The organism is Oligosphaera ethanolica (assembly GCF_030814695.1).
GTDB classification, from domain to species: Bacteria; Verrucomicrobiota; Lentisphaeria; order Oligosphaerales; family Oligosphaeraceae; genus Oligosphaera; species Oligosphaera ethanolica.
In genome coordinates, this window is the sequence record NZ_JAUSVL010000001.1 from 230,687 (window position 1) to 461,372 (window position 230,686).

Annotated in this window: 148 protein-coding genes, 2 tRNA genes and 2 pseudogenes (2 of these 152 cut by a window edge); 64 read left to right on the top strand and 88 right to left on the bottom strand. The window is 61.0% G+C overall.

The features are described from left to right. The 5 genes from J3R75_RS00815 to J3R75_RS00835 form a co-directional block, all read left to right on the top strand. Positions 1 to 1,596: the 3' portion of a glycoside hydrolase family 10-like protein gene (locus J3R75_RS00815; protein WP_307259230.1), read on the top strand. Its footprint begins 789 nt before the window's first position; 1,596 of the gene's 2,385 nt are visible here — the last part of the coding sequence; its start codon lies beyond the left edge, outside the window; it ends in the stop codon at positions 1,594 to 1,596. An 83-nt stretch (positions 1,597 to 1,679) separates the two neighbouring features. Continuing rightward, positions 1,680 to 1,937, top strand: coding sequence for a Sec-independent protein translocase subunit TatA/TatB (locus J3R75_RS00820; RefSeq protein ID WP_307259232.1), 258 nt, complete (start codon positions 1,680 to 1,682; stop codon positions 1,935 to 1,937). A 671-nt stretch (positions 1,938 to 2,608) separates the two neighbouring features. Then, the gene (tatC, locus tag J3R75_RS00825) at positions 2,609 to 3,574 is read left to right on the top strand and encodes a twin-arginine translocase subunit TatC (protein ID WP_307259233.1); all 966 of its coding nucleotides are present in this window, start codon (positions 2,609 to 2,611) and stop codon (positions 3,572 to 3,574) included. An 18-nt stretch (positions 3,575 to 3,592) separates the two neighbouring features. After that, the gene (locus J3R75_RS00830; protein ID WP_307259234.1) at positions 3,593 to 4,216 is read left to right on the top strand and encodes a histidine phosphatase family protein; all 624 of its coding nucleotides are present in this window, start codon (positions 3,593 to 3,595) and stop codon (positions 4,214 to 4,216) included. Then, positions 4,203 to 5,201: a radical SAM protein gene (locus tag J3R75_RS00835; protein WP_307259236.1), complete on the top strand. Its 999-nt coding sequence runs from the start codon at positions 4,203 to 4,205 to the stop codon at positions 5,199 to 5,201. Before J3R75_RS00830 ends, J3R75_RS00835 begins: the two co-directional genes overlap by 14 nt. On the opposite strand, the gene J3R75_RS00840 is transcribed toward J3R75_RS00835, so the two are convergent. Then, positions 5,161 to 7,338, bottom strand: a complete 2,178-nt coding sequence (locus tag J3R75_RS00840; protein WP_307259238.1) for a hypothetical protein — start codon at positions 7,336 to 7,338, stop codon at positions 5,161 to 5,163. The genes J3R75_RS00835 and J3R75_RS00840 overlap by 41 nt on opposite strands. 39 nt (positions 7,339 to 7,377) lie before the next feature. Continuing rightward, entirely contained in the window at positions 7,378 to 9,063 is a 1,686-nt protein-coding gene (locus tag J3R75_RS00845) for a YgiQ family radical SAM protein (RefSeq protein WP_370882354.1), read from the bottom strand. A gap of 1,244 nt (positions 9,064 to 10,307) precedes the next feature. On the opposite strand from J3R75_RS00845, the gene J3R75_RS00850 reads away from it, so the two are divergent. The 6 genes from J3R75_RS00850 to J3R75_RS00875 all read left to right on the top strand — a co-directional run bounded on the left by J3R75_RS00850 (position 10,308) and on the right by J3R75_RS00875 (position 16,586). Further along, entirely contained in the window at positions 10,308 to 10,667 is a 360-nt protein-coding gene (locus J3R75_RS00850) for a hypothetical protein (RefSeq protein ID WP_307259242.1), read from the top strand. 11 nt (positions 10,668 to 10,678) lie between these two features. Continuing rightward, entirely contained in the window at positions 10,679 to 11,167 is a 489-nt protein-coding gene (gene nuoE / locus J3R75_RS00855; protein WP_307259245.1) for an NADH-quinone oxidoreductase subunit NuoE, read from the top strand. A gap of 10 nt (positions 11,168 to 11,177) precedes the next feature. Continuing rightward, positions 11,178 to 12,971 (top strand): NADH-quinone oxidoreductase subunit NuoF, encoded by a 1,794-nt coding sequence (gene nuoF / locus J3R75_RS00860; protein ID WP_307259247.1) that lies wholly within the window; start codon positions 11,178 to 11,180, stop codon positions 12,969 to 12,971. Positions 12,972 to 12,989: 18 nt separating this feature from the next. Next, complete coding sequence (locus tag J3R75_RS00865; RefSeq protein WP_307259249.1) at positions 12,990 to 14,762, top strand: NADH-dependent [FeFe] hydrogenase, group A6; 1,773 nt, start codon at positions 12,990 to 12,992, stop codon at positions 14,760 to 14,762. A 137-nt stretch (positions 14,763 to 14,899) separates the two neighbouring features. Beyond that, entirely contained in the window at positions 14,900 to 15,559 is a 660-nt protein-coding gene (locus tag J3R75_RS00870; protein ID WP_307259251.1) for a redox-sensing transcriptional repressor Rex, read from the top strand. Between the two features lie 130 nt (positions 15,560 to 15,689). Further along, positions 15,690 to 16,586 (top strand): hypothetical protein, encoded by an 897-nt coding sequence (locus J3R75_RS00875; protein WP_307259253.1) that lies wholly within the window; start codon positions 15,690 to 15,692, stop codon positions 16,584 to 16,586. Positions 16,587 to 16,717: 131 nt separating this feature from the next. On the opposite strand, the gene J3R75_RS00880 is transcribed toward J3R75_RS00875, so the two are convergent. Next, positions 16,718 to 18,928, bottom strand: coding sequence for an alpha-L-rhamnosidase (locus J3R75_RS00880; protein ID WP_307259255.1), 2,211 nt, complete (start codon positions 18,926 to 18,928; stop codon positions 16,718 to 16,720). A gap of 702 nt (positions 18,929 to 19,630) precedes the next feature. Between J3R75_RS00880 and J3R75_RS00885 the strand changes: the two genes are divergently transcribed. Next, positions 19,631 to 20,977 (top strand): GH39 family glycosyl hydrolase, encoded by a 1,347-nt coding sequence (locus J3R75_RS00885; protein WP_307259257.1) that lies wholly within the window; start codon positions 19,631 to 19,633, stop codon positions 20,975 to 20,977. Between the two features lie 15 nt (positions 20,978 to 20,992). Here the strand turns inward: J3R75_RS00885 and epsC are convergent, their stop codons facing one another. The 5 genes from epsC to J3R75_RS00910 form a co-directional block, all read right to left on the bottom strand. Continuing rightward, positions 20,993 to 21,961: a serine O-acetyltransferase EpsC gene (gene epsC / locus J3R75_RS00890; protein WP_307259259.1), complete on the bottom strand. Its 969-nt coding sequence runs from the start codon at positions 21,959 to 21,961 to the stop codon at positions 20,993 to 20,995. A gap of 2 nt (positions 21,962 to 21,963) precedes the next feature. Further along, positions 21,964 to 22,443, bottom strand: a complete 480-nt coding sequence (dtd, locus tag J3R75_RS00895) for a D-aminoacyl-tRNA deacylase (RefSeq protein WP_307259261.1) — start codon at positions 22,441 to 22,443, stop codon at positions 21,964 to 21,966. A 16-nt stretch (positions 22,444 to 22,459) separates the two neighbouring features. Beyond that, complete coding sequence (locus J3R75_RS00900) at positions 22,460 to 23,062, bottom strand: Maf family protein (RefSeq protein WP_307259262.1); 603 nt, start codon at positions 23,060 to 23,062, stop codon at positions 22,460 to 22,462. After that, a complete protein-coding gene (gene der, locus J3R75_RS00905) occupies positions 23,062 to 24,531 on the bottom strand; it encodes a ribosome biogenesis GTPase Der (RefSeq protein ID WP_307259264.1) in 1,470 nt (489 codons plus the stop codon). The genes J3R75_RS00900 and der overlap by 1 nt, the downstream gene beginning before the upstream one ends. Positions 24,532 to 24,634: 103 nt before the next feature. Next, positions 24,635 to 26,218 (bottom strand): glutamate--tRNA ligase, encoded by a 1,584-nt coding sequence (locus tag J3R75_RS00910; protein ID WP_307259266.1) that lies wholly within the window; start codon positions 26,216 to 26,218, stop codon positions 24,635 to 24,637. A 750-nt stretch (positions 26,219 to 26,968) separates the two neighbouring features. Here J3R75_RS00910 and J3R75_RS00915 point away from each other — a divergent pair. After that, positions 26,969 to 29,458, top strand: coding sequence for a peptidase U32 family protein (locus tag J3R75_RS00915; protein WP_307259268.1), 2,490 nt, complete (start codon positions 26,969 to 26,971; stop codon positions 29,456 to 29,458). A 58-nt stretch (positions 29,459 to 29,516) separates the two neighbouring features. Continuing rightward, positions 29,517 to 30,218, top strand: coding sequence for a tRNA (adenosine(37)-N6)-threonylcarbamoyltransferase complex dimerization subunit type 1 TsaB (gene tsaB, locus J3R75_RS00920; RefSeq protein ID WP_307259270.1), 702 nt, complete (start codon positions 29,517 to 29,519; stop codon positions 30,216 to 30,218). Between the two features lie 24 nt (positions 30,219 to 30,242). On the opposite strand, the gene J3R75_RS00925 is transcribed toward tsaB, so the two are convergent. The 4 genes from J3R75_RS00925 to purE are packed head-to-tail and all read right to left on the bottom strand — an operon-like array spanning position 30,243 to position 35,277. Then, positions 30,243 to 32,435 carry a glycosyl hydrolase family 95 catalytic domain-containing protein gene (locus J3R75_RS00925; RefSeq protein ID WP_307259272.1) on the bottom strand — a complete coding sequence of 731 codons (2,193 nt, stop codon included), beginning with the start codon at positions 32,433 to 32,435 and terminating at the stop codon, positions 30,243 to 30,245. A gap of 52 nt (positions 32,436 to 32,487) precedes the next feature. Next, the gene (locus J3R75_RS00930) at positions 32,488 to 33,810 is read right to left on the bottom strand and encodes a hypothetical protein (protein WP_307259273.1); all 1,323 of its coding nucleotides are present in this window, start codon (positions 33,808 to 33,810) and stop codon (positions 32,488 to 32,490) included. Then, the gene (locus J3R75_RS00935; protein ID WP_307259275.1) at positions 33,803 to 34,786 is read right to left on the bottom strand and encodes a S41 family peptidase; all 984 of its coding nucleotides are present in this window, start codon (positions 34,784 to 34,786) and stop codon (positions 33,803 to 33,805) included. The genes J3R75_RS00930 and J3R75_RS00935 overlap by 8 nt, the downstream gene beginning before the upstream one ends. Next, positions 34,786 to 35,277 carry a 5-(carboxyamino)imidazole ribonucleotide mutase gene (gene purE / locus J3R75_RS00940; RefSeq protein ID WP_307259277.1) on the bottom strand — a complete coding sequence of 164 codons (492 nt, stop codon included), beginning with the start codon at positions 35,275 to 35,277 and terminating at the stop codon, positions 34,786 to 34,788. The genes J3R75_RS00935 and purE overlap by 1 nt, the downstream gene beginning before the upstream one ends. 939 nt (positions 35,278 to 36,216) lie before the next feature. On the opposite strand from purE, the gene J3R75_RS00945 reads away from it, so the two are divergent. Continuing rightward, a complete protein-coding gene (locus J3R75_RS00945; protein ID WP_307259279.1) occupies positions 36,217 to 36,927 on the top strand; it encodes a prepilin-type N-terminal cleavage/methylation domain-containing protein in 711 nt (236 codons plus the stop codon). A 74-nt stretch (positions 36,928 to 37,001) separates the two neighbouring features. Here J3R75_RS00945 and J3R75_RS00950 read toward each other — a convergent pair whose 3' ends face one another. Further along, positions 37,002 to 37,814 (bottom strand): type II secretion system protein, encoded by an 813-nt coding sequence (locus J3R75_RS00950; RefSeq protein ID WP_307259281.1) that lies wholly within the window; start codon positions 37,812 to 37,814, stop codon positions 37,002 to 37,004. Between the two features lie 348 nt (positions 37,815 to 38,162). Between J3R75_RS00950 and J3R75_RS00955 the strand changes: the two genes are divergently transcribed. Further along, positions 38,163 to 38,978, top strand: coding sequence for a helix-turn-helix transcriptional regulator (locus J3R75_RS00955; protein WP_307259283.1), 816 nt, complete (start codon positions 38,163 to 38,165; stop codon positions 38,976 to 38,978). A gap of 660 nt (positions 38,979 to 39,638) precedes the next feature. Here J3R75_RS00955 and J3R75_RS00960 read toward each other — a convergent pair. From J3R75_RS00960 to J3R75_RS01000, 8 genes are all read right to left on the bottom strand, one after another. Next, entirely contained in the window at positions 39,639 to 41,504 is a 1,866-nt protein-coding gene (locus J3R75_RS00960) for an IS1634 family transposase (protein WP_442418871.1), read from the bottom strand. Positions 41,505 to 41,657: 153 nt separating this feature from the next. Beyond that, on the bottom strand, positions 41,658 to 41,834 hold the full coding sequence (locus tag J3R75_RS00970) for a hypothetical protein (RefSeq protein ID WP_307259285.1): 177 nt from the start codon (positions 41,832 to 41,834) through the stop codon (positions 41,658 to 41,660). A 31-nt stretch (positions 41,835 to 41,865) separates the two neighbouring features. Next, complete coding sequence (locus tag J3R75_RS00975) at positions 41,866 to 42,405, bottom strand: hypothetical protein (RefSeq protein ID WP_307259287.1); 540 nt, start codon at positions 42,403 to 42,405, stop codon at positions 41,866 to 41,868. Between the two features lie 204 nt (positions 42,406 to 42,609). Beyond that, positions 42,610 to 42,686, bottom strand: a tRNA-Val gene (locus tag J3R75_RS00980). 55 nt (positions 42,687 to 42,741) lie between these two features. Then, entirely contained in the window at positions 42,742 to 44,130 is a 1,389-nt protein-coding gene (locus tag J3R75_RS00985) for a hypothetical protein (protein ID WP_307259290.1), read from the bottom strand. Continuing rightward, the gene (locus tag J3R75_RS00990; protein WP_307259292.1) at positions 44,117 to 44,488 is read right to left on the bottom strand and encodes a hypothetical protein; all 372 of its coding nucleotides are present in this window, start codon (positions 44,486 to 44,488) and stop codon (positions 44,117 to 44,119) included. Before J3R75_RS00990 ends, J3R75_RS00985 begins: the two co-directional genes overlap by 14 nt. 77 nt (positions 44,489 to 44,565) lie before the next feature. Continuing rightward, positions 44,566 to 44,640 (bottom strand) — tRNA-Cys (locus J3R75_RS00995). A 195-nt stretch (positions 44,641 to 44,835) separates the two neighbouring features. Further along, positions 44,836 to 45,939 carry a polyprenyl synthetase family protein gene (locus J3R75_RS01000; protein ID WP_307259294.1) on the bottom strand — a complete coding sequence of 368 codons (1,104 nt, stop codon included), beginning with the start codon at positions 45,937 to 45,939 and terminating at the stop codon, positions 44,836 to 44,838. Between the two features lie 778 nt (positions 45,940 to 46,717). Here J3R75_RS01000 and J3R75_RS01005 point away from each other — a divergent pair. Genes J3R75_RS01005 through folB form a run of 3 tightly spaced genes read left to right on the top strand, consistent with a single transcriptional unit; the run spans position 46,718 to position 49,590 of the window. Then, positions 46,718 to 48,145 (top strand): UTP--glucose-1-phosphate uridylyltransferase, encoded by a 1,428-nt coding sequence (locus tag J3R75_RS01005; protein ID WP_307259296.1) that lies wholly within the window; start codon positions 46,718 to 46,720, stop codon positions 48,143 to 48,145. Between the two features lie 48 nt (positions 48,146 to 48,193). Next, a complete protein-coding gene (locus J3R75_RS01010; RefSeq protein ID WP_307259298.1) occupies positions 48,194 to 49,210 on the top strand; it encodes a lysophospholipid acyltransferase family protein in 1,017 nt (338 codons plus the stop codon). A 2-nt stretch (positions 49,211 to 49,212) separates the two neighbouring features. Next, positions 49,213 to 49,590 (top strand): dihydroneopterin aldolase, encoded by a 378-nt coding sequence (gene folB / locus J3R75_RS01015; protein ID WP_307259300.1) that lies wholly within the window; start codon positions 49,213 to 49,215, stop codon positions 49,588 to 49,590. 15 nt (positions 49,591 to 49,605) lie between these two features. Here the strand turns inward: folB and J3R75_RS01020 are convergent, their stop codons facing one another. After that, entirely contained in the window at positions 49,606 to 49,998 is a 393-nt protein-coding gene (locus J3R75_RS01020; protein WP_307259302.1) for a YbaN family protein, read from the bottom strand. 210 nt (positions 49,999 to 50,208) lie between these two features. On the opposite strand from J3R75_RS01020, the gene J3R75_RS01025 reads away from it, so the two are divergent. Together J3R75_RS01025 and J3R75_RS01030 are read left to right on the top strand one after the other, a co-directional pair. Next, entirely contained in the window at positions 50,209 to 50,364 is a 156-nt protein-coding gene (locus J3R75_RS01025) for a hypothetical protein (RefSeq protein ID WP_307259304.1), read from the top strand. Between the two features lie 116 nt (positions 50,365 to 50,480). Next, entirely contained in the window at positions 50,481 to 50,654 is a 174-nt protein-coding gene (locus J3R75_RS01030; RefSeq protein WP_307259305.1) for a hypothetical protein, read from the top strand. A gap of 67 nt (positions 50,655 to 50,721) precedes the next feature. Here the strand turns inward: J3R75_RS01030 and J3R75_RS01035 are convergent, their stop codons facing one another. The 3 genes from J3R75_RS01035 to J3R75_RS01045 all read right to left on the bottom strand — a co-directional run bounded on the left by J3R75_RS01035 (position 50,722) and on the right by J3R75_RS01045 (position 57,805). Continuing rightward, positions 50,722 to 54,330 (bottom strand): sugar-binding protein, encoded by a 3,609-nt coding sequence (locus J3R75_RS01035; RefSeq protein WP_307259307.1) that lies wholly within the window; start codon positions 54,328 to 54,330, stop codon positions 50,722 to 50,724. Between the two features lie 223 nt (positions 54,331 to 54,553). Further along, positions 54,554 to 55,381, bottom strand: a complete 828-nt coding sequence (locus J3R75_RS01040; RefSeq protein WP_307259309.1) for a DUF1559 family PulG-like putative transporter — start codon at positions 55,379 to 55,381, stop codon at positions 54,554 to 54,556. Between the two features lie 171 nt (positions 55,382 to 55,552). Further along, the gene (locus J3R75_RS01045) at positions 55,553 to 57,805 is read right to left on the bottom strand and encodes a pyruvate formate lyase family protein (protein WP_307259311.1); all 2,253 of its coding nucleotides are present in this window, start codon (positions 57,803 to 57,805) and stop codon (positions 55,553 to 55,555) included. Between the two features lie 641 nt (positions 57,806 to 58,446). Here J3R75_RS01045 and J3R75_RS01050 point away from each other — a divergent pair. After that, positions 58,447 to 59,106, top strand: coding sequence for a DUF1559 family PulG-like putative transporter (locus J3R75_RS01050; RefSeq protein WP_307259313.1), 660 nt, complete (start codon positions 58,447 to 58,449; stop codon positions 59,104 to 59,106). Positions 59,107 to 59,241: 135 nt separating this feature from the next. Here the strand turns inward: J3R75_RS01050 and J3R75_RS01055 are convergent, their stop codons facing one another. The 9 genes from J3R75_RS01055 to J3R75_RS01095 form a co-directional block, all read right to left on the bottom strand. Further along, positions 59,242 to 60,549 (bottom strand): hypothetical protein, encoded by a 1,308-nt coding sequence (locus J3R75_RS01055; RefSeq protein ID WP_307259315.1) that lies wholly within the window; start codon positions 60,547 to 60,549, stop codon positions 59,242 to 59,244. A 138-nt stretch (positions 60,550 to 60,687) separates the two neighbouring features. Then, complete coding sequence (locus J3R75_RS01060; protein WP_307259317.1) at positions 60,688 to 61,683, bottom strand: NADH:flavin oxidoreductase; 996 nt, start codon at positions 61,681 to 61,683, stop codon at positions 60,688 to 60,690. Between the two features lie 82 nt (positions 61,684 to 61,765). After that, entirely contained in the window at positions 61,766 to 62,425 is a 660-nt protein-coding gene (locus tag J3R75_RS01065; RefSeq protein ID WP_307259320.1) for a prepilin-type N-terminal cleavage/methylation domain-containing protein, read from the bottom strand. Positions 62,426 to 63,084: 659 nt separating this feature from the next. Next, positions 63,085 to 63,279 (bottom strand): hypothetical protein, encoded by a 195-nt coding sequence (locus tag J3R75_RS01070; RefSeq protein WP_307259322.1) that lies wholly within the window; start codon positions 63,277 to 63,279, stop codon positions 63,085 to 63,087. A 39-nt stretch (positions 63,280 to 63,318) separates the two neighbouring features. After that, positions 63,319 to 64,512, bottom strand: a complete 1,194-nt coding sequence (locus tag J3R75_RS01075) for a hypothetical protein (RefSeq protein WP_307259324.1) — start codon at positions 64,510 to 64,512, stop codon at positions 63,319 to 63,321. A gap of 138 nt (positions 64,513 to 64,650) precedes the next feature. Beyond that, a complete protein-coding gene (locus J3R75_RS01080; RefSeq protein ID WP_307259326.1) occupies positions 64,651 to 66,630 on the bottom strand; it encodes a sialate O-acetylesterase in 1,980 nt (659 codons plus the stop codon). 61 nt (positions 66,631 to 66,691) lie between these two features. Beyond that, a complete protein-coding gene (locus tag J3R75_RS01085; RefSeq protein WP_307259329.1) occupies positions 66,692 to 67,900 on the bottom strand; it encodes a Gfo/Idh/MocA family protein in 1,209 nt (402 codons plus the stop codon). A gap of 773 nt (positions 67,901 to 68,673) precedes the next feature. Beyond that, positions 68,674 to 71,526: a hypothetical protein gene (locus J3R75_RS01090; RefSeq protein ID WP_307259331.1), complete on the bottom strand. Its 2,853-nt coding sequence runs from the start codon at positions 71,524 to 71,526 to the stop codon at positions 68,674 to 68,676. Positions 71,527 to 71,632: 106 nt separating this feature from the next. Next, complete coding sequence (locus J3R75_RS01095) at positions 71,633 to 72,670, bottom strand: RluA family pseudouridine synthase (RefSeq protein ID WP_307259333.1); 1,038 nt, start codon at positions 72,668 to 72,670, stop codon at positions 71,633 to 71,635. Positions 72,671 to 72,838: 168 nt separating this feature from the next. On the opposite strand from J3R75_RS01095, the gene rsmI reads away from it, so the two are divergent. Beyond that, positions 72,839 to 73,579: a 16S rRNA (cytidine(1402)-2'-O)-methyltransferase gene (gene rsmI, locus J3R75_RS01100; RefSeq protein ID WP_307259335.1), complete on the top strand. Its 741-nt coding sequence runs from the start codon at positions 72,839 to 72,841 to the stop codon at positions 73,577 to 73,579. Between the two features lie 329 nt (positions 73,580 to 73,908). Here rsmI and J3R75_RS01105 read toward each other — a convergent pair whose 3' ends face one another. Next, positions 73,909 to 75,255, bottom strand: a complete 1,347-nt coding sequence (locus tag J3R75_RS01105; RefSeq protein WP_307259337.1) for a hypothetical protein — start codon at positions 75,253 to 75,255, stop codon at positions 73,909 to 73,911. A gap of 199 nt (positions 75,256 to 75,454) precedes the next feature. Further along, entirely contained in the window at positions 75,455 to 79,159 is a 3,705-nt protein-coding gene (locus J3R75_RS01110) for a hypothetical protein (RefSeq protein WP_307259339.1), read from the bottom strand. Between the two features lie 1,047 nt (positions 79,160 to 80,206). On the opposite strand from J3R75_RS01110, the gene J3R75_RS01115 reads away from it, so the two are divergent. From J3R75_RS01115 to J3R75_RS01130, 4 genes are all read left to right on the top strand, one after another. Further along, a complete protein-coding gene (locus J3R75_RS01115) occupies positions 80,207 to 81,325 on the top strand; it encodes a Gfo/Idh/MocA family protein (RefSeq protein ID WP_307259341.1) in 1,119 nt (372 codons plus the stop codon). Between the two features lie 105 nt (positions 81,326 to 81,430). Next, positions 81,431 to 82,228 carry a sugar phosphate isomerase/epimerase family protein gene (locus J3R75_RS01120; protein ID WP_307259343.1) on the top strand — a complete coding sequence of 266 codons (798 nt, stop codon included), beginning with the start codon at positions 81,431 to 81,433 and terminating at the stop codon, positions 82,226 to 82,228. A 134-nt stretch (positions 82,229 to 82,362) separates the two neighbouring features. Next, positions 82,363 to 83,898, top strand: coding sequence for an MFS transporter (locus J3R75_RS01125; protein WP_307259344.1), 1,536 nt, complete (start codon positions 82,363 to 82,365; stop codon positions 83,896 to 83,898). A 351-nt stretch (positions 83,899 to 84,249) separates the two neighbouring features. Then, positions 84,250 to 85,422 (top strand): ABC transporter ATP-binding protein, encoded by a 1,173-nt coding sequence (locus J3R75_RS01130; RefSeq protein ID WP_307259346.1) that lies wholly within the window; start codon positions 84,250 to 84,252, stop codon positions 85,420 to 85,422. 134 nt (positions 85,423 to 85,556) lie between these two features. On the opposite strand, the gene J3R75_RS01135 is transcribed toward J3R75_RS01130, so the two are convergent. The 5 genes from J3R75_RS01135 to J3R75_RS01155 all read right to left on the bottom strand — a co-directional run bounded on the left by J3R75_RS01135 (position 85,557) and on the right by J3R75_RS01155 (position 93,417). Next, complete coding sequence (locus J3R75_RS01135; RefSeq protein ID WP_307259348.1) at positions 85,557 to 86,297, bottom strand: glycerophosphodiester phosphodiesterase; 741 nt, start codon at positions 86,295 to 86,297, stop codon at positions 85,557 to 85,559. 127 nt (positions 86,298 to 86,424) lie between these two features. Continuing rightward, a complete protein-coding gene (locus J3R75_RS01140; RefSeq protein ID WP_307259351.1) occupies positions 86,425 to 88,083 on the bottom strand; it encodes a hypothetical protein in 1,659 nt (552 codons plus the stop codon). Positions 88,084 to 88,318: 235 nt separating this feature from the next. Further along, on the bottom strand, positions 88,319 to 90,241 hold the full coding sequence (locus J3R75_RS01145) for an ABC transporter ATP-binding protein (RefSeq protein ID WP_307259352.1): 1,923 nt from the start codon (positions 90,239 to 90,241) through the stop codon (positions 88,319 to 88,321). Then, positions 90,234 to 92,012 carry an ABC transporter ATP-binding protein gene (locus tag J3R75_RS01150; protein WP_307259354.1) on the bottom strand — a complete coding sequence of 593 codons (1,779 nt, stop codon included), beginning with the start codon at positions 92,010 to 92,012 and terminating at the stop codon, positions 90,234 to 90,236. Before J3R75_RS01150 ends, J3R75_RS01145 begins: the two co-directional genes overlap by 8 nt. Before the next feature lie 106 nt (positions 92,013 to 92,118). Further along, a complete protein-coding gene (locus J3R75_RS01155; RefSeq protein WP_307259356.1) occupies positions 92,119 to 93,417 on the bottom strand; it encodes an FAD-dependent oxidoreductase in 1,299 nt (432 codons plus the stop codon). An 856-nt stretch (positions 93,418 to 94,273) separates the two neighbouring features. Between J3R75_RS01155 and J3R75_RS01160 the strand changes: the two genes are divergently transcribed. Genes J3R75_RS01160 through J3R75_RS01180 form a run of 5 tightly spaced genes read left to right on the top strand, consistent with a single transcriptional unit; the run spans position 94,274 to position 100,151 of the window. Then, the gene (locus tag J3R75_RS01160; protein WP_307259358.1) at positions 94,274 to 94,759 is read left to right on the top strand and encodes a division/cell wall cluster transcriptional repressor MraZ; all 486 of its coding nucleotides are present in this window, start codon (positions 94,274 to 94,276) and stop codon (positions 94,757 to 94,759) included. Between the two features lie 9 nt (positions 94,760 to 94,768). Beyond that, positions 94,769 to 95,749, top strand: coding sequence for a 16S rRNA (cytosine(1402)-N(4))-methyltransferase RsmH (gene rsmH / locus J3R75_RS01165; protein WP_307259361.1), 981 nt, complete (start codon positions 94,769 to 94,771; stop codon positions 95,747 to 95,749). Positions 95,750 to 95,759: 10 nt separating this feature from the next. Next, a complete protein-coding gene (locus J3R75_RS01170; protein ID WP_307259363.1) occupies positions 95,760 to 96,191 on the top strand; it encodes a hypothetical protein in 432 nt (143 codons plus the stop codon). A 27-nt stretch (positions 96,192 to 96,218) separates the two neighbouring features. After that, a complete protein-coding gene (locus J3R75_RS01175; RefSeq protein ID WP_307259365.1) occupies positions 96,219 to 98,603 on the top strand; it encodes a peptidoglycan D,D-transpeptidase FtsI family protein in 2,385 nt (794 codons plus the stop codon). A 48-nt stretch (positions 98,604 to 98,651) separates the two neighbouring features. Beyond that, positions 98,652 to 100,151, top strand: coding sequence for a UDP-N-acetylmuramoyl-L-alanyl-D-glutamate--2,6-diaminopimelate ligase (locus J3R75_RS01180; protein ID WP_307259367.1), 1,500 nt, complete (start codon positions 98,652 to 98,654; stop codon positions 100,149 to 100,151). 19 nt (positions 100,152 to 100,170) lie between these two features. Here J3R75_RS01180 and J3R75_RS01185 read toward each other — a convergent pair whose 3' ends face one another. Beyond that, positions 100,171 to 100,344 carry a hypothetical protein gene (locus tag J3R75_RS01185; protein ID WP_307259369.1) on the bottom strand — a complete coding sequence of 58 codons (174 nt, stop codon included), beginning with the start codon at positions 100,342 to 100,344 and terminating at the stop codon, positions 100,171 to 100,173. A 113-nt stretch (positions 100,345 to 100,457) separates the two neighbouring features. Between J3R75_RS01185 and J3R75_RS01190 the strand changes: the two genes are divergently transcribed. Continuing rightward, positions 100,458 to 101,927 carry a sulfatase family protein gene (locus J3R75_RS01190; protein WP_307259371.1) on the top strand — a complete coding sequence of 490 codons (1,470 nt, stop codon included), beginning with the start codon at positions 100,458 to 100,460 and terminating at the stop codon, positions 101,925 to 101,927. 26 nt (positions 101,928 to 101,953) lie between these two features. Continuing rightward, entirely contained in the window at positions 101,954 to 103,345 is a 1,392-nt protein-coding gene (locus tag J3R75_RS01195; RefSeq protein WP_307259373.1) for a sulfatase family protein, read from the top strand. 100 nt (positions 103,346 to 103,445) lie between these two features. Here the strand turns inward: J3R75_RS01195 and gpmI are convergent, their stop codons facing one another. After that, entirely contained in the window at positions 103,446 to 105,092 is a 1,647-nt protein-coding gene (gene gpmI, locus J3R75_RS01200; RefSeq protein ID WP_307259376.1) for a 2,3-bisphosphoglycerate-independent phosphoglycerate mutase, read from the bottom strand. A 596-nt stretch (positions 105,093 to 105,688) separates the two neighbouring features. Between gpmI and J3R75_RS01205 the strand changes: the two genes are divergently transcribed. After that, a complete protein-coding gene (locus tag J3R75_RS01205) occupies positions 105,689 to 106,030 on the top strand; it encodes a hypothetical protein (protein WP_307259378.1) in 342 nt (113 codons plus the stop codon). 167 nt (positions 106,031 to 106,197) lie between these two features. Here the strand turns inward: J3R75_RS01205 and J3R75_RS01210 are convergent, their stop codons facing one another. The 3 genes from J3R75_RS01210 to J3R75_RS01220 form a co-directional block, all read right to left on the bottom strand. Next, positions 106,198 to 106,893, bottom strand: coding sequence for a DUF1559 family PulG-like putative transporter (locus J3R75_RS01210; RefSeq protein WP_307259380.1), 696 nt, complete (start codon positions 106,891 to 106,893; stop codon positions 106,198 to 106,200). Between the two features lie 228 nt (positions 106,894 to 107,121). Next, positions 107,122 to 110,997 (bottom strand): hypothetical protein, encoded by a 3,876-nt coding sequence (locus J3R75_RS01215; RefSeq protein ID WP_307259382.1) that lies wholly within the window; start codon positions 110,995 to 110,997, stop codon positions 107,122 to 107,124. Positions 110,998 to 111,098: 101 nt separating this feature from the next. Further along, complete coding sequence (locus J3R75_RS01220) at positions 111,099 to 111,908, bottom strand: SDR family oxidoreductase (protein ID WP_307259384.1); 810 nt, start codon at positions 111,906 to 111,908, stop codon at positions 111,099 to 111,101. Positions 111,909 to 112,531: 623 nt separating this feature from the next. Between J3R75_RS01220 and J3R75_RS01225 the strand changes: the two genes are divergently transcribed. Further along, positions 112,532 to 116,254, top strand: a complete 3,723-nt coding sequence (locus tag J3R75_RS01225) for a PAS domain-containing hybrid sensor histidine kinase/response regulator (RefSeq protein WP_307259386.1) — start codon at positions 112,532 to 112,534, stop codon at positions 116,252 to 116,254. A gap of 308 nt (positions 116,255 to 116,562) precedes the next feature. Here J3R75_RS01225 and J3R75_RS01230 read toward each other — a convergent pair whose 3' ends face one another. The 7 genes from J3R75_RS01230 to J3R75_RS01260 form a co-directional block, all read right to left on the bottom strand. Further along, on the bottom strand, positions 116,563 to 117,855 hold the full coding sequence (locus J3R75_RS01230) for a DUF790 family protein (protein ID WP_307259387.1): 1,293 nt from the start codon (positions 117,853 to 117,855) through the stop codon (positions 116,563 to 116,565). Beyond that, a complete protein-coding gene (locus J3R75_RS01235) occupies positions 117,821 to 119,218 on the bottom strand; it encodes a DEAD/DEAH box helicase family protein (protein WP_307259389.1) in 1,398 nt (465 codons plus the stop codon). Before J3R75_RS01235 ends, J3R75_RS01230 begins: the two co-directional genes overlap by 35 nt. Before the next feature lie 2 nt (positions 119,219 to 119,220). Next, positions 119,221 to 120,105, bottom strand: coding sequence for a hypothetical protein (locus tag J3R75_RS01240; RefSeq protein WP_307259391.1), 885 nt, complete (start codon positions 120,103 to 120,105; stop codon positions 119,221 to 119,223). Positions 120,106 to 120,190: 85 nt separating this feature from the next. Further along, on the bottom strand, positions 120,191 to 121,111 hold the full coding sequence (locus J3R75_RS01245; RefSeq protein ID WP_307259393.1) for an anti-sigma factor family protein: 921 nt from the start codon (positions 121,109 to 121,111) through the stop codon (positions 120,191 to 120,193). Positions 121,112 to 121,263: 152 nt separating this feature from the next. Continuing rightward, the gene (locus J3R75_RS01250) at positions 121,264 to 121,860 is read right to left on the bottom strand and encodes an RNA polymerase sigma factor (protein ID WP_307259395.1); all 597 of its coding nucleotides are present in this window, start codon (positions 121,858 to 121,860) and stop codon (positions 121,264 to 121,266) included. Between the two features lie 318 nt (positions 121,861 to 122,178). Next, on the bottom strand, positions 122,179 to 122,970 hold the full coding sequence (gene tpiA / locus J3R75_RS01255; protein ID WP_307259396.1) for a triose-phosphate isomerase: 792 nt from the start codon (positions 122,968 to 122,970) through the stop codon (positions 122,179 to 122,181). A 116-nt stretch (positions 122,971 to 123,086) separates the two neighbouring features. After that, positions 123,087 to 124,343 carry a phosphoglycerate kinase gene (locus J3R75_RS01260; protein WP_307259398.1) on the bottom strand — a complete coding sequence of 419 codons (1,257 nt, stop codon included), beginning with the start codon at positions 124,341 to 124,343 and terminating at the stop codon, positions 123,087 to 123,089. 467 nt (positions 124,344 to 124,810) lie between these two features. Between J3R75_RS01260 and J3R75_RS01265 the strand changes: the two genes are divergently transcribed. The 4 genes from J3R75_RS01265 to J3R75_RS01280 all read left to right on the top strand — a co-directional run bounded on the left by J3R75_RS01265 (position 124,811) and on the right by J3R75_RS01280 (position 137,766). Then, the gene (locus tag J3R75_RS01265) at positions 124,811 to 128,509 is read left to right on the top strand and encodes an SNF2-related protein (RefSeq protein ID WP_307259400.1); all 3,699 of its coding nucleotides are present in this window, start codon (positions 124,811 to 124,813) and stop codon (positions 128,507 to 128,509) included. A 12-nt stretch (positions 128,510 to 128,521) separates the two neighbouring features. After that, positions 128,522 to 132,343 (top strand): Eco57I restriction-modification methylase domain-containing protein, encoded by a 3,822-nt coding sequence (locus tag J3R75_RS01270; RefSeq protein WP_307259403.1) that lies wholly within the window; start codon positions 128,522 to 128,524, stop codon positions 132,341 to 132,343. Between the two features lie 1,078 nt (positions 132,344 to 133,421). Then, a complete protein-coding gene (locus J3R75_RS01275; RefSeq protein ID WP_307259404.1) occupies positions 133,422 to 134,123 on the top strand; it encodes a hypothetical protein in 702 nt (233 codons plus the stop codon). Between the two features lie 214 nt (positions 134,124 to 134,337). Then, on the top strand, positions 134,338 to 137,766 hold the full coding sequence (locus tag J3R75_RS01280; protein ID WP_307259406.1) for a helicase-related protein: 3,429 nt from the start codon (positions 134,338 to 134,340) through the stop codon (positions 137,764 to 137,766). A gap of 245 nt (positions 137,767 to 138,011) precedes the next feature. On the opposite strand, the gene J3R75_RS01285 is transcribed toward J3R75_RS01280, so the two are convergent. The 19 genes and pseudogenes from J3R75_RS01285 to J3R75_RS01370 all read right to left on the bottom strand — a co-directional run bounded on the left by J3R75_RS01285 (position 138,012) and on the right by J3R75_RS01370 (position 160,944). Continuing rightward, positions 138,012 to 138,581: a nitroreductase family protein gene (locus tag J3R75_RS01285; protein WP_307259408.1), complete on the bottom strand. Its 570-nt coding sequence runs from the start codon at positions 138,579 to 138,581 to the stop codon at positions 138,012 to 138,014. A gap of 72 nt (positions 138,582 to 138,653) precedes the next feature. Then, positions 138,654 to 140,132, bottom strand: a complete 1,479-nt coding sequence (locus J3R75_RS01290) for a Ycf46 family AAA ATPase (RefSeq protein WP_307259410.1) — start codon at positions 140,130 to 140,132, stop codon at positions 138,654 to 138,656. Between the two features lie 43 nt (positions 140,133 to 140,175). After that, a pseudogene (locus J3R75_RS19785) lies at positions 140,176 to 140,757 on the bottom strand (3-keto-disaccharide hydrolase); the annotation flags it as partial. Between the two features lie 57 nt (positions 140,758 to 140,814). Next, positions 140,815 to 144,501: pseudogene (locus tag J3R75_RS01295) on the bottom strand (3-keto-alpha-glucoside-1,2-lyase-like domain-containing protein); the annotation flags it as partial. Further along, the gene (locus J3R75_RS01300) at positions 144,486 to 145,787 is read right to left on the bottom strand and encodes a Gfo/Idh/MocA family oxidoreductase (protein WP_307259414.1); all 1,302 of its coding nucleotides are present in this window, start codon (positions 145,785 to 145,787) and stop codon (positions 144,486 to 144,488) included. The pseudogene J3R75_RS01295 and the gene J3R75_RS01300, both read right to left, overlap by 16 nt. A gap of 110 nt (positions 145,788 to 145,897) precedes the next feature. Then, a complete protein-coding gene (locus tag J3R75_RS01305; RefSeq protein WP_307259416.1) occupies positions 145,898 to 147,355 on the bottom strand; it encodes an aminopeptidase in 1,458 nt (485 codons plus the stop codon). A gap of 68 nt (positions 147,356 to 147,423) precedes the next feature. Further along, on the bottom strand, positions 147,424 to 148,299 hold the full coding sequence (locus tag J3R75_RS01310; RefSeq protein ID WP_307259418.1) for an alpha/beta fold hydrolase: 876 nt from the start codon (positions 148,297 to 148,299) through the stop codon (positions 147,424 to 147,426). A gap of 104 nt (positions 148,300 to 148,403) precedes the next feature. Beyond that, on the bottom strand, positions 148,404 to 149,123 hold the full coding sequence (locus tag J3R75_RS01315) for an SDR family oxidoreductase (RefSeq protein WP_307259419.1): 720 nt from the start codon (positions 149,121 to 149,123) through the stop codon (positions 148,404 to 148,406). Then, positions 149,120 to 150,478, bottom strand: a complete 1,359-nt coding sequence (locus J3R75_RS01320) for an FAD-dependent oxidoreductase (protein ID WP_307259421.1) — start codon at positions 150,476 to 150,478, stop codon at positions 149,120 to 149,122. Before J3R75_RS01320 ends, J3R75_RS01315 begins: the two co-directional genes overlap by 4 nt. A gap of 13 nt (positions 150,479 to 150,491) precedes the next feature. Beyond that, on the bottom strand, positions 150,492 to 150,737 hold the full coding sequence (locus J3R75_RS01325; protein WP_307259423.1) for an acyl carrier protein: 246 nt from the start codon (positions 150,735 to 150,737) through the stop codon (positions 150,492 to 150,494). A 24-nt stretch (positions 150,738 to 150,761) separates the two neighbouring features. After that, positions 150,762 to 151,250, bottom strand: a complete 489-nt coding sequence (locus J3R75_RS01330) for a universal stress protein (RefSeq protein WP_307259425.1) — start codon at positions 151,248 to 151,250, stop codon at positions 150,762 to 150,764. 97 nt (positions 151,251 to 151,347) lie between these two features. Then, positions 151,348 to 152,655, bottom strand: coding sequence for a TRAP transporter large permease (locus J3R75_RS01335; protein ID WP_307259427.1), 1,308 nt, complete (start codon positions 152,653 to 152,655; stop codon positions 151,348 to 151,350). Next, the gene (locus tag J3R75_RS01340) at positions 152,652 to 153,143 is read right to left on the bottom strand and encodes a TRAP transporter small permease (protein WP_307259429.1); all 492 of its coding nucleotides are present in this window, start codon (positions 153,141 to 153,143) and stop codon (positions 152,652 to 152,654) included. The genes J3R75_RS01335 and J3R75_RS01340 overlap by 4 nt, the downstream gene beginning before the upstream one ends. Then, a complete protein-coding gene (locus J3R75_RS01345; RefSeq protein WP_307259431.1) occupies positions 153,140 to 154,246 on the bottom strand; it encodes a TRAP transporter substrate-binding protein in 1,107 nt (368 codons plus the stop codon). The genes J3R75_RS01340 and J3R75_RS01345 overlap by 4 nt, the downstream gene beginning before the upstream one ends. Before the next feature lie 140 nt (positions 154,247 to 154,386). Beyond that, positions 154,387 to 155,241: a sugar phosphate isomerase/epimerase family protein gene (locus J3R75_RS01350; protein ID WP_307259433.1), complete on the bottom strand. Its 855-nt coding sequence runs from the start codon at positions 155,239 to 155,241 to the stop codon at positions 154,387 to 154,389. Between the two features lie 201 nt (positions 155,242 to 155,442). Further along, entirely contained in the window at positions 155,443 to 156,414 is a 972-nt protein-coding gene (locus J3R75_RS01355) for a type II secretion system F family protein (RefSeq protein WP_307259435.1), read from the bottom strand. 66 nt (positions 156,415 to 156,480) lie between these two features. Beyond that, the gene (locus tag J3R75_RS01360; RefSeq protein WP_307259437.1) at positions 156,481 to 157,491 is read right to left on the bottom strand and encodes a UDP-3-O-acyl-N-acetylglucosamine deacetylase; all 1,011 of its coding nucleotides are present in this window, start codon (positions 157,489 to 157,491) and stop codon (positions 156,481 to 156,483) included. Between the two features lie 90 nt (positions 157,492 to 157,581). Continuing rightward, entirely contained in the window at positions 157,582 to 158,688 is a 1,107-nt protein-coding gene (locus J3R75_RS01365; RefSeq protein WP_307259439.1) for a Gfo/Idh/MocA family protein, read from the bottom strand. Positions 158,689 to 158,949: 261 nt separating this feature from the next. After that, positions 158,950 to 160,944, bottom strand: a complete 1,995-nt coding sequence (locus J3R75_RS01370; RefSeq protein WP_307259440.1) for a sialate O-acetylesterase — start codon at positions 160,942 to 160,944, stop codon at positions 158,950 to 158,952. Between the two features lie 244 nt (positions 160,945 to 161,188). Between J3R75_RS01370 and J3R75_RS01375 the strand changes: the two genes are divergently transcribed. The 4 genes from J3R75_RS01375 to J3R75_RS01390 all read left to right on the top strand — a co-directional run bounded on the left by J3R75_RS01375 (position 161,189) and on the right by J3R75_RS01390 (position 167,714). Continuing rightward, positions 161,189 to 164,329: a beta-galactosidase gene (locus tag J3R75_RS01375; RefSeq protein WP_307259442.1), complete on the top strand. Its 3,141-nt coding sequence runs from the start codon at positions 161,189 to 161,191 to the stop codon at positions 164,327 to 164,329. Between the two features lie 55 nt (positions 164,330 to 164,384). Continuing rightward, the gene (locus J3R75_RS01380) at positions 164,385 to 165,296 is read left to right on the top strand and encodes a bile acid:sodium symporter family protein (protein WP_307259444.1); all 912 of its coding nucleotides are present in this window, start codon (positions 164,385 to 164,387) and stop codon (positions 165,294 to 165,296) included. 192 nt (positions 165,297 to 165,488) lie between these two features. Beyond that, positions 165,489 to 166,598, top strand: a complete 1,110-nt coding sequence (locus J3R75_RS01385) for a Gfo/Idh/MocA family protein (protein ID WP_307259446.1) — start codon at positions 165,489 to 165,491, stop codon at positions 166,596 to 166,598. Between the two features lie 93 nt (positions 166,599 to 166,691). Then, the gene (locus tag J3R75_RS01390) at positions 166,692 to 167,714 is read left to right on the top strand and encodes a Gfo/Idh/MocA family protein (protein ID WP_307259448.1); all 1,023 of its coding nucleotides are present in this window, start codon (positions 166,692 to 166,694) and stop codon (positions 167,712 to 167,714) included. Positions 167,715 to 167,883: 169 nt separating this feature from the next. Here the strand turns inward: J3R75_RS01390 and J3R75_RS01395 are convergent, their stop codons facing one another. The 6 genes from J3R75_RS01395 to J3R75_RS01420 all read right to left on the bottom strand — a co-directional run bounded on the left by J3R75_RS01395 (position 167,884) and on the right by J3R75_RS01420 (position 178,445). After that, entirely contained in the window at positions 167,884 to 168,882 is a 999-nt protein-coding gene (locus tag J3R75_RS01395; RefSeq protein ID WP_307259450.1) for a sugar phosphate isomerase/epimerase family protein, read from the bottom strand. 101 nt (positions 168,883 to 168,983) lie between these two features. Then, complete coding sequence (locus J3R75_RS01400; protein ID WP_307259453.1) at positions 168,984 to 170,057, bottom strand: rod shape-determining protein; 1,074 nt, start codon at positions 170,055 to 170,057, stop codon at positions 168,984 to 168,986. A 489-nt stretch (positions 170,058 to 170,546) separates the two neighbouring features. After that, positions 170,547 to 173,816, bottom strand: coding sequence for a hypothetical protein (locus J3R75_RS01405; protein ID WP_307259454.1), 3,270 nt, complete (start codon positions 173,814 to 173,816; stop codon positions 170,547 to 170,549). 507 nt (positions 173,817 to 174,323) lie between these two features. Next, positions 174,324 to 175,568 (bottom strand): tyrosine-type recombinase/integrase, encoded by a 1,245-nt coding sequence (locus tag J3R75_RS01410; RefSeq protein ID WP_307259456.1) that lies wholly within the window; start codon positions 175,566 to 175,568, stop codon positions 174,324 to 174,326. Between the two features lie 13 nt (positions 175,569 to 175,581). Continuing rightward, complete coding sequence (locus tag J3R75_RS01415) at positions 175,582 to 177,540, bottom strand: vWA domain-containing protein (protein WP_307259458.1); 1,959 nt, start codon at positions 177,538 to 177,540, stop codon at positions 175,582 to 175,584. After that, on the bottom strand, positions 177,540 to 178,445 hold the full coding sequence (locus J3R75_RS01420; protein ID WP_307259460.1) for a DUF58 domain-containing protein: 906 nt from the start codon (positions 178,443 to 178,445) through the stop codon (positions 177,540 to 177,542). Before J3R75_RS01420 ends, J3R75_RS01415 begins: the two co-directional genes overlap by 1 nt. Positions 178,446 to 178,915: 470 nt before the next feature. Here J3R75_RS01420 and J3R75_RS01425 point away from each other — a divergent pair, with 470 nt between their 5' ends. The 4 genes from J3R75_RS01425 to J3R75_RS01440 all read left to right on the top strand — a co-directional run bounded on the left by J3R75_RS01425 (position 178,916) and on the right by J3R75_RS01440 (position 185,955). Beyond that, positions 178,916 to 179,584 carry a type II secretion system protein gene (locus J3R75_RS01425; protein WP_307259462.1) on the top strand — a complete coding sequence of 223 codons (669 nt, stop codon included), beginning with the start codon at positions 178,916 to 178,918 and terminating at the stop codon, positions 179,582 to 179,584. 174 nt (positions 179,585 to 179,758) lie between these two features. Beyond that, a complete protein-coding gene (locus tag J3R75_RS01430; RefSeq protein ID WP_307259464.1) occupies positions 179,759 to 182,377 on the top strand; it encodes a beta-galactosidase in 2,619 nt (872 codons plus the stop codon). 75 nt (positions 182,378 to 182,452) lie between these two features. After that, positions 182,453 to 185,662 (top strand): LamG-like jellyroll fold domain-containing protein, encoded by a 3,210-nt coding sequence (locus J3R75_RS01435; RefSeq protein ID WP_307259466.1) that lies wholly within the window; start codon positions 182,453 to 182,455, stop codon positions 185,660 to 185,662. 65 nt (positions 185,663 to 185,727) lie between these two features. Continuing rightward, positions 185,728 to 185,955, top strand: coding sequence for a hypothetical protein (locus J3R75_RS01440; protein ID WP_307259468.1), 228 nt, complete (start codon positions 185,728 to 185,730; stop codon positions 185,953 to 185,955). Positions 185,956 to 186,219: 264 nt separating this feature from the next. Here J3R75_RS01440 and J3R75_RS01445 read toward each other — a convergent pair whose 3' ends face one another. Together J3R75_RS01445 and J3R75_RS01450 are read right to left on the bottom strand one after the other, a co-directional pair. Continuing rightward, a complete protein-coding gene (locus tag J3R75_RS01445; RefSeq protein ID WP_307259470.1) occupies positions 186,220 to 187,311 on the bottom strand; it encodes a glycoside hydrolase family 5 protein in 1,092 nt (363 codons plus the stop codon). A 124-nt stretch (positions 187,312 to 187,435) separates the two neighbouring features. Beyond that, positions 187,436 to 191,338 carry a LamG-like jellyroll fold domain-containing protein gene (locus tag J3R75_RS01450; RefSeq protein ID WP_307259472.1) on the bottom strand — a complete coding sequence of 1,301 codons (3,903 nt, stop codon included), beginning with the start codon at positions 191,336 to 191,338 and terminating at the stop codon, positions 187,436 to 187,438. A gap of 517 nt (positions 191,339 to 191,855) precedes the next feature. Here J3R75_RS01450 and J3R75_RS01455 point away from each other — a divergent pair. Continuing rightward, positions 191,856 to 192,665 (top strand): sugar-binding protein, encoded by an 810-nt coding sequence (locus J3R75_RS01455; protein WP_307259474.1) that lies wholly within the window; start codon positions 191,856 to 191,858, stop codon positions 192,663 to 192,665. A 69-nt stretch (positions 192,666 to 192,734) separates the two neighbouring features. On the opposite strand, the gene J3R75_RS01460 is transcribed toward J3R75_RS01455, so the two are convergent. Next, entirely contained in the window at positions 192,735 to 195,824 is a 3,090-nt protein-coding gene (locus J3R75_RS01460; protein WP_307259476.1) for a glycoside hydrolase family 2 protein, read from the bottom strand. A 371-nt stretch (positions 195,825 to 196,195) separates the two neighbouring features. Here J3R75_RS01460 and J3R75_RS01465 point away from each other — a divergent pair, with 371 nt between their 5' ends. The 4 genes from J3R75_RS01465 to tkt all read left to right on the top strand — a co-directional run bounded on the left by J3R75_RS01465 (position 196,196) and on the right by tkt (position 202,158). Next, on the top strand, positions 196,196 to 196,921 hold the full coding sequence (locus J3R75_RS01465; protein ID WP_307259478.1) for a DUF1559 family PulG-like putative transporter: 726 nt from the start codon (positions 196,196 to 196,198) through the stop codon (positions 196,919 to 196,921). A 284-nt stretch (positions 196,922 to 197,205) separates the two neighbouring features. After that, the gene (locus tag J3R75_RS01470) at positions 197,206 to 197,931 is read left to right on the top strand and encodes a DUF1559 family PulG-like putative transporter (RefSeq protein WP_307259480.1); all 726 of its coding nucleotides are present in this window, start codon (positions 197,206 to 197,208) and stop codon (positions 197,929 to 197,931) included. Between the two features lie 1,061 nt (positions 197,932 to 198,992). Next, positions 198,993 to 200,106 (top strand): peptide chain release factor 2 gene (gene prfB, locus J3R75_RS01475; protein ID WP_370882355.1). Its coding sequence is split into 2 segments (ribosomal slippage): positions 198,993 to 199,064 and positions 199,066 to 200,106, totalling 1,113 coding nucleotides; the frame shifts between segments, so codons are not numbered across the junction. Between the two features lie 57 nt (positions 200,107 to 200,163). Continuing rightward, positions 200,164 to 202,158 carry a transketolase gene (gene tkt, locus J3R75_RS01480; RefSeq protein WP_307259481.1) on the top strand — a complete coding sequence of 665 codons (1,995 nt, stop codon included), beginning with the start codon at positions 200,164 to 200,166 and terminating at the stop codon, positions 202,156 to 202,158. Positions 202,159 to 202,265: 107 nt separating this feature from the next. Here tkt and J3R75_RS01485 read toward each other — a convergent pair whose 3' ends face one another. The 3 genes from J3R75_RS01485 to J3R75_RS01495 all read right to left on the bottom strand — a co-directional run bounded on the left by J3R75_RS01485 (position 202,266) and on the right by J3R75_RS01495 (position 206,404). Further along, positions 202,266 to 203,375 (bottom strand): THUMP domain-containing class I SAM-dependent RNA methyltransferase, encoded by a 1,110-nt coding sequence (locus J3R75_RS01485; RefSeq protein ID WP_307259483.1) that lies wholly within the window; start codon positions 203,373 to 203,375, stop codon positions 202,266 to 202,268. Positions 203,376 to 203,805: 430 nt separating this feature from the next. Beyond that, positions 203,806 to 205,185: an SGNH/GDSL hydrolase family protein gene (locus J3R75_RS01490; RefSeq protein ID WP_307259484.1), complete on the bottom strand. Its 1,380-nt coding sequence runs from the start codon at positions 205,183 to 205,185 to the stop codon at positions 203,806 to 203,808. A 73-nt stretch (positions 205,186 to 205,258) separates the two neighbouring features. Further along, entirely contained in the window at positions 205,259 to 206,404 is a 1,146-nt protein-coding gene (locus tag J3R75_RS01495) for a sialidase family protein (RefSeq protein WP_307259486.1), read from the bottom strand. 259 nt (positions 206,405 to 206,663) lie between these two features. On the opposite strand from J3R75_RS01495, the gene J3R75_RS01500 reads away from it, so the two are divergent. The 7 genes from J3R75_RS01500 to J3R75_RS01530 all read left to right on the top strand — a co-directional run bounded on the left by J3R75_RS01500 (position 206,664) and on the right by J3R75_RS01530 (position 214,965). After that, positions 206,664 to 208,034 (top strand): TldD/PmbA family protein, encoded by a 1,371-nt coding sequence (locus tag J3R75_RS01500; RefSeq protein WP_307259488.1) that lies wholly within the window; start codon positions 206,664 to 206,666, stop codon positions 208,032 to 208,034. 42 nt (positions 208,035 to 208,076) lie between these two features. Then, positions 208,077 to 209,396, top strand: coding sequence for a TldD/PmbA family protein (locus J3R75_RS01505; RefSeq protein WP_307259490.1), 1,320 nt, complete (start codon positions 208,077 to 208,079; stop codon positions 209,394 to 209,396). A gap of 277 nt (positions 209,397 to 209,673) precedes the next feature. Further along, a complete protein-coding gene (locus J3R75_RS01510) occupies positions 209,674 to 210,864 on the top strand; it encodes a hypothetical protein (protein ID WP_307259492.1) in 1,191 nt (396 codons plus the stop codon). A 107-nt stretch (positions 210,865 to 210,971) separates the two neighbouring features. Next, entirely contained in the window at positions 210,972 to 212,102 is a 1,131-nt protein-coding gene (locus tag J3R75_RS01515; protein WP_307259493.1) for a hypothetical protein, read from the top strand. Between the two features lie 90 nt (positions 212,103 to 212,192). Beyond that, positions 212,193 to 213,215: a Gfo/Idh/MocA family protein gene (locus J3R75_RS01520; protein WP_307259496.1), complete on the top strand. Its 1,023-nt coding sequence runs from the start codon at positions 212,193 to 212,195 to the stop codon at positions 213,213 to 213,215. A gap of 38 nt (positions 213,216 to 213,253) precedes the next feature. Further along, positions 213,254 to 214,126, top strand: coding sequence for a carbohydrate ABC transporter permease (locus tag J3R75_RS01525; RefSeq protein ID WP_307259497.1), 873 nt, complete (start codon positions 213,254 to 213,256; stop codon positions 214,124 to 214,126). Beyond that, positions 214,123 to 214,965, top strand: coding sequence for a carbohydrate ABC transporter permease (locus J3R75_RS01530; RefSeq protein WP_307259499.1), 843 nt, complete (start codon positions 214,123 to 214,125; stop codon positions 214,963 to 214,965). Before J3R75_RS01525 ends, J3R75_RS01530 begins: the two co-directional genes overlap by 4 nt. Before the next feature lie 3 nt (positions 214,966 to 214,968). Here J3R75_RS01530 and J3R75_RS01535 read toward each other — a convergent pair whose 3' ends face one another. The 4 genes from J3R75_RS01535 to J3R75_RS01550 form a co-directional block, all read right to left on the bottom strand. Then, a complete protein-coding gene (locus J3R75_RS01535; RefSeq protein ID WP_307259501.1) occupies positions 214,969 to 216,756 on the bottom strand; it encodes a hypothetical protein in 1,788 nt (595 codons plus the stop codon). Between the two features lie 26 nt (positions 216,757 to 216,782). After that, positions 216,783 to 221,747, bottom strand: coding sequence for an alpha-2-macroglobulin family protein (locus J3R75_RS01540; protein WP_307259503.1), 4,965 nt, complete (start codon positions 221,745 to 221,747; stop codon positions 216,783 to 216,785). 344 nt (positions 221,748 to 222,091) lie between these two features. Further along, positions 222,092 to 223,396, bottom strand: coding sequence for an RNA-binding domain-containing protein (locus J3R75_RS01545; protein ID WP_307259505.1), 1,305 nt, complete (start codon positions 223,394 to 223,396; stop codon positions 222,092 to 222,094). A gap of 60 nt (positions 223,397 to 223,456) precedes the next feature. Continuing rightward, on the bottom strand, positions 223,457 to 225,877 hold the full coding sequence (locus J3R75_RS01550) for an MFS transporter (protein ID WP_307259507.1): 2,421 nt from the start codon (positions 225,875 to 225,877) through the stop codon (positions 223,457 to 223,459). A 230-nt stretch (positions 225,878 to 226,107) separates the two neighbouring features. Here J3R75_RS01550 and J3R75_RS01555 point away from each other — a divergent pair, with 230 nt between their 5' ends. The 4 genes from J3R75_RS01555 to J3R75_RS01570 form a co-directional block, all read left to right on the top strand. After that, a complete protein-coding gene (locus J3R75_RS01555) occupies positions 226,108 to 227,442 on the top strand; it encodes an ATP-dependent 6-phosphofructokinase (protein ID WP_307259509.1) in 1,335 nt (444 codons plus the stop codon). Between the two features lie 6 nt (positions 227,443 to 227,448). Further along, positions 227,449 to 227,967 carry an NUDIX hydrolase gene (locus tag J3R75_RS01560; protein ID WP_307259511.1) on the top strand — a complete coding sequence of 173 codons (519 nt, stop codon included), beginning with the start codon at positions 227,449 to 227,451 and terminating at the stop codon, positions 227,965 to 227,967. A gap of 227 nt (positions 227,968 to 228,194) precedes the next feature. Continuing rightward, positions 228,195 to 228,569 carry an acyl-CoA thioesterase gene (locus tag J3R75_RS01565; RefSeq protein ID WP_307259513.1) on the top strand — a complete coding sequence of 125 codons (375 nt, stop codon included), beginning with the start codon at positions 228,195 to 228,197 and terminating at the stop codon, positions 228,567 to 228,569. 379 nt (positions 228,570 to 228,948) lie between these two features. Next, on the top strand, positions 228,949 to 230,686 hold the 5' portion of the coding sequence (locus J3R75_RS01570; protein ID WP_307259515.1) for a hypothetical protein. 203 nt of this gene lie beyond the right edge of the window; the window shows 1,738 of its 1,941 coding nt (coding positions 1-1,738); it begins with the start codon at positions 228,949 to 228,951; its stop codon lies beyond the right edge, outside the window.

Below are 230,686 nucleotides of genomic sequence, written 5' to 3' on the forward strand. Positions count from 1 at the left end.
AGCGCGCTGATCTACGCGTTGAAACGCGGCAGCAAACTCTGCGCTTTTCACACGCTGTCGCCCATCTTGGCGACCGAAATGGAGCTGCCCGCCGGAAAATTCACCACCGCCAGCGCGACCGGCCTGGCCTTGGGCGGCGTCATTCCCTCGCCGACGCAACTGCCGGAAGCTCGGCCTTTCCGGCAGCAATCCACGGCTTTTCTGGCGGTGCAGCAGCTGCCGCCGCAACTGCAGGTGGCGGCGTGGTGGGCGGACAGCAACGGCCGGACGACCTCGTGGCCGGCCATCATCGAATGCCCCAAGGGCTTCTGGATGACCCACGTCTATCTCAACCAAGATCCCGGCCCGGGCGCTATGACTATCGCCGCCATGCTCGCCCAACACACGCCGGAGCTCTTCCAAAAGGCCGCGAAATTCCTCTACTACCAGACCCGACAACTCTACCTTGACGCCGCGCCATCCAGCCAGCAGGCCAGCCAACGGCTGCTCAATGACGCCGCCGCGGCCTACAAGAAAGGCCAGTTCAGCACGGCCATCGACCTCGCCCGGCAATGCCAGGACGCCCTCGCCAACGCCAGCGGCGGCAACGCCGACGGCGCCGTGACGCGCGCGCCGCGACGGGACGAAATCCGCGCGGTGTGGAGCCGGCGGCCCGACGGCCTACCCGGGCGGAGCTGGGAGGACACGGCGGCCATCCTGGCCAAAGGCCGCTTCAACGCGGTGTTCCCTAACGTGGCCAGCGCCTACTCGACGGCCTACCCCAGCGCACTCGTGTCGCAGAGCAGTCGCGGCGATGCGCTTGCCGACGCCATCAGCGCGTGCCGCCGCCACCGCCTGGCGATTCACGCATGGGTGTCCTGCCTGGGTGTCGAAGACGCCAGTGACAACACCCTGCAGACCCTGAAGCGTCAGGGCCGCCTGCAGCAGAATGACGCCGGCGCCACCCGCAACTGGCTCTGCCCGACGCAAGTGGCCAATCGCGATCTGCTGCTAAGCATCGTCACCGAACTGGCCGGCCGCTACGCGCTGGACGGCGTACAGTTTGACCTCATCCGCTATCCCGAGACCAACTCCTGCTTCTGCCCCAGCTGCCGCAAGTCCTTCGAGACCTATCTGCGGCGGCCGGTGTCGTCCTGGCCAGCGGCGGTCCAGAGCTCCGGCAGCGACCGGAGGGCATGGGAGACCTTCCGGCAGGACGTGATCAACGCGCTGGTGGCCGACCTGGCCAAGGCCGCGCGGACCGCCCGCCCTGGCATCGCTGTCTCGGCGGCAGTCTATCCCGACCAGGCCAGCGCCAAAACCATGGTCGGCCAAAACTGGCACCTGTGGCTCAATAAAGGCTGGGTGGACTTCATCTGCCCCATGAACTATCGCGCCAGCACCGCGCTCTTCGCCGGCGATCTCGACCGCCAGACGCACCTGCTCGGCAACGGCGACAAAATCATCGCCGGCATCGGCGTGTCTTCCGAACGCCTGGAACTCAGCGAACTGCAACGACAAATTGCCGCCGCCCGCGCCGCCAACGCCCGCGGTTACATCCTCTTCGAACTCACGCCCAGAGAAGCCTACGACCTCATACCCAAATTATCGCCGTAGCCGCGTTGTATTCCGCCGGCCGTGAAAACATATTGTTAGTTTGCCAATCGGATCAAAAAACCACCGCCAACAGGAGAAATAGCATGGGTATCGGAGCAATGGAATGGCTGCTTATCTTCCTGATCGTGCTGCTGCTTTTCGGCGCCAAACGGCTGCCCGAAATCGCCCGCTCGCTGGGCAAAGCCACGCAGGAATTCCGCAAAGCCAAAAATGAAATCGTCAACAGCGTCGACGAAAGCGCCAACGCCGCCAAGCCCGCAGCCAAGCCCGACGACGACACGGCCAAGAGCGCCGAAGCACCCGCCAAAGATGGCGACCAGCCACCCAAGCAGGGCGCCTGAGGAAGCGCGGCGCCCTCTCGGAGTCTGACCTGCCACATGGTAGCACACCCCGGCGCCGCCCCCTTATACGTTTCACCCTGGGCGCAGCACCCGCTACACCGCTGCAAACCAAGGGGGGGCTTGTGTGACCCTGCGTCAACGGTCCCCGGCGTCAAGGCGTCATTGCTCAGCGTCCCGCCGGTCCCTGGCGTCCAATCCATGGGATCATGCCTTATGAGTTGTTCACAAATTATGTTTACACTTTTCAACACAAACGTGCTTTGATAAAATGCCTCGTCACCGGCCACCATGTCACTCGCCGCGAAGCGGCAGAAGCGCTGAAAGCGCGAAGCATACCAGCCCAGGGCAAGCACGCTGAAAGCGTGCGCCGCCCTGGGTACAACGGCTACTACACTCGTGTTCCTCGGCCCCTTTGGTCCCAGTCGGCGAAGCTGACTGGGACCAAAGGGGCAATGGAACTCACTTTTCTTGCATGCACTGTCGCACCCCTTCATATTGCATCGATGTGGAAGACGTGTTCCAGGGGTTGCCACACAGCGCAACTCGTGGCAGGTGTGTTGCACGCTTTCAGCGTGCCTAGGTATAGCAGTAAATGTAATTATCGAACAGCCATGGGTCGCGAGTCCTCCCCCCCCAGCGCAGCACTAATTCAGAAAAGTACATTCGGAGCCATGGACGACCGCAAGCAATCCATCATCGACCACCTTGAAGAACTGCGCCTGCGAATACTCAAGTCGCTCATTTGCGTAGTCCTTTTTTTCGCGCCGGGGTATTTTCTGGCGCAGCCGTCGATTGAGGCTCTCAAGCGCTATGCGGCGCCGCCGGGAGTCATGTTTTACTACCTGGAGCCGATGGCGTTGTTTTTCACCCGCATGAAGCTCGGGCTGGTCTATGCGTGCCTGTTTGCATTTCCGGTCATTGCCTACCAGTCTTGGCGCTTCGTGGCGCCGGGGCTGTTTCAGAAAGAGCGCTACTACATTACCCGTCTGAGTGGCGTCAGCACCCTCTTGTTTTTGGTGGGCGTGGCCTTTTCGCTGTTCGGGGTCTTTCCAGCGCTGATGCGTTTTGCCTACGGCATGTCGACGGCTGACATCGCACCGATGCTCCAGGTCGGCAGCGTGGTCAACATGGCCACGCTGCTATCACTGGGTTTCGGCATCATGTTCCAACTGCCCATTGTCGTCTTTTTCTGTGTCATCAGCGGCATGATTTCACTCGATGCCATGCGCAAGGCCCGGCCTTTCATCGTGCTGGTCATCTTCGTGCTGGCGGCGGTACTCACCCCGCCGGATATCGTCAGCCAGCTCTGCATGGGCCTGCCCACCTGGCTGCTCTTCGAAATCAGTCTCTTCGCCGTCGCCAAATACGCCCAGCGGCAAAAAGTCGCGGCCAAAAACGACGACGACACCGATGACGATGATGATGATGACGCCAATAGCGCCGCCGGCGACCCGTCCGCGCCGGCGGCCGTATCCGAGGAGCCCAGCTGGCTGGCTCCGGACAGCAGCAACAGCGACATCTATCCCAACGACATGATCAGCGGCGGCGAGCCGCTTGCGGGCGTAAGTCCGGGGCGCGTTCGCCATATCGGCCCCGGCCGCCACGGCCGTTCCGCGCGAGGCCGCCGCCGCGGCTAATTTCACCCGAGGACTTCCATGATAGTGACCGTAGTGCGGCACGGCCAGACCGTCGCCAATGAAACCAACACCATCCAGGGCCAAAGCGACACCGCGTTAAATCCCCTCGGCATCAAGCAGGCGCATTGCGTAGCCAAACGGCTGCAGGGCGTCGCCTTTGCGGCGGTATACAGCAGCGATCTGTCCCGGGCGATGGACACCGCCCGCATCATCGCCCCCGAGCAGGAGCCCATACCCACGCCAGGCCTGCGCGAATGGAACCTCGGCGCCTGGCAGGGCATGAGCGCCCAGGAGGTCCGCGAGCGGTTTCCCGGCGAACTGGAGGCCTTTCTCAACGACCGGCCGGGCCTCTGTGTCACCGGCGGCGAGACCAAGAGCGAAGTCTATGAGCGCGCCGCGGGCTTTCTGCGCGCGCTACCGGCGAAGCACGCCGGCCAGCATGTGCTGGTTGTCAGCCACTGCGGGCTGATCCGCGCGCTGCTCAAGGAGGTCATGGCGGTGTCCGGGCCATGGCCGCGACAGCCGCAGGTGGCCAACGCGTCCATCAGCCGCTTTGTCTTTGACAAGGGCGTCTGGCAGCTCGCCTGCTGGAATGACACCGCGCACCTGCAAGGCTTGGAGTCCGACCGTGGCAACTACTGACCAACAACACGGCGACGCTGCGGCCGCCGCCGGCCGCGAGGCCATGGCGCACTACGACGCCTGCGGGCTCTGCCCGCGGCAATGCGGCGTCAACCGCAATGCCGGCGAACGCGGCGTCTGCGGCGAAACCAGCGACTGTCGCGTCGCAGCCATCACGGCGCATTTCGGCGAAGAGCCGCCCATCAGCGGCCGCAATGGCTCCGGCACCATCTTCTTCAGCGGCTGTTCAAGCGGCTGCTTCTTCTGTCAGAATTACCAGATCTCGCAGGAGCACCTCGGCCGCACACTGAGCCACGACGAGCTCTACAACGAGGTCCAAGCGCTGATTGCGCGCGGCGTACACAACCTCAACTTCGTCACCCCGGAGCATTGGTGGCCGCATATCAGCGTGCTGTGCCGCAGGCTGCGCGCCGAAGGCGTCTTTCTGCCCTTCGTGTGGAACAGCTCGGGCTACTTCCTCACCGAATGGCTCGACCAGCAGTGCGCCCTCATCGACATCTTTTTGCCCGACTACAAATTTGCCGACGCGGCGCTGGCGCATGCCTGCATGGGTGACAGCCGCTATCCCGATCTGGCGCTGGCGGGCATCTGCCGGCTGGCCGAGCGCGTGGGCTTTCTGCGGCCCTGGGATGACAGCGGCGACATCTGCGCCAGCCGCGGCCTGATGGTGCGCCATCTGGTGCTGCCCGGTCAGGTCGAAAACAGCCTGCGCGTGCTCGACAATCTCGCCCGCGAGATCGGCCCGCAGCTGCCCATTTCCCTCATGAGCCAGTTCCGGCCCGTGCCGGAATGCGGCCGACGCGGCTTCCTCGACCGCATGGTCGCCATAGACGAATACCGGCAGGTCTGCCAGCACCTTGACGACCTCGGCTTCACCAAGGTCTTCATTCAGCCGGAATTCGGCGATGACAATTTCCTGCCGGACTTCAGCGCCGACCGGCCTTTCAAGGGCAATCCGCCGCCCACAGGGCCAGCTGCGCCATGAATTTGCGGTGATACTCGCCGAGGCGGCTCCAGATGCTCCACGGCGTCGCCGCGCCCCAGTCGATGGGACTGGCGAAATAGACCACGCGGCCAGCGCCATAAGGCCGCACGACCAGCGCCGGCGAGGACAAGGGGGCGACGACCTGCGCGCCGCCTGTATAGCGCAGTAGCACCTGCGCATCTACCCGCGGTACAACCAACTGCAGCTGGCCGATGCCCTGATAGCTCTCCGGATACAGCGGCAGCCCCGCCAGCACTGGGTGCGCCAGCGCGGCGGTATCCGCCGCGATCAGGTGGTAGAGGCGGTCATTGACCGTGGTGAACTCGCGCGTGCCGTCCCGCGGCGAACTCGCCCGCAGGTTCAGCTCGCCCTGCACCATACTGATGGGCAGGATATCGGACAACTCGAAGGCCCGGAAGTCGATCGTGCCCTGCACCAAGAGCCCCGCGCCGGCCTGAACGAGCTTTTCCACTTGGCGCAGATTCGCCGGCGAGATGCGTCCGGCAGCGATGACGACCAGGCGGGCGTTTTGCCACAGCGCGTCATCCAGCTCATCATTGACATCGTGAGCGCTGACGGCGAAGCCCGCCGCCTGCAGGCCGTGCTGCCAGAACTGCGATACCCGCGTGGGTTGGAGCTCGCCGGCGTCATTGCGCCGCAGGTGCGCAAAAATCAGCGCGCCGGCGCCTTTGGCATCGCCGTCCCAGGCGGTGCGGGGTTTGTCGCGCAGGATTTCCTCGCGGCTGACATCCAGGAGCAGCTCGTCGCCATTGCGCACCTGTACCTGGAGGCGGTAGTCGCGGCCAGCCGGTACCGGGCCGAACTGCACTCGCAGCGGCTCGCCTGGCGCGGCGGCGCGCCCCTGGAACTGCTGCTGACGGCGGTCGCGATTGGCGAGGTCTTCGATGGTCAGCGACAGCGACAGGTCCTGCCAGACGCGATAAGGCAGAAAGGCGATCTCCAGCTGCTGCTCGCCATCCAGTGCCGGCGCAGTAAGTGCCCAGTCGACCATTCCGCCGGGGCCCTCGCCCTTGACACCGCTGAGGCCCTGCCCCGCGCCGCGCCAGCTGCGCCATTCGCGGGCCTGCCCAGGGAAGAGATTGATGATCATGAAGGGCTCGCAGGAGTAGGTCTTGGCGTCGGTCCAGACGCGCCACCACGCGAGCTTGCCGTCGAAGCTGTTCATAAAGACATCGCCGGTGGCGCGATTGCCCAGAGCGTGCCAGGCCTCGCTGATCTGGTCGATGCTGATGGCGCCCCAGTGGTAGCCGGGGGTCATGCTGACGACATCGCTGGCCTCGCTGTCCACGCGCAGCGGCCCCAGGCCCGCCGCAGCGGGTGGCGTCACGGGAATGCTGCTCCAGCTGTCCTGGTCGTAGCCGTTGTCGACGCCCTGCCCCCAGAAGCCGTGGGTGAACCAAGTGGTCTGAAAGGCCTTCTCGCCGGTATTGCGCAGACTGCGCCGTGTATGCAGGCGCGATTCGCCGGCGTAGAGGGTCATTTCCTTGCGGTACTCGCAGGCGTAGCCGAAGTCGGTGGCAATGGTCTGGGTAAACGTGAGGCGCCAGGCACCGGTGGCGCTGCGTGGGCCTTCGCGGTCGTCCTCGGCGAGCGCCTGCCAGACGTCGTCCTCACTGTTGCGCCATTCCTCCAGCATGGTCCAAGGCGCGTGCTGCACCTCCTTCAGACTGCCGCGAAAGCCCCGGCCCGTGCCCTCGGCGACGCCGATACCGGGGAGCATGAAGACGTAACGGCCGGGCTCCAGCTCGGCCATGGGCACCGTCTCCTCAAATTCCTCCGGAATGCCGTACCAGTTCTGATTCTTGTCATTGACACTGGCCAGCCAGCTACGACCGCTGGGCAGATAGCTGATATTGTAAATCCAGCCGCCCCAATTGAAACGACTGCCGTATTTGTAAACGACCTTGACGGGATTGCCCTCGGCATCCAGAGCCGGCTCGACCGGCGGCGCGGCTTCGCCCGTCATGATTTCCACGCGCAGGAATTCGTTGCTCAGGACGACTTCCGGCACGCCGTCGCCATCCACATCCGCGTAATCACGGGTGACGGTGCTGCCGGCGCCATGGGCGGCCAGACAAAGGGCCGCGCCTATTCCTACCAGGGCTCTGATCTGCATGTTGTCGCTCCTTATCAAGGGGGCTTGGTGGGGATAAAACTAACGGCGGCGCCGGGGATTTTTGTTGTTCGCAGGCGGCGGTGGTGGACCGGGCCGGCGGCCGGCGTCGCGTGGGAACAGCACGGCGTGCTGGTCTTCGCGTTCGCGGTCGCTGCGAGCGACATAGAGTGGCCGGCCATCGAGATCGCAGCCGGCGTAAAACATCGCCGTAGCCACCGTGCCAGGAGTGGGAATGAAACATTGCACCTGCTGCGGACGCCAGCCCTGTCGTTGAAACCACGCGGCGAGCTGCTGCATGTCGTCCATGGTGCAGCCCGGAAACGCGCTGATGATGTAGGGCACTATATACTGCTCCTTACCCAGCGCCTTGCTCCGCGCAGTAAAAATGTCGCAGAAGCGCTCAAAGAGCCGGAAATCCGATTTGCGCATGGCCGCCAGGACGTGCCCGACCGTGTGCTCGGGCGCCAATTTGAGGTGGCCGCTGACGAATTCGCCGATGAGGCCGTCCACAAAAACCGGGTCGCTCAGGGCCGCATCGTAACGGATGCCGCTGCCGATGCCGACATGGCGCACGCCAGGCAAGGCCCGCACATCACGCAGCAGAGACAGGTACTCGCGCTGCTGCAGCCGCAGCTGCGGACAAAGCGCCGGCGCCAGGCAGCTGGCGCGCCGACAGCCCTTGGCGTCGATGGCGCAAGCGCCCTGCCAGAGATTCGCGGTCGGCCCGCCGATATCCGACACGGTACCCGACCAGCCCGGCTGCTTCGTCATGCCCGTGACTTCGCGAATGATGGACGCCGCCGAGCGCGAGCTGAGGCGCCGTCCCTGGTGCAGAGCCAACGAGCAAAATGAACAGCCGCCACCACAGCCCCGCACGGCCGTCACGCTCCAGCGGACCATCTCCAGCGCCGGTATGGGCTCGCGATAGGACGGATGCGCGGCACGCGTGAAAGGCAGGCTGTAAAGATCGTCCATTTCGCTTTCGCTCAAGGGCGCCGGCGGCGGTTCCATGACGACATAGCGGCCGCCATGATCCTGCGCCAGGCGGCCAGTGCCACGATGGACCTGCGCCTCAATGGCCAGCGTCGCCGTCAGCAACAGCGTCTTGTCGCTCTGCATGGCTTCGTAGGACGGCAGCAACTCGGCGTCACCCGGCTCTTTGCTGATGGAGGCCGTGCCCGCGATGCCGACGACGTCTTCGCCGGCGGCCAGGCGCCGCGCCAGTTCCACAATCCCGCGCTCGCCCATGCCGTACATGAGCAGATCGGCCTTGCTGTCGAACAACAGCGACCGCCGCAGGCTGTCACTCCAAAAATCATAGTGCGCCGCCCGCCGTAAGGACGCCTCAATGCCGCCAAGGACCACAAAGAGGCCCGGAAAGGCCGCGCGCACGAGGTTCGTATAGACGATGCTCGCGCGGTTCGGCCGCGCACCAGAAACGCCGCCCGGCGTATACGCATCGTCACGGCGTATTTTGCGAAACGCCGTGTAGTGACTTAGCATGGAATCCAGACAGCCGGCGCCAATGCCACAAAACAGGCGCGGCCGCCCCAGACGCCGAATGTCCTCCGGACTGTCCCAACGCGGCTGCGCAATGATCCCGACCCGATAGCCCGCCTTGAGCAACAGTCTGCCCAACAACGGAATGCCAAAAGACGGATGATCCACATAGGCATCGCCACTCACCAGCAAAATGTCCAACTCCGACCACCCCAACGCAGACATCTCAGCCACCGTCGTCGGCAAAAATAACCGCGATGACAAACCCAACCCGCCAGCGGCGACGGGGCGGCAAGAAGCAGGCGCGGCGGCGGAACGCTGTGCGGCAGAAGCGGGCCGGCGGACAGATGAATCGGGGGTTCCGCCACCTGGCCGGCGGGCAGATGAATCGGGAGTTCCGCCACCTGGCCGGCGGACGGACGAGTCGGGCCGGCGTTGTTTGCGCTCAAAACGCCCGGCGCCCTTGCCTGATGAATTGTCTCGCTCAAATCCCGAGCCCATGTCGCTCCTCGCTATGCATTGCGTCTTGCCACCACTAGTCTGCTCAGCTCTTAATATACCGCCCATTGGCCACCTCGGGGACGCGTTGACGCTAGTGACTGCCATCGACTGCTATCGACTGCCGCCGGGACGGCGGCGCTCCCAGGGGGCTGCTCTCGACTGCCATCGACTGCCGCCGGGACGGCGGCGCTCCCAAGGGGCTGCTCTCGACTGCCATCGACTGCCGCCGGGACGGCGGCGCTCCCAAGGGGCTGCTCTCGACTGCTCTCGACTGCTCTCGACTGCTCTCGACTGCCGCCGGGACGGCGGCGCTCCCAGGGGGCTGCTCTCGACTGCCATCGACTGCTCTCGACTGCTCTCGACTGCTCTCGACTGCCGCCGGGACGGCGGCGCTCCCAGGGGGCTGCTATCGACTGCTATCGACTGCTATCGACTGCTATCGACTGCTATCGACTGCTATCGACTGCTATCGACTGCTCTCGACTGCTATCGACTGCTATCGACTGCTATCGACTGCTATCGACTGCTATCGACTGCTCTCGACTGCTATCGACTGCCGCCGGGACGGCGGCGCTCCCAGGGGGCTGCTCTCGACTGCTCTCGACTGCTCTCGACTGCTCTCGACGGCCATCGACTGCTCTCGACGGCTAGCGTGGATGGCATTATCCCCTGGGACGAATGTCCCCCCGCCTCCCCCGCCATGCTCGCACGCGGCGCTATTTGTGAAATTTGAGCGGAAGAAGAAATCGGCACTTCCGGCGAAGAGCCCTCAATAATCATGCCGAATAACGACAAGTTCTGACAAAAGACCCACACTTTTCTTGTGAATTATTTCACAAGCGAGCTTGCCAGCCTGGCGTATGGCCAATATATTCAAGGCCGGTTGATTTCGTCACCACGGGTCGGCAGATTGCTATCGTCGTGGCTGTACTTGCTAGTTGGTATAGAAAGGAGTGTTCTGATCTGGCATGAAAACCCTGGAAGAACTCAAGAGTGAGCGTGAGAGCGCGCGTCTGGCGATGGCGTTGCGTCTTGGTCCGCCGCGTCTGACGGTGAAGGTCGGCATGGGCGATATTGGTCTTGCTACAGGTGCTCGTGAGACGTTGAAGGCGTTCAGTGCGGCCTTGGCGGCGGCGGGCGTGCAGGACGTCGCGGTGCTTGCCTGTGGTTGTTGCTGTGCGCCGGAGTCGCAGGCGCCGACGGTGACCATTGAGGAGCCGGGGAAGGCCGCGGTGACCTACGCGAAGGTCGGTGTCGAGCTCGCTCGGCAGATTGTCGAAGAGCACATCATGCAGGGCCGGCAGCTGTCGGCGGCGCTGTTGAAATAAGGAGAATGACGATGTCAGAGAAAGAGCACACCTGCGGCTGTGACAACGCGTTGTATCAGGAACTCAACGCATTTATTGCGAGCGTGCCGCGCACCCGTGATTCATTGATACCGGTCTTGCACAAGGCGCAGGCGCTATTCGGTTACTTGCCGGTTGACCTGCAGGAATACATCGCGAAGGCGCTGGACGTTCCAGCCAGCGAAGTGTATGGCGTAGTGACCTTCTACACCTACTTCACCATGCAGCCGCGCGGTCGGCACACGATCAACGTGTGCTTGGGCACGGCCTGCTACGTGCGCGGAGCCAAGCAGGTCGTCGAGGCCTTCTCGGAGCTGCTGGGGATCAAGATTGGCGAGACCACGCCGGACCGTCGTTTCACCCTCACCGCGCAGCGCTGCTTTGGCGCCTGCGGGCTGGCGCCGGCGGTGATGATCAACCAAGATGTCCACGGCCGGGTGAATCCGAAAAAGGTGGCCGAATTACTGGAACAGTACAAATAGAGGCAAGGCAATGAATCACTATAGAACTCAGATACTGCTTTGTGCAGGCGGCGCCTGTATTTCATCCGGCTGCGAGAGTGTGCGCGACGCGCTGTTGCGCGAGATCAAGGCAAACGGCCTGGAGAGCGAGATCGAAGTCATCACCACGGGCTGCATGGGCATGTGCGAGATCGGCCCGATGATGGTGGTCAGCCCCGAAGGCATTTTCTATCAGAAGGTCAAACCCGAAGACATGGCCGACGTCGTCCGCGAGCACCTGGTGAAGGGTTGCGTGGTTGAACGGCTGCTGTACAAGCGCGCCGATAACGACGAGCTGCTGCGTTTCATGGAGGACATTCCCTTCTTCAAGCTGCAGAAGAAGATCGTCTTGCGCAACTGCGGCAAGATCAATCCCGAGAAGATCGAAGAGTACATTGCCGTCGGCGGTTACGAAGCACTGGGCAAGGCGCTCACCAGCATGACGCCCGAGCAGGTCATTGAGGAAGTGCTGACCTCCGGCCTCCGCGGCCGCGGCGGCGCGGGCTTCCCCACCGGCCTCAAATGGAAATTCACGGCGAAGGAAAGCGCCGATCAGAAGTACGTGCTGTGCAATGCGGACGAGGGCGACCCCGGTGCCTTCATGGACCGCAGCCAGCTCGAGGGCGATCCCCATTCGATCATCGAGGCCATGGCCATCGCCGGCTACGCGATCGGCGCCAGCAAGGGCTATGTCTATGTCCGCGCCGAATACCCGCTGGCCATCCAACGCCTGAGCAACGCGCTCGACCAAGCACGCGCCAAGGGCCTCCTCGGCGAGAATATCTTCAACTCCGATTTCTCTTTCGATCTGCAGATCCGGATGGGCGCCGGCGCCTTTGTCTGCGGCGAAGAGACCGCGCTGATGCGTTCCATCGAAGGCTACCGCGGTGAACCGCGGCCGAAGCCGCCGTTTCCGGCGCAGAAGGGCCTCTTTGAGAAGCCGACGGTGCTCAACAATGTCGAGACCTACGCGAATATCCCGTATATCATCATGCATGGCGGCGCCGAATTTGCGAAGATCGGTTCGGGCAAGAGCACGGGCACGAAAGTCTTTGCGCTGGCCGGCCACGTGAACAACTCCGGCCTGGTGGAAGTGCCCATGGGCATCACCCTGCGCGAGATCGTCTATGACATCGGCGGCGGCATCCGCGGCGGCAAGGACTTCAAGGCCGTGCAGATCGGCGGCCCCTCCGGCGGCTGTATCCCCAAAGAATATCTCGACACGCCCGTCACCTACGAGACCCTGCCCACGCTGGGCGCCATCATGGGCTCCGGCGGACTAATTGTCATGAATGAAGACGCCTGCATGGTCGACGTCGCCCGCTACTTCATGGATTTCATCCAGGACGAATCCTGCGGCAAGTGCACGCCCTGCCGTATCGGCACCAAGATCATGCTGGACCTCCTCAACAAGATCACCCACGGCGAAGGCACTGAGCAGGACCTCGAACAGCTGGAGTTTCTGGCCGGCCAGATCGGCAAATCCGCCTTGTGCGGCCTCGGCCAGACTGCCCCGAATCCGGTGCTGTCCACCCTGCGCTACTTCCGCCACGAATATGTCGAGCACATCAAGGACAAGCATTGCCGGAGCAAAGTCTGCCGTTCCATGCTGCGCTACACCATCGATGCGGCGGCCTGCAAAGGCTGTGGTCTGTGCAAGAAAGCCTGTCCGGCAGACGCCATCAGTGGCGAACGCAAGGCCCCGCACAGCATCGCCGCCGACAAGTGCATCCGCTGCGGCGCCTGCATGGAAGCGTGCCCCTTTACTGCAATTGAAGTGAAATAACCACAGAGGAATACGGCAATGACAGTCAATCTGACCATCGACAACCAGCCGGTGACGGTGCCAAAGGGGACGACCATCCTCAATGCCGCACGGTCCATCGGCATCAAGATTCCCACGCTCTGCCACATGGAAGGCGTCGTCTCCCCCGGTTCCTGCCGCGTCTGCCTGGTGGAAGTCGAAGGCGCGCGCACCCTGCTGCCGTCCTGCATCGCGCAGGTCGGCGAGGGCATGATCGTCCACGTCAATAGCAAGACCGCGCGGACGGCCCGGCGCACCTCAGTGGAGCTCATCCTGGCCAACCACCCGCTGGACTGCAACAACTGCTCGCGCAACAACAACTGCGAACTACAGACCATCGCCAGCGACATGGGGATCACCGCCTCGCGCTTCCCGCGCCTGGTGCAAGAGCACCCGCTGGACCTGTCCACTTCCGGACTGACCCGTGACATGAGCAAATGCATCCTCTGCCGGCGTTGCGTGACGGCCTGCCAGAACATCCAGCAGGTCGGCGTCCTCGCCGCCCAGAAGCGCGGTTTCGCGACCATCATCGGCGGCGGCGCTAAAGCCAACTTGGCCGAGACGACCTGCGTGCAGTGCGGCCAGTGCGCGGCGGTGTGCCCCGTCGGCGCCATCACCGAGAAGGATGCCATCGCGGACGTCTGGGCCGCCCTGGACGATCCCAAGAAGCACGTCGTGGTCCACACCGCGCCGGCGATTCGCGCGGCCCTGGGCGAGTGCTTCGGCATGCCCGCCGGCAGCCGCGTCACCGGCAAGATGGTCACCGCGCTGCGTCGCCTCGGCTTTGACAAAGTCTTCGACACCAATTTCGCGGCCGATCTGACCATTATGGAAGAGGGCTTCGAGCTGATCAAGCGCCTGACCGACGCTGTCCGCGACAAGAAGGCCGTGGCCCTGCCGCAGTTCACCAGCTGCTGCCCGGGCTGGATCAACTTCGCCGAGACCTTCTATCCCAAGTCCCTGCCCTATCTGTCGAGCTGCAAATCGCCCATGCAGATGGAAGGCCCACTGATCAAGACGTGGTACGCCCAGAAAGCCGGCATTGACCCGAAAGACATCGTCGTCGTCTCAGTCATGCCCTGCACCGCCAAAAAGCACGAGGCAAACCGCCCCGAAATGGTCGACTCCGGCTTCAAGGACACCGACTATGTACTGACCACCCGCGAGCTCGGCAAGATGGTCACCGCCGCCGGCATTGACTTCGTCAACCTGCCCGACGGCCGCGCCGACGAACTGGCCGGCGAGAGCACCGGCGCCGCGGACATCTTCGCCAACAGCGGCGGCGTGATGGAAGCGGCCCTGCGCACGGCCTACGAGGTCATCACTGGTCGCGAGCTGCCCTTCCCCAGCTTGCACGTGGCTTCCATCCAAGGCCTGGACGGCATCAAAGAGGCGGCCTTCAAGCTCGACGGCTGTAAGCCCGAGTTCAGCTTCCTGGAAGGCGTGACGGTCAAAGTCCTGGTCGCCCACGGCCTGGGCAATGCCCACAAGGTCTGCAAAAAACTCGAAGCCGGTGATCTTGCCGAGTACCAGTTCGTGGAAATTATGACCTGCCCCGGCGGCTGCATCGGCGGTGGCGGCCAGCCACGCATGACCGACGACAATGTGCGGCGCGCCCGCATCGCGGCAATATATTCGGAAGACGAGAGCCGCACCTTGCGCAAATCGCACGAGAACCCCGAGATCAAGCGGATTTACGCTGAATTCCTGGGCGAACCTCTCGGGCACAAGTCCCACCATCTGTTGCACACGACTTACACGCCCCGGCAGTAGCCGCGGGTCCAAAAACGCTGCCGCCCGACGCTGTAACCAGCCCGGGCGGCAGAACGTGAAACAGGGCTTATGTTGATGTGGCACCAGAAAAGAGGCGCTGCTGTGCATAGGTCCTGTTTTTTGCAGGAGAGCGAAGCATGAATAAAAAGATCAGCATACCCGAGCGCACCGTCACCCGGCTGTGTTTGTATCGGCGCATTCTGCTCATGCTGTTGCCAGAGGGCCGCGACTATGTCCGCTCACAGGAGCTAGCGACGCTGGCGCGCGGCAGTTCGGCGCAGGTGCGGCGTGACATCATGTCGCTGGGCTACGCCGGCCTCCCCAGCAAGGGCTACCGGGTGCACGACCTCCTGGCCAGCATCGGCGAGCTACTTGACGCGCCGGAGGTGGAGTCCGTCGCCCTGGTGGGCGTGGGCAATCTCGGCCATGCCCTGCTGTCCTACCTGGTCGGACGACGTCCAAACCTCACCATCCGGGCAGCGTTTGACGCTAACCCCGCCCTGCAGGGCCTAGCCATCTACGGCTGCCCCTGCTACCGGCCTGAGGACATGGAAACCGTCCTGGCCAACTACAACATCCGCACGGCAATCCTGGCGGTGCCGGCAGGAACAGCCCAGACGGTGGCCGAACGGCTGGTCGCCTGCGGTATCCGCAGTATCCTCAACTTCGCGCCGACCCGACTCAATCTGCCCAATGATATCTACGTCGAAGACATGGATATCAGCGCGTCACTCGAACGCGCGGCATTCTACGCCCGCCGCACAGAAGACGACAGCGCCGCGCAGGCGCAATCCTGACTTGTCGCCTTTCTTGCGACCCCCGGCGGCTTTTGTCCATTCCTGTCTTTAACTCTTTTTCCTGTGAGCTATATTTGAGCCGCGCTCCTCTCCAAATGTAGCCGAATCTTTGCAGGAAAAACACCACGACATGCCTGACATCACTCCCCTCCTCCCGCCATCCCAGAATCGCAAGCCGCACACGGCCATTTTTCTCAGTGGCAGCGGCAGCAATGCCGAAGAGATCATCAAGGTTCTGCAGGCCTTGGACAGCGCCCCGCTGGAACTCAAAGCCCTGGTCACCGATGCGCCCAAAACCAGCCGCGCCGTCGAGCTAGGCAAAAACTACAAACTGCCGGTGATTGGCGTCGACATCCGCGAATTCTACGCCCAGCACGGCGAATCGCGCGTGTCCATCGCCACCCCCAAGGGCCAGGCGGTGCGCAAGGCCTGGACCGACGAAGTCCGCCGCCAGATCGCACCCCTGCAGCTCGACTTTGCCATCTTTGCCGGCTTCGTGCCGCTAACCAATCTCACCGAGGACTTCCCCTGCCTCAATGTCCACCCCGGCGATCTGACCTACCTCAAAAATGGCGAGCGGCTGCTGGTCGGTCTGCACACCGTGCCGATCGAACGGGCCATCCTGGAGGGCCTGCACTCCCTGCGCAGCAGCGTGATCATCGCTCTGCCCTACACCGGCAAAGGCGCCGAGATGGACAACGGCCCCGTGCTGGGCATCTCCGGCGAAGTCCCCGTCGACCTGGACGGCGTGAGCCACGCGACACTGCTGGCGGACATGCGTAAACGCCCGTCACTGCGGCCGCGCGGCGGCTTCGGCGACCGCCTGGAAGCCGTCGCCAAAAAGAATCAGGAAAACCTCAAACGCGGTGGCGACTGGGTGGTCTTCCCCAGAGTCGTCATCGACTATGCTGAAGGACGTTTCGGCATGGCCGAAAATGACCAGCTCATGTACCTCATCGGCGATAAATGGCACGCCATCAAAACCGTCATCTACCACCAAAACGGACACAAGGAACTGGTGCTCTGATTTTCTCCCAGAAATCCGACCGATCCGACCGATCCGACTGATCCGACTGATCATCGACCTGATCGGTCCGATCCGTCCGATCAGTCCGATCGGTCCGCGAAAAAACAGTTGCTCGTACTGCTCTTCCCCCGTCACTCCTGGTTTTCGGGCAAGTCCACGGCCTGTTCGCCGGAGACATTGTGCATCGCCTCAAGACCGGGGAGGACGATATCGGCGGTGCATGACGCGGGGATGACGAAGCGGCAGCGGATGATGCCGTGTTCGCGTTTCCACTCGCTATGGAAAGTCCCGCGCAGGCATTCGTGGCTGACCTTCACCCAATCGAGATCGCGTACAAAGCACGGGCGGATGAGCACGTGCTTGCAGCCCGGGCCTTCCTTGGTCGGGGAGATGCCGCCGAGGTACTGGTAGAACCACGCAGAGAGATCGCCGAACATGATGTGATTACGCGAACTGCCGCCTGCCCAGCTTTCCCACAGCGTCGTTTCGCCCAGCTTTGCCCAGTGGCCCCAGCCGGGAAAGTCCGTCTGGGTGAGGAGCTTGAAGGCGTCGTCGGCATAGCCGTTATCCGCCAACACCCGCGGCACGTACTTGGCACCGAGGATGCCGAAATCGACTTTGTGGGCGTTGGCGCGGACTTTCTCGGCCAGCGCTGCGGCGATCTTGCCACGCTCGGCATCGGGCGCCAGCCCAAAATACAGGGCCGTGGCCAGCGAAGTCCACTCGCCACCGGCGTAGATGCCGTCGCCGCGATGGAACTTGGCGTTGATAGCACTGCGAATGCGGCCGGCGAGGGTCTGGTACTGCGTGGCCTCGTCACCACGACCAAGGATGCGGGCGAATTCGGCCATAAGCGTCGCGTCATAGAAGTAATAGGCGCTGGAGGTCAGTTCCACGGGCGCCATGTGATCCTTGTCAAAAGGACACCAGTCGCCCAGGCCGAAGCGCACGAGATTGCCTTCGGACATGCCTTGGCAGTAGTCCAGATAGAGCTTCATGGCGCCGTAATGGCGGCTGATGGTCGCCGTGTCGCCGCAGAACAGATACAAGCGCCATGGGTATTCGAAGAGCAGAGTGTCCCAGGCCGGTCCGCTACCCCAGTTGAAGCCCCAGCCGCCGGTCGGGGCGATGCCGGGCAGTTGGCCGCTGGGCCGCTGCGTATCTGCCAGCAGCTGCACGAAGTGGGTGAAAGCCCGCCGCACGTCATAATTCCACAGGCCGGTCTCGGTGGCCAGCTGGGCATCACCGGTCCAGCCGTTCTTTTCGCGGTGCGGGCAGTCAGTGGGAATGCCCACGAAATTCGAGAGAAAGCTCTGTTGCGTCATCGCCTGGAGCTGGTTGGCGACGTCATGCGAACAGGCGAAAGCGCCGGCGCCGGCAAAAGCGTTATGCACCATGCAGGCGCGGATGGCGCTGAGTTTGGCGCCACCGCTGAGGATGACCTTCACATAGCGAAAACCGTGGTAAGTAAAACGCGGCGACCAGCTTTCCTCGCCCTGCCCTTTCAGTCGGTAGTGGTCTTCCTGAAAGACGCCTTCCTTGACAAATTTGGCGATGTTCTCGCGATCAATGTCGCCATTGTCGGCGACGCGTTCGCTATACTGCAGCGCGACTTCGGCGCCGGCAGGGCCCGACACCGTGATGTCGCAGTGCCCGGCCATATTGAGCGCAAAGTCATAGACCACCGCGCCGTCGGCGAGCGTCGTGCTCCCGGCCGCATCGATGCGCCGCATGACCTTGCAGGGCTCAAGGTCTTCGCGTACAATCAGCCCGCCAGGCGGATTGCATTGCCGGGCGGCGCGCCAGGCGCTGTCGTCAAAATCGGGATCGGCGAAGCCGGGTATTTCCTTGGCGGCGTCATAGAATTCGCCGTTGCGCAGGCCATCGAAAGTCACGGGACTGGCGATGGTTTTCCAGCTCGCATTGCTGGACACGGCGACGCGGCCGTCGATTTCGACATCGCAGAGCAATTTGGGGAAATCGCGCCAGGGCGCCTTGTCAAAACACCACACTTCGTGGGTATGGCAATTATACCAGCCATTGCCGAGGAGTACCACCAAGGCGTTCTTGCCAGGCCGCAGTAGCGCCGTGACGTCGTAGTCGATAAAGCTGGCGCGCCGATCGTACTGCGTCACCACGGGCGCCAACACGCGATCATCGACCTTCTGGCCATTGACGTACAACTCATGCCAGCCCAGGCCACACAGATACACCACGGCCTTTTTGGGGACCGTGGCGCACGCGAAGGTCTTGCGCAAATAGGGCGCCGGCCCGACCGGCGCGTTGTAGTTGCAGGTCCCATTGCTGCCATTGATCCAGTAACCATGCCATGTGCGTTTCATTGTCCTGTCCCTAGTTGTGAGCCTGAGTGATAAAAGGGTAATGTGCGAAATCTTGTGATAGAAAGAAAAACTTGACTCAGTGGTTCTGAATCCTTTGCCTGCGCCTACGGGGCAAATTCACGCACAAATGCTTGACAAGCAGGTTATTGTAAAAAATTCTTTTTGCATAAGAAGAGTTTTGATCATATTTGCACCAGGAATCATTGATTGGCAACTACAGGTTTCATCACAAAACTTCGCACATTAACGATAAAAGACATCGCCCCATAAATTTGCCCGCTGAACTGGTCAACACACACGCATATCCCTTGCGGGCCACGCGTGATGGCCGCTTTTGCTTAACACATTCTTCAACGTAATACCACCCCCGCTTCACGCAAGCACCACGCCCAGCAGTTTTCCGCAGCTGGCGGTCGCAACGACAAAGAAGCAGAGGTCTGGGACTGCCAAGCAACCTATCTTAATAAATCTGCGTCAATCTGCGGAATCTGCGGACAAAAATACAACCAATGCCGCCGCCGGAACGGCTGCGCAATTCACGGCTATATTGCTGCCCGTGCCGTCACCGGTGTGGGCGCTTGACCACGCCAACACCATCGCTGCCGCCAACACCGTCGCTGCCGCCAACACCGTCGCTGCCGCCGACACGGCCACAGGCGCCGCCATTATCTGTCAACTGAACGCCCCAGGGAGAGAATTGTCATGAAAATCGCCGTTGACTTTGCCGCCGCATGCGGGAGGAAGATCAAGCCCTTGCACGGGATCAACAACAGCCCCATCGCCCTGTACAAGCCCCTGCCCGAGCTGCTGCAGGCCGGCATACCCTACATTCGCCTGCACGACACCGGCGGCGCCTACGGCGGCAACTGCTACGTGGACATACCCAACGTCTTCCCGGATTTCAACGCCGACGAAAATGACCCGGCGTCTTACCGTTTTGAGTTCACCGACGCGTACTTCAAGCAGCTGGTCGCGTCGGGCATGAAGATCTTCTACCGCCTGGGCGTGACCATCGAGAACAACTTCCGGCTTCACGCCTACCGCATTGCGCCGCCCGCGGACCCGGCGAAATGGGCGCGCATCTGTGAACACGTCGTCCGGCACTACAACGAAGGCTGGGCAAACGGCTGCCACTACGGCATCGAGTACTGGGAAATCTGGAACGAGCCGGAAAATCCGCCCATGTGGAGCGGCACCCGCGATCAATTCTTTGAGCTCTATCAGGTCACCGCCACGCATTTGCGCGAATGCTTCCCGCACATCAAGATCGGCGGCTACGCTTCCTGCGGTTTTTACGCCATCAACCGCCCAAAACCCACGGAATTCTTCAAGAGCTTCATCACCTGGTTTGATGAATTCCTGCAGCTCGTGCGTAAAAACAAGCTGCCACTGGACTTCTACTCCTGGCACCTCTACACGACCGACCCGGAGGAAATCATCCTCCACGCCCGCTACGTCCGCCAAAAACTGGACGAGTACGGTTTCCAGCAGGTCGAAAGCATTTTCAACGAGTGGAATTTTGTGTCGCCGGATGAAGAGCGCCGCTGGGACCTGATGAAGGAAGCGCCGGGCGCGGCTTTCGTCGCCGCCGCGTTCGCGCTGATGCAGCGGGACAGCATCGACAAGGCCATGTATTACGACGCCCTACCCACCCGCCGCTACTGCGGGCTGTATTATTTCCCCAGCGGCAAGACCACGAAGACCTACTGTTCCTTCCTGGCCTTCAATCAGCTCTATAAGCTGGGCGACGAATGCGCCGCTAGCTGCGACGGCAAGAACGCCTACGTCCTGGCTGCTGCCGCCGGCACCAAGGGCGCCGTGCTCGCGGTCAACAACAGCAAGAAGGGCAAAAAGGTCGTCTGGGACATCAAAAACGCCCCCGCCGCCATGCAGGCATTCCTCATCAGCAGCAAGCACGCACTCGACCGCGTGGATTTCACCGCCGACTTCAGCCTGCCGCCATTCTCCGTGCTGCTGCTCCTCAGCAATGATGACCTGCAGAAGACCGCAGCGGTCAGCGCCACCGGCAAATTCGCCGGCCTGGGCTGACGCGGCGGCTCATGTTCAGCGCGGGGTGGAATTGCGCGTCTGCACGGCCAGTTTTGATGGCGACACAGTGACTTTGGAATGTGGCGGCATGGCTTCGGTGAGCCACACGTTGCCGCCAACCACCGAGTGGTGGCCGATGGTGATGTCGCCCAGAATGGTCGCCTCGGCGTAGATCGTGACGTGGTCCTCGATATTGGGGTGGCGCTTGGTGCCCTTGATGAGCTTGCCGCAGGCGTCCTTGGGAAAACTCAGTGCCCCCAGGGTGACGCCCTGGTAGAGCTTCACGTGTTCGCCGATGATCGCCGTTTCGCCGATGACCACGCCGGTGCCGTGGTCGATGAAGAAATGCGCCCCAATGGTCGCGCCGGGATTGATGTCAATGCCGGTGACGGCGTGGGCGTACTCGCTCATCACTCGGGGAATCAGCGGCACTTTCTGCACGTAGAGTTCGTGGGCGAGGCGATGAATGCTGATGCACTTGAAACCCGGGTAGGCCAGGATGATCTCGTCCAGGGTGCGGGCGGCGGGATCGCCATCCAGCGCGGCCTGCGCGTCGGTCAGCAGCACTTCGCGAATCGCGGGCAGTTTCTGCAAGAGGGCAATGACGGTTTCCTGCGCGCGAGTCCGGCAGGGCTTGTCGCAGCTGTCTTTGTCACAACGGAAAGCATAGGCTTTGGCGACCTGGTCAGTCAGGCCGTTCTGGACCTGATTGAGCATTTCACCCAAGGCAAAGAACTGCCCCTCAGCATGGAACTGATGCCGGCCGGTGTAGCCTGGAAACAGCAACTCCAGCAGCTGTTGCAACAGGCGCAGAATCACCTCCTGCTGGGGGATGCCGCAACGCTCCATGTAGCTGACGCCACCAGCACGCTCATAGCTGGCGCACAGGCCATCAACAACGCCTTTGGCCAAATCGTCGTTCCACAAGCTGTCTTCCTGGCAGCGACGGCAATCGACAGTTCCCAGATTCAGTTCTTCGCTCATGGTCATTTACTCCCAGGGTTGGACCGCTCAGGCGCGTCCTCGTGTTCTTTTTCCAGCATGATGGTCACAGGGCCGTCGTTCACTAGACGGACCGCCATGTTCGCACCAAAACGGCCCGTCGCCACAGGCAGACCGCCACAGGCAAGGCGTTCGACAAAATGTTCGTAGAGCGGTTCCGATATCTCCGGCGGCGCTGCGTCAACAAAACTGGGCCGGCGCCCCCGGCGAGTGTCGCCATAAAGGGTGAACTGACTGACAACCAGCATCTCGCCGTCGCCATCCAGCAGAGACAGATTCATTTTGCCGGCGGCGTCTTCGAACACGCGCAGATTGAGGCACTTGTCCGCGAGAAATTCTGCCTCGGCGAGCGTATCGCCCAGGCGCACCCCCAGGAAGATGAGCAGGCCCCGGCCAATCTGGCCGACGACCTCCCCAGCGATGGTCACTGATGCCTCCGACACTCTCTGAATCAACGCCCGCATCGCAGTTCTCCGCTTCTTAGCGTCCGACCAAGGCCAGGACCTCTTCCACCGGCAGGCCGATGACGTTGCTCAGCAGCCCGTCAATACCCGCCACGATCATCTCGCCGTGCTCCTGAATGCCGTAGGCGCCGGCCTTATCCAGCGGATTGACCAGGGCAAAATAGCCGTCGATGACCGCGTCGTCCAAGGCGCGGAAGCGCACCGTCGTCCGCGCCAGCCAGCAGTGCTCGGCGCAGTCACGCAAGAGGCATACGCCGGTGAGCACAGTGTGCTCCCGGCCGGCAAAGGCCCGCAACATCGCCCGGGCCGCCGGCAGGTCCGCCGGCTTGCCGAAGATCTGTCCGGCGAAGGCGATGACGGTGTCCGCGCCCAGCACGAGCCGGCCGGGCATGGCCGCGGCAACGGCCCGGGCCTTGGCGCTGGCCAATCGCAGCACCAGCGCCTCGGGGCTCTCGCCCGCCTGGGGGGCTTCGGGGATGTCTGCCGTGCGGATCTCCAAAGGCACGCCCGCACGCACCAGCAGTTCGCGGCGCCGTGGCGATGCCGATGCCAGCACCAGCGTTTCATCGCCAGCCAGGCGCAAGGCGCTAATGGGTGTAATCGCCGTTGCTGCTGCCATCAGGATTTCCGCATGCCCTTACCGCGCTGGATGCGCCGTTTGGTCGCCTGGTATTCACTTTCACGCGAACGTTTGGCACCGGCGGCCGAGCGTCGCGTGGCGTTGGCATTGTCGAGCGATTCGCGCTCGCGCAAGTCAATGAAGATGGGCATGCCCGCCTCGGGGTAGAAGGCATCGCGAATCTGATTCTCCAAAAACTGCAGGTAGTTGCGCGGACAGAGCGACTTCTTGTTGACGAAGAGGAGGAAACTCGGCGGCGGACAGCCCCGCATGGTCCCGTAGAAAATCTTGAAACGCTTGAGGCCATTGCTCGGCGGCGGATTGCGCGCGAGGGTGTCCTGCAGAAACTGGTTGAAGACTGCCGTGGGCACGCTCACCCGCATTTGCTCGCGGACATGCAGGAGCTGCGCCGCGATCTGCTGGCAGTTGTGACCGCTCAGTGCGGATATCAGCAGAATCGGCGCGTGGTTCATGAAGGACATTTCCGCCCGCACCTGCGCCTGAAAATCGCGTGCTTTCACGCCCTCGGCGCTGACCAAGTCCCACTTGTTGGCCAGCAGCACGCAGGGCTTGCGCGCTTCGACAATGACCCGGCCGATGCGGCGTTCCTGGGTGGTGCAGGGGTCGGTACCGTCAATCATGAACAGCACGATGTCGCAACGGCGAATCGCCGCTTCCGAGCGGGACAGACTGAAGAATTCGACCACGGTGTCAACCTGCTTCTTGCGGCGCATGCCGGCCGTGTCGATCAGCGTCAGCGGCAGCTCCGTGCCATCGACGGTAAGGGAGAAAGGTATCTCAATGGCGTCGCGCGTCGTGCCGGGAATGTCGCTGACCATCACGCGATTGGTCCCCAGCAGGCGATTCACCAGCGACGACTTGCCCACATTCGGGCGGCCAACCACGGCAATCTGCAAACGCTCCTCGGGGGCTTCCGCCGCGGCATCGCTTGCCGGCAGCAGCTGCATGGCGCGATCAACCAAGTCGGAGATGCCCAGGCGATGCGTGCAACTCGTGGGCACGATGTGCTCGTAACCCAGTGCGGCAAAGGCGCCTTCGGCTTCCGCACGAACCATGTCGTTGTCGGCCTTGTTGGCCGCGATGACCACCGGCTTGCCGGTGCGGCGTAGGAAATCGCTGACCTCTTGGTCCTGCGGGGTGATGCCGTCCTGGCAATTCAGCACCCAGATCAGCACCGATGCTTCGGCGACGACCTCGGCGACCTGCTCGCGGATCATGCCGTCAAAGAGATCCGTGGCCTTTTCCCGGCTGTGAATGCCGAGACCGCCGGTGTCAACCAGCAGAAAACGCTGGCCAAAATGCTCGCAGGGCGCCGCCACGCGATCACGGGTGACCCCGCTTTGCTCGTGAACAATCGACACCCGCCGGCCGAGGATGTTGTTGAATAACGCGGACTTCCCGACATTCGGGCGGCCGACAATCGCAATAACAGGACGTGATGATGCCATGGTGCGGGTCTTTCTCTCTGGTTTTGTCGTCACTAATCAATCATTCGCGCCTGGCCATGGACTGTCGCACACACCCCATGCAGCCGCTGCCGCAGCGGCTGCGTCAGTATCTCTCCAAAGCAATTTTCAGGCGGGCCAGCGAGCGTTCGCGGCCCAGAAGCTCGACGGTCTCGTAGATGCCTGCGCCAACGCCGCTGCCGGTGACCGCCGCGCGCAAGGGCTGATTCAATTTGCCGTGGGCGAGACCGGCCTGGTCGCAGGCCGCCTGGATGGCGCTTTCAATGCCCGCGGCAGCAAAGTCCGGCAGGGCCGCGAAGAGCGCCGATATGGCCTGCAGCGCGGCGCGCACGGCCGGGTCTTTGAGCTGCTTGACGCAGACTTTTTCGTCGTATTCCGGCACGTCGACGAAGAAGTACGACCACTGCTCCAGGTCGGCAAAGCGCTTCACGCGGCTCTGCATGAGGGCGCAGACCGCCTGCAGCTGACTGTCGCTGACGGCGCTCACCCATGGGTAGCGCTTGAGCCAGTCGCGGCTCACGGCCAGAAATTCGTCCGCCGGCATTTCGGCGATGTACTGGCCGTTGAGATTGGTCAGTTTCTGGATGTCCATCTGCGCGGATGCGTGGAGGACCCGCGACAGCGAGAACGCCGCGGTAAGCTCCTGGCGGCTCATCTTTTCGCGGTCGTCGCCGGGGGACCAGCCCAGCAGGCTCAGATAGTTGAACAGCGCGTCGGCGACAAAGCCGTTGTCGCGGAAATCGCCCACGAAGGCATCGCCATCGCGTTTGCTGTAGGGCTTGCCAGCGGCGTTGACGATCATGGGCAGGTGCGCGTAGGTCGGCACCACCGCGCCCAGGCAACTGAAAAGCATGATATGCCGGAAGGTGTTCTCCACGTGGTCATCGCCACGGATGATGTGGGTGATGCCCTGGGTGATGTCGTCAACCACATTGGCCAGATGGAAGACCGGCGAGCCGTCGCTGCGCACGATCACCACGTCGCGCATACTGTCCAGCGGCTTGCTCATATCGCCCTTGACCTCGTCGTGGTAGCTGATCACGCGTCGCGTAAAGCGCAGTATGGCGGCACCGGGAACGCTGAATTCCGCGCCGTCGCGCAGGATCGCGTCCTCTTTGCCGGCGAGAGTGAAGAGCACCTGTTCCGCCGCGTCGAGGACCTGCAGGTCCAGGCAGCCCGCCAGACAGCAGCCGCCCGGCGCTGGCGTGCCTTTTTTGGAGATGCCGGCGTAGTCCACGCCCTTGCCGTTGACCTGCACCGGGATCTCCGGGTGCACCGGCACGTCAACCGTGCCTACCGACGACACGCCGGGAATGCGCTCGGCCGCAAAGGGAATGCGGAAGACAATCGCCTCGCCACCGCCGCCCTTGGCATCGCGATAGGCATCGCCGGCAGCCAATAGACGCTCCGCCGCCGCCAGATGCTTCTGCACCTGCGACGTCTGGTACAACGGCGGCTTCTCATCAAAAGCCAAGCCAAGCCATTCCATGACCTCCAGCAGGGTCGCAATGGCCTCCGGCGTCGAACGCTCTAGATCCGTGTCCTCAATGCGCAGCAGAAATGACCCGCCTTCATGCCGGGCAAACAACCAGTTGAAAATCGCCGCACGAATATTGCCGATGTGGACCTGGCCCGTCGGCGACGGCGCAAAACGAACACGCACACTCATGAATTCTGTCCTCAATTCTCGCAAGGTGACCTGACAATCAGCAAACAATAGGCAAACTGCTTAATATAAGCAACAAAACCTACTTTTACAGGCGCGCGAAGCAAATGAACCAACCGAGCAGACTGATCCGACTGATCCGACTGATCCGACTGATCCGACTGATCCGACTGATCCGACTGATCCGACTGATCCGACTGATCCGACTGATCCGACTGATCAAATCGACGATCGGTCCGATCGGTCCGATCGGTCCGATCCGTCCGATCCGTCCGCGAAAATGACCATCGCCAAGGCGAACCGCCCCACGCCAGCGCCGCCTCTCCGCTGGCGGGACACTGGGCGTTTCTATGGACGCTATGGACGCCATCTTGGTTGCCGCCAGTCAGTCCCCGGTGTCCCAGCAGTCCACAACCGGTCCCCGGCGTCCAAGGCGTCATTCCCCATGGTCCAGGCGTCCCCACGGTCCAAGCCATGGGACCATGCCTCATGAGTCCGTGAGTCCTCGTCCCAGTGCGCTGCCGCCAATAAGTGCCGTCGGGACGGCGGCGCTCCCAGGAGTCCAAGCGTCCCCACGGTCCAAGGCGTCCTCGGGCACCGGCCAATATCAATCACTGACCGATTACCTTTTTTTCGCACAAAAGGCGCTGTGGCGTCGTCAAAGGGCGATTCCGCCGGTTATATTATGCCTTTTACGCCCTGCTTTCATTCCACCGCCCTGACCATCTACGATACTGAAGCGAAAAAGGCTCCATGGAACTTCTTGCACCTGCTGGCAATCTCGAGGCCGGCGTCGCCGCCTTTCACTACGGCGCCGACGCGGTATACCTCGGCATGCGCGATTTCTCGGCCCGCGCCGACGCGGACAATTTCACGCTTGACGATCTCGGCGTGCTCCTGGGCATCGCCCACCAGGACAGCGAGCGGCCGCGGAAGGTCTATGTCGCCGTCAACACGCTGGTTGAAGAGGCGGAGCTGCCGGGGCTGATCGCCTTGCTGGCGCAGCTGCGGGATCTCGAAGTGGACGCATTGATCATCCAGGACTTGGCAGTGTACGACATCGTCCAGGAGCATTTTCCGGAGTTCGAGCTGCACGCCAGCACGCAAATGGCCATCCACAATCTGGCGGGCGCCAAACAAGCGCACGAAATGGGCTTCAAGCGCGTCATCGCCGCCCGGGAATTGACTCTGGCTGAATTGGGCGAAATGACCGACATCCCCAACCTGGAACTGGAGGTCTTTGTGCACGGCGCGCTATGCTACGCCTACAGCGGCCTGTGCCTGCTCTCCGCCTGTTTGCGTGGCGGCAGCGGCAATCGCGGCGACTGCGCCTACGTCTGCCGCAACAGCTTCAAAATCCACGATGCCACCGGCGCTCTCATCGACCAGAGCGCGCCGATGTCAATGAAGGACCTGGCCCTGCCGGAGCTGATTACGGCCCTGCGGCAAAGCGGCGTGGCGTCGCTGAAGATCGAAGGCCGCAAAAAGACGCCGTTGTATGTCGCCGCCGTGACCAACTACTACCGCAAGCTCATCGACGGCTCGTTCGCCCCGGGCGAGCAGGCCTGTTGCGAGCGTGACATCAAGACCATCTTCAGCCGGCCGTGGACAACGCTGTACGCACGCAATGCCCACATGGCCGCCGTCACCGACCCACATACCGTCGGCCCCCGCGGCGCCGAGGTAGGCACCGTGGCGGCCTTCTGCCCCGGCGAACCCGACCGCATCCGCTTCGTCGTCAAAAACCAAGGCATCGAACGCCATGACGGCCTGCAGATCGAGGTGCCCGAGCGCGAAAAGCCTTTCGGTTTCGGTATTGACGACCTGCGTATCTTCAGCCAGCGCAGCAACGAAAGCGGCGTAGCCGCCTTCAGCGCCGAACCGGAAAGCACCGTCGAAGTGGCTCTGCCGCCGGAGCACCCGCCCATTCCGGTCGGCGCCCGGATCAGCTGTTCGTCGTCCCAAGCCGTCAAACGCAGTTACGACTGGCCGACACCGCGGCCGAGCCTCTGCCGCTCGCGTTATCCGGTCTATTTCGAACTGCAGATTTCGCCGCGCGAACTCGTGGTCATATCCCAGCCCTGCGCCGGCCCCCGCGAGCTCACCGACATCCGCACCAACATGATCCTGGACGAGCCGCTCGCGCCGGCCCGCCAGCCGGAAAAAATCGCCGACACCGCCCAGAGCTGCTTCGCCAAGCTCGGCGATACCACCTTCACCCTCGCCGATCTCCGCGTCAGCAACCCTGACGGACTCTTTGTGCCCACGTCCCTGCTCAATGAGATCCGCCGCCGCGCCGCGCAGGACGTCCAAGACGCCCTCGACAAAGACCTCCGCGAGCTCACTGACACCGTCACCGAGGCCGTTGACAGCTGGCAGCCGCCGGAGACAACAACCGGCGCCGCGCCGGCCTGGGCAATCAAAATCGACCGCGTCTTCTTTCTCAATCTCTTCAGCGACAAAGACCTCGCGCGGCTCGACGAAGTCATCTTCGCCATCGGGCGCACGCCGGCCAACGACGTCCCAGACGCCCTGGCGGAGCTCGAACGCCAGCTTGGCGGCCGCAACCGCATTCGTCTGGCGCTGCCGGCCATCAGCCGTGACAACGGCAGCACCAACTGGGTGGCGTTGATCGCCAATCTCTTCCGCAGTGGCTGGCGCCGCTGGGAGTTGTCCAATATCGGCGCCTGGCAGCTGTTCAGCGAGGCCGGGGCGAGCCCGCGCAACCTCAATCTCAGCGCGGACTGGCCGATGCATGTGTGCAATCACCTGGCGGCCAAGACCTTGCTGGACCTGAATCTCCGGCGCGTCACGCTGTCGCCGGAAGACCGCTGGGACAACTGGCTGGCGCTGGTGAAAAAGCTCGGCCCTTGCGTTGACGTGCCGGTGTACCAGGACACGCCGCTAGCACTGTCAGCGACCTGCGTCATGAACAGCCTAAAGGGCTTCTGCCCAGGCAAGAAAAACTGCGATTTCACCACGCTGTCCTTGACATCGCGACGTGACGAGAAGCTCGTCGCCATCAACGACCACTGCCAGTCCGTCATCATCTCGGAACGGCCACTCGATCTCAGCGGCCATCTCCACGAACTGCGCCGCCAGGGCGCTGGCCGTTTCCGCGCCGACTTCCTCTGGCGGGACTACGCGCCAACCGCCGTACTCGACATCTGGCGCAAACTCCAGCTCGACGAGGCGGACAGCAACGCCTGGACCGCCAATCTTTTCCGCGATACGAACGCATAATCCTGGCACAACGGCCGCCGGCGCCACGCCAGGCCGGCATCGCCGTGGAGGCTCCATCATGATCCATGCCGCTCTAGACACCTCTCTGGGCAGCGCGCTGGTTGTCGCCGACGGCGACCGCGTGCTTTTCAACGACCATCTGGCAGGCACGGGCCGGGAGAGCGACCGCGAGCTGGCGCCGTGGCTTAAGGCCACACTGGACGGCTTGAGCCTGCGCCTCAACGATGTCTGCCGCTGGACGGTCGGCACCGGCCCGGGCAGCTTTGCCGGTCTGCGTTACGGCATCGCGTTGGTCAAGGGCTTCTGCGCCATCAGCGGCGCCACCATGCGCGGCGTCCCCAGCTGCCTGGCCTTGGCCCACGCCGCACTCGCCGATGCCCAGGACGCGCGACGCATCGGCGTCCTCCACGACGCCCGCTGCGGCCAAATCATCCTGGTCCGTTTTGCACGCGGTACCGACGCGACCCTGCAGCTTTCAGGCGAAGCCGTTGTGCTCACGCCGGAGGAATTGCTGGTCGAGCAACACCGCTGCGACCACTACGTCAGCGCCCAGACGGCGGCTTTACCGGCATTGCCAGAAGCGGTAGCCGCGCGGCTCTTGTCCTGCGCGGGCATCGACGCCCGCGCCCTGCTCAACGCGCCCGCCGGGCTCTGGCCCTGGCCGCAGAACCCGCAGGAGCTCATGGCGAGCTGCGAGCCGCTGTACGTGCGCCCGCCGGTCTTTGTCAACCCCCAGCCGGTGAAAATCCCGCAGATCTAACCATCAGCCCGCGCATCCCTATCCTCAGCGACTTTTCGCGCCCCACTGCCAGCGTTCGCCGGCGGCGAGGGTGATGTCGATGGGCTCTTCGCCGGGCGCAAGCTGAAGCCGCAATGCCCCGGCGCGTTCGGCTTTGACCTCGCAGAAGCGAGTGCGGCCGCCGGCGCGTTCGGCGCTGATGCGGAAACCGCCGGGGAAGCGCACATCGCTGAATGCCGCCCGTCGCCAGGCGTCCGGTACGCCAGCAAAAAGCATCGCCGTACCAGCGTGTTCGCAGATAAGCATTTCGAGCATGGCGGTGGCGCCGGCCATGGTGCCATCAAGCTGCATGACCTCGTGGGTTTCCCGGGGTTTGAGCATGTCGGCCTTGCGGTGCATGGTCAGCCCCTGGAAGCGCGGCAGATACACTGTCGCCATGCTCTCGTTGATGAATAGCTCTCGCCAGAAACTGAAGAGCAGCCGCGGCGATTCCCGGAAATTGCGGCGGATCTGGAGCTGAATAGCCCAGGGGTAGCACCACTCACTCCACTGGCCCATGCCACGCAGAATCCACAAGTCGATACTGCGATCGAGCTGGAGTTGCTCGTCGTCGCTCAGCTCAGCGCAGATGTCGAATGGGTAGATCATAGCCAGATGTGAATGATGGCGGTGGCAGACGTCGAGATCCTGTCCTTCCCAGATGCCGATATGCGCGTCATCGCCTTCGCCGACCGTGCAGAAATGCGGCAGGCGGCACTTCATGTCCAGCCAAAGGGGTTTGGGACTCTCGCCCAATTCCTGCGCTGCCGCTAGGAGCGCATTGAGCAACGCATGAGCGCAGGTCAGCTGATTAGATGGATCGCGGCCGGAATTCTGCCGGCAGACCCGGCCATTGACCTTCACCGCAAAGGTACAACCATACTCGGCCGAGATGCTCAGCGGAATGGACAGCCGGCCATCGTGCTCTTCAAGCGTTTCTTCAAAGACCCGCATCACGCCACGCATGAAAGGCAGCGCCCGCTCGGCCAGGAAACGACGGTCGCCAGTCATCCGGTAGTACTGCCAATACAGCAGGCCCATCCAGCCGCCGCAGGCGAAATCCAGCACCGCACCGACGCCCATGCCGCCGCATTGGCCACAGCGGTCGTCCACCGCGTGGGTCAACAGCAAGCCGTCGTCAATGCCGAAAAGACTGCGGGCATTGCCACGCATCGCCGCCTGGGAGGCCGGGCTTTCCAGCAGGTCAAACAGCGGCAGCAGATGCTCGGCATTGCCGGTCGCAAAGGCCAACGTGTACACCTGCTGGACATTGACATTGAAATGGTAATCGCAGCTCCATGGCGGCCGCTGGTAGTCTTCCAGCCAGGGCCCCTGCAGGCCGCTGGGGACGCCGCCGGGCGTCGTCGCACAAGCAAATTTGTAGAGCGCCAGGAGCCAGAAGCGCTCGTAGAACGGATCCGGTACCGCAATCGTCGGCTGGCGTTGCCAGTAGGCCCCCCACCAGGCCTGTGCGGCCCGCAGCGGCTCCGACCAGTCGCCAGCGCAAGGCTGGAGGCAGGAGCGGTCGCCGTCCTCGCTGAGCTCAGCCGCCAGGCAGAAGCCAAAGGGTGTCTGCTGCCATTGCGCGATCATGCCCGGATCGGCGGGATGGGGCTGATACCAGCCGCAGCCAGCGCCGTCCTCAAACCGGCTCGGCGGCGCAAAGTCCACGGACGCGAAGAGCTCGCCTAGCCGCTGCCACATCGGCTCGGCGGCCGTCGCCACGACCAGCGCATCGGCATCGCGCAGGTACAGGCGGTTGCGCGTCATGTCCATGAGCAGCTCCAGCGCCCCAGCGGCGGTGTCCACGCGGACAATGCCGCTGGCGTAGTCCAAGGTGGCGGCCTTCAGGGGCGCCTTGAGGGTGAGTACGAAGCGCCCGCCGGGCACCCGAGTCGCCGGCCACCAGACGGGATAGCGCGGCATGGGCTGCGCGGTGACGCTGGCAGCCTGCAACAGGCGACTTTCCTCGCTGACATCGTAGGGATCGTAGGCCTTGACCAGATCGCGATAGGAACAGGGCCGTCCCAAGGTGGTGGCGCCACGATGGTCCCAGCAGGAACTCAGGCTGAACTCAAGCTGCAGGCGCCGGCCCGAGCCAAACACCAGCACACCCAGATCGCTGTTGCCCATGGGCACGCCGCAATGAACCCGCCGCAAGGGAAACTTCAGCCGAAAGACTTGGCCTTGGATGTCCATGACTTCTCCTGTCGTACAACTCTTGCCGCGACCTCGCCCGGCGCTGCCGGCGCTACGGCGCCGCCACCGCCGAGGGGTCTTTTTTCTGCCCGGGGCCCGCGTCCTGCCAGACGGGCAGCAACTGTGCTCTCAGGTCATCGTAGCGTTCCTGCACCCGCATATACACCCCGAAACGGTCTGGTACGGTGACGTACTCGCGTTCAGCCTCGTCCAACACGGCGGCGATGCGGCGATGCCTGGCCACAACGCGCGCAAACTCCGAACGCGCCGCGCGAAATTCGTGGCGAAAGCGCGCCGTATTGCCGGTGGCGAGAGATGCCAGCGCCTCGCTGTACATGTCCAACGCCGGCTGCAGAAGCACCGGCGCGTCCTTTTTCACTTCGTAGAAGCGCAGTTGCAGCTGGCCAATGGCGTTGAGGTCCAGCTTCAGATCCTTGACGACGTCGGGAACCTCGTCCAAACGGACTCGCTCGACGAGTTCGAGGCCCTGGCCGGCCTTGACCATCTGGACGGACTCAAGGACCTCCACGCAGTCGACAATCATAGCCAGCGACTGATGGCGGATGCCGCGATCGCAGACGACAAGCACCTGCCGTTCGTACCACGCCTGCAAGGATATCACCCCCGGCTGGTGATTCTGGAGAACATAGCCGACAGCTTCCACCAGCGGCCGGCCGTGCGCCGTTAGCTCCAGTAGCTCGCGGAATATCTGACCATGCGCTGCCGGTAGCAGTTCAAAACAGCCCGCGAGCAAATCGCAATGCAACATGTGCAGCTGGAACAGCTCCGAATAGTCTGGGGTGAGCCGGCTCAGCAGCAGCTCATCAACCCGGGGAAAATGTCTGCGGACGAATTGTCGGTTGGCCACCTGATAATCCAGCTCGTAAATACCGCGGATGCCGCGGCCGCCCATGACCATGCGGTTGGTCAAAGCCGCCGCCAGCCAGCGCAGCACGGGCGCTTCAATCGGCACTTTGTAGCCCATTTCCCGCGCCCGCCGCAGCAGCAACGCCTGCATCAGCCGCCAAGTAACGGCGTCCATGCGTTCATCAGCCGTAAACTCCAACGCATAGAGCAGGTCGTCTGACTTGGCCACACCCCGTTCACTGATATGCAGCAACGCCTTGGGCTGTTCGGGACAGCGAAGGAAATCATCAACCAGCGATGCGCAGTTTGCGGCATAGAGGGCGACGTTTCTTGCCCGCGCCGCCGACCACGCTTTGACCTGCAGCTGCTTGGCCCGCATGGTCTCAGTCGCTACTTTCGGCGTCGCCGGCGGCGGCGCCGCCTCGGCGGGCGGCACGGCTGGCTCAGCGAGCAAAGGCGTCGCAGTCAGCATCAGCAACAGCGGCAAATAGCAGATAAGTCTATTCATTGGGCTTCCGCTTGAGCACCATGATTGCCACCAGTGTGTCGCTGGCCTGCTTCACCCAGGGATCACCATCACCAGCAGGTTCCACGGCGCTCAAATCGCGATCGGGAAACACAGCGCGAACAGCCGACGCCTTTTCAGCCGCCCGCAACGCCAGCGGCAGACGCAAATAAAGACCATCGCGAAACGGCACCACGCGACCGGGGCCGGGAATGCCCCGACTGGGCTCGCCCATCACAAACGCGCCCTGCTGCTGCAGACTTTGGGCGAGACTTTCGGCCATCCCGCAGGTATCAGCGTCAATCAAAACAATCACCGGCACCGCGGCAGCGCCAAGCGTCGCCCCCAGCGCGTCAGCGACTGCTTTGTCCTGCCCATCAACACTGCGCAGGTCAAGAATCACGCCGTGATAGTCGCCCTGCTGCAATGCCAACTGAAAGGCTGCCAACTCCTCCGGATAAGCGCAGTCCAGACTGCTTATACGCAACCGGGCCAGGGTGTGATCAACCGTACCACCAATGTCCACCAGCCACTCGGCAGCCACGCTGGGAATCGTCGGCGACGTCATCAGCACGGCCGGAGCCCGCGTCAGCAACAACATGTCGTCAAGCACTAGCTGTTCTTCTCCAGCTGGAAGCACCGGCAACGCCCCCTCACGCTGTAATAACTGCAACAACGCCAAGCCACTGTGAGCCGGGCCGTCACCGGCAGGAATGACGGGCAAGGGCGTAACCGGCACGGGCGCACCCTCGGCCGTTGTAACTGGAGCCGCTGCGGGAGCACCCTCGGCCACTGTAACTGGAGCCGCTGCAGGAGCACCCTCGGCCGGAGCAAGAGCGGGAGCTACAACCGGCACCGGCTTGACCGGCACGGCGTCCCCGCCGGCTTCCGCAGCGCGCGTCGGGCACAGCTGCACCATCATGCAGCAGGCAACCAGAAACGGCGGCAGGGACGTCCAGCAGTGACCGTAGTTGCTCATTAGAGCGTGAACTCCTTGTCGGCGGCGATGACTTTTTCCCGGCGTTTGGCACGATCGGCGCTGAAGCGCTCACGCACAGCCGGGTCTTTGCGGGCGATGATCTGCGCCGCCAGCAGCGCGGCATTCATGGCGCCACCGCTGCCGATGCCCACTGTCGCCACGGGAATGCCACCGGGCATCTGCACCGTCGAGAGCAGCGAGTCCAGGCCATTCAGAGCGCCGCCCTCTACGGGTATGCCGATGACCGGCAAGATCGTATGGGCAGCCACGACCCCAGCTAGATGCGCGGCGCCGCCAGCCGCGGCGATGATGACTTCCATGCCGTTCTTTTCGGCATTGCTGGCAAAAGCCGCCACCACATCAGGCGTGCGGTGAGCGGACATGATACGCACCTCAACCGGAATGGCTAGGCTCTTGAGAGTGTCAATACAGGGCTGTATTTTCGGCAGGTCGGAAGCGCTGCCCATGAGTACGGCAACTAGTGCAGTCATCGTGTCGTTCTCCTACGTTGTGCTTCTATGTACGCATCGGGGACTCCCCGGACGGGGGCCCGCGCCAAACTAAGAAATATACCGGCAAAGTCGCCGCAAAGCAACAGCACAACCGCAGAGGCCAACAAGTTGCCGTAATGCCTCACCCATTGATACTGGCAGTTCCAAGGAACGCCAGGGACCGTGCGGACTAATTGGCGCGGCGCACTGGGGCGAGGACTCACGGACTCATGAGGCATGATCCCATGGATTGGACCGTGGAGACGAATTGGACCGTGGGGATTGACTCCCGACGCCTTGGACTGATTGGGGACTGATTCGACTCCTGGGAGCGCCGCCGTCCCGGCGGCAAGTATCCTGGGAGCGCCGCCGTCCCGGCGGCATTTGAGCGCTGAAAGCGCGAAGCATACCAGCCCAGGGCAAGCGACGCCGAAGGCGCGCGCCGCCCTGGGTAGCGCGCCATATTGGTCCGTGTCCCTCAGCCTCTTTGGCTTCAGTCGGCGAAGCTGACTGGAGCCAAAGAGGCAATGGAACTCATTGATTGCGACGGCATTTTTGCGCTGTGACCCTTCGTCGCAGGTCTTTTAGGCCGCCCCTTCAGGGCTCTTTTGGGATGGGGCACCTTACCCAGGGCGGCGCGCCCTGCAGGCGCTTGCCCTGGGCTATCTTAGGCCGCGCCTTTGGCGCTGAAAACAAAAGGCCGCAGGACCGGCTGGTACCGCGCCTTTGGCGCTGAAAACAAAAGGCCGCAGGACCGGCTGGTATCGCGCCTTTGGCGCTGAAAACAAAAGGCCGCAGGACCGGCCATTATCAATGGCTGGCCGATTACAGAGAAAGAAATTATTGCTTTTATTTTCACTTGAAAAGTATTTTTATTGCATTAAAATGGCATTTAGTTTCTCTTAAGGCAATAAAAACATACACAGATTGGAGGCCACGATGCGAAGGACAATCCCCCCCTGTTTCACTCTGATTGAGCTCCTGGTCGTCATCGGCATCTGCAGCGTGCTGACAGCGTTGTTGTTGCCGGCGATCAGCAAAGCCGAGAACAAGGCCGATCAGCTGAACTGCAGCAGCAACCTCAAGCAGCTGGGCGCGGCTTTCCTGCTTTACGCGAGCGATTCCCGGGGACGCCTGCCACCCTACGTCAATAACAGCATCTACGGTCATGGCGGCACAAACTGGGCCCGCTACACGTTCGAGTACCACAACGACGCTCGTCTTCTGGATTGCCCGACCAGCCCGCAGGAAGCACCCGAGGCCACCCAAGAAGGCCTGCACCTCTACGACGGCAACTACGGCTGGAATTACGACGGCACCCAGGGCAACCGCGGCAAGCTCTCCGCCCATATCGACCAACCCGCCAGCGCCTACCTGCTCTTCGATAGCGGCGATCCCTGCGTCATTTACGGAGCCAATAATTGGGAAAATCTCATGGAAGAACTCGACTTGGACTGGGACAGCCGCTGCGAAGGCCCGAACCGCCATCAGGGCCGGGTCAACACCGTCTTTGTCGACGGCCATGTACAGGGACTGCTTCTAGATATCTTTCTCTCCGCGCCCTGCCCCAGCGACGAAGCGCCCTGGTATGTCGAATGGGACGGCGGCAAGCTAAAACTGGGCGTAGTGCCCTTCCCCACGCGTCATTGACCAGAGCCCCTTGGTCGCTGCAGCAGTCATGTTCTGGTCACAGCTAGCCGTCGCCGTTGGCCAGCTGACGTGCATCACTGGTAGCTCAGGCCCGGCCAGGCGCCATTGCCGCTGGAGCCGGCCGCCGCCGAAGCGCCATAGCCGCCGAAGGGCATGTAGGTCTTATAGAGCTTCCCGACTTCCGAGACCGGCCAGGCAACGCCGTCCGCCAGCTCATGCCCGTTCTGCGCCATACGCAGATGACAAGCTATCTCGCCGACATGGCCATCCAGATAAGCCGCTGAACAACGCCCGTTGTGCCGGAAAACCAAACCGCCCATACTCCCGGCCAGAGGCTTGACCACCGGCGTCACCACCTCGCCCAATCCTGGATGCTGCTGCCAGTCGGCAAAGGTCAGCAACTCCGCTGGACTGCGCGGAAAATCACTCAGCAGATACCAGAACGCCTGGGGGCCCACGCTGGTCGCCCGAGCACTGCAGGACAGCACATTCTCATTGCAGCCAATGCTGACCCGCACGCCGCCAAAGGCGTCTATCTTCCCCACCCGGCCAAGACTGGCCGTCTCGCCGTCAGCCGGACAGCGCCCAAGCTGATCAGCCAGCACCCCGCTGCCTAAATAGGCGACAATCCCTCGCGAGCTGTCCAGATAAGCCAATGAATCCACCAGGTAGTCCGCGTTGTCATTGCTGTACATCTGCGAGCCCAACGCGTACTGCTTGTGCAGATTCTTGCAGGCGATGGCGCCGGCTTTCGCCCGGGCCTTGCTCAAGGCAGGCAGTAACATCGCCGCCAGGATGGCGATGATCGCAACCACCACCAAAAGCTCAATCAGCGTAAAGCGCCGACCACACGTTACCCTCTCAAGATTATTCTCGCGTTCTGTCACTGCTCGCTCTCACTGCATGGTTTGATCACCTGGCTTGCGGCGTTGCGCCGCAGGCGCCTTCGCGCCAGCGTCTACAGCAGATAACATGCCAGCAGGACCTGAGCAGGACCGCAAAGTCTGAGCTCACCACCAGACGGCAGCACCGCACCAGCCGTGGGCAACACCTGCACCCAGCACGGCCACATCAGGCCAAAGGCAAAATGGAAACCAGGCGCCACGCTGGCACTCCCCTCTTCCGCCCCCCTGGCAACAATAGTTGCCGCCAATCGATGGCGATTCATAAACATACACTATACTATTTGGCACCCATTGAAACATGTATGGAAAAGCGCAAAGACATACACATTCATGACTGCACGGCATCAACGCTTCACTGTCTTGAAACAGGTGAACAATCTGTTCATGCTCGACATCGACCACGTCGAGCTGCTCGCGCATGATTTTCACCAGACGCTGGTGCATCCTCGCAATATCCTCTCCTTCGCCCTTGAAGCCAGCCCAGGCGACTTCTACGGCGACCTGACGCACGGCAAGAGCTTAGACGTCCGTCCCGGGCATCTCTATTTCCTCCCCACCGGCAACACCCTGCACTTTACACGTAGCCTTTCCACGCTGACCGTCACCCTGCACTTCGGGCTGTCGCTGCTGCCCGGCGTCGATCTGTATTCAGCCGCAGATCCCTGTCTGATGGAATACGCTCCAGATGCCGTCGAACGCATGCGCGCCTGCCTCGAGATGCCCCCTGCCACGGCGGCTCTGCAGATTCGCGCGGAAGTCTTCCGCTTCTGCGCCCGCCATCCGCCAGTCCGCATGAGTATGAGCGAGGCGATGCCAGACGCCTATCTCAAGGTCCTTGACCACATTCGCAACCACTGCGACGCCAAAATGACCGTGCGCGATTTGGCCAAACTCATTGACATGCGCCAAGATGTCTTTTCCCGGTCCTTCAAACGCGCCGTCGGCCAGTCGCCGCACGCGCTAATCCGCCAGACCCTGCTCCGCCAGATCGTGGACTACCTCTACAGCGATCTCACTCTAAAGGAAATAGCCACCAAAATGCGTTTCTGCTCCGAATTCTACCTGTCGCGCTATTTCAGCCAGCACTTCGGCATTTCACCCCGGGAATTCCGCACCAACATCGCACCAGTGCGGAAAATGCTGTGAAGCAAGACGCAGGCACGGCGCCGTAGCGACGAATCGCTCACGTAATCGGTCACCCATTGATAATTGAGCCCTAGAGCAACAGGCGGCCCTAGGCGCGCCCGTCTCCCTGCCGTGGTGCGGGCTTTCAGCCCGCGCCGTCGCCAGAGGCCAGCGGGCGTCCACTCGCGCGCCCGGCATCCCAGGCCGCGAAGCGGCAGAAGCGCTGAAAGCGCGGACTAAGATAGCCCAGGGCAAGCGACGCCGAAGGCGGAGCGTCGCCCTGGGTAGCGCGCCTTCGGCGCTCGTGTTCCGCGGCCTCTTTGGCTTCAGTCGGCGAAGCTGACTGGAGCCAAAGAGGCAATGGAACTCATTGATTGCTGCGGCAATTTTGCGCTGTGACCCTTCGTCGCAGGTCTTTTAGGCCGCCCCTTCAGGGCTCTTTTGGGATGGGGCACCTTACCCAGGGCGACGCGCCCTGCGGGCGCTTGCCCTGGGCTATCTTAGGGCGCACCTTCGGTGCTCAAAACCTCGGCGAATGATCTTGTGCATGGTTACCAATCAACTCATCGCCGGCGATTGCCGCATGCTATCCCATCTTTCTCACTTTTGCCCCTTTTTGAGGCTAAGCAGGCACAACAAAATTTTCACATCTCCCCCTTGAGTCATGAATGAACGGGGCGTTCAGTCCTCACCAGCCGGCGACGACTCCACGACCACTTTCCGTACTGGCAGCGCGCTCACGTCTATGCCGAGAGCGCTGTAGATCATTTTCTGCCTTTCGTCGGGCTTTCCTGGGCGCCGGACGTGATATTTCCTTCCATTGCGGCAAGGAAGGTTGATGGTCGAGTAGCAATGGGTCTGCAGCAGCCTGCGGACTTCCTGGTACGTGCAGTCCACGCCAGCCAGCTTCAGGGAATACTCTATCCAACGCAATAGGTGATAGGCGAGCACGGTGATCCAGATGTGTGCATCGCACCGGTCTTCTTTCCAGTGATAAAACGGACGTAACCCCAGTTCCCCCTTGAGGAGGTGGAAGGCCGTTTCAACCCGCGTCAGCATGATGTAGATGAGCCATATTTCGTCATTTGACAGGTCTTTGCGGCTTGTCCTCAGGTGATAGCATCCATGCAGGCTGGCGTCTTCCTGGTATTTATCCTCGTCCCTGGTCCAGGATAGAAGCTGCTGATCATCATTGTATCTGACGGCATAAAACTTGGAGGCTCTGGTATATCGCGACGCTATTTTCCCAATGCACCTGTCCACGTTTGCCCGCCCTCCGCTGCTGTCCAAGTGCAGTTTCCCGTCCTTCTTCTCAATTCTTCCGGCCAGCTTTCGCAGCGCCTCAAGGTATCGTTCTTCCGTCTTGCTGACTATCGCGTCTTCTTTTGCCTTTCGGTCTTCGCTTCGGCAAAGCAGGACAACCTCCCCCTCGCCCCATATGCGCTTCACGAAGACCGGCTTTTTGTCGTCGCGCCCCTTGACGGTTTGGAAGGCCTTCCGCCGCTTGAAGTCCTCGGCAAAATTCTGGCGTGTCGTTCGTTTGCCATTCACCACATAGTCGTAGTTGTTCTCCAGCAGGGTCTTGAGGTTGGCTTGAGTGGCAATGCCGCCATCCAACACCACGGTCGGACGTCTTGTGTCACCAGTCTCCCTTTGCAGCGAAGACACGATGTCCAGAATGGTCTTGCTATCACTGGTGTTTCCGGGAAAGACCTTGTGCACGACAGGAAAACCCTCCGCGTTGAGGACAAGACCAACCGAAAGCAAGGGACAGTCCGTTCGCTTCTCCTTGCTGTTGGCACTTCGCTTGGCCTTGGGATTTTCCGTGCAGCCGCCCTCAAAATAGCTATTGGTCAGGTCATACAGAAAAATTGTGTTTCCCAAGTTGAACAGGTTTTCCTCGCGCGCCCGCAAGTGCCTGGTGAGCTCAACACTATGCTCAAGCAGATCATCGCCAGCTCTGTAGAAAATTTCCTTGCCGTAAAAGCCAAACGTGTCATTGAGAAGTTCGTCCATGGCCACGGTCTGCAGCCACGACGGAAGTTCGTGCTCGCTGCATGGCTCGACAAGGCGGTTGAAAACGCATGCCTGCGCGGCGTGTATGCGTCGGGCTGGCATGCCTCGCGACGCAAGGAAGTCCGACAGGCCAAGGCTTTCCCACGCCCGCTTGAGCGGCAGCAGAACGCCAATCTGCCTGGTGTCCTCGTGGCTGACCTCATCAAGAAGTACGCCGTCGGCGATGCCGCCGACCGGTACATTCCTTGTGACGCTGCTCCTGACAAGATCAAGCTTGCCTTCGGATTTCATCTTGTCAATGATCAGGTCCGACCAGGACGCCACTTCTGGCTTCATTGGCAGAAGCGACTGCTGACCGGAAACAATGGCTTCGATGTTATGGGCGATCTCGCGACGGAACACGTCGGGTATGACGCATCCCCCAAGAGACAAGAGAACCTGCTGGCGCACCTTGCCGTCAAGTCCGCGACTACCGCGGACCAACTGAAGAAGGAGAGTGCCGTTGGTGCTTGTCTTTTCGCGAAAATACATTTTGTGCCTTTGCAGTGAAGGTTTCTAGTATGTATTAGCAAATAGACTAGCAATAAGATTAAAAAGTTCAAGCGATAACAGCACATTAAAAAGGCACAACAAAAGCGTTTCCGCCTACCCCTACGCACAGCGTCGTCGGGCCGGAGGTCGGTCTCACGCAGGAAAACTTTTTTTGAATAAAATCAAGTGAGAAAGATGGGCTATGTGAAGAGCATTGCTCCTATGAAACCCGCTGCCGCAAAGATCGGCGAAAATCAGGGTCGGATGGCTGGGCGGCGGTTGGCCGTGGGTTTCCTGCAAATTGTCCCAGCGAAGCGCCGGGGTGTACACTGACCGATTACTCGCTCACGCTGGCGCCCTGTCAGTCGCCCTCGGCGACATGCGTGGACAGCTCTTTCTCCAGAAGCCACTCGCCACTCATGCGCCGAAAGCTATACACGGATTTCTCCAACTTGCCAGGCGTGCCGCGATCGTAGGTAGTCACGATCGCACTGTCACCATCGACGACAATGGCCTCAAAGCGCGCACTGGCGTGGGCGCGCTTGGCCCACGCCTGACGTATGGCCAGAAACGCCTGAAGCTCGGCGCTCTCCGTGGCCGTGAGATCGCCACGACGCATGGCAGCAACCCTCGCCGCGAGTTTGTCCAGCTTGGCGCGGTCGACGACCTGGCCATCCACGCCATGCAACTCGGCCAACGGGGCCAGCATCGCCACCAATGACGCGTAATCAGACGCCATCATGTGCTCGTAACCACGCAGGACCTGACGCCGCAACACATCTGCCTCCGTCGGCGCCACTATCCGACACGACGCCAACAGCAACAACAACAGCGCCAACGACGGCGCCAGCCCGAAAAGGCCCGCCCGAGAACGAGTAGATAAACAACGGCTTGTGTGCATTTCTCGGCCCTCCTGGTAGTTTGGTGGATTACCACCCATGCCAGAACGACAGTTCTGGCCCCGAAAACCCGCAGTAAATAGTATAGCGCCTCACGCAACGGCTCGCCGGAGGAAAACCTGCCCAAACGAACGGGGGGCGCCTTCGTCGCGCCAGAAAACCACAAACGCATCAGGGCTATTGCCTTGATGCGTTTGTGGTTATAATGGTGGGCGACACAGAACTCGAATCTGTGACCTCTACCGTGTCGAGGTAGCGCTCTAACCAACTGAGCTAGTCGCCCGTTTTGAACAGTGCTTACTATACCGCCGTCTGTGGCTTAAGCAAGCGTAGAATCCTTAATTTTCGCCTGCTTTGTCGCTTTTTTTCGCCTTGCTTTTGCCCAGAGCCGGTTCTGCCAGGTCCTCGTCTGCGAGCTGCTGGAAGAATATTTCCTGGAGCATGCCGATCATGGCCATGCGGGCTTCAAGATTGATGAGCACATCGGCGAACATATCATTGAGCGTGCGCCAGTAATCGTCCATATCGCCGGTCTGCACTTCGCGGGTGTTGCTCTTGGCAATATTGTCAACGAGGTCCTTCTCATCCTTGACCAGCTTCGACCAGAATTCCGGGAGGGTGCCCTCAATGGTGAGGCTGCGGTCTTCTTCGTAATTCAGGCGTTTGATTAGGCTGTTGAAGTTGCGACGGACAGTCGGCGTCATCTTCATGGCACCACCGACCTTCGCCCAGTCAATACGGCTGAGCACCAGATCGGCAAACTTGTCTTTTTCGCTCTCGCGTTTCTCTACCGCGGCCCGTTGCTGATCAGCCTGAGCGGCCTGACGGCTGGCATCCTGCGCCTGTTCTTCCAACCGACGATTGGCAAGGCGCTGTTCTTCGTAGCGCGACTGCCAGCTGCTGAGCTCTTTGTTGACGCGGTCGCAATCGCTTTGCAGGCGGGCCGTCGTCCGGGCCATCTCGTCACGCAGGGCCTTCTCGCGCTCAGCACGAACGCCATCGGCTTGAGACAACTCCTGGGCCAGACGGCGCATCTCGGCCTGGACGCTCTCCAGCTTCTGCTGCGCCTGGTCTTGATCCTGCCTAAGCTGCCGGTTTTGCTTCTTCAGCTCCTGGATCTCATTGCCGGCTTCGCTCTGCTTGGCGCGGAGTTTTTCCGCCTCGGCGGCGAGTTGTGCGGCCTTGCGGCTCAGCTCCTCGCGCTCATTCTCGACGTCCTTGAGCTTCGTCAGCAGCTGCGCATTGCCCTGGGAATCGTCAAGTATCTTTGCGGCCTGCTCTTTACTGAACTTCAGGGGACTGAAGCAGAGAAGAATGCGCCACTTGTCCAAGTCATCAACGACGAAGTACTCGGCGAATTTCGCGTCAGGCAGGACGTAGTCGTCTTCGCCAAGCTTCTCGGCCTCGCGATATGCCTTGTACTCATCAGAGTGAAAATAGTTCTCCAGCGAGCCGTGCAGCACTTCGTGCACGGGATACCAGGAAGCAAAAACGCCGTTGCACCAGCTGTCAGAAAACTCGGCTTTTTGCGCTTCGCGGAAGATCAACTTCTCGATGCGCTCGCGCTTGTTGGGCTCGAGGCGATGACCGCCAATTGTGCAGAGCTTCGCCAGAGGGGCATTAGCCTGGACGTAATTCCGCAGACTCGACCAAGGCAGCTCGGCGAGCATCTTGGTGAACACATCGGCGAGATTCACGCCCGGTATTTTTTCGTTATTGCCCAACATCCAGGAGATACTCCTTCTGCAACATGTCTTTTGCGGCGGCGATATAGGACGCCGCCATTTGCCGGCGCAGCGAACGCTCGATTTTCTGTAATGCCATGGACAGACTCATAGCCGTGTCCTCTTTACCATCAGCCATGGCCTGGGCATGCGCCTTGCGGCATAACAGCACGGCATCGCGCCAGCACATTTCCTGGCACAGCAAAGCCACCCTGCTCATGGTGTCGTCACCGCCATCCTGCTGCCGTTGCTCTTTTGCCTTGGCAGCCTTACGCTTGACCTTTCTACTGGTCAAGGTATCAGGGGCGCTGTCGTCAATTTCTTTTAAACTCTTTTTCGCCATCGAGAGGCAAAACTCCAAGAACCCACTTCCATGCGCTCAGCCATCACGGCACAACGCTAGTAGATATAAAAGCAGGTAAATAACAGGGTGAAAAATGGAGGCGCGGACCGGATTCGGACCGGTGAATGGAGGTTTTGCAGACCTCTGCCTTACCACTTGGCTACCGCGCCATATGAAAAACGTGCTCTAATATAGGACAAAAACGTCATCTGTCCACCAGATGGATGACTTTTTTGCTGCTTTTCGGAAAAGAAAACGATCCGTGAATAACCATGGACGCGATGAGCGCGATGAACACGACGGGCGCGATGGACGAAAGTGAAGGAAGAAAAACTGCCCAGGGGTATCACCAGGGCAGCGGTTTATCAGCGGTTTCTGCGAACCATCGCCATGATCCAGCTGCGCAGCAGTTCCCGTTGCGGCGTTGGGCGCAGGGTACTCTCCAGCAGCTGCAGGGCTTCGGCAAGGAAGCGCTCGGAGCATTTCCGTGCGTAGACATCGCTGCCGGTGCGCGTAACGACCTCCCGCACGGCGGCGATGTCGTCAGCAGATGCAGTGGCATGCCCCAGAATGCCCGTCAGCAGACGCCGTTCCGCAGCGCTGCAGTACGCCATGGCGTGGCGCATCACCATGGTGCGTTTGCCCTCGCGAATATCCGAGCCGATGGGCTTGCCGAAGCTGACTTCCTCGCCACTGAGCCCGAGCAGGTCGTCCTGAATCTGAAACGCCAGGCCGCAAAGTTCTGCGCAGCGGCCCATGGCCTGGGCCACGGGACTGTCCTGCGGGGGACAGTCCTCGGCGAGCGCAACGCCCGTGGTCGCACAGAATGCCAGCAGCGCGCCAGTCTTCTGCCGCATCATGGTCATAATGCTTTCCTCGCTGATCTCCTCCCATGAACAATGGCTGAGCTCGACATCCAGTTGCTCACCAGCCAGCAGCTCGGGCGTCAGCCAGTCGCTCATGCGCCGCGCCAAAGCCAGCGCCAACGCCGGTCGCGCCGGCACAGACGCCAGTAACGACAGCGCCCGGCCCTGCAGGAGATCGCCAGCCAAAATAGCCAGGCTCACGCCGTAGTCGGCCGCGGCCGCTTCCGAGAGCCGCCAGCGCCGCCGTCCGAGCGCGGCACCTGAGATGTGTGCCGTCGGCTGCCCCCGGCGGAAAGCATCGTGGTCGATGATGTCGTCATGCACCAGCGTCCAGGTATGATAGACTTCGACCGCAGCGGCCGCCGGCAGTACTGCCTGGGCATCGCCACCCGCCGCCGCGCAGCAAAGCTGCAACAGTGCCGGGCGGAGGCACTTGCCGGGCTGCCGCAGGTAACTGTCAGCAGTATCGCGAAGGTGTTCCGGGACGCTTTTGGCACGAGCCGCCATGTCATCACACAGAAACGAGGCGACCTGATCGGCGACCTGTGCCATGTATGCCTTGAATGCCTGTTGACTGGATGCGTCTTGCTCTGGTAACGCCATATTCGTGTCCTCCTTATCCTGGGGGTGCTCCGTAATCGGTCAGTGATTGATACTTGAGCGGTTGAGCAACAGGCGGCCCTAGGCGCGCCCGTTTCCCAGCCGTGGTGCGGGCTTTCAGCCCGCGCCGTCTCAAGAGGCCAGCAAGCGTCCACTCGCGCGCCCGGCTTCCCAGGCCACAAAGCGGCAGAAGCGCTGAAAGCGCGATCTATAATAGCCCAGGGCAAGCGACGCCGAAGGCAGAGCGTCGCCCTGGGTAAAGCGCCATTTTTGTTCGTGTTCCTCGGCCTCTTTGGCCCCAGTCGGCGAAGCTGACTGGGGCCAAAGAGGCCGAGGAACCCATTGTAACGTCTTCACCGTATTGATCCTTGCGCCTTGCGCGGTGTTTTTTTAGGTCGCCCTTTCACGGCTCATTTCTGTGGGGCCCTTACCCAGGGCAACGCGGGCGCTTGCCCTGGGCTTTCTTAGGCCGCGCCTTTGGCGCTGAAAACAAAAGGCCGCCAGAAAACCTGGTATCAATGGCTGACCGATTACGGGTGCTCCTCCCCGCGGCCGCCCGTGACACATAGCCAAATACGGGATGAAGGTTATGTTATTGGTTTCTCTGGCGGCACGATGCCACGCTAAAGTATTTCAAGCCGTGCCTGCTCTGCATTTACGACAGTCCCCAATATAACGCTGGTCTCGCCGGCCGCAGGCAGCCGCCAGGGCAATTGTTGCCTGTTGGAGCGCAGCCGGTTCTTGTGTTCTGTATTAGCGAATCAACAGGAGAAGATCGACCATGTCCGTTGATGCCACCAAGCAGGAATTAACCGCCTTGTTAGCGCCTCACCACCAGGAGCATATCCTGCGCTTCTGGGACCTGCTCAACCCCGGTGAACGACAGGAACTAGCAGCGCAAGTGCGTAACATCAACTGGGCCCGCATCAGCCAATGGGGCGCCAAAGCCGCCAGCGGCGGCAAGCTCGACATTCCCTTTGACCAGCTGCAACCGGCGCCATACCAGCCCCTGCGCGCGGAGTCACCCAAGGAGATCACCCTGCAGAAAGCCAGCATCGCCCACGGCGAAACGCTGCTACGCGCCGGCAAAGTGGCGACCTTCACGGTCGCCGGCGGCCAAGGCACCCGCCTAGGCTACGATGCGCCTAAGGGCACCTTCCCCGTCACCCCCATCCGGCAGAAAAGCCTCTTCCAGGTCTTCGCCGAAGGCATCGCCCGCAACCAGGACCGGTACCAGACGATCATCCCCTGGTACATCATGACCAGCACGATCAACGATGACGCCACCCGGGCCTTTTTCAGTGAGCACAACTACTTCGGCCTAGACCCGGCCAATATCATGTTCTTCGCCCAGGGCACGCTGCCGGCCCTCGACCTCCAGGGCAAGGCCCTGCTAGCAACCCGCTCAAGCTTGGCTCTCTCCCCCAATGGCCACGGCGGCAGCTTTGTCGCCCTGCGCGACTCCGGCGCCCTGGCCGACATGGCCGCCCGCGGCGTCACCGCCCTCTCCTACTGGCAGGTGGACAATCCCATGGTCCACGTCATCGACCCGCTCTTCATCGGCATGCACGACTTGACCCAGTCCGACATGAGCAGCCGCGCCCTTATCAAACGCGAGCCGCTGGAAAAACTCGGCCACTTCTGCCTGCTGAACAACCGCCTCATTATCGTCGAATACAGCGATATGCCCGACGATCTGCTCTACCAGAAGGACGACAAGGGCCGCCTGCTCTACCGCGCCGGCAGCCCGGCCATCCACGTACTCAGCAGGCAATTTGTTGAGCGCCTCACTAACGGCGAACTGGACTTCCAGCCGCACCGCGCGTTCAAAAAAATCCCCTACGTCAACGACGCCGGCGAAATCGTCAATCCCAGCGAACCCAACGCCATCAAGCTCGAATTCTTCTTGTTCGACGCCCTACCCCTCGCCCAGCATCCGCTGGTGCTCGAAGGCGATCGCGACGAGCAGTTCGCACCGGTGAAAAACGCCAGTGGCGACGACTCGCCGCAGTCCTGCCGGGATGCCATGCTCAAGCGCGCCGCCAGCTGGCTCGGCCAGGCCGGCGTGCCATTCCCCACGGACGGCGATGGCAAGCCCGCCGCCGTCGTTGAACTGTCACCGCGATCCTTCGTCGACGCCAAAGACGTCCAGAGCGCCAAATCACGCCTGCCAGCTTTCCAACCCGGCGAGATGTACTACATCGACTGACGGCGGCCGGCGGTGAAGGCCGGCGCAAAACACAGGACGGCTTCAGCCATGGCAGCAGGACGGCGGCGCAAGCGCAAGACCGGCGGCAAGATCCGCGACGCAATGATGAACGCCCTGCTGCCACCGCTGCTGTGGGTCATCGGTTGCTGCTCGGAACGGACCCTGCGACGCATCGCCGCCCTTGGTGCGAATCTGGCGCGAGTCTTCTACCCCGGCGGTCTGCGCCTCATCGAAGCGAATCTGGCAATCGCCCTCTCGGAACTCACGGCGCCGGCACGGCGGCGCCTCGCTGTCGACAATCTTCTGCACACCCTCTGGATGGGCCTGGACGTGATCAGCAACCTGAGTCACCCGGAGCGCCTCCGGTCGCGAGTTGTCGCGCCCGATCCCCAGCTCTACGCCAATGACAGCGGCAAGCCTTTCATCCTCTGCCTGCCGCATTTGGGCAACTGGGAGCTTTTCGGCCAGGCCGCGCCACTGTTCGGCATCAAGTCTGCCGCTGTCGCCAAGACCTTTTCCAATCGCAAACTGACCGAGCTGGTGTTCAAGGCCCGCGAGAGCAACGGGTTGGAAATCATCCCCCACCAGGGCGCGGCCCGCGGCGTGCTCGCGGCTCTGCGCAATGGCCGCAACATCGGCCTGTTGATCGACCAGAATGTCAGCCCTTCCCGGGGCGGCATTTACGCCAGCTTCTTCGGCCTGCCCGCGCCCACCAGCCGCCTGCCGGCCATGCTCGCTCGGCGCCTGGACCTGCCCGTTCTCATCGGCACCTGCGTCCGCGGTGACGACGGCCTGCTACACTTTGACAGCGAGCCGCTGGCCAAAGCCGTCGCCGACTATGCCGATGACGCCAGTCTCACCCAGGACATTCTCCACGCCACCGAAGCACTCGTCAAACGTCACCCGGAACAGTACATCTGGCTCTACCGCCGCTGGCGACGCATTCCCGGCAATACGCCCGCCGAAGTCGCCGGGCGCTTCCCCTACTATGCGGAAGCCCGCCCTGAACACTGCCCGGAAGAACTCTTCCAAGCGCCCGCCCCTCACACCCTACCCACGGAGTGACCATGGACAGCATCACCATCGAAAACCTCCGCCTGACCTGCATCATCGGCTGCTATCCGGAAGAACGGGTCAACCCCCAGACCCTCAGCCTGACACTGACCCTGTTCTGCGACACCCGCCGCGCCGCCGCCTCCGACCAGCTCGCAGATGCCATCGACTACGATGCGCTGTCGCAGAAGATTCGCGCCATGGCTGCGCAGAAACAGCGGCAGTTGCTGGAGGCCCTCGCCGAAGACATCGCCAGTCTCTGCCTCCGCGAAAGCGACGCCCAGGCCGTCACCGTGCAACTGCGCAAGCCGGGCGTACCCGCCGAAGCCGCCGCCGCCGTGGTGACTATCACCCGCACACAAAACAGCGCCAGCACCGGCGGCGTTCGCTAGCAGCAGCCCCGCACCTCAGGCATTATCCTCCGTTAGCGGTCGCTTCTCCTCAGCCCTTCTGAGCATGAGCAGATGAGCCGACACGCCGACGCCGACCGTGGCCAGCAGCAACCAGTACCAGCCATTGCTCCACAGCAGCGACGACAAGGCCAGGCTCACCCACAGAAAGATCAGGCTGCGGCGAATCATCCGCCACGGCACGCCCGTACCCGAGCGGTAGTTGTCAATGTAGGCCCGTAGATATGAACTGGTGGTCAGCCAGCGATAAAAACGCGGCGAACTGCGAGCAAAAAAATACGCTGCGGCCAACAGAAAAGGCGTGGTCGGCAATACCGGCAGAAAAATGCCCACCACGCCCAAAGACACCAACGCCCAGGCAAAAACAAAAAATAACTGTCGTATGATCATGCGTGTGAATACCCGCTATGCTACCTGGCGCAACAGAACCTGGTGACTGGAAAGCACTACCATTCCGCAGTGCTGCCCATCTCGTCCATCTCGTCCATCTCGTCCTTCGCCGCCAGCGCGCACCGGCCGGCGTGCCTTCAAGATAGCGCCGGCTGTCAGGCAAGTCACGCGCACTCCGTGGTCTCACAGCCCTTCGTAAGGAATCGGTCAGTGTACACCCCGGCGCTTCGCTGGGACAATTTGCAGGAAACCCACGGCCAGTCGCCGTCCAGCCATTCGACCTTGATTTCCGCCGGCCTTTGCGTCAGCGTGTTTCATAGGAGACTGATCGGCCAAGTTCGGCCCGGAGGGCCGTACCATGCATAACCCCTGGTGAGGCGCCCGAAGGGCGCCGCAACCAGGGGTGTGACAATAACTTGGAATTGCGCCTGGAGGGCGCCACATTGGTTAGGCGCGTCCCGTCTCACCGCGTCGGAGAGGGCATGCCGTGCATCCAATATCAATGGCTGACCTTTGCGGCAGCGTGTTTCATAGGAGTGTACACCCCGGCGCTTCGCTGGGACAATTTGCAGGAAACCCACGGCCCGCCGCCGCCCAGCTATTCGACCTTGATTTCCGCCGACCTTTGCGGCAGCGTGTTTCATAGGAGCCATTGATGCCCGTTGCTCCCGCAGCCTTTTGTTGTCATCGACCACAGGCCGCCGGGACGGCGGCGCGCCAGGATCAAGGCCGCTGGGAGTGCGCGTGATTTTCTGTAAGTGCGATGCTGATGAATTCAAAGGGCGACTTCGCCCCGCCAATCCCGGGAGCCAGCTCCAGAAAACCACGGCGGGCCTTGCCGTCGGAGACATTGATGAGCACATTGAAACGCATAGTCGAGCCGGCCTGCAGTGTAAACGGGCTGACCGTGAAGGTCGGGAAGGCCATTTCATAGGTCGTTCTGCCCTGCTCGCATTTCATTGCAAATGGAACCTCGTCGATCAGCCCGAGTCGCTTCATCAGACTGTCGTAGATGGCGTCGGAGGCATACTCGCGCCAAACAACGGGCGTGCCGCGAAACATGGAAAACGAGTATTCAAAGTCGTCGTTATCGTAACCAACGCCCGACCTGACGGCATTGGCGAGGGGGTCAAACGCAACCTGTACCGAGTCGTTCTGCCAGATGTCGTTGACGGCAGTTATCGTCGCCGAAGTCTGAAAATCCTTGTTGAGGACGGTCACCGCCATGTAAAGATGGTCGGCATCCCAGGTGATGCGGCCCTCGGCACGAATACTTTTTTCGGCTGGCGTCATGACCCACGTTCCGCGTTTGCTGGCAGCATTGGCGCTGTCAAGCTCGAAGGTGGCGGCAGCGGCTGGCCAGTCGGCAAGATCGCCGTCAATCGTGATCGCCTGCGGCGTCTTCGGACAAACCAAACCGGAAAGCTCTAGAGAAAACACGACCGGTTTGCCTTGGTCAGGTATGATCTTCCCCGCGATGATCTGCTTTGCCAGCGAGAGGGGCTGCGCTGCCTGAAAATTCAGCGCGGTGTCATGCAGTGGCGCAAGTTCGGAAAAACGTTTGCTATTCTCCCCTGGGACGCCGCCCCGGGTGATCTCAACACTGCCGGAGAGCGATTTGGCGCCAAGATTGCTGACCCTGACGAGGAAACTCTGTTTCCCGGAGCCGATCAGTTTCGCCGAAGCGACATCGCCGGTTACGGCGAGTTCAGCCATGCGGAAGGTCTCCGCAAATGCTTCGGGAGACTCCTGTGACACAAAGTAGAGCGGAGCAGGTGTAAGCATAAACTCTTGACCACTGATCCTTGATCCCATCATATCATAGCCGTTCATCATTTCCGCAAAACGGATCTTTGCCTGGTCGCCGTGCCATTTCCAGATCATGGCGGCAGATGTCCCGTCGCTACGCTTGAAAATATGGCAGCGCAGTTCAAAGCTAAACGGAACTTGGAGACAGGGGGCCGCATCCTGCAAGGCGACCATAGCGGCACGCATCGCATAAGTCGTCGTACTCGGAAGCACCGTATTGCAATGCGATGTCGCGGAGATCATCGTGTCAGTAAAATCGAGTCCGGGATTGACGCCATAACTATTGAAGGTATAGAACTGCTCCATGCCGCCCGCCAGCGCGGTCAGCAGCAGACGAAGCTGACCGATGGTCTGTTCCTGATCTGTAATCTCGCCATCGCGAGTAAACAGGGGACGACGAATGCCACGCTCCGTGGATAACATCCGGAAGTCTTTACTGAATTTCGCGGAAAACGCCTTGATGGACTGAATGTCAGCGTAATAATCGGGCAATTCCGCTTGAGCACGGTAGGGATGCTCCGTCAGAATGTCCGTAAACTTGTCTCCGCCAAGTTCCAAGAACCGATTCATATAGTCAAGGCGGGTGTGGCAGACCGAAGGGGCGGCAATCGGCACGCCGGGGTCGCTGCGATGAATCACCGCCGCCATCTGGGCTTCCAGTTCGACCACGTTTTCGATCGTCGGCGAGAGCAGCGTTGCCGGATCGGGATTCGCGCCACCCCAGGCATTCGGCTCGTTCAGAAGGTCGTAGGCATCAACCTTGCCCCGAGTCACGGTGTTGATCCAGTTTTCCATCTGGCTCAGATAATTGGTCGGATACTTCGGCAGAAAAAATTGATGAGGATAATTGGCTCGGGAAAAACTGTAAAACACGAAGAAGCCCGCGTCATGGAATGTCGCGGCACAGTCTGCTTTCGGGAGCGCGAAGGACGCATCGCGCCATAGTCGGATCGCGCCGATACCAAAATCCTGCATGATCCGGATCAGCGGCTCGGGCTTCAAGTACGAGTTCATATTTTGGCCAAAGCGCTTGTCAAGCGTGGTCGCCCGGTCGATGACGCCGCAGTAAAAGCCATGATCAATCGCCTCCGCGCCCTTCGGGGTCACCGTGACAACAAGCCTCATGGCGCCGCGTTTATCCGCCGGAACCGTGGCCGTGATCTTGCGATCGAGAGGCAGTGTCACCTTTTCGGGCGCTGCCTGAGCAATGACGTCGCCGAAGAAGTCGTAAAGTTTCCAGCCAAGCATTGCTTCTGTGGGCTGATCGGCCTCAATGTGCATAGTGGCCCCGATCGGTTCATCGGCAAAATAATAGGTCGTATCGCGATCAAGATCGCCCATGATGCGAACCGGTGCCGTCTCCCCGACGTCGGCAGTCACCAGATTGTACTGGCAGCGCAGGTCATCCACGTAGACCGTGCCTTCGCCCCAGACCAGAATGGCCGGAAAAACCAGATTGTAGCCTGCCGTATTGCCGGGAGTCCCGCTAGTCCCGTCCTGCTGTTCGCCGAAGCGTTTGACCTGAAGAGTGTACTTCTGCCATGTTTCCGACACTGTGACCGTCGTCGCATAACGGTTGCCACTGCTGTTAACGAACCACAGCAGCACATCGACTGGGCGGTCCGCCTTCATCCATGCGGAAAATGCGAGCGGCTTGCCGGTAATGGTCGGTACTGGAGCCAGTGTCAGACGGTCAAAATAGCTGCTTTCATAGCTGCGGATCTTGAAAGAATAGTTGCCGGAATGCACCTCTTCGCTGTCGATCGTGTACTCGGAGCCGTTATGCCACTCGCCGAACTTGCTGAAATGAACGCCGTTATATCCTTTGGGAGCGATGGCATCCTTGTCAGTCGGCACAGCCATATAAAAGCCGCGTTCGGCGCCACCGTTAATCATCAGATTGCGATCGGGGTCGATGGCGGCACTACGTTTTTCCGCAGGATAGCTGACCGAGGCGGAACGAAGGTAAAATACACCGGACTTGTTCAGGTAGAACAGCGCTGACAGCGCATTGATGCCAGTGGGAATAAATCTCTGGTAGGTAAACGTCTGGTAATGGTCCAACAGGAGAACTGGCGCAGGCTGCGCCCAGTAGGAACGACTCGTGACCGCCGCTTCAAGACTGAACGCACCCGTGAGAGAAAAGTTGCCCTCCACGCCCGCTTTGACCGAACGCATCTCCACGCTGAGCACGGCATTCTTGCCAGTCTGAATTGCCTCTTGCGGAACGCAGTACAGGCGCATGATAATGTTGGCCTTCGGGTACTGCTCATAATAGGCTCGGGTATCAAGTTTAAGCTCGCCGTCGGCCAGGTCAATCTTTACCAGACGCAAATCCACGTCTTCTTTGGAAGACAAAATGGCAAGCAGTCGTTTCCCAGCAAACAAGGTGATGCTGGAATCGACCTGCGTCACCCGGAAATCCTCCACCGCCGAGAAGTCGATCCCGGGTGCCGCCATTGCATAAACCACCGATATCGCAGTAGCTAAGACCCAGGCACTTTTTTTAACCAGTTTATACATTGTTTCGCTTGTTGATTATGTCGATTAATTGCATTGACGGCAGCATGGCATATCTGACACAATGCAGTGCCTGGGGCGCAGAAGAGAAAAACTGCCTGGCCCAATCAAAACCACTCTTGGGGGAGATGACTGCTGCACAACGACCGCAGTGCAGCAGCCTGTTGGCCTCACTTGCCGTCGGCGCGGCACGACACGACACGGATGTCAAGTTGCCGGTCCGGGCTCAGTCGCCGATATCAACAAGGCCGCTATTGTACTCAACGCTGCAGCAATTGCCTAAATAAAAGTACGTGCGCTTGCCTTTCCACTCTTTGCGGCGGTCAACATGGCCGTCCATGCAGAGGATATTGAGCATTTCGTCGGCGTGATTGAGATAGCCGATGCCGCGCACGTTCCAAAAGAAGGTTTCGCAATCCGACCCCGAACTGCCAATGGCCGCTTTTTTGAAGCGGATCATATCATTAGCCGGCATGGTTGGATAGAAGCGGACATTGGCAGCAACGGAGTCGATCTCGGTGACGAACATACAACGGCTGGGATTGAGGTAGTCGCTGATTTTGGCGTAACGGTTTTCGCCTGCTGTGTCCGGCAGACCGAGGCAGTATGGCACCGCGTAGCTGCGCTGCTGAACAGCATTGACATCCGCGCGGTTGGCGTCTTCCGGGCAGCGGAAAGGCGTATTTTGATGCTTGGCGCTGGTTGACCTGACAATGCCCATGTAGTGGGTGGCAAAGACATAGTCCCAGTGGTAGAGGCCGGTATAGATATGTTTTCCGTAGACCTTATTGTTGTCCACCGGCGGTAGCAGAAAGTCGTCGTAATCACTGACGTACATGAGTCCGGCAGTGCCGATCTGCTTGAGGTTGTTCACGCAGGTGATGGACCGCGCCTTGCTGCGGGCCTTGCTGAGCGCCGGCAACAGCATCGCCGCCAATATGGCGATAATCGCTATCACCACCAACAACTCAATCAATGTAAACTTGCCATTTCTCGAAGAAGAACCCGGAAGCTGCCACGAAAAAACCGACTTGTTTTGTAGCCCTGCTGACATCTCACTCCTCCTTTTTACTTGACGTTCGGTCGCTATCCATCATATACACTGAAAAACATCCTTGTATTCGGGTATAAAAAGGTCACGCGGAGGCTTTGTTTTTTCCATACGCATAGAACCTTAGGAGTTTCGCGAAACCACATCATTACCGCAGCTCAGCCGCGCCCGGCTTCACAGCTCGTAGGAATAGCGGTTGATGATCTCGTTCTGCCATTTTTCCGGCAGCAGGACGAAGCGGGCGGAGAACCCGAAGACGCGAACGAAGAGATCGCGGTGTTTTTCGGGATGGCATTGTGCATCGGCGAGCACGTCCTTGGAGACGCAGTTGAGCTGCATCTGCATATTGCCGGTGGCCACGAAAGCCCGGACCAACGCACTGAGAATCTTGTCGTCCAGTTTGCCCAGGGGCAACGACACGTCCAGGCTGGCGTTGGCCGCGGCCATGGTCGGATCAATGGCGCCGACGCTATTCAGCACGTCGGTCAGCGCCATGCGCTGGTGCGTGCGTGTCGGCGTGATGCCATTGGCGATGACATCGCCCTTGCGGCGGCCGTCCGGCGTGGCGTTGGTCTTCTCGCCCCATTTGATGTATTCCCAGGCCATGTAAAAGCCCAGCTGAAAGGGCCCGCCGCGTTCATTCTTGAGATCGCGGGTGTCGCGGTAGATATCGCTGAACAGCCGCCGGGCGAGCGCCAGGCTTTCCTCGCCGTTGTCGCCGAAAAAAGCCCCGCAGTCGGCGGCGGCCTGGCGGAGATCCTCGTGGCCCTCCCAGTCGGCGCGCAACGCCGCCAGCATTTCCGACCAGCTGCACACGTCCCGCTCAAAGCAGAGTTTTTTGATGGCCAACAGCGAGTCGATGGTGTTGGCAAAACCGCCCAGCGGCAGCGCATGCGGATTGTAGCGGCCGCCGCCGGCCGTGTAATCGCGGCGGTTCTTAATGCAATCAAACAGCGCCGCCGAATAACCCGGCGACGGATTCACCTGCGGCCAGTACGCCCCGAATTTGCCGATCGCGTTGCACATGCGGCGAATTTCGCGGATGACATTGCCGTAATAGATGCCGTAGAGTTCCTCGAAGCTGTGGCAGCCGTCCAGTTTGTCGCAGATGATGCCGGTGGCGGCGACGGTTTCCGGCTCGTCATGGATCGACAGGTCCAGGATCCGCAGCAGGTTGAAATAGCAATTCGCCCCGGCGGAATGCTCGTAGCCCTCGACGATCGTTTCCCAGCAGGCGCCGATGGTATAATGGGACGCGTCCGCAAAGCTCTTGCCCGCGCGCACCTGTGCCGGTATCACCGCCTCGTCATTCTGCAGGGCGATGACATTGCGTCCGACCAGCCAGTTCCGGTTCAATTCGCTCTGCACGGCCTGCGATGTGTCCTTGGTCACCCGCATCTGTATCTTCGGGAAAATCAGATTGAGTTCGCGGTGTGCGCGCAGGATCATCATGGTGACGTCGTTGCCGACCGTCCGCCCCTCCTCGTCATAGCCACCGAGACTCATGGCAGTGCCATTCTCGCCGGTGTTGTAGGCCTGCGACCAGTCGGCATATTTGTCGGCGCGGCAATCCGTAAAACAGAGCATACGACCAATCAGGTCGTAGGCGTCTTCGGGAGTAATCAGCCCGGCGGCCAGGTCCCGTTCGTACAGGGGCCCGAGCACGTAATCCGGCCGACCATAGGCCGACAGGCCATTGCCTTCCAAGGCGCCGACGACTTCATACAGGAAGGGAAAAACCGCCAGCCCGTCGTAGAAATGCTCTGCGGGCTGCCATGGCACCCGCCGCGCGGCCTGGGCAATCATCGCCATAAACTTGCGTTCGCGCTCGTCGGTCGCCTGCGCCAGCCGCTTTTCGGCAGCGACGGCGAACTGCTCGGCGATCGTCTTCATGGCCAGCATGCCGCGCATAGCGCAGCGCAAAAAGACGCGCTCGTCCTCATCCGTACTGGCCGCGAGTTCCTCTTCCGCCTGGCGGTAGAAGCTGACCAGGCCATGCTGGATGATGTTGGTCGAATTGGTAGAATGATGATGCGAATCCCAGAAATTATACGACAGATGAATAGCGTGGGCCGAGCACTGCCGGTACTGCCGCACTTCCTCGGGCGCACTTTCGCCGACCACATAGCCATTGCGATGGGTCAGCCACGACCCCGGCAGGCCGTAATCAGGCGTGCCGCGATGCTCAGAGGGTCGCAGACCCATCTCAAAAAAGAACGGCGAATTCCGGAACAGCACCGGCGTGAAATTGGCCGCAATGACCTCATACTGCATGGCCTTGAGTTCAAGCACCGACCACTCCGGGTGCGCGGCAGCCTCGGCGTCCATGACGTCCCACAGGGGACTGCGATAGCCCTTCGGCCACTTGCGCCAGTAACGCGCGGAATAATACTCGTCGTACTCCTGTTGCAGTTCACTTACGCTCATGCCGAACTCCTCTGCGAACACCAAGCCTATAGCAAGCCAATTTCCCTGACGGCATACATTATACCTCGCAACAACAGCAATAAACATGCACGACGCCACGGAAAAACATACATATTTATGACTACAGTAATCCTCTCCCCAATTTCCACGGCAGACCAAGCCCATTCACGAATTTGGCCCCCAGAGTGGAGGTCATCCGAATAACATCACCCGCGAATTGTGCGCGCACCCGAGACAAGTTTTTCTGGTGACGTAAAAATGAGCTGGAAAAACGCCTACGGAATCATTGCGCCGTAGGCGCTCAATTATGCTTAACCCCAGGCTTCAGCCTGAGGGATACCCCTACCCTGAATCAGTGCCTCGTATAGGCACTACTGTGCGTAACCAGAGGTCATCCAAAAACTTCACGCACGAATTATCTGCGAAGCCGAGAGGGGCTTTTCGGATGACCTCAGAATAGTCCAAGCACACCCCGAGGGCGACACCCAACAAATGCCACAAGGAAAACCGATGCATGCCTGGCTTGTCCGATTCTTATTTATTGTCATTCTTGGGCAACCTTGGCCAATATGGCGGGGCAATCTTTCGTTTTCAGAAACAATGTTTTGCCCATTGTACGTCAACAACCATGGAGTCGAAGGATGAACAAGCTGCGTTTTACCCTGATTGAGCTGTTGGTCGTCATTGCCATAATTGCGATATTAGCGGCGATGCTCTTGCCGGCGTTGAGCAAGGCTCGGGAAAAGGCCCGGCAGACCTCCTGTATCAGCAACTGCAAGCAGCTCGGCCTGTGTTTTGCGATGTACATTGACGACCACAATGGCGTCTTTCCGCCTCGCAACCAGCTGATCAACGGCAGCAACGCCAATATCTTCACCTGGACCATGAAAGAGTACATCCCCGACAGGAAGATGCTGACCTGCCCGTCCTATGCAGTCCCCCAGGGCACCCGCACCTTCGGTTATTCAACCATCTATGGCGGCGTCATCCAGTCGTCTTTCAACCGCCCTAGCGAGACCTTCTTGTTTGGCGACGCCCGCAAGACCAACGGCAGCTCGGCCTCGGGGCACTGGGATGAGCAGATCGTCCGTTCCGAAACCATCATGACTGGCTCCATCGGCAACGACTCGTCTGACATGGCCGAGTCCGGCGATCCCAACTGGTCCGGCCGCCCGCGCGCCGCGCACAACGGCCTCTGCAATGTCGGCTGGGTCGATGGCCATGCTTCCAGTCTCAAAACCAACGCCTGGTACTACCACCAGTCCCCTTACGACCGCTTCTACCGCGTCGTGCACAACTGAGCACAAAAGCGCCGCGCGCAAGCACGCCACAGGCTGAATAGCATAAGGACGGATAGAGCCCAAAACTCCATCCGTCCTTTTATTTTCCCCGCGTGATGCCCGGCCGACGCGCTCCGCCGCTCCTCCGCGCGGCGTTCACTCGACGGCGAAGCTGAAGAGATCGGCCTCCTGTAGGCGGCAGCGCATTCGGAAGACATCGCCGGGGCGGAGGGGCAATTCCTCGCGGCCGCGCCAGGTCGGGACATAGCGAAGCGTATCGCCGTAGAACAGATCGTGTTCGGCGAAGGTCGCGCCGGGCAGTGCCCGGCCATCGCTATCGAGCAACTCCACGGCCATGCCACCGCCGGCGCTGGTGGCGACATTGAAGGACAGCGTGCCGCCGCCGTAGGTCAGCGCCCGTGATGTCCATTCGCCGCCGACTAGCCCGCCTTGTAACGACACAAAGCCATCGGGCCGCATGACGTAGCGACGGCCGCTTTGCGCATGATACAGCGACAGTTCAGTCGGGCCGGTCGGGACGATGTTCCGCGCCAGGTAGTTTGAGCGGTTGCCCCAGCGCGCCGGGTCCGGCCCGGGAGTAATCCACGCACCGGGGAAAGGCCGGAACAAGGGGCCGCCAGCGCGGGAAAAACACAGGCTGATGTCCGTCGCGCAGCCACGATCCTCAAAAAAGCGCGTTGGCGTGCCGATATAGAGCTGCGGCGCGCGACAGTACGGCGCCATCTGGCTGACATAGAGATGCTCGCCGTCGCGGTTGAGCGCCATGAATTCGCCGGGCTGCCAATGGCGGAAGTCGTCGCTCGTCGTCTTGCAGATCGCCCGGAGATTTTTGCCTTGCACGGGCTGAAACACCCGGTAATAGAGCACATAGCACTGCTCGGCCGCGGACCAGAAAGCCACGTTCTGCGAATCGAAAGACCAGGGCTTGTCCTTTGGCGGCAGCATCGCCGGCGTTTCCGCACAGGAGCGCCAGTGTATACCATCCGGCGAGGTAAAGGCGTAGAGCCCGCCGCCGTGCTGCACGCCGCCCAGCGCCTTGAAGCGCTCCTCCGGCGGGCAGCCCGGCCTCTCGTCCAGGAATGGCGCAAAGTTATGGGTAGCCATGCTGCCCGCCCAGACGGCATTCGCGGGCCTGCCAGGGAAGAGCCCCAGCTCCGGGCTGCGCCAGGTGCGTCCGTCAGCGCTTTCCGCATAAGCGGTGTATTCGCCGGGATTGCCGTCCTGCGGTGTGGCTTCCGGCACCGGCAGCTGCCCGCGATAGTACAGCCGGTAGAGACCATCCGCGAAGATCACCGTCTGGTAATGGCCTCGCGGCTGCGTGGGTTCCTCGGGCAGCGCCTGTGGCGAATGCAGTCGAAAACGCAGGTCGCCGATACGCGTCTCGGTGTGAAAATCGTCAATCAGCAACTCACGACACTGTTTCAGCAGATAGGGCTGGTCCATGACGGGGCCTCCTCGGTCCTCGGCGACAACACGTTCACTCGGCTATGCGATCGCGGCGCGCACGGCGCCGAAAAGAATGCCGTCCGTAAGCTGCGTTCTACCGATGCCCTTCCCCCGCAACCCAGCGCGCGCCCGGCGCTATGGCGCGAAAATCGCCGCGATGCAGTCCGGCCGGGCCATAAAAGGCCGGCAGAGCGACACCGCCGCCATGCCCGCCGCAAAGGCCCGCTCAATATGCTCGCGACGACGAATGCCGCCGACCAAAATCATCGGCAAAGAACTGCCGCTACACGCCCGCAGGCGAATCGCGTTAGCGAGAAAATAGGGCTCGGCGCCGCCGGCCGGCTCTGGGGGATTGGGATGATAGCCGCTGAGTTCCAAGGCGTCAACGCCACAGCTCTCGCAGGTGCGCAAAACCTGGCACATGTCATTGAAATAGGCTTCGCGGTCTTCGCCCTCAGCCATGTTGTCACCGTTGATCTTGATTAGCAGCGGAAAGTCGTCGCCGCAGGCGGCCCGAACGGCTTCGAGCACCTCACGAATAATCCGGAAGCGGCGCTCGCCATCGCCGCCGTAGGCATCCTGCCGGTGATTGTACTGCGGGTAGAAAAACTCTGACAGCAGGTACAGGTGCGCAGCGTGGATCTGCACGCCGTCAAAGCCACAGCGCTGCGCGCGCTGCGCGGCGGCGGCGAAATCCCGCACGGTCTGCTGAATGTCAGCGACAGTCATGTTGTCGGGCGTGTAGACTGGCCGACCGCCGTTGCAGCCCTTGGCCTTCATGCCGCCATGACCGATTTGCAGGATGGCCTTGGCGCCGCCCGCCTGCATCGCCCGGCAGAGCCGCTGCTGATCAGGGATGAACTCGTCGCTCCAAAATGCATTTTGGCCCAGATGCGACCGGCCGGCCGCAGCGACCGCCGTGTGCCCGCTGATGATCATACCCAGGGGCTGCGTGGCCAGGTCGTTCATCCATGCCAGTTCGGCATCATCCAAATGTCCGTCGGCATGGGCCTTGAACATCTCGGTCGCTGATCGAACGATGCGCCCGGGCAAGCGCAAGCGCCCCAGCTGTACGGGCTTGAAGGCATCGTGGTCGTGCCAGCAGGTGGCAATCCCCGTAAAATTGATCATGTCGTCTTTTCCTCGCAAGCAACGTGCAACCGTACCGGCCCCACAAGTGACTCGTACAGCCGGCAACGGGCCACCACACACATCAATAACGGATGGTCTGGGCCGACCACGCGCTGATACCAAACAAGGTCGGTTTTGCCTGCACTGCAGCGCCCTGTACCCAACCAACATGGCCATCCAGATAGCCCGCATTCAAACCGCGGTTGTGCCGGGCATGCACACGGCCAGCTTGATCTGACTGAATCCATTCATAGTAACCGTCACCCGTCAGCGCACAGTCCGAGATGGACGTGGGAAAACTCCCGGAACCGGGAACCGCAAAACGCACCTTGGCGTGCAAGGCGGTAGTCATGGGATAGTCGTACGCGAAACGCTGCCAAGGCGTGGTGTAGTTCGTCGAAGTCGGGCAAAGCCAGGTCTTTTTGTCGCCGACATACGAGGCGAAATGGACCTGGTAATTGCCGTATTGCTCCAGCTCGTAGAGGTCGTTCTCGTAGTACTTCTGGGGATTGTAGCCCTGTGAAATGCTGTTGATTGATCCCTGGGTCATAAAGGTGTCGGCATTGTCACCAAGGTACATATCAGCCGCCAGCATGATCTGCTTGAGATTGCTGGTGCAGCTAATACTGCGCGCTTTCTCCCGCGCCTTGCTCAGGGCCGGCAGCAGCATGGCCGCCAGGATGGCAATGATGGCAATCACGACGAGAAGTTCGATCAGCGTAAAACACTTGCGGGCTTTCATTGGCTTTCCTCCTTTTTCGGACCACATCCATGCGTTTTGCAAGGCGGCTTCACAGGGGCACCTGCCGTCGTCATCACTGCCAGTGCCGGGCTTTCTTTGCATTCGTCGGGTATTATAACAAAGCCAAGCTGTTTCCTCAACTACCTCGTACTATTTCAGCACAGAAACCTTGTAAGCGGTCAGCCATTGATTTTGGTTGTCCCTGCGCCTTGGTGATCGCCCTGCTGCAAACCGTCATCCCGTTGGTATTTGCGCGCTGAAAGCGCGATACATACCAGCCCAGGGCAAGCGACGCCGAAGGCGGAGCGACGCCCTGGGTAACGCGCCATATTTGTTCGTGTTCCTCGGCCTCTTCGGCCCCAGTCGGCGAAGCTGACTGGGGCCGAAGAGGCAATGGAACTCATTGATTGCTGCGGCAATTTTGCGCTGTGACCCTTCGTCGCAGGTCTTTTAGGCCGCCCCTTCAGGGCTCTTTTGGGTTGGGGCACCTTACCCAGGGCGACGCCCCCTGCGGGCGCTTGCCCTGGGCTATCTTAGAGCGCACCTTCGGTGCTCAAAACCTCGGCGAATGATCTTGTGCATGGTTACCAAACAACTCATCGCCGGCGATTGCCGCATGCTATGTGAAGAGCATTGCTCCTATGAAATCCGCTGCCTGGTTAGCCACCCATGTGTAATCGCTGGGCGGCGACTGGCCGTGGGTTTCCTGCAAATTGTCCCAGCGAAGCGCCGGGGTGTACACTCCTATGAAACACGCTGCCGCAAAGGTCGGCGGAAATCAAGGTCGGATGGTTGGGCGGCGGTTGGCCGTGGGTTTCCTGCAAATTGTCCCAGCGAAGCGCCGGGGTGTACACTGACCGATTACATGAGTCTTCGCCCCCCCTACCCCTTGTTCAGCGCGTCATCTCGGCCAGCTGTGCCACTGGCGTGATGGACAGGTCCATGCGCCCGTCGCCGTGGTTGATGGTACAGATGATGTACTTCTCGCCACAGACAAACTGGGGGTGGGGATCGGGATGCAGCGTGCTGGGATTCTCCTTGGTGTTGAAGGCCGGCAACGACTGGTAGATAAAGACTTCCTTGCCGCTCTCGCGATTGTAGAAGCCGACTTGCCAGGCGCAGCCGCGATACCAGGGCCCCACACTGTAATCGTAGGTGAAGAAGCGCTTGTCGCCGGTCATGGTGGCGTGCGCGGCTTTCACGGCCGCGAGCCGCTCGGCCTTGTCCGTGGCCAAATCATGATAGATCACGCCCTGGCCGCAGTAGTAGAAGCCCTTACCGTCCGGCGCCCAGTACTCATGGGTCGCGTAGTTGAACAGCGGCGGGATCATGCGCCGCTGGCCCGGCTCAAGCAATTGCAGGCGCGGATAGACGCCGTCGATATTTTCGATGCGGTGCAGCACGCCGTCCTTGTCCGTCCAGCTCACTTCATACGCACAGAGCGCCATGCGGTCGTTCGTGGGATTGACCTGGCCGTGATTGATATGGAAATCCGCCTCGCCCCATTTTTCGAATTCGCCGGTCGCAATCGTCAGCATGCCCTGGATAAACCGATCATCGACGCGCGCGTCCAAAAAGGCCTTTTTGCGGTCACTCGTGAGGGTCGTGTGCGTCACCAGCCGATGGACCTTGCTGCCGGCCTCGCGCAACGCCGCCGGCACGTCGCAGAGCTTCTCGCTTTTACGCGTTTCCGCGCGCAGAGCCATGCGGTAGAGACCATCGGACTGAAACCAGTAGAGATCGGCCGTCACCGTGTCCAAAAACGGTATGCTGCCGCGAATCTCAAGCGGTGTCAGCGTGTCCGTCAGGAAATCAAGCAGCGCGAAGCTCTTGCGGTTGCCACGCTCGCCGCCGGAAATATCGAAGACCACAAAACGCCCGTCATCGCTCATCGACTGCTGCGTGAAATAGAGACTCTGCTGATTTTCGGCTATGCGGGTATCAAGAATGTACGACACCACTCCCGACGACGGCTCGACATGACGCCGAAACAGCGACGAGGTCTCCGGTGTCTTCATCTCAGCAGCAGCGACCCCGGCAGCCGCGACTCCACCCAGCAACAACAGCGTATTCCTGAACGTATGCATGACAAGGCCCTTTCCTGTTTGCACCATAACTCGAACTGGACTGATAACGCCCACGCCAGCGGAATAATGGCCGCATATACAAAAAAGCCGGCGGCGGCAGATGCCGTCAGCGGCTCTTTGCGGCTCATGCGTCGCCGCTTAGGGCAGCGTCACCTTGAAAGGCACGGCCGGGAAGCCCTCCTGGTTGTACAAGTTGCAGGTCGGATTGTTCTCCCAGCCGTAGGCCAGCGCCTTGGGCGCATCGACCTTGCTGGCGTCGACGATGACCTTGTCGCCCGCGATCACGGCGTCAGCCCACTGCCACTGGTCATCACCGCCCTGCACGGCAAAGCCCTCCAGGGTCCCACCAGGTGCATTGCGCTTGAGTTCTGCAAAACGCTTGTCGACCAGGGCCACGGGATACTGTGCCGGCAGTTCCTTAGCCACCAGCCCCCCTTCGAGGTTCTCAAAGCTCACGGCAATCTTCCCGTCGACGAGCACTGCGCCAGAGGCCTGCGGTCCCCGGCTCGGCCGCGCCTTGCCATAGACGTCATTGAGCGCCATCGCCACCAGGCGCTTGCCGGGCGTTTCCTTGTCCAGCGGATGAATATCACCGGATTCACCGACGTCGATCAGCACGGCCTGCCCCGTGTGGGGTATGCGTTGCGCGGCCGTCTGGGCACCGCGCAAGTCCGCCCAAGCGCAGGACGCGGACGGCTTGTCGACTTTTGCCATGTAGTTGGCCAGCTGGCACCAGTAGAACGGCAGCTCGGCGTGCTTGAAATGGTCGCGCCACTGCGAGACCAGCTGCTCGGTATGTTCAAGGTACCAGCGGGCCTTGCCGGCGTTGGTCTCGCCTTGATACCAAATTACGCCAGCCAGCGAATAGGGCTTCATCGGCGCAATCATGCCGTTGTACAGAAAGGTCGGCGTCTTGTTCGGCTCAGGCCGCGTCGAGATCTTCGGATAGCTTTTCTCCGCCTCGGCGTTGGCCGCAAACGTGTATTCCATGCAGTGCTCCCACGTAGGCTTGACTGTGCCACCCGCCGTGCGCAACTCCAGAAGCAGCCGGAAGTCACCCGCCGGCCGGAAATACCGATAGGCAATCACATTCTTGCCGGGCTGGAGGTACTTCTTGTCAATTCCCGCCCAAGTGCTGACGTTGGTCGCAATCGTCGCCAGGCTGTGTTCCCTAACCAGCTGGCCATTGCAGTACAACTTGCCGGGAACACCGCTGTAACGCATGTTCAGAGAACCGCTGCCGGCGACGTCCTTCTCGCTCAGGTCCAGAACCGCCCGCAGCCAGCCGGCGCCATTACCCGGCAGCTTGTTCAAATTGACGGCCTTCCAGGCGTCATCCGCCGGCATGCCCGTTGACTCGCGATCCGCCCGGTCATACTGCTTCTCCCAGGCGGCGACGTCCTGCTGGAACTGCTCCAGCCGCGTGGGGTACTGCGCCAGATTGTCGAGGATCTTCTCCCAATCGGCACGCGCATCGGCCGACAGCCTGGTGGCAGTAGCTGGCTCCAGCCACGACTCGATGCTTGAGCCGCCCCAGGACGAGTTGATGTAACCCACCGGCTCATTCAGTTCGCGCTGCAGTTCCCGTGCGAAATAATAGCCCACAGCCGTGCGTGAGCCGTTGGCCGGAATAGTCTGCTGCCAGCCACTGCCCTTGAGCACCGTAGCCGGCTGGGGGGCGCCGACGCAACTGACGTTGAACGTGCGTAGGTGGTCATTGGTCACGTTCTTTATTTCATCACGGCCGCCCAATGCCGACACCAGCCCGAACTGCATGTTCGACTGGCCGCTGCACAGCCACACCTGCCCAACCAGAATGTCCTGTAGGACAATCTCGTTCTTGCCCTTGACCGTTAGGCTGTGTGGGCCAGGACCGACGTCGTTGAGGTTGATCCGCGCCAGCCAACGGCCGTCAGCATCGGCAACGGCGTCAGCAGCAGCCGCGCCCACGCGCACCGTCACGGCTTCGCCCGCATCGGCTGTGCCAAATACCGCCGTGGCTGCACCGCGCTGCAACACTGCGTGGTCGGTAAAAATCTCTCCCAACTTCACATCGGCGCGCAGGCCGCTGCTGACCAGCAGAGCCACGATGACAAATAGGGCAGACAACTTCTTCATGATGCAATCCTTGGGTTACGGGCTTTTCACTTCTTTTTCACGACACAACGCAAGAGAGTTCTCAGGCCTTTGGCGCGTCGCCGCAATCCGGCACCGCCAGCGCTTCGCCGTCGCGCAAAACGGACTCGTGAGCGACCAGGCCCGGAATGGTCCAGCGCGCGGCTTGCCAGGCATTGACCGGCGGCAGCATGCCATAAGCGGCGGCTTTGCAGAAATCGTCGATCAGCAGCTGATGCGAAGCCATGTGGCCATTGGGGAAACCCGGCACTTTGAAGCTCGCCGGCAGGCGATCCACATCGGCCTGTTGAATAGGCGCAAAATTGTTCCACTGCCATTGGTGATTGGCGACTTTCTGCTTGAACTCGGGGTCGCCAAGATTTTCCGTCATCGCCGCCGGATTGACCCGCGCGCTGACGTCGCTGAGGGCCACGCCCTGGGGCGTCTTTACCGTCACCAGATGCTGCGCATTATTGAACTGATAAGCACCTTCGGTGCCGTAGAATGCCGACACGTAGGAACTCGGTGCCTTGTAACCAATCCGCCGACATTCGTTGATGCGAGCCGTGCCGCCGTTGGCCAACTTCATCATGGAATAGGAGTTGGAGAAGACATTGTCCCACTGGTTGACGCCCTTTTTGTAAATTTGGTCATCTTCCTGGTCCTCATAGCCAAAAGCGACGACCTTCAGCGCGTACGAGTCCACCGCCGATAGGATCATCGCCGTGGAATGCGTCGGGTAGTAAAACGGCGGCAGGCCGGCGTTAGGGAGATCCTCACGGAAATGCTTGGGAAAATGCTCGATGTCGTGGTGGTATTGCGCTTCACCAAAGACGAATTTACCAAAGATGCCGGCGTTATAGGCCTCGCGACAATACATGGCGCAGGGATAGTAATAACAGGTCTCGCCCATCATGTAGGTCTGGCCAGTCTTCTTGACCAACTCCACAATCTGCTGGCACTGCTCGACCTCGCTGGCCATCGGCACCGCCGAATACACGTGCTTGCCGGCCGCCAAGGCTTCCAGAACCTGCGGCCCATGCAAATGCCGTTGCGTAAAGATCGCCACGGCGTTGATATCACGGCGTTTCAGTACCTCCGCAAAAGATTCAATGACCTCCACGCCGTGCTTCGCCGCGACGGCATCTGCGCGCTCACGCAATAAATCACAGACATAGACTTTGTTCACCAGCGGATGCGCCTTGAACAACGGCACAAAGTGCGGGCTGAAATCCCCGCAACCAATAACTGCAACCGTCAAACTCTTGTCCATCGTCACGCCGTCCTTTCCTGAAATCACTACGAAAGCTAGAGCCAGCCGCAAGAACAGCCGCTGCTACCAGGCACCGCCCGGGGCAAAACAGGGGCTGAATATACACGGCCGACGCCACAGAGTCAGCCCCAAGACACAAAAAACTCCCACCAGAATATGCAATTGTTTCGGGCGGACACGCCGGTTCGCCTCGCCTTCGCACCTTCATACCGGCGGCGTGAATTGCCGCGCAGCGGCAAGACAGGCCGCCAGTCGTCTTCGTCTTTGTATTTGACTTCTTCGCGTCTTCGCGTCTTCGCGTGAGAAAAAAAGGGCGGACACGCCGGTTCGCCTCGCCTTCGCACCTTCATACCGGCGGCGTGAATTGCCGCGCAGCGGCAAGACAGGCCGCCAGTCGTCTTCGTCTTTGTATTTGACTTCTTCGCGTCTTCGCGTCTTCGCGTGAGGGCAAAAAAACCGCGCGGCACCGAACGCCCGCGCGTCTTCGCGCCTTCATACCGGCGGCGTGAATTGCCGCGCAGCGGCAAGACAGGCCGCCATTCGTCATTGTATTTGTCTTCTTCGCGCCTTCGCGCCTTCGCGTGAGGCAAAAAAACCGCGCGGCAAGCCGCGCGGCACCGAACGCCCGCGCGTCTTCGCGCCTTCATACCGGCGGCGTGAATTGCCGCGCAGCGGCAAGACAGGCCGCCAGTCGTCTTTGTATTTGTCTTCTTCGCGCCTTCGCGCCTTCGCGTGAGAAAAAAAGGGCGGACACGCCGGTCGCCCCCCCCCCCCTATCGCCGCAGCAGCTCATCGCCCCAGGAGAACAGCGTCACGTCGGCGCGGGTGCGGCATGGGCCCGGCCGCGCGGCGAACTCCAGCGTGTTGTCGGCCGCTGCCAACTCGGGATGGCCGTCGGTTTCTTCCGGCACGACCTCGCCAAGATCATCGCCATTGCCGGCGAAAAGCCGGCAGGGCGCGGCCGCGCGATATTCGAGGTACTGCCCTGGAAGCATGTCCACTGGGAAGATCACCCGCCGGCCATTGATGACGACTTGCGGTCGCGACAGCGGCTGGTCCCGCAAGGGCAAGGCCCTGATGGGGCTAAGCAGGCAGGAAACACCCTCGCCGTCAGGGATGTCATTGCCCCAGAGGAAGATACCCCGGCAGTTGGGAAAATTCGTCGTTGTGCGATAGACACCGTACTGCCCGCGCAGGATTGGCCAGGAATGGTCATCGAAGCATTCCGTTTCGGGCTCGACCAGCTCCACGTAGCGCCAGCCGGTAAAGTCGATGCTGATGTAATGCTGGACGTAGGTCTCGCCGTAAGAACGCGAGTTGAGGATGATGTTGAGCAGCTCGCCCTTGCCGTCGCCCTTCACCCACAGGCCCAGGGCCCGCTGTGCGCTGAGGTCCTTCGGCTCGCCGAAGCCGTACCAGAGGCTCGTCCACGCTGCCCGCCGCAGGCGGTACTCGCGTTCGCAGTGATCGAACAGGGAATAGTGATCGTCCGGCGCCGAGCTGCAGACGAGGTCCCGGCTGCCCACGTTGCGGGCCGACCAGCAGGCGCAGGCGCGAACGGGGCCATCCTTCGCCATGGCCGGCGTCACCGCGCTGCTCAGACCGGGCGCGGCGGAAGGATACACATAGAGCTTGCCGCTATTTAGAATCGTGATGGTTTCGCCCGGGTCGCGGAACTGGCCAGCGCTGCTGAAATCCACCAAGGTGACGCCGTCCTCCGAATCGTATGGCGCCACCGCCGGTAACGCGGTAATGCGCAAGGCCACCGGTTGTGCGCCAAAACGATTGCGGTAGCACCAGCGATTGCTGCGGCCGTCGCAATCCTCAATCTTATGCCGGGCGCTCTGCAGGGGCCGGAACGCCCACTCGCCATCGGCCTGCCGTTGCAGCTGAAACTCGTCTTCGAGAACCCGCAGCCGCGACAGTACGGCTTCCGGGAAATAGCGCTGTTGCCGCAGTTCCTCATAGGTGCGAATAGTCGGCGCGAGCGTCTTCAGCCAGGCGCCCTGCTGCAACGACGCCGGCGAGACGCACTGCAGGGTAAAATTGGCGTCGGTGGCCAGGGCCTTGCTCCACATGTACTCGACGTCGTCCCAGTAGGTGGGGTCCTGCTCGGAATTGCACCAGGGAAAAAGCCCCGACCAGCCCAAGTGCATGGGCAACAGCAAACGCCGCGCCTGCTCGTTGGAGCGCACATGCAGCCCCAGGAAGCGCTTGTGGCCGCGTTTGCAGTGATCCCATGCCTGCATGCGCGTACGCACGTACCACAGGTGATGATGGAACGTCGCCATTTCCATCATGATCGGCTTGCGCAGCTGCCGAAAAACCGAGAAGGTGAATTTGGCGCCATAATGCCAGCGCGCGTCTTCGCCGCCGATGATATGGGCGCCATCCAGCCCGTCCAGGTAGCAGAAGTCAAAACCGCATTGGTCGATGCAGTCGGCGATGCGCCCGGCGACCTCGTCAAAAAGCGTCGAATCGCCGTCAGGCGCATAGCAGCCCCAGCACTCCTTGAGGTGATGCACCTTGGCGCCCGCGCGATGCAGCGCCGGGGTGGTGCCATGGAGGCCGCGACGGCATTCCCGCACGGCCCCGGCCGCCTTGTCCAGCACGCCGTATTGAATAAGCTCGTCGTCAATCTGCAGCGTCATGCTACGGCGAATATAGTAGTTGATGCGTTCCGGGAGCTCTGCGCAGCCCTCCTGCAGAACGATGTCCGTGGCGTCGGCCGGGCAATCCACTGCCAAAGTGTAGCTGCATTCTTTCGCCAGGCGCGGATCGGGCACCGGCGTGACCCAAGCGCAGTCCTTGGCAATGGAAAAGGACATGGTATGCAAACCGGCCAAAATGCCCGCCGCGTGCAAGCGGTCCGTCACTGCCTTCACGCTGGCGTAGCCGCGCGGATATACCGCCGGCCGCGGCTGGTAATTGCCGTAGTTGATGGCCCCGTCGAACTCAATGGCGCGTATGCCCAGCTCCTGGCAGAACGCAATCCACGCGTCCACATTGGCTTCCGATGGGCTGCCGAACACGTTGCTGCGCCGCGGTTCCTCGGCGTCGAGCGCCCACGGTCCGCAAAAGGGCGAGTGGGGCACGCCCGGCGCATGGCTGACCATGTCCTGCATGTGCGTGCGCATAGCGGCAAACGGCGCCGTCACCAGGCCGCTCTGCGCGCCCGCGAAGCCAAAACGCCGATAGGCCGCCGTCCACAAATGATCCTGCGGGCCAGGCAATAGCTCCACATTCGCCTGCAGGCCCAGGGCGATCATCGACGCGGAAAATGGCTCATCCGCCACCACCCGCAACGTCGTCGGGATATTCACAAAGGCCAATTCGTCGACGTCGCCAGTGACGTCCTCAACAGTGAAGACCATAAACGCGTCATGCAACGTCACCGCCACCCGCGCCGAAGCCGCGCCGGCGGCGAAGGTCAGCTGCAGGCGGCAGCCGTCGAAGGTCGCCGCGCTGGCATCGCCGCGCCAGCCGCCCTTGCGCACGTAGGCGCAGGACGATGCCGGCTGGGCCTGCAACCAATCGCGCCCCGTCACCTTGTCCGCAAAACGCAGATTGCGGCCGTTTTCAGCAATCAGCCACTGGCAGTATTGGTTTTCCAAACGAATGGTCATAGTCCAGCCTTTCCCTAGTTGGCATCTCCGCCGCTCTCAGGTTACGCGTGTTTTTCAAGCAAAACAAGTGCTGCCAAGTCAATGTACAGCTTTTGCGCACGTTGGCCTAAGACAACGCGCTACCGCCGGCTAAAAATAACTCGTCTGCCTCGTTGCCAGCACCGGCGCCTTGCACCGGCGCCATGTTGGCGGCGATGATGAGCTGCCGCATATCTTCCGGCATGGGCGCGCGGAATTCCTGCGGACCGGGCGGGCCGTCCAGACTGATTGTCCAGGCATGGAGCGCCTGGCGCGGCAGGCGCAGGCGTTGCCGATCGTCCTCGTGAAGTTCGTCCGCAATGAAGCGCAAGTAAATCTCGTCATCGACGCCGTAGAGTTTATCGCCGACGACGGGGTAGCCGACGCTGGCGAGTGTCGCCCGTATCTGGTGTGTGCGACCGGTGAAGAGTTCGGCGCTGAGCAGGGACAGACCCTGGCCGCGCAACAGGCAACAAAAGTCGGTGTGCGCCGTTTCGGCGCGCGCGTCATCCGGCGGCGGCGCTGGCGTGAATCGCCTTTTTTTGCGCACGCGGCTCTGTGCATCAGCGCTGAGCCAGCCATCGGCGCTGAGGCTGTCCGGGAACTGCCCTTCGACCATCACCAGGTAGCGTTTGCGACTCTGTAGCCGCTGCAGCGCTTTCGCATAGCGCTTGGCCGCCCGCGACTCTTTGGCAACCATCACGACGCCAGAGGTTTCGCGGTCCAGCCGGTTGACAAAATGCGGCTGCTCAATGGCGGCGAGCTGCCGCAACGGTTCGGGCAAGGACTCCCGTTCGTGAGTCTTGAGCAGAGCCCACAGGGTGTGGTTGAAGAAGCAGCCGGCGGGATGGCAGGGGAGATTGCCGGACTTGTTGAGCACAATCAACTCCGGGCTGTCATAGAGTACCCCGACGCGGTCGTCGATGGCCGGCTCATCTACCGGCAGCGGCAGGTACTGCAGGCAGTCATCCGGGCTCAAGACGTCGTTTGGCGACACGGCGCGGCCGTTGTTGCTGACCCGGCCAGCGACGATCAGATCACGCCATTGCGCCTCACTGTGGTACGGAAACCGCCCCGCCAAAAACGCCAGCAGCATGGCGCCGGCATCGGTCGCTGATATGCTCACATTCGCTTGACGAGTAAAGAAGTGGTAGGCCATGAATAGATCAAATGGGCTCGAACGGATATAGTGAGGGCCGGAAAAAACGCCAGCAATTATGCCGCCGTGACAGCGCTTCAATATATACGCCGGCACCCACGCCGGTTAACACCAGCATAAAGAAACGAGTTGCCCATGGGCTGTCTGTTCATCATCGCCACACCAATCGGAAATCTGCAGGACATGACCCCACGCGCCATGACGACACTCCGGGAACTGGACGTGCTGGCCTGCGAAGACACGCGTCATACCGGCCAGCTGCTGACCTTGCTCGATATCCCCCGCCCGCCAGTGGTCGTTTCCAATCACGAGCACAACGAACGGCACATGGCAGCCAAAATCGTGTCGTGGCTGGACGAGGGCAAGAAGGTCGGCATCTGCAGCGACGCGGGCTATCCCGTCATCAGTGACCCGGGCTACCCGGCCGTAGTCGCCGCCATCGCCGCCGGCCATGACGTCGTAGCCATTCCCGGCGCCAGCGCTGTCCCCCTGGCCCTGATCAGCTCCGGCCTGCCCTCCTCCAGCTACACCTTCAAGGGCTTTCCCCCACGCAAACCCGGCCGCCGTCGCTCATTCCTGGCCATGGACAGCGAACTGCCACATACCCTCGTCTTCTACGAATCGCCCTTCCGCATCGGCAAGCTCCTCGCCGACGCCCTGGACGTCTATGGCGACCGCCAGGCCGCCGTCTGCATGGAATTGACCAAGCAGTTCGAACGCGTCCACCGCGGCTCTCTTGCCGCCCTCGCCGCCGAATTCGCCGACCGCAAAGTCAAGGGCGAAGCCGTCATCGTCATCGCCGGCAATAACCCAAAATTCACTGCAAGTCATGAGGACGACCAAGTAGAAGAAGAAGACGCGGATGCAGACAGCTGATCGAACGGATCTATTGTCTTTTATCGCGGACGGATCGGACCGATCGGACCGATCGGACCAATGCTCTTCACTTAGTGTACTGGCAATGGTTGGCGAGGAGTTGATTGGTAACCATGCGCAAGATCATTCGCCGAGGTTTTGAGCGCTTTCAGCGCTTCTGCCGCTTCGCGGCGATGAAATGCCGCGATGACAAAAGGCTGTGTTGGTTGAAACAACTCGCGCCAGGGAAATCGTTAAGTTAAGAGCATTGGACTGATTGATCGGACGGATCGGACCGCGATAAAAAGAAGCGGCGACGGCTGGGGGGGGCGATATGGGCAGACGGCCGCTTATTCGCGGTAGAGCCAATAGCCGATACCAGGCTGGAGATTGGTCTCCTGTGTCAGCATAACGAAATGCTTGCCATTCCAACGCCAGGCACTGACAATATTGAGGTCGGCCACGCTCTTCGTGTCATCTGCCACGCCGGTAAAATTCCAGCCGCTATGCAGGCTTGGGCTGACGGCGCCGGTATTGAGCCCACCAAGGGCAATCTGTGGTGACGACTGGCTGGCATTGAAAAGCCAGAAGGCCCGGCATTGCGTCATCTGCGCGCCTAGGCGCAGCTCCGTGTAAGTGCGAGACGAGCCGTTCATGATCAACGGGCGCAGAGCCACGAGAGCGTCAAAACCAGGGTCATTAGGCAGCAGCACCAGCGGCGGCGCCGCCAAGAGATTCCAGCCCTGCACTATACCCGTATTCGCTCCCTTGTACTCAAACGTTTCGGGTATGCCCGACTTGATAATGGTGACCAAGGAGTCAGCCGAACCATATAAGGTCGTGATGCGATAACCGATCACAACTTGATCGAACAACTTTATTTGCTCTTCATCGGGAAGGGTGTAGCTGATCTGCCACTGGCCGTCTGCGGAGACAACGCTGGCCGGGCCTGCCGCTGCAGTCGTGGCAATGCCACCATTGAAGGTGCGAACTTGACCGGCGATAAGCTGCACCGACTTGCCTGCCTCTATGGGACAGACCACGACGTCCTTCTGGTCGTTCTGAGCCCAGGGCATTTCTGTAGCGATGGGCTCGGGTGTCGCCGGCGCCGACGACGTCACGTTCGCTTTGCGATAACGGATCTCGTAACGCCCCGGCCCCAGCTGGCTGCCGATGGGCGTTTTCGCAAAAACCACGGGACCCGAGCCGCTTTTCATGTTGCTGACGGCGATTGTGCCATCTGGCTTGACCAGTTGCAGGGTCCCGGCCGGACTACTGCTGTCCTTCAGAGCCCAGGTCATGCTCAACGATGCCTGGGCAGATTCCGTAAAAAAACGCGGGTCAATGACCAGCACCCAGGTACTGGCGGCACCGTCGGAATTTTTGACATCCCGGCCCAACTGCAGCCACTGATACAGCTGCAGAAAATCGGTGCCGGCTTCAATCATCCCCGAGCCCTGGAAGTACACTCGGTCGTAGCCGACGATGATATCCGGCATGAACACCTGCTGCACCGGGCTGTCGCCGTTCGCCAAGTCTCCGTAACCGTCCCGCCCCCCGGCAAGCCGGCCAAACGTCCGCGTGCCTATTTTCTGATCGAAGCTTATTTCGTACAAAAACGCATCAGCAGAAGCCTTCATACCGCAGAACCACAGGCTCATGACGGCTATTGGCAGAAGTAGTTTTGTTATTCGCATCGTCATTCCTCTTGACCTCTGGGAAGCATTTTTCCCCCACCCCATTCATTGAACCGCGAGAATTCTGTAATATAAACCAGTCGCAGCCATTGCACAACGCGCAGGGCCATCGTCACCCCACGACGCCGTAATCGGTCAGTGTACACCCCGGCGCTTCGCCGGGGTGTACACTGACCGATTACACGACGACGCAGCCGGATCAGCGCTTGATGACGATCTTGAAGACCGCCTCGGGGTCGATGGCCAACACCATATCGCGGTCCTGCAGCTCGTATTTCACCGCCGGCGCCTCGGCTCCAGCCTCACGGGCTTCGGCGCTAACGCTGACGCCATCCCAGCGGGCGAAGAGCTTATTGAGGTGCAGTCGCGCGGTAAAGGCCGGCTGGCCAGGGAGGGGTGTCAGCTCCCAGACATTCATGCTGGTTTCGCGCAATCTGAAAGCGCCGTCGGTAGTGGCCAGTTCGAAATCGACCATGGTGCCAATCGGGTTGCGTTGCAGGGTGGTTTTGCTTGGATTCTGGGGCGCCGGTGCTGGTTCAAGCTTCAGCGCGGTGACCACGCCATCGTCATTGCGGGTGACCACGAGGGTTCCGATCCAGGCAGAGGTTCCCCCGGTCTGCCGGCCCTCGGTAGCCACCCGGCCAAGGTCGGATTTGTAGAGGCCAACGAAGATCGGAAAACGCGCGTCCGTGCAGGTCTCCGGAATCGTGCTCACGATGTTGTCGCGAATAACGCCCTGCCATTGTTCCGGCGGCACACTTGACCCATGGTCCGCCTGGAAACGGATGCTCAAGGGCTCGTTCTTGTCTTCCATGTAATGGACGAAAGTGCGCAGACCCGACGGCCCCGGCCCCTTGGCGTCCCAGCGCAGAGTCCAGCTGAAGCGACCCTCGCCGAGGTCCAAAAAGTCCTCAATGCTCGGAACCGCCGGCACCAACTGCCGCTGGCTGATTGCGCTCTGGCGGGCATTGAAAAACCAGCCGGACGGGCCGCGCGAATGCTCGCGGAACGTGCCGTCGGCAAGTTTTTCCAGCGTCAGCTGATTGGCGCCGTAGTTGATGGCGAAGCCGAAGGGCGGCAGGCAGCGGCCGTCCGCAAGCAGCCAGTCGTTTTCGCCGCGATTCACCCACACCCGCGCGCCATTATCCCACTCGACGTACTGGCGGTGGATGTTCCCGCCGACAAATTCATGCCGGCTGATATGGCGCAGCGCGACATGGCGGATGAAATCCTGCGCCAGGTAGTACTTGCGCAGGGCGTTGTAGCCCCAGCAGCCAGCATCCACCATCAAGCTGTGCCCGGCCAGCAGTTCTGCCGACAGATAGTCATCGCTGACGATGCCATGCAGCAGGCGCGAACGCTGCCCTTCATAACGCGTGGAGTAGCCCGCGCCCATCAGCACGAAGTTACTGTGATTGACGGCGGAATACCAAGGCACGCGATTCCACTCGTCGCAATCGAGCTTGATCATGAAGCGACCGGGATCGCTGCTGATGGTCATCCACTGGCAGTCGGCGCCATCGAGGTAACCGATGAGCTGGTCGTGGCCGGCCTCGGACGTCGTCGGTGCATCACCGAGATAATCGCGGATCCAGGCGAAGGCCTCGCCCCAATGCCGGCGGGTTTCCAGGCTGGAGTGATAGACGCCGTCGTGGTCATACCAGTCCGTACAGGTCGCGGAAGTAAAGACGTCAATAAAGCAGTGGGACGTGCCCAGGCCCTCTTTCACCAGCCGCAGATTGCGCTGCACGTAGGGCATGATCTGATCCGGACGCCACTTGTAGGATAAGGCGTCCCGACCGCGATTGTACCAGGCCTTGACCGGCTCGCCATTCTTCGAGAAATAGATCTTGCGATAGCTGAAGTCGTCGGCGTCGGGATAGAAGTCGATGTAGTTGTCATGAAGTCCCCAGGGGATGCCAGCCGGATCACAGACCCGTCCTACGTCCTTGAGGTCGTCCAGCGTCCCCCAGCGGGGACTGGGCGGCCAGATGTCCGGCAGGCGGTAGTCATAGCCCCAGCGCTGCCAGTTATGGACCGTGAGGATGGCGTCGCTGACGCCGTAGCGGAGCATCTCGCGCATGTGATCGGCAATGCTGCGGTACTCACCACCCCAAATATCGAAAAGCATGCGGCCGGCGAGTTTGCTGACGGCGCCGGCGGGCTTCTTGTCAAACAGCGACCGGTAGGCGACCGCCGCAGCCATGGCCGTAGCCTCAGGCACAAAAGTCATCACGCAATTCTCATGAGTGGCCAAGGCATAGACCCGTCGCGCGGGATTAACCTCAAAATGATTTGGCGGATTGTCTACCGCGACCAGTAGCGCCGGCGATTTGGCGAATTCCATGCCGACATGGCTGGAAGCCAGATTGTGCCCGCCGTAGCTGGCTCGGAAGGGTTTGGGATTGCGAATAGCGTAGCCGTGACCGTAAAAGACGCTGGTGGCCTGGTCATGCCAGGGACCGGGCTGCGCCAGCGTCAAGCGCTGACTGGCCTCGATTTTCACCCGCATGCCCGCTCCATCGGCCCAGCAGCCCACGCGCACAGTCGCTTCCTGGCCGTTTCCGTCCACAAAGCGGTGCAACCACTGCGGCCGGCCTTCGGCCTCGAACGTCTCGCAACGCAGAAAACGCCAATTTGAGTTGGTGAGGGACTCGCCATTGAGCTCGAGTTCCAGACCACGGCAGGCCGAAATGCCCTCGGGTCCCACGAAAAGGAACCAGCCATCAAGCAGGCCATAATCACCAGCGGCAACCACCGCCGCGCGCACGCCGCTATCGCCTGCAAGCGGCAGCGCCGTCGCGCCGGGAATGGCCTGGGCGCTGCCGCCCAGAAGCCGAGCCGCAGCCAGCTTCAACGCCGCCGGCGGCTCGCTGGCAGGCGCAAAGACCGGCGGCGTGCCGGCGCTGAGCGTCGGCTCAGCCCAGAAACAACTATCGACCTGAGTGTCACGATTGGGGCCCGGGTGGCTCTCCAAGCGCAAAATGACGTCCTTGCCCGCATAGGCACTCAAATCAACTTCGCCGGGCAGCCAAGTTTTGCTGTCGGTGAACTGACTGAAGAGCGTGGCCGGCTCGGCATCGCCGTCAAGGACCCACACGCGGAAATCAACGCCATCGCTGAGGGGCTCGGTGGCACTGCTGTCACGCAACGCATTGGCGAAGGTGAAGCGAATCGGCGTAACCGCAGGCAATTGCACCCGGTAGTCGCAAAGGACTGTGCCGCCGCCGGGATACCAGGTCGGATGCATGTTCAGGCAACTGCGAGTGTCGCCGCGGGTCGTGCGGCTGTAGCTCACATGGGCGCGGCTGGTGCTGTCGCTACCCAACCAGCCAATGGGTTTATACTGCAGCGGCTGGTCGTAGTAATTCCACGCCACGCGCACATTCGTCTGGCCAAGAAGCCGCAGCATGCCGTTGGCAGGCAGAAGCAAGGCCGGCAGCTCGGGCGGCGCAGTCAGCGTCGCGTCAGCGATACCGCGCTTGGCGTTGACGGTGAAGATGCGCACCGCGTCTATCACAATGGCCTCATCACCCTGCTGCAGGGTCGCCTGGATGTGCAGGGGATAGAGCGCCGAGAACACAAAGGGACCGCTCGCAATCTGGAACGTGACGCTGGTGCTTTCGCCAGCAGGCACGGTCACGCGCTGCACGGCCGGGCCAACAGCACGCCAGTCATCAACTAGTTTGTGCACGCGCAATTCGCCGCTGACGGCCGTCGCACCAGCGTTGGTCAAGGTCACTACGGCGCTCGTCGGCTCTGCGGGCGCCGGCACGTCGGGAATCTCGTGGATGAGCAACGTGAAATCGCCCACGCGCTGTTCATGTCCGTTCCAAGCGGCCAGCGGCAGAATCGCCGCCGCCAACGCCATCACTATGGCGATTTTGCTGCATGCCGTCGTCATTGCTTTACTCCTACGTTCGTTGGTGCTTCTGGTTGCGGGCACGGCACCGCGAGAACAGTCCCCGCGGCGTCCTGCTGAGCAAGATGACGCCTAACATACACCACACATGGCCGGGAATCAGCGCTGACGGCATTTTTTCCCGCGCGTTTTCGCAATCGGTTAGTGATTGATAACCAAAACTGTGGTGCCTCTACGAGGCACTACCTGTTGGCAGGCCGCGTCCCCAGGCTAAAGCCTGGGGTTAAGCATGGTTAAGCGCCTACGGCGCAAAAACATGGATATTGAATGATGGTGGTTTTCGGCCCGAACCTGACAAAGTAAGTCGTCAGGTCGGCCAAGTTCGGCCCGGAGGGCCGTACCATGCATAACCCCGGGCATGGTTAAGCGCCTACGGCGCAGAAACATAGCCATTGAATGATGGTGGTTTTCGGCTCGGATCGGACAAATCACGTCGTCAGGTCGGCCAAGTTCGGCCAAGTTCGGCCCGCAGGGCCGTACCATGCATAACCCCGGGCATGGTTAAGCGCCTACGGCGAAGAAACATAGCCATTGAATGATGGTGGTTTTCGGCTCGGATCGGACAAATCACGTCGTCAGTTCGGCCAAGTTCGGCCCGCAGGGCCGCACCATGCATAACCCCGGGTGAGGCGCCCGGAGGGCGCCGCAACCCGGGGTGTGACAGCAACTTGGAATTGCGCCCGGAGGGCGCCACATTGGCGAGGCACGCCGCTTCCCACGATGCCAGAACGAGGCATGACGTGCATCCGTTATTAATCACTCCTATGAAACACGCTGCCGCAAAGGTCGGCGGAAGTCAAGGTCGAATGGCTGGGCGGCGACTGGCCGTGGGTTTCCTGCAAATTGTCCCAGCGAAGCGCCGGGTTGTACACTGGCAGATTACATCCCGCGCGTTTTCCGCCACCCGACATTGGCAATTTAGTGATCGTCCATTACTTTCTTGGTTCTGTTTCCATGTGTCATGTCGCTCGGATGGACGCCGGGCGCGCCCGTGTTTTTTCACTCAATAAGCTGTCGAGGAGATGAACCATGGCATTACGAGTTGGTGTTGTCGGCTGCCGGGGCATTGGTACCACCCACGCAACCAGTCACAAAAATGACGAGTTGGCCGAGCTGGTCGCCGTCTGCGATGTCGTCAAACAGCGCGCAGATGACCTGGCCGCCAAGCTGAATGTCAAAGCGTACTATTCACAGCGGGAAATGCTCGCCAATGAAGACCTCGACATCGTCGACGTCTGCACCGGCGGCCCGGAAAATGGCGGCTGGCACTTCGAGCCGACTATCATGGCCCTGGAAGCCGGCAAGCACGTCCTCTGCGAAAAACCGATTTCCAACGACATCAACGAAGCGCGGGAAATGGTGCGCCTGGCGGCGAAAAAAGACCTCTACTTGGGCGTCAATCTCAATCACTACTTCACGGCGCCGGCCGACCAAGCCATGCAGCTGATCAAAGATGGCAAGATCGGCGAGATCATCTACTGCCATCACCGCATGGGCTTCCCCGGCAGCGAATGGACCTACGCTCGCACCGCCGGCCCGAACATGGAAGGCCAGCCCTATTTCCACGTCAAGGCCTTCCTGGCCCACCCCTTCAGTCTCATGCGCTATTTCTGCGGTGACGTCGCCCAAGTACAAGCTTTCATGGGCAAGCCCAGCTTCCGCATCAAGGAAGCCGACCCGATGGTTTCCGTCAACAGCATCCACATGCGCTTCAAGAGCGGCGCGACGGGCTACATGTTCAGCTCCCGCGGCGACACCACTATGTCCCTCGGCGGCTGGTGGAGCATTGAAGTGGGCGGCACCAAGGGCACCTTCGTCATCGAAAACTGCACCGAGCGCCTGATCTACCAGCCCGCACACGGTAATCCCGAAGCCGGTGAAACGCCCAAGGGCCTCGGCCAGGCTCCGGCACCGATCATCACTGACACCGGCGAAAAGGACTTTGGCTCGACCTTCCCGCGCCGCATCCACTGCTTCCTGGAAGACGTCACCAACAAGGTACCCAAACCCAAGCTGCGCGCTTCTGGCCGAGACGCCTTGGCGACCCTCGAATACACCTTCGCGGCCATCCAGTCCTACGAACAGGGCGGCGTAACGGTCCTGCCAGCGGCCCTGCCCTTCTTCAAGCCCGACCCCAACAATCTCTAAGACCAGCCACGTTGATCCACCTGCGGCGGCCCGGTCGACACGCCCGCGCCGCCGCTATCTTGTCTTTGGCCAACACAAGAGCAACACGAGAAGGACATATCCAGCATGAAACTCGGCGCAAACTCCGTTCTCTTCGGTAAGTACGACCTCGAAACCGCGTTCAAGTGGACGAAAATCTGCGGCTACGACGCCATTGAAGTATCGGCGATTGACGGCATGAGCCAGCATCTGGTCATCAGCCAATGGCGAGAGCTCGCCCCGTCCATCAAAGAGCTAATCGCTAAGTACGAACTGCCCATTCAGGCCATGGAACAGCCCAATCAAGACCCGGCCATCATGGAAGCGGCGTTCCAGGCCGCCGTCGAAATCGGCATTCCCATCGTCAACTGCGGCCCGGGCGGCAAGATGAATGACGAGAGCAGTCTGCAGGAGCGCATCGACAGCCTCGGCAAGCTCGCTGATATGGCCGGCAAATACGGCGTGACCTTGTGCTGCAAGGCCCATGTCAACGCGGCCATCTGGAACACCCCGACCTCACTGCGCATGCTCGAGGCCATCAAACATCCGAACTTCGGACTCGATATGGATCCCAGCCACGTCTACCGCTCCGGCGAAAACCCGGTGGACGCCATCACCGCCGTCATCGACCGCATCAAGCACGTCCATATCCGCGACTGCAAGGGCCGCCAGACCAACCCCGGCAAGCCAGAAATGCAGGCCAACGGCCGCGGCGATATCGATCTGGCAGGCTATCTGCGCGTGCTGCGCAAGTACAACTACACAGGCCCCGTCGACCTCGAAGTCATCGGCGCCAAGGACTACGAGTTGCCGAACTGCATCGCCATCGCCGCGGAAGCGCGCGGACACATGCAGGCATGCCTGCAGGCCTGCGCGGCCCGCTAAGCGATCCCCACAGCGCAGCGCAGTATTTCTCAGCCGGCGACTGCCCCCGCAGTCGCCGGAACCGTTTTGCCCAATCGGTCAGCATGAATCAAGAGTGTGGTTGCGGGCACCGGCCACCTAACACGAGATAGCCCATGGCCGCGGCGGCTCATTCAACAACGGACCTGCGAATCCTCAAGAGCATCGGCTTTCGGGCCTTCCTGGCCACGCAGTTCCTGGGTGCTTTCAACGACAATCTCTTCAAGCTGCTGCTGGTCTGCTTTGCCATGAACCTGCTGAGCCGGGAACAGCAGAACAACTACATCCCGCTGGCCACCGCGCTCTTCACGCTGCCCTATATCCTCTTCTCCAGCTACGCCGGCTTCCTCGCCGACCGTTTTTCCAAACGGGCGGTGATGATCGCCACCAAAGCGGCCGAAATCGCCATCATGGGCTGCGGTTATTATTTCTTCCGTGTGCATGCCACCACGCCGCTGCTGCTCGTTCTTTTCGCCATGGGCGCCCAAAGCGCTTTCTTCGGACCGGCCAAATACGGCTTTCTGCCTGAAGTGCTGCCGGCAAACGCGCTGTCCCGCGGCAATGGCGCCGTGCAGCTCTTCACGTTCCTGGCCATCATCCTCGGCGGCGCCGCTGCTGGCCGCCTGGCAACCATGTACATCGAACCCCCGCCACCAGCCGCAATGGTCGAACAGGCCGCAACAGCCGGCGAAAAACTCACGGGCAGCACCGCCACCTCGACGCCGGCCAGCGCCCTCGTCACCGACACAGCGACGGCGCCAAACGTGCTCCCCCAAGACCGCAAATACGCTCACCCCCCAAGCGCGCCAGCCAGCACCGCCAGCACCGACCTGGGCGCTATTCCCGTCTCAGTCACCGGCACTAGCGCGGGCACAACTGAACTGTCAGTAACCACGGCGCCGCCGGCGACCGTTCACCTGGCCGCGATCTACTGCGTGGGCATTGCCGTCATCGGTTTCATCGCCAGCCTGCTGATCATGCCCACGCCACCTGGGCACCGTGGCGCGGCGTTCACTTGGAATCCACTCAGCACGCACTGGCAGACCATCCGCGCCATGCGCAAAGACCACCTGCTCATTCTCTGCCTATTCGGCAATGCTTTCTTTTGGTTTATCGGCGTGCTCTTCCAGAGCAACCTGCCCCTGCTGGTGAAAAACGACATCGGGGCCTCCGATCAGACCGTCGGCCTGTTGCTGGCAGCCGTCGCTCTGGGCATCGGCATCGGCAGCAGCGCGGCCGGTTTTCTGTCCCGCGGCAAGATCGAGTACGGTCTAGTGTTGCCCGGGGGCTTCTTCATGGCGCTCTTTGCCATTAGCCTCGGCCTCTTCGGTCGCTGGCTGGCTCCGGCCATCCTTTGTGTCTCCCTCATGGGTTTCTGCAGCGGCTTCTTCCAGCTGCCGCTGGTCACCGCCATCCAGAAGCGCAGTCCCGCCGACCGCCGCGGGCAATTCATGGGCGCGGTCAATGCCGTCGACTGCCTGGCCATGCTCCTGGCCGCGGCCTTCCACTGGCTGCTGATCAAGCCCCTCGGGCTCTCGGCCAGCGCCGTCTTCGTCGTTCTCGGACTACTCACTCTGGGGGTGCTGCTGCTCATGATCAAGAAAGCGCCGGCGCTGATCTGGCGCGCCAAGCAGCTGTCACTCAGGCCATGAACGGCTTCGGCTACCCAGGCCCCCCCTACGACGGCAGCACAAAGAGTTCTTCACCGCGCGCAACCACGACACAACGGGCGTTTGTCAGCCGACATGATGCCCGACTGCGCCAATTTGAGGTTTTTTCTTCCCGGAAACCTGCCAGCACTCCGGTAATCGGTCAGTGTACACCCCGGCGCTTCGCCGGGGTGTACACTGACCGATTACGCCCCCCGCCTCTTTTTCCCACTCGTGAATTTGTGTATTAGCTTTTTGCGGGTATAGTCACACGTTTTATGCCTGCGTTCCCAGACACGCTCCGAGAACGATACATTTTATCTCCATCACGCGACTTAAGGAGTTGCATCAGCTATGGCGCAAGTGAGACTTGAGCATGTCGGCAAGGTTTACCCCGGCAATGTCCGGGCGGTAAACGATTTCAACCTCACCATCAACGATGGTGAATTCATGGTCATGGTAGGTCCTTCCGGCTGCGGCAAGTCCACCACCCTGCGTATGGTTGCCGGTCTGGAGGAAATCTCCGAGGGCACAGTAACCATTGGTGACCGCGTCGTCAACGACGTGCTGCCAAAGGACCGCGATATCGCCATGGTCTTCCAGAATTACGCCCTCTATCCGGACAAGACCGTGTACGAGAACATGGCTTTCTGCCTGAAAAAGCGTAATTTCATGCCCCCGGCAAACAATGACGACGCCGGCTTCCTCGGCAGTCTTACTTCGTGGTGGAAGAACCGCCAGATCAAGCGTGCGGAAATCGACCGGCGAGTCCGCGAGGCAGCTGACATCCTGGGCATCAACGAACTGCTCAACCGCCGGCCAAAGGCCCTCTCCGGTGGCCAGCGCCAGCGCGTCGCCGTCGGCCGCTGCATTGTCCGCAATCCGGCCGTGTTCCTCTTTGACGAGCCGCTGTCTAATCTCGACGCCAAGATGCGCGTACAGATGCGCACCGAGATCAGCCGCCTGCACAACCGCCTCGAAACTACCATGATCTACGTCACCCACGACCAAACTGAGGCCATGACCATGGGCGACCGCATCGTCGTCATGAAAGACGGCCTCATTCAGCAGGTCGCCACCCCGGCCGACCTCTACGATTCGCCAAAAAACATCTTCGTGGCTGGCTTCATCGGCACCCCGCCCATGAATTTCTTTGACGCCCGCATTGCCAAAGTCGACGGCAAACTGCAGATCAAGGAAGAGTCCTTTGCGCTAGACGTGCCGGCGGCCTGGCAGGCCAAGCTGGAACCCTACATCGACAAGAAGGTCGTCTTCGGCCTGCGGCCAGAACACGTCGGCTCGCCTTCGGCCGAGGGCATTGAGCACGCGCCAACCATCCCGGCCGTCGTCGAGGTCATTGAGCCCATGGGCTCCGAAACCTACCTGTACATGAAGACTGGCGCGACCGGCTTCATCGCGCGAGTTGATCCCCACCGCAGCTGCGAAGTCGGCGATCAGCTCAACCTGGCCGTCATCATGGCCAACGGTCACGTGTTCGACGTCGATACCACCGCCAGCATCATCTGAACACCGCCAGCGCGACCAGACGCTGCGACGACCACAGCAAACACAATTCGGGCGATGGCCATTCTCCGGCCATCGCCCGTTGTCGTTTTACCCGTTGGTAGCAGGCCGCGCTACGGCCGGCACAATGTTTGCCCTCAGCGCAGACCGCGTTCCTTGAGTATGGGCAGCATCACATCGGCAGCATTGGTGGTAATGGAATCCACGCCACAAGGCAGCACCTTGTCCAGCGCCGCCGCATTATCAACCGGGCAGACATCCACAGCAATGCCGCGAGCGTGGAAAAAGGCCACTTCTTCGGCTGTAATCTCGCGCGTCCAGATGCAGGTCTTGTTGATGATGTCGTAGGCGTCCGGCAGGGGCTCCTTCACATAGCGGTCAGGGAAGCCTTGCAGCGGCAGCGACGGCTCCAGCCCGCGATACAACTTCATCAGCCGAGTGTGGAAGGACAACGCCAGAACCTGCGACAACAATCCACGGCGGCGCAAGTAGTCCAGGACCAGTAGGGAATACTCCTCGCCGGCTTCCTTAAGCTCCACCAGCAAAAACATGTCCGAGCGCACCGCGAGAATGGCCTCAATAGCCTCCGCCAGCGTGGGTATGCGGGTGCCGGCGAAAGCGGGATTTTTCCAGCTGCCAAAATCTAATTCGCGCAGCTCGGCCAAGGTCATGTCGCACACGCGGCCATGGCCATTGCTGCAGCGCTCCAGCGTGTCGTCGTGAGTGAGGACCAGCTGGCCATCGCGCGTGGGATGGACATCAAACTCGATGGCGTCAACACCGAGCTCTGCCGCCGCCACAAAGGACGGGATGGTATTCTCCGGATACAGCGACGGCAGGCCACGATGGCCAATTACCTGCAGTTTTTTTACTGACATCGGACAAATCTCTCCACTTCCATGCTATACATACAAAAAAGAGGAGCACGGACACGACTGTCCATACTCCTGGCACCTGCCCCGTAAGCGTGGCAATCGCTGCTGACACATCTCCCGAGGCATTTGCTTACTTCGCTGTTGACTTGACTTTTCCAGACTGATCAACCGTCAGTTCTTTCTTCTTGCCGGTGTCCGTAAATTTCCAATTCCAGCGCCAGTTGTCCTTGTCCTTGCCCGCCAGCGCCATGCTGGCGTAGTAACTCCAGTTGCCATTATAAGACATCCTGCCTTCCTCATCCACTTTCCCTGGCAGCGAAAAGCTCACCTCCAGCTTGTCCTGCGCAAAAGTCACCTTGGCCACCGTCTTGCCCTTGATCGGATTGATTGTTGTCTTGACTGTCGTTTTGACTGTGGTCTTGGTTGTCTTCTTCCCTATCTTCTTCTCTACCGTCTCGTCTCTCGTTTCCACGTAGGTTTTGGCATTCATCGGGTGAAAGGCCTTTTTGAAGTCCAGGTTCAAAGAAAAGTCATTGCGGGGCTTGTCGGGATCGTACTGCAGCGTGACGTTTTGGAACTTGAGTTCCTGCTGGACTTTCGGCAGGAGCATGCGCTTCGGCGTTCCGGCTTCGGCTTTCTTGGCGGCCGGTACTGCCGCCCCGGCGTCCTTGGCCTTTTCGGTATCCTGCTTGGCCTTTTCGGCGGCTTTTTCCGCCTTGGCAGTGGTCCTGGCCAGGTAATCCGAGGAACGGTATATGGGCATCTTGCTCAAGTCGTACTGGTGGCTGGTGATAATTTCGTCCGTCTTGCGCTCCAGCAGCAGCGGCGCCGCCATGCCGCGAATTTTGCTGGACAAGGAGAAGATTGAGCTGGGATCTTTTCCCGTGCTGAGTTCCTCTTCCAGGCTCGCAATGTCCTTGCCGGGCAAACGCAGCTTGCCCACCGCCGCCAGGTCATAGACCGCAAATTCCTGTTTGGAGTCCAGATTGACCACGACGTCCATGCCCGGTTTGATCGGCACTTTCACTCGCTTGAGCACCTCGCCGCCGCCAGACTTGGCAACTTCTAGCGTCTTGTGGCGAGTGCCGGACACGTAGAGGTCCTGGAATACCGTGCTGCCTCCTGCACTAACCCACTTCTCCTGCCCCAGCAGCCGCACATCATAATCCTCGGTACCGCCATTGCAGACCAGCACGTAAGCCGGACGATGCAACGCATAGTTGAGAATCTTGCCCAGGCCGAGGTTGTAGCCGAGTATCAACACCACAACCACTGCCGCGTAGTAGGCGACCTGGACCAGCACAGTACGCTTCTTGGCTCCGGGCTGGTCAAATTGCCGGAACAGCGTGAACTTGATCTTCTTGCGCGGGCGGATACGGCGGGCCTTCTTGGGCTTGTTTTTCGGCACCGGTAGCGGCGCGGGAGTCACACCGTCGAGGGGCATGGGTGGCAGCTCCGCCAAGTGCATGGCTAGATCATCACCAGACACCGGCGCCAACGCGCCCGCCTCGGGCATTTCAAACACTTCACCCAACGGCATCCAGATGTCCTGGTACCAGATCAGATCGTTGGCCTTGAGCTCGCCAGCATCAACCATCCCCTGGAATTGCTCAACCGTCAGAACCTGGCCCTCTTCCGGCAGACCGTTGCGATAGATCAGCACACAGTCGGGATCAGATTCAGCCGGCACAGTCAGCAGCGCGCCGCAGCCACCACAATTGCATTGCCTCCCGCCGCTGCCGTCTGGTGCCATGCCGGGCAGACCGCACGCACATTTAAATAAAATCATCAGTCTACCCCCACTGCTTCCTCTGATGTTGTCCAGACACCCTGTTCGTTGGCGATGTTGCGCCAAAACATACTGTCATAGACGCCCCCCTATATCCCAGCTGGACATGCAATTAGTCATCTTGGCCGCGACTTTTTTCTTCGAAATATCTTCCAAATATGATCTTAAAATGACATTATGCAATTTTTTCCCGCGCAAGGCAAGAGATCACCGCCTAAATCCCCTGGAAAAGTGATTATTCGGCGCTCAGCAACGCCGCTTGGCTCTGTTCCAGCTGCCAGTAGGCGCCACGTAGTGCCAGCAGCTCGCGGCGCGCGCCGCGCTCGACGATGCGGCCGCCAGCCATGACCAGAATGACGTCCGCATCTCGGATGGTCGACAGCCGGTGGGCAATGACCAGGCAGGTCCGCCCCTTCATCAAGTGAATCATCGCCCGCTGCACGCACATTTCCGTCCGGGTGTCCACATTAGAGGTCGCTTCGTCAAGAATCAGCACCGGCGGATCCGCCAGCACTGCCCGGGCGATGGACAACAGCTGCCGTTGGCCTTGGCTCAAGTTGCCGCCATTCTCGCTCAGTATGGTGTCGTAGCCCTGCGGCAGGCGGGATATGAAGGCGTCGGCTCCGGCTGTGCGTGCCGCTGCCTCGACCTCGGCGTCGCTGCTTTCCAGACGGCCATAGCGGATGTTATCCCGCACGGTTCCCGAAAACAGCTGTGTATCTTGCAGCACCATCGCCATGGCCTGGCGAAGGCACTGCCGCGGAAGCTGGGTAATGGGCACGCCATCAAGACAGATGCGGCCTTGGCGTGGCTCGTAAAAGCGCATCAGCAGACTGACCACGGTGGTCTTACCAGCACCCGTACTGCCAACGAGAGCTATTTTCTGCCCCGGCTGGACCTGCAGCGTAAAGTCCCGCAGGACGGGCTCGCCATCCTTATAGGAAAAACACACATTGTCGAAGCTGAGCTCGCCACGCACGGTCGCCAGCGACTGCACATCAGGCGCATCGGCCGGCTCGGGCTCTTCGTCCATCATGGCAAAGACCCGCTCCGCGCCGGCCAGCGCCGACTGAATGTCATTGTACTGATTGGCAATCTCATTCACCGGCCGGGAGAACTGCCGCGTGTACTGGATGAAGGCCGCAATGACGCCGATGGTGATATCGCCCTGCATGGCCAGCCAGCCGCCGTAACCCGCCAGCAGCGCATAACCGATGTTGTTGAGCAGATTCATTAGGGGCGGTACGATGCCGGACAATATCCGCGCCCGGATGCCCGTGCGGCGCAACTCCTGATTGAGAATAGCAAAGTCGGCGATGGCCTGTTCCTCGTGATTGAAGGCCTTGACAGTCTTTTGCGCGCTGATGATTTCTTCAATATGGCCGTTGAGCAGTCCCAACATGGTCTGCTGAGCCAAAAAGTAGGCGCGGATGCGCTTGGCGACCAGCTTGGTCAGCAGAAAGCAGAAGGGAACTGTCACCATCGCCGTCAGGGTCAGTCGGCCGCTGAGCAGCAGCATGGACGCCAGCGCCCCAAACAGCGTGATCACGCTGCCGAAAAAATGCACCACGCCACGAGACAGCACCTGCGCCACTATCTCAATGTCGTTGGTCATGCGGCTGAGTATCTCGCCGTGCGTCCGGCCGTCAAAAAAGGTCAGTGGCAAGGTCTGCAACTTGGCAAACAGATCCCGGCGCAATTCGCACACGGTGTCTTGCGATATCTTGGCCGACAGCCATCCCTGCAAAAAGGACACCACTGTATTGCCCACATAGACCAACAGGAGGAACAGCAACATGCGCCACAGCACGTCCATGTCCACCGGCACCTCATTCTTCACCACCTTCAATGCGTCAATGGCCCGCCCCAGAAACAAGGGACTCAGCAAGGACAGGCAAGTGCCGGAAATCACCAGCGCGAACATCACCAGAAGCCACAGCGTCCGCCCGCGCAACGCCCGCAGCAAACGCAGAAAACTGCCGCGAGCATCCCTGGCGCGGACAACTTGCCGGTGCATGCCATGGTGTCCCCCCCCGCCCATATGGCGTCCCTGGCGCGACCCGCCGCCCTTGGCATCGGCGGCCATGGTACGTTCCACCAGCGCCTGCCAGCGCGGTGGCAATTGTAGTTCCAGAGCGGGCTTCTTCGGCTCAGTCATGGTTCAGCCCCCCGTTCTGGCCCTTCGCCGACAAGTCCTCGCCCGTCTGTGACTCGACAATTTCCTGGTAAACCCGGCAGGACCGCAGCAGGTCGGCATGCCGTCCCTGACCAACAATGACGCCATCTTGCAACACGACAATCCTATCGGCATTGCACACCGACGATATTCGTTGGGCGATCTGGAGAATGCTCATGTCGCCGCATGCCTCTTTCATACTCGCATGGAGGCGCCCCTCCGTCTCGCCGTCAATCGCCGACGTACTGTCATCCAGAATCAGCAGCGACGGCTTCTTCAGCAGGGCCCTGGCAATCGCCAGCCGTTGCTTCTGACCGCCGGAAAGCGTGATGCCCCGCTGCCCAACCAGTGTCTCATAGCCGTCCTTGAACGACAGCACAAAGTCATGTACCTGTGCCGCCCGCGCCGCTGCTTCGACCTCGTCCTGTGACGCCGACGCTTCGCCCCAGCGGATATTTTCCGCCACCGTGCCGCTGAACAGCACCGATTCCTGCAGCACCATGCTCATCTTGTCCCGCAAATCGCTCAGATGATAGTCGCGCACATCACGGCCATCAATGACCACCGCGCCGCCAGTCGCATCGTAGAAACGTGGCAGCAAATGCGCTAGCGTGCTCTTGCCCGACCCCGTGGAGCCCAGCACCGCCACCGTCTCACCAGGGCGAATCGCAAAACTCACACCCTGCAAAACCGGCGCGCCAGCCGCGCCCGGATAGCGAAAACTCACGTCGCGGAATTCGACCGCCGCACCGCGACAAGCGCCGCGCCCGCCCGCCGCGACGGGCGCGGCGCCCTCGGGATCAACAACGGACGGCTGGGTATCCATCACCGCCGTAATGCGGTCCGCCGAGGCCTTGGCACGGGAAAAATCCGTCAACACAAACGCCGCGAACATGAACGAGAAGAGAATCTGGGTGATGTAATTGACCATCGCCATCACCTCGCCAACGCTGAGCTCGCCGCTGCGCACCGTCCAGCCGCCGGTATAGAGCACCGCCAGAATGCCCATGTTCATGATCAGCATGGTCAGAGGCATCATCCCGGACATAAAACGCGCTGTCCGCAGATGCTGGGCTGACAGGCCGCGGTTTTCCCGCTCGAAGCGCTTCTTTTCGTAGTCGCTGCGACCATAGGCCTTCACAACCCGAATGCCGGCGAGATTTTCCTGCAAAGCAGCGTTTAGGCGGTCGACCTTCTCCTGGATCAGGCTGAACATCGGCCGGCTGTAGCGATAGGTCAGCAGGCTCATGAAGAGAATTGGCGGCACCAGCAGCAGCAGAATGCCCGCCAGGCGAATGTCGATGAGCAGTGCCATCACCACGCCGCCCAGGCACATCAGCGGTTGCCGCACCAGCATCCGCAGACTCATCACCAGCATATGCTGCACCTGGCCGACGTCCTGCGTCAGACGCGTGATCAGCGACGCCGTCGTGAAACGGTCAGTCTCCGCAAAAGATAACGACATGACCTTGCGAAACAGCGCCTGGCGCAGATCAGCGCCGAAATTCTGCCCAGCCAAACTGGAAAAGTAGGTGCAGCCGGCGCCGCCGATCACGGCTAACGCCGACGTGCCCAGCATGAGCAGGCAGGTCACCCAGATCAATCGGAGGTCGCCCTTGCCCACGCCGTCGTCAATAATCCGCGCCATAAAACGCGGCTGGAGCAACTCCAGGGCGACCTCAATAATCATGAATATGGGCGCCATGGCAATCTGCCGGCGATAGGGCGCCATGTATCGTAACAACTTTTTCACGCGGGCTAATTACCTTATCTTTCGTGATCGTAACCGTCCTACTGGCTCCGAGAGCGGGGACTGGCTCCTCGCCGTTGCCCACCAGGCGGCCAGCGCCTCACCCCCATCAGGCACCCGCGGCTGCCAGCGGCTCCGGCACAATGGCGCCGTGCTCACGCAAAAGCGCCGTGAGCTCGGCAAAAGGCACCTGCGCGGGTGTGCAGCCGCGCCGCGCCGCCAACGCGGCGGCGGCACCCGCCGCCTGACCCGTCGCCATGCATGGCGCCTGCACCCGCAACGCCGAATTGGCCAGGCGGTCGCTGCTGAGACAGCGACCGCCAACCAATATGTCGCTGCTCCCAGCCGGTATCAGGGCCCGGAACGGCACCGTCGGCACCACCCCAGGGCGCAGCTGCTCAGGCTTCACACCGTGGCAATCATGCAGATCGACAGGATAATACGCGTGACAAACTGCGTCTGGCCAGAACATGCCGCGAACATAGTCGTCAACGCCAATGACCACCTCACCCTTGACGCGCCAGGTCTCCCGTACAGCCGTCTGCCATTGCATCGCCTTGATGCGCGCATTTTCGCAGCCCGGCATGCTGCGCACGAAACGCAACACCCGCAGCATGCACTGCCGACCGGCAATGTTCGCCTGCGTACGGCCTGCAGCCGTCGAGCTGTCCGCACCCATGATGTGGTTGCCGCAAAGCCGCAGCAACTCGCGGAAAGCGATCCCCGGTGTCCCCAAATCCGTCGGTAACAACTGACCAGATGCCACAGCCGCGTTCAGTCGCGCCTGCAACTGCGCGTGGTCCTGACCGGCTAGGTCAAAATTCTCCAGGCGGTACCACAGCGTACCGGGCTGCGTACTGTCCTCACGCAAGCGCTCAAGCCCGAGCAGCCCGCAGAGGCTGGCGTCACCCGTGCAATCAATTAGCTGGCGACAATGCGCCACGCGCTCCTCGCCGGCCGCGCAGCTGCGCAAAGCCCAAAGACCATCGTCCAGCCGCTTCACCCCGATCGGCACCTCATAATAGCGCAGCTCAACACCGGCGTCCACGCAGGCCTCTTCGGCCAACGCGGCATAGAGCGGCGCGTTGATCGCAATCTGGTGCCGCCAGTGCTGGCCCAACGGCCAGGTCCAGCCCGCACTGCCCGGATAGACGCTGAAGTCCGGCATGACGTCGCTGTTCATGGCCACCGCCCGCGCAACCAATTCCCAGCCGATGCCGGCGATGATCTGTCGCCCCCAAGCATGAAAAATGCCCGGGAAATTCACCCCCCCGGCCGTCATCGTCCCCCCCAGCTGCCCGGCAATCTCCAGCAGCGCCGTCCGCGCCCCCGCCCGCGCACTCTGCAAAGCCGCCACTACGCCCGCCGTACCGCCGCCCACCACCACCACGTCGTAACTATCACCCATTGACAACCTCTGTGTTCATTCCTTATATATGACTGCGGCCCATTACCTGCATCACCGTGTGACCCATGCAGTATAATCTGCGAAAAACACACGGCAAGAATATCCCCGACACCACAGACCTTTTCTATAATCGGTCAGTAACCACTCCGGTGTTTTTCCCACCGGGGTGGTCGCTGACCGATTACGTCTCGCGGTCGTGGAGTGGGCGTCTCGCCCACTCCGACAAGACGGCTCATTAAACCGTCCTCGTCATCCACGCCGACCGTACCCGGCCCGTCTCCCAGCCGTGGTACGGGCCTTCAGCCCGCGCCAGCCCGCGCCGTCGCCAGAGGCCAGCAAGCGTCCACGCGCGCGCCCGGCATCCCAGGTCGCGCCGTCGGCACCCAAATGCCGCCGGGACGGCGGCGCTGATCCCAGGTGTCCCAGACGTCGGCCAATCAGTCCACTGAGTCCAATGCGTCATTCCCCACGGTCCAATCCATGGGATCATGCCTCATGAGTCAGTGAGTCCTCGCCCCAGCGCAGTGCCAACCGGTCCCCACGGTCCAAGACGTCCCCTGGGACCCAGGTGCCCCAGACGTCGGTCAATCAGCCCACTGAGTCCAAAGCGTCATTCCCCACAGTCCCAGGCGTCCACTGAAAACGGCCGGTATCCATGACTGCGGCATGACCCGAAGACGACGTCGCCCCACCCAGCCACGGCAGGACAGTCAAAGACAATAAAAAACACGTCTTGGCAAGAAAAATCACCAGAGACGTTTGCACAACCCCCTTTTTCCCGTATCTTAGGGAAAGATAGGGGATTTTAGGTGGCTTTAGTAAGATTTAGGGATTTTTAACAGGGCCCAGCCCGATCATGACAGAGTTTGCCCCCACATTTGAGCGCTCCTTTCTTGGCGAGGCCCCTTGCGCGGTCGACGCCCAGCGCCGTGTGGCCATGCCCAAAAACTGGCGCCTCGCTTCCGATACCGAAGACACGCATTTCTTCCTCATTCCCGGCCCGCAACGGACCATTCAACTTGTAACCAGTGAGCACTTCCAGCGCCTGATGATTCGCGCCCGCGCCGTCGCCATCAGCGACCCGGAAGAATCCAACCGCATTTCCGGCCTGGCTTCCCATGCCCAGGAAATCATCCCTGACAAGCACGGCCGTTTCGCCATCAGCCCGGTGCTCTTTCAATACGCCGGCCTCAAAGACAAGGCCGTCATGGTTGGAGCGCTGACTTTCGGCCGCATCATGACCCCCGAAACCTGGGACCTCATCAAGCCACCCATGGACGACTGCCTCAAAGGCCTGGCCATCATCGAAAAAAGTCTCGCCCCAACCAACACACTGCTCTGACACCACTGCATGACCACACAATCTGACAACAGCTTCAAACACCAGAGCGTCCTCCTCGCGGAGGTCGTCGCCAGCCTGGCCGTCACCAACGGCCAGCGCTTCATCGACGGCACGCTCGGCGCTGCCGGTCATGCGTCGGCTCTCTTGACAGAACTGCCTCTTTGTCATCTCATCGGTATTGATCGCGACCCGCGCGCCATCCAGGCCGCCCGCCAGCGCCTTGCGCCCTTCGCCGAACGCGCCCACTGCGTACAAGGCCGCTATTCAGATATGGCCACCATCGCTGCCGAACTCGGCTGGGGCAGCATCGACGGCGTGCTCCTGGACATCGGCGTCTCGTCACCGCAAATTGACGATCCGCAGCGTGGCTTCTCTTTCCGCTTCGCGGGCCCGCTCGACATGCGCATGAATCCCGACGACCCAGTCAGCGCCGCCACCATCCTCAACGAATACTCCGAAGCAGAACTCGCGGACATCTTCTACCACTACGGCGAAGAGCGCATGGCCCGCCGGGTTGCCCGCGCCGTGGTTGCCCGCCGCGCCGACCAGCCATGGGAACGCACCGAAGACTTCGCCGAGCTGCTGGAGCGCATCATCGGCCGCGCACATCAGCACGGCCTGCCGCCGGCAACCCGCTGTTTCCAAGCCCTGCGCATAGCCGTCAACCACGAGCTAGACGAACTGCGCGACGGCCTCCAGGCCGCGCTATCCCTGCTCCGCCCAGGCGGCCGCCTGGCCGTCATTTCCTTCCACTCGCTTGAAGACCGCATCGTCAAACACTTCATGCGACACGAAGCCGCGACCTGCATCTGCCCGCCCGGCATGCCAATCTGCGCCTGCAATAAAAAAGCCACCCTGGCGCTTATCACTAAAAAACCCATCACCGCGGCGGCCGCCGAACTGGCGGAAAATCCCCGCGCCGCGTCAGCTAAACTGCGCGTGGCAGAAAAAATTACCGAAGCTGCCGTCGCTTCCTCAACCTTCGCATAAGGAACACGCCATGACTAGTTGTGCACTATGGAATGACCGCAGCAAATCAACCCGCTATGACGACAACAGCAGCAGCAAGACTGCCACCGCGACCAGCATCGCCGTCGTCATCTTTCTGATCATCGCCGGCACCAGCATGGCCTTGACCTATATACGCCTCCACGTCGAACAAAACAAGCTTAATGCAGAAATTAATACCATCACCGGCAACATGGCCATCCGCAGCAAAGAAATAGACAATCTGCAGGTGCGGCTTGAACACCTCAAAGGCCGGGAGGTCATGCGTTTTGCCCCCCGCTTGGGACTCGTGCCGCCCGCGCTTGGACAGGTCACCCGCCTCAGCCAATTCCGCGGCAGCAACCACAGCGTCGGCAGCGTTGCCAGCGCCACCGCTCTCAACCAGACGAGCAACGGCCAACCCGGCGTCAGCAACATACCCTAACCACTCTCAAGTCGGACCGGCACTGCCATGATAAAAGCCAACATAACAAAAATATGGATTGCGTTGCGACGTGCCACTCGCGTCGTCGCCGCTGACACCCCCGGGGCGCCGGCGTCCCTGCCGCTGTCAGTACCGGAGAACGCCAACCAGGGCGCTGCCGCAACGCCTGGGGCACGTGCCGCCAGCACTCCGATTGCTCCCCGCACGCTTACGCACGCCTTGCCCCGCCACTGGCGGCGGCTCAGCAAGCTCCTCCGCCTGAGCTGGTCCTTTCTACACGCAACCTACGATCGCAACACCTGCTGCTACGACGATGATGAGCACTTTCACTACCGTTCACGATTCTTCCTCGTCGCCGTCGTCATTATTGCCGCTTTTCTCGGCCTTGCCCATCATCTCTTCGGCCTCCAAATCAAACGCAACGCCGAACTGACCCAGAAAGCCGAAAGCATCTACACCGGCCGGCAAACGCAGAACGGCCAGCGGGGACGAATCTACGACGTCGCCGGCAATCTTCTCGCCGGCAACATCGTCACCAAGACGCTGTACGCCGAACCCCTGCGCTTCAAAAAGGGAACCCGCCCGGCCATCATCAGCCTGCTCGCGCAAGAACTCAATGCCCCCCCGACGCCGCTGGCGCGAAAACTGTACGAAGCAGCCACCACAGACTTCCAGTACTTCGTGGAAAGCTGCGTCGGTCCGGCCACCGCGGCAGCAATCAGCGAAAAACGCCTCCCCGGCGTCTTCATCACCGCCGCCGCGCCGCCGGCTGTGCCCGACAGCTATCAGATCAGCATCAAACCACGGCAAATCCCCCCGGAACGACGCGGCGAAGTCGTCGCCTTCCTGGCCCAAAAACTCAATGTCCTGCCCGTTGCACTCGAAGCCGGCATCGACAAGGCACTCAACCGCTCCCGCGAGATTGTCGTGCAACAGCATGTGGACATCAGTACCGCCACTAGACTGCAACAAACCATCAGAGAGAAACGCTATCATGGCCTACGCTTGAGCGATGCCGCCTACCGCAGCTACCCCGGCGAAGCACTTATGGCCAACTTGATCGGCTTTATGGATTACAACGACCGCGGCGTCAGCGGCATTGAGGAAATGATGGACAAATGGCTGCAGCCACGAAAAGGCGAAGTCATCTTCGAAAGAATCGCCCCCGGCCGCAAACGCCCCAACGGCAAGGAAATCATCATCCCGGCAGAAAACGGCGCCGATATTTATCTGACCACCTTCGCGCCCATCCAACAGATCATGGAGGAAGAGCTGTCCTCGCTGGTACAGGATTATCAGCCCCTGCGCGCCTACGCCATCATGACCGATCCGCGAACCGGCGCTATCATGGGCATCGCCCACTATCCCAGCTTCAATCCTAACGACCGCAGCACCATGGCCGACCCCATGGCCGTACAGCTGCACGCGCTCACCCTCGGTTTCGAACCAGGGTCGATCATGAAAGGCCCCAGCATCGCCTGCGCGCTCAACGCCGGCGTCTGCCGACTTGACAGCGTCTACTACTGTGAACGCGGCTACTGGATCTACGGCGGCCGCAGCCTGAAGGACAGCAGCGGCAGCCGCTACGAAGACATCAGCGTGGCCGAAATCGTCAAGAAATCCAGCAATATCGGCACCGCCAAAATCGCCCTGGACCTCGGTGAAGGCGGCCTTTACCAGGGGCTGAGCTCCTTCGGCTTCGGCCGCCGAACCGGCGTCGGCTTCTATCCCGCGCAAGGCGACCCCATCACTTTTGCCAAGGAAGCAAGCGGTTCGCTCCGTCCTTTGGAAAACTGGGATAAGCTGTCGGTCACCCGCTTCCCCATCGGCCAAGGCGTCCTCACGACGCCGTTGCAAATGCTCGAGGCATACAATGTCCTGGCCAACTCCGGTGTCATGATGCAACTCTACGTCGTCGACCGCATCGTCAAAGGCAACGTCATCACCCACCATGTCCCCCGCATCAAATCACGGCCGATCATGCCCGAAGCGGCAAGGGAAATCACCAAGGCGATGGCGCTGGTCACCGAGGCCGGCGGCACGGGCACCAAGGCCGCCGTCGAAGGCTTCACCGTAGCCGGCAAAACCGGCACCGCACAAAAGTGGATTCCTGCATCGGAAGGAGTCAAGGGACATTACTCACACAGCGAATACGTCGCGTCCTTCATTGGCTTCGTGCCGGCTGAGGCGCCGGCCTTCACCCTGATCGTCGTGGCCGACACACCGAAAAACCGCACCTACGGCGGTACTGTCTGCGGGCCGACCTTCTCGCGCATCGCTGAGCGCACCCTGAGTCTCCTGCAGATTTCGCCCCAGTCCTCGGACACGACGACGGCCCAGCAACAGCGTCGCGAAGGCGCCAACGACGCCACCGCCAAGACGCAGCAGCCTGCTGAGCGAGATCAGTTCTGAAGTCTTTGCATGTCCCTTCCCAACCCTCACCCGGGTCGTTTCATAACCATGACATGTCATCCCGCAGCCTATTACCGCGACGCCCTGGCTGATATGCTCCTAAGCAGCACAGGCCCCATGGACTGCGTCATCAGCAGCGTCAGTGCCGACTCACGCCAGCTGCAGCCCGGCGCCCTTTTCTGCGCCATCAAGGGTGAAAAGGCAGACGGGCACGACTTCATTCCCGCCGCACTGACCGCCGGCGCCACCGCCATCATGCTGGAGCGCCCCTGCGCGCTGCCGCCGGACATCGTTTCTTTTCAGGTCAAAGAGCCCTATCGCGCCATGGCCGTCCTCGCCGAAGCCGCCGCCGGCTGTCCCGGGCACGCCTTGCGCATCGTCGGCATCACCGGCACCAACGGCAAAACGACTTCGGCGTATCTTCTCCGGGACATCTTTCGCCAGGCGTCCTATCGCCCCGCTATGATTGGCACCGTGGTCTACGATCTTGGCGACGGCAATACCCGCAACGCCGACCGGACAACCCCTACCCCCTTCGAGCTCCAGGACCTCTTCACCAAGATCAAGAGAGCCGGCGCTGACCCGGTCGTAGTGGAGATATCCAGCCACGCCCTGGCACAACATCGCCTCGGCACTGCGGCCTGCGCTGCCACGCTCTTCACTAATCTCACCCGTGATCATCTTGACTATCACCACGATTTTGAGCAGTACTACCAGGCCAAAAAAATCCTCTTCACTACGGGTAGAAAACCCGACACGCCCATCATCATCAACACCGATGATCCCTACGGACGACGGCTGGCAACAGAACTCGACGACAAGGACGCACTGCTTACCTATAGCCTGCACCAAGCTGCCCAGGCAAAATTGCAGGTCGAAAACGTCGTGCTCGCGCCCGAGGGCAGCAGCTTCTGCATCTGCGGCAGCGACATCGCGGGCGTCTGGCGCCTCCGCACGCCTCTCCCCGGACTCTTCAACGTCTACAACGCCGCCGGTGCCGCCATCCTCGCCAAAGCCATGGGAGTGCCGCTGGACGTCATCACCCGCGCCCTCGCCAACTGCCACGGCGCCCCGGGCCGTATGCAACGCGTCAAAGACATCACCCGCTGTGCCGTTTTCATCGATTATGCGCACACCGACGATGCCCTCGCCAACGCCCTCGCAACCCTCCGCGCCCTGCGCCCAAAACGCCTCACGGTCGTCTTCGGCTGCGGCGGCAATCGCGACCGCAGCAAAAGACCGCAGATGGGCAAAGTCGCCAACGACTGCGCCGACCGCATCGTCGTCACCAGTGACAACCCGCGCGGCGAACCACCCCAAGACATCATCGACCAAATTCTCGCCGGCATCACCAACCATGAGAAGGTCCGCGCCATCTGCGACCGCCGTGAAGCCATTTTCCAGGCGCTGGACGACGCCGCCCCCGGCGACGTCGTCCTCATCGCCGGTAAAGGCCACGAAGACTACCAGGAAATCATGGGCGTCAAACACCCCTTCAGCGATATTGCTGTCGCCCAAGACTGGGCCGCACAAAACCAGCCGCAATAACCCGGTCAAGCACGCCGGCTCAGAATTCCTCAATCAGACCGATCAGACCAATCAGACCGATCAGACCGATCAAATCGACGATCCGTCCGATCCGTCCAATCCGTCCGATCCGTCCGCGATAAAAGACAGACGATCCGTCAGAACATGCGGCCCCAGCCGCCAGCGTCAGTATCTGCGCATGTGCAATATTCATGTCAGGCGCTGGAGCGGTCTTGCATCCGGTGCTAATGTAGGAAATGGCCCTTACCACACACTCATCCCCCTCACAACCTATCAGTTTCCCCGCAGCAAAAAGGTCCATCTGCCATGCGCATTCTCTATCTCGACATCGACACTTTGCGGCCTGATCACCTCGGTTGCTACGGCTATCACCGCGACACCTCGCCCAATCTCGACCGCATTGCCGCCGAAGGCGTGCGTTTTGACAACTGCTACACATCGGACGCGCCCTGCCTGCCCTCGCGTTCGGCGCTGATGACCGGCACCTTCGGCATCCACAATGGCGTCATCAACCACGACGGTTTCAATGCCGACTTCCGCCCCCAAGGCCGCTCCCGCGGCTTCCGCAGTCAGCTGAGCTTCGATACCCTGCCCGCCTATCTGAAAACCGCTGGTGGCCTGCGCACAGTGTACATCGGCGGTTTTGCCGAGCGCCATTCGTCCTTCCCCTACTACGCTGGCTTCCGGGAAATCATCGACACTGGCATGGGCGGTATGGAGTCGGCCGAGCATGTGACGCCCAGCGTCATGAAATGGCTCGACGACAATGGCGCCAATGACAACTGGTATCTCCACGTAAACTACTGGGACCCGCATACGCCCTACCGCGCGCCCGAGGAATTCGGCAATCCCTTCGCCGATCAGCCACTGCCCGCATGGATCACCCCCGAGCTCATCGCCCAACAGCGCCAGACCCAGGTCGGACCGCACGGCATTCTCGACATCAATATGTACGACGACAAGGAAAATCCGCGCTTCCCGCGACAGCCCGGCAAAGTCGAAAACATGGCCGACGCGCGCCGAGTAATAGACGGCTATGACTGCGGCGTGCGCTACGTGGACGGACACGTCGGCCAGCTGCTGGACAAGCTCGCAGCGCTGGGCGTACTCGACGACCTGGTCATCATCGTGAGCTCCGACCACGGCGAAAACCTCGGCGAAATCGGCATGTGGAGCGAACACGGCACCGCCGACCACATCACCTGCCGCATTCCCATGATCATCCGCTGGCCCGGCAAACAAGCCGGCACCGCCGAAGACGGCCTGCATTACAACATTGACCTGCTGCCCACGCTGGCCGATCTCATCGGCAAGCCCCCACGCAAATCTTGGGAAGGCCAGAGTTTCGCCGCCGCCGTGGACAAAGGCGCGGCCACTGGTCACGACGAACTGATTCTATCGCAGTGCTGCCATGGCTGCCAGCGCTCAGTACGCTGGGACAACTGGCTGTACATCCGCACCTATCACGATTTCTTCCACCTCTTCCCGCGCGAAATGCTCTTCGATCTGTCGGCAGACCCGCACGAACAACGCGATCTGGCCGCCGAACGGCCGGACATCTGCCGGGAAGCCGCCTACCGCTACCTGAACTGGCACGACGCCATGATGGCCACCCAGCCGGAAGGCTACTACCACGACCCACTCTGGGAAGAGCTGGCCAATGGCGGACCATGCCACGCCCATAACCACCTCGCCAAATACTGCCAGCGCCTGGAAGAGTCCGGCCGTGAATGGGCCATTCCACTGCTACGCGAACGCCACCCGGAAGAAAAATAGGCACTGGACAAACACGAAGGCGCCCCATGCCCCAACCGAATATCCTCTTCGTCTTCTCGGACCAACACCGCAAGCAAAATCTCGGCTGCTACGGCGACGCGCAAGTGCGCACGCCGAACCTGGACGGCTTGGCCCGAGACGGCCTGCGCTTTGAGCACTGCATCTCAAACGCACCGGTGTGCGTGCCCATGCGCGGATCGCTGCTCACCGGCTGCCACGCCTGGAAACACCGCGCCATCACCAACGACCTGCCCGTGGACCCGCAATGCGACAGTATCGCCCGGCACCTCGCAAACGCCGGCTATCACACCGGCTACATCGGCAAATGGCACCTCGGCGGCATCCCGCGCACCAAGGCCATCCCCGCCGGCGAACGCCTCGGCTTTCACGAATGGAAAGGCGCAAACTGCAACCACGCCTACAACAAAGGCTACTATTTCGACGAAGCCGAGCAACGACACGACATCCCGGGTTTCCAATCCGTCGGCGAAACCAACCTCGCCCTGGAATTCATCGACCGCAACAACGCCAGGCAACAACCCTGGGCGCTGTTCCTGTCCTGGAGCCCCCCACACGAGCCATTCAACGCCGTGCCCGAAGAGTACCTCCGGCTCTACGACCCGCAGTCGCTCGCCTTGCGACCCAACGTCCCCATAGAGCTGCAGGACCAGGCCCGCGTCTGGCTGCGCGCCTACTACGCGCTGATCACTCTCCTCGACGACCAGTTCAGGCGGCTGCTCGCGCGCCTTGACCAACTGGGAGTCGCCGACAATACGATCGTCATCTACACGTCCGACCACGGCGATATGCTCGGCAGTCACGGCCTGCGCAATAAGCAGCTGCCGCACGAGGAGTCCATCGCCGTGCCGCTGCTGGCGCGCTGGCCGGGGCATATCCCCTGCGGCGTGCGCGAACAGCTCTGCAGCCTCACCGACCTACCCGTCACCCTCGCTGCCTTGGCTGGCGCCACGCCATGGCCTAACTGCGATGGCCAGGACCTCAGCGCCATGTGGCTGAACAACGACAACGGCCTCGACGCCGCGCTCATCTACGATCTCGTGCCATGCCATCAGGCCGAAGATCGCGGCGCCAGCGAGTGGATCGGCCTGCGGACCACGCAGTGGACGTATAGCCAGGATGGCCACGGCAAACCTCAGGTCCTCTTCGACAACGCCGCCGATCCCATGCAACTGATCAACCTCGTTGACCAGCCCGCCATGGCCGGCGTTATCCGCGACCGCCAAAACGCCCTGCACCAGAAGCTCGCCAGCGCCGGCCCATACGCGTTCCGCCCCTGGCAACAGATGGTCCGCGAAGACGGCTTCCGCCAACTCTGGAACGACAGCCAGCTGCATTTCCACCGCCAGCCACTCCCCGACGAATCAGAACCACCAATGAACACCAATACACACCAATAAAAAAATCAAACGAGTTGCGCAGCCGTGGCTGGCGCAACTCGTTTATTAGCAATTATTTGTCTTTATTCGTGTTAATTCGTGGCCATTCGTGGTTCGTATTTTAGCGTGGGATGAGGACGCTGGGGTCGTAGTCAGCTGGCGCCTCATAACCCAGCAGGTTGATGCAGGTGGCGGCAATGGAGCTGATGCCCAGGCCCTCACGCAACTCAGCTTTGTACTCGCCCTGCCCGGCCGGATCATACACGATGCACGGCACGGGGTTCAGTGAATGGGCGGTCTTCACCTTGGTGATGCCATTCTCCATTAGGACGCTGCCGTCCTTCTTGTGCTCGAACATATCGTCGGCATTGCCGTGATCGGCGGTGATGACCAGCACGCCGCCGGCTTTGTCCACGGCCTTCTTGATGCGCGCCAGGCAGAGATCAACGCATTCCACGCCAATTTGCGCGGCCTGATAGACGCCGGTGTGGCCGACCATGTCGCCATTGGGGTAATTACAGCGGATGAAATCGTATTTGCCGCTGGCGATGCCCTTGACGACCACGTCGGTGATTTCGGCGCCCTTCATCCACGGCCGCTGCTCAAAAGGCACAATGTCCGACGGCACTTCGACGTACTCTTCGAGCTGGTCATTGATCTTACCCGAGCGATTGCCGTTGTAGAAATAGGTGACGTGGCCGTACTTCTGCGTTTCGGAACAAGCCAGCGTCCGCACTCCCAACGCACAGAGGAACTGCCCGGAGGTACGGTCAATAACGGGCGGGTTGGTCAGATAGCGCTTCGGCACATGCAAATCGCCGTCGTATTCCATCATGCCGGCATAGACCACGGCCGGCCGGCGCTTGCGATCGAAGCGCGTGAAGTTGTCCTCCTCAAACGCCGCCGTGATCTCAGTGGCGCGGTCGCCGCGGAAATTGAAGAAGACCACGCTGTCGCCGTCTTCGATAGTCCCCACGGGCTTGCCATTTTCAGCGATGACAAAAGCGCCGAGATCCTGGTCAATGGCGCCGGTATCCTTGCGCAAAGTAGTGATGGCCTCTTCCGCGTTGGCGAATTGGCGGCCTTCACCGAGTACATGCGTCTGCCAGCCGCGCTCAACCATCGACCAATCTGCGCCGTAGCGGTCCATGGTGATGAACATACGCCCGCCACCGGAAGCAATTCGGGCATCGCAGCCAACGCCGCGCTGCTGCGCCAGAAACTCCTCGAAGGGCCGCACGTAGTCCAGCGCAGATGTCTCACCGACATCGCGGCCATCCAGCAGGATGTGTACGCGGACCTTCTTCACGCCGTCCTTGACCGCCTGGCCAATCATGGCCTTGAGGTGGTCGATGTGGGAATGGACGTTGCCGTCGGAAAACAGGCCGATAAAATGCAGCGCGCTCTTCTTCGCCGCCGCGTTGCCGGCGACGTCCTGCCACGCCTGGCCAACAAACATCTGGCCGCTGTCAAGCGACGCGCTGACCAGCTTGGCGCCCTGGTCGAAAACCCGACCGGAACCAATGGCGTTATGCCCGACTTCGGAGTTGCCCATATCCGCGTCACTCGGCAGCCCCACCGCCTGGCCATGGGCCTTCAGACGCGTGTTGGGGCAATTGGCCAGAAACCAGTCCAGCGTGGGCTTATAGGCCGACGCCACCGCATCGCCCTCGCTGAATTTGCCAAAACCCACGCCGTCCATGATCACCAGCACGACGGGGCCTTTGCGCTCTTTCATCCAGGGGGCCTTCGGTAGTTTTTCCAGCATGGGTTCTCCTTATCTGATTTCAGTCACATGGCAGTTCGCAACAACGTGTACAGGCATAAACACAAAACGCCTAATATAAAGTGCCCACGGCCCATGACCAGCCGCCCAGACGCAGTTTATACCTACGCTGTAATCGGCCAGCCATTGATACTGGCCGGGACCGTGAGGAAGCCCGGGACCGTGGGGACCGGTTGGCAGCGGCGCGGTGGCGAGGACTCACGACTCATGAGGCATGATCCCATGGATTGGACTGTGGGGACTTTCGGGACTGTGGGGAATGACGCCTTGGATGCTGGGAACTGCTTGGCGGACGCTGGGGACTGCTTGGCGGACGCTGGGGACTGCTTGGCGGACGTTGGGAACTGCTTGGCGGACGCTGGGGACTGCTTGGCGGACGCTGGGGACTGCTTGGCGGACGCTGGGAACTGCTTGGCGGACGCTGGGAACTCCCTGGGAGCGCCGCCGTCCCGGCGGCATTTGAGCGCTGAAAAGAAAAGGCTCAGGAAAGCCTGGTATCAATGAGTGACCGACTACCGACACTGGACCGCAACGACCATAAACTGTATAATACCGTGGATCAAACTGGAGGCCCTCATATGACTGACTCTCCCGACAAAGCAGAGGTTCGCCGTGGTCTAGCCCGGATACGGGCGCTCCGCCGGCTTTTTCTGGGCATCCTTTTTGGCTACTTTCCCATTCTGGTGCTGTGCATGGCCCACATCCGCCGCAGCGGCCATTGGCACGCCCTGGCCGTGCCGCTACTGCTCTTTGTGGCCGGCATGGTCGTGCAGAAGATCCTACACGGCAGGCGCTGTCCGCGCTGCGGCGAGCTCTTTTTTGTCCAAACGGTAACCCGCACCAGCTACACGCCGGACAGCGCCTGGAGCTTCCCGCCCCAAAAGGCCTGCCAGAACTGCGGTCTGCGGCTCAACCACTGAGCCCCAAATAGCCATGCGAGCACGCGCGCTCCTTCGCGGGCACGGTGCCCGCAAAAACTAAAACGGCCCGGTGTTTGTCGAGCGAATCGACAGATACCGGGCCGCTATGGTCTTCAGAACGTACCGACAGAACACAATTTGATCTACAGCCACGAGCGCGCGCCGTCCTACTTCAGCACATCAACAATCAGCTTATTCCTGTCCGCCAGCATCTGGGCGGGCGTCATCCAGCCGACATGGCCGTCCATATAGAGGATATTCGTGCCCTTATTGTGGCGGCAATTGACGCCGATCTTGACATTGCTGGTCGGTGATATATCCGTCTCGCCAAAGGACAGCGACGTCGTCGAGTTACTCAGGGTCGTGTGTGAGTTTTCGGCCAGAAAGCATATTTCCGACGGCCGGATGATGCTGCTGCGGATATAGCCGTACTGATTGGTGATACGATAATTCGACGCGTAGGACACGGGCATGTAGAAATGCGACATGTCGGTACCCGAAGTCAAGATGATCCAGCTGCCGCCGACATTGCCCTCGTGGGCGTTGCGGGAGTCACTAGGGCACTGCAGCATCTTTTTGTCGCCGGCATATGTTTTCATCGCATAGCGCCAGGTGCCACGCCCGGCGTAGGCCGTACCGCCGATGGTCTCGCTGAAATTGAAATAAACATTGACCACTTGGTCGTCGTGGTCATTGGAGTACATATCCGCCGCCAAGCCGATTTGTTTGAAGTTCGACACGCAGGCGATGCTCCGCGCCTTTTCACGGGCCTTGCTCAATGCCGGCAACAGCATGGCGGCCAAAATGGCAATAATCGCAATCACAACCAGCAACTCAATCAGCGTGAAGACTTTCCGTGACATCACATCTCTCCTTTGGGAAAAACCAAACATCAGCCACCGACGCAGGGCGGCCCTCTTCTGGAAACATCTGCGCTACAGTATAGCAAAAGTATGCCGGCGTAACAAGAGCCGGTGACAGTTCCCTGAAATGGGTTCACACATTCCGGGAAAGGCGGGGGAGTGACGAATCAATGAGCAGCCTTGCCGACGCGGTTCGCTGCCGCTACTGCTGCGCTCGGGCGACACAGGCTATTCCCCGGCCACAGCGGGATAGAGCTCGGCGAAGACTATGGGCGTGCCGGCCGCATCCGTGCAGCGGGCGTAGAAACCGAAGCTGAGGGTGTCGTCCCGCAGCAGAATGCGCAACGAATTGGCCCCCGCCTGAAGTGGCAAAGTCAGCGTGTGTTGGTCAATACGAGCAATGCTGTTTTTGACGGGTCCGAAAAGCCGCTGGCCATTGAGTTCGACGCTGGCCTCGTGGTCAAAGCCCAGATGCAGAATGACCTCCTGGGCTTGCGCGCTTCTCAGCACGCAGCGTGCTTCCACCAGACAATGATCGACCTGGCCAAAGAGCTGGTCAAGATCGACATAGACTCCGCCGGCGCTGCGCAGCGGGCCGACGCCGGTCCGCCCCGCGCGGCCCTCAACCAGGCGCAGCTCCCAGTCGCGCAGCCAGGACAGACGCCATTGCTGCCGGCGAAACAAAGCCTCTACCTCGGCAATGCTCTCTTTGGGCGCCGGCCACGCCGCCAACCGCGTCTGGCAAAGCTGCAGTTCCTGCAGGTACTCGTGATCATCAGGCCAAAGGTCGCGCCGCAGATAGACGCGCAGCAGCTGCAGTTCGCCGTGGCTGCGTTCAATGAGCGACCACAGCTCCGCCTTCAGGCGCTGCTGCTCGGCAACGCGTGAGGACTCAGCCGCAGGCAGGCGTGCAATCTGGTCGGCCAAGGCATCATAAATGGTGTTCAGGAGCCGGCCGTAATCCGCAAAGGCCCGTCCCTGCCACAGCGGGCCGTAAATCGCATAGGCCCGCTTCTTCCATACATACCAGGGAATGGGCGCCGGCAACGGCGGATACTCCGGCAGGGTATACGCCGGCATGGCCAGCATCGCCCGCAAGCGCTGCAAGCTGCTGGCGCTGTCCAATTTTTCCTCCTTGCAGTCTAGCTGATAGCATATAAAGGCCAGCTGCACGCTGTCCGGAAAACGCCGGGCCAAGGCGCGGATGTCATCTGCGTGGGCGGGCAGATCGCCGTCGGCAAGCACGAAACCGAGGTACTCCACCGCATGCTCGCTGCGGCCCGTGCGTTCATAGCGCGCCCGCATCCGGACGCATGCCTCGGCACGCTGCTGACACAGCCAGTGGCAAAGAGCGATTTTGAGCTCGGTCAAATCACGGTCGGCGCCGGCGGCGATGGCCTGTTCATAAAAGTCGATCGCGGTCTGGCGCAGGACTTTCACCGAACGCGCTTGACGGAATTGCTCGCCCTTGTTGGCGACATAGGCCACGCTGCTGCCCGTGTCCTTGCGGAAAAACTCGTAAAAACCGTCGCTCTTGGCCATCGCATAGGCGTCACCCGCCTGTAGCAATATGGCCGAATCGTGCTCAAAGGCGCCCTTGGCCAGCATGAATTCCACTGCGGCCAGTTCAAAGCGCCGGGACTGGAGGTAGTTGAGGGCGTAACCCACATGCTCGGCGGCGCGTTTTGCCAGAGCGTCATCGCCGTTGCCTGCCCCGGCACTGTCAGCGCAACGCGTGCGCCACGGCACAAAAAGCACTCTGTTGGTCCGCGTTGCTCCTTGCCGCCAGCTGCCAAAGAGTCCACCGAGGATCGACCAGCCGCCATCGCCATTCTCAATGTTCGTCGCCGAGATAAAGGGCATGAGTTCCCACTCGCGGGACCAGCTGTGCTCTTCCCGCCGGTAGAGGCGATAGAGCACCGACCGGCTGCTGAAGCCATTGATATCACGATCATAACTGTTACTCAGACCGCCACCGAGACCCCACGCATGCACTTCGCCATGGCGTTCTTCCCGCTGGTAGAGCCAGGCCAAAATGGACAAGCGATGAAAATCGTCAGCTGTCATGCGCTCATAGTTGAAGAAGGGCCAAAGCGAACAGCTCAGCTGCTCGGCTGGCGGCTCATCCGAGCCCCGCTGTGCGGAACGATGTCGCCAGCGATAGAGCGGCAACCAACGTGCCGGGATGCTCAAGCGCGTTTGCTCAGTATGCGTCTGCAAGGGGCCCGCCTTGTATTCCCAATGGGCATAGCTGAAGGGCGGACAGAGAAGACGCAACTCCATGTCCTGCTCGCCACCGCTGTAATGCCACAGGGGGAAAAGCTGATTCATCCGCCATTGTACTGCCTCAGCATTGCTGCGCTTTTCTTGCCGATAGAGTCCGCACAGAACGTTGAGATTCCGATGCTGGAGCCTGTCCCCTCTTAGAGTCACATGGCTTGCCAGCAGCAGCGGTAACCACGTTGTTCCCCGCCACGTCGGCGCCCGATCGTCCTCATACACTAGCCAGTCGCTTTTCCGGCCCAACAAAGGGATAAGCCACCAGCTCTGCTGGCTATAGTCGGCACTCTCATACCAGCAGGGAAAAATCCAGCGGCTACGGCAATTATCCCGGCCCCAGTCCATCTCGCCAAGATCCGCAAGCGCGGCCTTGCTGCGCGGACTTGCCTGGCGCTGCCAATTGCCGTACAAGGGCGTCCACCAGCCATGGCGAATATGCTCAACGTCGCTGCGATAATAGAGCGGCGCCAGAAAGTCTGTCCGGCCGGACAATGCCCCTTCCCGCTCGGCATGATACCAGTATGGCGCGAGCCACAGCGTATGATCGTAGTCATCCCCGTCGCTGCCGGGTGTGGTAGCCACCGTGCCCTGCTTGCTGTGGAAGTAGCAGGGCAGCAGATAGCGATACCACGAATACCTGGCGGCCGGACGCTCCGGCTCGCGTTTTTCGACTTGGCTATCGCCCCAGCCCGCCAGAAGCAGATTGTGGCTGCGCCGTTGACTGCCATCACCGATGAAGCACCGCTCATAATAGGGCAAAACCAGCAACGACCGGTCGGTAAGCGCTATGCGGCTGTCAGCCAGCGCCATTTCGGTTCTGCGGCCATGCCAATACAACGGCAGGACGCTGTCAAGATCATAGCTGACACGCAACCCGGATTCCGTCTCTTCATGCCGTCGGCAGCCATAGTAGGGCAACAACCAGGTCCGGGACGAGCTGACGTCGCCGGCGACTTCGCTTCGGCGCTGGCGGTAATAAACCGGCGGCAGCGCTGCCCGAAAATGCTCCTCGATGGTTGTAGCGGCGCCAGCCACTGTGCCAACGTCCTGGCTGGCAATGGCCTTTTCCACCCGACGGTATTTCTGCCAATAGGGAAACAAATAGGTCGTCGTGCTGTGCAGCAACGTGTCATCACGATGCTGTAACGTGCAGTGGTAATGGCGGTCGGCCACAGGGAAAAGGCCGTAGCGGCGGCAGCTGTCCCGAGGCAATTCGCCATCACGAAAAACGCTGCGCCGATGCCGATAATAGAACAAGGCCATATTGCCCCAGCGATGCCAATGCCGACTGTCGTGATAAACGGAAATAGCCGGAAATAGCCCCCAGCTGTAAAAGTTGCTTTCGGGCGGAGCGTCATCCCACATCCCCCAGGCCAATGGCAAGAAAAAGTGCCGATGCTTATTCGTGGTCCAGTAGTTGTGGTTCAGCAAAGCTATGTTCAAATGGTGCTGAGAACCCCTGCGTCTGTAATACCACGCGGGGAGCAGCGCATTGACAAAGTGACGCTCATCCGAAGCTGACCAAAAAAACGGAAAAAGCCAGGCGTCGTGGCCGGCATCGCCGTCATAGCACCAGCCCGAAAAGGGCCAGAAGACATACGCCTGACTACGAAACTGCGAGGGAAAGCGCCGCTGAAAACTGACAATCTGATGGGCCGTGTAGGCATCGGTCGCCGTGCGCGCATAGAGCGGCCAAAAGACCTCCGTCTTGCTGCTCTTGGCAGTAACATCGGCCTTGTGGTAAAACAAGGGCCAAAGCCGCAAGTCCTGCGCCATGGCCGGCAAGACGATCAAACATACCCAAAACACAAGAAACTTTTTCATCGTTCATCTCCGATCATAGCTGCCACGCACCAGCCGACCGCTTGCTCTGACCACAACAAACACCCGCCAAGGCAAAAACATACCGGTAATCACGGCCGACATCAACCCGAGGCCGGGCAGCCGCCAGCCGGCTGTGCGCCCGGCGGCGTGAAAACCCACCCTTCGTCAGCGTGGTAAATCATACGACGAGATATGCCGCCGTCAGCCACGATGCACTGGCCGTTGATGAAAGACGCGTCGTCACCGCAGAGATAAAGGATCAGCCCGGCGATATCCTCCGGCCGGCCGATGCGACCACTAGGATGCTGCTGGCAGTCGGCCGCGTCGGGCAAGCCCGCCGGCGGGGCCTCGCGATACTCCCGGGTGTCGATCCAGCCCGGCGCAACACTGTTCACCCTGGCGGTGCCGGCGAAGCTCATGGCCAGCGCGTGGGTCAATGCCGTGATGCCGCCCTTGGCTGCGCTGTAGCTCTCGGTATTGCGCTGCGACTGAAACGCGCGCGTGGACGAGAGGTTGATGACGCTGGCGCCAGCGCGAAAAAGCTCCCGCAGCCGCAGGCACAGATAGTACGGCGCCACCACGCCTACGGCCAGCACCGCCATGAAGTCGTCCCAGCCGCACCCCGAAGCAATGCCGCCGGCACTCACACAGGCGTTGTTGATCAGGATGTCCACCGCGCCAAAGCGATCCCTGATCGCGTCGACGCAGGCGTCGATGCTGCTACGCTCGCAGAGGTCGCAGGGCATGAAAACCAGGCCCGGCCCGCATTGTTCTGCCAGCCGTCGGCCGGCCTTCTCATCACGGTCAAGCACCAGTACCTGTGCGCCAGCAGCCAGAAACGCCTCGGCCACACAACGACCAATGCCGTTGGCGCCGCCTGTAACGACCACGATTTTGTCCTTGTAACTCATATTACCAGCATCCTCTTCGTTATTGCTGACACGACGCATGAACCGCCATCGGCAATCGGTCACTCATTGATACCAGCGTTGCCACAGCTTGTTTTTCAGCGCTCACATGCCGCCGGGACGGCGACGCTCCCAGGCATCCCAGTCGTCGGTCAATCAGTCCCTTGAGTCCAATGCGTCATTCGCCACGGTCCCGAAAGTCCCCACGGTCCAATCCATGGGAACATGCCTTATGAGTCGTGAGTCCTCGCCCTAGTGCAGCGCCAACCGGTCCCAGGCGTCCCCTGCGCTCCGGCTGGTATCAATGAGTGAGCCATTACCTCCGTCGGGAAGTTCTACAGGGGCCAGTAGTGCGTTCAGCTCCCGTCGCCACTATAATGCCAATGTCCTGCAACGCAGGGGACGAGCAATCTTTCTCCCGCGTTTTTACTTCTTGCGCACTAGCAGAAAGCTATACGGCCCTATACTGTTATGCTTACATGCCTGCTATAAGCCATATGGGATCTCCCGGGCTTTCTTGTCGCCACGCCTTAGTCACGCGGGCAGCATTGACTGCGATAAGCAAGCGGAAAGGTGTTATGTCAAGCGATCGATTATGGTACCATATCGGCCTTGGAAAACACGGCATGCAACATGGACAAAAAAGCCATATTGGCATCTATGCGTTGCTCTCCGCACTAATCCTGCTCGCCGGCGTCATGTACAGCACCTGGGCCGCTGGCGAACACGACCGACGCGGGAGGGACCTCCACCTGCAACGGTCACGACAGCTTGCCGCCGCCGTCAACCCCGAAGTCGTCATGGCTCTCAAGGGGAACAGTAGTGACCTGCTCCTGCCGGAATACCACCGCCTGCGCGAAGAATTGCAGATCATCGGACAGGCCTTTCCCAAACTGCGCGCTATCTACCTCATTGGCCACCGTGACAACGGCGAGCTCTTTTATTACCTCGACAACCGCGACGACGACTCGCCACAACATTGCCCGCCTGGGACAGTCCTGACCGATCCCGACCGAGCCGTCGTCAACGCCTGCCAAAACGGCGCCGAGCTGGTAACTGGCCCGCACAATGGCCAGGACAAAACCTGGCTCGGCTGCCTGGTCCCCATCCTCGACCCACAAGATGGCCTGACCGTCTGCACGCTCGGCGTGGAAATCAAAACCCTGACCTGGCACCTGACTATCCTGCGCGCAGCCCTGCCCGGCGCCCTGGTTTGCGTACTGCTCATCGCCATGCTCCTCGGCGCCTGGCAACTGCAGGCCAGACGCCGGCATAACGCCCCCCATTGCCCGCTATGGCTCAAGGAGCTGGAGTGCATCCTCAGCATCGCCATGGGTATCACGCTATCGTCCTTCATCGCCTGGCATGTGCGCGATCTGGAAGAGCAACGACGCAGGCAGTCTTTCCGCCAACTCGCCGCAAGCTACACCAACGCCTTCGCCCGAAAACTCAGCTATGACGACTTCACGGAACTTGCAGGCATGGCCGATTTCTTCGCCAGCAGCGAAAAGATCAGCAAGGACGAATACGAAACCTTCACCAGCCATCTCGTCAAACGGTCCATGGTGCGGCTGTGGGGATGGGTCGATGTCGTCAAACAGGACCAACGCCTACCCTACGAAAGGCAACGACAACAGGATGGGCACAAGGACTTCGCCATTGTCGAGCCTGGCCCAGGCCGGCAAATCCTGGCCGCACAAACACGCGACTACTATTATCCCATTGTCTATTTTATGCCTCAAGCGGGCAACGAACTGGCGCTGGGCTTTGACATGGGATACGAGCCGCGGCGACGCGCAGCCATTGAAGAGGCGGGCCGCAGCCAGCTGCCGACGGCCTCCGCACCCGTTTATCACGGCTTCAAGCCCGATGCCATCAAGGGCTTCACCATCTTCCACCCGGTTTTCGCTGCTGACAACGGCCAGCGCCTCCAGGGCTTCGCTGCAGCGGCCATCCGGGTCGAAGCACTCTTCGGGCACGATCGCCAGAAACACGAACTGATGCAGCTTACCCTCGCCTACCTCCACCCCGATGCCACGCCGGAACTCGTGCTCAGCCGCGGCGAGGCGGCAACAGTCAGCGACGATTACTTGCAGGTACGCACAATGCTAGTTTTCGGCAGGGTGTACACCATCACCGCCCGACCCTCTGCCGCCTACATGGCCGCCCATCCCATCTGGAAAGCCTGGCTGGTATGGTTCACCGGCCTCGCCTTCACCAGCAGCATCGCCGTAATCGTCCGCATGCTCTGCCACCGCCGTCATGAGCTCGAAAGCATGGTCGCCGACCGCACCCAGAGACTCGGCATCACCGAACTGCGCTTCAACCAACTGCTGGCACAAAGCAACACCGTGCTCTGGGAATGCGATGCCGACGGCCGCTTCACCTACATCAGCCCCGTGGCCCGCGCCATCTACGGCCGCTCCCCCGAAGAACTGGTCGGCAAGCACTTCTTCTACAGTCTCCACCCACCCGCTGGCTACGAACGCTTCAAGGCGCAATCACAAGAGCTCTTCGCCAGCAAGAAGCCCTTCTTCGACATCGTCAATCCCATCCTCAAACCCAGTGGCGACATCATTATGGTCTCGACCTGCGGCATGCCCTTGTTCAATGACCACGGCGATCTCACCGGCTACTACGGCTGGGACCACAATGTCACCGAACGGGTGAAAATCTCCGAACAACTCAAGAAGAGCCAGCTGGCCGCCGAGGCCGCCAACCGCGCCAAAAGCGAATTTCTCATCAACATGAGCCACGAAATCCGCACGCCCATCAACGGGATCGTCGGCTGCAGTGAACTGCTCAAATCCTCCGGGCTCAATGACGAACAACATGACTACACCGACATCATCAGCGCCAGCAGTCAACAGCTGCTCATGCTCGTTAATGAAATTCTGGATTTTTCCCGCATTGAAACCGGCCACCTGATCTTGCAGGAGGAAAATTTCAATCTGCGGGCCATGCTGGAAGAGCTGTGCAGCAATCTGGCCCTGGCCATCAACAACAACGCCGTGGAACTGGCCTGCACCATTCCCCATGACCTACCCGTGCTCCTGCAAGGCGACGCCTTCCACCTGCAGCAGATCATCATGAACCTGGTCAACAACGCCCTCAAATTCACGGAACGCGGCGAAGTCGTCATCAGCGTCAAGGTCCTGCAGGAAAATGACGACGAGGCCACGCTGGAGTTCGCGATCAGCGACACCGGCGTGGGCATTGAGAAAAAACACCAACAACGCATCTTCGATATGTTCTTCCAGGGCGACTCGTCCATGAAACGGCGCCACGGCGGCGCCGGACTGGGCCTGAGCATCGTCAAAACACTGGTCGATCTGCTGGGAGGCAGCATCAGCTTCACCAGCGAACCTGGCCACGGCGCGCGCTTCGTCGTCAGTATCTGCATGAAAAAGCAGCAGCCGGCAGTACCGCCGCGCGAACCCCTGCCGCCCATACTGGCGGACCAGTCCGTGCTCATCGTCGTCGCCAATGTCCACGCGCGCCAAGCGCTTCATGATTGCTTGATCGCCAGGGGGCTGACCACAAACGCCGTCGCCGACATGGCCGCGGCCACCGCCGCACTCGACCAAGCCCGGCAAGACGGCCAAACCTGCCACCTCGCCATCGTCGACTACCAGTTTCTGGCCAATCATGACGACGGTGACCATGCCCCTGTAGACTCGCCCCCATGGGGTGACGTCGCCCTCGTCGTCCTCTGCCGGCTCCAGGAACGTCATAAAATCCAGCACTTCTTCGGGCCTGGCCCACGACAGGTTCTGGCCAAACCCGTGCGCTGTGGCGAGCTCTGGCAGGCACTGCTCAATGCCATCGGGCAGCAAAACGCGAAACGCGGCGCCAACGCCGGCTGCTCGGCGTCATCTGCCGCAACCGCACCGGCGCCATGCTGCACGCTGTCGGCGGAGCCAGCAGCCACATCGGCGCCATGCTGCACGCTGTCGACGGAAACAGCAGCCGCCAGCGCAGCAGACATCCTGCTGGTTGAGGACAACGTCGTCAATCAGAAGGTCGCCTTGGCCATCATGAAAAAACTTGGCTATGCCGCTGACGTAGCCGCCAACGGCCTTGACGCCATCAACTGCCTCAAACGCCAGCACTACCGCTTGGTATTCATGGATATCCAAATGCCCGAAATGGACGGCCTGGAGGCCACGCGGCTGATCCGCAACCCCAACACCACCGTGCTTGACCACGACGTGGTCATCATCGCCATGACAGCCCACGCCGTCCAGGGCTACCGCGAAAGCTGCCTGGGCTCGGGCATGAACGACTACGTCACCAAACCCATCACGCCGGAACAAATCCGCGCCATCCTCGAACGCTGGCTGCGCTAAAGGAAATGCGCCCCATGCTCTGCAGGTATGCCTGGCGATGGCCGCTTTAGCCAAGCAGCCGCTAGGAAGTGGGCATTTCTTCGCCGCGAAGCGGCAGAAGCGCTGAAAGCACGATCTATGATAGCCCAGGGCAAGCGACGCCGAAGGCGGAGCGTCGCCCTGGGTTAGACGCCACTCACGGTCGTGTTCCTCGGCCTCTTTGGCCCCAGTCGGCGAAGCAGACTGGAGCCAAAGAGGCAATGGAACTCAGCAACCACCGCTGTTCTTTGCACTGTTTCTCACCGGCAAAGACCAATTCGGGCGCCCTTCTAGTGCATCCGCGCCTGGGCTTTCTCCAGGCATTTTAGAGTCTTGTCGACGGTGGGATAATCGCGGAAGAGAAAAACGCGGTCGGCGAATGCTGGTTCTGTCTTCAGCTCCTCCTCCATGGTTGGGTCCTGCCGACAGAGCGACCGGTCCACGCCCAACAGCAGCGGCAGGGCCGGCTGCCGGCGCAGATAGTCCAGGCGTTCCCGCAGCGGCCCGGAATGCCAGCGGTGGAACAACTCCAGATGCATCAGCAAACCGTCGCTGTTGGCAAAACTCAGGTCGGGAAAAATCAGCTCGTTGCCCGGACCGGCCAGAAATGGCGTGTGCGTGACAATCGTCCAGGCGTTGACCGTGTCGGCAAAATGACGGTGAAAGAGCTTGATCTCATCCGGCACGTAGGCCGTAAAATTATGGTAGTGGTTGACCAAGCCGCTGCTTTCGTCCAGGACCAGCTCGCGCGTTCGGTCTTTCCACTCGACTTCCGTCCGCAGCTGCCAGCGGGCCAAGGCACAAACCGCCGGAAAAAAACAGGCCAGCTGCAGGCCATAGCGCTTGCTCTCCGTGACGATACTCGCCGGGCCCTCAATCCGCGCCCGCAACAGCGCGCCCTTGGCGAAAATGCCCGCTGCGGCAGAGTCCGTTGCGCCGTCGTCCGTCAGCGGCGATTCCTTGGCGGCGTCATCGCCATACAAGCGGCAGAGGAGGCGGAAGAATTTGAGGTACTTGAAAAGGCGACGGAGCTTGCTCGCGTCGCTGGCATCGACGCCGAGTTCCATCGCCGACGCCCGCACCAGCAGGCCCTGCACCAGCCCGCAATTGTAACGCTCCAGCAGCTGCCGCGCCGTCAGGTCCTTGAACGCGCGCAAGCGATCGTTCTCCGGCAAATCCGCGTAGAGCCGGTCTTCGGCCAGCAGCGGCTCTGCCGCAGCGACCAGGGCCAGACGTCGGCGATACTCGTCCTCCGTTAGGCGCTCCGAGCTGCGCAGTAACTGCGCGGCCTGGGCGAAGAGCCGACGGCGGGCCGCCGGGTAGTCGTAGTCGTCGCCGGTGGCAAATTCCGCCTGGTCATCGATGATTTTCTTCAGGCCTTTGGCCAGAATGACATCCCTGGCGCCTTTGCAAATGGGGTCGGTCATCTCGTCGATATCGCAGCGGCGCGGCCCGTCCGGCAGCCGATACGGCTCCAGCAGATCGCCGGCCAGGGCCAGCGCTTCGGGGTCGTCGACGGGCACGAACTGCGGTTTCAGGCGGCCGCGATCAATGCGACAGCGAATCAGGTCTTTCGTAAGCACGGTGTTGGCGTCTCCGGTTGCTGACGTAGCATTCAGCGGTGTCAGCACTGATCAGTTCATAAAGCACGGCTTGTTTGCCCGCCACTGGGCGCAGAATACGCCCGAGGCGCTGCACGTGCTCGCGGATGCTGCCGCTGCCGGACACCACGATGCCAACACTGGCCTCGGGCACATCCACGCCTTCGTTGAGGACCTTGCTGGTGACCAGCACCGGCAATTCGCCAGCACGAAAAGCCCCCAACAACTCCCGCCGTTCGGCGATCTTGGTGTGGTGGGTGATCACCGGCAGAACGAAGCGCTGGCCAATCTCGTAAGCCGTCTGGTTGTCAGCAGTGAAGATGAGTACCCGCTCGCCGTGGTGTTCCTGCAGCAACTCCCAGATCTGCCGCAACTTGGCCCGGCCAGCCTGCGCGATGTGCCGCTGCCGCAGAAAAGCCCGCAGGGCCTCACGGCCGCCGCGCTGGCGCGCACAGGCAATCAAGAATTGACTCCACCCTTGCGCACTGGCCAAGTTGATCCGCTGCGCACGAAGAAAATTCACATAGACGGCGCGGGTCGCGGCGTATTCCTCCGCCTCGTCGGGGTCCAACGTGACGCCCACCCGCTCCGTGCGGTACGGCGACAGGACGGCGCCCTCCATTTCATCGATGTCGCGCCGAAAACAAATCGTGCCAAGGAGCTCGTCGAGGACCTCATCTGCGCCGTCGTTGCGCTCGGGCGTCGCGGTCAGCCCCAGTCGGAAAGGGGCAATCGTGAAGCGCGCCAGCAACTGGTAGGCCGGCCCGGGAAGATGGTGGCATTCGTCTACGACCAACAGCCCAAAACGCTTGCCAATAAACTCCATCATTATGGCCGCTGAGTCGTAAGTGCTCACGGTGAGGTCGCGGATGTCCTTGCTGCCGCCGCCAAGCAGGCCAATGTCCTGCCCGAAAGCCGCCGCCAACTGCGACGCCCACTGCTCCATGAGATCAAGCGTCGGCACCACCACCAGCGTCGTACGCGACGCGCGCGCAATGGCCAGCTGGGCAACAAAGGATTTGCCCGTGCCCGTCGGCAGTACCACCACGCCGCGGCAGTCTGCCTGCACCCACGCGTGCAACGCGTCGCGCTGATAATCCCGCGGCTCGGGACCAGCATTCAGCTGCAGCGCGAGTTTGTCATAGCCCCGAGCCTGGTCATCATAGGCAACCTGCCGGGTGTGAAGCAAACGCACCACCGTCGCGTAGGCCATGGCCTCCGCGCGCCACGCATGTATGCGCTCGTCGTACTGACAGTGGTCGGAGAGGGGAAGATCAGTGTCTGCAGGTGCCGCCACAATCAGCGTGCCGTCCTGAAAACTCAGTTTGATGAGACTGTCTGCCATGCCTAGGCCAAGGGCAAGGCCGCGTCGACCTTGCACAGTTTGTCGTGAATGTCCAATATGGGCGACGACTGCGCGCCGCCAAGCTCCGTCACCAGACGGCAGACCGAATACTTGGCACTGCGCTCGTTGTAGGTCTGTATCCACGTGGCCATGCGCGCCGCATCAGCGGCGCTATAGGGGAAACGCACGCCAGCCGGATACGCCAGCCGCAGGCGCGCGGGCTTCGGCGTCAAGCGCGCCCGAAAGCAATTCTGCTGATGACACAGCAAGGCGTAGCGTTCATCCACCGCAAAAGCCTTGCATAACTCGTCCATATACGCCGATTGCGGCGGTATCTTGGCGCCACCAACCACCACCCGCAAACCCTGCTTGGTCTCATAAATGCGGTAGCGCAAATGCGAGAAGGCCGACAGCCGCGCCGCCAACAATACACGATCTAGCGCTTTCTGGCGCAACGTCGCGGCATCGCCGGAGGCTTTCCCCGAATACGCAATGGCCAAAAAAAAACGCGAAAAAATGGATGGCAACGGCAAGGGCGCACTGAAATCAATGTCCAGAAAAACGTGGTCTTCGGAATTCAACACCAGCGCGCCATAGCGATTGCGGGTAATGACGTTGTGCTCGTCAAGCACTTTGACGACTTCTTCGCAAATCGGCCGCTGGTACTCATCGCCGGCAGTGGCGCCTTCCGCGAAAAACGCCTTGATCTGCTGACGGCGCGCGTCGCTGAGCGAATCAGCATGGCGACGCATTTCCGCCAAATAGAGAAAGCGCTGGTCCAGTTTTTGCTTGGCGTCATCGACTGAGATATCCGAACCAGCGCGGCTCGTGATGGCCACGCGGTCAATCCTGCGAGTTTCCTGGCACCAGTACGTAAAAACTTTCACTGCAGCCCCTTCCCCACCGGCAGCCTTACTTTCACCACGAGCCGGGGTTCAGCAATCATGCCGAACCCATCGCCCTGTCCTGCGCTTATTTTTCGCGCTGCACCAGAATGATCTCATACTGCAGCCGCTTGCCCGTGACATGAACCAGATCGGGCGCATTGGGCTGGGGCAGGTACGGCGACACCAAGGCCCAATGGCCATCGCCAAGTCTGTCAACCAACTGCTGTAACTCGCCATCCGTCAAGAGCAACACGGCCTTCAGCCGACCCCGTTCGTCGTCATTTGACCAGGCCACGGGTGCTTGCATGGCCGTGCTGGCATCAGCCAGGCGCTTGCGGCTCCGGGCCAAATCGTCCACTGTCCACACATGGCGAACCGTGTCAGGAAGCAGATATTTCACCGCAGCGGCCGGCGCCGCCTGGGCTTTTTGGGCCATGCGACTCACCGTGCGCAGATCTTGCGAATTAACACTCCCCGACAACTTGCCCCGTTCGTAGAGCGCCCCCGTAGCACTGGCACCGTCTTCAGCGGGCGGCGATACGGGAACAGCCGTTGCGGCTTCAGCAAACAAGGGCCCGGCTGCAGCGGGAAGCATGGCCGGGGTAGCCGAGTCCTGCGGCGCGCTAGCCACAAAGCTGTCGCCACTGCCGGAGGTGCTGACATTGACCGCAGTCAGGCCGGCAAAAGCCAGCACAGCTGCGGCAATTCCCGCCTTGCCCCAGCCACTACGCCACCACGGGAAAGGCCGTATGGTCTCGTGGGCGTTGGCATCCTGGCAGGCGGCAATGATGCGATCTGCCAAACCCGCAGGGGGCGCAACCGCAACTTCAATCGCCTGATCAAGCCGCTGGTAAGCCGCCACCTTGTTGCGGCACGCTGCGCATTCCTTCAAGTGACTGGCCACCAAGTCCCATTGGGGCTGACTTAGGTCGGCCACCGTCAAATCCAAAAACTGGCTTAGCTGTTCAACACTCGGACAGGTGCTCTTCGACGAGGCAGTAATCATACTCATTTTCCTTGACAACGACTCAATCAGACATCCGTCACCAGGGCCAGCAGCCAAGCCAGTCAGGCGCTGAGCTCGTCATGAGCCCACGGACCACAGCCGCTGCAGAACGCCGTAAATGTCGTAATGGCATACCTGCAGCCGCTACTGACTTAGAGCCCTAGTTTTTGCCGGAGTTCCTCACGACCACGCGCAATCCGCGATTTTATGGTCCCCAGTTTGCAATTCAGGGTCTGCGCGATGTCCTCATAGCTCATATCTTTGATATTACGGAGGATAAGCGCCTGCCGGTAGAGCTCCGGCAGCTTCTGCAATTCCTTCATGGTAGTGCGCTCGAGCTCCTCGTACACCGATTTGGCATCGGGCGCCATCTCCTGGTCCGGCAAGTCCATGTAACGTTCATCGCCGTCTTCACTGCCATTCAACGGCGCGTCAATACTCATGTTCTTCTGACTGCCCCGGCTTTTGTTCCAGCGGTACTTGTTCTTGGCCAAATTGGTGGCAATGCGGTACATCCATGTCGTGAACTCGGCGTCACCGCGGAAATTGTGCAGGGCCCGATAGATTCTGACAAAGACGTCCTGGGCCACTTCCTCCGCATCTTCGCGGTTGCCCAGGATTCCATAGGCAATCTGGTAGGCCTTGCCGGAATGACGTTCCACCAGCTGGTTGAAAGCCGCCTGGTCGCCAGCCTTGAAACGCTCTATCAGTGTGCTATCGTCGCTCATCGTGCCCTTTGCTATCTTCACTATGACTCCGTACCCGCCTTCGGACCGCGCCTTAACATGCGCCCCCCAAAGACTTTTGCCAAGCACAAAGTCACTAACTGCAAAAAAACCAACAGCAGTCTATTGTCCAGCCTGCGACCTCGTCGCGGCAGACTCAACAGACAACTGCTGGCACTCATCACCCGAACACCCGCCGGGAGGCAAATCAGCGTGAACACTGACCCCCATGCCCGCTGCCGCATAGCCAGGAAACGGCCCCGGCGAGCAATGAAAAGCTAGCTGGTGCGCCACGGCGACGGCATTGCCTGACGCGCCATGGCGTTGCCATGCCAACACGCGTCAGGCCTGAGCCGCAGCCTTGACGATGGTGGCGAAATCGGCAGGCTTGAGGGACGCGCCGCCAATCAGACCGCCGTCAATATCCGGCTGTGCCAGCAAACCAGCCGCATTAGCCGCGTTCATGCTGCCGCCGTAGAGAATGCGGGTGCTGTCCGCCACGCATGGGCAGCTGAACATCACCTTGAGCAGCCCACGAATGAAAGCATGCACTTCCTGCGCCTGCTCGTCGCTAGCGACTTTGCCCGTGCCAATAGCCCACACCGGCTCGTAGGCGATCACGACCTTTTTCATGTCGTCGGCGCTGATGTCAGCCAGAGCGCCACGCACTTGCCGTTCCACCACGACGTTCGTGGTGCCGGCTTCGCGTTCCGCGAGGGTCTCACCCACGCAGACCACCGCCGTCAAACCATTCTTCAGAGCCGCTTTGAGCCGCTGATTCACGGTCGCGTCGGTCTCGCCAAAGTACTGGCGGCGCTCGCTGTGGCCGATGATGACATGCGTCACGCCGCATTCTTTGAGCATGGCGCCGGAAATCTCACCAGTGAAAGCGCCCTGGTCCGCCCAGTGGATGTTCTGCGCGCCGACCAACAGGCAGCTGCCCTGCGCTTCGGCAACCACGGCCGACAGCGTCGTAAACGTCGGGCAAACCAGCACTTCGGGCTTCTTAGCGCCGCTGCAGCAGCAGGAGCAGCCGCTGCCAAACTGCGCTTTGAGGTCCTTGATTAGCTGCGCACCGTCAGCGGCGCCCTTATTCATTTTCCAGTTACCGGCAATCAGTATTTGACGGGCCATCGGGTATCTCCTTCACATTGCATTCATAGTCGGGCTTTATTCAACACCCGGCGAGACACTGGCCGCCTTGGCCAGGCAAGCGCGCCGGGCGCGTCGTCGGAAAGCGCCAAAGACGCTTATTTGTCGTCCAAAGCAGTGCAGCCGGGCAGCTCTTTGCCTTCGAGGAATTCGAGGCTGGCACCGCCACCAGTGGAAATGTGCGTCATCTTGTCGGCCAAGCCGCTCTGATTCACCGCACTGACGGAGTCGCCGCCGCCGATGATGCTGATGGCGCCGGATTCGGCTACGGCTTTGCAGATCGCCGTCGTGCCCTTGGCAAAGGCCGGCATCTCAAAGCAGCCCATGGGGCCATTCCAGACAATCGTCTTCGCGCCTTTGATTTCGGCTGTGTACGCATCAATCGTCTTCGGGCCGATGTCCAGCGACATCCAGCCTTCCGGCATGTCATTGCCGACTATCTGCGTGTTGGCGTTGGCGTCAAATTTGTCCGCCGCGATGTTGTCCAGCGGCAGCATCAACTTAACGCCGGCGGCCTTGGCGGCTGCCAGCGTCGCCTTGGCAGTATCCAGTAGATCGTCTTCGCAGAGCGACTTGCCAATGCAATGGCCCTGGGCCTTCAAGAAGGTGTAGGCCATGCCGCCACCGATCAGAATGGTGTTGACTTTCTTCATCAGGCTTTGCAGTACTTCCAGCTTGCCTGAGACCTTCGCACCACCAATGATGGCCACGAAAGGCCGCTGGGGCGCCTCAACCGCCGACCCCAAGTAGTCCAGCTCTTTCTGCATTAGGAAGCCGGCCACGCAAGGACCGCCCTTTTTCTTCATGAACTTGCAGATGGACGCCGTCGACGCGTGGTCGCGGTGCGCCGTGCCAAAGGCGTCATTGACATAGACATCGCCGTAGCTGGCCAGCTTCTCGGCCATCGCGGCCTTCTTGGCCTTCATCGCGGCCTTGGCCTCGGCGGCCTCGGCGTCGCTCATGCCTTCCGTCTTCGCTTTGCCTTCTTCGGCCTTGTAGAAACGGGTGTTCTCCAGCATCAGCACCTCGCCGCACTTCAGCGCGGCAACGTCGGCGTCCGCCGCCAAACAGTCCGCGGCGACCTTCACCTCACGACCCAACAGCTTCGCCAAATGCGCCGCCGCCGGCTTAAGACTGAACTCGGCCTCAAAACCCTTGCCCTTCGGACGGCCAAGATGACTCATCAGAACCAACGCCGCGCCCTGCTCAAGAACGTACGTGATGCTCGGCAATGCCGCACGAATACGCGTGTCGTCCGTGATCTCAAGCGCGTCGTTCATCGGCACGTTGAAATCAACGCGCATCACCACTTTCTTGCCCTTGAGCTCAATGTCTTTGATCGTTTTCTTGTTCATAAATACACTCTGCCTCCGTCTCGGGTTGGATTGTGCACATCACTGGCGCTACTCGTTGCATGAGCCACCAGCGGCATGGAAGAACTCTCTGAGAGAAGCCCGTAATATAACGCCGATACCTGCTTTTTTCAGCCGCTGATATAGAGAAAAAAGTATCTATAGCCGGGCGAAAAGGCGCCGCGCCGAGCCGGCGCCGCGCCAGCGCCGAGACACAGGACAACCGAAGACGCCCCTCCCAAAAAATGAAATCTGCGCTAATCTGCGGAATCTGTGGATAGAAAAGAAATCTGCGAAAATCTGCGTAATCTGTGGATAGAAAAAAAACCTGCGAAAATCTGCGGAGTCTGCGGATAAAAAAGGTGCAAAAAGGAAAATTGGCGCTACACTTAGCCTACTGTCAGCGTGGGGTCGCGGATACGTGCTGCTTCTGCCTATGGCCCCGCGCCAAGCACGTGGAGGGAGAGAGTATGTCGGGGAAAAATGATGCCATGAGCCGCGCCGATGAAACGCCATGTGCCGCTAACGCCGACCCGCAGTTGTCCTTGCTGCATTGGGATAATCAAAACCCGCCATGCCCCAACCGCATGGGCAAGATACTCTCGGAGCAACTTACCGCCGCCGAGCAAATGGATGTGCTGACGGGCTACTTCTATTTCAATGGCATCCCGGAACTCTACGCGGCACTGAAGGCCAAAAACAAAGCTGACAAGCCCTTCACCCTGCGCATCCTGGTCGGCATGGAAGCACAAATCGGCGCGAAGGATTTTGCCCATGCGCTCGTGGAAGTGGAGCCTCCGCCCAATCAGTCGCCAGAGGAGCGCAAAAAGCGCTACAAAGAAAATCTCCTGGCTGCCCTTAGTAAAGTCCCCAGCAAGGACAAGACAAATACCGACGCAGGTCTCTACAATCTTTTTGTGGAGATGCTTACGCACCAGACCTTGCGCCTGCAACTCAAACAGACCAGGGTGCCCAATCACGGCAAACTCTATCTCTTCTATCCGCAAACGAACCAGTCACCCGCATCGTACATCATCGGCAGCAGCAACTTTTCCAAGCAGGGCCTGGCAGAACGCCAGGAACTGAACGTGCAGGTGCACAAAGACGGCGACCACGCCGCTGAACTCGCACGCCTCTTCAATGCGCTATGGAATGACGGCAGCGATGATATTATCGAGGTGAACCCGAAGAAGGGCTCGCCGGAAGATACGTCTGGTACGACGCCCGATGGTTTGAAGAGGGATTCACCCTATCGCCGGCCAACGCCCTTCGAAGGCTACATGGCCCTGATGAAGCACTATCTGGGCAACTCCGCCCTTGATGGCGACCTGAAAAAGTCTTTCCTGGACGCCATTGAAAAGGCAAGGTACACGTCTTTTCAGTACCAGCTCAAGGGCGCGGCGCATGCCATCCGGATCATCCGCGATCACGGTGGCGTCATCATCGCCGACGCCGTCGGCCTCGGCAAATCCGTCACTGCCGCCCTGATTGCGACGCAGGCCCATCCCGGCGGCGGCATAATTATCGTCCCGCCAACACTGGTGGACGATTGGGAAACAGAGTATCTGAAAAAATTTAAGCTCGATGCTCCCGGGCGGCCTTGGAAAGTTTTTCCCATGACCGACTTGGTCAAGGCCGCGGCGTATTGTGAGAAGAACCCCATCGGCATGGTCATCGTGGACGAAGCCCACCGCTTTCGCAATCCAAAGATTGAGGACTATGAAAAGCTGAAGCAACTCTGTCAAAATCGCCGGGTGGTTCTTCTGACTGCTACGCCATTTAACAATCGGCCGGCCGACCTGGCCTCGCTGGTGGACCTCTTCGCCGCCCGCAACGACAAATTGCCCGAACAGCCGCAATTATCGATCTACGACTACATCTGCGAGCAAGACAAGAAATACCAGGAGCTGGTCTTTCTGGAACGCAACTGGAATCGCCTGTCCCGGCCACGCACGGTCAAAACGAGCTTTCAAACGCTGAAAGCAAAATACGAGAAGCCCATAATAGAAGAGGAAAAAGTTAGCCGGCCCGCAATAAAAGACAAAAAAGACATCCGTCCCGCGCTTGAAGACATCGGCAAGGGGCTCTTTGCCACGCTCCATCCCTATGTCGTCCGCCGCAATCGCTCCGACCTCAAAGAGAATCCCGTTTATTTTGAAAATGGTGGGCCGATTACCATGCCGAAGCAGGAGGTCCATGGCGAGTACTACGCCTTGGCCCCCGCGCAGAACCAAGCGTTCATGGCAGTGCTCAGCGTCTTCCAGCACAGCGCCGACCGCGAACAGGCCACCCCTAACCAGATCAGCGGCGCCGCAAACCACGCCGCAACCGGCACGGCCGGGGCGGGTTTCGCCTGCACCATCTACCGCGTCGCCGAATTCGTTGCTGCCGAGGGCAACGAAGAAACCGGGAACTATCTGGACAACTATCGCAGCATGACGCTGCGGCATCTGCTGCGGCGCTTCGAAAGCAGCCCCTACGCCTTCCAACGCTCGGTGCAAAAACTGCTCGACCGTTACACGCAAGCAATCAAAGACTTGCAAGACCCCGAGAAGCTCTACTATTTCCCCCAAGGGCTTGATGCCGGCGATGACACCGATGACGACGACCTCCCCGCCGCCGACCTGAAAAACCTTCGCTATTGCCGGCCAGGTGCGAAAATCCCGGGCATCCCCTTTCTTCCCGGCCAAGACGAGGTTTTCATTGCGGGCCTGCAGGCAGATCTGAAGGTTCTGCGGTGCTTACAGGATCACGCCGTAACGCTGGTCCAGAAAGACTCCAAACTGGCCCTGCTCAAAGAGAAAATCGCCCCGGCGGTCAAACAGCAGCCCGACGAACCCGATCCCTTGCTGGCAGACGAAGCCGCCGGCGATTTGCCATCAGAGGGCGCCCCGCGCCGTGTGGTCATCTTTACCATGTTCATTGACAGCGCCCGATTCCTCGCCCAGGAACTGGCAAAGGAATTTGGCGACAACGCCGTCATGCTGGCTATTGACAAACAGCAGGGCGACATCAAGGACAACCTCGACCTCAGAAAGGTCAAACTCGTCCACGCCACCAGTAATGTCAATGCCTGTTTTGATGTCAAGGCCGACACCAAAAACCTCTGGACCGCGCCGCGCATTCTGGTCACCACGGATAAATTTTCTGAGGGGGTCAACCTTAATCGCGCCGGCCTGATGGTCAACTATGACATTCCCTGGAATCCGGTGCGCATCATCCAGCGCCTGGGGCGGTTCAATCGCATCAACGCCTGCTGGTTCAAGACCATCCACGCCTATAATCTCTACCCGGAATACCAGCGGGCTGACAGCCACGGCAAGCCCGCTGGGGCCGACTGGGCCTCGCCGCAGGACATCGCCGCCCAAAAGCTCATCATGATCCACCAGCTCTTCTTCGAGGACGCGACCATTCTCGGCGACGACACCGCCGGCACGGGACTACCCTTCGAACAAATTGAGCTCGAGGCCGCCAAAGGCTCCGAACCCGCCAGCGAAGAAACCGAAGTGCAAAAACGCTATCGAGAGGCCCTCGACCATAACGGCTATGTCAATGCCCAGGACATCGCGAACCTCGAAAAAGACCTGCTGGCCTACGGCCTTGGCATGAAGACCGTGCGGCTCAAGGCACCCGAAGCCAACATGCTGCGCTTCAGTCAAAAAGGCGCCCTCGTTCAAGCCGAAATCCTCGAGGAACTCCATCCGTCCGACGCCAATAAGCGCATGGCGCCCATCGACTTCATCGAGGCGCTCGACAAAATCGCCGCCACCAAAACGGATCCCTGCCCCGAACCCGACCGCTTCCCAGACGACTACGAAACCATCGAAAAGCGCATGGATACGCCACCCGACCTAACCATGATCAGCCCGGGTAGCAGAACACGCAGTCGCTTGACCCAAAAAGCAGAAAATATTCTTTTTGAATGGCAGAGAAGGTACTCTGACGGCAACAGTACCGCGCTGTATTCCGCCTGCCAGCAGGGCCGGCTATCCAAAAAGCAAATGGAAGACATCATCGACTTGGGAAATAATGCTTCCATCGCTGAGATTAACGAACTCATCTCGCAACTGCAACCGACGCCAGCGCCGGAGTTACTGCCGGTCACAGAGTCAAAGGCAGCGACCTTTCACGAACACGACACCATATTGACCTTCGTCAATGACAAATAAGGATGAGAAGCCATGTCCACACCTGTAGAAATCACCAACCTGATCAGCGCCATTTCGCCGGAAAACATTGAAAAGTTCTGCCGTTTGAAGTTCGGCGATTACGGCTTTGAACGCTGCCGCACAGGATCAGGTGGGTATTTTGGCGTTAAGTGCTCAGTCGACAAGGCGAACCCTAATCATGCCCGCGCCCTGCGTCAGTTTTCCGATGTTTTAAGAGACGGCGTAGTCAAGGTCATCGGCCGAGTTTTTGGCAGTACCCCAGACGCCATTCCCATGCTGGTCTATTCCGTGCCCATGAAAGGGTCTATCACCAGCCGTTCATCCAAAGGGAAGCAGGCGGAATTCGCCAAGTATGTGCTGAATGAAGCTATTGACTATATCGCCAAGTACAACCCTGGCTGGTCAACTCGATATCATACTGGCCTCTTCTTCTTCCACGACGAGGAGGGCAATTTCCGTCTGAGTCTGATCTTTACCACAGAAAAGCGCTTTCGCCGCTTCACCTACTTCGTCGAGAAGGACTCCACGGGAACCAAGAACCGCAGCTTCCGCTATCGCATGACCAACAGCGCCAATGACAAGGCCGCCAGCGGTGAAGTCGAAAGATGGAAGAGCTTTCACGACGTCGAAAGGGCCTTCAGCGTCGAAGAGCTGACGAAGGAATTCTACAAGGAGCTCTTCGCCTGGTATGAGCGGGCAGTGGCCTCACCGGAAGTGATTTTCCCCTGCGAGACCGCCAAGCCAAAAGAAGGCGAAAATGAGGATGTCTTCCGCGCCCGCGTCAAATCCGAGCAGGTCATCCGCCTCATCACCCGGCTGCTCTTCGTGTGGTTCATCAAACAGAAGAATCTGGTGCCCAATGACCTGTTCGATCGCTGGCGCCTGGAGGAAATCCTCAAGTCGTTCGAACTCACAAAGGGCGACAACTACTACCGGGCCATATTGCAGAATTTGTTCTTCGCCACCCTCAACTCGGAAATTGACTGCCGGGCTTTTGCAGCCGACGGCTCGCGGGATGAAAATCGCGAGCACTTCGACATCAAGACGCTCTATCGCTACAGCGGCGACTTTGCCATTCCCAAGGATGAAGTCCTCAAGCTCTTCTGCAGCATCCCCTTTCTCAACGGCGGTCTTTTTGAATGCCTGGATCGCGGCCGCGACTACTTTGACGGCTTTTCCCGAAACAAAGACAAGGTGGCCCATGTCCCCAATGCCTTCTTCTTTGCCGACGACGAAAAGGCGCCCGGCCTGATCCCGCTGCTGCAACGCTACAATTTCACCATCGACGAAAATGCACACGATGACCAGGACATTGCCCTCGATCCCGAGCTCCTGGGCAAGGTCTTTGAAAACTTGCTCGGTGCCTTCAATCCAGAAACCAGCACCACCGCCCGCAATGCCACCGGCAGCTTCTATACCCCCCGCGAAATCGTCAACTACATGGTGGACGAAAGTCTCATCGCCTATCTGCAGACCAAACTGCAGCCAAACGACGGCGACCAGGCCGAAGCCCAGCGCGCCGAACATGAAAAACTCCTGCGAGAGCTCTTCGCCGACGGCGTCCGCCCGGCTGACGAGGCGCTCTGCCATCGCCTGGACGCAGCCCTGACGTCGGCGAAGATTCTCGACCCCGCCTGCGGTTCCGGCGCTTTCCCCATGGGCATGCTCCTGCGCATGGTCGAACTCCTGCGCATCCTGCGCCAGATACCCGCCGGTGAATCGCTCTATGACCTCAAACTCCAGCTGATCGAAAACTGCATCTACGGCGTGGACATTCAATGCATCGCCGTCCAAATCAGCAAACTGCGCTTCTTTATCTCTCTCGTCTGCGAACAGACGCGAAGCGACGACACCGCCACCAACTACGGCATCAACCCGCTCCCAAACCTCGAAACCAAATTCGTCGCCGCCGACTCCCTGATCGGCCTGCCGGACATGAAGACGGAGCTACCCGGCTTCGACACCGCCAACATCGGCCAGCTCAAAACCGAACTCTGGGATATCCGCCACCGCCATTTCCAAGCCCGCACCTACCGCGAAAAGAAAAAACTGCGCCAGGAAGACGAGGCCAAACGCCAGGAAATCAAAGCGGCTATCACGCAAGCCATCGCGCCCAACCTTGAAAAACTGACACTGCTCGAAGCGGAACGCGCCAAAGTCGCTGACCCGAACTGGCAGGTGCGCGATAAGCCCCAGGACAACAACTACCTCATTACTGACCTCGCTCCCGAAGTCAAGGAAAACACCCCCAACAAGTACGACGCCAACGCCCGTAAACGTAAGCTCCTGGACGCCGATATCGCCACCGAAAAGAAAAAACAAAGCACTCCCGCCACGCTGATCGACGCCATGACCCGGCAACTCACCGACTGGAACCCCTACGACCAAAATGCCAGCTCACCTTACTTCGACCCCGAATGGATGTTCAATGTCAACAACGGTTTCGATGTCGTCATCGGTAATCCGCCGTATGGCGCGGAAATAGATTCCGATGCCAAACAACAAGTTGAAGTATCAAACTCTCTTGATTCATCCGAATATTTCATTTACAAGTTTCTTTATTATTTAAAGCAACATTCTATCATTTCGTTCATTGTTCCAAAATCAATTGTTTTTTCAAAAAAGTGGAGGTTCTCTAGGAACGTCATTTTAGATAATACTCTTGTTGCGATATCTGACCCAGGACTAATGTTTGAAAATGTTAACCTAGAGACTTTTATTTTTGTCCTTCGGAAAAAACATTTAACTAAGAATAATATTGTGAAAAGAAGTTATTTTGATCCTATCAAAAAATGCACACCTAATAAAACATTGTGCTCGTTATTACCACTGCCACAAGATACTATGAGACAATCAGACGCTTTCATTCTATCTTGTCTTTCAGATCAATCAATTAACATTATTGATAAAATTAAGCTACGTAACCACTATCTTGGAGATATTAAACGGCAAGTATTTCGAGGTATATATGTAAGTGATAATGATAAAGCAAGACTATTACATAAGGGAAATTATAATTTCATTAACAAAGTTCCTGACGTCAGTAGATATGCTGTTAAGAAAATATATAAAATTGATCTATCTGACAAGAAATATGATGATAAAATCAAGCATAATTCAATTGATCGAATTATAATCAAAGTTCTACGTGGAAATCGACTTGTTTGTACTTATATTGACAAGTGTTTACTGGCAACTGAAAAGCTAGTTAATCTTGTAATCAAAGATAGCAATTTTTCTCCAAAGTTTATAGCTGGTTGTTTGAACTCAACTTTCTGCTCATGGTATATTCAGAAGACATTATTTAGTGACATTACAGAGACCGCCCGGGTTATGGATGATCACTATCTATCCAAATGTCCTATTCCTGCCATATTGTATGAAGAGCAACAGCCTATCATTTCTCTTGTCGACCGTATCCTCACTGCAAAAGAGGCCAACCCCTCTGCAGACACATCGGAGTTGGAGGCCAAGATTGACCAGAAGGTCTATGAGCTCTACGGCCTAACGCCGGAGGAAATTGCGATAGTCGAGGCTGCCACGGCGAAGGTCCCGGCGGACGCCGACAAGAAGGGCGGCAAAGGCACTGATCAGGCTAGGAGCGCGGCTACCGACGATGACGCTGACGATGCGCCTGGAGCGCCCACCGTTGCGCCGGCTGCCGAGCCGGCTGGAGCGTCCTCCGTTGCGCAGACTGCCGAGCCGCCAGCCACTGCCGAGCCGAAGCGTCGTGGTCGTCCACCGCGGCGGCAGCAGCCCACCGCGCCCCCGGCAGCGTCTACGTCGAAGCGTGGTGATCATCAAGCGCCGGGGACACCGGTAACGGATATTTGATGCCACGGGAGCGGAGATGAAGAGACCTGCATCGCAGCAAACAGCCAGCCGCAAGGAGTCTGCGCAAGGCGCCTGCGGCGCTGCTGGCATGGACTTTGCCGCGCTGGTGTCGGCGATCCGCGAGGTTCATAGCCACTGTGCCGCGCAGGTGTGCCGGACTGTCAATGTGACGCTGACGCTGCGAAGCGTCAGCGGTCAGTGTACACCCCGGCGCTTCGCTGGGACAATTTGCAGGAAACCCACGGCCAGTCGCCGCCCAGCCATTCGACCTTGATTTCCGCCGACCTTTACAGCAGCGGGTTTCATAGGAGTCAGTGATATTGGATGCCCGATATGCCGCCGACGTCAACCCTAGGCAAGCTAGTGAGTTCCATTGCCCCTTTGGTCCCAGTCAGCTTCGCCGACTGGGGCCAAAGGGGCCGAGGAACACGGGCGTAAAGGACGCGCTACCCAGGGCGGCGCGCGCCTTCGGCGCCGCTTGCCCTGGGCTAGTATGTTTCGCGCTTTCAGCGCTTCTGCCGCTTCGCGGCGGAAATGCACGACGAGAAAAGGCTGCTTGGTTGAACAAGTGCCATAGATACCGTTAAATGAAGAGCATCGGTTTCATAGGAGTAACCACCCCGGTGTTTTCCCCACCGGGGACAATTTGCAGGAAACCCACGGCCAGTCGCCGCCCAGCCATTCGACCTTGATTTCCGCCGACCTTTACAGCAGCGGGTTTCATAGGAGTCATTGATACCAGCTCTGGGGACTTCTGAGACACCGATATTCCATCGGTTTTCGGCTCCGAAGGGCGCCATGTCCAGGGATGAAAGAAGGAACAAGAAAAGCCCAAATTCGGCCCGGAGGGCCGCACCATGCATAACCCCGGGCGAGGTGCCCGGAGGGCGCCGCAACCCGGGGTATGACAACAATCTAGAACTGCGCCCGGAGGGCGCCACATTGGTTTTTCCCGTCCCATCTCACTGCGCCAGCGAGAGGCATGTCGTGCATCCATTATCAATGGCTAACCGCTTACGCCGATGGCCGGTGTCACCGTGATCATTCCGGCAATAGACTCATCTTGGAGCTCGAAACCATGACGAACGAAGCCAAAATAAAAAGCATCCTGGACACCCTGAACGAAGTCGGTGAAGAGCTCTTGGCCTTACCCGAGGATATGTTACTGAGTATCGACCCGCGCGACAACGAGTCCATTACCACCCGCAGCGCCTTTCTCAAAGACTACAATATCCAGCTCGAACAATATTCAGCCAGTGTCACCCGCATCACAACCCTATTGAAGAACTTTTTTGACGTGGACCCGGAACAAGAAGACGAAGAAAGCAGCATCGGCGAAAACACCCACCGCGACCGTATTGTGCAAGAGCTCGATCGCAACGAATCACACAGCTTGGATGAACCCTTTACCTTCAAACGACCCTACGGCTTTATCTTGAACGACCGCGCTTACAAAGGCTTGAAGACCTGGAAAAATCTCTACCTGCACGTGCTGAACTATCTCTATGAGAGCAACCCGTCACGCTTTGTCACCGTCACGCAAGAAAAAAAATGGATTTCACGCCGGGACAACCCGACTTTTTCAGCCAATCCAAGTGACCTGCGCGTGGCCGCGCCAATTCCCGGCGACCTCCACGCCGAGGTCAATTTGTGTGCTAACGACATGGTCAAGAACATCAAGAAGCTGCTTGCGTCGTACGACATTCCTCTCTCAGCCATGAAAATTTACCTCCGCGAAGACCGCGATGCCGCAGCTGAGCCGGGCCATAGCCCCAGGTGACCACCCCGCCACCACGCAGTGGCGGTGACCCTATCAGATGAATGCCCCGCAGCCCCGAACAAGCTCCACACGCCTATCTACCAGCCAGAAAATGGCCGCTGGCGTGGGAGAGAACTGCCACACCCACCGGCCGTGGCCGGCCGGACTGTCACGGCAGCCGCCAGCCAGCCCACTGGGCATGACACGCAACAAGAAATTATGGAGAACCGACACCATGAGTCATCTATATACCATCAAACAGGCCGCCGCGCTCGGCGAAAAGCTGCGCGAACTGGCCAGCGACAGCACGCTCATCCGAGTGATGGGCGGCTTTTTTTACTTCTCGGCTCTAAAGTCCTTCCATGACGCCTTGGCGGCCAATCCCCGTGTCGCCCTGCGCATCATCGTCGGCATGGACGTTGAGCTGCATTACTCCCATCTGGTGGAGATCAACCGCCGCGAACCCAACGAGTCCAACATCACGGCGCTACCGGGCGATCGCGAGCTGATTGAGGCGTACCTGGAGAGCCTGCGCACGGCAATGGGCGCCCCTGAACTGGACATCGCGACGTTCCACGAGCGCCTGCCGCTTTTCATCGACCTGCTGAAAAACGGCCGCCTGCATATCCGCCGCAGCCGCAATCTCACCTACGCCCGTGCTTGTCTCTTCGATCGCGATTCCGGCGAGCTCTTTTCCCAGGTCGACTGGCTGACCGGAAGTATTGACCTATCCCAGCCAAAGCTGACCGTGCAGAACCAGGTGCAGGTCGGCAGCCGCGACTTTGGTGTCGATGAATTGGCCGAGCAGTTCGAGCAACTGTGGGACGACGGCGTGGTGCTGACCGAAGACCCCGACACGCTGAAACGCATTCTGGCCATCCTCGAGCACGAGTCCATCGCCGCGGCAGTCACGCCCTACGAAGCCTATGGCCTGCTGCTGAAGATTTATCTCGACTTGCAAAAGCAGGTGAACGCATCGGCCTACCTCAGCCAGATTCTTGAGGACCATGATTACACCAAATACCGCTACCAGCTTGACGCGGTGGACCAGGCCCTCACCATCCTCCAGGAATACAACGGCGTCATCATCGCCGACGTCGTCGGCCTCGGCAAGTCGGTCGTTGCCAGTCTGATCATCAACGGCATCAAGAAACGCGGAATCATCATCGCGCCGCCGGGACTCATCGGCGACGCCCAAAAACGCGAGTCCGGCTGGCAGGACTACAAGAGCGATTTCCGCTTCTACGACTGGGAAATTTTTTCGTGTGGTCTGTTGGAGGACGCCTGGAACTACGTCAAGGACCGTCCCGACATCGAAGTCGTGCTTATTGACGAGGCGCACCGTTTCAAGAATCAGGAAACCGAAGACTACGAGACCCTCTCGGACATCTGCCGCGGCCGCAAAGTCATTCTGCTGACCGCCACGCCCTTCAACAACCGCCCTGCTGACATCTTCGCCCTGCTCAAGCTCTTCGTCGTCCCTGGCTGCTCCAACATCACTCTTGATGACCGCCTGGAACACCGCTTCGCGACCTACGACAATGTCTTCAGCCAGCTGTCATTCATTCAGAAAAACCTGAAGAAGGAAGACGACGAAACCGTCAAGCGCGTCCGCAGCGCCTACGAAAAGCTGCACTGGCAATTCGAACGCCACGCTCCCGACGGTGACATCGATCCCCGCCTGATCAAAAAATGGTCACGGAAAATGGCTCGGGAGATACGCAAAATCCTCGAGCCGATCATCATCCGCCGCAATCGCATTGACCTGCGCAATGACCCGGACTACCGCAACGAGGTCAGCGAACTGTCCGACATGCAGCCGCCGGCAGAGCAATACTTCGAACTGACGCCGGAACAATCGCGCTTTTACGACGACATCATCGGCACCTACTTCGGTGAAGGCGGCAGTTTCCGTGGCTGTCTGTATCAGCCATTCCTCTATGAAGGCAAAACCGGCGCCGGCCGCGGCGGGCAAGACCTGCACCGCGAGAGCATCCAGCAGCAAAACTTGTACAGCTTCATGTGCAGGCTGCTCGTGCGACGCTTCGAAAGCTCATTCGGGGCCTTTGCCCGCAGCATTGACAAATTCATCGTCAGCCATGAACAAGCACGGGATTTTATCCGCAAACATAACCGCTACATCATGAACCGTACGCTCCTGGAGCGACTCTACGCCAAGGACGCTGACGACGTCGAAGCCGCCCTGGAAGACTTCGCCAGCGAAAGTGATGTGGACTTGACCCCGCGCAACAAGCGGGTCTATGAGGTCGCTGCTTTCGCGCAAAAGGACCAATTCCTGGCCGATCTCGATCACGACATCGCGCTCTTCCACGAGGTGCAAGACAAGCTCAAGCAACTTGATCTGACGCAGAACGATCCCAAAGCCGCCCGCCTGACCGACGTCGTCAAGGCCGTGCTCGCCAGCAAACACCCCGACATTGCGCACAAAAAAGGCGAGCCCAAACGCAAGGTGATCGTCTTCTCGGAATACGCCGACACCGTGAAGCACCTGGCTGACTACCTCGAAACGCATTTCCCCGGCCGGGTGCTGAGCGTCAGCGGCAATACGTCCAAACAACTCAAACAAACCCTCGCCGCCAATTTTGACGCCGGCTTTGGCAAAAAGGGCAAGCCCCTGGACCAGTACGACATCCTGGTCGCCACCGACAAGATGTCGGAAGGCCATAATCTCAATCGCGCCGGCCTGGTCATCAATTACGACATACCATGGAACCCCACGCGCGTCATCCAACGCGTCGGACGCATCAACCGCATCGGCAACAAGGTCTTTCAGAATCTCTACATCTTCAACTTCTTCCCAACCGAACGCGGAGCGGACATCAACCGCAGCCGCGAAATCGCCGCCGCGAAGATGTTCATGATCCACAACACCATCGGCGAAGACGCACAAATCTTTGACATCGACGAGACCCCCGAGGCGTCCAGTCTCTTCCGCAAACTCCAGCAGAACCCCGAAGACAGCGAGGAAGAAAGCTTCCTGACCAGCGTGAAAAAGGCCTACCTGGCCATGCTGGAACAACACCCGGACATGGCCCAGCGCCTGCAACACCTGCCGCACCGCATTAAAACCGCCCGCACCGGCGACAGTAATGCGCTCTATCTGTTCAAACGCAAGGGACTGGGGCTGTTCACGATCTACGTGCCCGAAATTGATGGTGCCGAACGCCTCCGCGCCGAATCCACAACCATGGAAGAGGCCTTCGCTGCCATCCAATGCGACTTCGCCGAGCCGCGCCTGGGCCTGAGCGAAGACTTCTGGGACGCCTATGACGAAGCCAAGGCCGGACTGGATCAATTCGGCCCCCGACATCAGGCCGGCGGCGGCGACTCCAGGTCCATGCGCGTCCGGGCGCTCAGCAACATCGCTGCCGCACTATCGCGCCTGCAAAACGACGCATCGCCCGCCGGGGCCTTCCTGCCGACCCTGCGACAGGCCATTGAGCGCTTCGGCGCATTGTCGGAATTTACCCTGCGCCGCCTTGGGCGCTTCGAACTCAAAAGCGATGCGCAACTGCAGAAATTCCTCGAACAGGTCGAGATGATCCGCCAGAAGCTGGGCGATAACTACCTGGCGGACCTCACCAAGCTGTCGGCAAACACCCGCAGCGAAATCATCGTTGCCATCGAAACCAGGAGGGAGTAGGCACGCAGCCCGCGCAAGCGCCGCGCCACAGGACGACCACCGACCACCGACACGCACATGCGCGGCGCCACCGGACGACCTGCAGGACCACAAACCAGCGACCAACGCCCGCCGAGCCCAGCCCGACAACAGACCAGCAGACCTACAAACCGCCGACAGTCGCCATACCGCTGGTTATCGCCGCCCCCACCCTCAAAAAGAAATCTGTGTTAATCTGCGGAATCTGTGGATAGAAAAATCTTCGGTCAGCACCAACGGGCGACGTCGACGGGGGCGAGTTTGGGGACGTGGATGACGTCCTGGTCATCGAGGTAGTAGCGCAGCGAAGCGCCGGCGGGGACGTCTTCGCTGGCGGGTTTTTCGGCGGGGTAGCCGACGGCGAGGAGGTACATGACCTGCTGGCTAGGGGAGACTTGCAGGAGTTTGCGCAGGGGTTCGCGCTGGATGGCACCCAGCCAGCAGCAGCCCAGGCCATTGGCCTGGGCAACGAGCTGCATGCTCTGGATGGCGGCGCCAGCATCAGCGTGAGCCATGGGCGCGGCGTCGCTGGGGCCAAGCACGGCGATGTAGGCCATGGCGGCGTTCTTGCCCCATTCGGGATTGCGCTTGGGGCGCACCATGGCGCCCCAAGCCGTCTGCGCGAAGACTTTTTCGGCCATATCGGCTGAGGCCACCACGACGTAGCGCAGCTGCTGCATATTGCCGGCGCAAGACGTCACGCGGGCGCCGTCAATCATCTGCCGCAGGACCTCTTCCGGCACGGCCTTCTGCTCAAAAAAACGGATAGTACGGCGGTCTTTGATAAGTTTCAACATCGCGGGGTCTCCTGTCGTTGGGTCGCGTGATGGGAAATGCCGAGGCAAGTGACGCGGCTCGCTGGCGCACTATCACCCTCGCTTCGCGGCGGACTTGCCGTATTTGGATGCCGGCGTCGCCCGTGAAAAGGCCCAGCTGCGAATGGCCTTGATCTGCTGCTCCATGGTATCGGACAACGGCACGATGCGGCCGATGACATTGCTCAGATCGCGCTGGTTGAAGGGCCGTTTTTCGTAGAAGGCGTCGGTACGGGCAGAAATCACCGCCTGCTCGATTTCGGCGCCGTTCCAGCCCTCGGTCATGATCTGCAGCATCTTGAAATCGAAGTCATCAGGATTGGCGCCATTGGCTTTGAGGTGGATGCGCATGATGTCTTCACGTTCTTCCTTCGACGGCAGGTCGCAGAAGAACACTTCGTCAAAGCGGCCTTTGCGCAGGACTTCGGCCGGCAGCGCCTGGATTTTGTTGGCGGTGGCGGCGATGAAAATCAGCGGCGGCTTTTCCTGCATCCAAGTGAGGAAGCTTGAGAAGATATGCGAGGCGATGCGGTCGCCGGATTCGTCCAACCCCAGGGCGTTTTCGATTTCATCGATCCACAGCACGGCCGGGGCGACGGACTCGATCGTTTTGAGCGCGCGGTGGAAGGCCTCTTCCGGCGTGCCGTACATGCCGGAGAACACCAGATTCATGTCCAGGCGGAACATGGGGATATTCCACAAGGACGAGATGGTCTTTACCGCTAGACTCTTTCCACAGCCACTGACACCCATCATCAAAAGCCCTTTGGGAATGGGCACGCCGGCATCCAGGGCCTCGCGGGTGAACATGTGCTGGCGTTTGAGCAGCCAGTCCTTCAAATTGTCCAGACCGCCAATGCCATCCACGCGCCAACGCGGCGGCGAAAATTCCAGAAAGCCGGATTTTTTGACCACGTTTTTCTTCTCGGCGAAGATTTCGTCCAGCAGCTGATCTTTATCGGCGTTTTTGAGTCTACAGGCGCGGTGTAGCACGTAGCTGATTTCGTTTTCGGTGAGGCCCTTGAGGGCCAGAATGACCTGGCGGATGACATCTTCGGGAATGACGTAGTCGGGATTTTCCGCGACCAGCGCATGGATCTGCGCGGCAATATCGCTTTCGTCCGGCGGGGCGACCTCCAGCAGATGGACTTCTTTTTTGAGTGCTTCGGGGACATTCATGTCCGCGCAGAGGAGGAAAACCACGCGGTCGTGTTTAAGTCGACCGTCATTGTAGGCCTCGCGTAGCGCGCGGACGACGTGCGGGTCGCTCATGAAGGGCGCCAAGTCGCGCAGCACGATCATGCCGCGCAGGTCTTGGCTGATGATGCTCAGGATGGCCTTGACGGGGTCAGTGGTCTCCGCGGCGGCGCCTTCCAGGCCCATGACGCTTGACCACAGCCGTACCGGCGTGCTTTCGCCGGCGGCGAGCTCGCGAATACCACGGATAATGCGTTCTTCCTCGGGACTGTAGATGTACACCAGCGGGCTACGCCCGGTAATGGTGCTTTGCAGTTGGTCCATCATTTCAGACATAACGCGTTCCTTCCAGATGCCGCCCCGGCGCAGGGCGGCGTCACAGCTCCTTGATATAGATATTTCGGAACCAGATGGGATTGCCGTGATCCTGCAATTCGATCTGGCCGCTCGGGTAGATGGGCTTGGCGCGGTTCCAGTAGTTCTCCATGACGACCTCGTCCACGACCAGCTCGCCATTGAGCCATACCGACACGATCTCTCCGACCATGCGGATGCGGAAACGGTTCCACTCACCGATGGCATTGTCCATGATGTGGGTCGGATTGCTCGGGTGCTGCTTGTTGTTGTAGAGTCCGCCGGAGCCGATCTTCCACTGGGTGTGATCCCATATCTGCACCTGCGGCGATCCTCGCAGATAAATGCCGGTATCGCCACGCGGGCCGATGCGCCAATCGACGTACATTTCGAAATCGGCGTAGTCCTTCGCCGTGCAGAGCGCCTTGCCCTTGCCGTCGAATTCAAGCATATCGCCGACGACTTTCCAATGCTGGCGCATCTGCTCGTCGGCGGCCTGTTGCGCGGCGGCGAGTTCGTCGGGAGTCATCTGGGCGCGTTTTTCGGGATTGGCGACCAGGCCCTTCCAGCCGCTGAGGTCGCGCCCGTTGAACAGCGCGGTGAAGCCCTCCGGCGGCACGTTGTGCGGACCGTCCACGTAGGGCGCCAGCGGCTTGATACGAATGTTGCGGAATTCCACCAGCGCGCCATGGCCGAGCCAGCCGAGGTGTCCGCGGCGGCGCTTGAGGCCCGGGTGCTTGGCCAGCCCCTGCCCATCTGCCGTTTCCGTGATCGTGCTCAGATCGGCGTCGACAATGATCTGGCCGTTGAGCGTCACCGTGATCTGCGAACCCTTAGCGACGACTTCCTGCGTATTCCATTCGCCGGCGGGCTTCTGCGCGCCGACTTTCGCCGGCACCACGCCGTAGATGGAACCATGATGCTGCCAGGACTGGAGCGCATAGCCGTGCACGGCCTGGTAACCGGCGTCATCAATGATCTGCAGTTCCATGCCGTCGTAAGCCGGATTGCCGCTGATCGGCGAGCGTATCGCCAGGCCATTGTTGGCACCGGGGCCGAGTTTGAACTCAAATCGCAGCACAAAATCGCCGAACTCCCACGCCGTCAGCAGCTGTCCGCCCTTCTTGGGATCGCAGAAGAGATTGCCATCGGCATTGACGCCGTAGCCGCCGGTGCTGCCGATCCAGCCGTCGAGGTCCTTGCCATTGAAAAGCGGGACAAAGCCCTCAGCATCGGCCGCGGGCAATGGCGGCGCGGGCGGCGGCGCGGGCTCCTCAGCGGCGGCGAAGCGCTCCGGGGTCTTCCCGGCCGCATAGGCTTCGAGTTCCACCACGTGCACATAGGGGCCGACACCGCGCGTGATGTTCAAGCGCACGTAGCGCACCGTCCGCGCTGGGAAACGGTGCACGATGCCCTGGGCATCCGCAGGCGTGTCATTGGCGGCATTGTCGGCCACCTGCTCCCAGGTTTCGCCGTCGGCGGAGACCTCGACGGTGTAGGCGTAGCTGCGTTTGCCATCCCAGTAGAAAATGACCCGCACGGCGTCGATACTGGCCTTGTGCTGCATATCCACCATAATCCAGGTGGGGCATTTATCCGTATGCCATCCGTCATTCTTGCCGATGCGGCCGTCGTTGACGCGGTCCGGCGAGTGGTCCTGCTCCTGCTGACTGCCGGCCTGCACCGGCTGTTTGAATAGCAGATTGGGGCCGGGGGCCTTCGGCGTCTTCCCCGTCAGCGAATAGACCTCCAGTTCCACCAGATGCACGGCCTCATTGACGCTGTTCTTCAGGATGTTCAGGCGCACATAGCGCGCACGGCAAGCCGCCGGCAGGAGGTGATTGACGCCCTTCTCGTCAGCGGCGCGGTTATTTTTGCTGTGATCGACGACCTGCTGCCAGGTCTGATTATCCTCGGAGACCTCGATGGTGTAGGTGTAGAAACGACGGCCGTCCCAGTAGAAAATCGGCCGGACCGAAAAGATGTCCTCGACCTGTTCCAGATCAAGCGTCAGCGAGCTCGGCCAACGGGCGCCGAACCACGCGTCATCGCGGGTGATGCGGCCGTCCACGGCCTTGTCGGGCGAGTGATTGCCCTGCTGCGGGCAAGTCGTCGTCACTGGCTTGCCCATGGCGATATTCACGCCCTGGGAGGGAAAACGCGCCAGCTGGGCCATGGCCTGCTCTTTCAGCGCGTCGTTCGTGCTGACGGCGAGGACTTTTCGCAGCGCCTCCCCAGCGGCGCTGGTAGTCATGCCGGGGTCTTTGGCGTCCCGCGCGCAGACGAGCTTGACGGCTGCCGCAGCGGCCTCGTCAGCCAGTTCGGGATCAGCAAAAGCCGGCAGGACAATACCGGTCAGGACCGCGTCCTGCCGCAGCGCCGCTGCGGCGGCGAGCACCAGTTTGCGCTCGTCAGCGCGCTGACAGAGCGCCATGAGCTGCCCAAGCTTCGTCAGGCGATCAGCGGCAGCCAGCCCGAGGTCCTGCCCAAGGAGGCGTGACAGCCCCCGCAGCGCCAGCACCCGCGCCGTCGGCGGCTCCGGCTGTGCGGCCAGGGTGAAGAGCGCGTCCATGGCGTCGACCGTCGGCCAAGCGGCCAATGCGCGCACGGCGGCATCGCGCACCGCCGCGTCGTCATTGGCCAGATCGGCCTGCACGGCCTGCAGGGCCGCCGCCGAAGCAATCTCGGGCGCGAGCTGCAGGAATGCCGCGCGGGTCGCCCCGGTCGCCGTGGCCAGTGCCGCAAGCACTTTTGTGGCGCAATCGCCATTGCCGCGCGCGAGATTGACCAGCGCGGTCTGCGCAGCGCGACGCTCGGCGGCATCATCAATGGCTTGCACGCGGCCGATGATTTCATCGCAGTCTGCCGCCTGCGCCAGATTCGCCAGGGCCTTCCAAGCGGCACGGCGGACGCCGCTATCGCCATCATCCAGCTGCGCGAAGATGGCCCGCCGCTGCGCGACGGCCCGGCGCAAGGCCAGGATGTCCATCAACGCGGCCTTGCCATCCGGAGTGGCGTTGTCAATGGCGGCGGCAATCAGCGCGGCAAAATCGTCGTTGCGCTGCTGAATCAGCACCGCGCGAATGGCCGACAAGTCGTCTTTGGGCGCCGTGGCCATGGCCGCGGCCAAGAGTGCGGTGCAGTCCACCGGCGCGACGCCGGGCAGCGCAGCGTAGGCGGACTGGCGCAGCACCGCGTCCTCTGCGCGCAGCTGCGCTTCGATGTAAGGCCGGGCGGCGGTGGCGCCGCGGCGGCCGAGCATAGCAATGATGGCTGCCGCGAGCTCCGGCGGTGCGGCGCCAGCAACGGCAACGCAGTGATCGACCACGGCGACGTCCGGATGGCGTTCCAACAGCGCCAGGGCCGCTTCCCGCGCCACCAGATCGCCCTCGCGCAGCTGTTGCGACAGCAGCGGCAGGGCCTCGCCTAGACCGGCGTAATCCAGCAGCAACGCCCGGGACGCTTCGCCCGGATAGCGCACATGCAAGGCGCGCGCCACTGCCGCCGCGCGCTCCGGCGTCGGCAGCCGCGCGGCCAGCGTCGCCAAGGCGTCCAGCGCGGCGCTGCGGCGGCCGGCTGGGCCGGCGACGATCGCGTCCAGCAGCTCGGGGAGAATCCCCTCGTCGGCACATTCGGCCATGGCGCGCCACAGCACGGGCTTATCCACCTCGGCGGCATCGGCCAATGTCGTGCGCATAACGGGCAGCGCGTCGCGATCCCGCAGGGCGCCCAACGCATGACAACACGCCAGGCGGCGCGCCGGCGGCGTGGTCGCAGCAACCGCAGCAGCTCGCAGGGCCGCTTTAGCGCCGTCGTCGCCAATCTGCACCAGCGCCAGGACGGCGTAATCCGCCGCACGTTCGCTGGTCAATGCCACGGCGATGGCCGGCACTTCCGCCGGCCCGCCCACGAGTTGCAGCGCCTTGAGCAGCACGCCGCGAGCGACGTCATCGGCGGCCGTCGGCAGCAGCTTCGCCAGCGAGGCCGCCAGAGCCTCCCGTTCGGCGTCGGCACCGGGTCGCATCGCGTGCATCACCAGCGCCTCAATGGCGAAGGACGCCTGGACGGTGCCCTGGTCGTTGTCTTCCTTAAGCAGCGCCGCCAGCACGCGCAATGTCTCCTCGCCGCCGCTCTGCAGTTGCTGCACCATGGCCTTGCCCGCTGCGGGCTCGGCCCAGGTCAATTTTGTGATGAGATCGTTGACATTTTCCGCCAAGGCTGTCATGGCCGCTCCTATTGCGCATGCTGTCAGAACAATGTGATTAATGCCGCTCTTCATGATCCCCTGCCTTCTCGTAGTGATGGGCTGTACTGAGGCTACCGGCAGTCGCTGGTTCAGCCGATGCGCCATGGTGCGCGCATGGGCTGTTCGGCCAGCCGATTGGCCTCGGGATCATTCACAAACCGGAGGGTCGCCGGATCAAAATGCAGCTTCCGGCCGCTGCGGATCGCGCAGTTGGCCAGGTGCACCAGGATATTGCTGCGGTTACCGTTGAGTTCATTCAGGCCGAACGTGCGGCGGGTGCGCACGGACACATTGAAGTCACTGACCTGCGGTGCCGGCTCGGGCAGTTCCTTAACCAGCTGGGCGAGATTGGCCGGCTCCGTGCGGAAGTTCTGAAAGACCTTGCCATTCGGCCCCTCGATAAAGGGCTTGCCGGCAGTTTCACGCGCGCCCCATTCGCAGGATTCGAGGATGATTTTGCAGCCGTCGGCGTACTTCATGTACACCTGTCCCCACAGCCCCACCACGTCGGGATGCTGCGGCCATGGCGCCGTCGCCTCAATCTCCACCGGGCTGGTGTCGTCCTTGTCGAGGATGTACTGCACCGGATCGAGATAGTGCTGGCCCATGTCGGCCAAGCCGCCGCCGTCGTAGTCCCAGTAGCCGCGGAAAGAGCCCGACGTGCGATGCGTGGTGTAAGGCTTCCAGGGCGCCGGACCCAACCAGCGGTCGTAGTCAATGTCCGCCGGCACCGGCTCCGGCGGCAAGCCGAGTTTGCCGGTCCACATGGACGCTTTCCAGGAAAAGCCCGTCAACGCGCTGACACGCACGGTCAAGGGCCAACCCAGAGCGCCGCTTTGCACGAGCTTCTTCAGCGGCGCGACGGTCGTGCCCAGGCCGTAGAAACTGCCGTAAAGCCGAAACCAGGTATTGAGCCGAAACACGCGGCCATTGCGGCGCACGGCGTCAGCAACGTGCGTACCCTCGGCAATGGTGCGCGTCATGGGCTTTTCCGCCCAGACATCGCAGCCGGCATTCAGCGCGGCGATATTCTGCAGGGCGTGCCAGTGCGGCGGCGTCACCACGTGCACGACGTCAATGGACTCGCGGTCGAGCATCTCACGGAAATCCAGATAGGCGTGGCAATCCGCGCCGGCGCGCTGGACAGCGGCGTCCCGCCGGGACTTTCGCACATCGCAGACGGCGACCAGCTTGGCCTGCGGGTCCTTGAGTACATAGCCAATGTGGGCGTTGCCCATGCCGCCGACACCGATTATCGCGTGATTGATGCGGTCATTGGCGCCGGGCCGTCCCGGCGCCGCCAACACCGACCGCGGAATGATGGTCAGCGCCGTCCCAGCCAGCGCGCTCGTACCCAAAAAACTGCGGCGGGTCATACCCAAATCCGACATGTGCGACACTCCTTCTGCTGACAAGCCCGGAGGGGACTGTTTCCCCCGGGCATTCCCGAAAAACGCCGTTACCACGGCCGACCGGCGCCATCAAGGCGCCGGCCAGCGCGTTATTTTGCCTCAAAAAAGGCCTTGTACGCCTTGTAACCCATATAGATATCGACCTTGCTGGCACATTCCTGCGGGGCGTGCATGCTCAGGAGACCCACGCCGCAGTCCACCACGTCCATGCCATAGCGAGCCAGGTATAACGCGATGGTGCCGCCGCCGCCGACATCGACTTTGCCCAACTCGCCCATCTGCCAGGCGACGCCGGCGTCATTGAAGATGCGCCGCACGTCGCCCATGAACTCCGCGCTGGCATCGCTGGAGCCGGACTTGCCGCGGGCGCCCGTGTACTTGCTGATCACCACGCCACAGCCCATCTTACCCATGTTGTTCGGCGAACTCACCTCCGGAAAGGCCGGGTCGTGCAGCGCATTGACGTCGGCGGACAACATGCGCGAGCGCGCCAGCGCACGCCGCACCGTCAGCTCGTTGTAGCCATCGCCCATAAGCGCGGACAATTCGGCGACGGTGTTTTCCATGAACATCGAATCCATGCCGGTGGAACCATAGGAGCCGATTTCCTCCTTGTCGCAGATAACGGCAGCGCGAGTGCGAGTAGGCACGCCCTTGGCGTCGAGGATAGCGCGAATGGCGCCGTAGGCGCAAACGCGGTCGTCCTGGCCATAGCCGAGAACCATGGAGCGGTCAAGACCGAGTTCGCGCGCGGGGCCGGCCGGCACCAGTTCCAGTTCAGCGCTGGCGAAGTCTTCTTCCTCGATGCCGTACTTGTCCTTGAGCAGGCGCAGGACGCGGAGTTTGGTGCGGTCCTTGAAGTCCTTGTCGCCATCGTCCTTGGGCACCGGCCGGCTGGCGAGGAGGACATTGAGGGCCTCGCCGGAAAACGCCTCAGCGAGGGTCTTCTTGGCCTGATCGGCACCGAGGTGGGGCAGGAGGTCCGTGATAGTCAGCACGGGATCACCGGGGTCTTCGCCGATATTCAGCGTCACGCTGGTGCCGTCGCGGCGGATCACCACGCCATGCAGCGCCAGGGGAATGGTCACCCACTGGTATTTTTTGATGCCGCCGTAGTAGTGGGTGTCAAGCATGGCCATGCAGTCGTCCTGATAGAGCGGATTGGGCTTGGCGTCCAGCCGCGGCGAGTCGATATGCGCGCCAATCAGCGACAGACCATTTTCCAACGGCTCCTTGCCGATCTGCGCCAGGAACAAGGTCTTGCCATGACAAGAGCGATAGACCTTCGTGCCGGGCTTGAGCTTCTTGCCGGCGGTGGCGAGCGCGTCCAGGTCCGCAAAACCAGCGTCTTTGGCCAGCTTCAGCGCGATGTCGTGGGCCAGCCGTTCGGTCTTGGCGTCGCTGATGAAACGAATGTAGTCCGCGCAGTAATTCTCCACCTGTTTGAGCTCGGCGGCACTGAGCTTCTCCCAAACGGATTCCTGCTTCCAGGGCGTCACGGTCTGGCGACTCTTCGGGTCGTCCTTGGCGGTTTTCTTGGCAGGCATGAAATGATGCTCCTTGGTTGGCTGTTTCTTAATTCAAAATGCTCGGACGCGAGGTCCCTGATGGGTACTTATTTGCTGACGGGTTGTTGCAGGAACTGCTCAATGACGGGAATGATTTCCGCGCCGGCGTCTTCCAGCAGGTAATGGGACGCGTTCGGGTAAGTATGGACCGCGGCCTTAGGGTAGATTTCCCGCAAACGCGCCAAAAAGCCCAGATGGAAGCAGAAGTCCTGCTCGCCCCAGCACATCAGTATGGGCTTGTCTGCCAGCAAGGGTAGTTTCTCACCGATGGTCTTCAGGGTCGTCCAAGTCGGATGGCTGGGCTTGAGAGGAATGTCCTGCACAAAACGCTGCGTGGCAATGCGGTCGTGCCAGTTGCCGTAGGGATGACGATAGCCTTCTTGGACCGCCGCTGGCAGTGGCTTCGCCGGCGCCATGCGAATGGCTGCCTCGACAAAGCCATTCAGGCCGCGCACGAGCACGGCACCCAGCCCCGGGCAACGGCAGAGCGCGATCCGCCGCGGACAGTCGTCCGACAGAAATGCCGCCGTGTTCATCAGTACGATGCGGTCGATCCGCTCGGGATGCCTTGTCGCATAGCCCATGCCGACGCCGCCGCCCCAGTCATGGAGTACCAAGGTCAGGCGCTTGAGCTTGAGCTCGTCATTCAGCCAGTGCTCAATGCAGCGGATGTGGTCCTCCAAATGATAGGGCCAGTCCTGCGGCTTGTCTGACAAACCACAGCCAATGAGGTCGGCAGCCAGTGCGCGCTGGCCACCGGCGGCCACGCGACGAATGAGGTCGCGATACATGAACGACCAGGTGGGATTGCCGTGAAGCATCACCACCGCCTCGCCCTGCCCTTCGTCCACATAATGCAACGATGGGCCGTCGGGGGTCTGATAACGATGCGATGCAAAAGGATACAAGTCTTTCCAGGTCATTCAGTTCTCCGTCAGCGCGTCATGTCTTGCGCCGCGGCGGTCTCCGCCGCCGCAACTGGTTTTTTTGTCTTCGTTCGTCGTCGTCAAAAATGCCTGCAGGCGGCCTAGAAGGGCACGATCTCCTGCATTACGGGCTGGACCATGATTTCCGGGAAGACCAAGTGGTCGGGGAATTCGCAGATTTTCACCACGAGGTCGCCCATCTGCTCGCCGGTCATCACCCGGCCGCGGCGCGCCTCAGCCATGGGCCCGAGCCCCGCCGCCACGGAGAATTCCGTCTCGCCCCAAGACGGCGTCAGCACGGTCACGCGCACATTATGCGGGCGCAGCTCGGTGTAGAGTGCGCGGCTGAACATGTCCACGCCAGCCTTGGCGGCCGTGTAGGTCGCAAAACCCGGCCAGCCATAGTGCGCGCAGACGCTGGTGATGTTGATGATCAGGCCCGACTTGCGCGCCGTCATCAGCGCCGCAGCCCGCCGGCAGCCATAAATTACGCCCAGCAGATTGGTCTCGATGGAGCGGCGGATGTCGTCGTCGCTCTGCTCTTGCAGTGGCGCGATATGCACGCCGCTGCCCGCGTTGTTTATCAGCACATCGATGTCGTCACCGCAGGCGGCGAAGATGCGATCCCAGTCCGCCGGTTTGCCGACATCGCCGGCGACGGCCTGCACGCCGATCTCGGCGGCGCTCTGCGCTAGGACGTCCTGCCGGCGGCCAGTGATCCACACCTGGGCGCCGCGGGCCTTCAGTGCTGCGGCAATGCCCTTGCCATAGCCCTGCGAACCGCCGGTGACAATCACTTTCTTACCTTTGCAGTCCATCATCGACCTCCTTGACGCTTGCTTTCATCACGCAAAAACTCGGCCGGCAACGCCGCCGGCGACACGCCAAACCGCATCGCCAACGCCGCCGCCGTGCCGGCGGCCGTGCCCAATTGCATCATCTTACGGGATAGCCGGCAGCTTGATGCCGCCAGGCTCGAAAAGCCGGCCACACGGCCAGCTACCAACATATTGTCAAAGGCCAGCGGCTGCAAACAACGATAAGGCACGCCGTAGGGGCCGCTGATCCTGCCGCTGGCATGCCGCGCGCCATGGCGATCCAGGCCGTGACCGGCAATGGCAATCACATCGGGATACCCCGGCGGCGACAGCAGATCCTGCTCACGCAACATGTAACGGCAGCGCACCCGATACGACTCGCGAACCCCCATTGCTGAATAGAGATGCAGCAGTCGATAGCCGCGCAGCTGCGGCCAGGCGTCCTGCACATGATGCCAATAGCAACGCACACGCCGCTCACTCTCGGCCAGCGCCACCGCCGGCGACAGCGCCTGCAGCTCAGCGCCGCTCATCGTCGACAGCATATTGCAATTCAGATCGCCATTGGGAAAATGCGCCGCGACCATCGCAGGAAACTGCTCCGCCCACCAGCACCGCGCGGGGATGTCCCCCCGCAGCGCCTCTACCGCCGGCGAGGCCACCGGCGTGACCCGGAACATCCTGGTCGCGCCATTAAGGCGGCCCGTGGCTTCCTCCGGCGCATCGGGTTCGCCAAAGGCCGCCCGGGAGTCCTCGCCCTGCAAGAGCTCGCAACCGGCAAGACGCGCCAGGACGCCGCAGCAATCCACGAAGTAGCGCGCGCGAAATTCTTCGCCGGCGCGTGTCCGCAGCGCCGTGATTGCGCGGTCGCCGTGCTCGACGGCGACGACTTCCCGGCCGTCGCCGACCTCGCAACGGCCGCTCTCACGCAGCATATCGCGCGCACACTGATCCCACGCCGCCGGCTCGAAGATGACGCCGCCAACAGGATTACGTACATCGGGCGGCACCGTCCAGTCCAGCGCCTCGGTATCGCTGTAACTCATGCTGCTATCCAGGCCGAGTTCGCAGCCGGGAAAAGCCGCGTCGTCGCCCTGCAGAAAATAGCGGTGTTTGAGGTAGCGGTAGATGCCGCAGGCGTTGGGCAGGCGACGCATGCGCTCGTAGAGCTGCCGCGGCGCGCCGGAGCCATCGCATTCGGGCTCCCAGCAGCAGACGCCAGCCAGCGTGGAGTTACCGCCGAGCATCGCCTCGCATTCCAGCAGCGCCGTGTGCGCACCGGCACGAGCGGCCGCCAGCGCTGCGCCAAAGCCCGCGCTGCCACCACCAACAACCACGACATCATAGGCTGGCGACATGGCTACGCCGGCTTTACTGCTTGGACCGGATCAGCTCCGTCAGCGTCGCGACGGATTTCAAGACGTCGGCAGTTATATCCGACGGCTCAAATTTGACCTCGAAGATTTCTTCCATGGCCACAATGAGCTCCAGCAGCAGGAACGAATCCACGCCGTATTCGGAAAGCTCGACATCCGTGGCGATTTCCGCCGGCGCGATATCCAAAAAAAGTCTTTCGACGATCAGCTCTTTGAGTTGCTGTTCCAATCCTTCAGCCATGTTGCGCTCCTCTGCGTGGTCGGGTTATTCTGCACCCGGCGAAGCGTGGTCATTTCGCGGCAGGGGAATGACCAACACCGGGCAAGTCGAACGTTTCACCACCTTTTCGGCAACCGTGCCGAAGAAGATGGACTGCAAGGCGCCACGGCCCTGCCGACCAAGGACAATCAGGTCGGCTTCAAGCTCACGGGCCACATCAATGATCTTCGCGTAATCTTTGCCAATGCGGAACTCCGCCCGGAAGGGCACGCCAGCGGGCACGCGGGGACGGTACTCGCCGGCAATCTTGGCGTCGAGCGCCTCCCGCGCATTTTTATCCACGTCGGTATCCAATTCGTAAATGTAGGTCTTCCAGAACTGCGCGTCGGGCTCGGGGATGACATGAAGCAGAATGAGCTCGCAGCCATCGCGCTTGGCGGCCGCGTCCACCGCGAAATCGAAGGCGTAGTGGGCGTTGGCCGAAAAATCCGTGCAAAACAGAACCCGCTTCATCTGAGTGTATTCCGCTGTCATGCTGCCACCTCCAGTGCCAATCTCCGCGGCTAAGCCGCCGTGGTACCTCTACAACGCAGGAATAGTTGAAATAATTGCCGAGACCGCGCCGGCGCGGTCACCGCGCCAGATAGCGCGGCAAGGCCAGGGCCAGGTCGGGAAAGACCAGCATCAATGCGGACATCAGCACGAGGATGACCACGTAGGGCCAAGCGCCGCGGAAGATGTCCTGCAGCGGTATTCGGCGATCAATACCACTGACCACGTAGACATTGACGCCGACCGGCGGTGTGATCACGCCCATCTGCACCACCAGCACCACCATGACGCCAAACCACACAGGGTCGTACTGCAGCGCTTTGATCACGGGGAAAAAGATCGGTATGGTCAACAGCACCAGCGCCAGGGCATCAACCATGCAACCGGCCACGAGGTAGAACAGCAGGATGAGCGCCAGGGTCACCCAAGCGGGGACCGCCAAGGTCGTCAACGCGTTGGCCAGCTCGCTGGGCAGACGCGTCAGGGCCAGGAAACGCCCGAAGACCATCGCACCGGCGATGATGATCAGCACCATGGTCGACACCCGAATGGTTTCCATCAGCGACCGAACAAGGGTCTTCCAGCTCAGCGCGCGCCGGCAGAGTGCCACGACAATGCTGCCGGCGGCGCCGACAGCGGCGGCCTCCGTCGGCGTGAACCAGCCGATAAACATGCCGCCCATCACCAGCAGGAACAGCAGCGCGGTCTCAATCACGCCAAGGAGCGAGCGGAAACGCACACCCCAGCTGCAGGGCTCCGCCGGCGGCCCCAGCTCAGGCCGGAAGGCGCAGAGTGCCAGGCAGAAGAATGCGAACAGTCCCGTGAGGATCAACCCCGGTACCACGCCGGCCATGAACAGCGTGGCCGGCGACAGCTCGGTCATGATGCCGTACACAATGAATACTACGCTGGGCGGTATGAGCATGCCCAGGCTGCCACCGGCAGCGACCAGGCCGGCGCCCATGCCGAGGTGGTAGTTGTGCCGGCGCATCTCCGGCAGGGCCACCGAGGCGATGGTCGCCGCCGTCGCCGGTCCCGACCCGCAGATGGCGCCAAACGCCGCGCAAGCGCCGATGGTCGCCACGCCCAGGCCGCCGGGAAGCCGCCCGAGCCAGCGATAGGCCGCGTCAAAAAGCCGGCGGCTGATGCCCGCGTGAAAAGACACCTGGCCCATGAGAATGAAGAGCGGTATCACGCTCAAGTCGTACTTGCTGAAGGTCTCGTAGCTCACGCTTACCAGCATGTGAAAGGCCCCGACCGGGTTGTGGATGATCATGGCAAAGCCCATGCAACCCACCACCGCCAGCGCAAAGCCCACCGGCATGCTCAGCATCAACAACAGCAACAACAAAAATATGCCCAGAACTCCAAGGGTAAATAGGCTCATGGCTTCATCATCTCCTGTCCTGGATGCATCAAGTTGTAGAATTTGACCAGCACGACCACGGCCAGCGAGAAGGCCATCAGCCACCACACCCAGAAAATGGGTATCTGCAAAGTCAACGTCACACTGCCACGCCGCAACAGCGTCCCGCCATAGACCACGCAACGCCACGACATGAAGCAGAACAGCAGCAACACCAGCGTTCGACACACGCTATCCGCCAAAACCCGGCCGACCCGCGGCATTTTGTGAAAGAAATACTCCACGGCAACATGGCCCTTGACGGCCGTGGTGTAGGGCAATGCCGTCACCACGCTGATACAGCCGGCGATGCTGACGATGTCCACCACGCCCGGCAAGGGATGGCCCAGGCGCCGCATGATGATGTCCACGCAGGTGATGATCATCATCAGCAACACGCCCAACGCCGACACGCCAGCCAGCGTCATCACCAGCGCCGACACGCTTCGCTGATACACGTTCCACATCATGGCTGTTCTCCTTGTTTCGTGCTGTCACCCGTTGTCTGCGCAGCCGCGGCTGCCGCTCGGTTCCGCCGTGCGTCAGCGACCGCAGCCTTGAGGAAGGCCATGGCCTCCGTGCCCGGCAATCCCGCCGCGTCGGTCTTCTTCACCCAGTTTTCCAGCAACGGCACCATCGCCGCCGCCGCGATGGCGTCGTCTTCAGCTGACATGTCAGTGATGGTCTTGCCCAGTCCCTTGACGAATTCGAGCCCATCGCGATCCACCTGGTCCCAGGCGTTGCCATGCTGGTCGATCCATTCGCTATTGACCTCGCTGATAGCAGTCTTGATGTCCTCCGGGAAGCGTTCCCACACCTGTTTGTTCATGACCACGAACATCGCCGTGGTGTAACCGGCCGCCGGCACTCTGGTAACATGGTTGATCACTTCCCCCTGCCGCCAGCCCTTGAGGGTCTCCATCGGGCAGAAGGTGCCATCGACCACGCCACGCCGCAGCGCCTCGTAGGTGTCCGGCTGGCTCATGCCCACGGCATTCGCGCCCATGGCCTTGACCATCTGCGCGGTAATGCCCGTGCCGCGAATGCTCCGGCCTTTGAGGTCGCCCAGGGACGCCACCGGCTCCGTCGTCGCCAAGATCCCCGGACCATGCGCATGCACGTAGAGCACATGCACATCGGACAGCTCCTTGGGCTGAAAGCGCGCAATGAAGTCGTTGGCAATGCGCGTCGCCGCCATGCCGTCCGGATAGCCCAGGGGCAAATCCAGGGCTTCCAGCAAGGGAAACAGCCCGCGCGTGTAGGCGAAACAACTCATGCCCACATCCGACACCCGATTGATTACGCAATCGAAATTCTCCGCCGCGCCAGTCAACGCCCCGCCGGGAAAGATATCGATCTGTACCCGACCATCCGTGCGGCGGTACACTTCGTCGGCCCATTCCCGAGCCAGCAGGCTGTGAATGTGCGAAGCCGGGAAAAAGACGCTGTAGGCCAGGCGGTACTCCGCGCCTTTCTCCCGTCCGCAGGACAATCCCAGCAGACACAAGGCCGTCAGCAACAGCAATCGGCCACCACGCCGCCACCACTGCGCTGACCATGTCGTCGTTCTCATAGTGCACTCTCTTTCTTCTCTTCGAACTTTGAGGGCTGCAAACAAAAAAACACCGGAATCATGACCGTCGCGCGTCATGATGGCCGGTGTGCTGTCCGCTGCTGCGTCTGCGCCGGCTGGATCGCCGGCCTCGGGCGCAGTCAGATTTTCTGCCGCAGGAATTCCACGGCGCGGCGTATATCCGCTTCGGGGTTGGCTCCGACCTCACGCTCAACGGTCAGATAGCCCGCATAACCCACTTCGGAAAGGGCCGCTAAATAGCGATCCCAGTCCACTTTTCCTTCTCCAAGCGGCAGCTCATTGAAAAGCTCGCCGATATTGAGTCCCTCGACGCCCCCTTCGGCAAAAGCCGCATAGACCTTCACCGGGTCACAGGGACGGTATTGCACGCCGTCCTTGGCGTGCGTGTGCTTGATGTGCCGGCGCAAGGCGTACACCGCCTCCACCGGATCGTCATTCAAGACCATGATCAGATTGGCCGGGTCGAGATTGACGCCCACGCCGCACGAATCGACCTCGTCCAGAAAAGCCGCCAGGCGCGCCGCCGGCTCGGGACCGGTCTCTATCGCAAAAGCCACGCCGCGATCCGCTGCATAGGCGCCGATGTCCTTGCACACGACCAGCTGGTTGCGGTACACGGGCGAGCTGCTGTCCTCTGGCACCACGCCGATATGCGTGGTCACCACCGTCGTGCCCAAATCCACCGCCAGATCGACGATCGCCTTGGAACGCCGCGTCTTCACCGCGTTCTCGGCGGCAATCTGAAAGCCGTGGCCGCCAAGATCACCGCATAAGGCCGAGATCTCCAGGCCATTGTCCGCAACCAACGCGCGAAACGCGCGACGATCCGCCGCACTCAACGCCTCGGCACTCATCGCGCCGTCGACCACATAGACCTGAATGCCGTCCGCACCCACCTCACGGGCCTTGCGCACACCAGCCGGTATCGGCAGCCGAAATGAATCAACCATCACGCCTATTTTGAATCGCGACATGAACGCCGTCCTTCACTTTTCAACACTGTCACACCAACAAAATCCGGGAAAAACGGCCGCTAATATAGCACGCTTTGCCACGCGCAAAGCACCGCCGCGCATTTATCAAGCGAAACAACGCAACGGCTCAGCCATTGCTACCGGCCGGTCCCTGGGGACGCCTGGGACTGCTGGGACCGACTTGGCGCCGATTGCCGACGCTTATTGCAGCAGCTCGTTGATCTGTCCGATATAGCCGGCGTAGAAGCTGATGATGCGGTAGCCGATGTAGAGGACGAGGCAGCCGTAGAGTGCTTTCGGCGCCATGAGGGCGGCGATTTCGAGCTGGCGTTCGCCGTCGTTGGCGCAGAAGGTGGCGATGCGTTCGGCGCTGGCGTCGAGGGTGCCGCTCATTTCGCCGGTATCAATCAGCGCCGGGATACTCGACTGCCGTTCTCGGCCGCTGCTGGTTTTGTGGTAAGCGGCGGCAAAGGCCTCGCCGTGTTGGTCGATACGCTTGGCGATGCGCAGGAAGCGCAGCTGGTAAGCCCGGTTGCTGCAACTTTCCGCCGCCAGTTTGATGGCGTTGACCATGCCGATGCCGGCATTAAGACAGAGCGACAAGGCGCGGAAAAAGCTGGCATTTTCGAGATTGAACTGCACGGCGCCCAGCACCGGCACGGCGTCCAACAGGGTTCCAACCAGGCGACTGCGAAACAGCCCCGGCGCCAAGGCCCGCAGCAAGATGAAGATCACCCAAGGCACGGCATACCACAAAATCAGGCGAGAGACGACCTGGGGCATCGTCAGCTGGCCGATGGCGACATCCACCACGCAGAGTATCGGCCCCGCCACATGATACATCAGCAGCGGATACAACATCCCGCTGATGACTTTCTGGCGGAGGCGCTGCCGCAGCGCAAACCAGTCGCTCAGCGAGCGAAAACAGCGGTCCAGCTGCCCGCTGTATTCGCCGGCGGCGGCGACATTGCACTCGAAGCTGCTGAAACAGCTCATGCCCCGCATAGCTTCGGCCAGCGTCGAACCGCCCTGCAGACTTTCCCGCAGCTGCCGAGCCACGCGATTGAAACGTCCGGGATAATGCTGTTCCAAGGCGCGCAAGATGGGCAGGCCAGCGCCAAGCAAGGTGGCCAGAGTGTCATAATACTGGCTGCGATCACCTAATGCGCTCATAGCCACCATCCTCGGGTTGCGTTACTGCGCCGCGACAGGGCGCAAACAGAATGCGGGCGGGGTGCGTCAGATCTTGGTCAGCACGCCCTGGCGATAGAGCAAGGTCATGAAGCGCGTGTCGAGCGTATGACCGGCCTTGTAGGACACGATCTTGCCGCAGAGCCGGCCTTTGTCCAAAAGCGACAATGCCGCGATGAGATCCAGGCAAGCGCGATGCCAGACGGCCTCCAGTGACTTGCCGTCGTGCAGCAGCTTGGGGGTGTTGACATAGGCGCGCTTGCCCGCGACCAAAATGTTGTCTTTCGTGTAGCCCAGGTTGCGTGTGTCGGCAAAAAGTTTGCCGATGGTCTTCATGTAGAACATCACCGCCTGAGAGCAGTTGGTGCGCGCGTGCGCGCCGTGCACAAAGGCGTCGTCCCAGACATCGAAAACCACGCGCTGCTTGCCGATGGCCGTCGGAAAATCAATGGCCACATCCAGAGTCAGCTTGCGATCGCCCGCAGCAGCTGGATAATAGGTCAGGAAACCGCCATTGGGACCGACGATGGTCGCCGGCTCCTTGACGGTCAAAAAGGTCACCGGCCGTGCTTTGTCAACAACGATGCCGGCTTTGCGGATGCCCTCGACGATCGGCATGCTGCCGACCTCGAAGAGCGGCGGGTCACCGCTATCCATGCCGATGCGCACATTGTCCAGCCCCAAGCCAAGGCGATGGGCGACGATGTGTTCGGTCATACGCACGTAATTGTGGGGATTACCGCTACGCAGAACGACATTTCGTTGCGCGGTCCAGACATTGCGGACCGATACGCGGATCGGCAACTGCTCATTGAGGTCCAGCCGTTCCAGCCACCAGCCACGACGAGCGCTGGGCTCGAAGAACAGCGTGCTGCTGATGCCTTTGCTGTAGGTCGCCGGGCCGGTCACATGAAAGCGCCCGCCCAGCGTCGTCTCGTAGGGCTGCGGCTGCCAGCCGTCGGGAGCCATAAAGCTCATGTCAACCGGGATGGCCGCGTGGGCCTCCTGGCTCAAGCGCAACAGATATTCATCACCAGCCAGTATCCTGCTGTCGTCCATGCCGTCCTTTCACAATGCCGTCGTCATGCCGCAAAAATACGGGGCGGCTCGAAGTCCGCCCCGCATCCATTCAGCTTTGCGTGCGTGTCATCAATCGATGGTGACTTCCTTGCCGGCGGCGGCCGAGCGGTAGATACCGTCGATCATCTTCTGCACCGCCATGCCGGATTCGCCGGGGGCGCGCAGGGGCGAGCCGGTCAGACAGGCGTCGGCGAAGTTCTTCAACTTGGCCACAAACAACGAGTTGAACTGCGTGCCGGGCAGGAACGCGGCCTTGGAGTTGATCATCGTCCCGGCGTGGTCCGTAAAGAGAGTCGACGTTTCCCAGTTGAAACCGCCCTTGGTGCCCATGATCTCAAAATTCCACACGTCTTTTTCAATGTGGGCGCTGAAGGACGCCTCGACCTGCATCAACGCGCCGGTGTCAAAGCGGATCTGGCCGATCGCCAGGTCTTCGACCGTGAAGGTCTTCCAGTCCCAGTTGGGCCACATGCTGGTCACTTCCGACGGCTTGTCGCCAATGTAGGTCCAGCAGTTGCCGGACGCCGACACCGGCTTGGGCTCGCCCATGCAGTAGTGCGCGGACTCCATCACGTGCACACCGATGTCAATCATCGGGCCGCCGCCCTGGAGCTCTTTCTGACCGAAGACGCCCCAGTTCGGAATACCGCGGCGACGCAGCGCGCGACACTTCACAAAAAGAATGTCGCCGATGTCGCCGGCGGCCATCGCCCGCTTGAACATCTCGCAGGACGGATGATAGCGGTACTGGAAGCCCGTGCAAAGCAGCTTGCCATTCTTCTTGGCGGCATCGACCATCATCTGGCACTCGGCCGGAGACATGGCCATGGGCTTCTCGGTAATGACGTTACAGCCGGCGTTTAACGCGGCCACGGCAGCAGGCATGTGCACGCCATTCGGAGTGCAGACGTCAACCACATCCGGCTTGATCTCAGCCAGCAGGTCGTCCCACTTCTCGTAGGTGGCCTGAATGCCGTATTTCTCGTTCATCAGCTTCAGGCGATCGGGCTTGATATCACAACCGGCGACGACTTCGATCTCCGGTATCTGCTTGATGGCGTCAAGATGTGTCGTGCTGATGCCACCGCAGCCCACAATCGCCCAGCGCAATTTCTTGCCGACTTCCCGTTTCTCTTCCGTCGCAAATGATTCCGTGCCTACTGCATTGTTCGACATGCCGTTCTCCCTTTTTCTGTTGTATTTCGCCGAAACAACGCAACTCGCGTCTTCAGCATAAATGGCCTAAAATATAACCCGTTGCTGATAAGCCGGCGGACGCCCCCGAAAAAAAGATGATTTGATCGGACCGATCGGACCGATCGGACCGATCAAGTCGTCGGATCCGTCCGATCCGTCGGATCCGTCCGATCCGTCGGATCCGTCCGCGAAAACGACCCTCTGCGATAAAAAAGACCGTCCGCTCTGCCTGTTCTGCCCTTACTGGTCGGTGCGGAAAGGCCCTGCCGGCAATCCGGCCTGGTTGAAAAGCGTGCAATCGGGATTGTTGGCCCAGGCGTAGCGCACGTGCGCCGGCTCGGGTACATCCTTGCTCCAGACCAAGACGCTGTCCTGCCCGTCGATGCGCGCGTCGGCCCAAACGAATTTCATGTCAGCGCCGGCGATGGCGAAGCCCTTGAGTTTGTCGCCCTTGACAGCTAGCCCGTCGTAGCAATAGCTGAAGCGCACGCGAATGGCGGCGCCTTCCCGCGCGAAGCCGCTATAGAGTGGGCCGCTGACGGCGAGGTCCTTTTCGCCGTAGCAGTCCCGGCGGGCCCAAAGGGCCAGCCGGCGACCGACTTCCTGTTTGTTCTTTGGATGCACATCATGGGCATCGCCAATATCGATGGCCGACGCCATGCCCGTCAGCGGCACGGCCAAGGCTTTGGTCTGTGATTCACGGAAATCCGGCCAGCCGGCTTCCACCGGTTGTTCCTGCGGCTTCTGATAGGCAGCCAGCTGCACGTAGTAGAAGGGCAATTGGTCGTCCTGCCAGAGCTCACGCCATGAGCGGATCAGCGCAGGAAATAACACGTCGTGCTGCTTGGGATTGCCGGAGTTGCTTTCACCTTGATACCAGATGAAACCGCGCAGCGGCATGGACGCCAACGGCGCGATCATCGCATTGTAAAAGCCCGTCGGCAGATGATAGGGCTCGGGCAAGTTTCGCGACAGCGCCCGCGGCTCATAGGCCGTCTCAACCTTGAAACGCCAAACTGCCGGGAGCATGACCTTCTCGTCGCCCAAACCGAGGTACTGCGGCCGCGGATAGGTCGGATGGAAGCCCCCGGAGCCATTCTCGTTGAAGACTCGCACAGCAATGACGTTGCGGCCGGCCTTGACGGCCTCGCCCGGCACCGGGTGCGTACGGAACACCCAGATGCCGCCGTTGTTATCACGCCGGCCGATCTCGACGCCGTTGAAATATGCCACGCTGTTCTGAGCGATGATGCCAAGGTAGAGCGACGCGTTTTTGCCCGCCCAGCTTTCCGGCACTGTGATCGCCGCCCGATACCACATCGCACCATCAATCTTGAGGCCCTGCGATTCAATGCTGCCAGGCACCGTCATGTCCCGCCAATCGCTGTCGTCAAAATCCGGCTGGGCCCACGCTGCGCATTCCGGGAGCATACCCGGGTCCTTGTAGGCCGCATCGGCATAAATCTTCCTCCGCAGTGCGTCGTAGGTCGCCCAGTCCTGGTATTCCTCGGCGGGAATGGCCAAAGGCTGCGGCAGGGCCGGATCCGAACGCAGCACATCGGCGGCCACCCACGCCTGACAGGAACTCGACCCAATCGCGCAGTTGACAATACCAATCGGCACGTCCTGCGTCGTCGCCAACTCCCGCGCAAAAAAGTAGCCCGCGGCAGAAAATTTCGGTGCATTCTCTGGCGTGCACAGCTGCCATTCGCCGGCCGGGTCCTGCTGCGGTGTGGATGCCAGCGCGCTCTTGACCATGAAGAAACGAATGTTGTCGTACTTGGCGGCAGCGATCTCCTCCTTGGCATTCATAGCATCGCGCACAGACACTTGCATATTCGACTGCCCGGAGGCCAGCCACAGGTCGCCCACCAGGACATTTTTCAGCACGATGCTGTTCTCGCCCGTCACGGTCATCTCCCGCCCCTTGGCGGACGCCGCCATGGGCGCCAGCGTCACCCGCCAGGCGCCAGCGGCATCGGCCGCGCTCTCATGGCGCTGTCCCGCAAAGGCCACAACGACCTTCTCGCCGGGCTTGGCGAGGCCATACACCGGCAAGGGCTTGTCGCGCTGCAACAGCATGTTGTCCGCAAAGGTCGCCGGTAAAACGACTTCCGCGCGTAGAGCCGTCACGGGCAGCACCAGCAAGGCCAGCAGAGTCAAACGCCGCCAGCCACCGCACCCTATTGCGCCCGCCATAGCCGTCCGTCCCCAGCCGAAATGTCCACTGTTCATTGTCGCCTCGTTGTCTTGCTTCCGTGTTGACACCTTATTCAGCGATCAGAACTACCTACAGACAAAGCATGACCGCATACTGTAACGGCCATGAATGCCCTCTCAAGGCGCGGCTGAAAATAATCCCCGCCCGCGGCCCGGCGATTTCGGCGGCCTGCGTGGCCATTCGTCGTGCAGGCAATACAGTAAGCACTTGTTTTCACATGCTCGCGCCCTCAGCCCCCCACCCCACGGAGGAATCGCCATGCGTCACCACCTGCTTTTGGTCGCTCTTGTGGCCGCGTCGCCGGCCCTTATCGCCCAGCCCGCCAAGCCGGCGCCAGCCGCCGGTATTGCCGAGCTCAGCGCCGAGCCCTACGCGCCGGCGCCAAACCTGCTGAGCAACCCGTCTTTCGAAACCATCAGCGCCGTGCGACCGCAGAATTGGACCTGGGATCAGCGCAATACCGACGCCACTTTCGCTCTCGATGACCAGGATGCCGACGATGGCCGCATCGCCATCCGCCTCACCAATAAAACTCCCTTTGGTGCCCACGTCTACAACTGGTTCGGCCATATTGGCGACGTGCCCGTGAAGCCCAATACCCGCTATACCATCTGCCTCAGCGCCAAAACAAACTCCAGCCCCTCTGCCTGGTTTGGCGGCGGCAAAGGCTGGCGTGTGCGCAAGACTCTCCCCAACACCAGCGGCAAATGGCAACGCATCAGCCATAGCTTCGAAACCGACCCAGACACCACCGCCTTCCCCTTCATGGTCGTCGTCGAACACCCCAGCGACGGCATCTGGATAGACAACGCCGGCTTCTTCGAGGGCGACGCCCCACCACCGGCATGGAACGAAAATAATCCCGAAAACACGGTCGAAATCAGCCCCCGCCAGCCCAAGCCCCTGTCCCGCCGCGACCAGCTCATCGACCCGCGTTGGGACCCCCGACTCTACCCCCGCGATCAGTGGCTCTTCGTCAACGACGCTGCCGACTTCGACGGCGTCGTCGGCCTGACAACGGCGCCCGCCAACGCCCAGGCCCACGTCGAATTCCGCGATGCCGACAGCGGCCGCGTCCTGGCCACGGCCAGCACAGTCCTGCGCGACGGCGGTGCCGGCGGTCGCTGCTGGCTACTCCACGCCCGCTGCAATTTGGCCGCAGCGAACGCCGCGCAGATTGTCATCAGCGCCACCGTCAGCGACCAGGGCACCGAGTTGGCCCGTTACGAGCGCCGCTACCGCCTGGTCACCCCGGCACTGATTGCGTCCCTGCTGTCCCAGCTCGACACCCAGCGCCAGCTGCTCGCCGTGGTCCTTGACGGCCTGGGCGACCGCATTCCCGCCGTCTGCACCCTCCGCCTGCGCCTGGCGCTCTACGACCGTTTCAGCGCCGATACCCGCCAGGACTGTAAACTGGGCAACACCGATCGCGCCTGGGTGACCTACCAGGATCTGCTGACGATGATTGAGGACGGCCTCCGCGAAGCCCAGGCCATCAAAACCGGCGCTCTGCCACCGCCGACGCCGGTGCCCAGTTATGTCACCAGCCCCATCACCATCGCCAAATCCTCTTTCCTCGCTACCCAGCGTTTCCCCGATGGCCGTCTACTCGAACAGACCCCGACCTTTTTTACCGGCTACGGTCATTTTGCCCAGGTCCGCAAAGACATCGAGCTCTTCCCCAGCTACGGCATCAACATGATCCAAATCGAGCAGGGCCCCCGTGGCGTCGTCGAGGACGACGGCAAGATCAACCCCAAGCCCATCGAAAACCTCATCGCCGTCTTCGCTCGTGCTGAAAAGGCAAATATCAGCATCAATCTCCTGCTCAGCCCGCATTATTTCCCCGACTGGGCGCTGAAGAAATGGCCCGACCTGGCCGAGTGCCAGGGCGGCTTCTTCAAGTACTGCGTGCACGCCCCGGAAGCCCGCGCGATCATTGAGCGCTATTTGCGGGCCATCGTCCCCGCGTTGAAAGACTCGCCGGCGCTGCACTCGTTCTGCCTGAGCAACGAGCCCCTGAGCACCAAGCTGGACCAATGCCCGCACATCCGCACCCAGTGGCCGCAGTGGCTTGAACGCAGGCATGGCAGCATCGATCAGCTCAATCAGCGCTGGCACAGCGCCTACGCGTCCTTTGCCGACATCCCAGTACCAAAGCCCTTCCCGGACGGCGCCATTGCCTACGATTTCGTGCAATTCAACCAGGAGACTTTCGCCGCCTTCCATCAATGGCTGGCCGATGTCATCCACGACATGGCGCCCGCCATACCCGTGCACGCGAAGATCATGATGGCCGCCCATTTCAACAAAAATCCCGCCGGTATCTGGAGCGTCTCCCCAGAACTATTCGCGCAACTCAGCCAGATCAATGGCAATGACGCCTGCAATTTCCCACGCCACGGCCATCCGCAGTGGTACAACGGCTGGCAACGCTACGAAATGGGCTACGATTTCCAGCGCAGTATGCGCGATCTGCCGGTCTTCAACTCGGAAAACCACATCATCAGCGACCGCGATTTCTCCTCCCGTTGGCCTATCCACAGCTACTCCGCCCTCATCCAGGGCGCGCTACACGGCCAAAGCGCCACGACCTTCTGGGTTTGGGAACGCAGCAACGACCCCCTTTCCGACCTCGCCGGCAGCATTCTCCACCGCCCAAACCACGTCCTGGCCGTATCCGCCGCCGCCATGGACCTCAACCGCCATGCGCCAGTCGTCACAACCTTCCAGCAGGAGCCGCCCAGCGTCGTCCACCTGTGGTCGCTTAGCACCGTCCTCCACGGTCAGTCCTTGCACCTGTCGGCCATGGACACCCTCTGGACCAGCTTCTGTGCCCTCGGGCAGACCCAGGGTTTCCTCACCGAGCGACAGCTCAACGACATCGGCACGTCCGGCAAGCTCCCGCCGGTGCTGCGCCAGGCTCGGCTGCTGGTCCTGCCGGCCGTCAGCCACCTGCCTGCGGCAGCCTTGCCGGCCCTGGACATGATTCGCAAACAGGGCATCGCTGTGGTCCTCTTCGGCGATAGCGCCCTGGACCGCGATGAATACGACCAGCCCCTACCCCAGCCGCCGCAATACGAGCGCCTGCCGCTAACGAAAGCCTACGACGATCAACCCGCCGCTCTGCTGCCGCGCCTCGGCGCCTGGGGCGTGACGCCTGCCGTCATGGCCAGTGATACTGATGGCCGTCCGCTCTACGGCCTGGAATTCCGCAGCGTCGAACACGCCGGCCAGACCTACACCGCCCTGTGCAATCAACGCCTCACCCCGGTCACCGTGTCGCTGCGCCACCTGGTCAAGCCCTGCGACAGCCACGACCTCCTGGCAAACCAGCCACAGACATCGTCCATCACCCTGCCACCCCTCCAGCCCATGATCCTCCTCATCAAAAAATAACCCACTCGCGACGGCTGCTGTGCCCCCATTACAACGTTTGCACCCTCTCTCTCCCATGCCCAAGACCCTCAAAGCCCTCCTCAAACCCGGCGCCATGCTCGCCGCCATGGTCTCCGGCGCCACCCTGCCCGGTTGCAGCAACACCATCGTCATCCGCTATTGCCTGATGACCATGCTGTTCATCATGTTCATTCCCATGCACTTCGGCGACATCAAAATACAGCGTACGCACCTCCGCGTGCTGGCGCTCAATTTTGTCATGGCCTTGCTGCCTTATGCGCTGTTCCAGGCCGCGGGCCGACGCGACCTCGCTCTCGCCGCCTTCTGGACTGGCATTGCACCGACGGCGACGGCCGCACCGGTCGTTATGGGCTTTCTTGGCGGCCAGGTCAGCTATGTCCTCACTGGCTTCGTGCTCACGAACGCATTCATACCTCTGTCGCTGCCACTGCTGCTCGTGGCACTGTCCGGCCATTTCAGCTGGTCGAGCTTCCTGCCCATCGCCTGGAACATCGTCCAGCTCATCGGCGTACCGCTCTACCTGGCCCGCATCGTCCGTATGGCCCAGCCGCGCGCCATCGGCTTCGCCAAACGCCTCAAGGGCCTGTCTTTCGCGCTGTGGGTCGTCATGCTTTTCTACATCGCCGCCGACGCGTCGCGATTCATCCACAGCCAGGATGCCGCCGGCACTGCCGGCGCCATCTGGGCCATTGCCGCCGTGTCCTTGGTCATCTGCATGCTCAATTTCAGCATCGGTTACGCCATCGGCCACAAGGGCCTCCGCCGTGAATCCAGTCAGACGCTCGGGCAGAAAAACACGTCGCTGACCATCTACCTCGCCCTCACCTACGCCAATCCCTTGGCCGCGCTGGGGCCGACCTTCTACGTCTTCTGGCACAACGCCTGGAACGCCCTACAACTCTACCTGCATGCCCGCAAGGCCAACAACGGCAAATCAGACGGGTAAAAAATGCGGACGGCGCTGCCGCCCACCCTCAGTGCCTTTGCCGCGCGCATTTTAGAAAGACTGGGCCATAGAAAAGACATTTTGTGCAAAGCGTCGCGTGGCATGGCTCGGTATGGTAGTGGCAGGTTTTTTCGCTGGCTGCGGCTTTCGCAGCCGTAACGACGCGCACCCGCAACATGGAGAGACGTGATTATGGCAGACAACAGCGTTGGCACCCAGTCATTTGCGACCCAGGAAACGTCGAACAGCGGCAAGAAAATCCGCACCGCAGTCATCGGCTGCGGCATGATCAGCAATGTCTATATCGACGCCATGAAGCGCATCCCCGAATTCGAGATCGTCGGCGGCTGCGACATCCGCAAGGAGCGCCTGGACTGGTTCACCAAGAAGACCGGCGTAACCGCCGTCTTTGAAAAGTGGGACGACATGCTGCGGGAAGTCCAGCCCGACGCGGTGGTAGTGGCCACGCCCAACGGCGTGCACATGCCCGCCAGCGTCGCCGCCGCTAACGCCGGCTGCCATGTGATGACGGCCAAGCCCATGGCCATGACGCCCGCCGAATGCCAGCTGATGATCGACGCCAGCAAGAAAGCCGGCAAGCTCCTCGCCGTCGGTCTGCAATTCCGCTACCGCGCAGCCACCGAGATGTTCGTGCGCGCCCGCGACGCCGGCGATATCGGCGACATCATGTACGTCAAATGCCAGGCGCTGCGCCGTCGCGGCATCCCCAACTGGGGCGTCTTCGGCCAAAAGGAGCTGCAGGGCGGCGGGCCGCTAATCGACCTCGGCGTGCACCTAATGGAAGCGGCACATTACTGCATGGGCTCGCCAAAGCCCGTCGCCGCCGTCGGCAATGTCTGGACTTACCTGGGCGACAAGCCCTGCGACACGCAATGCCAGTGGCCAAACTGGGACTACAAGACCTACACGGTCGAAGACCTGGCCATCGGCCATGTCCGCTTCGAAAACGGCGCCATCCTGCAGGTCGAGGCGTCCTACGCCGCCCATATCGAACGCAACCGCTACGACATCCAGATCATGGGCAGCAAAGGCGGCTTCGACTGGGAAACGTCGTCGCTCTTCACCGACCGCGCCGGGACCATGCTGACGTCCACGCCGGCATTTACTCCCGAAGACCAGATGATCAACTGGTTCACCGCCAAGATGAAAAACTTCGCCAGCGGCATCCTCTATGGCACGCCCCTGCGCGCCCCCGGCGAAGCCGGCATGGCCATCCAGAAGATGCTCGATGGCATCTACCGCTCAGCAGCCAACGGCGGCCGCGAAGTCGCCATCGACTGACGATCCAGGCTGCAACCATACCCACCGGCCGGGGACATAACGCGCGCCGCCCAGCAATGATCCCACTAACACTATCAGAAAAAAGGACCCACTATGAGTACCCGCACCTATAACATCGGCGTGGCCTGTCTTGTTCACGACCACATCTGGCGCATCATCGACGGCTTTGCCGCCAATCCCCAGTGCCGCGTGGTCGCCTTTGCCGAACCGGCCGAGGACCTCCAGGCGCAATTCCTCAATAAGTACCCCGATACCACCTGCTATACGAATTGGCGGGAGATGATCGACCGCGAGAAACTCGATATCCTCATTGTCACCACCGAAAACTGCCTCACGGCGGAAATCGCCGAGTACGCTGCCGCGCGCCATGTCCACCTGCTCATTGAGAAGCCCATGGCGGCCACCCTCGAACAGGCGGAGCAGATCCTCCAGAGCGTGAAACAGCATGGCGTCAAACTGCTGATCAACTGGCATCCCAACTGGTACCCGGCCATGCAGACGTCGTTCCGACTGGTCCGCGAAGGCGCCATCGGCCAAGTCTATGACATCCGCATCCGCCGCGCCCACCTCGGCCCCCGCGAAGTCGGTTGCACCAGGCATTTCTACGAATGGCTCTATGACGAAAAACGCAACGGCGCCGGCGCCTTCGTCGACCTCGGCTGCTACGGCGCGAATATCTGCCGGCTCCTGCTGGGATACCCCAAAGAAGTCATCGGCTGGCGCCAGCGCCTGGTCAAAAATGACATCACGGTCGATGACAATGGCACCATGCTGATGATCTACGACAAGGCCCTGGGCCGCTCCGAAGCATCCTGGACCGAACTGCCGCCCTACTACGACTCAATCTTCCTGGGCTCCACCGGCACCATCGTCACCGAAAACAACCGCGTGCTCATCTCCAACGACGCCAAAAAACAGCCCCAGCCCATCGACAACGACGTCCTGCCCCCACACAAGCAGAACGCCGCCAATCACTTCATCTTCTGCCTGGAAAATAACTGCGAACCCGACGATATGTGCAGCCCGGCCATCTCCCGCGATGCCATGGAAATCATGACCGCCGGTCTGATCTCCGACCGCGAAAAACGCCGCGTCGCCCTCCCCCTCAAGCAGTAAACACCACCACAATAAACGATTCGACTGTCTTTCGCGGACGGACCCGTCCGATCCGACCGATCCGACCGATCCGGCCGATGAAAAAAGAAACCTACTCTGCGGATAAAAAAAGTGCCGGCTGGATGCGTGATCGTCATCCAGCCGGCACCAGTGAAGGAACAGTAACGGCCTAGTGTTCGAAGGCGGCGTCGAAGGCGATAGTTGACGGCGCGAAGTCGGTGCTGCGCACGAAAGCGCAGGCGTCTTTGGCGCCGTAATCACGGTCCATGCCGCAATCTTCCCATTCCACGGACAGCGGGCCATTGTAGCCGATGCGATTGAGTTCGCGGATGATCTCCTCGAAGTTCACATCGCCATGTCCCGGGCTGCGGAAATCCCAGCCGCGGTTGGGCTGACCAAAATTCAGGTGCGACGACAGGATGCCACTGCGGCCATCGAGGGTCACGCTGGCGTCCTTGACATGCACGTGGTAGATGCGATCCGGGAATTCCCGCAGAAATGCCACGGGGTCCACGCCCTGCCACAGCAGATGGCTCGGGTCGAAGTTAAACCCAAAGGCCGGGCGGTTTTTGATGGCTGCCAAGGCCCGCTTCGCCGAATATAGATCGAAGGCGATCTCCGTCGGGTGGACTTCCAACGCGAATTTCACGCCGCAGGCGTCAAATTCGTCCAGGATGGGATTCCACATCTTGGCGAAGAACTTATAGCCGTCGTCAATCATCTTATCGGACACGGGCGGAAAGCTGTAGAGCATGTGCCAGATCGGCGAGCCGGTGAAGCCATTGACAACGCCGATGCCCATATTCTTGGCAGCGCGGGCCGACGCCTTCATGGCCTCGACAGCCCAGGCGCGCTTCTTTTCGGCATTGCCATTGCAGTTTTTAGGCAGCATGCCAAAGTTGTCCGACCGGCAGTCATCATTGGGATCGCAGACCAACTGCCCAGCCAGGTGGTTGCTGATTGCCCAGCAATTCAGGCCGGCCTTCTTCAGCATGGCTTTTTTGCTCTTGCAGTACGCGGCACTTTCCGCGGCTTTAAAGACATCGAAATGATCGCCCCAACAAGCCAATTCCAAGCCGTCATAACCGAACGACTTGATCTTCGTCGCCAGGTCCTGCAACGGGAGGTCGGCCCATTGGCCAGTGAAAATTGTGACTGGACGTGCCATGCTTTTCTCCTTGCTTTGCTCTCTCGGTAGTTATGCTAGACATGCCCATTCGTAGGGCTGATAAACAGCTGACGACAGCGGACCAGCTACGGCTGCCACGCTTAGCCCTCCGCGCCGCCGCGGTCACCGCGGCCAATGGACGAGTCGATCGGCTGGCTGAACACCGAATGCGGGCTCTCAAGCATCACGCCGGTACCATTGACGACCGCCCGCAACGCATCAGATGCAACGCTCACCGCCAAACCCGTTTCCTCAGACAGCAGCCGGTCAAGCCCCCGCAGCAACGCACCACCGCCAGCCAACACAATGCCGTTGTCAATCAAGTCAGCAGACAACTCGGGCTTGCAGGTGTCCAGCGCCGTCCGTACGGCATAAACAATGCGCGACACCGGCTCAGACAGCGCTTCACGGATTTCTTCGCTGGTGATGGTCACCATGCGGGGAAGACAGCTGCCATGCTGACCAATGTCACGGCCCTTGACTTCCATCTGCTTCTCTTCGTCCATCTTGTAGGCGCTGCCTATCTGTATCTTAATTTCTTCGGCAGTGCGTTCGCCAATCAGTAGATTGTGGACTTTTTTCATGTGCTTGACAATCGACTCGTCCATCGCGTCGCCGGCGCATTTGACGCTGGCGGAGTGGACGATGTTCGCCAGGGAGATGATTGCCACCTCCGTCGTGCCGCCGCCTATATCCACGACCATGCTACCCGTAGGCTCTTCAACCGGCAGACCAACGCCAATCGCCGAGGCCAGCGGCTCCTGCACCAACCGCACATCACGGGCGCCGGCACGACGCGCGCTGTCCTGAACAGCGCGCGTTTCCACGCCGGTGATGCCCGTCGGAACGGCAATGAGCACCCGCGGCTGCATGATCTTGAAACGGCCACTGGCGCGACGGATGAAATAGCGCAGCATTTCGTCAGTCACCTCGGCGTCGGCAATGACGCCCTCCCGCATGGGACGAATAGCGCGGATATTGCCCGGCGTACGGCCAATCATAATCTTGGCCTGGCTGCCGACAGCAAGGACCTTGCCAGTGTCGGCATTGATCGCCACCACCGACGGCTCCTGCAGAACCACGCCGCGATCAACCACATAGACCAGCGTGTTCATAGTACCGAGGTCGATGCCAATATCGTTCGACAGCAAGGACTTGATTTTATCAAAAAACATGGTACCCCTTTCACGGGTGACCCCGCGCGGAAACCCGTCGTCTCTCAGCCATTCATGCTCCAACCAGCGCAGGCTGACTCCATGTCAGCGGCGCCCGGCGTCGCTCTGCTCGGCATAATGTGCACACCGCAAGCTCATAATATGCTTTACCATGAAAATAAGACAACACCGGCCAAGCCAAAAACCCCACGGCCGCGGTAATGCCACACTCATTGATACTGGCGGTTCCAAGGGACGCCAAGGACCGTGGGGACCAGTTGGCGGCGGCGCGCACTGTGGCGAGGACTCACGGACTCATGAGGCATGATCCCATGGATTGGACCGTGGGGACTTTCGGGACCGCGGGGAATGACGCATTGGACTCAAGGGACTGATTAGCCGACGTCTGGGAGGCCTGGGAGCGCCGCCGTCCCGGCGGCATGTGAGTGCTGAAAACAAAAGGCGGTGATAACAAGTGTCAACGACTGGCCGATTACGCGGGCGCAAAGGTCAGTCCAGTGAGAAGATTTTGCGCAGAGCCGTCCGCAAGGTCCATTCGTTTTTCGCTCGGGTGCCGGTCAATTCGGCGTGGAAGGCCCACGTGAGCGGCTTGAGCACCATGGAGAGGATGCTGACTTCCTTGAGCGCCTCGCCACTGACTTGGAAGTACATCTTGTCCGTGTCCCAGTTGTACTCGCCGGAGCCATTAAGGGCGATGATGGTGCCGTTGGTTGACAGGGTCGGCACGACCAGGCGCTGGCCAAGGAATTCCAAATCGGCGTCCAAAGACGAAATGCGGCCCAGTCCGGCCAAGCGGCGCTGAGTGAGCCAGCTGAGAGTCGTCACTTCGAGCAATCCGCCTAGCTTGGTCAACAGCGGCACCTGCCACAGCTCGGAATCACGGATGGCCACGTGGCCCGTCCCCTCCAAGTGATAGGGCCGACCAGCCCAACCACGCAGGATCTGCACGTGGCTTTCGGCATTGACATGGCCAGGCAAGCCTTCCGTGCTCTTTTCGTCAATGCCCAGTTGCGCCAGAAAACGGTCAAGAGACATCTTGTTGGCAATCAGTAGCGTTTCGCCACGACTGGTCCGGGTGTCGTAAAAGCCGCTGCTGGCCAAGCTGCCGCCGAGGTATTTGGCGTCCTTGACCTGCCAATGCAGGGTGCTAGCCGTCAGCGACCAGTCGGCGACGACATCCTCCACCGCCAGCACTCCATAGGTGCAATGGGGACTTTGCAAGCGGCCGCCGATCTGCAGACGAGATTCGCCGCTGAGAAAGAACGAGCCGTCGCAATGCAGGTGCGACGCGTCGGAAAAACTCACGTCCGCAAGCAGATTGCCCCAACTTGGATCAATGGCCTGCAGCAGTTTTTTCGGATTAAGTGTGCCCTCGGAAGGCAGAATGCGGAACTCGCATTGGGGCACGCCCTGCAAAAAAATGTCAAATTCCGCGCGAAGAACGCCGTTCGGCACCGTCACCGTAATCGGTCGGATCATCACCTGGCTGGGCAAGTCCAGACCGACAGCAACTTGCAGCGCCGGGATGACCGCATCGCGGTAGGTCACTTTTTCCACCGTCAGCGTGGAGGACATGGTCAGACGCCAATCACTCTCGCTGTTACTGGTGTAGATCAGGGACGGCGCCTGGATGTGCGCGGGATGTTCAGGATCCCACAGCACGTGCTCCCATATCTGGTTATAAATCTCGCGGCCATAGCCGTGCATGATGAAGGGATCGGCCACCCGGGGATTGCCGACCACGTCGATATCGCTGAGTTCAAAGACGAAAGGGGCGTACTGAATACGCATATTCAGGGCGAGGCTCTCGCCCATCGATGTCGTCGCCCGAAGATTATTGAAGGTGGTTTCGCGGGCGCTGACGGCGTACTCGCCTTCGGCCACGCTCAATGCCAACGTATCAAAGCCGCCATTTTCACCGCGCAGGGTGCCGCCGAAGCGCCACGGTTCCCGGCCGACGTTCCAGGCCGGCAGCTCCAGGGTGAAAGCCACCGGTTGTTCCGTACAGTATATCAAGGCCAGGATATCAACCGGGGGAATCCGCAGCGGCTCTCTGTAACTGCGATAAACGCGATCGGGATAGATGTCGCCGGCGCTCTGCAGGGCGACGTGAAGTTGCCCCTTGTCCCGACGGTACTGCAGCTGGCCGGACATGGTCATTCCCGGCGTCCAGGGATCGCCATTCGCGCCTTTGGCCTGAAGCTGCAGAGCGAAGCGCAGCTCGCCTGCCCCCCGGTCGAGGAACTCGCCCAGATCGGTCGCGGCCGTGACATCAAGGACTTCCGCCGGCAAGTCCGGCAGCACCATGCCAAGGCCGTCAAGGCTGAGCCGCCCGTCGACCAGACGCAATCGCGCCGTCAGTTCGTTCACTTCGCGCTGGCAGATCAGGGGCTGCGGTTGCGTCAAGGTCGCCGCCAGTTGCCATTGCCGCCAGGCCAAGGGCGACGGCTGCAAGTCTACCGACAGGGATAGCTTGCGGTCCTCAACGCTGAACACCTTCTCCGGCACGCGCAAGCCCAGGCGTCGTAACTGTGTGAGCAGCTGCAGCTGGCCGCTGAATGTGCCGGAAAGCATGTCTTTGGCGTAATCCCAACGCGCTTCGCCGCTGAGCCATTCACCCTCAAGATCATTGATATCCAGACGCACATCACGCAAAATCACCGCATTTTCCGCCAGTGCGAGCATAAACTGGCCACGCTGGATATGCAGCTGCCGCAATGACGAGGCGCCGAAATGACATTGCACTTCAGGCCGCATCGCCGCCAGAGCCAACGGCGCTGGTGGCAGCGTGCCGCGGAACTGAACTGTAGGCAGGTCCCGCAGCCATGTCGGCAGCTCGCTGCCATGACGGCCAAGAACCTGGGCCACGCTGGCCGGAAACAGCCGCCCCCACAATTCCGCGCTGAGCTGCTGACGCCGTCGGTCCAAACGCACGCTGCCCTGCAACCGTTCATCGCGACCCATGAACAGCAGCAAACGATCGACTAGCACTTCCTTAGCCGTCACCTGGAATACACCGCGCAATTTGCCGATGAAGACCTCGTCAAGCTCGGCGTCATTGAGGCTGAAACGTCCGCGCGCGCTTAACGACTGGGCATCAAGGCAATCGCCCGTCAGGCGTACGTCCAGGCGGGCATCACCGTGGCCAAAATCACAGCGGTTAAGCGCTGCTGCCGCGCCATTGATGCCGGCGACCAGCTGCTGCTGGCGGCGTACTGGCGCGCCGGAATTCGCCGCCTGCTGTTGTTCAAACCACTGACGGCCACTAGCCAGCTGGGCCGAGCCGTGTAATTCGAAACCGTGGAGGCGCCCCAGCAGGTCCACTTGCAGACCGTCATCAACGCCCAGGCGGAGAGCCACCTTGTCAAGCCGACAAAAGAGCATGCTGCGGCGTGCCTCGTCAAGCAGATTCACCCTGGCATCGGTGAGAATCACCATGTCGGGAACGATCTTGCCGCGGCAAAGCGCCCCCAGACGCAGACGCAACGCCGCCGTTTCGCTGTGAATCACGGCCGGGCCAGCCGGCGTCATCACGGTCACCCCGAGATCATTGAGGACCATGCCGCGGACCACGCCTATGCGCAGCCAGCTGAACTCACCGTCAAGGCCACTGTTAGCCAACAAGTTCCGAAGCAGCGGGCAACGGGCAGCCGGCAGGCCGCGTAGCTCTAGCCAGCCATTGAGCGACAACAGCAGCACCAAGAACAGCAACAGGGGCCTGCCGAGCCCCGCCTTGATGATCTTATGCAGCCATTTCACCCGTTGTCGCTCCCGTTCATAAAATACCGATGGTCATAACGTCGTAACGTTCGTGCGTTAACACAAAAACACAAAAATACCCGCCCGGGAGGCATTTGCCAAGTTCCACGACGGCGAATGCACTTGCGTGTGTAATCGGTCACCCAATAATACTGGTAGTTCCTGCAGCCTTCTTGTCAGGCGAACCGCATAACCGTCATTCCGTTGGCATTTGAGCGCTGAAAGCGCGATCTATGAAAGCCCAGGGCGGAGCGACGCCCTGGGCAAATCGCCATTTTTGTTCGTGTTCCTCGGCCTCTTTGGCCCCAGTCGGCGAAGCTGACTGGGGCCAAAGAGGCAATGGAACCCGATAGGACGTCTTCCTTGTCTTGTTCCTTGAGCCCTACGCGGTGTTTATTAGGTCGCCGCTTTGGCGCTGAAAACAAAAGACTGCGGGAAAGACTGTAATTGCAGCGTAAACGGCTGGGATTAATAAGTGAGGCATTCCTCGCGTATTGCATGGCGCCATCATGCCTTCGGGTGGGCCTTGGCATAGACCTCCTGCAGACGGCCGATGTCGATATGCGTATAAATCTGCGTACTAGTCAGATTGGCGTGACCAAGCATTTCCTGGACGACGCGCAGGTCTGCGCCAGCCGCGAGCATGTGCGTAGCAAAGGAATGGCGCAGCTTGTGCGGCGTGCTGTCCACCGGCAAGCCCGCCGACAGAATGTACACCTTGTACATGCGTTCCACCGAGCGCGTGGTCAGGCGCTTGCCGTGCTGATTGAGGAAAACCGGCCCGGGATCGCGCCGCCCCGCCAGGCCGCGTTCCTCGCGCACCCGCAGGTAGTCCCGGAGGGCCTTCGCCGCCGGCCGGCCCAGCATGCAGAGGCGCTCCTTGTGGCCCTTTCCCCGCACTTTGAACACCGAGCCAAGAAAGTCGATGTCAGCACCGTCAATGCCGACCGCTTCGCTAACACGCAAGCCGGCGCTGTAGATCACCTCCAGCAACGCCGCATCACGCGTCGCGGAAAACTCCGCGTCGCTGCGTAGATCACTGCGGGTGGCCACCTGGCCGGCCCAGTACGCAGCGGGCGCATCGAGGAGTTTGCTGACCTCAGCCACATCCAGTACGGTCGGCAAGCGCCGAGCGGTCTTGCCGCGCCGCACTTGCCGGAAGGGGCTGCTGCTGACCACACCCTCGCGCAACAAAAAGCGGTAGAAGGAGCGCAGACTGGCCACCTTGCGATTGACGCTGCTGTGCTGCAGACCCGCCGCCGCCAGACTCATCGCAAAACGGCGTGCCGTCGCCGCCGTCAGCTTCGACCAGCAGCACTGGCCATCGGCAACCAGCAATGGCGTCATCTGTACACATTGAGCCAAGTCAAGAAAATAGTTCTTCGCCGTGTGCTCGGAGCACTGCCGTTCCTGGCGAAGATATAGCATGAAACCACGCACGCGATCGTCGCGGCCAATCAGCTCACGACCCACCCGCAAATCCACCGCGTCGCCACAACCCGCCGCTACCGCAGAGGCCTCGCCACTGGTATTGCCAGAAGCAGCACGGGTGGATGAATTGCCATCGCCAGTGGCAGACCGGGCCGAGGAAGCGCTGGCAGCAGAACTGTCGCCGGCCAGAGGCATATTCACTGGAGGCGTCGAACCCGGCTGCGCATCGGCGGCGGCAGCGCCGTCGCCGTTGCTTTCCGGCACGTCGCCACGTTGTGTCTGCCCATGGCGGGAGCTGTTCTGGTCGGTCTTGTCCCACATGGCAACGGCGCTCCTAGACTTTCAAGGCAGTCCGCAACAGCAGCTCGACGAGCATGACGGCGGCCATGACGATGGCAAGCCAGCGCCAGAGCGCCAACGGCTGCCGGGCAGGCATCCCGCCGCTGCCGGGCGTTGCACGCCCAACGCCGGCCGCATCGGCGCTATCGCGTTGCAGCGCCGTGCGCACGTCAGCCGCATAGCGCCGTTCCGTCATGGACTCGCGCACCGGCGCATTGATTTCCAGCGGCCAGTCGCCGAGGCGATGCAGGCCAGGAACGCTACTATCAATGGGACGCGATGAGGCGATGGCCTCACCCAGAAGTGTCGTCAGCTGTGGCAGGGCGTCGCCACAGCTCAACCGGAGCACGCCGTAATCTGCCGGAACCGCGCTGAGGCAGAGTTCGCGCAATAGCGGCAGGAACGAATTGCTCAAGGCGATGTCGCTCCAGGACGGACTGAAGCCCATGGCAAAGACGTAAAGCCTGCCGGCGCCCACGTTTTTCTCCTGCAGCAGCGGCTGCTCTGCCAGAGAACTGATGACAGTCTGCGCCGAGGGGTCAGGCACCAGGCGGTGGTGGCGGAAGATGACGAAGGTGTAGAGGTCGCTTTCTTCGCCCGCCGCAAAGAGCTCGCCGAGCACGCTGTCGGGCTCGACCTTGCCGATGCCCAGGCCCTCGCCATTGATCATGCCCTGCAGCTGGCCGGAATATAACGACGTTTGGCGCAGCGCGCGCATGGCAAGAGCCGGCGAACGCCCTGGTGTGGCCATGGCGACGCCACCGCGCTCCAGGAAGGCCCGCAAGTTATCTACGTCGTCAACCGTCAGCATCTCCACGGAGCCCAGGAGGAAAATGACCTGCACGGCCTTGAAATCCACGCCGAAGAGCAGATCGGTCGTGACGGTCTCGACCTCGAAGCGGGCCAGCCCGTCGTCCTGCTCGGCGAGCATGGCCTGGCGCACGAAGAAATCGTCCAGTCGGCTGTCGGCGCTGTCGTCGGGTGGGAGAACGACCAGTGCCTTGGCTGGCGGTGTGCGGCCGACCCAGAACAGATAGCGATCATCGAGCTCGTAGCCATCGGCGTCGAGCTCGGCGACAGCCTGGCTGCCTTCCGGTGCCGCACTAAAGACCACTGGCACCCGCTGACTCCGCAGCGGCGGCACGTCCAGTTCCTTGGTTTGGCGTTCCTGGCCGACTCGGACCGTCAAGGTCCGCTTCAATGTCACATTGCTGAAATTACGCACGGTCACCAAAAAGCGGCTGCTCCCATTGGGCAGTTCTACGCCACGAACCATGGTCACGCCGGCGTTCTCGACCCCATCGCGGCCGACATCAAGCATGTGCAACCCAACCTCACTAGGCACGAGGTCGTAGACCCGGGACCAGTCGCCCTGCTGAAAATCGCTGACGATGTAGAGGCGCCCCGTCGATGCACCCGCAAGCAAGGCCACGGCCCGCCGCAAGGCTGGGTCGGGATTGCCGGGCAACGCCGTCACTGACCACGCAGCCATGGCGGCATCATGCGCGCCGGGTGCGGTCGCCAAAGGGTCCTCGCGCAGAACGCCCTGCGCATAACTCATGAATGAAACCTGCCAGCCCGACAAATCCGCCAGGGCCTCAGTCACGAGTTCTCGGCCTCGCGGCAGTTTGTCCCAGCCGCCCATGCTGGCGGAGCTGTCCAACACGAAAACCGCGTGGCGCGCAGCGTTGTCCGGCACCGGCTCGGCCTCGGCCTGCCAGCGTGGCCGGGCCAGCAGCAGCACCGCCGCCGCCAGCAGCAGCAATCGCAGCAGCAAGAGCAGCAGGTCGCGAAGGCGCCGCCGGCCCTCCCGCGGCAACTGCGAACGCCGCAAAAAACGGATGCTGGGAAAGACCAGCTGTCGTGGCCGCCGGCGATTGAGCAAATGCAGCACCAGCGGACCAGCCAAGGCCAGCAGCCCCCACAATAACCACGGGTAGGCAAACGTCAGCATCAGAGCAACGCCTCCCGCCGATGCAGATAGGCACCGAGCACATCCGCGAGATTTTCGTCCGTGGCCGTCAACAAATAATCCGTGTTGTTATTAAGGCAGTCCTGGCGGATACCGGCCATGAATGCCTGCATGCGCTCCTGATAATCAGCGCAGACTTCCCCCGGCGCCGTCGTGATCTCGTCGCCATTCTCGCTGTCCACAAACCGCAGGGTGTCAGCAAAAGGCAGATCAATTTCATCGCGATCGAGAACCTGGCAGACCAGGCAATCGCGATGCGCCGCCCGTAAACGGCGGACTTGCCGGGCAAGACCGTCGTCCGCACCGTGGAAATCCGAGAACCAGACCAGCAGACCGCGCCGGCCGAGGAATTCTTCGACCTGGACCAGCGCGGCATCGTGGTAGGCCACACCAGCTGGTTTCACCCGCGACAGTTGCTCCGTCACCCGGCGCAATTGCCCTTCGCGCTGACCTCGGGCCGTGGCGTAAAGCATGTCGTCAGCGTAAACGAAGAGCCCGAGCCGGTCGCCCTGGCGCTGGGCGAGGTACGCAAAGCAGGCCGCGACCATCGCCGCATAGCGATACTTGCTGCAGACGGCGTCTTTTCCCCGATAGGCCATCGATGCGCTCGCGTCAATCAGCAACGCGCAACGCATGGTGGTCTCTTCCTGGAAGACTTTCGTATAAAGCTTGCCACGACGGGCATAGAGCTTCCAGTCAATGTACTTCGGGTCGTCACCAGAACTATAGCCGCGATACTGCACAAACTCGCTGCCGTAGCCCTTCGCCGTACTGCGATGCAAACCCGACATGTAGCCATCTACCGCCAGACGGGACAACAAACCGTAATCCGCGATGCGGGACAACAGCGCCGGCGACAATAATTCACTCAGGGGGGCGTCAGGCATGAATGCGTGGTTTCCATACAGAGGATGAGGAGCGAAAATGAAAAGAAAAACGTAACCGTTCTTCCCCGGAAATCAATTACTCTCACGCGAAGACGCGAAGATGGTTTGAGCTCACGCGAAGGGCCGGGCGGCCAGTGCCGCGCGGGTATTTGTTACTCACGCGAAGACGCCAAGACGCGAAGATGGTTTGAGCTCACGCGAAGGGCCGGGCGGCCAGTGCCGGGCGGCTTGCCGCGCGGGTATTTTTTCCTCACGCGAAGACGCCAAGGCGCGAAGAAGAGTGTCGCAAGCCTTCGCGAGCCGATCGCCGCGCCGTTCGTGTTTATTTCTTCACCAAAATCCTTGCAATAGCTGCGAATGTTTTGTATACTGAAGGTATTCTGTCATGACGTCATGCGCCCAGTATTTTTCATCATGGCCCCGTTAGGAAGAATTTACGATCCCGCCCCCCCCAAATGGAGGAGACACTCATGCACGCCTCACGTCGCCAGCCATCGCTAGTCATGTTTACGCTCATTGAGCTGCTGGTCGTCATTGCCATCATCGCCATTCTCGCGGCGATGCTTTTGCCGGCATTGAGCAAGGCGCGGGAGAAAGCGCGAGCCATCTCCTGCGCGAGCAACGCCAAACAGATCGCCCTCGGCGTCGGCATGTATCTGAATGACAACAACGACTATTTTGCCCCGACCTTCTGGGGCGACAGTGCCTGGCAGCCCCTGCCCTACGCCTACAAGTCACTCTATGCGGATTACGTCGGCAACAACACCACCTGGAAGTGCCCAAGCCGGCCGTCAAGCAACACCGGTGAGCTCAACATTTCCAGCCCATGGACGAGCTTGGCCTACACTCACTACGGCTACAACAACAGCTACCTGGGCGGCAAGTCCCTGGCAATCGTCAAGGAATCGTCCAAAATCTACGTGATGCTCGAACATTTTGCCTATGAACGCGCCGGCCTGGATTCAATCACCCACCTCTGGCCCAATACCGGTGCCATGGGCTGGACCAATATGCGGCGAACAAATTTCACCCACGGCGGCGGCCAGCAACAAAACATCAGCCATGTTGATGGCCATGTGGCCAGTTACCGCGTCGGCTCCGTCGTCCCCAGCTGCCTCAATCCCGGCTGGGCACCGTAACTCTTCGCCCATTCCGCAGATTTTCCTCGCCCGCCCCGGCAAAGCCAATAAGCGCTTTGCCGGGGCGTTGTTTTATGGCCCCCGCCTTGCACTGCGAAACTCGTTTGACTAGTGTATGGCCCTTCCCCTGCGACTGCCAATCCCTAGCGAAACCCAATCCCTGGAGGCTCTGCGATGAAAGTGTTGTCGTCCCTGCTCTTCGCCTGTGCTACTGCCGCTTTGGCTCTCGACGTGCGGGTTGAGCCCCGCAACGACGTCCCGCAAATCACGCTCGACGGCCAACCCGTACGGCCACGCTGGTTCTGGGGCGGCCCCACCAGCACCCATTACGAAATCAAAACTGGTAGCCAGCTGCTGGACATGCGCTACATCAGCGACGCCGACTACCAGGGCCCCGTCACCTTCCACCTGCGCTTCAAAGACTCCCCGGCGACCCTGTGGATCGAAAAAATTGCCGTCATTGACACGGTGACCGGCCAGGAGCTCCTGACGCCCTTCACTTTCGCCAAAGGCATGGACGACTTCAAGGCCGGCTGGAACTACTGGCCCACCGACGAGCAGAACACCGTCGGCAGCATCGCCGCCGAAGAGCACGACGGCAAAAACTGCTTGAAACTCACCCTGACGACTCCCCCCACCGGCGGCTCCTGGCCGGACTTCCACCTCTACAGCCGTTCGCAAAACCTAGCCTTCGTGGCAGGCAGAACCTACCAAGTGCAGGTGTGGCTCAGCGCCTCCGCCCCCAGCGAACTCAACTTCGCCGGCTACGCGCCGCCCGGACAGATCGGCAACAGTTTCACCAAGCTCCTCAGCGACGGCCAATTCCAGTCGCAGATCAAACTTGCCGCCGGCGCCGACATCGACTTCGTTTCCATGCCCGTGCCCATGCCCTGGCCAAAACCGGGCAGCGAGCCCGACTGGCGTGGACCCATCGCCGCCGTCGAACGGGTCCTGCAGGCCAACCCCAAGGCCAAACTCGTCCCCCGCTTCGGCATGGCCCCGCCGACATGGTGGATGCAAGAAAATCCCGATGAACTCATGGTCTGGAAGGACAACGCACACCAACACCGCCCCATCCACAGCGTGTCGTCGCAAAAATGGCTCCGCGAAGCCACCGAACGCATGGCCGCACTTATCGAATTCCTTGACGCCAAGTACCCCGACAACATGGCCGGTTACCACCCCTGCGGCCAGAATACTGGCGAGTGGTTCTACCAGGACAGCTGGTCACAGGACTATCACGGCTACGGCAAGGCCGAACAAGACGCCTTCCGCAACTGGATCATGAAACGCTATCCATCCGACAACGCGCTCCGCTTGGCCTGGCAGCAGCCAGCCATCAGCCGCCAGGACGTCGTCGCGCCAGAACCACAACGCCGACGCGATGCCGAACGCAACGGCATGCTCCTCACCCCTGGACTGGCTCAGGACGTCATCGACTACAATCTCTTCCTCCAGGACGCCATGACTGACGCCGTGCTGGCCATCGCCAAAACCGTCCGCAGCGCCAGTAAAGGCAAGAAACTCTCCGTGCATTTCTACGGCTACGGCTACGAATTCGCCGCCATGGCCCGCATGAGCGCCTCCGGGCACTACAAGCTGCGCGCCCTGCTGGACAGTCCGGACATCGACATTCTCTGCTCGCCCATCTCCTACACCGACCGGCAGCTCGGCGGCGCCGCCCACGCCATGTCCGCCGCGGAGTCCGTCATGCTCGCCGGCAAGCTCTGGCTCTATGAGGACGACACCTCCACCCACCTGAGCACCGGCACCCCGCCCGGCTGGAAGCAACGCGCCAATAACCAATGGGAATCCCGCCAAAAACTCGTCCGCAATACCGCACAGGAAATCTGCCGAAATTTTGCCTGCTGGTGGATGGACCTGCGCTCCGCCGGCTGGTTCAACGACCCGACCTTCTGGGAGGACATGAAGCAGCTCGCAGCCATGGACTGGCAGCTGATCCAGAATCCGCAGCCCTTCCAACCGGACATCGCTTCCGTCCTCGACGAATTCTCCGCCAACTACACCATTGACGGCGGCGGCATCACCAGACCGATGATCTACACCGACCGCGCGTCCTTCCCCCGCACCGGCAGCACCTTCGGCCAGTACCTGCTTGACGACGTCGTCGCTGGCAAGGTCTCCAGCCGCCTGCTGGTCATGCTCAATGCATGGGTGCTTGACGACGCGCAACGCCAGGCGCTGCGCCAGGCCGTCACCGGCCGCACCGTCCTGTGGTGCCACGCGCCGGGCATCATCGACCCCGTCAAGGGCTTGGACATCCAGGCCAGCGCGGCCCTCACCGGCTTCCAGCTCCAGGCGATGGCCACGCCAGACCCCTGCGTGGTCAACGCCTCCACCGCCGGCCGCGCACAGGGTCTGCCCGAAAACTGGACCAACGGCAGCAAGCCCGCTCTGCTCTTCAGCGTGGTCACCGCCCCCGGCGATGACATCCTGGCGACCTGGCCGGACGGCAGCGCCGCCGTCGTTCGCCGCGGCCAAGCCATCTTCAACGCCATGCCCGCACTGCCACCGGAACTGCTCCGCTATGCGGCCACCTGCGCCGGCATTACCAGCTATACCAGTGACGACTGCGTGCTCTTCGCCCGCGACCCCTATTTCGTCGTCCACGCCAATCACGAAGGCCCAGTCACCCTGCGCTTCCCCGATGCCCGCATCGTCACCGACGTGATGAACAATGACGTCCAGGCGACACCGGCCGCAACGTCCATCACCCTGGACCTGCGCCTCGGCGAAACTAAAGTCATCAAAGCCACGCCCGCAAAACAATAGGATCACGCGAATCGCCGCCTGTTTATCAATCCACGCCTCCGAGCTGACCTCTCCAGCCCTAGAAAAGGAGCACCCATGCGACTAGTTAGTCAACTGACCACCACCCTGCTGACCGCGCTGTCCTGCCTGCACCTCGCCGGTGCCGCCGTCATCTGGGACTTCAACCAATCCGCCACGCCCAAGGGCAGCGCCACCACGCTGCTCTCCGGCACGCCGGCCTTCGCTCAACAGGACGGCGCCACCGGCCTGGCCCCCAACACGGAGCTCAGCTGGTCCAGCGTACCCGAACTGCAAATCCAGCCCGGCATCGAAATCGCCTGCCAATTCTACCTGCATGAACTCCGCCAAGGCGTGCAAACTCTCGCCATCAAGGACGGCGAATACCTCCTCCGCGTCGATTGGGAAAAAGAAGGCGGCAATCTCTCTTTCTTTGTCAATCTCGGCGGCAGCTGGGAAACGCGCGTCCGCGGTCCAGTCATCAAAGCGCAGACCTGGTACGACGTCCGCGTCGGCTGGACGGGCCAGGCTCTCAACATGACCGTCAACGGCGAGTCATTCCACGGCAACCGTCTGGGAACCTATACCACGACGGATAACCCGCTCGTCATCGGCCCCGTCGCCGGCGTCATCGACGCCATCGCCATCCGCAATCCCGCCATCGAACGCCTGGACGTCCTCAGCAGCAGCGTCGAGCAGGATGACGACACGCCGTTCAGCGCCGGCAGCCGCTGGGACATCCTGCTGCCCTGGACCTGGGGCAAGGACCACGACTCGAACACCCTCGCCATCGGCGGGGACAAGCTCTGGAACCCCTGGCAGGCCAAAAACGGCATGAACGCCAGCTTCCACCGGGATCGCGTCAGCTGCCAGCCGTCGTCACCCGGCGCCATGCTGGTCAGCCCGTCGCTGAACGTCCCCATTGCCGCCATGCCCTACCTCTGCCTGGATTTCACCGAAGCCGTCGCCGGCCAAATCGGCTATCTGGACTTCATCAGCGACGCCGGCCGCGGCACCATCAGCTTTGAAGTGGCCAGTCCCGGCACGCCGACCATTATCACGGGCATTCAATCACAGGCATGGACGGGCAGCATCCGCCGCCTGGCGCTGTCCTTTGCCGATCCCAACCCAGTCGTTCTCACGCAGGCGACGCTTGCCGACCGGCCCATCGGTAGCCCGTCGCTATATATCCGCAGCCTGGTTCCTGGCCGCGCCAAACTCCGCCCGGGACGCCAAGAAAGCGTCGTCCTCGGCCTGCAGAATGTCGGCGGCGAAGCCGAAGATATTGCGGTCACCCTGCGTGTTCCCCGCGGCATCAAACTCATCGGCAAGGCCAAACAGACCATACCCTATCTGGGCATGGACGACTTTGACATGGCCACCTGGCACTTCGTCGCCAAGAAACCCGGCAGCTACACCGCCACGCTTACCGCCAAAACCAACAAGGCCAGCAGCAGCCAGGACATCACTCTGCTCGTCGAGCCCATGCCCGACCTGCCACCACAGGACTACGTGCCTACGCCCATCCCCGCCAAGACCGACTATATCAATCTCATGCACTACTGCGCCCTCTGGAAGGAAGGCACCCACTACGGCTGGAAACGCATCGAGCCCTATCCAGAACGCCGACCGGCCATCGGCTGGTACGACGAAGGCACCCCCGAGGTCGCCGACTGGCATATCAAATACGCCCTCGAACACGGCATCAACGGCTTTATCTACTGCTGGTACCGCGCCACCTACGAACCAGAAATCACCCATAGCCTCGGCCATGCTATCCACGAAGGTCTCTTCAACGCCAAATACCGGGATATGTTCAATTTCACCATCATGTGGGAAAATGGCTGCGCCAAAGGCGTCAAGGACGAGGCCGACCTGCTCGACAATGTCCTGCCCTTCTGGATCAAAAACTACTTCACCCACCCATCTTACCTCAAAATCGACAACCAGCCCGTGCTCTTCGTCTGGCAGCCCAAGCCACTGATCGAACAACTCGGCGGCACCGAAAAAACCAAAATCGCTTTTGACAAAATGCGCGAGCAGTGCCGGCAGCACGGCTTCACCGGCCTGCGCATCATCGCCTGCATGCCCACCGCCAACCAGGCCCACGGCAAGCTCATCGCCGAAAGTGGCTGGGACGCCCTCACCGGCTACAACCTCCAGCCATCCGGCGTGCCCATCGCCGGCTACGACCCCGCCGGCCTCGCCTACAAGGACCACGCCGAAGTCCTCAGCCGCTATAAGCAGACTTGGATTGACCGCGATGCCACCACCGGCGACCTGCCCGACATCCCAAACGTCGTCATGGGCCGCGATGACCGCGCCTGGGGCCGCATCAAACGCGGCAAAGGACTCTATATCGCCAACCCACAAGCCGACAATTTTGCAGCCGCCTGCCGCGATGCCAAGGAACTCGTCGACGCCAAGCCCGCCGGCCGCTGGGACAGCAAAATGGTCGTCTTCGACAACTGGACCGAATTCGGCGAAGGCCATTACATCGAACCCACTACCGGCACCGGCTTCAGTTTCGTCAACGCTATCAAGAAGGTCTTCTGCGACAGCTGGGCCGACGAAAGCATCACCGACGTCATCCCCGAGGACCTCGGCATGGACCCGCCACAACGGCGCTATGAAGCCGTCCGCGCCAGCTACGGCAAGCGCATGCCATGGCAGCCCCTGCGCATCCGTGGCGACCTCATCGCCCACTGGGAGTTCGACAGCGAAGACAATGGTGTCTTCCCCGACTCATCCATCAATGGCTGCGATCTCAAAGCCGACGGCGTCAGCCTCGCCCCCGGCCGCAAAGGCCAGGCGTTGCTCTGCGGCACCGGCGGCGCCAGCTTCGAAGCGCCACAGGCATTCTTCCACCCCGGCGGCATCAGCATCGCCCTGTGGTGCAATCCCTCCGAACCCGACCAAGGCAACCGCTGGATGATCAATACCGCCGGCACCACCCACGGCTACCGCATCGGCCTCGGCAGCGGCAAGATTGCCTGGCAGATTCCCCGCGAACCCTGGAGCCACAGCCTGCACGACCCGCAGCCCCTCCCCGTCGGCCAGTGGACGCACGTCGCCGCCACCTTCGACAACCAGACCATGCGCCTCTACATCAATGGCAAGGAAGTCGCAACCCGCGAACGACAGGGTTTCATCCGCCCCGGCGGCGAATTCGTTGTCGGCGGCTATAGCACCAACGCAGACCGCTATGCTTTCCAAGGGCTGCTCGATGACGTCAGCGTCTATAGACGCGTCCTTAGCGCCGACGAAATCGCCAATCTCGCCAAATAACCCAAACATCCGCCCGCACGACAATGCCGCGCGGGCGGCAGAACCTGGCGCAGGCCCAAGACCCGGTGGACCCGGTGGACCCGGTGGACCCGGTGGACCCGGTGGACCCGGTGGACCCGGTGGACCCGGTGGACCCGGTGGACCCGGTGGACCCGGTGGACCCGGTGGACCCGGTGTGTTGCCTGCCACGATACATGGCCGCGATTCTGCCAACCACGATGGCCGGAAATACGTTCTTTCGTACCTCGCCACCGGCCGGCATGCACCTCGCCGCAAAGCGGCAGAAGCGCTGAAGGCGCGAAACATACCAGCCCAGGGCAAGCGGCGCTGAAAGCGCGCGCCGCCCTGGGGAACCCACCCTTTATGGCCGTGTTCCTCGGCCCATTCGGCTCCAGTCGGCGCAGCTGACTGGGGCCGAATGGGCAATGGAACCCACCTTTCTGGCTTGCACTGGCGTCCCCCTTCAGGGTGCCAGGATGTGGAGGAAACGCCCCAATGGTTGCGCCTGTGCGCCCTGTGCGCCCTGTGCTTTCTTTCGCAAGCCTGCACCGTCCCCTTTATGGGCCTTTCCCCTGGATGATATCCAACAGCCGTGGTGACAGGATTTGCCGCCGGTCGTCATCAACGAGGCTGAAGCGGTTGCCGTCATTGGGCGTGCTGAGGTAATTCCACACGCAGTAGGGGATGTCGTGCTCCTTGAGTAGCGAAATAACGTCGCCCATCCAGTTTTCGCGGTACGCCGTACGGCAATGGCGAATGGTGCCGAACTCGCCGCACCAGAGTATCTTGTCCGGATGCGCGGCCGCAAAGTCGAATGCCGGCTGTAGACTGCCCCGCATCCACGCCTTGTCCATACGTTCCACGCCCGGGTAGGCTTTGTCATTGCCATTGACAAAGCGTTCGAAATCCCGGTACGGCTCGATGGCGGACGGATAGGCCATCTTGCGATTGTAATACAGCGGCCCCGCCTGGAGCACGCCCTGCTGATGCGTGAAGGCAAAGGGCGCGTAAGTGTGGAAGGTATAGATGATCGCATCGTCGTCATAGAGCCGCAGGTGCTTGAGCGTGTCCGCGCTGTTCCAGCAGGTGCTGCCAATGACGATCTTACGCGTTGGATTCGCTGCGCGCAACGCCGCCACCGCCCGCCCGGCGAGGTCGTTCCACTGCTCGGGATTGACATTGCGCACTTCGTTGAGCAACTCGAACGCCACCGCCGGCTTGTGATGGTAGCGCCGTTCAAATTCGAGCCACAACGCAATGAAGCGATCCTGCAGGCCCTGGTCGTCCAGAAGCTGCACCGGCTCCTGAATATCGCAGTAATTGCCGACGGCCTTGTGCAGATTGAGCACCACATTCACGCCTGCGCGCTCGCACCACTCAACAAAGGCGTCAATGAGCGCAAAGGTCCGCTCGCGATAGCTGCCGGGCTGTTCTTCCAACACAATCTGGTCGAAGCCCAGGCGTATGTGGTCCATGCCGAAGGACGCGATGTTGCGCACGTCATCTTCGCCAATGTAGGTCTCAAAATGCTCGAAATCACCCGGCGACAGCGGCCCGCGCCATTTGTCCGGCAACACATTGAAGCGCTTGTAGTTGGTCAGCCAGCCGCCAATACCCATGCCATGCTCAAAGCCCGTGAATGCTTTCATGTCGCCTTGCTTTCCTGTTTTATTTCTTTTTCGCGGACCGATCAGACCGATCGGACCGATCGGACCGATCAGACCGATCAGACGACGATCAGTCAGATCCGTCGGATCCGTCCGATCCGTCGGATCAGTCGTCCAGTTGTGGTCCCAGCGCCTGCAGTTCCAAGTCGTCGAGCAGGAAAGTCGTTGGGAAGATCACGCCTTTGTAGCTGTTACTGCGCAAGATCAAACGCAGCGCGTTATTTTCCGGCACGGGCTCGCCGGGCAACCATGGCGGGACCGTGATGACCACCTGCAGCTGCTGCCACTCCGTACTCAAGGTCGGATTCAGGCGGTAGTTCCAATGCGCGCCGCTACCATGTTCCAAGCGCAGCATGAATGGCGCGACCCGCGGCGCGTCCGCCCGCAGCCAAAAACGCAGCACGAAATCGTAACCGGGCGCCAGCGCTGGCGTCAACTCCGTCGCCAACGACACGTAGTCCTTGTTGCCCGCCGCCAAGGCTAGGCAACGCGACCCTCCGCGACCAACGCCTTCTCGCAGCACAAAGAGCTCGCTGCCACGCTCGTTCATACTGAAGCCCCGCGACGCCAAGTCTGCCGCGCCGTCCTGGTCATCAAAATTAAGCCTGGCAACCACCGCGCCCGCCGCTGGCTCCTGTGTCGCCGCTGGCAGCACCAGCGCGTGCTCCGGCGCGGCGCTGGCCGGCTGCGCTACGCGCGTGGCCCGCTCGCTTTCCAGCAATCGCCACGCCTGGTAGTAACGCCTGGCCTGCAGATGGCCATCAATGTCAGCAATCAGCTGCTGATGCGCCTGGCGGCTTTCCTCCAGCCAGCCGGCTTGATTGGATGCGTTGTCCTCGCGCAGCTTGGCCAGCCCCGCACTGAGCCCCGCCAAAACGTCTGCCGGTACGTCCACCTCGACGGCTGTCAGCGCCGCGCCGTGGGCCGCCCGGAAAGTCCGCAACTCGTAGGGCCGCAGTTCCAGGCGCAGGACGCCATCCGCCGCGGCAATGCTCTCGCCCGTCACCAGGTCAAGCACCGACGTGGCGCCCTTCAGCGTCAGGCTGACAGCCAGCGGGCAGTACATCGCGTTGACGGCATAGACGTAATGGCCGTCCTTGCCGGCGTATTCGCGCACGGCGGCGGGCTCGGTCGGCGTCGCCGTCCAGCTCGTGAAGGGCCGCGCTGGCAAAGTCCGATAAGCGCGACCGAATTCGCGCGATTCCCAGATGCTGGCCTGCGCTTCCACTGAGCAGGCGCCGCGACTCAGCGCCTGCGCGTCCTGCAAAAACAGCGACCACGCCGAGCGTTCGAGGTAATAGCGGCCGCCGCCATTGGCGGTGCCGGCCGACCAGCCGTCCTCCCACCAAGCGCCATCAACCGGCACCTTCTCCCAGCTGTGCTCGTAGTAGTGATTGAAGGGATAGGCGCCCGAAGGAATCTCCCGGAAGGGCCGCGCGTTGTCCCAACTCGATGCGTTGTCGCGCGACGTGCGGGCTTCCGGGCGGTCCCAGTAGCGCCGCATGGCATCCCGCGTCTGCCGTTTGAGCAGCACGCCCGGAATCGACGCCAATAGCCTCAGGTCCACACCGCGTTCACGCCACTCCTCCTCGACCGTACTGCGGCCATGCAGCAGCTTGCGGTAGAAGGGAAATTCGTTGGGCGACGGCCAGGCTTCCTGCAAAAGCGGTATGAGCACCTGCGCGTCCGGATTCGTCCGCCGCGCCAGCGCCGCAATTTGCCGAACATAGTCGGCGATCTTCTGACAGCGCCAGTCCAGCCACGCATCGCGGTGCTCGCTCAACAGAAAGCGGTAGCGTTTGTAGAAACGCTCCGGATCATTGTCGGCTCCCGGCACGGCAATGCCGGTGTCCTGCGTGAACTGCCGGATGGTCGTGTCACCATAGCCATGACGGGCGCTGATGAAACAGAAGGGGATCTGCCGGTGCGGCCAAAAGCACAGCTGAATGCCGGCGTAGGACGAACGCGTCTCGCAACGCGCCACTATGCCCTCGATAATCTCCAAGGTCTGCTGCTGAACCCGCGGATGCAGGGGATTGAGGGTGCTGTCGCCACGACTATAGCGCGGTATCACGCCGTCATAGGGAACCTGGAAATAGGTATCCTGCCCCGCCGCAATCGCCAACGGGTCGTCGCAGTTCTCGGCAACCAGCGTCGGCGTCGAATGAAAATTGAGCGCGGGATAGCATGTCAAACCGGCTCCGGCAAAGCGGTCCATCAGCAACTCCAACCAGCCCTCGGGATGCTGCTCCAGGCGATTGCCCAGGCCCGTTGTTTTGGGATGCCGGCACATCGGCCCGAAGTAAAAGGTCGCCGGATACACCAGGGTGTCCATGCCGGCAAAGCCCATGTAGGCAATCAGCCGATCAGTAAGGTTTTCAAAACGCGCGAGCGTGAACTCCGGCACACGGTCAAAGCCGAAATTGCTGGCCAAGGACGCGTCTTCCCACTCAATGGCCATCATCCGCCCGGGCTCACCCGCCGGCTCATTCACCCGCAAGGCCGGTACGCCGGCATTGCCGCCGACAATGCGCTCGACCGTGATGTCCAGCACGGCCGCCGGCTGGTCCGCAAACCAGCTACAGAACATCAACGCGTTGCGTTCTTCCATCGGCCACCACAGATATCGCGCCGTCTGCACCTGATGCGTGTTGGGAAATTCGTTGCCCACGGACCAGCCGGCCTGCAACGTAAAGCCCGTCTTCTTCTTCTCGTTGCGCACCTGCACGAAGACACACCGCGCGCGGTCATCGGGATAGCGCACCGTCACCAAATGCGGCTCCTGTACGGCTTTGACGTTGACCGTGTACACCAGCCGCGACCACTTCTCCAAGGACGCCTCGCGATAGCGCCCCAGCGGACTGTCAACCAGCCGCGATTCGCCACGCGCCATAAAGCGCCCCGGCGGCAGCTCCTGGCTGCAGTCGATGTAGTCCACCCGCTCCAGCTGCGGCTGCGGTTCCGGCGCGATCACCCGCGCAGGCGCTGGCGTCGGCAAATACAGCGGCAGGCGATTGTCGAAACGCGCATCATCGCCGCTGCGGATGCTCAGGCTGTATTCACCTGACGCCGGCGGCGTGAAATCGATGGCAAAGGCCGTCTCGGCACCGTGCGGCATGGCCGGAGCGTCGTGGGCACCCTGGCGCAAGATTGTCCCGGCGGCGTCCCGCAGCTCCCAGGTCAATTGCTTTGCCGCGAGATCCTCTCGCCCCATGTTGGTCACCGTCGCCTGTAGACGATTGCTACCGGGCATCAGCACCTGCGGCAACACCAGCACGTGCAAGGGCCAGTAGGCCTTCACCGTAGCGGCAATCTCTTCCGCCGACAGCACCCGGTTGTAGATTCTGATCTCGTCCATGGCGATATCCGACTGCCGACTCTCGCCGAGACAGCCAATGAACATCTCGGTGGGGCTCTCCGGCTCGAATGGCAAGCGCATGGGCATGCCGCCGAAGGTCTCGCCGCCCTGCGGCAGAAACTGTCCGTCCATATACAACGACGTGACGTTCTGGCAGTCCCAAGTCACCGCCACATGATGCCAAGTGCCAGCACGCCAACTGCCATAAATTCCACTCGACAACTTCTGGCCACTCTGCTCAACCACCAGCGTGTCCGCAAAACCCACGCGCACATTGATGCCGCCGCCGCGCTGCAAAAACAAGCCAAAGAGCTGCCGCGCACTCCATTTGCTGCGCAATTCCTCCAGACGCTCCGCCGACAACACCGGCCGTTGCAGCCAGAAGCTAAGCGTGCCTTTGCTCAGGTCGAGATTGCCCGCCGTGTCGTAGGACAGCACCCCGCCAGCCGGCACTTTCACCGCCTGGCCACCTAGCCCCGGCACCAGCTCATAGCCATTGGCCCGCAACGGCGCACGCGCACCGGCGGCAGACGTCGCCTCAACACCGTCATCGAAGGTCGCGTGAAAAATCACCCCACGATCCATGGCGTCCTGCGCCTGACAACAAGCCATAACCGTCATCAGCACACACATCAACAGCCGTTCTCGCATCGTCGTTTCTCCTTTTCGCTTTCGTCACCCGGGGGGAACAACAAGGTGCTGCCGGCATCTGTAACAACATCCAAACCGCACCAAATACAATACACCGCTGACAATACAGCCGGCCGCCGCCCCATGCAAGGCACAAAGACCCTTTGTGGAACCTTCACACGCCCCTTTCCCGACCGTGGTGCGGGCGTCTCGCCCGCACCGTCGCCTGAGGTCAGCTCCTTGCACGACATCAGAGCAGCACGAGTCAAACGTTTCCCGACCGTGGTGCGGGCGTCTCTCGCGGCCGTGGTGCGGGCGTTTCTCGCGGCCGTGGTGCGGGCGTCTCGCCCGCACCGTCGCATGGGCCAAGCAGCTCACAGGACATCCGAACAGCCACCCGCAAACGTTCCCCAGCCGAACAGCGGGCACTCCACCGGCAACCGGGCGATTTGTCAGCAGCGCCGGCCGGCAATACATTCCCCGCTGACCTATCCCGCCTTGATCCACACCCTACCCAACATACCGACAGGCCCCCACCATGACACACCGTCCCTCTTTACGCCTCCTTGCCGCCGTCGCCGCGTCCGCCGGCGCTCTGCTGCTGGCGTCCTGCGCAAGCACGTCCCGCCAGCGCTTTGCGAGCGTGCCCTTCCCCGATAGCACGCCACGGCCACTCATCATCGCCGAGTACCGCCCCATCACCCTCGACGGCGATCTCGCCGACTGGGAAGGCGTTCCCTTTATCGACGTCACGCCGCAAACGGGCGTCTTCGATGGCGAATCCCAATCCACCGACTGCCCAAAAGACCTCAGCTACCGCTTCGCGCTCTGTCATGACAACGACGCGCTGTACGTCGCCGTACGCGTCGTCGACGACGTGCTCCAGCTCGACGACACCGCCGCCGGCGAAACCCACGCCAAGGCCTGGATGGACGACGCCATCGAGGTCTTCATCGACGGCAATCTCAATCGCGCCCCGCACGCCCGTAGCGCCGACCGCGCCGAATACTCCAGCGGCGGCGAATTTTCCTTGGTCGCCAATGGCGCCGCCACCAGCAACTGCACCGGCTGGCCCGACAGCTTCGGCAAGCCCGATCACTGGCAAGGCGCCACCGCCATCCACCCGCAGGCCGATGGCTCGGTCGTCCTCACCTACGAGTACCGCCTGACCTGGCGCGTCATGGGCGGCATCGCCGGCCCGGACAGCCGCATCGGTTTCACCATCGGCGTCCAGGACGACGACGACGGCGGCAACCGCGACCACGCCCTCTACTGGCAGGGCTTCTCACCCAGCTGCTGGAAAGACGAAAACGGCTGGGGCGAGGTCTTCATCAAACCCGCAAAATAAGCACACGCCGCGAAACCATGCGTGGCTACGCATGGTTTCGCGGCGTGCCCCATCATTTCTGTCGCCACGTTATTCCGCGGCTTTGACGACGAAACGCCGGCTGTCCCGGAACTGCTCCTGGCCGCCTTTGCGCGACACCAGCCGCAGCTCAAGATCGCCGGCGCGTGGCGGCGTGAAGCTGATGGGCACTTCCGTGTGAAAGCCGAGCTCAATGCGCAGAGGCAGCTCCCCTCCAGCGATCTTCTCGCCAGCCAGCAACGCCGACCACGCCACCGTCACCTGCTCGTCGCTAAAACAGTCGTTGTACACAATCAGCGTGCGGACTTCTTCGGCGCCGACTGCCAGCGCCGGCGGCGCTGGATAGGCGCCCAGCTCGTCATAGGCCTTGTCAAAAACCGCCACCGGCGCAAAAGACTTCACAATGATGTCCCACGCCGCAGCAAATTTCTCCGCCGGCCCCTCTTCGCGCAGGCCACCCGTGTAGTTGGGATTGTAGGGCCGGATGTCAAACCAGTCGGCGTAGCGATACCCACGCGTCTGCAGACCCATGCAGGCATACAACTCTGGAGAGCGGGCACGCAATGCGTCATTGGCCGGGAAGAGGAATTCGCCGATGCCCATGGGCACCTCCTGCTTGTACTCGGCCACCCAGTAGATGTCGTCACGCAAGTCGTTGCCATAGCCCGACGCCTTGCCGCCGTGATCCTCCAGATCGGCAATGGTGCGCACGTAGTGCTTATTGCAGGCCAACACCGCGCCGTAGGCCGAGCCGTCGCCGTCGAATATCACCGGCCGGGTGCCGTCATGGCTGTCAATCACCCGGGCAAATTCGGCCAACTGCGCGGGCGACAGCTGTTTGCAATTGAGCGCCTCGTTGCACGCCGACCAGATCAGCACTGACGGATGATTGCGGTCCCGGCGCACCCAGCGCGCCAAGTGCTCGCGGCACTCGGGCAACCAGCGGGGATGCGAGGGCAGTATCATCCCCCAGCTCGCATAAATACCGCTTTCGTCGATCACCATCATGCCCAGTTCATCGCAGACGTCATAGACGTGCGGCGGTGCCGGCACGGCGTGAAAACGCAAGACGTTGAAATTCGCCGCCAATGCCCGCTTGACGTGTGCCGTGAAATCCTCACGCGTGTCCAGCGGTGGCCGTGGATGATGGTAGCTCGGGCTCTCGCCACGCAAATTGCAGCGGATGCCATTGAGATAGAAATGAATGCCCTCAAACCACACTTCGCGGAATCCGAAGCGGGTGTCGGTCCAATGCAGGCGTTGGCCCTCGGGACTGCGGATAATGCTGCGCAGCTGGTAGAGCTGCGGCTGATTGGGCTGCCAGTACACCGCGTCCGTCCACGGCACTGTGATTTCAGCACGGGTGAGCATGAGACCAGGCAGGAGCACCTCCTGCTCCGGCAGCTCCAGCGCCTTCACAACGCCGTCCCAAGGCCGGACATAGCCGCCGAGAACGACCGTCGCGTCTTCGCGCTGTGTATTGAACAGCTCGTAAATAACCGTCAGGCGCTGTTCGCGAACCGACGTCTGCACGCGCACATCGGCGATATGAAGCTGCGGCCGCGATCTCAGACTCACGCTCTGAAACAGCCCCTTGCGGGCGTTCGTGCCAATGCCACGCGGCACCCAATGGCGAATGTTGCGCCAATCCTTGCTGGGCTTCGGCACACCAAAATGCGTATCGTCCTTGATCAGCACCTCCAGGTTGTTGTTCTCGGAGGGCGCCGTCACCAGTCCCGTAATGTCGAATGCCGCCGGCAGCGGCCCGACCAGCTGCGAGCCCGCGCTGCGGCCATTCACGCGTACTTCGCAGTAATCGCCAACCGCATCGAAATGGATCAGCACCCGCTGCCCCGCGAAACTCGCCGGAACGTCGAAACTGCGCCGATAGGTGCCGGCATGGACGCCGCCCATGCCTTTGACTTCCTCTAAAACCATGGGCACTGGCACGTCTTGCGCCGGCTTGTCACCCTCTGGATCGAATTCCCAGGTGCCATTGAGCGTCAGCTCAAAAGCCTCGCCCGGCGATGACGTCTGGCGCAACGCCGCCAAAATGGCCTCCTGGCGCTCGGGAGCCTTGCCCGCAGCCATCCCCGTCACCGCCAAGGCACGCCAGCCGACCAGCTCGCGTTGCAGAGTAATGCCCTTCACGGGCGACTCCGGATAGGGATTGCGCCACATGGTCAGCCACGCAGCGCGGCCATCGGGCCCGGGCGCCAGCAGCCCGTCCGGCAAATCGCGCGGGTCGTCGCCGGCAGCGCTGACCTGCTCTTCCCAGCAGATGGGCACGGTTTCCGCCTCGCGGTCGGCGTATTGCACAGTCATCGCGCCCACGCGGGTGCCCCGTTCAAGAACTTTATCTGCCGGGCCTTCAGCGCGATGCCAAAGCGCGATGGTCGACAGCCGCGCCGGCGTGATGTCTACTGGCGCCCCAAGCCGGAATGGCAGCGCCCGTAGCTCCTGCTCAGCACCGGCAGTCAACGGCACGAACATGTCGACCACGGGTTGCGTCCGCAAGGTCACTTCCACCCAAGTCTTGCGCGAGTCGTCAACAACGAACTTCCGATTGTACTCCAAGCGATAGCACTTCGCCCAGGCCGCATCGCGCTGATCCGACAGTCGCCACTCGCCATCCGCGCTACTGACCTCCACCACGAGGTCCATGGTCGGTAAATACAGCCGCGCCTGCCGCAATTTGCCCAGGCTCAGCCGCTCAATCGACCTCGGCGATACACTCTGCTCAGTCTCGGCGCTAACCATAATGCCGTCATACAGCTCCGGGCGCAACTGCAATACCCACTGCAGATTCCGCGCGTCAGCGATGTCCGCAAAATCAAATTCGTAACGCAGCGTCACCGCATTTTCAGACAGCGTGCATTTCTGCAACACCACGCCATGCTCGCCGCGATGCTCCCGCAACGTCGTCCCATCCGCCTCGGAAAGCATGTTCGTCATCTGCCAATCCCCGGGATACTGGTACAGGCCCTCCCATGCCGCGTTGGTCACCCACGGACTGCTCAGCACCAGCAAATCAACGCCATCAGCCCGCAGCTGCGGCCCCATCTCGCCCGGCCGCAATTCCACCGCCGCGCCCAAGGTCAAACTCAACAACACAACACAAGCACAGCAGGTCTTGAACATGGTATTGTCTCCAGTGATAAAAAGTGAAGAGATATTTCTTGTGCGACCAAAAGCGTCAAAGTAAGCTCGGCAGGGGCCAAAATCAATCACGAGCTCGCCCCCCCCCAATGACAGCCCTCAGCACCTGCCATCACGTCAGCCACTTACCCCAGCATCCTTAACCAGCACGGTGGCATCCAACGACACATAGGCCAACGACACGATAACTCTTGCCACTATTGCAGCACGTTTTTGCCAAGCCATTGGTCACATCAATAGATAAAAAAAATTATGTTGCATTTATTTCGAAACGTTACTATAATCTATGCAACGTTGTCTTTTCCGTTGTAATAGCCTGGCCTAGTTTGGCATTGACATGAGGAGAAAAACCAATGTTAAAACGAATCACCGCCTTTACCTTGATTGAACTGCTGGTAGTCATCGCCATCATCGCCATCCTGGCGGCAATGCTGCTGCCGGCCTTGAGCAAGGCGCGGGAAAAAGCCCGCAGCATCAGTTGCGCGTCGAATCTCAAGCAGCTGGGTTTGGGGCTCACCTTGTACTTGGACGGCAGCGACAACCGCTTCCCCCCCGGCTGTGCGCCAAATTTCGCCGGACCCAGTGTCTCCCGCCGCTGGTTCCAACTGCTCACCAAGGAATACTATGGCGATGACAATGTCCGCCAGTGCCCATCAAACACCTACAAGGTAAGCGGCTGGACCGGCAGCTACGCATGCCAGAACAACCTCAGCGGCTGGGATTCCGCCAGATCGCTGATTGCCGACGTGCCCACCCCAAGCGGCACGGTCTATTTCGTCGACACCAACTCCTGCAGTAGCACCGTGGTAGGCCTCCTCCCTGACAAGTGGTACCAGCACGTAACCGGCAACTCCGACTGGCAGTGGATGCCGCCGGGACGCCTCACCTACTCAAACGGCAATGACTACATCCAGACCTCAGGCGACTACCTCCGTCGACCCGTCGCCCGCCATAATGGCACCATCAATGTGCAGTACATAGACGGTCACGTCGAAAACCGCATCGCCGCCGATTTTGTCGGCCCCATCCCCATCGGCCACGCCTACGGCAACGAAAAAAATCACTGGGATAACAAGTGATCTAGGTTATACAGCGCTACCGAAACGCCCTTAAGACGACATTCACTTAACGCCCAGACCACCATCAGCATTCCTCCCCAGTGGCGACTGCGCACCAAGCGTGGCCGCCGCTTCACTTCTAACCCACAACGCTCAGCGAACCAACACGATGGAAATAGTCTGACACCTGTTGTAATTATGAGGAAATATTACTATAATTGAGTCATCCGTAGATTTTTTAGGGTTTCGAAGCGCATTTACACAACAAGTATAAAGAGAAGTACAAAGAAATGCAGGGGCCAGTCATGTTCAAACGAATCACCGCCTTCACCTTGATTGAGCTGCTCGTCGTCATCGCCATCATCGCCATCCTGGCAGCCATGCTCTTGCCGGCTTTGAGCAAGGCGCGGGAAAAAGCCCGCAGCATCAGCTGCTCGTCAAACCTCAAACAGATGGGGTTGGGACTCCTGCAGTATCTCGACGACGGCGATGCACGCTTCCCCATGGGCATGACTCAAAAATGGAACGGTACTACTGGCACCCGCCGCTGGTACGATCTGCTCAACAAGAACTACTACGGCGACGACAACGTGCGCTTCTGCCCCTCAAATACGACCATCAAGCCCACTACCGGCACCGGCAGCTACGGCTGCCAAAACAACCTCAGCGGCTGGGACTTTAGCGCGTCGCTAATCACCCATGTGCCAGCCCCCTCCGGCACCGCTTATTTTGTCGACACCAATATCTGTCCGAACGTCGTCGGCCTACAACCTGACCAGTGGTTTTATTACGCCACCAACAACACCGACTGGCAATGGTTGCCACCGGGTGAGCTGACCAGCTCATCGGGCTATAGATACACACAAAACACCGGCGATTATCCCCGCCGCCCCGTCGGCCGCCACAACGGCAACATCAATGTGCAGTACATCGACGGCCACGTCGAAACCCGCGGCATCAATGACTTCATTGGCCCGATTCCCGCCGGCCACGCCTACGGCAGCGAAAAAAATGCCTGGGATAATAAGTGACGCAAACCAAAAAGTCCCGCTGAACCACGTTTTCCCAAGTCGTTTCCGGAACAACCAAACCAGCATCTGCAGCCCCCTCCTCGCGGCGGCCACGCACTCAGCGCGGCCGCCGCGTCGCGTTTCGCCTTCGCGTGAGGCAAAACAAAACCACGGCAGGCCGTCGGCCACGGAACTGTCGCGTCTTCCTAGCGGCGGCGTGGATTGCCGCGCAGCGGCAAGACAGGCCGCCAACAAAGGGCGGACACACAGGTCCGCCCTCTTCTTCGCGCCTTCGCGTGAGAAACAAAAGCCTTCGCGTGAAAAAAAAGGCCGCGGCACCTGCATCGGCTTTGTAATGCCTCACTCATTGATACTGGCCGGTCCAAGGGACGCCAGGGACCGTGGAGACCAGTTGGCGGTGGCGCACTGGGGCGAGGACTCACGGACTCATGAGGCATGATCCCATGGATTGGACCGTGGGGATTGACTCCCGACGCTTGGGACTGATTGGGGACTGATTCGACTCCTGGGACTGATTGGGGACTTCCTGGACTCCGGGGACTTTTTGGCGACTGTGCGCTGGGGCGAGGACTCACGGACTCATGAGGCATGATCCCATGGATTGGACTGTGGGGACTTTTGGGACTGTGGGGAATGACGCCTTGGACGCCAGGGACTGCTTGAGTATCTCTTGGACTCTTGGGAGCGCCTACGGCACAAAAACAAGAATAGTGAATAAGGGTGGTTTTCGGCCCGAACCGGACAAAGCAAGTCGCCTGATCGGCCAAGTTCGGCCCGGAGGGCCGCACCATGCGTAACCCCGGGTGAGGCGCCCGGAGGGCGCCGCAACCCGGGGTATGACAGCAACATAGAATTGCGCCCGGAGGGCGCCACATTGGCTAGGCACGCCGCGTCCCACCGCGCCAGCGAGAGGCATGTCGTGCATCCAATATCAATGGCTGAGGGATTACTCGGCTTTTCGCAAAAAGCGCCGCTACGCGCGACCGTAGCCGCCAAAGGGGTGTATATTACGACTTTTCGCCAGGCCGCATTCAACCTGTTTTCAGCCAAGGACTATCATCATGACTCGTGAAGAGCTGCAACGTAAAGTGGACGAGGCCCGTGAGCGCCTCGAACACTTGAGGGGGTTTCTTTGACGTCGCTACCAAAACCGAAAAACTCGACCTCCTCGAAGCGAAAATGACCCGTCCGGATTTCTGGGACCGCCGTGAAAGCGCCCAGGAGACCGTCGCCGAAGTCAGAACCATCAAAAACGTGCTCGTTCCTTTCCGGGGATTGGAAAGCCGTGTCGGCGATTTTGCCGCCATGTGTGAACTGGCCGAACTCGAAGGCGAAGACTCGGCGTTCTATCGCGAAGCCGAATTGGCCTGGCCTGACCTGAGCAAGGAACTGGACCGCCTGGAACTGGTCAGCTTCCTCTCTGGCAAGCTCGACGCCAACAACGCCATCCTGACGGTGCATGCCGGTGCCGGCGGCACCGAGTCCTGCGACTGGTGCGGCATGCTCTACCGCATGTACACCCACTGGCTGGACGAACATAATTTCAAGTACGAAATCGTCGATATCCAGCCCGGGGAAGAAGCCGGCACCAAGTACGCCACGCTCACCGTCCAGGGCGAATTCGCCTACGGCTACCTCAAGGCCGAAAAAGGCGTGCACCGCCTGGTGCGCATCTCGCCCTTTGACGCCAACAAGCGCCGCCACACGTCCTTCGCTTCCGTGGACGTCCTCCCCGAAATCGACGACGACATCAATATCGTGGTTACCGATGCCGATCTACGCATCGACACCTTCCGCGCCTCCGGCGCCGGCGGCCAGCACGTCAACCGGACGGACAGCGCCGTCCGCCTCACCCACCTGGAGACCAACATCGTCGTCACCTGCCAGAGCGAACGCTCCCAGCACAAGAACAAGGCCAACGCCATGCGCATCCTCAAATCCAGGCTCTTCCAGCTGGAGGATGACAAACGCCGCGCCGAGCACGCCGCTGAGTCCGCCGCCAAGGGCGACAACGCCTGGGGCAACCAGATCCGCTCCTACGTCCTCCAGCCCTACCAGCTGGTCAAAGACCTGCGCACCGACGTCGAGACCAGCAATGTCAGCGCCGTCCTTGATGGAGACATCGACCTCTTTATCAATGCGTGGTTGCGCGCCGGCCAACCCATGTCACGTTAACGGATAAAACACGTCCGTATTCCTTAGCATCAGTCAACATGTCAGGAGAGTAGAATCATGTCGTGCAACTGCCAGGTGTTCAAGAAAGCCGTTGATACTGTCCGCGTCCTCGCCGCCGATGGCGTGCAGAAGGCCAACTCCGGCCATCCGGGCATGCCCATGGGCTGCGCTGATTTCGCCTTCACGCTGTGGAGCCGCTTCATGCGTTTTGACCCCGCGCAGCCCGAGTGGCTGGGCCGCGACCGCTTCGTCCTCTCCGCCGGCCATGGCTCCATGCTGATCTACTCGCTGCTCCACCTCTTCGGCTACGGCCTGGAATTGGACGACCTCAAGCAGTTCCGGCAATGGGGCAGCAAATGCCCTGGCCACCCGGAATACGGCCACACCAAGGGCGTGGAAGTCACCACCGGCCCGCTGGCCTCCGGTCTGGCGTCCGCCATCGGCATGGCCATCGGCATGAAGCAGTTCCAGGCCCGCATCGGCGCCGACGCATCGCTCTTCAACCAGAAGGTCTATGCCATTAGTGGCGACGGCTGCATCATGGAAGGCACCTCCCACGAGGCCTGCGCCCTCGCCGGCCACCTGAAGCTCGACAACCTCGTGCTCTTCTACGACGACAACAGCATCACCATCGAGGGCTCCACGGCCATCGCTCACACCGAAGACGTCGGTGCCCGCTTTGCCGCCTACGGCTGGAATGTCCTGCGTATCGACGGCCAAGACATCGAGCAGATCAGCGGCGCCCTGCAGCTGGCCCGCAAGACCAGCGGCAAGCCCACCATCATCATCGGCAAAACCGTCATCGGCAAGGGCTCGCCCAAGCTCGCCGGCAACGCCGAATGCCATGGCGCACCACTCGGCGCCGACGAACTGGCCGCAACCAAGAAGGCCTTGGGCTTCGATCCCGAACAGTCCTTCGTCGTCCCCGCCGATGTCCGCGAGCTGTGCAACAAACTGATTGCTGAAAAGAAGGCCGCCGCCGCCGAGTGGAACCAGCGCTTTGTCGCCTTCAAGGCGACGCTTGACAGCGAGAAACTCGCCCTGATGGACGCGCTGCTGACCCGCAAAGTCCCCGCGAACATCCTCGAAGAGCTCCTCAAGGCCGTGCCTGCCAAGGCCACGGCGACGCGTAATTCCGGCGGCGAGATCATGCAGAAGGCCGCCGCGCTGGTGCCGGCGCTCTGCGGCGGCTCTGCCGACTTGAATCCCAGCACCAAGACCTACCTCAAAGGCGCTGGCGACTTCGGCCCCGCCGACTGGGCCGGCCGCAATGTCCACTACGGCGTGCGCGAACTGGGCATGGGCATGATCAGCAATGGCCTGGCGCTCTGCGGCTCGGCCATTCCTTTCAGCTCGACCTTCATGGTCTTCTCTGACTACATGAAACCCGCCCTGCGCCTCGCCGCCCTGCAGCAGCTGCATGAAATCTACGTCTTCACTCACGACTCCATCTTCGTCGGCGAAGACGGCCCGACTCACCAGCCCATTGAACAGCTCGCCATGCTCCGCGCCATCCCCGGCATGACCACCATCCGCCCCGCCGAGGCCAACGAGACCGCGCACGCCTGGGCCGCCGCGCTACAGGCCAAGGGCCCCGTCGCACTCTGCCTCACCCGCCAGAATCTCCCGAACCTCCCTGCCGACATCGTCAGCAAACGCATGGACGTCGCCAAGGGCGCCTACGTCGTCAGCTGCGAAAAGGACTTCGAGATCATCCTCATCGCCAGCGGCTCCGAACTGCAGGTGATCATGGGCGCAGCGGACATCCTCCGCGGCAAGGGCAAAAAAGTCCGCGTGGTATCCATGCCCAGCTGGGAGCTCTTCGACAAGCAAAGCGCCGAATACAAAGAGTCCGTCCTGCCCGCCACCTGCAAGAAACGCATTTCGGTGGAAGCTGGCTCGACCTTCGGCTGGCAGCGCTACATCGGTTCCTGCGGCCTGGCCCTGGGCATTGACCACTTCGGCGCTTCCGCACCCTGCGATCTGCTCGCCAAGGAATACGGCTTCAGTGCCGAAGCCGTTGCCGAGCACGCCATCGCCTACTTGGGCTGAGCATAGACCATAAAACAAAAAGGCACCCCGCCGAGGGGTGCCAAAGCCGAGCCCGGGAGCCGGACGCCACTGGCGCGCAAGTCCCCGGGCTTTTTCGTGTCCGCGCCTTATGGCACTTCGTAGATCACCAACCGGCATTCGATGCTGCCATTGGTGAGGGGATATTCGGCCTCGGGGCGCAGGCGAATACCGGCGATGGCACGAGGGTTGCCCACGATCAACGCCACACGCCAGCCATGGAGCCGCTGCACGGCCGCACAGAGCTCCTGGTAGAGCTGATTGTCCGCGTCAAGCCGCACGCCATAGGGCGGATTGGCCACCAGTAGGCGCCGGGTGCCATCGGGCTGCAATTCACGCAGGGGCATTTTCCGGAAACTCAGCCGCAGGCCAGCCGCACGGGCGTTGTCCTGCGCCGTCGCCAGCACCGCGTCGTCCAAGTCAAAGCCAGTAATCCGCGGTGGCTGGCCATGGCCCTGCCCGCGCAATTGCCCGCGCAGCTCAGCAAGCCGCCGCGCGTCGTCCTCGCTGAAATTGGCCCAGCGTTCAAAACCGAAACGCTGCCGCCATAGTCCGGGCGCGACATTAGCGGCCCACAGCGCCGCTTCGATCACCAACGTGCCCGAGCCGCACATCGGGTCGACCAGCGGCGTCTTGCGATCCCAGCCGGACATTCTTAGCACTGCCGCCGCCAGGGTTTCCTTGATGGGCGCTTCACCGCCAGCCTGCCGATAGCCGCGCTTGAACAACGGCTCGCCGGACAGATCGAGATACACGGTCGCCTTCTCGCGCGCCCAGTAGACAAAAACCCGCAAATCGGGGTCGTCCTTTGATACGCTCGATCGCTGTCCAAGCTGATCACGCATGCTGTCCACAATCGCGTCCTTGACTTTCAGGGCGACGAAATTGGGGTTCTCGCCGCAGCTTTCATGGGCGTAAGCCGCCACCGCAAAGGTATGTTGCGGGGTGATGACGTCTAGCCACGGCAATTCGTGAGCACCGTCGTAGAGCTGCTGCAGATCACGCGCCGGAAAACGCCCCAGGACCACCATCACCCGCTGGCCCAAACGCGTCTCCAGGCAGGCACGCCAGCCGTCCTCCCATTCGCCAAAGAAGGGTATGCCGCCGCGATTCAAACGCGCTGAACGAAATCCCAGCTCGGACAACTCGTCGCGTAACGCACTCTCAGTTCCCGGACCGGCCGTAACATAAAATTCCATAGCTATCACCTGTTCTTCTTCGCTTTTTCAGACCGAGCTGACCGATCGGACCGATCCGTCCGCGATAAAAGACCGAAGATCAGACCGATCAGACCGATCAGACCGATCAGAAATCGGATCAGTCCGATCCGTCCGATCCGTCTGAAGCTCTTACTTAACGATTTCCAAAACGCTTATTGTTTCAACCAAACAACCTTATTTCATCCCGGCATTTCATCGCCGCGAAGCGGCAGCAGCGCTGAAAGCGCGAAACATGACAGCCCAGGGCAAGCAGCGCTGAAAGCGCGCGCCGCCCTGGGTAAAACGACAACTCTGGCCGTGTTCCTCGGCCTCTTTGGCCCCAGTCGGCGAAGCTGACTGGGGCCAAAGAGGCAATGGAACTCATTGACTGCGGCTGTATTCTACACTGTTACCCTCTACGGGGAACAACCTATTCGCAGATTTCGCCGATGATGAAGATGCACGCCGCGTAGAGCAGCTTCGGATCGTACTTGGCGGGGTTCTTATCGAAATCGCCCTTATTGTGATCAAAAAGAATAATCCGCTTATCGAAGTCCTTGTCAAGGACCTTCAGGGTCACTTCGTGAACGGCGTCGGGATTCATCTGGTCGGCGAGCGTGCTCAGTGCCAGCCGGTGGTAGGTGCAATAGGGATCGAAGGTGCGCACTTCGCTGCTCTTGCCGCCAGCAACGCTCTTTTCGAAGATGCAGCCGTGTGGCCCGAGAAGATTATAGAGCGCGGCGGTCGTGCCCTTAAATTTGAAGCGGATTTCCGCACCGGGCGAGAAAGTGAAGAACGGGTCCATGCGCCCGATGAAGCCCTTGGTCACGGCGTGGTCGCCGGGATTTTTCTCCCAGGTGCCGGTGATTTTCACCAGCGGATGATCCAGCGGCACCGTGATGACATTCTCCCAGCATTCCTTCACCATCGGCAACGGCAACGCCGCGCGCGCGCCGGCCGTGCCCGCCGCCTTGATCGCCGGCAGTGAGCGCCGGATCGCGTCCATGTACAGCTGATGGCCCGTGTTGGCGTAGGGATGTACACCGTCGCCAGCGAAGGGAATTTTGCCCTCGGCGTTGACAAAATTGTCCGCGCTGATATTGAGTTCGTCACCGGACACCCTGGTGAGTTCCTTATCGCTGGCCTTCATGACGAGCTTGCCAGCGGCTTCGAGCTTGACGATTTCGACACCCATGTGGATGGACGGTATGCCATAGTAGTCCGCGATGTCTTCCATCACGCTGGCGGAGCGTTGCATCTTGCCGTCCTGCATCTCCTTCACATGCGCAGCAGTGAGGGTGTAAACGAACAGAATGTCCGTCGCCGGCAATTCCCGCCAGATATGCCGGACGATGCCCTCCATGCTCTTGCGAATGGAGTAGGGATGCGCGCCACTGTCATTAACCGCAAATTCCACCATGACCAGGTCGGGGTTGTGGCGCAGCACGTCGTGCTCCAGGCGCAACGCGCCCAGATTGGACCCCGTGCCGCCAATCGCCGCATGGATTTCCTTCACCTGGCAATTGGGATACTCCTTCTGGAAGTACTCGCGGCTGTGAATGCGATAGCCGGCTTGCGCCGTGATGCTGCCGCCAAAATAGGCGATAGTCACCTCACCACCAGTGGCGAGTTTGCCATAGAAATTCGGCAGCCCCTGCCGCGGCACCGACTCCACCAGCGGGCGAATGTCCACCTTCTGCGGATCAAAATCCACCGGCAGTTTTCCCGCCTCAATGGTAATCGCCTGGGCGCCGATAGCACCACCGAGCAACGCCGTAAAAATACCCGCCAGCCAGCTTGTCCGTGACATCGTGTCCTCCTGTCTTTTTCTGCTTCAATCCATGGAAAATAACGCAAATAACGGCGCCGGCCCGGCGCCGCGATCAGTCTTTCTTGACGCCGCCACTGTGATTGACAACCCGCTGCAGGAAAGACTCGGGCGTACTGATTATTCCAGCGAGCACTTCGTCCTCCGTTACACTAGCCAGGAGTATGTCGCCGGCGGTGTAGCGGCCGTAGTCGTAGATGATCCACAGCCGGCCAGCGCCGTCCTGCACGCCGTCGGGATACGATACGCCGGCGCGTTCGTCCAGCAGCAGACCGTCGTTCCAGCTGCGGCCATCGTCGTCCGATAGATACGCCGTGAGCTTACAGCGGGTGCGCCAGTCCTTGTTTTCGCCCTTGACGACCTCGTGATTGACCAGCAGCAACCGGCCGGATTGCAGCCGCATGAGATGAAACCGCGAATTCGGCCCAACCAGCGACGCCGGTCCGCAGTCGTACCAGTTGCGGCCGCCGTCGCTAGAAAAGCCCTGCCCCACGCCATACAGCGTCCGCACCAAACACCAGAGCCGGCCATCTCGCAACGGCACAATGTGGTGCTCATCAAAGATCGAACGCGCCAGGCGAAAACCGCCACGACGCCGGAAACTCCGGCCCTTGTCATAACTGACCACGAGATTGGCGCCAATCTCGTCGCGCAGGCGTTCCGGCGGCTGACCGCCACCAACGCCTTCGGCCCAGATGGACACCGGAAAACCCCAGCTGCCATCCGGCAGAACGCAGGGTTTGTTGAGCATGATGCCATCGTAGAGTCGCCGCGGCGCCGACCAACGCAACTCGGCCGCATCGGGCTCCTCCAGCAGCGCCCCCCAGACGCCATTGACGCCATCGGCGATCGTGCCGTCCTTGGGCGATGTCGATTGCGCCCAGAACAGCCAGACGCGGCCCAGCGGGTCGGTCCATAACGTGGGATCAAACGCACGCACATTGGCACCGGGCGGATCCACCACGGCCACCGGCTCGCCCCAGCTCAAGCCGCCATCGTCGCTAGTCACGACCACGACATAGTTGTTCGGGCCTTCACCAACGCCGCCGGCGTACCAGCAGGCGAAGAAACGCCCGCCGGGCGCAATGGTCAAGCCCGGTATGCCCTGGAACTGCCTCGCCGCCGTCGCCTGCTGCGGGCCCGGCGTGCTCACCGGTACGGCCAAAAGCGGGTCGTTACTGTCAATGCCATTCGCAGTCATCGTCGTCCTTTCCATAACGCCGTGGGAATCACTCATGTCGCTTGGCGACAGACCTTATAACATACCCTCCCGTTGGCCTTCAGCCCAACGTAACAACACGATATTTACGCATCACACCACTTGGCAATTTCAGCTGCAAAGGATACTTTAGCGGCGCAAAACGCCCCGCCCCCTGAACCCGCCCCACCTGCAGCGTGTCCAAGGTGGCCATGGCCCTTTCTGCCCGCAGCCCGCAATCCCAGCCAAGGAATGACCCATCGTGAAACAACGACTGCTTGACGCATTGAACAATTGCCCCGCCGACTACGCGGAAATTCGCTTCGAAACCACCGATAACACCGGCTTTGCCTACCGTGGCAAGGAACTCGACAACGCCAGCACCGGCCAGTTCACCGGCGGCATTGTCCGCGCCTGCAAAAATGGCGGCTGGGGCAGCTGCGTCTTCGACACCCTCGACGAACTCAAAAGCAAGGTCGCCGACGCCTGCGCCGCCGCCACTACCGTCGGCAAGGAAAAAACCGCTCTCGCTGAAATCGCCGTACCAGCGGATCAGGTCTTCACCGCCCAGCTCAAAAACGACTTCCGCGGCGTCAGCTTGGACGAAAAGGTCGCCCTCGTCGGCAAATACAATGACATCGTCCTCAATGCCGTTCCCGGCGTCGAATCAAGCACGGTCATGTACGGCGAGAACTTCCGCACCGTGCACTTCGCTTCAACCCGCGGCAACTACTTCATGGAAGAGCGCCCGCGGATTCTCCTCTACCTGGTGGCCATCGCCCGCAATGGCTCGCAGGTGCAGCGCGGCAGCGAGAGCTTCTCGTCGGCCACCGACTTCACCGTGGTGCTCAATCGCGAAGACAAGGCGCGCGAGGTCGCCGAACGCGCCGTCGCCCTTCTCAAGGCACCGCAGTGCCCCGGCGGCCGACACCACGTCATCCTCCGCCCCGACTTCACCGGCGTCTTCGCCCACGAAGCCTTCGGCCACCTCAGCGAAGCCGACTTTCTCTACGAAAATCCGCAAATGCGCGAGCTGATGACCATCGGCCGCCAGATGGGCAATAACGACCTCAACATCATTGACGACGGCAGCCTCGGCCAGCTCATTGGCACCCACCACGTGGACGACGAAGGCACACCCACGCAAAAGACCATGCTTATCGCCAACGGTGTCCTCGCCGGCCATCTCCACTCGCTGGAAACCGCCGGTAAAATGGGCGCCAAGCCCACCGGCAACGCCCGCGCCATTGGCCGCGGCCGCCCCCCCATCGTGCGCATGACCAACACCTATGTCGATGCCGGTACACTCTCCAAAGATGAACTCTTCGCCGGCGTCGACGACGGCATCTACGCCTGCGGCATGCAGGGCGGCCAGACCATGATGGAGATGTTCACCTTCTCCGCCGCCTACGGCTACCGCATCAAAAACGGCCAGGTCACCGACCTGCTGCGGGACATCGTCCTCACCGGCAATGTCTTCGAAACCCTCCACAACATCGACGGCATTGCCAATGACCTGACCATGTTCGAGCTCGGCGGCGGCTGCGGCAAAGGCGGTCAGTCGCCCCTGCCTGTCACTTTCGGCGGCCCACACATCCGCCTCCGTGACGCCGTTATCGGCGGCCAACAGTAAAACCGCAGCGTTCACGACCACCAGCATAAAGGACCGCAGCCCATGCGCAGTACATATTTACACGACATGCAAGACCGCTTCACCCGCGTCATCGCCAACGCCACCAAACAGGGCGCCAGCGCCGCCAAAGTCAGCTTCAGTCACGGCGAAAGTCTCTCCTGCAGTTTCGAAGCCGGCAGGCTCAAATACGCCGACAGTGCCGAGTCCCTCGGCTACAACATCGCCGTCATCCGCAATGGCCGCTCCGGCGTCGCCGGCGGCAATATCCCCGCCGCCATGGACGAGCTGGTCGAACGCGCCATCAGCTTCGCCCAGATTGGCGCCGTGGCCCACTTCAGCCACTACCCGGCACCAACCACCTACGTGGACCTCAAAAGCCACTCGCCACGCGTTCTCACCCTCAGCCGCGAAAAAATGATCAGCGACTGCCAGGAAATGGTCGATTACGTCAAGAGTCTCGACGACAGTCTCGACATCAGCGCCAGCGCCGGCCGCAGCGAAGGCGAGAGCGCCGTGGCCAACTCCGCCGGTCTCAATGAAACAGACATGGAGACCTCTTGGGACCTCAACTTGGGCATTCAGAAAACCAGTGGCACCGACATGCTCTTTTCCTACGACTACCGCTCCTGGCTGGACCTCAATGAGCTCTACGATCTCGACGCGCTCAAGAGCGCGATCGCCTTTGATCTGCGCCACGCCGCCCGTAGCGCCACAATCAGCGACGGCGTCTACCCCATCTACCTGCCCCCGCGCATGCTCGGCAGCTTCCTGGCGCCCATCAGCATGGGCATCAATGGCCGCGATGTCTTCAAGGGCACGTCGCCACTCAAGGACGAACTCGGCAAACAGTGTTTCTCACCGGCCTTGACCATCATTGACAATCCCCACATCGACTTTTCGCCAGCCTCCGCCGCCTTCGATGGCGCCGGCATCGCCACTCGCCCCATGACTCTCGTCGACCAAGGCGTCCTCAAGACCTTCCTCTATGACTACGACAGCGCCTGCCTGGCCCAGGCCACGCCCACCGGCCACAGCGGCAGCTCGCCCTACACCATGTTCGTGCAGCCCGGCCAACGCAGCGCCGACGCAATGCTCAAGAGCATCCCGAAAGGCCTCTACATCAAACAGCTGCTCGGCTTCGGCCAAAGCAATCTGGCCAACGGCGACTTCTCCTGCAATGCCGCCCTAGCCTATCTTATCGAAAACGGCGAAATCGTCGGCCGCGTCAAAAACGCCATGATCGCCGGCAATATCCTCAGTCTTCTCAAAGGCGACATCGAATTCAGTAGCGACCTCGACCCCCAGAACCGCCAGCCCCACGCCATCATCCCCGGCGTCAGCGTCGTCACCGCCAAAAACTGAAGCGCCGCCGCCCACCACTTACACCGTACAATTAGGAGCGCAGGTGGCCAACAGCCCCAGCCGCTGTGGCCATCCTTCGCCAACCCTCAGTTCTTGCCCATAAATCCATGCGCCCTCACCGGAATTGCTTCGTGGGCGGTTGCAAAATACGCCTATTTTGTCTATAGTCTTCGCGTGCTGTTCCGAGTATGAGTCCAGCATGGAGGCAGGCTCGGCCATGACGACTTGGCGACTAGGGCAAACCAGCATTGCGCTTTTTTCAGTACGAGGAGACTTCATGCGATCCTTAGCCATTTATGCCTTGTTAGGCTGCATGTACTGCGGCGTTCTCCCGCTCCAGGCACAGACACCAACACCGGCTGCAACACCGGCAGCGGCTGCGGCCAACGCCAATCCCGATGTGCGCTTCAGAGCCCTCGAAGAGCACGAACAACGCGGCGCCGTACTGAAAATCCGTGATCAACTCCTTTTCGAGCGAAGTGAAAAAGACAAACGCGAACGGGCCATCGCCGGACTCCGCAACGCCCTGCAGGGCACCTTGATGAATCCTGACGACACCCAGAAACTTGCCGGCCTGGTGACTCTGTGGCAAGACGCGAATAGCCTCTACGACGAAGTCAAAAGAGCCAACTATCGGCAACTGGAGCTCATTACCCTCATTGGTAATGCCAAGCTATCGGCAGGAATGCTGCCGCAGGTGGCGTCCTTCCTCCTCGACGCGGAAAAACAAACCACCCAGTTGGGCGACAATCAAAAAAAACAGCAAGAACATCTCCTCTCCTTCGGGCAGCCTATCATCATGGCTATCTGCAATGTCCCGCCACCAAGGTCATTCATCACCCATTCTGGCATTACCATGCGGCTTTGCGGCCAAGGCAAAGAATGGTTCTATGTCAGCGAGCAACCCATCACCGAGGCACAGTACCAGGCTGTCATCCAACCGCAGGCGGGCGACAGCGCCAAGGCACCAGCAACAGACAGCCCTTCACCGGCAAAAACGGATGTCAGCCTCACCAATGCCATACGCTTCTGCGGCATGTTAACTAGACTCGAACAACGAAACCTCCTCCTACCCAATATCAGTCGCGCAAACCGCTACCCCCCTATCCCCAAGGCGGGAAATGAAAATCACACGTACGTCCTTCCCGATAACAATCAGCTGAATATTCTCAGCTTGACCAGCTACACCCCATCCTGCGCCATCTGGATCAACAGCCCGTGGCTCCCTAACGACTCGGATACTGAACGCGCCTTGGAGCGCTTCGCCGTGTCCTTCAACATCGTGTGGGACCCCCGAAGGCTGTTCGCCGAAAGCACGACTTTTGGCGAACTGCCATTCGCGCGCTATCCCCAACTCGGTTTCGTCATCGTGACGCACCGAAATACCGGCTGGTATCTGCGTTGGCAACACCTCTTGGATAAAATGGATGCCGCGAACGCCGAACAGCCCCTCAACACCCCGGAATGACCGAAACAGTAGCCATCTCAGTGCTCAACCATCTGCCATCGTTATATCCCCCACAAGTTGCTGCAACCCGCTCCAGCTATCAACGAGCAACAAGGAACGCCCACGCCATGAAGCAGATTTACCGCTCCCTTTTCCTTTTCACGCTCATCCTGACAGCCTGGACAGCAATGCCCACACTACTTGCCCAGCCCACCCCGGCTATGTACCGCGGCAAATTCGTGCGCAAAGAAATCCGCCGCACCATCATCAAACCCACCTTCATCTGCACTCTCACCAAGGGCGCATCCCCCTTCGTCGCTTTCGAATTCTGGGAACAACACGAAATCACTTATTTCGAAGTCAACATCTATCAAGCCATGCAGGAAGTCGTCCGAGAAAAAAACGCAGACGGGCTTGACGTCGTCAAAGATTTCGCCCCCATTCCCGGCCAATTCATCAAAGATAACGATGAAATCCCAAGGCAAGAAATCCAAATCAAAGGTCTCCTGGCCAACGAAAAATTCTCTATCTTGGGCAAAGAGTATGTCACTGACAATAAGGGCAGGATCTATGACCTCGGACAAAGCATCCTGGACCTCTTTGACACCATGGACACCCGCTCATTCGAGCTGGCCATATCCCACGCCACCCTCGGCGAGCAAGTCATCACTCTCACCCGCAATCTGATCAGCCGCCAAAACCCGGTAATACCCGGCAACAACGCGGCTTCGCAATACGATATTCTGGAGGCCTTCGGACTCAATTTCACGCAACAAATGCAGTGTGGACGGGATGGCCTCAAGGTCAAAGTCACCACCTACGGCGAGATCACAGCCGGAAAACGCGTGGCGATTGTCGTTGACGTCACCAACTCGGATTCGAAACCAGTCAGCAATCTCATCGCCCGCAGCTTTTCCCGCCATCAGGAACTGAATGGCAAGCTCTTTTATTTCGGGCTGGTCACTGCCAACCAGCCCGTTCAATCCCGCCGCCATCTCACCCTCCCCCCCGGCGTCGACGGCACAAGCCCCTTCTACAAGGCCTTCGCCGGCCTTTCCCGCCATCCCTGGCGCAAGGACCAACTCTTTTATGTCTGGCTGCCCGTTACCGACCGTCCCGCTCGCTTCGTCCGCTATGTCACCATCCCCACAGCGGTCAATGCCGGTCAACCGCTCCATCTGAGCATCGCCTTTTGGGATATTATTGGCGCCATTCCCGAAAAAAGACAAGACCTCTCTCTGACTATCCCGGCAAAATAATCAGCCAGTCCAGCCGCCTGCGCGGCGTGGCGTGGCATTCTGCGTCCGCCTTCAGATCATTCGTCACTACGCAACTAGGAGTCACAGTCCATGGACGAAGCACGCTTTCAGGCCGGTGTCATTGGTCTGCGCATGGGCAACAGCCATTGCCAAGGCTACAACGCCCACCCGCACTGCAAACTGGTGGCCATCTGCGACACCGACCATGCCATCCTCCAGCAGCGCCAGCGCGAGTATGCGCCCGTTGCCGCCTACAGCGACTTCCGCGACCTCATCGCCCACGACGGCGTCAATATCATCTCCGTGGCCTCGCCAGACTATTTCCACGCCGAACACTGCATCGCCGCGCTCCGCGCCGGCAAACATGTCCTCTGCGAAAAACCACTGACCCTCAGTCTGGAAGAAGCCCGGGCCATCATCGCCGAAGTGGAAAAGGGCCCGGCCAAATTCATGATCGGCCAGGTCTGCCGTTACGCGCCCGGCTTCGTCCTCGCCAAACGCCTGATTGACGACGGCATGATCGGCGAACTCTACCTGGTCGAAAGCGAATACGCCCACAACTACGGCAGCTCCCGCGGCATCAACTCCTGGCGCGTCGATCCCCGCCGCGAGCCCTTTATCGGCGGCGGCTGCCATGCCGTCGATCTCCTGCGCTGGATTGCCGGCGAGGCGCTGACAGTCTCCGCTTTCGCCAACCACAAATGCCTGCCGGACTGGCCCGTCAATGACTGCAGCGTGGCCATCTTCCGCTTCGCCAACGACGTCATCGGCAAAGTCATGGTCTCCATCGGCTGCACCAGGCCCTACACCATGCGCAGCGTCTTCTACGGCACCGCCGGCACCATCATCTGCGACAACACCAGCGCCGACATCAAAATCTGCAGCAAGCGCCTCATGCAGGGCAAGCTCGACTTCGCCACCATGCCCGTGAACATCGCCAACCACAACGTCGCCGCCGAAATCAGCGACTTCATCCACGGCATCGAAAACAACCTGCCCATCGCCACCAACATCTACGAAGGCGCCCGGACGGTCGCGGCCGCCATGGCCGCCGTCGAATCCGCCAAGCTCGGTGGCCAGCCCATCACCATCGCGCCCATCCAGGCCCCATAGCAGCCGCGACGCCCAGCCGGAGTAAATGCCACCTCGTCATGTCCCATCGCCGCTACACCCCATATCTCTTCATTCTGCCGGCGCTGGCCATGTACGCCCTCTTCGTCGTCCTGCCCATCGCCGATTCCCTGCGCATGTCCCTCCTGCACTGGTCCAGCCCACTGCTGCCACCGGAATTCTGCGGGCTGGACAATTTCCGGCGGCTCATGAGCGACAGCGTCTTCTGGCATGCAGCCTGGCACAACCTGCTGCTCCTGGCCGGGTCGCTACTGCTGCAGCTGCCCCTGGCCATGGCCATCGCCTTGCTCCTGCATCAACGCACCATCGCCCGCGGACTTTTCCGCACGGCCTTTTTCGCCCCGATGATGATGCCCACCGCCGCCATTGCCGTCCTGTGGCAATACCTCTATGAGCCCGAGAGCGGCCTGCTCAGCAGCGTCATCCGCTGCTGGCAGAGCGACTTCGTCTTCCCCTGGCTCTCCGATCCCGGCAGCGCGCTGTTGTGGATCTTCGTGACCATCTGCTGGCAATACACGGGCTTCCACATGGTGCTGTACCTGGCCGGCCTCAGCACCATCCCCAACGACTACTACGAGGCCGCCCGCATCGACGGCGCCAACGAATGGCAAATCTGCTGGCACATCGCCCTGCCCGCCATCAGGCCCACCATCGCCATCTCCGCCACGCTGTCCATCATCGGCTCGCTCAAATACTTCGATCTCATCTACCTTATGGGCGGCGGCCTGCCGGAAAAATCCCGCGAAGTCATGGCGACCTACATCTACCGCCTGGCCTTTGAACAAAACCAGGGCCGTTACGGCTATGGCTCGGCAGCGGCCGTCTGCCTCTTCGTCCTCGCCCTCGCCGTAGTCATCCCCCTGCAGGCCCGCCAGCTGCGCACAGCATCATGAAGAAACACCGCACCCGCACATCCGGCTCCTTCCTCCTGCGGCATCTGCTGCTGCTGACCTTCCTGGTCATCACGGCCTATCCGCTGCTGTGGATGGTCCTCGCCGCCTTCCGCCTGGAAGGCGATGCGCAAATGCGCCCCCTGGCGCTACCCACGCCCTGGACTTGGCAGAATTTTGCCCAGGTCTGCAGGAATGGCAGCTTTGGCGACGCCTATCTGAACAGCCTCATGCTCTGCAGTGGCAGCGTGCTACTGAGCATTGCGCTGGCGGCACCGGCGGCCTTCGCCTTTGCCCAATGTCGCTTTCGAGGCCGCCATGCGCTCTTCATGCTCTTTCTGCTGGGCATGATGATCCCCGTACACGTGACCCTTATTCCCCTCAATCGCCTCCTCGGCAGCGGTGCCCTGAACCTCAAAGGCAGCCTCTGGGCGCTGGTCGGACCCTACGTCGGCTTTGCTCTGCCCATCACCATGCTGATTCTGCGCGGCGCCTTCGCCGCCCTGCCCCGCGATCTCCTCGACGCCGGCCGCATCGACGGCTGTTCCACCTGGGGCATCTTCCGCCACATTGCCATGCCCATCGCCCGCCCCGCGCTGGCCACCGTCGTCATCTTCAACTTCCTCACCATGTGGAATGAATTCGCCTTCGCCCTGACCCTGCTCGGGCCAGGCCAGACCACCATTCCCCTGGCGTTATCTCAGTTCAAAGGCGAACACGACGTGCAGATCACCCTGGTCAGCGCTGCCCTCAGCCTGGTGGTCGTCCCCCTGCTGATCGTCTATGTCTTTGCCCAGAAGCACATCATCCGCGGCCTCACCGCCGGCGCCGTCAAGGAATAACCTTCAGCAACTGGGGACTGGCATCGGTTCGCTGCGGAAGAAGCCGTCAAGCGCCGGCAGGTCCAGGTAGACACGGCGACAGTCCTCGCCCTCATTGAGCCACACCATCAGCGGCGACGGCCCGTCGCTCTGCCCGGTCAGCTCGCACTGCAACCGGCCATCGGACAGCACGTCCACGCGGTTCAGCGCCGTCGTGCTCAAGCGCCGGGCAATGACACTGACCTGCTCGCGGCTGGCCGGAATCAGATCCCAGCCCCGACGCGCGCCGGCCACCACGCCGGCAATGATCTCATCCCAATCTTCCAGGCTGATCACGTCAATGCGCTCTTCGTGCGTCATGATCACCGCCCAGCACATCATGTCCAACGAACGCAGCACATTGGACACCCCGCGCGCGATGGCCGCGTCCTTGCGCACGGCCGCCGCTTCGCCCAAAAATGGCACGTGCCCATTAAGAATGTCCGCGCCACCCGACTGTCCCGCGTAGGGCGGATAGCCCACCGACGAAAAAAACAGCTCCGGATGCGCCGGCGAGCGGTCGATGATCACCCCCGGCCGGCCGTTGTTCCCGCGCAGGCCGTAGGGCGCCGGACTCCACATCGGCTGATTCGCGTACAACTGCCCCGGCACGGTGTTGTTGCACAAAAAACAGGCGCCGCGCGCCAAAAATGCCGGTATCACCGGATAGCCCACTTCGCCATAATGCGCGTTGATGATCTTGCTGTGACGAATTCCCGCCGCCGCAAAGGCCTTGTCCATGCGCACCACATTTTCCGCGATCTGCGCTAACGGCAAAGCCTCGCCGCTGTCATGATCCAGACTCAGCCCAGCAAACAGCGTCTCGCGGCCGCCATGGGACAGATCCGGCTTGTCCGCCAGCACCGCGTAAGGACGCCAGTCCGGCCGCGCCTTGTAAAAGTCGTCCCGGAAAGCGTGCATGGAAAAATCCGCCTCGTGGGCGCGATAACGCTGTGACACCGCCGCCCAGTCCGTCGGGCCCAGCTCATCAATGAACAAGCCGAGATTGGGTGCGATCCCATGGCGTTTGAAGGCGTCGACATAGCCAAAGGCGCTGTAGGCGCCGTGGCAGTCGTCCACCCGAGCAGTGACATAAGGCGGTATCGCCCGCATGGCAAAGGGTTTCGCCGCCGCCCATACCAGCGAACGCCACAGCAGGCCGTCGAGAAAACGGCCGTGCCCCCACACGTCTTCGCGGTACAACATCAGGCTCAGGCCCCAGAAAACCGCCCGCCCAGCGCCGAGCTGCCGGCAAGCCAGCACGGGCTCGCCACCAGCCAGCAGCAGCGGCTGCCAGCCGGCCTGCACCAGCCCCGGCAACTGTGTCACCGGCAGCGCCGCCATGAGCTCCCACGCCGCAGTGGCATCATGGCCGGAGTTGATGAAATGCGCCCCGCCGGCTTCGGTTGGCAGGCTCAGCCGCGTCGCCAGGCCGTCACGACGCGTCGGTGGCGCCAGCTCACGCAAAGCCACTGGCCAGCTGTCCACCCTGCGATCAAAAGACAACCAGCCCGCACCACCCTGCACCGCCGCCGCAATCTGCTGCGCCAACGTCTCCTGCAGCCGCTGACCAACGCCATCGTGTCCAAGCACATAGAGAGCGCGCGAGCGAAAATGCGCCGGCGGCGAGGGGAAGCCATCCGCAGCGTCCCACACTTCGTGGGGCACACCCCAGAAGCGCAAGGCGGCAAAGAGTCCGTGAATCAGATCCCGGCGTGCCGCCGCCTCGCGGCTGTCCACCATCACCAGCACACTGCGATTACCAGTCGACATGCTAGCCCCCTTGCTCTGCGATGTTATCATTCCACCTCGAAGACGCCTCCGGGCACGAAGGTCGCCGCCACGTCGGGATCATACATCGCCTCGGCGCGCAACGGCGGTATCACAAACTTGCCACGACTCACGGCACGAACGACGTAGCGGGCGCTGCCCGTGCCATTGGCAATCATGGACCCGAAGAGGAGAAAACGATCGTCACGGCGTTCCATAAACTCCGGCAGCAGTAACTCCGTGTGATCATGCGTCAGCGGCGGCAGCGCGGCGCTACGGGTCGCCAGCCGCGGATCCTCGATCTCCAGGCCGCCCGGCAGGAGATCGACCAGCGCCAAATTGTCGATCTTGCCAGTACTCTCAATCGTCAGCGTGACCGTGAGCAGCTGGCCATGCTTTGCCCGCGTGACCTCCTTGCCATCGGCATCGACATACGTCCGGCGAATTTTCATGGCGCCACTCTGACTTTCCAGCTTGCGCGGTACGCCATCGGCGCTGATCTGTACCAGGAAGGACTGCGCTCCCGTATTGACCAGTGTGCCCGTTTCCCCGGCGGCCAATTCCATGTCAAAGCACCGGTCGCTATTGATGGGCACTTCCTTGCCACTGGCCAGACTGAGCGTGCCCACGGCCCGGCCAAAGCCGTACTCGACGGCGTAAGCCGCCAGGCCCATGCACACCCACGCATTCGCCTGAGTCGTTCCCCAGCCCGAATCGTCCTGCTTGATCATACCCGGCATGGCCAAGGCGATCTTCACCGCCGTCGGATGCTTGGGGACAAGGTCCATCAGCAGCGTCAGCGCGCAGCCATGACGGCTCGCGGCACTGCTGAAAGATGCCTTCGCATCGCTTTCGCGCCAGACTTCCGCTGCCAGCGCCCGTTCCAAGTGGGGCATGCCCTCGGCAGCATAGCCGCCCTTGATCAGCGCCGCCGCCGCCCACAAGGTCCCATAGTCAGTCTTGTCGCTGGCCAGCACATTCCGGGCGCCTGACACGAAGCCACCGTCACCAGCCAAAGCCAGGACGTAGCTGGCATGGCCACGCACGACCCGCGCAACGTCGCCCTTGCTTGCCAGACCGCGCAAATAACGCATGATCCGGTTCCGCACAAAAGGATCTAGCTCATAGAGCTGCCGCTGCGCCGCCGCCACCAGGAAATGCTGCGCAAAGACCGTCGTCTCCGACCAGCCGCTCGTCGCGCCCGGCCACCCCGCAAAACTGCCATCACTGAGCAGCATCGACAAGATGTAGCCCGCCGTGCCCGACACTTTTTCCCCGGCCGTCTGCGCCAACGCGGCAGGGATCGCCCCGGATTTCACCAGGTTGTCCACTGCCAAAAATGGAAAGGCCATCGCCGTACTCTGTTCCAGACAGCCATAGGGGTAGCGATTGAGCCAGTTCATCGCCTGCGGCAAAGCGATCGCCGCTGACGCCGACACCCGCACCCGCAGCGCCGGCAAGGCCAGCCACTCTTCGGCCACCGGCGCCACCTGCATGCTCTCGCCAGGCCGAAGAGTGCGCAGCGTCACCCGGCTGACCGGCGGATTGGCCGCACGAATCGTCACCGGCGTCCGCGCCGCGCTCTGCGCCGCACCGAGGCGCAAGACACTCACGATCTCAAACGAACCGATCTGCTCCGACGCCCGGCAACGCAAGGTCTGCACCTGCGAGGCACCCCGCGCCAGTCGGCCCGAAAACGCCACCGGCGTCAATGCCGTCAGCGCCGTCGGCAAGGCGACCTCAAGGGTGTAGTCGCCGTCCGGACAGTCGTGATTAACAACGCTGAAGCTCAGCTCGCATTCGTCGCCGGTCGCCAGCGCCCGCGGCGCACTGGGCACCACGCTGATCACGTCGCGCAATGTGATCTGACGATCACTGGAACCAAAGGCGTCACCAGCCGCCGCCACAGCCATCAAGCGCAGCGCCCCGAGATGCCGCGGCAGGCTCATGCTGGTCTGCACGGTACCGCTCTCGGGTACCTCCAGCGCCGGCAGAACAATCAACGCCGGCGCCGCGCTCTTGACATCGCCTAGGCGCTTCAACAGCTGCCTCATGGCGCCATCGCCGCCGATCTTGCCGTCGTTGCCGATTTTCACCCGCGGAAAAACCCGGCTATAAAGGTCATAGAACTGGAAGCCGCAATAGAAACGCCCGTGGAAGAAGTCAAAGATGTCCGGCGTGTCGTAGTCGGTCAACGCCAGGATGCCCTCATCGACGGCAAAAAGCTGAACCAGGCCGGCGCAGGGCGCAGCATCCTGCCCCTGCAGGCTGGCGGTGATGGCGATCATCTCCCCCGGCAAGGCCTGATCCGGCGCGACCAAGGTCACCTGCAGCCGGTGACGGCTCTGATCCAGCGGCAGTTTCAGCAAGCCGAAAGAACGCAGCGGAGTCGCTTGTTCCCGATATACCAGCGTAATGCCGGCAAAATACTGACTGCCAACGCAGTCCGCCGGAATCGGTATGACCAGCGTATTGGCACCAGCCCGGACCGGCAAAGCCTCGCTCTGCCGCAAAGCGTGCTCGCCGGCAACAACGAAAATTTCGCCCGCAGCGGGGCTGTCCACGGTCACCACCGCGCGGTCGCCGGGAAGGTACAGCGATTTGTCCGTGACAAAACTGAGCACATGCGGATTGGCGCTGCGAGCGCCGCCCTCGCCGGCGTCATGCCAGTAAACCAGACGGGTCTGAATTCCGTTGGTAGAACTGGCTTCAAGCTCATATTGGCCGCTGTCCAGCACCGGCAACATGAATTCACCCTGCAGGCGGGCCAGGCTCGCCGTTTCTGGACAGGGCACTCCCGTCCGCTGTAGCTCCCATTCATAGCTGATGGCGTTGTCGCTGAGTTTCTGGGCATAATGCCAGTCCCGCCGCCACAATTTCAGCGTGTAGCTGCGCTCTTTGGCTACGGGCTCGCTGTTTTTGTCCCACGCCAGCACCCGGCAGGAAATCCGTGCCTGCCCGGTTTCCGGCGCCTTGCCGTCGTAGCGCAGCCCGAGATAGGTCGCACTGGGCTCGCAGCGTTGCAGCGCCCGTGCACTCACCCCACGGCCGCCAGGCTCCATCACACTCACCGTCGCCACCAATGTCACCGGCTCATTGCCGTGACCGCCCATCGCCTCAAAACCGGGGTAATGCAGTACGCCATCTGCCGGCAGGGGCAAGCCTTCCTCGGCAAACATCTTGCCGGCGCGGAAATTGTCCGCATCGCCAACGGTGAAGCCCTCCCAGTGGGCCGGGGGGCGTGACCGCTCGGCGACGACAGAAAATGAGTAGAGTGCCCTGGGCAGTTCGGTACCAAAGTAATAGCGGGCCTCAGCCTTGAACGACACCGCTGCCGCCGTCGTCGCCAGCTCCTCCTGCGGCGTCAACGTCACTTGCACGCGATCGGGCACGTATTCGGAAACCAGCATCTGGCACTGCCCCCACACGCTCTTGCCGTCAAGCCCGAAGCGTAGGGTGTAGGCCCCCGTCCGCGCATTGCGGGGAACTCGCACCGGGCAAGTCACAAAACCATATTTGTCACTGCTCAGCCGCTCGGTACTGATGGCCGCCCCCATGGGATCCAAAACCGTCAGCAGCACCGGCACCTCTGCCATGACCTGCAGCGCCCCGCCTTGAAAATCGCGCAGCCAAGCCGACGCCGTCACCGTCTCGCCTGGACGGCAGACGCCACGCTCCGCATACACAAAGGCCGACGGGCCACGCTGAAAACGCCGACCGCGATTGTCAAACTCCGACAAGCCATGCCCGCTGTCCCTATCCAGCGCCACATAGCTGACCTCCTTGTCCTTCTGGACCAGCACCATGGCCGCTTCGTCGTCCGCATCAACAAAGTCCGCCGCGTAGTCCAGCAACGCGATGCCCTGGGCGTCCGTGCGCCCTTCCGCCATGGGCACATTTTTCTGGCTGAAGAGCCGGACCTCGGCTCCGGCGACCGCACCGCCATCACTGAGGCGTCGGACCACGACGCGCGTCTGACGCCCCAGGTCGTCGCGCGCCACCATGATTGCCAGATCGCTGATCACCAGATGGATGTCATTACCATCTCCACCGTCCTGACTATCAGCAATCTCAAGCTGATAAATCCCGGCGCCAAGACCAGGAAACAGCTCGGAGACGTTCAAATCCATGGTGACGTATTCATTGGCAGGCAGGGTCAGCTTCTTTTCAGCCTCTCCCACCTTGCTCGTATTCCAGCGCCCCTGCCAGCTGTCGCCACCAAAAGGACTCAAATTACCCGGATGGTACCGATACAGGCTCACCCACAACGACGAGATGTTACGCACTTTGATCGGCAAGGTGCAAATGCCGACCTCGCCAGACGCGTCCACCAACGGATAATAGGGGCCCTTGCTCAGAAAACGACATACGGGATTGCTCTTCGCCGTGCGAACGTTGAAAACCGCATCCGCCGACAAAATGTCACCTTTGCTGCTAAGCAGACCCTGCCGAAAGGTCACCACGTAATTCGTCTCGGGCAACAAATCGCCATAAATATGCCAGTAGGGGCCATAGCCGCCACGTATGGCCAGATTGGCCACCGGCGGCTCAATCGCCACCGCGGTCGATACATCCTCCGGCACCGGCACGCTGCCCTCGCCACTGAACATCACCCTGAGGTTGTCGCTGTAAGCCATGGCCTCCAGCTCCAGCACCAGCAGTCGACCAGGCTGCGAAGCCGCCACCACCTCACTGGTCGCTGCTCCCCCTGCGGACACGGTGGCTGGCGAACCCGCCACGGCCGGCGACGACGGCGACCGGCCAGCCAAGATCTCGTTGACCAGCTGCCATTTCTCCGGCCGATCACCAGCCAGAGTCTCAATACACTCCATCAGCCGGCCAAGGTACTCTTCTCCACCAGGCACGACCCCAGCCGCCTCAGCTCCGCGTTGCTGAAAAAGCGGCCACGACACGCTGTAACCAAGCCCCAAATAGACATTGACCGCCAACGACAACAGCAGCGCTGCCGCCCATAACCACTGCTTCTTCTTCACGCCACACCCCCAAACTTAGTCTTCACCGCGCTCACTCGTCACTTCGCACTAACACCAGGGCCGCAGCAGCCAGAATGAGCGGCCACAACGCCGGCGAACCAAACCCAAAATAAACAGTCACAGAAAGCAACAGCAACAACAGTGCCGCCAGCAACCACGTGAACTTTTTCCACACTACCCCCGAACACCCCTTTCGCGCGGCCCTATCACCGCCTCACAGACACACCGGATCGCGGCCGGTCGCCGCAAAACCACCATCTGCACAACGTCAGCACAAGCGCACGAATTGGCCCCGAGCCTGCCTTTTTCGCCGGCGGCACCCCGTCGTTTACCCGCACATCATTTTACTCGCTGCTGGGCAGCAGGCCATGCCGCAAAAACTGGTCGAGGTGCTTTTTCAGGCGGGTTATATCGGCCTTGTCCATAGTCACATTGAAACGCTCACAAAGCTCCTGGAAGACCTTCGCAGTCACGTCCACCGCCGCTCCTGCCTCCAAATCACCCGCGCTGCGCTCCTTCTGCACGTCCACATCAGGGATGTAACAGCGATGCTCGCCATTGATCGAGCCGTTCACGATCCCCGTCATACACGCCTCATTGGTGTTACCCAGACGAAAGACCAAATTCAATATCTCCTCGGCATAATTCAGGCTCGAATAAAACTGGCCGGCAAGCACAATCGTCACCAGCGTCAGCCGAAGTATGTCATCCGCCAGAATCCCGCCGTCGCGCTGCTCCAGCGGCACCGCGCAGTACAGCATACCGGCCTGATAGACCTCCCAGTAACTGGCGGGACTGCCGTCCGCCCGCAGTTGATGACCACGCAAGGACTCGTTGGCCGCGTAGATCGTCGCCGGCTGCTGACGACCATTGCGCGGAAAATCCTGCAACCGGGGACGATCAAGACTCTCCAGAGCCCGGCGCACGTCCGTTAGGCTGCGCGCCGCCAAAGCGCGACGCGGGTAGATGATCGCCTCAAACAACGGCTGATTACGCATGGCCGCAACGCCCAAACGCTGGGTCGCCTGCGCACGACTGCGACTGACCAGTGACGCAAACACGTCGTCGTCATTGGGCTCCACTGCCTGGCGGTCTTCATACAGAATGCCCCGCAGCATCCGCCCCAGCAGCTGCCGCTGGTTGCGCAAGGCGCGCTGAATCAGGCCCTGCAGCTCCGAGGCGCGATACGCCGCGCGACTCCGCGCATCCGGCGTGCGCACGTAAAAAACCCCGCGCTGCAACTCGTCGTCACAGGCGTCACCACAGACGTGCGGAATGTCCTTGAAAGGATAGACCACCAGCACCACGTAACGCTTGCCGTCCAACTCCGGCCGCACGAGGTCAAATTCCACCGCCGGATCGGCATAGCGATTAATCGTCTGACCGACATTGCTCGGGTCGAAGGAGCTGGCCTGCTTCTCGTCAAGACCGCTATACACGGTCGGGTTACCACTACTGTCCTCCCCGACACCGACGACGACATAGCCGCCAATGGTGTTGGCCAAGGCCATCGCATGGCGGGCAAATTTGGCTCTGCCGACACGCCCAATCCCATTCCAATCCTGAGGCCCCTTGAAGTCAATCTGCTGATTCTCAAGACCGCAGTAGATGATTTCACGCCAGTCGTCGTGAGTGTGACTCACTTTCATCGCCGTTCTCCCAACTCGCCGTCGGTGCTGCCTCCTCTGCTATGTGGCAACGCCCATCTTTCACCCGCCGCGAAGCAGGCCCTGTCGGCGAAGGCACCACTGGCGGAAAAAATGCAGAACCAAAAGAATATACACGACATCAAGCGCCCCGCCGTCAATGACCAGCATGTTGCACAACCACACGCCCACGCCCAAATGCGAGTCACGGCAGATCAGCATGTCCAACAGCACATCGCGATCAGTCACCGCCGTCAGCCCCAGATGCAGACTGGCCAACAGAATGCCACCCGAAATTAGCATTTCACCCGCCTGCCGCAGCTCGCCATTGGCATAGGCGTCCTCAAACTGTTCCAGGCATTCCGCACAACGGCGCCGCGCCGCGGCATCCGTCCCGGCCTTCTTGAGAAAGCTGCGCAGGTCGCTGAGGCACTCGGCAAAGGCCGACCCGCTGGGCTCTTTCTCTTCCTGAACCAACAATGCGTAAAAACGCCCACGGCCGCCAAGCAAATCACCCGCGGCAACCGCCAGCGAACGCCGCAACACCGGATTGCCCGAACTGCGCATGCGCGCCAGGATCTCAAACACCGCCGTCTCTTCATCCAGACTGGCCAGAGCCTCGCCGGAACTGGACAGCAACTGGGGGTTGTCACTGCTGCGCAGGGTCTCCAGCAGCGCGTCCGCCGCCCGACGGTCGCCAAGGCAGCCCAGCGTCAAGGCGATCTCGCGGATGGTCTCCTGGTCCCCGACCTTCATCTTGGCCAACAGCGCGTCAACCACGCCGGGCTGGCGACTGCTCCGCAAGGCCCGCGCTATTGCCGGTGCCAAATCGCTGTCCGGATCCGCCAGTTTGTCCAGCAACACCTGCACGGCCGCGTCCGTGCCAATGCGCCCCAACGCCGCCACCGCGTTCTGGCGCACCAGCATGGACGGATCGTCCAGCTTCTCGCGCAAATCATCCACCGCGTAGGACAAACGCAGGGTGCCGGCCTGCGTAACCGCCCGGGCGCGCTCCTTCGCACTCACTGCGCCGCTGAATAACATGATGTTCTGAATGACCCCCATCACCCGCAGGGGATTGCCCATGAAGGTGCTCACCGGCAACTCGCCGTGGCCCTTTTGGACCTTGCGCAACAGCGGCAAGGCAATGAGCCAACAAATCAACATGTGCAGCAGGACCAAAACGTGCTGATACGAAAACGGCAGCCCGAAAGGCAGCAACAACCCAAAATCCGTCTGCTCCCACAGGTCCATCACCACGCCGCCCAACACCGGCCCAAGCGCTCCCATTAGGCCCACCACCGTCCAGTGCAAGGCCATCGCCAAAGTACGATTCTCGGGAGTCGTCGTCGCACTGCATAGGGTGATCTGAACCAGGCCCGTACACGAGTAAAACGCCGCCGCAAAAAAGTTGCCCGCAAACAGCACCACGATGATCTTCGGCACCACCGGCTGCCCCGGCAAAAAGGCCAGCGCCACGTCACCCGCCGGTGCCAGCCACCACGCCAACGCAAACACCGGCGCCACCACGAACATCAACATGCACGCCGTGCGATTGCCAATGCGATCCATGATCCGGCTCCACACATAGCTGGCAACCACACAGCCCAAAGCCGTGCTGATGAACAAGGCCGATAAATCACTGTATTTCGCCCCGCACTCACGCTTCAGATACACCTCGCCAAATCGCGCAAAGCCCAAACTGAAATTCCACATCCCAAAGGCCAGCGTCACCCACAAAAAATCGCGATTGCGGAACGGCTCGCGCAAACTCGCCAACACCTTCCCCGTCAGATTCACTCGGCGCCGCTGCGGCTCCGGCACGGTCGTGTGCAACAGGATATCGGCGCAGCCGAAGGTCGCCGCCAACAGGTACACCAGGGCAAAACCCACCATGGTCTCACTGGAGTCTTTTCCACCCCACTCCGCATCCAGAAGCCAACCCGCAATCACCATGCTCAACAAATTCGCCAGCATCACCACGCTCTGCCGTATGGACCAAAATCGCCCCCGCACCCGTTCGGGAATTAGGTCCATCATCCAGCTGTACCACGACGCCGTCCCCGCCGACGCCAGCATGGAACTGATCGTCACCACCGCCAACAAAAACCAGCCAACCCGCGGATCACGACCAAAATGCAACGCCAGAAATACCGGCGCAAACCACAACAAGCGATGCGGTATCAGAACCCAAAACCAGAATTTCTTCCGGCTCGCCACCCGCTCGGCAACCAGTGCCGATGGTATCTGCATCACCATCGCCAGGCTCTGCACCATCGCCATCAGGCCAATGACCACGCCGGCGGCGCCAACGCGCTCCATAAACATGATCAGCGGCATGCCCAAGGCCAGCGCAAACCACGACTGCCCCAAAGCACCGGCAGCCATGTTCACCACCATGCCACGACGGATCGCTACCGGCGATAAACGCTTCCCGTTGATGTCCAGCACCGTGGCTGATCTGGTCGTTGCTGCTGTGGTCATGTTTCTCTTGGCTGGCTGCTCGTGAACGCTGGACTCCGGACCAATCGCGCTTCCCCCGTCGCTAGGCCGGGACCCGTCCGCGCCGCGACAACCCTCTACTATAGCTGCCGAGCCTGCTTTATCACCCATGCCGTACCCCCCGGCGATTGGAAAAATCCCGTTCGCCGACGATCTTAAGGCGTTGCCCAAAACCGCTCATCGACCACACAGCAAAAGCAGGTACCGTGACCATGGATCCACAAAATATGAGTGTCGCCATCGAGGATATGTTCAACCTTGATTTCTCCATCCCCCGCGTCGGCACCCCCACGCTGGAATCACCCCTCAAGGACGTCATTTTCGTCGAAGACAGCGAACGCATCAGCTACTGCGCCGACCCTACCGCCAATGACTGCCTCCGCGCCAAGGGCATGCCCATACCGGCATTCATCGCCGCCGGCCCCCGCCGTCTGCTTTACCACGATGCCGCCTGGACCCGTGCCGCCATCGTCACCTGCGGCGGCCTCTGCCCCGGCCTCAACGACGTCATCAAATCCCTCGTCAATACCCTCTATTACGTCTATGGCGTCGACAATATCTTCGGCATCCAGTACGGCTACAGCGGCCTGGTGCCGTCTTTCGGCCTCAAGCCGATCAGTCTCACCCCCGACGTCGTCGACGCCATCCACACCACCGGCGGCACCATCCTTGGCTCATCCCGCGGCGAGCAATCCACCGAGGAAATCGTCCGCACCCTCGACCGTCTCAACATCAACATCCTCTTCACCATCGGTGGCGACGGCACCCAGCGCGGCGCCCACGACATCGCCGTCGAACTCAAAAAACGCAACCTGCCCATTTCGGTCGTCGGCATCCCCAAGACCATTGATAATGACCTGAATTTCATGGACAAGACGTTCGGCTTTGAAACTGCCGTGCAGGAAACCGGTCCCATCATCAGCTGCGCCCACAATGAGGCCAAAGGCGCCTTCAATGGCATCGGTCTTGTCCGCCTCATGGGCCGCGACTCCGGCTTCATCGCCGCCAATGCCAGCCTCGCCAACTCGTTGGTCAACTTCTGCCTCATCCCCGAAGTCGAATTCCAGCTCCGCGGCGAACACGGCTTTCTTGAAGCGCTCGAACACCGGCTCCTGCGCAAACACCACGCGGTCATCGTCGTCGCCGAAGGCGCCGGCCAGAACCTCATTACCGACGACAGCGCACCGCAAAAGGACAAATCCGGCAATATCCTCCACAAAGACATCGGGCTCTTCCTCAAAGACATGATCATCAAATACTTCAAGGAACGCAAGATCGAGATCTCCATGAAGTACTTCGACCCCAGCTACATCATTCGCTCCACGCCGACCTGCGGCATGGACTCCATTTTCTGCCTCAACCTCGCCCAGCACGCGGTGCACGCCGCTATGGCTGGCATGACCGACCTCGTCGTCGGCAACTGGCAGGGCTATTTCACCTACGTGCCCATACCGCTGGCAACCATGGCCCGCCGCAAAATCGACCCGCGCGGCCAACTCTGGCAGAGCGTCCTGCTCACCACCCGCCAAAACCAGGACTGGAAATAACCCGTAGTGCCTACCACCCACGGCGAAATGTTCGAGATCATCAATGACGCCGGCGAGGTCATTGGCATCGCCCCTCGTCGCTGCTGCCATGGCAACCCCGCTCTCCGACACCGCGCCGCACACGTCGTCGTCATGGCCAGCGATGGCCGCGTCCTCCTCCAAAAACGCTCCCCCCACAAGGACATCCAGCCCGGCAAATGGGACAGCGCCGTCGGCGGCCACCTCCAGCCCGGCGAAGATTTCCACGCCGCCGCCCTCCGCGAAATGGCCGAGGAAATCGGCGTTAACGCCGAAGCCGGCCAGCTCGAACAGCTCTTCGATATGAGCATCTGCAACCAGCTCGAAAGCGAAGTCGCCCGAGTCTTCGCCATCACCTGCGATGGGCCATTCACCGCGCCAGCTGACGAAATCGACGAACTGCGCTTCTGGTCCTGGCCGGATATCAACGCCGCCAACGGCACCGGCGTCTTCACCCCCAACTTGGAAAATGAACTCGCCCTCCTCCACCAACACCTCGCCCACTAAGTCACCCTCCCAACGCCACCAGTGTCCGCCAACCGCCCAGATAGCCCCACACCGCCCAGATAGCCCCACACTGCCCAAGCAGCCGCCAAACCGCCCAAGCAACCGCCAAACCGCCCAAGCAACCGCCAAACCGCCCAAGCAACCGCCAAACCGCCCCAGATAGCCCCACACCGCCCAAGTAGCCGCCAAACCGCACCAAATTGCCCCCGTCCTCCGGAGTATCTGCCATGGACTTCTACACCATCGTTCGCCCCGAACACCTCAACCAGTACGGCTATCTCTTCGGCGGCAACATGCTCAAGTGGGTCGATGAATATGCCTACATCGCCGCCCTGCGCGAATTCCCCAGCTGCCGCTTCGTCACCCGCGCCATGGACACCGCGTCCTTCACCCAAAGCGTCAACAACGGCGCCCTCCTCGCCTTCCATATCAACCGCGCTCACATGGGCAATACCTCCGTCACCTACAAGGTCGACGTCCACGCCCGCAATCTCCAGGAACACGACTGGTACGATGTCTTCAATATCGCCGTCACCATGGTCGCTATCGACCGCAACGGCCATAAACAGGCACTACCCGAACCCATCGACGTCAACGGCTGACCAAACCGCACGGCGTGCCGTGCGCCCACGGAACCTTCGCGGCTTCATATCGGCAGCGTGAATTGCCGCGCAGCGGCAAGACATGCCGCCTCTTTCCTGCCTTCTTCGCGCCTTCGCGCCTTCGCGTGAGAAAAAAGAACCGCACGGCGTGCCGGGCGCCCACGGAACCTTCGCGCCTTCTTATCGGCAGCGTGACTTGCCGCGCAGCGGCAAGACATGCCGCCAACAAAGGGGCGACCGGCCGGTCGCCCCTACAAATTCGCGCCTTCGCGGCTCCGCGTGAGAAAAATTGGCCGCCGCGCAGGCCGCCGCGGGAAAACCGGCCGAGGTCATCGCCGCAAACCGGCGACGGCTCAATCTGGCCGTGGATTTTCCCGGCATGCGTGAAACCGCAGTGCAAACCGCCGATCTGCTGCTCGCCGAGAAGCAGCCGCGCGAGGCTTTCGCACTTTTTCTCCGCGCTCTCGACAGCGGTCTCGACCGCTGCTTTTCCACCACCGCCCGCCTAGCGGAAAATCAGCGCCAGCTCAATCTGGTCGCCAGGCCGCCATCGCCGGACATCACCCGGCGCGCGTTGGCCGGCGTCAACCAATGCCTCGTTTCGCTCGTTCCCGCCGACGCCCTGCCGCCCGAAAAACTCGAGTCGCTGAGCGCCGCCTGGAACCAAGCCCTGGCCGCCACCTACCGCCCAGACATCGGCACGGCAGCGCCTTTCATCGCGTTAAGCGAGTCAGGTCTGCCCGCTTCCTGGCGTCTACTATGTCATTGGCAGACGGCCAGCGCCTTGCTCCGCGAAGGAAATTTCCGTGAAGCAAAAGGGCTCATCCGTGCGTTGCCGCCAGTCAACACAATTCCTCTTGCCGAGTATTTTTCCTACATTGATGGTCTGGCTTGCATGGATGAAGGAAATTTTCGCGAAGCCGCCTCGCGCCTGCAAAATTGCCATCCCTCCGCCTGCCCAGTCTTGGCCTCAACAGTGCTGCTGGCCCTGGCCGAAAGCCTGGAGGCTTCCCTTGAGCTGATCCAGGCAGGAGAGGCTTTTCGCAAACTCACCAATACCCCCGTTCTCTGGCACCGGAAAGAAGCCGAATATGCCCTAAAGAGATTGGCGGTATTGAGGAACATGGAACGTGCCCCACAGGAACAAAGGCCGATTGTTCCGCTGCATGATGACCGATCCACCCGAGGAAACTGGCCGCTCGGCTATGGCATGATTTTCCATCTCCTCGCCGCCCATAATTTTCGCACGGATTATAGCGGCGGGCTCGGCGACAAACTGACATGCCGTTTCAGAACTGGAAATCCTTCGGAAAAAGGCAGGCTGTGGGTGACCAGCAAGTCGGTGAACGATGCCGCCGCGCTGTGGAATCCGCAGCGCCGGACGCGAATGGCCGCCAACCGCGACGACCACGGCGAGCAAAACCCACTGGGGACGGGTCCCGACTTGCTGCTCACCTGCCGCATCCCGGAAGGCGTTCATCTCCTCTCACTGTATTTCGTCAATGACTACCACTACTACGAACAAAACAGAGCTTACACCGTCACTGTCGCCGATGCCGAGCAGCGGCTTCTTTGCGTAACGCATGTCCGCAACTTTGGCGGTGGATTGTATAAGCGCTTCGCAGTCAGCGGGCCCGCCAGTCTTCAATTTCGGATATGGCGAAACATGAGCATCAATGTGCTTCTGTCGGGAGTGTTTCTGGATACCCCGTCCCTGCCTGATCCGCCTGCTTGTTTATCTGCTGCCGGACAGAACGAGACTTTGGCGACTCGCTACGCATCTCTGAGACTTGCCCTCGCATCCGCCACGCCAACGGACTTTCCAGCGTTGCTTGCGGAAAGCGACGCGTTGCTGGACTCTCTTTCCGCAACAACAGCGGGCGTGTCGCCAGAAAGCACCGCGCGGCACTGGATGATTTCCCAACTCCTGCGTTTGACCGGAATGCCTGTTCATGGGGTCAAGGCCCTGGAGGCTGCCCTGGCCAACTATGCCAATCCCGAGGATGTTTACCGGCTTGTCATGGACTCTTTCGCAGATAGGGCCGCCAGTCAGCCATCACTGGCCTGGCACCAGCCCGGCAACCATGAACTCGACATCCTTTGGCGTCGTTATTTTG

Coding starts and splice junctions, on each gene's coding strand:
- J3R75_RS00820 (WP_307259232.1), top strand. CDS start 1,680: ATGGGTATCGGAGCAATGGAATGGCTGCTTATCTTCCTGATCGTGCTG.
- tatC (WP_307259233.1), top strand. CDS start 2,609: ATGGACGACCGCAAGCAATCCATCATCGACCACCTTGAAGAACTGCGC.
- J3R75_RS00830 (WP_307259234.1), top strand. CDS start 3,593: ATGATAGTGACCGTAGTGCGGCACGGCCAGACCGTCGCCAATGAAACC.
- J3R75_RS00840 (WP_307259238.1), bottom strand. CDS start 7,338: ATGCAGATCAGAGCCCTGGTAGGAATAGGCGCGGCCCTTTGTCTGGCC.
- J3R75_RS00845 (WP_370882354.1), bottom strand. CDS start 9,063: ATGTCTGCGTTGGGGTGGTCGGAGTTGGACATTTTGCTGGTGAGTGGC.
- J3R75_RS00850 (WP_307259242.1), top strand. CDS start 10,308: ATGAAAACCCTGGAAGAACTCAAGAGTGAGCGTGAGAGCGCGCGTCTG.
- nuoE (WP_307259245.1), top strand. CDS start 10,679: ATGTCAGAGAAAGAGCACACCTGCGGCTGTGACAACGCGTTGTATCAG.
- nuoF (WP_307259247.1), top strand. CDS start 11,178: ATGAATCACTATAGAACTCAGATACTGCTTTGTGCAGGCGGCGCCTGT.
- J3R75_RS00865 (WP_307259249.1), top strand. CDS start 12,990: ATGACAGTCAATCTGACCATCGACAACCAGCCGGTGACGGTGCCAAAG.
- J3R75_RS00870 (WP_307259251.1), top strand. CDS start 14,900: ATGAATAAAAAGATCAGCATACCCGAGCGCACCGTCACCCGGCTGTGT.
- J3R75_RS00875 (WP_307259253.1), top strand. CDS start 15,690: ATGCCTGACATCACTCCCCTCCTCCCGCCATCCCAGAATCGCAAGCCG.
- J3R75_RS00880 (WP_307259255.1), bottom strand. CDS start 18,928: ATGAAACGCACATGGCATGGTTACTGGATCAATGGCAGCAATGGGACC.
- J3R75_RS00885 (WP_307259257.1), top strand. CDS start 19,631: ATGAAAATCGCCGTTGACTTTGCCGCCGCATGCGGGAGGAAGATCAAG.
- epsC (WP_307259259.1), bottom strand. CDS start 21,961: ATGAGCGAAGAACTGAATCTGGGAACTGTCGATTGCCGTCGCTGCCAG.
- dtd (WP_307259261.1), bottom strand. CDS start 22,443: ATGCGGGCGTTGATTCAGAGAGTGTCGGAGGCATCAGTGACCATCGCT.
- J3R75_RS00900 (WP_307259262.1), bottom strand. CDS start 23,062: ATGGCAGCAGCAACGGCGATTACACCCATTAGCGCCTTGCGCCTGGCT.
- der (WP_307259264.1), bottom strand. CDS start 24,531: ATGGCATCATCACGTCCTGTTATTGCGATTGTCGGCCGCCCGAATGTC.
- J3R75_RS00910 (WP_307259266.1), bottom strand. CDS start 26,218: ATGAGTGTGCGTGTTCGTTTTGCGCCGTCGCCGACGGGCCAGGTCCAC.
- J3R75_RS00915 (WP_307259268.1), top strand. CDS start 26,969: ATGGAACTTCTTGCACCTGCTGGCAATCTCGAGGCCGGCGTCGCCGCC.
- tsaB (WP_307259270.1), top strand. CDS start 29,517: ATGATCCATGCCGCTCTAGACACCTCTCTGGGCAGCGCGCTGGTTGTC.
- J3R75_RS00925 (WP_307259272.1), bottom strand. CDS start 32,435: ATGGACATCCAAGGCCAAGTCTTTCGGCTGAAGTTTCCCTTGCGGCGG.
- J3R75_RS00930 (WP_307259273.1), bottom strand. CDS start 33,810: ATGAATAGACTTATCTGCTATTTGCCGCTGTTGCTGATGCTGACTGCG.
- J3R75_RS00935 (WP_307259275.1), bottom strand. CDS start 34,786: ATGAGCAACTACGGTCACTGCTGGACGTCCCTGCCGCCGTTTCTGGTT.
- purE (WP_307259277.1), bottom strand. CDS start 35,277: ATGACTGCACTAGTTGCCGTACTCATGGGCAGCGCTTCCGACCTGCCG.
- J3R75_RS00945 (WP_307259279.1), top strand. CDS start 36,217: ATGCGAAGGACAATCCCCCCCTGTTTCACTCTGATTGAGCTCCTGGTC.
- J3R75_RS00955 (WP_307259283.1), top strand. CDS start 38,163: ATGACTGCACGGCATCAACGCTTCACTGTCTTGAAACAGGTGAACAAT.
- J3R75_RS00960 (WP_442418871.1), bottom strand. CDS start 41,504: ATGTATTTTCGCGAAAAGACAAGCACCAACGGCACTCTCCTTCTTCAG.
- J3R75_RS00975 (WP_307259287.1), bottom strand. CDS start 42,405: ATGCACACAAGCCGTTGTTTATCTACTCGTTCTCGGGCGGGCCTTTTC.
- J3R75_RS00985 (WP_307259290.1), bottom strand. CDS start 44,130: ATGTTGGGCAATAACGAAAAAATACCGGGCGTGAATCTCGCCGATGTG.
- J3R75_RS01000 (WP_307259294.1), bottom strand. CDS start 45,939: ATGGCGTTACCAGAGCAAGACGCATCCAGTCAACAGGCATTCAAGGCA.
- J3R75_RS01005 (WP_307259296.1), top strand. CDS start 46,718: ATGTCCGTTGATGCCACCAAGCAGGAATTAACCGCCTTGTTAGCGCCT.
- J3R75_RS01010 (WP_307259298.1), top strand. CDS start 48,194: ATGGCAGCAGGACGGCGGCGCAAGCGCAAGACCGGCGGCAAGATCCGC.
- folB (WP_307259300.1), top strand. CDS start 49,213: ATGGACAGCATCACCATCGAAAACCTCCGCCTGACCTGCATCATCGGC.
- J3R75_RS01020 (WP_307259302.1), bottom strand. CDS start 49,998: ATGATCATACGACAGTTATTTTTTGTTTTTGCCTGGGCGTTGGTGTCT.
- J3R75_RS01030 (WP_307259305.1), top strand. CDS start 50,481: ATGCCGTGCATCCAATATCAATGGCTGACCTTTGCGGCAGCGTGTTTC.
- J3R75_RS01035 (WP_307259307.1), bottom strand. CDS start 54,330: ATGTATAAACTGGTTAAAAAAAGTGCCTGGGTCTTAGCTACTGCGATA.
- J3R75_RS01040 (WP_307259309.1), bottom strand. CDS start 55,381: ATGTCAGCAGGGCTACAAAACAAGTCGGTTTTTTCGTGGCAGCTTCCG.
- J3R75_RS01045 (WP_307259311.1), bottom strand. CDS start 57,805: ATGAGCGTAAGTGAACTGCAACAGGAGTACGACGAGTATTATTCCGCG.
- J3R75_RS01050 (WP_307259313.1), top strand. CDS start 58,447: ATGAACAAGCTGCGTTTTACCCTGATTGAGCTGTTGGTCGTCATTGCC.
- J3R75_RS01055 (WP_307259315.1), bottom strand. CDS start 60,549: ATGGACCAGCCCTATCTGCTGAAACAGTGTCGTGAGTTGCTGATTGAC.
- J3R75_RS01060 (WP_307259317.1), bottom strand. CDS start 61,683: ATGATCAATTTTACGGGGATTGCCACCTGCTGGCACGACCACGATGCC.
- J3R75_RS01065 (WP_307259320.1), bottom strand. CDS start 62,425: ATGAAAGCCCGCAAGTGTTTTACGCTGATCGAACTTCTCGTCGTGATT.
- J3R75_RS01075 (WP_307259324.1), bottom strand. CDS start 64,512: ATGCATACGTTCAGGAATACGCTGTTGTTGCTGGGTGGAGTCGCGGCT.
- J3R75_RS01080 (WP_307259326.1), bottom strand. CDS start 66,630: ATGAAGAAGTTGTCTGCCCTATTTGTCATCGTGGCTCTGCTGGTCAGC.
- J3R75_RS01085 (WP_307259329.1), bottom strand. CDS start 67,900: ATGGACAAGAGTTTGACGGTTGCAGTTATTGGTTGCGGGGATTTCAGC.
- J3R75_RS01090 (WP_307259331.1), bottom strand. CDS start 71,526: ATGACCATTCGTTTGGAAAACCAATACTGCCAGTGGCTGATTGCTGAA.
- rsmI (WP_307259335.1), top strand. CDS start 72,839: ATGGGCTGTCTGTTCATCATCGCCACACCAATCGGAAATCTGCAGGAC.
- J3R75_RS01105 (WP_307259337.1), bottom strand. CDS start 75,255: ATGCGAATAACAAAACTACTTCTGCCAATAGCCGTCATGAGCCTGTGG.
- J3R75_RS01110 (WP_307259339.1), bottom strand. CDS start 79,159: ATGACGACGGCATGCAGCAAAATCGCCATAGTGATGGCGTTGGCGGCG.
- J3R75_RS01115 (WP_307259341.1), top strand. CDS start 80,207: ATGGCATTACGAGTTGGTGTTGTCGGCTGCCGGGGCATTGGTACCACC.
- J3R75_RS01120 (WP_307259343.1), top strand. CDS start 81,431: ATGAAACTCGGCGCAAACTCCGTTCTCTTCGGTAAGTACGACCTCGAA.
- J3R75_RS01125 (WP_307259344.1), top strand. CDS start 82,363: ATGGCCGCGGCGGCTCATTCAACAACGGACCTGCGAATCCTCAAGAGC.
- J3R75_RS01130 (WP_307259346.1), top strand. CDS start 84,250: ATGGCGCAAGTGAGACTTGAGCATGTCGGCAAGGTTTACCCCGGCAAT.
- J3R75_RS01135 (WP_307259348.1), bottom strand. CDS start 86,297: ATGTCAGTAAAAAAACTGCAGGTAATTGGCCATCGTGGCCTGCCGTCG.
- J3R75_RS01140 (WP_307259351.1), bottom strand. CDS start 88,083: ATGATTTTATTTAAATGTGCGTGCGGTCTGCCCGGCATGGCACCAGAC.
- J3R75_RS01145 (WP_307259352.1), bottom strand. CDS start 90,241: ATGACTGAGCCGAAGAAGCCCGCTCTGGAACTACAATTGCCACCGCGC.
- J3R75_RS01155 (WP_307259356.1), bottom strand. CDS start 93,417: ATGGGTGATAGTTACGACGTGGTGGTGGTGGGCGGCGGTACGGCGGGC.
- J3R75_RS01160 (WP_307259358.1), top strand. CDS start 94,274: ATGACAGAGTTTGCCCCCACATTTGAGCGCTCCTTTCTTGGCGAGGCC.
- rsmH (WP_307259361.1), top strand. CDS start 94,769: ATGACCACACAATCTGACAACAGCTTCAAACACCAGAGCGTCCTCCTC.
- J3R75_RS01170 (WP_307259363.1), top strand. CDS start 95,760: ATGACTAGTTGTGCACTATGGAATGACCGCAGCAAATCAACCCGCTAT.
- J3R75_RS01175 (WP_307259365.1), top strand. CDS start 96,219: ATGATAAAAGCCAACATAACAAAAATATGGATTGCGTTGCGACGTGCC.
- J3R75_RS01180 (WP_307259367.1), top strand. CDS start 98,652: ATGACATGTCATCCCGCAGCCTATTACCGCGACGCCCTGGCTGATATG.
- J3R75_RS01185 (WP_307259369.1), bottom strand. CDS start 100,344: ATGAATATTGCACATGCGCAGATACTGACGCTGGCGGCTGGGGCCGCA.
- J3R75_RS01190 (WP_307259371.1), top strand. CDS start 100,458: ATGCGCATTCTCTATCTCGACATCGACACTTTGCGGCCTGATCACCTC.
- J3R75_RS01195 (WP_307259373.1), top strand. CDS start 101,954: ATGCCCCAACCGAATATCCTCTTCGTCTTCTCGGACCAACACCGCAAG.
- gpmI (WP_307259376.1), bottom strand. CDS start 105,092: ATGCTGGAAAAACTACCGAAGGCCCCCTGGATGAAAGAGCGCAAAGGC.
- J3R75_RS01205 (WP_307259378.1), top strand. CDS start 105,689: ATGACTGACTCTCCCGACAAAGCAGAGGTTCGCCGTGGTCTAGCCCGG.
- J3R75_RS01210 (WP_307259380.1), bottom strand. CDS start 106,893: ATGTCACGGAAAGTCTTCACGCTGATTGAGTTGCTGGTTGTGATTGCG.
- J3R75_RS01215 (WP_307259382.1), bottom strand. CDS start 110,997: ATGAAAAAGTTTCTTGTGTTTTGGGTATGTTTGATCGTCTTGCCGGCC.
- J3R75_RS01220 (WP_307259384.1), bottom strand. CDS start 111,908: ATGAGTTACAAGGACAAAATCGTGGTCGTTACAGGCGGCGCCAACGGC.
- J3R75_RS01225 (WP_307259386.1), top strand. CDS start 112,532: ATGCAACATGGACAAAAAAGCCATATTGGCATCTATGCGTTGCTCTCC.
- J3R75_RS01235 (WP_307259389.1), bottom strand. CDS start 119,218: ATGGCAGACAGTCTCATCAAACTGAGTTTTCAGGACGGCACGCTGATT.
- J3R75_RS01245 (WP_307259393.1), bottom strand. CDS start 121,111: ATGATTACTGCCTCGTCGAAGAGCACCTGTCCGAGTGTTGAACAGCTA.
- tpiA (WP_307259396.1), bottom strand. CDS start 122,970: ATGGCCCGTCAAATACTGATTGCCGGTAACTGGAAAATGAATAAGGGC.
- J3R75_RS01260 (WP_307259398.1), bottom strand. CDS start 124,343: ATGAACAAGAAAACGATCAAAGACATTGAGCTCAAGGGCAAGAAAGTG.
- J3R75_RS01265 (WP_307259400.1), top strand. CDS start 124,811: ATGTCGGGGAAAAATGATGCCATGAGCCGCGCCGATGAAACGCCATGT.
- J3R75_RS01270 (WP_307259403.1), top strand. CDS start 128,522: ATGTCCACACCTGTAGAAATCACCAACCTGATCAGCGCCATTTCGCCG.
- J3R75_RS01275 (WP_307259404.1), top strand. CDS start 133,422: ATGACGAACGAAGCCAAAATAAAAAGCATCCTGGACACCCTGAACGAA.
- J3R75_RS01280 (WP_307259406.1), top strand. CDS start 134,338: ATGAGTCATCTATATACCATCAAACAGGCCGCCGCGCTCGGCGAAAAG.
- J3R75_RS01285 (WP_307259408.1), bottom strand. CDS start 138,581: ATGTTGAAACTTATCAAAGACCGCCGTACTATCCGTTTTTTTGAGCAG.
- J3R75_RS01290 (WP_307259410.1), bottom strand. CDS start 140,132: ATGTCTGAAATGATGGACCAACTGCAAAGCACCATTACCGGGCGTAGC.
- J3R75_RS01300 (WP_307259414.1), bottom strand. CDS start 145,787: ATGTCGGATTTGGGTATGACCCGCCGCAGTTTTTTGGGTACGAGCGCG.
- J3R75_RS01305 (WP_307259416.1), bottom strand. CDS start 147,355: ATGCCTGCCAAGAAAACCGCCAAGGACGACCCGAAGAGTCGCCAGACC.
- J3R75_RS01310 (WP_307259418.1), bottom strand. CDS start 148,299: ATGACCTGGAAAGACTTGTATCCTTTTGCATCGCATCGTTATCAGACC.
- J3R75_RS01315 (WP_307259419.1), bottom strand. CDS start 149,123: ATGATGGACTGCAAAGGTAAGAAAGTGATTGTCACCGGCGGTTCGCAG.
- J3R75_RS01320 (WP_307259421.1), bottom strand. CDS start 150,478: ATGTCGCCAGCCTATGATGTCGTGGTTGTTGGTGGTGGCAGCGCGGGC.
- J3R75_RS01325 (WP_307259423.1), bottom strand. CDS start 150,737: ATGGCTGAAGGATTGGAACAGCAACTCAAAGAGCTGATCGTCGAAAGA.
- J3R75_RS01330 (WP_307259425.1), bottom strand. CDS start 151,250: ATGACAGCGGAATACACTCAGATGAAGCGGGTTCTGTTTTGCACGGAT.
- J3R75_RS01335 (WP_307259427.1), bottom strand. CDS start 152,655: ATGAGCCTATTTACCCTTGGAGTTCTGGGCATATTTTTGTTGTTGCTG.
- J3R75_RS01340 (WP_307259429.1), bottom strand. CDS start 153,143: ATGATGTGGAACGTGTATCAGCGAAGCGTGTCGGCGCTGGTGATGACG.
- J3R75_RS01345 (WP_307259431.1), bottom strand. CDS start 154,246: ATGAGAACGACGACATGGTCAGCGCAGTGGTGGCGGCGTGGTGGCCGA.
- J3R75_RS01350 (WP_307259433.1), bottom strand. CDS start 155,241: ATGTCGCGATTCAAAATAGGCGTGATGGTTGATTCATTTCGGCTGCCG.
- J3R75_RS01355 (WP_307259435.1), bottom strand. CDS start 156,414: ATGAGCGCATTAGGTGATCGCAGCCAGTATTATGACACTCTGGCCACC.
- J3R75_RS01360 (WP_307259437.1), bottom strand. CDS start 157,491: ATGGACGACAGCAGGATACTGGCTGGTGATGAATATCTGTTGCGCTTG.
- J3R75_RS01365 (WP_307259439.1), bottom strand. CDS start 158,688: ATGTCGAACAATGCAGTAGGCACGGAATCATTTGCGACGGAAGAGAAA.
- J3R75_RS01370 (WP_307259440.1), bottom strand. CDS start 160,944: ATGAACAGTGGACATTTCGGCTGGGGACGGACGGCTATGGCGGGCGCA.
- J3R75_RS01375 (WP_307259442.1), top strand. CDS start 161,189: ATGCGTCACCACCTGCTTTTGGTCGCTCTTGTGGCCGCGTCGCCGGCC.
- J3R75_RS01380 (WP_307259444.1), top strand. CDS start 164,385: ATGCCCAAGACCCTCAAAGCCCTCCTCAAACCCGGCGCCATGCTCGCC.
- J3R75_RS01385 (WP_307259446.1), top strand. CDS start 165,489: ATGGCAGACAACAGCGTTGGCACCCAGTCATTTGCGACCCAGGAAACG.
- J3R75_RS01390 (WP_307259448.1), top strand. CDS start 166,692: ATGAGTACCCGCACCTATAACATCGGCGTGGCCTGTCTTGTTCACGAC.
- J3R75_RS01395 (WP_307259450.1), bottom strand. CDS start 168,882: ATGGCACGTCCAGTCACAATTTTCACTGGCCAATGGGCCGACCTCCCG.
- J3R75_RS01400 (WP_307259453.1), bottom strand. CDS start 170,057: ATGTTTTTTGATAAAATCAAGTCCTTGCTGTCGAACGATATTGGCATC.
- J3R75_RS01410 (WP_307259456.1), bottom strand. CDS start 175,568: ATGTGGGACAAGACCGACCAGAACAGCTCCCGCCATGGGCAGACACAA.
- J3R75_RS01415 (WP_307259458.1), bottom strand. CDS start 177,540: ATGCTGACGTTTGCCTACCCGTGGTTATTGTGGGGGCTGCTGGCCTTG.
- J3R75_RS01420 (WP_307259460.1), bottom strand. CDS start 178,445: ATGCCTGACGCCCCCCTGAGTGAATTATTGTCGCCGGCGCTGTTGTCC.
- J3R75_RS01425 (WP_307259462.1), top strand. CDS start 178,916: ATGCACGCCTCACGTCGCCAGCCATCGCTAGTCATGTTTACGCTCATT.
- J3R75_RS01430 (WP_307259464.1), top strand. CDS start 179,759: ATGAAAGTGTTGTCGTCCCTGCTCTTCGCCTGTGCTACTGCCGCTTTG.
- J3R75_RS01435 (WP_307259466.1), top strand. CDS start 182,453: ATGCGACTAGTTAGTCAACTGACCACCACCCTGCTGACCGCGCTGTCC.
- J3R75_RS01445 (WP_307259470.1), bottom strand. CDS start 187,311: ATGAAAGCATTCACGGGCTTTGAGCATGGCATGGGTATTGGCGGCTGG.
- J3R75_RS01450 (WP_307259472.1), bottom strand. CDS start 191,338: ATGCGAGAACGGCTGTTGATGTGTGTGCTGATGACGGTTATGGCTTGT.
- J3R75_RS01455 (WP_307259474.1), top strand. CDS start 191,856: ATGACACACCGTCCCTCTTTACGCCTCCTTGCCGCCGTCGCCGCGTCC.
- J3R75_RS01460 (WP_307259476.1), bottom strand. CDS start 195,824: ATGTTCAAGACCTGCTGTGCTTGTGTTGTGTTGTTGAGTTTGACCTTG.
- J3R75_RS01465 (WP_307259478.1), top strand. CDS start 196,196: ATGTTAAAACGAATCACCGCCTTTACCTTGATTGAACTGCTGGTAGTC.
- J3R75_RS01470 (WP_307259480.1), top strand. CDS start 197,206: ATGTTCAAACGAATCACCGCCTTCACCTTGATTGAGCTGCTCGTCGTC.
- tkt (WP_307259481.1), top strand. CDS start 200,164: ATGTCGTGCAACTGCCAGGTGTTCAAGAAAGCCGTTGATACTGTCCGC.
- J3R75_RS01485 (WP_307259483.1), bottom strand. CDS start 203,375: ATGGAATTTTATGTTACGGCCGGTCCGGGAACTGAGAGTGCGTTACGC.
- J3R75_RS01490 (WP_307259484.1), bottom strand. CDS start 205,185: ATGTCACGGACAAGCTGGCTGGCGGGTATTTTTACGGCGTTGCTCGGT.
- J3R75_RS01495 (WP_307259486.1), bottom strand. CDS start 206,404: ATGACTGCGAATGGCATTGACAGTAACGACCCGCTTTTGGCCGTACCG.
- J3R75_RS01505 (WP_307259490.1), top strand. CDS start 208,077: ATGCGCAGTACATATTTACACGACATGCAAGACCGCTTCACCCGCGTC.
- J3R75_RS01510 (WP_307259492.1), top strand. CDS start 209,674: ATGCGATCCTTAGCCATTTATGCCTTGTTAGGCTGCATGTACTGCGGC.
- J3R75_RS01515 (WP_307259493.1), top strand. CDS start 210,972: ATGAAGCAGATTTACCGCTCCCTTTTCCTTTTCACGCTCATCCTGACA.
- J3R75_RS01520 (WP_307259496.1), top strand. CDS start 212,193: ATGGACGAAGCACGCTTTCAGGCCGGTGTCATTGGTCTGCGCATGGGC.
- J3R75_RS01525 (WP_307259497.1), top strand. CDS start 213,254: ATGTCCCATCGCCGCTACACCCCATATCTCTTCATTCTGCCGGCGCTG.
- J3R75_RS01530 (WP_307259499.1), top strand. CDS start 214,123: ATGAAGAAACACCGCACCCGCACATCCGGCTCCTTCCTCCTGCGGCAT.
- J3R75_RS01535 (WP_307259501.1), bottom strand. CDS start 216,756: ATGTCGACTGGTAATCGCAGTGTGCTGGTGATGGTGGACAGCCGCGAG.
- J3R75_RS01545 (WP_307259505.1), bottom strand. CDS start 223,396: ATGAAAGTGAGTCACACTCACGACGACTGGCGTGAAATCATCTACTGC.
- J3R75_RS01550 (WP_307259507.1), bottom strand. CDS start 225,877: ATGACCACAGCAGCAACGACCAGATCAGCCACGGTGCTGGACATCAAC.
- J3R75_RS01555 (WP_307259509.1), top strand. CDS start 226,108: ATGGATCCACAAAATATGAGTGTCGCCATCGAGGATATGTTCAACCTT.
- J3R75_RS01565 (WP_307259513.1), top strand. CDS start 228,195: ATGGACTTCTACACCATCGTTCGCCCCGAACACCTCAACCAGTACGGC.